The sequence below is a fragment of the Streptomyces sp. NPDC002754 genome (assembly GCF_053592315.1).
On sequence record NZ_JBSFVM010000012.1, the window covers coordinates 1 to 183,121 of the forward strand.

Here is a 183,121-nt window from a genome sequence, read left to right on the forward strand (position 1 = left end):
AAAAGATCGCCTCAATCGCCGGCGGGGCTTGATCTATCAAGCCCCGCCGGCGATTGAGGCGATCAAGCCCCTGCGGCGATTGAGCAGCGGGGTCCGGGGCGGAACCCCGCAACCGCAACCACGGTGCCGGGTACAGTGAAGGCGTCGTCAGTACGTACGCGGAGCCGGAGCCGCCCGGTACCTCCGTGTACCGCGCCACCCCGCTCCCCGCAGGGAGAGGCCTCCGCCCCACCATGAACATTCGCCGCAGCGCCGCGCTCGTCGCCGCGACCGTCGCCATCGGCGCCATGGGCGCGCAGGCCGCGACCGCGGACAGCGCCTCCCCCTCGCCGAAGAAGGTCGTCCCGTCGGGCCTCTACGGCAAGGGCGACCCCACGTACGACGGAGTCTGGCGGCAGTCCCTCGCGCTCGTCGCGCAGGACACGGTGGGCGTCAAGCCCGCACAGAAGGCGGTCGACTGGCTGGCCGGTCAGCAGTGCGAGAACGGCGGCTTCGCCGCCTACCGCGCCGAACCGGGCAGGGCCTGCGACAAGAAGACCAAGATCGACAGCAACGCCACCGCGGCCGCCGTCCAGGCACTCGCCGCGGTCGGCGGCCGGGACGGCGAGGTCGCCGCGGGCGTCGAGCGGCTGGTGAAGACCCAGAACCTGGACGGCGGCTGGGGCTACAGCCTCGGCATGGCCAGCGACGCGAACTCGACCGCGGTCGTGCTCGGCGCTCTCGCCGCCGCGGGCAAGGACCCGGCCAAGGTGACTTCGCACCACGACAAGACCGGCACCGACGCCCTCGCCTCACTCGCCCTCCCCTGCGCCAAGGGCAAGGACGGCGGCGCCCTCGCCTACCAGCCGGACAAGAAGGGCGAGCTCGCCGCCAACGCGGACGCCACCGCCGCCGGTGTGCTGGGCGCCCTCGGCACCGGCTTCGCGCCGGACAAGGGCAAGGCCCCGGACGCGTACACCTGCGAGGACGGCAAGAGCGCGGAGGCGATCGCGCACAACGGCGCCGTCTACCTCCAGAACCAGCTCGACACCCACCTCTACCTGAAGTCCCAGCTGGCCGGCTCCACCGACCAGCCCGACTACGGCAACACCGCGGACGCGGTCACCGCCGTCGCCGCGGCCGAGGGCATCAAGGCCACGAAGGACTCGTACACCTGGCTGGAGAAGAACGCGAAGGGCTGGGCCGCGCAGACCGGGCCCGCCGGCTACGCCGAGCTGATCTTCGCCGCGCACGCCACCGGCAACGACCCGCGCGACTTCGGCGGCACGGACCTGGTGGCCGCCCTCAACAAGACGGGCCCGGAGCCCGCCTCCACGAAATCGTCCGCGTCCGACTCCGACGAGAAGAAGGACGACGGCGGTGGCGGCGCCAACTGGTGGATCATCGGCGTGATGTTCATCGCCGCCGTGGGCGCCGGTTTCCTGCTCAGCGGCCGCAAGAAGCAGCAGCCGTGACCGCGCGCCGGTCGGCCGGCCTCGGCGGGCTCGTCCTCGGACTGCTCGTCGCGCTGCTCGCCGTGACCGTCGCCCCCGCGCAGGCCGCCGGGTACCGCTACTGGTCGTTCTGGGAGCGGGACGGCGGCCAGAAGACATGGACGTACGCGACGGCGGGCCCCTCGCAGACCAAGCCGTCGGACGGCGACGTGCAGGGCTTCCGGTTCGCGGTGAGCGCCGACTCGAAGGACGCGACGCAGCCGCGCGGCAGCGCCGGCTTCGACGCGATCTGCGAGGACACTCCGGCCGATGGCGGCAAGAAGCGCGTCGCGCTCGTCATCGACTTCGGCACGGGGGTCGACGCCCCGTCGCCGGAGACCCCGCCGAAGCCGCGCACCGCGTGCGCGCGGGTCGCCGAGGACGCGACGAGCGCCGACGCGCTCGCCTCCGTCGCGAAGCCACTGCGCTACGACAGCAGCGCGATGCTGTGCGCGATCTCGGGCTACCCGAAGTCGGGCTGCGGCGAGCAGGTGTCCAAGGAGACCTCCGGCAAGACGCCCTCGACGCCCTTCGCGAAGGATTCCGCCTCGCAGTCCGACGGCGACGACGGCGGCCCCTCGGTCGGCCTCATCGCCGGTGTCGCCGTGGTCGTCGTGCTCGGCATCGCGGTCGGCGTGCAGGCCCGACGCCGACGCCGCTGACACATGACCGCCTCCCAGCTCCGCGCCCCTCGGGCGCACCGCTCCAACTCCCTGCACCCGGGCGCCTGGTGGATCTGGGCGCTCGGCCTCGGCACGGCCGCGTCCCGCACCACGAACCCGCTGCTGCTCGCGCTGCTGATCGGCGTCGCCGGATACGTGGTGACGGCGCGCCGCACGGAGGCACCGTGGGCGCGTTCGTACGGGGCGTTCGTGAAGCTGGCGCTGGTCGTGCTCGGCATCCGCCTGGTCTTCGCGACGCTGCTCGGCTCGGCGATCCCGGGCACGCACCTCCTTTTCACACTGCCCGAACTGCCGCTGCCGGACTGGGCGCAGGGGGTACGGATCGGCGGCCCGGTGACGCTCGAAGGCCTCGTCTTCGCGCTCTACGACGGCCTGAAGCTCGCCACCCTCCTCATCTGCGTGGGCGCCGCTAACGCGCTCGCCTCCCCGTCCCGGCTGCTCAAGTCACTGCCGGGCGCGCTGTACGAGGCCGGGGTCGCGGTCGTCGTGGCGATGACGTTCGCCCCGAACCTGGTCGCGGACGTCCGCAGGCTGCGGGCGGCGCGACGCCTGCGCGGCCGCCCGGACAGCGGCCTGCGCGGTCTGCTCCAGGTCGGCCTCCCGGTCCTCGAAGGAGCACTGGAGCGTTCCGTCTCACTCGCCGCCGCGATGGACGCACGCGGCTACGGCCGCACCGCCGAGGTGCCGCCCGCCGTGCGCCGCGCCACGGCCGCGCTCACGCTGGGCGGCCTCATCGGGGTGTGCGCGGGAACGTACGGCCTGCTCGCGGCCTCCGGATCCGGGTACGGGCTCCCGGTACTCCTCGCCGGGGTCGCCGCGGCGCTCGGCGGGCTCTGGCTCGGCGGGCGCCGCACGGTACGCACCCGCTACCGGCCCGACGTGTGGGGCGTACGGGCCTGGCTGGTCGCGGCGTCCGGTGCGGTGGCCGCGGCGGCGCTGATCTGGACCGGCACCCAGGACCCGGCGGCCCTCCAGCCGCCGGTGGTCCCGCTCGCGGCGCCGGAACTGCCGCTGTGGCCTGCGGCGGGCATCCTGCTCGGCCTGCTCCCGGCCTTCGTCGCACCCGCTCCCGACAGGCCGATTCCCGACAAGCCGACGGAGGCGTCGTCATGATCCGCTTCGAGAACGTCTCCGTGACCTACGACGGCGCGCCGCGCCCCACCGTCCACGGCATCCATCTCCACGTGCCCGAGGGCGAGTTGATGCTCCTCGCGGGCCCGTCGGGCGTCGGCAAGTCCACCCTCCTCGGAGCGGTGAGCGGCCTCGTCCCGCACTTCACCGGCGGCACGCTGTCCGGTCGCGTCACGGTGGCCGGCCGCGACACCCGCACCCACAAACCCCGCGAACTCGCCGACGTCGTCGGCACGGTGGGCCAGGACCCGCTCGCGCACTTCGTCACGGACACCGTGGAGGACGAACTCGCGTACGGCATGGAGTCGTTGGGCCTGTCCCCGCCGGTCATGCGGCGCCGCGTGGAGGAGACCCTCGACCTCCTCGGCCTCGCCGACCTGCGCGACCGCCCGATCTCCACGCTCTCCGGCGGCCAGCAACAACGCGTCGCGATCGGCTCCGTCCTCACGCCCCACCCCCAGGTCCTCGTCCTCGACGAACCGACATCCGCCCTCGACCCAGCAGCGGCGGAGGAGGTCCTCTCGGTCCTGCAACGCCTGGTCCACGACCTGGGCACGACGGTCCTCATGGCCGAACACCGCCTGGAACGCGTCATCCAGTACGCGGACCAGGTGGCGCTGCTGCCGGGTGCCGGTGAACCGTTGCTGGTGGGCGACCCGGCGGCGATCATGACCGTCTCCCCGGTCTACCCCCCGGTGGTGGGCCTGGGCCGCCTGGCGGGCTGGGACCCGTTGCCGCTGACGGTGAGAAACGCGAGGCGTGCGGCAAGCGGCTTGAAGGAACGACTGGCCGAGCGCCCATTTAAAGCCCCTGCGGCGCGCGAACCGCGAGGCCGGGCGAATCAAGCCCCGCCGGCGATTGAGGCGCGGGGTCCGGGGCAGAGCCCCGCGACCGCAACCACTCTGGCCGCAACCAAAAACCTGGGCGTACGCAGAGGCCGTATCGAGGCACTACGTCACATAGACCTCCAGGTCACCACCGGCGAGGTACTCGCCCTGATGGGCCGCAACGGCGCCGGCAAATCCACCCTCCTCTCAACCCTGGTCGGGCTGATCAAACCAACCTCCGGCACGGCCACCGTCAGCGGCACCGTCCCCCACAAGACCACCCCCCGCGACCTCATCCGCAAGGTGGGCCTCGTCCCCCAGGAACCCCGCGACCTCCTCTGCGCGGACACGGTCGCCGCGGAGTGCACGGCGGCGGACAAGGACGCGTCCGCCACCCCCGGCACCTGCCGCGGCCTGCTCACCGACCTGCTCCCCGGGATCTCCGACGACACCCACCCCCGCGACCTCTCCGAGGGCCAGCGCCTCACCCTGGCCCTGGCGATCGTGCTGACGGCGGCCCCGCCGCTGCTCCTGCTCGACGAGCCGACCCGCGGCCTGGACTACGCGGCCAAGTCCCGCCTCGTCGCGATCCTGCGGAACCTCGCGGCCGAGGGCCACGCCGTCGTCATGGCGACGCACGACGTGGAACTGGCGGCGGAGCTGACCCACCGCGTGGCGATCCTCGCGGACGGCGAGATCGTGGCGGACGGCCCCACCCCCGACATCGTCACGTCGTCCCCGTCCTTCGCCCCGCAGGTCGCGAAGATCCTGGCGCCGCAGCGCTGGCTCACGGTGTCCGAGGTCGAAGAGGCCCTGAAATGACATTCAAGCCGCGGGCCGGAGCCCCGGGGCCGCTCGACCGCCAGGCCAATCCGGTCCGCCTGGGCCCCCGCTCCATCGCCGCCCTGCTCCTGGTCAGCGCCGTGGGCATCGTCGGCATCGGCTGGCCGCTGATCACCGGGCCCGGGTCCGAGGTGAACGCGCACGCGCAGGACGCTCCCTGGCTGTTCGCGGCGCTGCTCGTGCTGCTGGTCGCCGTGGTGGCGGCCACGATCTCGGAGTCCGGCATGGGCCCCAAGGCGGTGGCGATGCTCGGCGTGCTGGCCGCCGCGGGGGCGGCCCTGCGTCCCATCGGGGCGGGCACGGCCGGGCTGGAGCCGATGTTCTTCCTGATGGTCCTGAGCGGCCGCGTCCTCGGCCCCGGCTTCGGCTTCGTCCTGGGTTCCCTCAGCATGTTCACCTCGGCGCTGCTGACCGGGGGCGTGGGGCCGTGGATGCCGTTCCAGATGCTCTCGATGGGCTGGTTCACGATGGGCGCGGGGCTGTTGCCGGGAGCGCACACCCTGCGCGGCGGGGCCGAGCGCGTGATGCTCGCCGCCTACGGCTTCCTCGCCGCGTTCGCGTACGGCACGCTCATGAATCTCGCGGGCTGGCCGTTCATGAACGCGCTGGCCTCCTCCGTGGCGTACCAGCCGGATGCCGCGCTGCACGAGAACCTCGTGCGCTTCCTCGCCTACTGCGCGGCCACGTCGCTCGGCTGGGACCTGGGGCGTGCCGCGCTCACCGTCGTCCTGACGCTGGTCGTCGGAGGCGCCGTCCTCAAGGCGCTGCGCCGGGCCACGAGGCGGGCAGCCTTCGAGGCCCAGGTCACATTCGACGAGCCGCGGGCGTGAGGCCACGCACATGACCCACGTCACGTACTAAGCGGGACCGTAGCCAGATGGGGCCCCTTCGCCCACTCCCCCCCCACCCGACACAACGGACATTTAACCCATAACCCATAGAGTCCGACTTCTCTTAGTAAAAGCGCACATTGCTTTCACTCCTCGGTCTTTGTTTCTGTGGAGCAACCGCAAGGCACTACGCCCTGCCACTCCCTGCCTCCCACGGAAGGTTCCGTTTTGACCGCCACGCTCCTGCGCCGCATTGCCACTCCGAAGAACGCCATCGCCGGTGTCACCCTCGCCGCCGCGACAACCGGTCTCCTCTTCGCATCGGCCCCGGCCCAGGCCGCGTCGACGTCGGGCTCGGCGAAGGCCATCGCCCAGCAGAAGATCTCGGACTCGGCCCAGTTCAGCTGCTTCGACAAGATCGTGTCCCAGGAGAGCGGCTGGAACCCGAACGCGACGAACGCCTCCACCGGTGCGTACGGCCTGGTCCAGGCGCTTCCGGCCAACAAGATGGCGTCGTCCGGTTCCGACTGGAAGACGAACCCGGAGACCCAGATCGACTGGGGCATCAAGTACATGAACGACCGCTACGGCAGCGCCTGCGGCGCGTGGAGCCACTGGCAGTCCAACGGTTGGTACTGAACCGGCACCGGCCCATTAAGCCCCCGCGCCTCAATCGCCGCAGGGGCTTAATTAGGGTTACAGCCGCTGGATGATCGTGCCGGTAGAGAGCGCCCCACCCGCACACATCGTAATGAGCGCGAACTCCTTGTCCCTGCGCTCCAGTTCATGCAACGCCGATGCAATCAACCGCGCTCCCGTCGCCCCCACCGGATGCCCGAGCGCAATCGCCCCACCGTTCACGTTCACCTTCTCCAGGTCCTGCTCGAAGACCTGCGCCCAGCTCAACACCACCGACGCGAACGCCTCGTTGATCTCGACGATGTCGATGTCCTTCAGGGACATCCCCGCCTTGCCGAGCACCGCCCGCGTCGCATCCACCGGCCCGTCCAGGTGGAAGTGCGGATCGGCCCCGACCAACGCCTGCGCCACGATCCGCGCGCGAGGCCGCAACTTGAGCGCCCGCGCCATCCGCTTCGACGCCCACATGATCGCGGAGGCCCCGTCGGAGATCTGCGAGGAGTTGCCCGCCGTGTGCACGGCCGTCGGCATCACCGGCTTGAGCTTCGCGAGGCCCTCCATACTCGTGTCACGCAGCCCCTCGTCACGGTCGACGAGCCGCCACATACCCTGCCCCGCGGCCTGCTCCGCCTCCGTGGTGGGCACCTGCACCGCGAACGTCTCGCGTTTGAAGCGCTCCTCGGCCCAGGCGGTGGCGGCCCGCTCCTGGGATATGAGACCGAGCGAGTCCACGTTCTCCCGGGTCAACTCCCGCTTGCGCGCGATGCGTTCCGCGGCCTCGAACTGATTGGGCAGGTCGACGTTCCACTCGTTGGGGAACGGCTTTCCCGGCCCGTGCTTGGACCCCGAGCCCAGCGGCACCCGCGACATCGCCTCGACACCGCACGAGATGCCGACGTCGATGACGCCCGCCGCGATCATGTTCGCGGTCATGTGCGAGGCCTGCTGCGAGGAGCCGCACTGACAGTCGACCGTCGTCGCGGCCGTCTCGTACGGCAGGCCCATCGTGAGCCAGGCCGTGCGCGCCGGGTTCATGGACTGCTCGCCTGCGTGCGTGACCGTGCCGCCGACGATCTGCTCGACGCAGTCCGGCTGGATGCCGGTGCGGCCGAGGAGTTCGCGATAGGTCTCGCCCAGCAGATAGGCGGGATGCAGATTGGCCAGCGCGCCGCCGCGCTTGCCGATCGGGGTGCGTACGGCTTCGACGATGACGGGCTCGGCTGCCATGACCTACGTCCTCTCCAGGATTCCCGGACCAGCACGATCTGCGCGCGCACGAAACTAGAACGCGTACCAGTTCTACTTGCAGTCTCATCGCCCTTACCCCCGGTACGCAAGGGGCGTGCACGCACAACGCACCGAACCAACACGACCGTGGGCCTTGCCACTTCTAGAACCCGTTATTACCTTCGCAGCGAGACCTGACGGATCGTCAGACCACTACGGGAGTGACCCCATGCCGTGCCCCGCGCTGCCCGACGGGTTCGACTTCACCGACCCCGACCTCCTCCAACACCGCATTCCCCACCCGGAGTTCGCCCAGCTCCGCCAGGCCGAACCGGTCCGCTGGATCCCGCAGGAACACGGCATATCCGGCTTCGACGACGCCGGCTACTGGGCCGTGACCCGGCACGCGGACGTCAAATACGTCTCCACTCACCCGGAGATCTATTCGTCCAACATCAACACCGCCGTGATCCGCTTCAACTCCTCGATCGAGCGCGACCAGATCGACGTACAGAAGATGATCATGCTGAACATGGATCCGCCCGAGCACACCCGGGTACGCCAGATAGTGCAGCGCGGGTTCACTCCGCGCGCCATCCGGTCCCTCGAGGAGAAGCTCCGCGACCGCGCCGGCGCCATCGTCGCCGAGGCGGTCCAACAGGCGGGCCCGGACGGCGCGTTCGACTTCGTCACGAACGTCGCCGTCGAGCTGCCGTTGCAGGCCATCGCCGAGCTCATCGGCATCGAGCAGAAGGACCGCTCCAAGGTCTTCGACTGGTCCAACAAGATGGTCGCGTACGACGACCCGGAGTACGCGATCACCGAGGAGATCGGCGCCGAGGCCGCCATGGAGATCGTCGGCTACGCGATGAACCTCGCGGCCGACCGCAAGAAGTGCCCGGCCAAGGACATCGTGAGCCAGCTGGTCGCGGCCGAGGACGAGGGCAACCTGTCCTCCGACGAGTTCGGCTTCTTCGTGATCCTGCTCGCCGTCGCCGGCAACGAGACGACCCGCAACGCCATCACCCACGGCATGCACGCCTTCCTCACCCACCCCGACCAGTGGGAGCACTACAAGCGGGAGCGCCCGAGCACCACGGCCGAGGAGATCGTGCGCTGGGCGACCCCGGTCGTCTCCTTCCAGCGGACCGCCACGCAGGACACCGAACTCGGCGGACAGAAGATCAAGGCGGGCGACAGGGTCGGCCTCTTCTACTCCTCCGCCAACCACGACCCGGAGGTCTTCGAGAACCCGGACACCTTCGACATCACCCGCGACCCCAACCCGCACCTCGGCTTCGGCGGCGGCGGCCCGCACTTCTGCCTCGGCAAGTCCCTGGCGATCCTGGAAATCGACCTGATCTTCAACGCCCTGGCCGACGCGGTACCGGATCTGCGTCTCGTGGGAGACCCCCGCCGCCTCCGCGCGGCATGGCTGAACGGCGTGAAGGAGCTTCAGGTCAGTACTTGACGAGGGGCGGCGGCATTCATTTTTGGAGCCCCGCACCTGGACGAGAGCCAGCGGGGTCCGGGGCAGCGCCCCGCGACCGCAACACCGGCGCAGCCAAAGAGGCCCTCGGCCCCGACAACAAATACGTAAGCCCAAACCCAACCCCCACCACACCCGCCCCACCCACCGCATCCAGCACCCAATGGTTCCCCGTGGCAACAATCGCGGACACCGTGCACAACGGATGAACAAGCCCAAGCGCCTTCATCCACCACTTCGGGGCGAGCGCCAGGATCACGACGCCGCACCACAACGACCACCCGAAGTGCAGCGACGGTATCGCCGCGTACTGGTTGGTGACCGCGGTGAGCGTCCCGTAGTCCGGCTTGGAGAAGTCCTGCACGCCGTGGACCGTGTCGATGAAGCCCAGCGTGGGCATCAGGCGCGGCGGCGCGAGCGGGTACAGCCAGAAGCCGACGAGGGCCAGGACGGTCGCGAAGCCGAGGGAGGCGCGCGCCCAGCGGTAGTCCGCGGGGCGGCGTACGTAGAGGACCGCGAGGACGGTCAGCGGCACCACAAAGTGAAAGGACGTGTAGTAGAAGTCGAAGAAATCGCGGAGCCATCCGACCGAAACCACCGCATGGTTCGCCCAGTGCTCGACGTCGATGTGCAGGAACCGCTCCAGCGCGTACACCTGCGCCCCGTGCTCCTCGGCGCGCGGCCTGCCGCCCGCCGCGGCGATCCTGACCTGTTGGTACGCGGAGTATCCGACGCGGATCAGGAGCAGTTCGAGCAGCAGGTTGGGGCGGGCGAGCGCGCGCCGCCACACCGGTAGCAGCGGCACCCACGCCCAGCGCGCGGGGGCCGGCTCCGTATGGATGGTGGGGCGCGTGGCCCCGAAGGCCGGGTCGGTGCGCCGCAGGAACGGGACGGCGCAGGCCGCCGCGAGCACGGCGACCAGGACGAGGTTGTCCCGCAGCGGCGCGAGCACCGGCATCTGCGGCAGTATCGCGGAGGCCGGGAGCGTCATCACCAGGACGACGGCGACGGGCCACACCGCCCGGTCGGCGGTCTTGGCCCCCACGCGGCCGACCACCGCGAGCAGTACCCACAGCAGCTGGTGCTGCCAGGTCGTCGGGGACACGGCGACCGCGACGCAGCCGGTGACCGCGACGGCGAGCAGCAGTTGCCCGTCGCGCGCGTACGCGATGGAGCGGCGCAGGCCGAGCACGGCCACGGCGGCGCCAAGCGCCAGGAACAGGGCGATCTCGAGGGGCCCGGCGAGGCCGAAGCGCAGCAGCATGCCGTGCAGCGACTGGTTGGCGGTCGCGGCCGGATCGGCGGCGAGGCCGGTGCCGGCCACATGGTGCACCCAGTACGTCCACGAGTCCTGCGGCATCGCGAGCCAGGCGATACCGGTGCCCGCGACGAAGGTGGCCCCCGTCGTGGCGGCGGCGCGCCTGCGGCCGGTGAACCAGAGAAGCGGGGCGAACAGCAGCACGGTCGGCTGGAGTGCGGCGGCGGCGCCGATCAGTGCGCCGGACGCCACCTGTCCGCGCACCGCGAAGCAGCCGAGCAGCACGAGGAGGACCGGCAGGATGCTGGTCTGGCCGAGGGTGAACGCGTTGCGCACCGGCAGCGACAGCATGAGCAGGCTGATCGCGACGGGCGCCGCGAACTGCGCCGTACGCCGGGACACGGGCGGCGGCAGGGCGCGCGCGGCGACCACGCCGAGCGCGACGACAAGGGCCAGCGAGCCGAACGTCCAGCCCCAGCCGAGTACCTGCTCCGCCGCGCGCGCGAGCGGCTTGAGGACGAGCCCCGCGAACGGCGGCCCGGTGAACCGGTCGGGCGCGTCGTACAGCGAGCCGCTGACATGAAGCACCCCTTCGGGTCCGACCCAGGTCTCCAGATCGGTGAGGCGCTCACCCGGAGGAGCGCTCAGCACCGCCACGAGTTGACGCGCGCCGAGTACGGCCGCGATCAGCCACAGGCCGGCGCGCAGCACGCCGAGCCGCCCCGCCACCTGATCCGTGGATCCCGGCGCCACCCCTCCACGTTCCGCGTTCGCCACGCCTTTCGGACCTCCCGCTCAACTCGGCCGGTTCACCGACATACACCGCACATCCGGTAAGACGCAGGCAACTGCTCCTTCACCTGTCTGTCCACCGGGATTTGGCGGTAGGAAGTGTCTTCGGCCACTTTGTCCAGGCCTTCACACGCGCGGTTTCGCGACATAGATCACAAGAATTTGCATCAGCACCGTGCGAAGGCTTTGGCATTCCCCCAGGCCGGAGGGGGTTTCCTCACGGTGTGGAGTTCACCGAACACTACCCGTAGTAGGCGCGGACGCCCCTATGGTCGATGAGTCGGCCGTTCCCCGTGAACGGCCGTTGCTCTTGTCCCCCACGAAAGGAAGGCGAAGGACCCGTGTCCAGCGCCACTTCCATCGCCCCCGGTACCGGCCGGTCCGCCGCCCCCACGGCGGACCGCATCTCATCCGAGCCCACCACCACCGACCCCTCGCTGGTCAAGCGTGCGGTCAAGGCGGCAGCCCTCGGCAACGCGATGGAGTGGTTCGACTTCGGCGTCTACGGCTACCTGACCGCGACGCTCGGGCACGTCTTCTTCCCCTCGGCATCGAGCACGGCGCAGGTCCTGTCCACGCTCGGCACCTTCGCCGCCGCCTTCCTCGTGCGCCCCCTCGGCGGCGCCTTCTTCGGCCCGCTCGGCGACCGCATCGGCCGTCAGCGCGTCCTCGCCATCACCATGATCATGATGTCGGCGGGCACCTTCGCGATCGGCCTGATCCCGTCGCACGGCGCCATCGGCATCTGGGCGCCGGTGCTGCTGATCGTGGCCCGCATGGTGCAGGGCTTCTCGGCCGGTGGTGAGTACGGCGGCGCCTGCACGTTCATCGCCGAGTACGCGCCGGACAAGCGCCGCGGCTTCTTCGGTTCATTCCTGGAGCTGGGCACGAACGCCGGTTACGTCGCCGGTGCCGCCCTCGCGACGGTGCTCACGACGACGATGGCCTCCGACGACCTCTACAGCTGGGGCTGGCGCATCCCGTTCCTGATCGCGGGCCCGATCGGCCTGGTCGGTCTCTACGTCCGGATGAAGCTGGAGGAGACCCCGGCGTTCCAGAAGCTGGCGGACGAGGCCGAGGCGAAGGAGAAGTCCTTCCCGAAGCCGAGGCTCAAGGAGATGTTCGTCGGCAACGCGCGGCCGATGTTCCTGTGCATCGCGCTGGTCCTGGTCTTCAACGTGACCGACTACATGCTGCTCTCCTACATGCCGACGTTCCTGAGCGAGGAGCTGAACTACGACGCCACGCACGGCACGCTGATCCTGATCGGCGTGATGCTGCTGATGATGGTCGTGCAGCTCCCGATGGGTCTCGCCAACGACCGCTTCGGCCACCGCTGGGTGATCGGCATCGGCTGCGTCGGCTTCCTCGCGCTGTCCGTCCCCGCCATCCTGCTGATCCAGCAGGGCTCCACGTGGGCGATCGCGTTCGGCCTGGCCGCCCTCGGCCTGCTGCTCGTCACCTTCACCTCGTCGATGCCCTCGACGCTGCCCGCGCTGTTCGAGACAAAGGTCCGCTACGGCTCCCTGGCCGTCAGCTTCAACCTGTCCGTCTCGATCTTCGGTGGTACGACGCCGCTGGTCGTGGCCTCCCTCATCGCGGCCACGGGCAACCTGATGATCCCGGCGTACTACATGATGGCCGCGGCCGTCATCGGCGGTATCGCGGTGTGGCGCATGAAGGAGTCCGCGGGCAAGCCGCTGCCGGGCTCACCGCCCGCCGTCTGACGCGGTGGCCTACGGGGGTTCGTGACCGAAGCCGACGTGCACGCTGCGCGGCCCGCTCCGGTCGGCCACGAGCACCTCGCCCCAGGAGCCGCGCGGCAACGTCGCCACCCCGCCGTACGGGACGAGCTGCCCCATCCCCTCCAGCTGCGGCCCGAACCGCACCCGCACCTCGGAGGCGGGGTCGTCCTGCGAGCCGCGCAGCCAGAACAGGACCCACTCGCCTTCCGGTCCGCACCGGAACTCCAGGTGCACCCGCGACACGAACAGCCAGTCCTCCGGGGTCACCAGTCGGCACACGCTCGCGTCGCGGCCGACCCGCAGCACGGCTCCCGGCTCGCTCCGGGCGTCGGCCATGGCCATCGCGGCCGTCGCCCCCTCGTCGCCACCGGCCATGGTGGCCATGGTCAGTTCGAGCACCGCGCTCCCCCCACCACTGTCGCGCGTCCGTCGCTCGCAGCCTATGGCGCCCCGATCCGCTCTGGGACACTTGCGTCATGACCGAACGCAAACCGCCCGGAGTCAGCTTCGAGTCATTCGTCGACAAGCAGATCCGAGACGCGGAACGACGCGGGGACTTCTCCTCGCTGCCCGGCGCCGGCAAGCCCCTGGATTCCTCGGCCGACACCACGTACGACGAGAACTGGTGGATCAAGGGAAAGCTGGCCCGCGAGAGCTTCTCCGTCCTGCCGCCCTCGCTCGCGCTGCGCAAGGAGGCCGAGGACACCCTGGCGGCGCTGCCGAAGGCCCCGTCGGAGCGCGTCGTACGCCGCATGATCACGGAACTCAACGACAAGATCCGCGACATGATGTTCAAGCCGCCGCCAGGACCCCCGCTCGGCCTGAAGCCGTACACGGCCGAGGAGATCGAGGAACTCGTGCGGGAGTGGCGGGAGGCGCGGGAGACGCGGCCGGGGCGCGAGTCGCCCTGAGAGGTCGCTGAGGCACGATGGACGCATGAGCATCGTAAAGATCAACGCCCTCACCGTTCCCGAAGAGCAGCGGGAAGTCCTCGAGAAGCGCTTCGGCGCTCGGGCCGGGTCCGTCGAGAACTCCGACGGGTTCGAGTGGTTCGAGCTGCTGCGCCCGATCGAGGGCACCGACCAGTACCTCGTCTACACGCGCTGGCGCGACGAGGCCGCCTTCCAGGCCTGGATGGAGGGGCCCATGAAGGCGGCCCACCAGGGTCCGCAGGGCGGCGACCGGCCGAAGCCGGCCGCGAGCGGGTCCACGGTGTGGTCGTTCGAGGTGGTCCAGCAGGCGGCGCCGAAGACCGCGTAACGCCTCCGGCGCGGCGCCTGTGTCCGCGTGCCGGCTCAGAGCCTCAGCAGGCGCTCCGCCGTCTCCCGGTAGTCGCGGAGCGCGATGCGGAGTCGCTCGGTGTCCTCCGTCGAGCCCTGCCAGGACGTGCGCAGGGTGTGGCGGTGGCCGGCGAGTGTTTCGGTGAGGCGGGCCGTCAGGTCCTCCAGGACGTGGTCGGCCTCCTCCACGGCGGCACGCGGCTCGTCGACGAAGCCGGTGAGCGCGTGCCGCAGGCGACCTTCGAGCGCGTCGCGCTCACCCGTGGGGAAGAGCCCTGAGCGCCCTCCGGCACGTGCCCCGCCCCCGGGGCCGACCTGGCCACCCGCCGCCGGGTCACTGTCACGGTCCGCCGCGAAGTCCGCCTCGCGGCCCACGTCACGGCCCGCTTCGGGGGGCGCCATGGCGTCGGCGTGACGGCCGGCCGTGCGGTTCGCCATGGGGTCCGTGTCGCGGCCGGTCCCGCGGTCCGCGTCAGGGGCCGCCAGGGGATCCGCCTCGCGGCCCGCCTGCCGGTCCGCCTTGGGGTCCAGCGCGATCCCCTTGTCGACCCCGTCGGCCTCGGCCCGTCGAATGTCCGTCATGGCCCTCAACTCCCCTTCGCCAGACGCCCCTTGAAGACGCCGTGCCGCTTGTTCCGGTGTTGGTGCGCGGGCCCGTCCGTGGTGCGGGCGCGGGCCGTCGCGCGGTCCGGGCCGACGAGTTCGTCGAAGAGCGGCCGCGCCTCGACCATCGCCTCGCGCAACTCCTCCGTACCGGCCCTGCTCGCGTCCGCGCGGCCCGTGCGGGCGTGCGCCGCGAGGTGCACGCGCCGGTAGCCGTGCACGTGCGGGCCGTGGTGGACGGAAAGCGCGTCGAGCTGCTCGTCGTAGCGGCCGCCGTCCGGGAAGCCGCGCTCGTGCGCCAGGTCGGCGAGGAGCAGATCCGCCTCGGCGACGGCGACGTCCGGGGACTCGACGAAGCGTTCCTGGGCGTCGGCCCAGCGCGCCAGATAGCGCTCGCGGGCGACGGGATCCAGCGGCTGCTCACGCAGCGCCCCGTGCCGGCGCACGCGCTCCGCCAGCTCCCGGTCCGCGGCCTTGGTGTCACCGTCGTGCCGCGCCACGGCCCGCTCGTACTCGGGCCCGAACCTGCGCCGCAGCCCGCGCCCGCCACGGGGCGCGGTCCGCGCGGCGAAGAACCCGGCCGCGACCACGATCACGACGCCCACCACGATCAGAGCGATGATCAAGCCTGTGGACATGACTGCCTTCCCTCAACTATGGCTGTTGCAGGCCGGGTTGCCCTGCCCGGCCACCTGAAACCGATCCAGGCCCACCGAGGCTGCCGCCCACACCACGGGGCTGCGCCCCGGACCCCGCCGGCTCTCGTCCCACGGCGGGGCTAAATCTGTTGCGCCCGGCCGCCCCACCGGCCTCACCATGTCCCATGACCACCACGTCCTGGGCCATCGGCCCCGAGCCGTACGACTCCCCCGCAGCGGCAGCGCTCTGGCGCGCGTACTACACGGAGGTGAGCGACCGCTGGTATCTGCTGCACGAGGGGCACGCGACGGACCCGGCCGAGCTGGAGCGGGAGGTCGCCGCCGTGTCCGGCAGTGAACTGGAGCCGCCGCGCGGCCAGTTGCTGCTCGCGCGGTACGCGGGCGAGCCCGCGGGGACGGCGGGCGTACGGCTCGTGGACGCGGCCACGGCCGAGCTCACGCGTGTCTACGTACGCGAGGAGCTGCGCGGCAAGGGTGGCGCCGCACTCCTGGTGGCCGCCGCCGAGGACGCGGCCCGCGCGCTCGGCGCCACCGCGATCCGCCTCGACACCCGCGACGACCTGGTGGAGGCGCGGTCCCTGTACGCGCGGCTCGGCTACGAGGAGACGGCGCCGCACAACGACGACATCTACGCCGAGCACTGGTTCAGGAAGCCGCTGGCGCCGCCCCCGCCCCCGCCGCCGCGTGCGGCCGCTCCTCGTCCGAGCCGCACATCTCCCTGTTGAGGTCGGAGACGAGCTGGACGAGGTCGCGGGGGCGGTCCGGGCCCCACCAGTCGCCGAGCAGTTCGGCGAGGGACTCCTCGCGGGCCCGCGAGAGGCGTTCGGCGACCGCGCGGCCCTCGTCGGTGAGGATCAGGTCGGGGCCCTCGCGCACGGCGAGGCGGCGCTCCTCGACCTGCCGGGCCGCGTCGATGATCACGGGCAGCGGGATCGCCGTGTACTCGGCGAGCACGCCCGGCTCCGCCCACCCGTTGCGGTGGGTGCGCAGGACCAGCCAACTCGCCGCGGGCAGCAGGTCGTAGCCGGCCTTGGCGGTGATTTTCTCGTACACCTCGCGGCGCCCCTCGCGGCTGCCGAGCGTGGACAGGGCGCGCACCGCCTCGTCGTACGAGGAGCGCTGGACGGGGTTGCTGGCGAGCGTCTCGGTGACGTCGGGCGCGGTGACGGAGCCGCGCAACGGGTCCTCGTGCAGCAGCAGCGCGAGCGCGAAGGCAAGCAGCGTGACCGGGACCGCGTAGAGGAAGACGTCGGTGATGGACGTGGAGTAGGCGTGGACGACCGGCGCCCGGACTTCCGGCGGGAGCGCGGCGATGCCGCGCGGGTCGGCGCCGAGCGAGTCCGGGGTGACGCCCGGCGGCAGCTGCCGTCCGGAGAGGGCGTCGCCGAGCCTGCTGCCGAGATGGTTCGCGAAGACGGTGCCGAAGATCGCCACACCGAACGAGGCGCCGATGGAGCGGAAGAACGTGGCACCCGATGTGGCCACGCCCAGGTCCTCGTACGGGACGGCGTTCTGCACGATCAGGACCAGGACCTGCATGACGAGGCCGAGGCCCGCGCCGAAGACGAAGAAGTACAGGCTCATGACGCCCGTGGCCGTGTACTCGTCCATGTTGTGCAGGAGCAGCAGCCCGACCAGGGTGATGGCCGTGCCGGCGACCGGGAACATCTTCCAGCGCCCGGTGCGGCTGACGACCTGCCCGGACAGGGTGGTCGACAGCAGGAGGCCGAAGACCATCGGGAGCATGTGCACGCCCGACATGGTCGGCGTGACGCCCTGCACGACCTGGAGGAACGTCGGCAGGTACGTCATCGCGCCGAACATCGCGAAGCCGATGACGAAGCTGATGATCGCCGACAGGGTGAAGGTCCTGACCCGGAACAGGCGCATCGGCAGGACCGGTTCCCGCGCCCTGAACTCGACGAACACGAAGGCCACCCCGAGGGCGACGCCCAGGATCGCGAGACCGATGATCTGCGGCGAGCCCCAGGCCCACGTCGTGCCGCCGAGCGAGGCGACCAGGACGAGGCAGGTGGCGACGGAGGCGACGAGGAACGTGCCGAGGTAGTCGATGCGGTGCTTGGTGGAGCGGACCGGGATGTGCAGGGCCCCGGCGATCACGAGGAGCGCGACGACGCCGATCGGCAGATTGACGTAGAAGACCCAGCGCCAGCTCAGGTGCTCGGTGAACAGCCCGCCGAGCAGCGGCCCGAGGACGCTCGTCGCACCGAAGACGGCGCCGAAGAGTCCTTGGTACTTGCCTCGTTCACGCGGCGAGACGATATCGCCGACGATCGCCATGGACAGCACCATCAAACCGCCGCCGCCCAGGCCCTGCAGGGCGCGGAAGCCGATCAACTGGCCCATGTTCTGCGAGAGTCCGCAGAGCGCCGAGCCCACCAGGAAGATGAGGATGGCGAGTTGGAAGAGCTTCTTGCGCCCGTACTGGTCGCCGAGCTTTCCCCACAGCGGGGTCGCCGCCGTCGCGGCGAGCATGTACGCGGTGACGACCCAGGACAGATGCTCCAGGCCGCCCAGATCGCTGACTATGGTCGGCAGGGCCGTCGACACGATCGTCTGGTCGAGCGAGGCCAGCAGCATCCCGAGCAGCAGCGCGCCGATCGACACGAGGACGCCGCCGGGCTTGGCGCCTTCCCTGGACGCGGCGGGCGCTCCGCGACCGCTGTCCCCGGGCCCCACGCTCTCGATGTCCTGGCTGCTCATGACCGCCTCCGAAGCCGGCCCGGCACGCACGCGGCCGGGTGCTTGGTACTTCCCATCCTGGTAGGTGTGACCAGGTTTGGCCTGTTGAGTCGTGCGGCGCTCGAAGTTTTACGCGGTGGTGTCCGGTAACGGTGTGCGCACGGGCGCTGACGAGGGTTTATGCGACCGGCGCTGCGGGCGGGGCCCGTGGGTCTGCATAATGCGCCCATGCGACCTGGCGGGGGGCCGGGGCGTGCGGAGGGGGTTCGGCAGCGGTGAGTGAAGAACGTCGTACGTGTCCGGAGTGCGGGGCCGTGGTGGGTCCCGATGGCGCGCCGTCCTGCGGCTGCGAGCCGGAAGCCTTCGCTCCGCTCCGTGTCCGCCCCTACGTCTCGCTGTCGGAGCCCTCGCAGCCGACGCCGCCGCGGGCCGCCGACCCGTACGCGTATCCGCCGCCGCCCGCGCACACCCCGGACGACGACTCCGACGAGGGGCCGGATCCGGACGAGCCGGCCAAGCACGGCCGGATGCTGCTGCTCTCCGCGGTCACGGGCGTGCTGAGTGTGGCGACCCTGGTGACGGTGCTGATCACGTCGCCGGGCGACGAAGGGGCCTCGGCCTCCGACACCACGGCCGCGAGGGCGACGGCGATGACGCTCGCCCCGTCCCGCCCGGCGGCCCCCACCACACGCTCCGCGTCCCCGTCGGCGAAGGGCTCCCCGTCCACCTCGCCCTCACCCACGCACTCCCGGACGGTCACGGCGTCGCCCACCCCGACCCGCGCGAAACCCGACACACAGCGCAAGGAACGCAGAAGCCCGTCCCCTTCGACTTCCCGCACGACGTCGACGACACCGACGGGGCCGACGACCCTACGCCGGGGCGACAGGGGCCACGAGGTCGCCGAACTCCAGTGGCGCCTCAAGCAGTTGAACCTCTACGTAGGCGAAATCACCGGCACCTTCGACAACCCCACAGAAACATCGGTCGGCACCTACCAGTACTCCCGCGGCATCACTACCGACAAGCACGGCCAATACGGCCCGTCGACGCGCACGGCTCTTGAGCGGGAAACGGGTGGGCAACGGGGCCGCGGGCACGGGTAGCCGAAACACGGGTAGCGCGCAACCGTGAGTAGCCGAAACCCGCACTGGGGCTCAACCTCTGTGCCCCAGTGCGTACGTCACCCGAGGTGCAGCTCGATCTCCCCGTCGGCAAGAACCTGAACCCGTACGGCCGTCAGATCCGGCACACATACGGTCGCCCCCTGCGCCACGGCCCTGGCCCCAACCCCCACGACCCGCATCCCCGCGGAGCGCCCCGCCGCGATTCCCGCCCCCGAGTCCTCGAACACCACACAATCCGCCGGATCCACCCCCAGCTCGGCCGCCCCCTTCAGGAACCCCTCGGGATCGGGCTTGCTGGCCCCCACGTTCTCCGCGGTCACCCGCACCGCGGGATACGCGAGCCCCGCCGCCCCCATCCGCGCCGTCGAGAGCGCGAGGTCGGCCGAGGTGACGAGGGCGTGCGCGACGCCGCCCGCGACCAGCGACTCCAGGAACCGCGGAGCGCCCGGCACGGCGACGACGCCGTCCACGTCCGAGGTCTCCTCGGCGAGCATGCGCGCGTTGTCCGCGTAGTTCTCCGCCATCGGCCGCTCGGGGAGCAGCTCGGCCAGCGTGGCGTGGGCCTGGCGGCCGTGCGCGACGGCGAGGACCCGCTCGGCGTCGAATCCGTGGGCGTCCGCCCAGCGCCGCCAGATCCGCTCGACGACGGCGTCGGAGTTGACGAGGGTGCCGTCCATGTCGAGGAGGAGTGCGCGCGCCTTGAGAACAGTGGGCACCGTGGGCGTGGCCGTCATCGGCGGGCTCCAGACCTGCGGAGGCGTAAGAGGAACAAGGCGGCCCCGCCCGCTGGTCAGGGTTGAACGGGCGGGTGCCACTTTGTTTCTTCACGATACAAAAACTCCCCCGAAGATCGCCACCCGCCCCCTCCCACCACGCCGACACCCCTCTCCGCCGCTGCTCAGCGCGTCGTCGGCGGCGAGGACGGGAACGTCTTCGTGTACGGATTCGGCAGCCCCGGCGGCGCGATCAGCGCGACCTGCGGAGCTCCGGGCTGCGGCACCGGCGGGGTCATCTGCGCCTTCTGGACCCGTGGCGGTCCGGTCTGCTCGGCGAGGGCCTGGTCCATGTTGACGAGGCCGGTCTTCTCCAGGACCTCCATGTGGTCGCGCACGACGTCGTTGGCCTCGTTCGCGAGCCGCCGTATCTCGGCGTTCTGGGTGGTGGCCCGGATATTGCTGATGGCCGGGAAGATCTGCCCGTGCGTCACGCGCATGATGTTCGACGCCGTGGAGTCGAACTCCTTGTCGCGCTTGGACTCCACAGTTGCCACGAACTGCTGCTGTTGCGGCGTGGGTTGATTGGGCAGGGTGATGCCCAGATCCTGGGAGATCTTGCGGCAACTGGCGTCCAGCAGGGAGTGCCCGACGACGAGGTGCTGCCCGGCCGTCTTCATCTCCGGCGTCGTGCCCCGCTTCAACACCTCCTGGCCCAGGGGGAATTCCCACAGGCCCGCCGACCTGACCTTGACCACGAAGTCCCGGTCGGCCTCGGTGAGCGGGCCCCAGCGGGTGCTGCCGACGACGCGCGCCTGCGTCGTGGTGGTGTTCTGCACGCCGAGCATGGCGGGATAGGCCAGGGCCGAGACGGTCACGATCAACGCGCCGATCACGAAAAGGTTTCCGGCCGTGGAGCGCGAGAGTCGCATGGTGCCTCCAGTCGCGAACGAGGGACACCGGAAGGTACGGACGCGGACCCCGGTCCGATCAGCGCTCGGCGAAAATTCCCCTCGTTCTTTTTCGCGCCCGGCCCCGGTCAACTCGCGTTTTGCCGGGACTACTTGTGATCGACCCCCTCGCCCGCCACCATATTGACGCGACCCTGCCATGCCAGGCGCCCCACAGCACACGGTGCGGCAGGCCCTCGACCTCGTAACTCCACCCCCACATCAAGGGAGTTCACATGCGCCCCACCTCGACCTCGCGCCGCATACGCCCGGTCTACGCGCGTCGATCCTCGTTCGCCGCGGCCGCCACCGGCGTCACCGCGCTCGCCCTGCTGCTCGCCACGCCGTCCGCCCAGGCCGCGCCGCCCACCCCCGTCAGCGCCGCCACCGCCCGTACGTACCTCGGCGAGCTGACGGAGAAGGCGGAAGGTTCCTCCGACGGCTACAGCCGCGAGAAGTTCCCGCACTGGATCACCCAGTCCGGCACGTGCAACACCCGCGAGGAAGTCCTCAAGCGCGACGGAAAGGACGTCGAGACGGGCTCCGACTGCGCGGCGACATCGGGGAGTTGGTACTCCGAGTACGACGGCGAGACCTGGACGGCCTCCAGCGACGTCGACATCGATCACATCGTCCCGCTGTCCGAGGCGTGGAAGTCGGGCGCGAACTCCTGGACCAACGACGAGCGCCAGGGTTTCGCCAACGACCTGACCCGGCCGCAGCTCATGGCGGTCACCGACAACGTCAACCAGTCCAAGGGCGACAAGGACCCCGCCGAGTGGATGCCCTCGCGCACCGAGTACACCTGCACGTATCTGCGGATGTGGGTCCAGGTGAAGCACCACTACACACTCAGCGTCGACCCGGCGGAGAAGTCGGCGATCCAGTCGGGACTCAGCGGCTGCTGAGCACATAGCGCCTGGCTTGCCGGAACCACCCCGCCCACCTCCGACGTTCCGTACCGTACGGTGCCGGAGCGTCGGAGATTCGAGCGGAGGCGATCACGTGGCAAGGCTGCGCCTTGGACCACTGCTGCGGTACGTGGACGAGGGGACGGCGACGGTATGGGTCGAGGCGAGCCGACCCTGCGTCGCCGAGGTGCGCTGCGCGGACGGCGCGTCGGGCAGCGCGCCCACGTTCCAGGTCGACGGGCACCACTACGCGCTGATCCCTGTCACCGGGCTCACTCCCGGCACGGAGACCACGTACGAGGTGATCCTCGACGGCGGTGGCCCCGTGTGGCCACTGCCGGAATCCCCTTACCCGGCCAGCACCATCCGCACCCCGGCGTACGACTCCGGGGACCCGGTCCGCGTCACCTTCGGCTCCTGCCGCTGGGCGGCACCTCCCGCCGCCGAGCACGATCCGGTGGGCCCCGACGCCCTCGACACCCTGGCCGCCCGCATCGCCGCGGACCCGGCCGCCGAGCGCCCCGACGTCCTCGTACTCCTCGGTGACCAGGTCTACGCGGACGAGACCTCACCGGCGACGCAGGCGTGGCTCGCGCGCCGCCGCGACCTGTCGGAGCCTCCCGGCACGGAGGTCGCGGACTATCAGGAGTACACGCACCTCTACTACGAGTCGTGGCTCGACCCGGAGGTCCGCTGGCTGCTCTCCACGGTCCCCAGCTGCATGATCTTCGACGATCACGACCTGATCGACGACTGGAACACCAGCGCCGCCTGGCTCGCCGACATGCGCGCGGTCCCGTGGTGGCGCGAGCGGCTGCTCGGCGGCCTGATGTCGTACTGGGTGCACCAGCACATAGGCAACCTCTCCCCTGCCGACCTCGCCAAGGACCCCGTCTACGAGGCGGTCCACGCGACCCCCGACGGCACGGACGCCCTGCGGGAGTTCGCCGCCCGCGCGGACACCGAACCGGACTCCGTCCGGTGGAGCTACCGCCGCGACTTCGGCCGCGTACGGCTGCTGATGGTGGACACCCGGGCGGCCCGCGTCCTCGACGAGCAGAACCGGGCGATGCTCTCCTCCGGCGAGGCGAAGTGGCTGCGCGAGGCCGCCCTCGCGGACCACGGCACGTACGACCACCTCCTCATCGGCACGTCGCTGCCGTGGCTGCTCCCGCACCTCATCCACGACGCCGAGGGGTGGAACGCGGCGCTGTGCCGGGGCGAACGGGGGCCGCGCTGGGCGCGGTTCGGGGAAAAACTGCGGCGCAGGGCGGACCTGGAGCACTGGGCGGCGTTCCCCAAGTCCTTCAACGCGCTCGCGGACCTGATCGCCGAGGCCGGCTCGGGCGACGCCGCCCCGGCGACCATCTCGGTCCTCTCCGGCGACGTCCACCACGCGTACGTCGCCGAGCCGACCTGGCCCGCGGGCGTGGCGGCACCGAGCGCCCACGTCCTCCAACTCACCTGCTCCCCGGTGCACAACTCCGTCCCCGCCTCGATACGCGTCGGCTTCCGCTTCGGCTGGAGCCGCTTCGGCCGGGCCCTCGGCCGCCGCTTCACCCGCCACGCCCGCGCAGGCACTCCGCGCATCGCCTGGCGCCGGACGGTTGGCCCCTGGTTCGGGAACCAGCTGATGACCCTGACCCTGCGGGGTCGGAGGGCGGATCTGTCGCTCGACCAGGCGGATCCCCGGCGGGGCCTGATCCGGGCAGACGAACGCCACCTGACGTAGCCGCCCACGGCCACGGCCGCCCGCCCCCACGCCACGGGGCTCCGCCCCGGACCCCGCTGCTCAATCGCCGCAGGGGCTTGAAATGCACATACCTCCGCACCGGCTTGAAAGGCCTGCTCAATCGCCGCAGGGGCTATTTATAGCCCCGCCGGCGATTGAGGCGCGGGGTCCGGGGCGGAGCCCCGTGGCGTGAGGACGGTGGGCCAGCACCGTCCGACGACCCCACCCCGCCCCGGGGTGACACCGACCACACCCCCACTGGTCTGCACCACTCCCGGCAGGGAAACGGCATGATGATCCCACCCACCCGCTTCCCAGCAGCCCCACATGCCTCGGGAGTCCCACCGTGCCCGTCCCCCACCCCGAGCACCCCCCGCTCACCGTCGCCCTCGTCGGCGCGGGCCCCCGCGGCACCAGCGTCCTGGAACGCCTCACCGCCTCGGCGGACGAACTCCTCCCGCCCGGGACCCGGCTCACGGTCCACGTGATCGACCCGCACCCACCGGGCGCCGGCGCCGTCTGGCGCACGGACCAGGCGCCGGAACTCCTCATGAACACGGTCGCCTCCCAGGTCACCCTGTTCACCGACGAAAGCGTCGACTGCTCGGGCCCGATCCACCCGGGCCCGAGCCTCTACGAATGGGCCCTGCGGCACGACACCCCGCTCGACCCCGACGCGTACCCCACCCGCGCCCAGTACGGGCGCTACCTGCGCTGGGTGTACGCGGAGACGGTCGCCGCCGCCCCCGCCTGCGTAGAGGTCGTCCCGCACACCACCCGCGCCACCCGCCTCGACGACACCGAGAGCGGCCTCCAGTCCCTCACCCTCGCCGACGGCCACCGCCTCACCGGCCTGCACGCGGTCGTCCTCGCCCAGGGCCACCTGCCCGCCGTCGCCGCCCCGGCCGAGCTCAACCTCGCCGAGTACGCCCGGCGGCACGGCCTGCGCCACCTCCCGCCCGCCAACCCGGCCGAGCTCGACCTGAGCCCCCTGGCCCCCGGCGAACCCGTCCTCCTGCGCGGCCTCGGCCTCAACTTCTTCGACCACATGGCCCTGCTGACGCAAGGCCGCGGCGGACGCCACATCCGTACGGCCGACGGCGGCCTGCGCTACGTCCCTTCGGGCAACGAGCCCCGCCTGTACGCGGGTTCACGCCGCGGCATCCCGCACCAGGCGCGCGGCGACAACGCCAAGGGCGCGTACGGCCGCCACCAACCCGCCGTACTCACCCCCGACTTGATAGCCGGGTTCCGCAAGCGTGCCGACTCCGGCGACGCCCCCGACTTCCTCGCCGACATATGGCCGCTGGTCGCGAAGGAGGTCGAGACGGTCTACTACGAGACGCTCCTGCGGGCACGGGCACTCCCGCGAACCACGGCCCCCCACCCCCGCACCGCCGGTTCCTTCCGCGCGCGCTTCCTCGACACACCTCACCGATCCCGCCAAGAGGCCGCCGTTCTCGGCGAGTTCGGGATACCTGAGGACCTTCTGTGGTCCTGGGACCGCGCCTCCCGCCCCGCCTCGGGCCGCACGTACACCTCTCCCGCCACATGGCGCGCCTGGCTTCTCGGCCATCTTCGCGAGGACGCCGCGCACGCCTCGCTCGGCAACGTGGACGGGCCGGTGAAAGCCGCCCTCGACGTGCTGCGCGACCTGCGCAACGAGCTGCGGCTCGTGGTCGACCACGGTGGCCTCGCCGGCGACTCGCGCCGCGACCACCTCGACCGCTGGTACACCCCGCTCAACGCGTTCCTGTCGATCGGCCCGCCCCGGCGACGTATCGAGGAGCTGACCGCGCTGATCGAGGCCGGCGTCCTGACGGTCGTCGGGCCGCGCATGGAGGTGACGGTGCGGGACGGCCGTTTCGTCGCGCACTCGCCCGACGTGCCGGGTTCGACCGTGAGGGTCACCACACTCGTCGAGGCCCGGCTGCCCGAGCCCGACCTCCGCAGGACCGCCGACGACCTGCTGATACGCCTCCTCAAGACCGGCGGCGCCCGGCCGCACACGGTCGACGGGCACGAGACCGGGGGCCTCGACGTCACGCCTCGCCCGTACCGCCTGATCAACCGTCAAGGGCGGGCGCACGCACGGCGGTTCGCCTTCGGAGTGCCCACCGAGGGGGTGCACTGGGTGACCGCCGCGGGGGCCCGTCCGGGCGTCGACTCGGTCACCCTCTCCGACGCGGACGCGGTGGCCCGCGCGGCCCTGCGCACGGTCGCGGGGGACCCCGCGGCGGCCGGGGCGGAGGCCGTCCCGGAGGGCGATCATGGCCGGATGTTGAACTTGCAAGCACTAATTAGGTTCCCCTAATCTTTGGCGCCCCACACCGGTGGCGGCAGCGGCGATGACGGCGCTCCCCGCGCCGGTGCTCTCGGTTTCGTCCCCACCGACCGAAGGAGCCCCACCATGACTGGACGTCTCAACCGCGCCCAGCCCTACGCTCTCGGCCTGTTCCGCATCGTCATAGGCCTGCTCTTCGCCTGCCACGGCGCCGCCTCGCTCTTCGGCGTCCTCGGCGGCGCGATGGGCGGCGGCACCGTCCAGACCGGCGCCTGGCCCGCCTGGTACGCGGCCGTGATCCAGCTCGTCGGCGGCGGCCTCGTGCTGTTCGGCCTCGGCACCCGCTTCGCCGCCTTCGTCTCGTCGGGCTCGATGGCCTACGCGTACTTCAAGATGCACCAGCCCGAGGCCCTGTGGCCGATCCAGAACGGTGGCGAGGCCGCGGCCATGTTCTGCTGGACGATGCTGCTGCTCGTCTTCACCGGCTCCGGCGCGCTGGGCCTCGACCGCCTCTTCGCCGCGCGCGGCGAGCGGATCGAGGAACCGGCACCGGCCGGCGAGGCCGTCCCGGCCTGAGTCCCTGCGCGTACGACGGCGGCCCGCTCCCCACTCGCACTCGTGGAGGGCGGGCCGCCGTCGTACGCGCAGAGCCCCTCAGGAGACCGAGGTGAACGGCACCGAGACGCACGCCACCCGGTCACCCGACGCGCCCGGCTTGTCGTGGATCACGATGGAGCCCGCGCCGCCCGGCCGCAGACCCCACTTCTTGTGCACCTTCGCCCGGCCGTCGCCGTTCTCGTCGGCCGTGAAGTCGAGCCAGATCTCGTTCTCCGCGGTCACCCGCTTCGGGTCCACCACGTTCTGGTAGTGCCCGCCCGCCGCCTCGGGGTCGGTGCCGCACGCCTTCTGGTGCACGTGCGCGCCGTACGCGTGACCCGGGACAAGCCCTCTCACCCGCAGGCTCACGGTCATGCCGGAGTCCGTGCCGTGCTGCGACACCTGGACCGCCGACGCCGGGGGCACGAGACCCTTGTCGTACGTGAGCGCCGACGACGCGACGAACGCGTTGGGCGGCGAAAAGTGCCCCGCCACCCGCACCCAGTAACTCGTCGCCGCATCGGCGGTGCCGCTGCTCACTGCGAGTGCGGCCGCGGCCAGGACACCCGCCACGATTCTTGCCTTCATTTCCGTTCCCTTTCGATCACCTGGGGCCACTTTCGATGACCTTTTGGTACGGGACGTGACCGACCCATCACGGCAGGAACACGCGGGAACGTGAGATCAGGAACAACTGTGCCCCTTTCGCCACTTCAGCCACTTCCGAGGCGTACGCTGTAGAGCTGTCATGTCAGCCGCTCCTTTCGGGAGGGAACGGCCGGAAAGCGCACCGGATCGGTCCGAACGGGAGTAGGCGAACAGTGCTGGAGAGTGTCCTTGGGCCACTGACCGACAGCTCGTGGATCTACGCGATCGTGGCGCTCTCCGTCGTCTTCGACGTGTTCGTGCCCGTGCTGCCGAGCGGCTTCCTCGTGATCGCCGCGGCCACCGCGACCGCGGGCGGCGCGGCCGCGACCGGCGGCGTACCGCACCCCAACCTCCCGGACCTGCTGGCCCTCACACTGTGCGCCGCGACGGCCTCGGTCCTCGGCGACCTGGTCGCGTACCGGCTCGCCGCACGCGGCAGCGAGCGCCTGGACCGCGCCCTCGCCCGTTCCCGGCGCCTGAGCACCGCGCAGGAACGTCTCGGCGGGGCGCTCGCGCGGTCGAGTGGCGGACTGCTCGTGGTCATCGCCCGGTTCGCGCCCGCGGGCCGCTCGGTCGTCTCCTTCGCGGCGGGCACGGCGCACCGCCGGGTCCGCGAGTTCCTGCCGTGGTCCGCGCTCGCGGGCGTGGCCTGGGCCGCGTACAGCGTGGCGCTCGGCTACTTCGGCGCGCAGTGGCTCGGTGCGAGCTGGCTCTCCACCTTCGTCTCGGTCCTCGCTCTGGTGGGCGCGGGCACGGTGGCCGCGTACGTCATGCGCAGGCCGGCACCGGCGCCTCAGGAAGCCTGAGCGGACGCCGAGGGCTTGTGCGCGGATCCGCCGGACCCGCGGACCTCAAGGCCGTCGAGCAGCTCGGCGGTCGCGCGGGCGATGTCGTCCACCGCCCGTTCGAACACCTCACGGTTGTGCGCGGCCGGCGCCCGGAAGCCGGACACCTTCCGCACGTACTGCAGGGCTGCGGCCCTGATCTCGTCCCCGGTGGCCTCTTCGGGGAGCGCGGGCGGGCGAAGGGTCTTGATGCTGCGGCACATGTCTCCAGTCTGCCGCCGGACGGCGCCCCGCACCTGGTAATCGAACACCGTCGACCACACGTTCGCGTGAACTACCCGATGAAGTACCCGAAGTTGCTCGCACCCTGAATTCGAACAGACGTACCATTGCCGGGTGGCAGCGACCGATGATTCCGACTTCGACTTCCCCGACGACCTCCTCGCGGGCCAGGCCGAGCTGCATCAGATCAGGGCCGATCTCCTGGCCCTGCTCAAGCGGCTCCCCTGGTCGGTCGAGCCCCACGACGCCGTCATGGACACGCACGGCTGGCGCAAAATGGAGCGCGCGGCCTCGCCCGGCTGGAGCGAGGACGACCAGGCGGAGGTCGAGAAACTCCGCAGGCGCGAGCTGGAACTGGCCGTCTTCGTGACGTGCCATCGGTACTGGTCCGAACTGACGGGCGGCGACGCGGTGCGGGCCCGCGCCCACCTCAAACACGCCCACGACACCCCCACACGCGACAACCCCGGAAACGACGAAGGCCCACGGGCTTGATCGCCTGAGGGCCTTGGTTCATCGTGCTGTACGCGTCACGGTGGGCGCGGACGGTTTCGAACCGCCGACATTCTGCTTGTAAGGCAGGCCATCACTCTGACCAGGGTTTCCCGGGTCTCGCCGAGACTCGCCGGACCTTGATCACGCCCGCATGGTGCAGACGGCTCGCCACGTCATGCCGGTACTCGTACAGCCGCGGCCATCGCGGGCATCATCGGCCAGCGAGGAGCCAACCGGGCCAATCAGTCCGGGGCCCTGTTCGGCGGGTACTCCACACTCGTCGACAACCTCCAGGAGGAGCGCGACAAGCTCCGCACGCAGCTCGCCGAGACCGAGGGCAAGTTGGCGGCTGGATACGCCGAACTCGCCACCGAACGGACCGAGAAGGCGGGGCTCCTCAACCAGATCACAGCACTCACAGATGAGAGCCGTCGTCTCCGCCGCCACCTCGCAGACCTCGGAGGTTCAGCCGACGTGAGTGGACGCCACACACAGCCGCTCATCGTCCGCCGCCGGGGCACGCTCATACTCGCCGCGGTGCTCCCCACCCTCGCGGGCGCGATCGTCCTGGTGTGGCTGCGGATCGATGCGGAGGCGCATCGCGCGGACCAGCTCGGCGCTCAGGCGGCACGCCGCGGTGCGGACGTGACGACGCTCGCGGAGGACGTGCGGATCCTGCGGAGGCGGGTCCGCGCGGAGGGCGGGACGCCGGCGGCGCCGGATCCGTCGACTGCGGTGGACCTGCCGGCGCACGTCAGGAATCCAGTACTCGTCCCAGGAAAGCGCGGGCCGCGCGGGGCTCAGGGAGCTTCGGGGAAGCCCGCGCCGACGGTCATGCCGGAGCCGGGTCCGCAGGGGTCGCCCGGCGCTCCGGGCACGGGCTCGACTGTGCCGGGGCCAGCGTCAACCGTGCCGGGACCGTCCGGCCCACCGGGGCCAGCGGGACAGGACGGGGCGGACGGGGAGGACGCGACGACGTCGTGCCCGGACGGCTACTCGTGGCAGGCTCCAGCGGGCGATCCTGATGCGCTCGTGTGCCGTCGGACGGGTGCGGCGCCTCCGTCGCAACCTGAACCGTCGGACAGTGCGGTTCCGCAGGCCGCGGCGCTGGATCCGCAGCGGCGTCAGTACGTTCGGCGTGGACGGCGTCCGCCCATGCGGTGATGAGCTGCGCGTATTCGTTGCGCTGTTCATCGTTGAGCCATCCGCCGGAGCGCAGCATGAGTTGGCGGATCTGCTCGTTGAGCTGGTGAGCGATCCGCGGCTGACCTAACGGGGGTGTGGTGGACACGCGGAAAATGTAGCTCCGCATACGGAGCTGTGGGCAGAGCCTTACCGGACACGCATATGCCATTACAGCTTGGCCCTCATCGCCTTCGGGCGGTGGGGGCCGTTTCGTCATGCCCGATTGCATGCTGCGTACGGGCATCCGTGCCGCCGGAGCAATCTCGCGCAATCTGAGGACACACACTCCGAATCCGCAGCGTGCTGAACGTCCAACCAGCGCAGATGGAGGGCAACATGACGCTCAGGTTCATCGGCACGACGTCCGATCACGGCAACTGCCCGACCCTGTACGAGGTCGAGGAGACCGGCGAGATCCTCGTCCAGGGCGAGATCGAGACGGACCCCGAGCATCTCGCGCAGCCCCTCGAACCGGTGACAGTGCACCAAGATCGCCGGGGGTTGTGGATTCTTTGTGGACTTCGATCACAGGAAAGGCCCTCCGGTGATCTCACCGAAGGGCCTCTGACCTGCTACTTATGCAGTGTGGGCGCGGACGGTTTCGAACCGCCGACATTCTGCTTGTAAGGCAGACGCTCTACCCCTGAGCTACGCGCCCGTGATCCCGGCGCGTGGCCAGGACGAGTCGACAGCCTACCTTGCCAGTGCCCATGCTCGGCACCCAGGGACCGCCCGGGCCGACGTGCGGGAAAGTCACCCGGCGAACCGCGAACTAATGGGCCCGTGTGTTCGTCATTAACCGGTGGGAGAATGTATCGGGCAGGGCTGATGACGGCACGGACAGCGCGGGAGAGGTTAGTGACGGCGACGAGGACCAAAAGGAACCGCCGCGCCCTCACCGACGTCCTGACGCTCACCCTTCTCCCGCTCCCCCTCCTCACGGCGGCGCTCGCGGGCGCGTTCAACGCCGGAGGCACCCGGCGGTGGTTCGGGGGCCGCGCCGAATCGCAGCGCGCGCAGGCGCAGGCCGCCAAGGACGACGCGGCAGCAGCCTTCTACGAGCTGGACTCCGCCCAGCGGGACCTGCGCATCTCGATAGAGACGATCACCGCGGTCGACGACTCGCCGGCGGCCCGCCGCGCCGTCGACGACTTCGCGGGGCTCGGCCGCCGTATCGACGAGGTGAGCGGGCAGTACATCACCGCGGTCGACGCGCACGACCTGGACCGCGACGACCTGGAGGCGTCCGCCGCCTCCCGCGCCCATACCCAACTGACGCAGGCGAAGGAGCAGTTGACGCAGGTCAAGCAGGATCTGGACCGCTTCGCGCAGGGCATCGGACCGCTGCTCGGCAAGGCCGAGACACAGCTGGCGCGGGTCGCCCCCTCCGTGGAGCGCGCGCGGCAGGCCCTGCTGGCGGCGACGACCGCGCTCGACTCCGTACGGCAGGCGGGCCTCGAGGCCGACGATCTGGCGGCCCGGCTCGCCGCTCTCGGCCCCGAGCTGACCAAGCTCAACCAGGGGGCAGGACAGCACGGCGTACCGGAGACGCTGGAGCGTGCGGAGCGGGTCGCGCGGGGCGCCGAGTCCGTACGGGCCGAGGCGGAGCGGCTGCCCGAGCGGGCGGCCGAGATCGACCGCAGGCTCGTCTCCCTGCGGACCCGCGCGCAGGCGCTCCAGACGCGGGCGGGGCAGGTCGAGCCGGTACTCAGCGAGCTGCGGCGCCGGTTCACCGCCGCGTGCTGGCAGGACCTGCAGTCCGTACCGGACACGGCCGCGGAGAACGTGCGGCAGGCCGAGTCCAAGATCGCCGAGGCCCGGTCGGCCCGCGAGAGCCAGGACTGGCCGAACGCGACGGCGCTGCTCTCCACGGTCCGCGCCCTGCTGAACGCGACGGACGAGTCGGTGTCGGCCGCCTCCGACCGCCTCCAGCGGCTGAACGCGGTGTCGAAGGACCCGCGGGCGGAGATCGACCGCACGCGGTTCGCGATCCGGGACGCGCAGCGCCTCGCGATGGCGGGCCGTTCCACGCCCGACCCGCGGCACGCCCGCCCCCTCGACGATTCGGTGGCGCGCCTGGACCGCGCCGTCGCGGGCCTCGAGGGGCGCCACCCCGACTACTGGCACTTCCTGACCGAGACGGAGGGCGTGCGGCGGACGGTGGCCCGCGTGGTCACGCAGATCCGGGAGGACCGGGGCGGCGGCGTCTGACGTTGGCGTAACGCGCGGGCCGGGGGGATCCTTGAGGTACGTCCACGTGCGTACCGCCGGTGCGCACGTACCGCGTACAAGGAGGCGGGGCGATCATGTCCACGCACGTACTCCACCCCGGGCCCCGACGCCACGTCACGCTCGACGAGCATCTGCCCCTCGACCATCGGCTCAGCAGGGTGTACCGCACCGGAGCGGGCCTGATGGGGCTCGTTCTGCTCGCCTTCGGCATCCTCGGGCTCGTCGACAAGATCGGCTTCTTCGACACCCGCGGGGACTCCGTCGCGGGCCTGAGCACGAACGGCGCGCTGAGCGTCCTGTCCATCTGCGTCGGCCTGCTGCTCTTCGTCGGAATGGTGATCGGCGGCAACTTCGCGTCGACGCTCAACATGACGCTGGGCATCCTGTTCATCCTCAGCGGCTTCGTGAACCTGGCCCTGCTGGACACCGGCTTCAATTTCCTGGCGTTCCGCATACAGAACGTGCTGTTCAGCTTTGTCGTCGGCGTGCTGCTGATGTTCTTCGGGATGTACGGGCGGGTCAGCGGAACGCTGCCGCACGACAACCCGTACTGGCAGGCCAGGCACGCCCCAACTGACCGGGCCTGACCGTACTCTTGGCGCATGCCACGCTACGAGTACCGCTGCCGCAGCTGCGCCGCCACGTTCGAACTGTCCCGCCCGATGTCCGCCTCCGCGGCCCCTGCCACCTGCCCCGAGGGCCACGCCGACACGGTCAAACTCCTCTCCACGGTCTCGGTGGCAGGCACGTCCGCCGCCCCGTCCCCGAGCGCGAGCGCCGGAGGCGGCGGCTGCTGCGGGGGCGGCTGCTGCGGCTGAGGGTTGGCTACAGGGTGGCGGCCACCCGGCTCCCACGCCACGGGGCTCCGCCCCGGACCCCGCGCCTCAATCGCCGGCGGGGCTTGAAATGGGGCACCCGATCAAGCCCCTGCGGCGGTTGAGCAGCGGGGTCCGGGGCGGAGCCCCGTAGCGGTGCCGCGCAACGGAAACGACAGGCGCCGACCCCGGCACGGCCCCAAAAACCCGTCGCCGCCCGCACATCACACCGCCCCGAGGAACCCCCGCAACACCGCCTCCCCCGCCAAAACCCCCCGCTCGGCAAGCACCGTCACCCCGGGCGACACCCACCCCACATCCGCCAACTCCCCGTGCCCCGGCCGCCACCCCCGATCCACCACGCGGAGCAGATCCGCGTCGAGCAACGAATCCCCCGCCCCCAGCGTCAACCCCGCCCCGACCCTCCGCGCAACCTCCGAAACCGCCGCCCCCTTGGTCAACGGCTTCGGCACGGCGTACACCTTCCGCCCCTGGAGCGACACACCCCAGCCGATCCCGTCGGCCCACTCCCCGAGCTCCTTGACCCACCCCTCCGGCAGCGCCGCCCGGTCGACGACCAGGTACGCGAACAGGTCCTCCGCGACCCGCTCCTTCAGCAGCCACGCCGGATCCGCCGCGGCGACCATCCGCTCGCGCACCTCCCCGAGCGGCGCGCACTCCGAGTCGAGCCGCTCCCCGACCGCACGCCGCCACTCCGGATCCGACACCCCGTCGACCAGCAGGTGCCCACCGTTCGCACAGATCGCGTACGTCGGCGCCGCCCCCGGCAGGCGCACGCGCGCGTACTGCTCCCGCGTGCGCGTGGTCGTGGGCACGAACACCGCGCGCCGCCCCAGCTCGACCAGCATCTCGGCGGCGTCCTCGGTGACGTACGACAGAGGTCTGCCCTCGTACACCTCGACGCACAGCAGCCGCGGCGCCTCGGCGTCGGGCATCGTCAGGCCGAGCGCACCGGCGGAGTAGATGAGCGTACGGTCGAGATCGCTCGCGACGACAACGGGCGTGGTCACTTGGCCGCCACCGCCTTGCCGTCCGTCCCCGTCGCCCCGCGCGTGAACTTCGGATGGATCAACCCGACGCAGGTGTACGGGAGTTCGCCCACCACCTCGACCGGTACCCCACGCTGCTCCGCCAGCAGACGCACATGGTCGAGGTCCGCCCCGGCGTCCGCCCGCGCCAGGATCTTCCACGGCACCCGCCGCAGCAGCACCCGCGTCGTCTCGCCGACCCCGGGCTTCACCAGGTTCACGTCGCGGATCCCGTACTCCTCGCTGATCCGCTCGACGGCCGCCCAGCCCTCCCACGTGGGCGCCCTGTCGGCCCCCTGCAACTCCTTGACCTCGGCGTCGACCGACTCGGTGACCTCCGCGAACCGCTCCTCCACCGCGTCGAGGAACCTCTCCGAGACGTCCGAGCCGGCCAGCTCGGAGTAGAACTTCGCCCCGTGGAAGTCGTCGGGACCGACCAGATCGGAGCGCAGCACCGTCCGCGAAATCAGCCCGGACACCGTGGAGTTGAGGCAGGCCGACGGGATGAGGAAGTCCTCCCGCGTCCCGTACGTGCGCACGCACGAGCCCGGGTCGGCGAGCACGGCGATCTCCGGGTCAAAGCCATCGAACTCGGCGACCGCGGCCGCGAGTTCGCGCGTGATGGCCCCCTTGCCCGTCCACCCGTCGACGAACACGACATCCGCCGGATCGTGGTGTGCGGCGAGCCAGCGCAGGGCGTTCGCGTCGATGCCACGGCCGCGCACGATCGACACCGCGTAGTGCGGCAGTTCAAGGCCGTGCCGCCGCAGCGCCCAGCGCCGCATCAGCACCCCCACCGGCGTCCCGGCGCGCGCGAGCGACACGAGGACCGGGCGCGGTGAGCGCTCGGCGAGCACCGTCTCGGTGACCACACCCACCGCGTGGGCTATTCGCCCCGCGGACGCCTCGAGGGCCGCGTGGAACAACTCCTGGTACTGGGCGTTGGGCTGGTACTCGACGGGCAGCGACTCCGCGTAGTGCGCGCCCCCGCCCTGAATGGCCTCCTCGCGTTCCTCGGTCGGCGCCTCCAGCTGTACGTCCGACAGGTCCTGGAGCAGCCACCCCACCTCGTCCGGCGCGTACGAGGAGAACGCGGGGCCGCGCAGCGGCTCGGGCAACGGCATGGAGGACCTTTCCTGAGGAACGTACGACGGCACCACGGCCACGACCACCCGCGACGCGTACTCGGCGACCCGCTCCAACAGGCCGCCTGGGCCTGCGAGTTCGGCCGTGTCGCCCACCGAGTCGAGCACGACGACGACCGTGTCGAAGCCGCCGCCCGCGACGTTGTACGCGAACCGCTCCCCCGGCCCGTCCGCCGGCGTGTCGTGCGCCGGGAAGACGAGGCGGCTGCGGATCGCGTAACCGGGGTCGTCGACGGCGAGGGCGGGTGAGCGGGTCGTGGTGGAGTACGCGACGTCGGCGCCCGCCGCCTCCAGTTCGGTGGCGAGGCGCAGTGGCGCGTACATCAACTCCTCGTTGCCGAGGACGAGTACGCGTCCCTCGCCGAGGTGCGGCGCGAGGCGCGCGGCCATGTCGGGCAGTGCCGCTTCGAGGCGCTCCCGGTGCTCCGGTGTGAATCCGTGCCGTCCGCCGTCCGGCAGGCCCCGCGGCCAGCCGAGGTCGTCGATGCGTACGAGCTCGGCACGCTCACGGCGGGGCGCGGGAAGCCGCTCGCCCTCGTGCGCGGCGACGAGCGCCTGCCCCTTCTCGAGTACCCCGTCCGGCAGCCGCACCGCGCCGCGTGCCGTGACCACCAGGTCGACCCGCGCCCCGATCTCGCGCGCGAACTCCTCGAGCCGCCCCTGGTCGCCCGGCGAGCGCATGTCGACGAGCGCGACGATGACGTAGTGCCCCCGCGCGTGCAGTTCGTGCAGCGCCCGGATGGTGTTCAGGACCGTGTTCCCCGTGGAGAACTCGTCGTCGACGAGGACCAGCGGGCCGTCCCCCGCGAGCAGGCGCGGGTCCTCGGGCAGCAGCAGGTGCGAGGTGGCGTGCGAGTGGGACTCCTCGAAGCCGCCCGCGCGGGCCACGCCCTCGACAGGCCTGCGGGTGGAGTGCAGGTAGGTCGCGAGCGCGAGGCCGTCGGCGACCGAGTGCCCGAGCCCCGTCGCCGTCTCGGCGTAGCCGAGGACGATTGCGCGGCGCGCCGCGTCGTCGCCCAGCAGTTCCCGTACGCGTACGCCGAGGGCGCGCCCCGAACCCCACACCACCGATGGACGCTGCGGGACGTGCTTGCCCAGCACGTTCGACACCAGCAGGTGCGCGCGCTTGGGGTTGCGCCGCAGCGCGAGCCCCAGCATCCCGGACAGCTCCCGCTCGCCCGTCAGCTCGACCCCGAGCCGCTCGGCGACCCACTCCCCCGACCACACCACGTTCCCGCTGCCTCTCGCCTCTTCACGCGTCCCGAAAGCCGGTCTCACCTCTGCACGCACCCCGAATTCACGCACCCCTGGTTCACGCACCCCGAAAGCCCGGATCTCCTCGTCACTCATCCCGGCAACCCGGCCGTCAGCAGCTCCACGAACCCCACGTCCTCCCGCGCCACCCCGAACGCCTCCGCACGCCGCAGCGTCCGCTCGGCCCACGCGCGGTGCGGCTTCACCTCGTTCATCTTGTTCGTGTACGCGGACCGGAGCACACCGCCACCGTCCCGCTCGGGCCGCAGTATGTCGCAGGCGTCGCTGTACTCCTCGTGGCTCACGACGGAGAGCGCGTGCACGGGCAGCACGTGCGTGGGGTGGATGCAGGTCTTGCCGAGCAGTCCGTTGGCCCGGTCCAGCTCGATCTCGCGCAGCAGCCCGTCCATGTCGCGCTGGATGAGCGCCTGCCGCAGGTCGTCGGCCCGCCCCTCCAGGAAGGGGCTGCGGCGCAGCTGCGGCTTGAACATGCGCTCCTGGTGGCGGAAGTACTCCCAGACGGGCCCGGTCACCGTGAACCCCGTGCCGTCCGCCCGGCCCAGCAGGTTGACCACGTCGCCGATGACGGAGGCCACGATCTGGACGTCGTACGCCGTCATGTCCGCCGGCCTGCGCAGCCCGTACGCCGAGCAGAAGTCGGTGACGCCGAGGCGCAGCGCGAGCACCCGCTCGCGGTACTTGTCGACGGTGCGGGCGATGCCGGCCAGCGTCTCGCCGCGCGTCTCCAAGTGCAGCAGGTCGGGCGATTCCAGGACAGGCATGGCGAAAAGTCGCCGCCCTGTGGTCGCCTCGGCGGCGGTGAGTGCCTCCAGGAACGGAACGCCCCGCTCCTCGGTGAACTTCGGCAGCACGAATCCGGACAGCATTCCCACGGCGGGGCCGAGCCGCGCCGCGAGATCGGTGATCTGCTCCGGGGTCCGTACCCGGATGAAGAGCAGGGGCGGCTCGGCCCCCTCGGTGTCCCTGCGCGCGAGCTCGGTGAGCTGCCGCACCAGGTTCTCCTCGGCGCCCGGCACCTCGCCGTCGTGTATCGAGTCCTCGAGGCACAGCACCATGGAGGCGACGCCGTGCCCGGCCTGCTTGAGCACGTCGGCCGCGAGCTGCGGGCGGGTCGCCGGACTGTAGAGCGTCGCCCCGAGTGCCGCCGCGAGCATGCGGGGCGGGGAGTCCGCGGTGAAGTCCCGCGGCTCCTCGTGGAACAGACGCTCCCGCACCTCAGGGGCGATGTGCCCGAAATGACGCATAAAACTCCCCCGCACTGCCGGTCCACCCGGAATGATGTGGCCGGTAATAGTACGTACAAGGGCGTGTCAAAGGTTCCCGACCGTAATGAAGTTCTGGTAACCGGCGCGTGTCGCGCGCTGTTCTCCCGCCCCGCACGCGGCGGGCGATGCCTGCGCACAGAGATGTCGATCTTTGCACCCCGCGTTGTCCCGGCCGCCAGCGGGGAGGCAGGATGACGGCATGACGCACGCGATGCTCAAGGGGGCGAACGTCCCGCTCGACTCCACAGCGGTGCGCGCCGTGCTCCGCTGGTCCCCGGGGCAGGGCGTGCCGGCCGTCGACGCCTCGGCGCTGCTGCTCGCCGCGGACGGACAGGTCCGGTCCGACGAGGACTTCGTCTTCTACAACCAGCCGCGCCACCCCTCGGGGAAGGTCTGGCGGCTCGGCCAGAAGCGCGCCGCCGACGGCATGACGGACACCGTCCAGGCGGACCTCTCCGGCATTCCCGCGGAGATCACCCGGATCCTCGTAACGGCGTCCACGGACCCGGACGCGACCCCCTTCGAGACCGTTCGGTCGCTGCGGCTGTCCCTCTACGACGCCGGGGCCGAGGGCGCCGAGCCGATCGCGTACTTCGACATCAAGCCGGAGACCGGCGCCGAGACCGCGTTGATCTGCGGCGAGCTGTACCGGCGCGGTGACGGCTGGCGGCTGCGCGCGGTCGGCGAGGGCTACTCCGACGGCCTGGTGGGCCTCGCGACGGACTTCGGTATCTCGGTCGACGAATCATCCGCCGAGGCCGCTGCTGCCGCCGGGCCCGAGGCCGTGCCCGCCGCAGCCGCCCCGGCCGCCGAACCCGCGCCGCCCCTCGCGGCTCCCGGCCCGATGCCCGAGGCGGCGCCGGTCGTGGCGGCGGCGTTCCCGCTGCCGCCCCAGCAGCCGCCCGCGTACGGCTACCCGTCGGCGGCCGCCACGCAGCAGCAGCCGCCCGCGTACGGGTACCCGCAGCCGGTGTCGGCGTGGCCCGACCCGGCCTTCAAGCTGCCGCCGCAGGGGCCGCAGTTCACCGGCCGGTGACGGACTTGTAGCCCCGGCCCCACTGCAGGCCCCACCCGTACAGGCGATCGAGCTCGGCCTGGAACCCGTACACGAAGCGCACCTCGCGTCGTACGACGAAGTCGCCCTTCACGTTCTCGATGGAGACCACGGCGCACGAACGGGCCTGCGGCGCCCGCTCGTCGAGGCTGATCTCGATCCGGGGGCCGTTGCTCGGGTACAGCGTCACGTGGGCGTGCGTACGGTCGAAGGCCGGCGTCTGGTCGTAGATGTAGACGAACACCAGCAGGCGCTTGATGTCGTCGCGGTGATCGAGGTTGACGTAGACGGTCTCACCGGACCCCGAGCCGAACCGGTCGTCGCCGCTGAGCTTCACGTACGGCGGCTCGTTGAGCGCCCCGAAGAAGCTGCCGAGAGGCTGCACGACCCCCTTCGAACCGTCCTTCAGCTCGTACAGGCAGCCGAGGTCGAGGTCCACATTGACCATCGACTGGGTGTGTGCCTGCACCACATCGGGCTTGAACATGCTGAACGGATGCCGCATCAGGCTGTTCCGCTTGGGACCGCCGATGTCCGAAGTCCGCATCCGCCACGACAAATTGATGCGCAGATTGCCGGTGGCCGCGCCCTGCTTGGAGAGCGAGACGACCGGATGTCGCTTGGTGAGTTCGATGGCGTTGGTCGCCGCGCTGCCCGAATCGAACTCGAACTGCGCGGAGTTCCCGCGCCATACCCTGTCCCAGAAGGACATACCGCCCCCAAGTGCCGCCGTACATGCCGACGGGGCGGCCGCTGAGGACTTGTCCTCGTACAACCGCCCCGCTCACAGCGTTCCAGGAATACCCCAGGGGTCAAACCCGTGAATCAGACTCCTGATGACACCTCGGCCTTGTCCGAACTCCCGGAGGAGCCGCCCTCCTCGGCCGCGATCCGCTTGTTGCGCCGCACCGAGGACAGGAACGACCAGGCGATCAGCACGACGCCGATCAGGCCCGTGATGAGCTCGCTGATCTGGTACTGGATGGTGACCAGGAGGAGCACGGCGAGCGCGCCGATCGCGTAGTGCGCGCCGTGCTCCAGGTACACGTAGTCGTCCAGGGTGCCCTGGCGGACCAGGTAGACCGTGAGCGAACGGACGTACATGGCGCCAATGCCGAGGCCGAGGGCCATCATCACGATGTCGTTGGTGATCGCGAAGGCGCCGACCACACCGTCGAAGGAGAAGGACGCGTCGAGGACCTCGAGGTAGAGGAACATGAAGAACGCGGCCTTGCCGACCATCACCGCCGCCGACTGCGGCTTGCCCTCGCGCTTGGCCTTCTCCTCGGCCTCGTGCTCGCGCTCCTCCTCTTCCTCGAGACGGTGCTCGAAGAAGCCCGACAGACCGTTCACCACGAGATACGTGATGAGACCCGCGACGCCCGCGAGCAGCACGGTGGCCTGCTTGTCCGCGTGTACGCCGCCGTGCTGGTGCGCGTGGACCGCGACCGTCATGGAGGCGATGAGCAGCACGATCAGGGCGACGCAGACCGACAGCATGTCGACCTTGCCGAGCTTGGCGAGCGGGCGCTCGAGCCAGCCCAGCCACTTGATGTCGCGCTCCTCGAAGATGAAGTCGAGGAAAATCATGAACAGGAACATGCCACCGAAGGCGGCGATGGACGGGTGCGCGTCCGTGACCAGCTGCTGGTAGCGGTCGGGCTGGTTGAACGCGAGGTCGACCGCCTCGATCGGGCCCAGCTTGGCGCTGATGGCGACGATGACGACGGGGAAGACGAGCCGCATGCCGAAGACGGCGATCAGCACACCGACCGTGAGGAAGATCTTCTGCCAGAAGGCGCTCATCTTCTTCAGGATTCCGGCGTTGACCACGGCGTTGTCGAAGGACAGCGAGATCTCCAGGATCACAAGGATCAAGACGACCCCGAAGGCCTCCCATCCGCCGTAGAACACCGCGGCGATCAAGCCGAGCACGGTGATCGCGAACGACCAGCCGAAGGTTTTCAGAAGCACTGGCTACCCCATCATGTGAACGGGTTTCCCCGTGCTGGTTGTACGGGGCTCCCCCGCTCCGCGCACGGCTTAACACTGCATTCTCCCGGGAGGTGGCCCCGGGCCCCCAGCAGGAGAACCCCGGAACCGCCCGAGCTTGAACCTCACCAGGAGAACGCTTTAGGAAACGTTGACTCCGAAGTCTAGAGCGATACCCCTGAGCCCTGACGCGTACCCCTGGCCCACTGCCCGGAACTTCCACTCTCCTCCGTATCGGTACACCTCGCCAAAGATCATGGCCGTCTCGGTGGAAGCGTCCTCGGAGAGGTCGTAACGGGCGAGCTCCTGACCGTCCGCCTGGTTCACGACGCGGATGAACGCGTTGCTGACCTGGCCGAAGGTCTGGCTCCTGTTGTCCGCGTCATGGATGGAGACGGGGAAAATGATCTTGTCGCAGCCGGCCGGCACCTTGGAGAGGTCGACCAGGAGCGACTCGTCGTCGCCCTCACCCTCGCCGGTGAGGTTGTCTCCCGTGTGCTCGACCGAACCGTCCGGGCTCTTGAGCTGGTTGTAGAAGATGAACCACTCGTCGCCCATGACCCGGCCATCGCTGCAGAGCAGCGCGCTGGCGTCGAGGTCGAAGTCCGCGCCGGTGGTGGAGCGCGCGTCCCATCCGAGCCCGACCAGGATCTGTGTGAGGTTCGGTGCGGCCTTGGAGAGGGAGACATTGCCTCCCTTGGCGAGCGTGACGCCCATGATCGTGTCCTCCCCGAGGTGTGGTGATGCTGTGGTCGAGCGCGTCCGGCGCCGCACTGGAGGTGCGGCGCCGGACGGGATGAACGTGCTGCGGTGCTTCGGCTCAGACGTTGACGCCGAAGTCCTGCGCGATGCCGCGCAGGCCCGAGGCGTAGCCCTGGCCGACAGCGCGGAACTTCCACTCCGCCCCGCTGCGGTACAGCTCGCCGAAGACCATCGCGGTCTCCGTGGAGGCGTCCTCGGAGAGGTCGTAACGGGCGATCTCGGCGCCGCCCGCCTGGTTCACGACGCGGATGAACGCGTTGCGCACCTGGCCGAAGGACTGCTGACGGCTCTCGGCGTCGTAGATCGACACCGGGAACACGATCTTGTCGACATCGGCCGGAACCGAAGCGAGGTCGACCTTGACCTGCTCGTCGTCGCCCTCGCCCTCACCGGTGGTGTTGTCACCGGTGTGCTCGACCGAGCCGTCCGCGCTCTTCAGGTTGTTGAAGAACACGAAGTCCTGGTCGTTGCGAACCTTGCCCTCGGCGTTCGTCAGGATGGCGCTCGCGTCAAGGTCGAAGTCCGTACCGGTAGTGGTACGGACGTCCCACCCGAGGCCCACGACGACTGCCGTGAGGCCAGGGGCCTCCTTGCTCAGCGATACGTTGCCACCCTTGCTGAGGCTGACTCCCACGATTCCTCCCTATGGTCCCTAGGGGCGGGGAGCCCCCGTGCTGCTCTTGTATCGGATCAACGTCTGGATCCTAGTAAGGGGTTCCCGCCCCGGCGAGGGATCCAGCAGGGTGTCGTCCGTCGACGGCTCGCCCTACAGGGCGTCGATCGCCTTGACGTACTCGTTCAGGTCACGCGCGTCGGGGAGACCGTTGACGATGGTCCAGCGGACCACGCCCTCCTTGTCGATGATGAACGTGCCACGCACCGCGCAGCCCTTCTCCTCGTCGAAGACGCCGTACGCGCGCGAGGCCTCGCCGTGCGGCCAGAAGTCGCTCAGGAGCGGGTACTCAAGGCCCTCCTGCTCGGCGAAGACACGCAGCGAGAACGGGGAGTCGTTCGATACGGCGAGCAGCTGCACGTCGTCGTTGACGAACTTCGGCAACTCGTCACGCAGCGCGCACAGTTCCCCGGTGCACACGCCGGTGAAGGCGAACGGGTAGAAGAGCAGCACCACGTTCTTCTCGCCCCGGAAGTCCGAGAGCTTCACGGTCTCACCGTGCTGGTTCTTGAGCTCGATCTCCGGAGCCTTGGTGCCGGCCTCGATCGCCATGGTGAAGCTTCCCTTCCGTGGGGCTGTTCGGGTGGCTTCAGCCTAGTTGGCCACGTTCGGGCACTGCCGAGCAGGGCGGCGCGGGGCGTGCGGTCATGCGTGAGGGCCCCCGCGGGCGCTGTGGCGCACCTGCGGGGGCCCTCACAAGGGTTCTCGTTCCGTTCCGGCTGCTATCGCTTCTTGGCGGCTGCCTTCGGCGTGGCCAGACGGCTTGCGGTCCAGTCCTTACCCGCGCTGACGCTCTTGCTCGCGGTCAGGCCCGCCGTGGTGGCGGCTTCGCCGATCTCACTGGCCTCGACGTAACCGTCGCGGCCGGTCTTCGGCGTCAGAAGCAGGATGGAGCCGCCTTCCTCCATGTAAGCGATGGCGTCCACCAGCGCATCAGTAAGGTCCCCGTCGTCATCACGGAACCAGAGCACCACGGCGTCAGCCACGTCGTCGTAGTCCTCGTCGACGAGCTCGGAGCCGATGGCCGCCTCGATGGTCTCTCGGAGCTCCTGATCGACGTCGTCGTCGTAGCCGATCTCCTGGACCACCTGGTCGGTCTGGAAACCCAGCCTCACGGCAAGGTTCGTTTCCGCGTGGTCCGCGGTCGCGCTCACGGATTGCCTCCTGATCGTGTTTACGAAGTTGTCTACAGCCTCGCGTACGCGCGAAGCGTTGGCCGTAGTCCACACGTGCGCGACGGATCGCGCAAGTACCCGGCCATCAAGACCGCCGAAACGGTGACTTTCCAGGCTGTGTCGCCGCAACTCCCGTCAAGGATCCCCGCCGTCCAGTGATCTGCGCCACAGCGATCTGTCAGCTTTGCCCGTCACTGCCCGAGCACCGAGCGCGACCGGGGCCCACGCCACCCCCTCGGAACGCCTGAGCGAAATCGGCGTATCGTGGCGATTTGAGCGCGACGGATGGCGGGATGTGGGCCGGACCTCGAATTACCTCTCGGTAGAGATGACGATTCCGAATTCGAGGTACACGATGGACAACGGCGCACCCGACGGTGCAACAGAGGCATCACCGACAGTGAAGGAACAGCGTGGTTTCCGGATCCGATCGCAACCCGATCATCATTGGCGGTCTTCCCAGCCAGGTCCCGGACTTCGATCCCGAGGAGACCCAGGAGTGGCTCGACTCCCTTGACGCCGCAATCGACGAGCGCGGCCGCGAGCGGGCCCGGTACCTGATGCTCCGGCTGATCGAGCGGGCCCGCGAGAAGCGCGTGGCCGTGCCCGAGATGCGCAGCACGGACTACATCAACACGATCGCCACCAAGGACGAACCCTTCTTCCCCGGCAACGAGGACATCGAGCGCAAGGTCCTCAACGCGACGCGGTGGAACGCGGCGGTGATGGTGTCCCGCGCTCAGCGGCCCGGCATCGGCGTCGGCGGCCACATCGCCACCTTCGCCTCCTCCGCGTCGCTGTACGACGTGGGCTTCAACCACTTCTTCCGCGGCAAGGACGAGGGCGACGGCGGCGACCAGGTCTTCTTCCAGGGCCATGCCTCTCCGGGCATCTACGCCCGCGCCTATCTCCTGGACCGGCTCAGCGAGGAGCAGCTCGACGGCTTCCGCCAGGAGAAGTCGAAGGCGCCCAACGGACTGTCCTCGTACCCGCACCCGCGCCTCATGCCGGACTTCTGGGAGTTCCCCACGGTCTCCATGGGCCTCGGCCCGCTGGGCGCGATCTTCCAGGCGCGGATGAACCGCTACATGGAGGCCCGCGGCATCGCCGACACCTCCAAGTCGCAGGTGTGGGCCTTCCTCGGCGACGGCGAGATGGACGAGCCCGAGTCCCTCGGCCAGCTCTCCATCGCCGCCCGTGAGGGCCTCGACAACCTCACCTTCGTCGTCAACTGCAATCTGCAGCGCCTCGACGGCCCGGTGCGCGGCAACGGCAAGATCATCCAGGAGCTCGAGTCCCAGTTCCGCGGCGCCGGCTGGAACGTCATCAAGCTGGTCTGGGACCGCAGTTGGGACCCGCTGCTCGCGCAGGACCGGGACGGCGTCCTGGTCAACAGGCTGAATACGACGCCCGACGGCCAGTTCCAGACGTACGCCACGGAGACCGGCGACTACATCCGCGAGCACTTCTTCGGCGACGACCACCGCCTGCGCACGATGGTCGAGAACATGACCGACAAGGAGATCCAGCACCTGGGCCGCGGCGGCCACGACCACAAGAAGATCTTCGCCGCGTTCACGGCCGCCCGGGAGCACAAGGGGCAGCCGACGGTCATCCTGGCGCAGACGGTCAAGGGCTGGACCCTCGGGCCGAACTTCGAGGGCCGCAACGCCACGCACCAGATGAAGAAGCTGACGGTCGACGACCTCAAGGGCTTCCGCGACCGGCTGCACATCCCGATCACCGACGCGCAGTTGGAGAGCGGCGCCCCGCCGTACTACCACCCCGGCCGGGACTCCGCGGAGATCCAGTACATGCACGACCGCCGCAAGGCGCTGGACGGGTACGTCCCGACCCGCGTCGTGCGCGCGAAGCCCCTCCAGCTCCCGGACGACAAGGCCTACGCGGGCGTCAAGAAGGGCTCCGGGCAGCAGTCGATCGCCACCACGATGGCCTTCGTCCGGCTGCTCAAGGACCTGATGCGGGACAAGGAGATCGGCAAGCGCTTCGTGCTGATCGCTCCCGATGAGTACCGCACCTTCGGCATGGACTCCTTCTTCCCGAGCGCGAAGATCTACAACCCGCTCGGCCAGCAGTACGAGTCCGTCGACCGTGAACTCCTGCTCGCCTACAAGGAGTCGGCCACCGGCCAGATGTTGCACGACGGCATCTCGGAGGCCGGCTGCACGGCGTCCCTGATCGCCGCCGGCTCCGCCTACGCGACCCACGGCGAGCCGCTGATCCCGGTCTATGTCTTCTACTCGATGTTCGGTTTCCAGCGCACCGGCGACCAGTTCTGGCAGATGGGCGACCAGCTGGCGCGTGGCTTCGTCCTCGGTGCGACCGCCGGCCGCACGACGCTGACCGGCGAGGGCCTCCAGCACGCGGACGGGCACTCGCAGCTGCTCGCTTCGACCAACCCCGCCTGCGTGGCCTACGACCCGGCGTATGCCTACGAGATCGCGTACATCGTCAAGGAGGGGCTGCGCCGGATGTACGGCCCGACCGCCGACGGCAAGGCGGGCGAGGACGTCTTCTACTACCTGACCGTCTACAACGAGCCGATCCAGCACCCCGCCGAACCGGCCGATGTCGACGTCGAGGGCATCCTCAAGGGCATCCACCGCATCAGCACCGGGACTTCGGGCTCGATCCCCGCCCAGATCCTGGCGTCGGGCGTCGGCGTCCCGTGGGCGATCGAGGCGCAGCAGATCCTCGCCCAGGACTGGAACGTACGGGCCGACGTCTGGTCCGCGACGTCGTGGAACGAACTGCGCCGCGAGGCGGTGGAAGTAGAGCGCCACAACCTGCTGCACCCAGAAGAGGAGCAGCGCACGCCCTACGTCACGCAGAAGCTGTCCGGCGCGCAGGGGCCGTTCGTCGCCGTCTCCGACTGGATGCGCTCCGTCCCCGACCAGATCGCGCGCTGGGTGCCCGGCACGTACCAGTCCCTTGGTGCGGACGGTTTCGGTTTCGCGGACACACGAGGCGCCGCGCGTCGTTTCTTCCACATCGATGCCCAATCGGTTGTGCTCGGGGTGCTCACAGAGCTGGCGCGGGAGGGCAAGGTCGACCGCTCGGTCCTCAAGCAGGCGATCGACCGCTACCAGCTGCTCGAAGTCTCGGCCGCCGATCCCGGCACGGCCGGGGGCGACGCCTGAGCGGTGACTGCCTGACCGGTGGTTACCTGGACCGGTCGTTACCTGGCTGGTGAGGGCCTCACCGGATACTGGGCGGAGGGCGGCGAGAGCTTCGGCCTCGCCGCCCTCCGGCATGTCCCGGTTCGCTCAGAACGCTCCGCCCGCGAGCGGCCCGGCCGCAGAGGCCAGCCAGACGATCGCGAGGAGAATGTCGATCGCGCCGAGCACGACCGCGACGAGTGCGGGTACCGACTGTGTGCCGGTCCAGCGACGGCCCATGGCCAGCCAGCCGCAGACGACGGCGACCGGTCCGAGCACGATCCCCAGGGTGAAGAAGCCGGCGATCGCGCAGATGAGGCCGATGATTCCGAGCGACGCGCGGTCCGGCCCGGTCCGTGACCCTACGCGGCCACGTGAGCGGGGGTGCTTGCGCGTGGTGTGTCCGAAGCCCGCCATCATCACTCCCTGAGATTTTCCGGTTCTTCCGGACTCGGGCGATGCTTCGGGTACCCCGCTTGCCGCGGTCTATCGCGCGCCGTACTCCACGGTTCCCGCCGACCCCCTATTGCTCCCAGACCTTGAACGCCCGGGCCCGGTACGGGGATTCGGGCTCCCATGTCCCGCTGCCGGGGTACGTCTGGAACTCACCGGTCTCCGCGCACACCGCGGATTGATAGGTGGTGACGGGACGGCCGGTGCGGTTGGCGAGGGACGTCGCGCTGCTCCCCTCCGGCAGCGCGATGCAGCTTTCGATGTCGATATCGGCCAGCTCATAGGCGTGCCTGGACCCCTTGAACCCGCTCTTGCCCCAGAGACACAGCTCCCCCGCCGCGCAGTCGCCCAAGGTCGGTGGCGCCGCCGCGGTGGCGAGGCCAGGAGTGAGTGCCACCGCGGCGAGCGCGGTAGCGGCGGCAGCCGTGGTCATGAATGTACGCATGTTCTTCAACCCCCGTGTCGTGTCGACCAGTTGCGGTCGCGACTGATCGCTTGCCAGACACTCTGGCCCGGAAGATCTGGTTCCGGGAAGAGCTGCCGAGGGACGTCACCCTGATAAGCGAAAGCCCCCGGATAGTTCCCGGGGGCTTCCCTCGCACGAGCGGTTTCGCACGCCATAAAAGCGGGTTACACGCGATCCGGGCCGGTGGTCGGCCGTCAGATGTGCGCTGCGCCCGCGCCCGCCTCCGCGTTCTCCCCGCGCTTGGTCAGCAGCGCGACGAGGATGGCGACGACGGCGACGCCCGCGGCGACCAGGCAGGCCGCGCTCATGCCCGAGATGAAGGTGTCCTGCGCGACGCCTGTGATCTTCTCGGCGAGCGCAGGCGGGGCGCCCGGAGGCACCGGCGCGACACCGACCTGGACCGCCTCCGCCGCCTGGCCCAGCTGCCCGTGCGTGAGCGGCGGGAGCCCGGCGCCCGTCCAGTTCCCGGCGAGGTCGCTGTCGACCTTGGACGCCATGACGGCACCGAGCACGGCGGTGCCGAGGCTGCCGCCGATCTGCATCGCGGCCTGCTGGAGTCCGCCGGCCACGCCGGAGAGCTCCAACGGGGCGTTGCCCACGATGACTTCGGTCGCTCCGACCATCACGGGCGCGAGCCCAAGACCGAGCAGGGCGAACCAGAGGGACATGATCCCGCTGCCCGTCCCCGCTTCCAGCGTGGACATCCCGTACATGGCGGCGGCGGTGAGCGTCATGCCACCGGCGAGCGGGACGCGAGGGCCGAACTTCGTGATCATCGCGCCCGCCAACGGCGAGCCGACGATCATCATGCCGGTCAGCGGAAGCAGGTGCATGCCGCTCTCGACCGGGCTCATGCCGTGCACGTTCTGGAGGTAGAACGTGACGAAGAACAGCCCGCCCATGAAGGCGATGGCCATGAGCACCATCAGCACCACACCGGCCGACAACGGCACGGACCGGAACAGGGCCATCGGGATGAGTGGTTCGGCGACGCGGGTCTCCCAGAGCGCGAACACCACGAAGCACAGCACCGAACCGGCGATGAACGTCCAGGTCATACCGTCGCCCCAGCCCCATGTCGGGGCCTTGATGAGCGCCCAGACCAGGCAGAACATCGCGCCGGACAGCAGCACGATGCCGAGGACGTCGAAGGACCGCGGCGCGTTCTCGGCGCGGTGGTCAAGGAGGATGAAGAGCCCCAGGGCAAGGGCGAGAACGCCGATGGGGACGTTGATGAAGAAGACCGACTGCCAGCTGACGTGCTCGACGAGCAGCCCGCCGACGATCGGGCCGCCGGCGGTCGAGGCGCCGATGACCATGCCCCAGATGCCGATCGCCATGTTCAGTTTCTCGGCGGGGAACGTGGCGCGCAGCAGGCCGAGGGCGGCAGGCATGAGCAGTGCCCCGAACAGGCCCTGGAGCACGCGGAACGTGATGACGAGGGCGATGCTGTCGGACAGGCCGATGGCCCCCGACGCGGCGGCGAAGCCGACGACACCTATGAGGAAGGTCTGTCGGTGGCCGAATCGGTCACCGAGCTTGCCCGCGGTGATCAGCGCGACCGCGAGAGCGAGGAAGTAGCCGTTGGTGATCCACTGAACGTCGGCGAAGCTCGCGCCGAGGTCCTTCTTAATAGTCGGGTTGGCGATGGCGACGATGGTGCCGTCCAGGGCGACCATCATGACGCCGATCGCGACGGAGAAAAGTGTCAACCAGGGGTGCCCGCGCAGCCCCTTGGCCGGTGCCGGGACGTGCTCGGGCTCCGGAACCCGATCCGCCTTGTCGACAGTGGTCTGACTAGTCATGTGTTCGAGGCTAATGACAGCCACTGACAGTTGACGAACTATTTAACAAGTCAGTAACTGTCACGTCGCTCACACTATGGTGAGCTGCACAAACGGCAAGAAAGAGGACCATGACGGATCGAATCAACCTGCGTGAACTCAAGAAGCAACGCACCCGAAACTCCTTGTTGCGCACCGCACTTGAGCTCTTCACGACCCAGGGGTTCGATCGGACGACGGTCGACGAGATCACCGAGGCCTGCGAGGTGTCCCAGCGCACGTTCTTCCGGTATTTCGCGAACAAGGAGGAGGTCGCGCTCGCGGTGCAGCAGACGGTGGAGTGCCGCTTCCTCGCCGCGCTGCGCGAACGCCCCTCAGGGGAAAGCCCGTTCGAGGCGCTGCGGCAGACCGTGCTCGGCACTTGGGATGCGATGAGCCGCGTAGTCGAGGAGCTCATCCCCCTCGAACTCCACATGCGCACCTACCAGATGATCGAGTCGACCCCCTCCTTGCTCGCGGTTCACTTGCGCCGCTCCATCGAGCTGGAAGAGGAACTCGCGCGCGTGGTCGCCGATCGCGAAAGCCTCGACGTGGACAGCGACCCGCGCCCGCGCGTGGCCGTCGCCGCGTTCGGTGGCGTCATGCGGATGACCGGACGCCTGTGGGGTGCGGGAGACGACGGGAGCATCGAATCGATCCGCGCGCTCACCGAGTCGTACCTGGATCACTTGAGGCCTTCACTGGCCGGGCAATGGCGCCGCGACCAGGAATGATCGACACGAAGACGGCAGGGTGAGATGAGTCGCACCCACGCGCGCGAAAGGCGTTTCCTGCCCCTACGTAGCGTGAGGCCATCACTGCAGCCGTGTCCGGTTCTACCCAAATACACCAGGGGAAACGTGATCCGGCTCACCTCATTCACGGTGCCGCACGCGCTTCTCCTAGGGTGTCCCGCAGTGACTTCCTTCGATACCTCTCCCCAACTCAACGTCTGGCGCGCACTGCTTGCGCTGGCCGTCGTGTTCGTCATGCTGGCCACCACCGGCTGGACCGCGGTGCGTCATCAGCGAGGCGTCACATCTCCGCTCCAGACCGCGCTCACCTCTTGGGAGCACGGCCGGATAAATGGACATGCCTTGCCCGCGCACGACGGTTCCCCCACCCGCCTCGCGCATTTCTTCGGCTCGTTGAGCGCGCACCAGCGCGGCGAGCTCGCCGCCCGGTATCCGCTCGCGGTCGGCAACATGAACGGCGCCCCTACAGAGCTGCGATATCGCGCCAACCACGTCGCACTCGACCAGGCCCGCCGGGTCGAGCACAGGCGTATGTACGACAACCGGTTGTCGTCCGTCGGTCACGCCGACGCGAAAAAGCGCATGAAGAGGTTCACATCCCTGGCGAGGCCCGATCGTAAGATCCTCTCCTTCGACCCCATGGGCGGCGGCCGGGTCGCCGAGGTCTTCGGTGACCTCGGCAAGGCCCAGCGGGTGTCCGTCGTGGTGCCCGGTGTCGACACGAACGTGCTCACCTTCGAACGCACATCGCGCCAGTACTCGGCGCCCGTGGGCATGGCGCGCTCGCTGTACGGCGCCGAGCGCAGCGCCAGTCCGCACACACGTACCGCGGTTGTCGCGTGGGCCGACTACACCGCGCCGGCCGGCCTGGGCGTGGACGCCGCCACGGCGATGCGCGCCGAGGACGGAGCGGTCCGGCTCAACGCCATGCTGCGCGGTCTGCCCGGCCGGTCCTCCGTCGCCCTGTACTGCCACAGCTACGGCTCGGTGGTGTGCGGCGTCGCGGCGCACCACATGCCGGGGCGGGTCAGCGACATCGCGGTGGCGGGCAGTCCGGGCATGCGCGCCCAGAGTGCGGCGGGCCTGGACACGCACGCGCGCGTGTGGGCCACCCGCGACAAGGACGACTGGATCCAGGACATTCCCTACATGGAGGTGGGCGGTCTCGGTCATGGAGCCGACCCCGTCTCCTCCGCTTTCGGCGCGCGCGTCATGGCGGCAGGGGATTCCAAGGGCCATACCGGCTACTTCGTGCCGGGCACCGAGAGCCTCGCCAACTTCGCCGACATCGGCACCGGCGGGTACAAGACAGTGCACTGTGCCGGCGGAGGTCAGGGCTGCCTGGACGGTTTCTCCGGGAACGTCTCCGCCTGACGCGCGTAGAAAGTGCTGAAACAGCGGTCTGCCGCGATAGGCGACGGACACGCGCGCTCCGCCTACGATGAGCCACATGGGTGACGTACTGGCCGGATTTCATGCCGCCTGGGAGTTCGAGTCCGACTCCGTGCTCATCCGCTTCGAACGGGGGATCCGCACGCCGAAGCTCCTTCAGGCGCTGGGCGAACGCCGCATCCCTCTGGAAGCGGTCGCGGCGGTGACCCTGACGCCTGGGAAACGCGGGACCGTCGTGCTGCACGCGGTGCCGCGGCCGGGCGCGGACCCTCTGATGGACGCTGCCGCGGGTCAGCTCAAGGAGGGGAGCGACCCGTACCGCCTCGTGCTGCCCGCGGAGCGGGAGACGCTCGGCGAGTACTACACCGACGAGCTGCGGGCGAAGCTCTCCGACCATGAGGACATGCGTCCGGAGAGCTATCTGGTGGCTCCTCCCGAGCCGCCCCGCCAGTTCAAGGCCTACGACGGGAAGGCGACCTTCGACGGCGACGCGGTGGCATTCCGCTGGTTCTGGACCGGTGCGTCCTCCGCGAAGTGGAAGGCCGGGGACAAGACGTTCCCGATCTCGGACCTGAGCGGCGTCGAATGGCGCTCGCCCGAACTCTTCGAGGGCCATCTGCGCCTGCTGCCCCGGGACGCTTCCGGCGAGCAGCCTGGTCAGGCGGACCAGGATCCGGCCGCGGTCGTCTTCGGTCTTGGCTACGGCCCGGTGCACGAGTCGCTGCCGTTCGCCGCCTCGGTGCTGGCGGCCGTGCGCGCGTCCGGCCCCACGCCGCAGCAGGGCGGGACTTTGTGTACCGAGTCGGCGGGTCCCGGAAGGCGCGACCCTGCGGACATCGCCGACCGCATCCGACACCTGGGAGAGCTGCACCAGGCCGGTCTGGTGACCGACTTGGAATTCACGTCGAAGAAGGCCGAGCTGCTCGCCGAGCTGTGACGGCCGGGCCGCGCGGCCCGGCGCCGGGGACACGCCCGACCGCCGGTTCTCTCATACCTGGGTAGGGGGTGCGGTTGAGCACTCCAGTATGACGGCGCGATCGACCCCGGGTGTCTACGCTGATCTGGCCATGAGCACTGCACCGCCATCCCCCGAGAAGACGCCCCGCCCACCGGACGACGGTTCCGGCCGGGCGGGCTCTCGGCGCGTGACCGGGGCAGTGCGTCGGCTGGGCGACCGGCTGGCCTCGGCCGGGGCGACGCTGACCGCGGCCCTGGGCGACGACCGGTCGGAGCCCCTGCTGGCGCACGCGCCGCGCCGTTGGATGCGGCTGCTGCCCTATCTGGTCGCGCTGGGCTTCACCGCGTCGCTGATTCCGGTCACGACCCAGGTCCTGGCGAACGACTACGGGGTCAGCGGTGGCCTCGCCGCGGCGATCGGCGTGGCACAGTCCGCTCCCCTGGTCCTCGCGGTGAGCCGGCCTCTGGCCGCCTGGTACATCATGATCACCGCGGCCGTGCTGGGCACGATCCCGGTCTTCCAGGGGGACGCTCACCATCCGTCGCCGTGGACACCCATGGTGGTCGTCGGGTACCTGGTGCTGTGCATCGCGCTTGCTCTGCGAGAGAGTCGTCGCACTCTCGTCAACATCTGGCTGGTGACCGTCGCCGCCAGCATCGTGGTCGGCATGTTCCGCGACAGCACCAGCCAGGACACGGGAGTACTCCTCATCGTCCTGAGCGGTGGGGTGCTGCTCCTGGGAGCCCTGCTGCGGGAGCGCGGCGAGACCAGACGCAAGCTCGTCGTACAGGAGACGATCAGCGAGGCCGAGCGGACCCGCAGAACACTGCTCGAGGAGCGGGCCAGGATCGCGCGCGAGCTGCACGACGTCGTCGCCCACCACATGTCGGTGATCACCGTGCAGGCGGACTCCGCGCCCTACCGGCTGCAGGACCTGCCCGGCGAGGCGCGCGAGGAGTTCGAGTCGATCGCCACGGGTGCACGCGCGTCGCTGACCGAGATGCGCCGTCTCCTCGCGGTCCTGCGCAGTGAGGAGACGCAAGGTGACCTGCTGCCGCAGCCCGGCCTCGCGCACCTGCGCCAACTGGTCGAGGCGACTGTACGAGGCGGGGTGCCTGCCGAACTGTCCTATCCGGAGCTGACTCTCGTCGGGGAACTGGTCCAGGTGCCCCCGGCGGTGGACCTCTCCGCGTACCGCATCGTGCAGGAGGCGTTGTCGAACGTGGTGCGGCACGCTCCGGGTGCGCGGACTCAGGTCTCCATCGGCCTCGACGGCGACGCCCTCCTGGTGGTCGTGGTCAACGGGCCGGCGGCGGAGCCGGTGTCGCCTGTCGAGTCGACCGCCGGTACCGGGCACGGACTGATAGGGATGAACGAGCGCGTACGGTTGGTCGGCGGGACGCTGGACGTGGGCCCGCTGCCCGACGGAGGTTTCCGTGTCGCGGCCCTGCTCCCGTTGAGCGTGCCCGACTCCCCGACGGCGTAAAGGAATTCGGCACGCATGACCATCCGCGTGATCATCGTCGACGACCAGAGCATGGTGCGGGCGGGTTTCGCCGCGCTGCTCAACGCGCAGAGCGACATCGACGTCGTGGGCGAGGCCCCGGACGGCAGGGAGGGTGTCCAGGTGAGCCGCTCCACGCATCCCGATGTCGTCCTCATGGATGTGCGAATGCCCGAGATGGATGGGCTGGCCGCGACCAAGGAGCTGCTGGATCCACCTCCCGGCGTGGTGCACCGGCCGAAGGTGCTGATGCTCACCACGTTCGACGTCGACGACTATGTGTACGCCGCTCTGTGGGCGGGCGCGTCCGGGTTTCTGCTCAAGGACGCGCCACCGGCCGATCTGATCGCCGCGGTTCGTGTGATCGCAGCCGGTGAGGCACTGCTCGCTCCGACGGTCACCAAGCGTCTCATCGCGGACTTCGCCAAGACCCGCCCCGCACAGCGCAAGAGCCACTCTCCGCTGCTGAAGAGCCTGACGCCGCGTGAGGCCGAGGTTCTCGAGCTGATCGCGCGCGGGCTGTCCAACCAGGAGATCGCGCAGAAATTGGTGCTGGCCGAGCAGACGGTGAAGACCCATATCGGCCGGGTGCTGGCGAAGTTGGGTCTCCGCGACCGGGCGCAGGCCGTGATCTTCGCGTATGAATCGGGTCTGGTCGCACCCGGCGGACAGTGAACCGCCACTCCTGAGACGCCCGACCCCCTACTGCGGTATTGGCCTGAGTACCCAGGTATCAACTGCTAGTTGGCTCCACAGTGTGACGCCCAGGCCGCGTCCGTCCTCTTACCTTCCCCTCGTCACACCACTGGACGAAGGGGAGACGGGCGATGGGCCTGAGCTCATGGAAACAACGCGGCCGTCGTGCCGTGGCAGCCGCCGCGCTCACGGCAATCGCCGTGTCCGGCACGGCGGGTTGGGCATCGGGCCAGGAGCAGCGCCCGCTCACCGGCCCTCCCCCGGGCACCGCTTCGTGGCGTGCGGACGATTCGCTGGGCCGCGGACTGCCTGACCCCGCGAGGGCCAAGCCCTCGCAAGTCGCTTTCTTCTTCCGCGGGTTGAGCGGGTCGGAACAGCACGATCTGGTCACGCGACACCCGTCGGTCGTCGGCAATCTGGACGGAGCGCCGATCGCTCTGCGGTACCAGGCGAACGCGCTGTCGCTGCGGGCCGCGCAGGACCGGGCCCGCGCCGACGCCGCGAACCGGACACTCACCGAGCGACAGCGGACCTCGGCGCGCGCGCTCGCCGACCGCTGCTCCCAACTGCTCGCGCAGGACCGCCGGATACTCGCCTTCGATCCTCGTGGGCGTGGCCAGGTCGCCGAGGTCTACGGGGACCTGGAGGCGGCTCGGCATGTCTCCGTGATCGTGCCGGGTTCCGATATCGACCTGGGCACGTTCGACCGGGCCAGGGACGTGTACGGAACGCCGACCGGGATGGCGCGCTCGCTGCACCGGGCGACGGGTGGGCAGACGGCCGTGGTGGCGTGGGCGGGATACACCACTCCGGTGGGTCTGGGCCCGGACGCGGCCACCGGCCGGCTGGCCGAGGCGGGAGCCCCCAGGCTGGCCCGCTTCACACAGGGCCTCACCGCGGCGGGCGCCCCGAAACCGGTCGTCTTCTGCCACAGCTACGGGTCAGTGGTGTGCGGGCTCGCCGCGTCCCGGCTTCCCGCAGCGGACCTTGTGGTCTTCGGTTCGCCCGGACTGCATGCCGACACGGTGACCGAACTGCACACCCGCGCCAGGGTGTGGGCGGCCCGCGACGACAGCGACTGGATCGGCAAGGTGCCGAACGTCGAGCTGTTCGGTCTTGGGCACGGAACCGACCCGACGGACGCGTCCTTCGGAGCCCACCGGGTGCCTGCCGAGCGAGCACAGGGACATACGGGCTACTTCGCGCCGGGCACGGACTCGCTGCGCGCCTTCGCCGACATCGCCACCGGAGCTGCGTCATGACCCCCACCTCTCTCCGCGCCTCCCTTTCCTCCGCCGTCACCTCGATCGACGCGAAGACCCCGGCGCACCGGGACCGGGCGGTGGACGGGCTGCGGGCGTTGGCTCTGCTCGCCGTGCCCACCGGCCACTGGCTGCTCGCCGGCTTCACGCTGGACCCACAGGGAGCCCTGCACAATGCGAGCCCGCTGAGCAGCTTCGGCTTCTTCGCGCCGCTCAGTTGGGTGTTGCAGATGCTCGGGGTCTTCTTCCTCGTCGGCGGATACGCGTCGGTCCTGTCGTTCCGTCGGGCGCGGGAGCGTGGCACGTCGACGGCCGGCTGGCTGCGAGGCAGGCTCGCCCGGCTGGGCCGGCCCGTGCTGGGTGTGACCGCGGTATGGGCCGCGATGGCCCCTCTGCTGTACGTCCTCGGGGTGCCCATGGCGACGTTGCGCACAGCTTCCACCCTGGTGATACAGCCCCTGTGGTTCGTCGGCATCTACACCGTGATCACCGCGCTCACACCGTGGTGCATCAAGGCGGCGCACAGACTCGGCGCCTGGTCCGCGGTCCCACTGATCGGATCGGTCGCCGTCGTCGACTTCCTCCGATACGGCCCCTTCTCCTCGGCCATGCCGTCGTGGTTGAGCCTGCTCAATCTCCTTCCGGGCTGGATGTTCGCCTACCAACTCGGTGTCTGCTGGGGTGAGAAGAGGCTCGGCAAGCGGGGGGCCTGGGCACTGCTCGCCGGTGGAACGGCTCTGTTCGCGGCCTTGTTGCTGCTCTTCCACTACCCGGCGTCGATGGTCGGGGTACCTGGCGAGGCACGGACGAACTCGCACCCGCCGTCGCTGTTGGTCCTCGCCCTCGCGGCCGCACAGAGCGGCGCGGCGATTCTGGTGCGGGACCGCCTGGGCAAGCTGCTGCGCCGGCCAGCCCTGTGGGCACCGGTCGTGGTCATCAACCTGTCGGCGATGACCATCCTGTGCTGGCACCAGACGGCGCTGCTCGTGGCGGCGATACCCGGCTCGTTCGCCGGCGCGATACCGGGCCTCACGACGGCACCGGACACGCTCGCCTGGATAGCGGTCCGCCTTGCGTGGCTGCCGCTGATCGCGACCTTGCTCGTCCTGATAGGACGCTATGCGCGGGGCTTCGAGTCACCGTGGAAGCGGGTGAGTCGGGGGCGGCGGGCGCTGGCAGGACTGCTCGCCGCCGGGTTCGCGGTGTTCGCGCTGGGGCTGGCGTGAGCAGCACCGGTGGCCCACAGGCCCAGGCCGTCCCCAACTAGCCGAGGTTTATCAGCCCACCACGGGCCCGTTGCTTCTCAACTCAACAGTGAGAATGCGCCGCTGCTCGCCCGCCCGCCGGCCCGCGGCGTCCGCTCCGGGCTGCGCATGCGGTTCACGCGCTCTCCGGCGCCGGGCGGGCGCCCGCATAGAAGTCGATCTTGTAGTCCAGCACGGCCAAAGTGTCCTGCAGCTCCGCCACCCGGTTCAGGACATCACGGCGGGTCGCTTCGAGCAGTTCCCTGCGCTCGTCGAAGGTCTGCTCACCCTGGCGCACGAGCTCGGCGTAGCGCACCATGTCGGCCACCGGCATCCCGGTGAGCCGTAGCTTGCCGACGAGCGCCAGCCAGTCCAGGTCACGGTTGCTGTAGCGGCGCTGCCCGGTGTGCGAGCGGTCGACGTCGGGCATCAGGCCGATCCGCTCGTACCAGCGCAAGGTGTGGGCGGTCAGTCCGGTGAGGGCGACGACCTCGCTGATGGTGTAGTGGTCCTGCCCCTCCGGGCGGGGGTGCGAGGGTGGCGCCGAGGCGCAGTTGTCGGTCTTCCGGGTCGCTGCGCGGGACCGGGGCGTGGTCTCCATCACCGTCATGGCCCCCACGCTAGAACCTTGGAGTGCACTCCAAGCAAGCACGGCAAACAAATATCGGGACGACACCTCGAATACGGTCCGGCTACGGTGCGGGCCATGACTGCCGTACGCCGCGCCACGCCTGCCGACGCCGAGGAACTGGTCCGCCTGCGCAAGATCATGCTCGACGCGATGAGACCGAGCGACGACGTGGAGTGGCAGCCGTACACGGCGCGGGCCCTGCGGTCCCATCTGGCCGACGAGGGTGGCCCGTTGGCGGCGTTCGTGGTCGAGGCGCCGGATGTTCCAGGCGCGCTCGCGGCCTGTGTGACCGGCACGGTCAACCTCAGCCTGGGCAGCCCCGGAAACCCGGAGGGCACTTCGGGGCACGTCTTCAATGTCTGCACCGATCCGGCGTACCGGCGCCGCGGCTACTCGCGGGCCTGCATGGATGCGCTGCTGGCCTGGTTCAAGGAGCGGGCCGTGCGCCGCATCGACCTGCACGCCTCCGCCGAGGGTGAGCCGCTGTACTCCTCCCTCGGATTCGCTCGCACTCCCGCGCCCGCGATGAGGCTGACTCTGTGACGACTTCGGCGAGGAATTAGGCTCGTGGGCATGCAGAGCCTCGCGTTGATCGAGAACTGGCCGGTACCGACCGCCGCAGCAGCCGTCGTCCGTGCGGACGGCACGGTACTGGGGACCTGGGGTCCCACGGCCCACCGTTTCCCGCTGGCCTCGGTCACCAAGCCGCTCGCGGCCTACGCGGCACTGGTCGCGTACGAGGAAGGGGCGATCGAGCTCGAGGACCCGGCCGGGCCCGAGGGCTCGACGGTCCGGCATCTGCTGGCCCACACCAGCGGGCTCGCCTTCGACGAGCACAGGACGACGTCGGAGCCGGGAACCCGGCGGCTGTACTCGAACGCGGGCTTCGAGGTGCTCGGGGACCACATCGCGAAGGCGACGGACATTCCGTTCGGCGAGTACCTGCGCCAGGCCGTGCTCGAACCGCTGGGGATGACGGCGACGGCGCTCGACGGATCGCCCGCCAAAGACGGTGTGTCGACGGTGGACGACCTGGTGCGGTTCGCCGCCGAGGTGCAGGCGCCTCGGTTGCTCGACCCGCGGACCGTGGCCGAGGCGATGACCGTGCAGTACCCGGGCACGAATGGCGTGCTTCCGGGGTACGGGCACCAGAACCCGAACGACTGGGGCCTTGGCTTCGAGATCCGGGGCCACAAGTCGCCCCACTGGACGGGGAGTTCGTCGTCGCCGCGGACGTTCGGGCACTTCGGGCAGTCGGGCACGTTCCTGTGGGTGGACCCAGATGCCGGGGTGGCCTGTGTGGCTCTGACGGACAGGGCGTTCGGGCCGTGGGCGGCCGAGGTGTGGCCGCCGTTCACCGACGCGGTGCTCGCGGAGATCTGACCGCGGACCGGGCGCCTCGGCTCGGGCACCTCGCGCACCTCGGTCACCTCGGGGCCCTCTGGTCACCCGGCCCGGGTCACCCGTCCATCTCCCAGATCAGCAGCTGCGCCTCCGTCGCCGCCAGCACCTCGAGGCCGGTCTCCGCGGTGATGCGGGCGGCGTCCCCGTCGGCCAACTCCGTGTCCCCGAGCCGAACTTCACCCTCGACCACGTGAATGTAGACGTGGGGGGCGGCCGGCACCTCTCCTCGCTCGCCCGCCGCCAGGCGCCGGACGTGCAGCATGGCGCCCGCAGCGGGGACGTCGTAGGGGGTGGAGTCCGCGATGCCGTGCACCACCTCGTACGCCGGGTCGCCTCCCGGGTCGAGGGGGGCGAGCCACATCTGGACGAAGGTGAGGGGCTCGACGCCGTCGTTGCGTTCGACGTGGCGGACGCCGCCGCCGGAGCTCAGACGCTGCACGTCGCCGGGGCGGACCACCGACTCGTGGCCGGTGGAGTCGCGGTGGGTGAGCTCACCGGTGACGACCCAGGTGACGATCTCCGTGTGGCTGTGGGGGTGTTCGTCGAAGCCGGCGCCCGGCGCGAGGCGTTCCTCGTTGCAGGCGAGGATCGCGCCGAAGCGCAGGTTGTCCGGGTCGTAGTGCGGGCCGAAGGAGAACGCGTGGAGGGATTCGATCCCCTCCTCGGGTTCGCCACCGGGGTAGCGGTCGCCGGAGCGACGTACGTCAATCATGCAGGTTCGTCTCCTGGCAGCACCGCGGGCCTGGCCGCGGCCCGTACGCGGGTCTGTCGTTCCGGCTGGGGGGTCCGGGGGTCACGCGGTACACGGTAGCCGTCGTTTCCGGCCTTTCGGCGGGCTCGCCTCGGACCCTCCACTCCGCTGAGGCGTCCCGATAAGGCAGTCTTGTCCCCGTGCCCCAATCGGAATCAGAGCAGCCCTCAGCGAACGAACCGACGGCCCGTCCAGGCGGCCCGGCGGAGCCTCACCCGCACTCGGCGACCCTGAAGCGCCTGGAGAAATCGTCCGGGGCACTCGCCGCGCAGGCGATTACGCGCATGGACGAGACGTTGTCCTGGTACCGGGCGATGCCTCCGGAGAACCGGTCGTGGATCGGTCTGGTGGCGCAGGCGGGTATCGCCGCGTTCACCGAGTGGTTCCGGCACCCGGACGCCCCGCAGGCCATCTCGACCGATGTGTTCGGCACCGCGCCCCGGGAGTTGACCCGGGCGATCACGCTGCGCCAGACGGTGGAGATGGTGCGGACGACGATCGAGGTCATGGAGTCCGCGATCGACGAGGTGGCGGCGCCCGGCGACGAGAGCGTGCTGCGGGAGGCGCTGCTCGTGTACGCGCGGGAGATCGCGTTCGCGACCGCCCAGGTGTACGCGCAGGCGGCGGAGGCGCGGGGCGCCTGGGACGCGCGGCTCGAGTCGCTCGTGGTGAACGCCGTGCTGTCCGGGGAGGCCGACGAGGGCGCGATCAGCCGGGCCGCGGCGCTCGGCTGGAACTCCCCCGAGCACGTGTGCGTGGTGCTCGGCACGGCACCCGACGGGGACAGCGAGCTGACAGTGGAGGCGATCCGGCGGGCCTCGCGCCACGCCAAGCTGCAGGTCCTGACCGGGGTGCTCGGGAACCGGCTCGTCGTGATCGCGGGTGGCAGCGACAATCCGCTGGCCGTGGCGAAGTCGCTGATCGGGCCGTTCGCGGCGGGGCCCGTGGTCGCCGGGCCCGTGGTGCCGGACCTGTTGGCCGCCACCCGGTCCGCTCAGGCCGCGGCCGCCGGGCTCAAGGCGTGTGGCGCCTGGCAGGACGCTCCGCGTCCGGTTCTCGCGGACGATCTGCTTCCGGAGCGCTCGATCGCCTCGGACCCCGCCGCGCGGGACCAGTTGGTGGAGGAGATCTACAGACCGCTCGAGGAGGCGGGCTCGGCGCTCCTCGAGACGCTCAGCGTCTATCTGGAACAGGCAAGCAGTCTGGAGGGCGCGGCCCGGATGCTCTTCGTGCATCCGAATACCGTCCGCTACCGGCTCCGACGTGTGACCGACGTCACCGGGTGGTCGCCCTCGGACGTCCGCTCGGCGTTCACCCTGCGCATCGCCCTCATCCTGGGGCGTCTGGCCGAGGCCGATCCCCAGCCGTAGGCTTTTGTCGGGGGTCTACAATTCCCCCTTCGGTTCTTCGTCCCTGTCCCCACCGGCGGCCCAACCCGTCCCCAAGAGAGAGTGTGAGAGTGCTCGTACTCGTCGCTCCCGGCCAAGGCGCCCAGACGCCCGGCTTCCTGACTCCCTGGCTCGAACTCCCCGGTGCCGCGGACCGCGTTGCCGCGTGGTCCGACGCCATCGGCCTCGACCTTGCCCACTACGGCACGCAGGCCGACGCGGACGCGATCCGTGACACGGCCGTGGCCCAGCCGCTCCTTGTCGCGGCCGGGCTGCTCTCGGCCTCCGCTCTCGGCGATGTGACGCCGGGCGCCGTGGCGGGGCACAGCGTCGGTGAGATCACCGCCGCCGCGTTCGCGGGGGTGCTCGACGAGGCCGCCGCGCTGAAGCTCGTGCGCACGCGCGGTCTGGCCATGGCCGAGGCCGCGGCGATCACGGAGACGGGGATGTCGGCGCTGCTCGGCGGCGACCCCGAGGTCACCGTCCCGCACCTGGAGAAGCTCGGCCTGACGCCGGCGAATGTGAACGGCGCGGGCCAGATCGTGGCCGCCGGCACGCTGGAGGAGTTGGCGGCGCTCGAGTCCGACAAGCCCGAGGGCGTGCGCCGCGTGGTGCCGCTGAAGGTGGCGGGAGCGTTCCACACCCGGCACATGGCTCCGGCCGTGGCGAAGCTGGAGGAGGCCGCCAAGGAGCTGGCCCCGGCCGATCCCACGGTCGCGTACGTGTCGAACAGGGACGGCAAGGCCGTCGCATCCGGTGCCGAGGTGGTCTCCCGCCTGGTCGGCCAGGTCGCGAACCCCGTCCGCTGGGACCTGTGCATGGAGACGTTCAAGGAACTCGGCGTGACCGCGCTCATCGAGGTGTGCCCGGGCGGCACCCTCACCGGGATCGCCAAGCGCGCGCTCCCCGGCGTCAAGACTCTCGCCCTGAAGACCCCCGACGACCTCGACGCAGCCCGCGCCCTGATCGCCGAAACAGCCGCAGCAGCCACGGCCTGACAAGGAGATCCGAGCAGCATGTCGAAGATCAAGCCCAGCAAGGGTGCCCCGTACGCGCGCATCCTCGGCGTCGGCGGCTACCGTCCGACCCGGGTCGTGCCCAACGAGGTGATCCTCGAGAAGATCGACTCGTCCGACGAGTGGATCCGCTCGCGCTCCGGCATCGCCACCCGTCACTGGGCCAGTGACGAGGAGACCGTGGCGATGATGTCGGTCGAGGCGTCCGGCAAGGCCATCGCCGACGCGGGCATCCGGCCGGAGCAGATCGGTGCCGTGGTCGTGTCGACCGTCTCGCACTTCGCGCAGACGCCGGCCATCGCGACGGAGATCGCGGACAAGCTCGGCACGGCCAAGGCCGCCGCGTTCGACATCTCCGCGGGCTGCGCCGGCTTCGGCTACGGCCTGACGCTCGCCAAGGGCATGATCGTCGAGGGCAGCGCGGAGCACGTGCTCGTCATCGGCGTGGAGCGGCTGTCCGACCTCACCGACCTGGAGGACCGCGCGACGGCCTTCCTGTTCGGCGACGGCGCCGGTGCCGTGATCGTCGGCCCGTCCCAGGAGCCCGAGATCGGCCCGACCGTGTGGGGCTCCGAGGGCGACAAGGCCGGCACCATCAAGCAGACCGTGCCGTGGGACGCGTACGCGATCGGCGATGTCTCGCAGTTGCCGCTGGATTCCCAGGGCAACGTCAAGTTCCCTGCGATCACGCAGGAGGGCCAGGCGGTGTTCCGCTGGGCCGTGTTCGAGATGGCGAAGGTCGCCCAGCAGGCGCTGGACGCGGCCGGGATCAACCCGGACGACCTGGATGTCTTCATTCCCCACCAGGCCAACGAGCGGATCATCGACTCGATGGTGAAGACTCTGAAACTGCCGGAGCATGTCACGGTCGCCCGTGACATCCGCACCACCGGCAACACGTCGGCCGCCTCGATTCCGCTCGCGATGGAGCGGCTTCTGGCGACCGGCGAGGCGAAGAGCGGCGACACCGCGCTCGTCATCGGCTTCGGGGCGGGTCTCGTGTACGCCGCCACGGTCGTTACCCTCCCCTAGGCAACTCGTCCGGATCTTCGGATCCGCACCGTTGCCGCCACACCCTCTGGATACACACCGAAGGAGCGCCACAATGGCCGCCACGCAGGAAGAGATCGTCGCCGGTCTCGCCGAGATCGTTAACGAGATCGCCGGGATCCCCACCGAGGACGTCGAGCTGAGCAAGTCCTTCACCGATGACCTGGACGTCGACTCGCTGTCCATGGTCGAGGTCGTCGTCGCCGCCGAAGAGCGCTTCGACGTGAAGATCCCGGACGACGACGTCAAGAACCTCAAGACCGTCGGCGACGCCACGAAGTACATCCTCGACCACCAGGCTGCCTGAGCCTCAGGCTCAGCCCGTTGGTCAGTCGCTCCGCCACCCGGCGGTGGCGCCGCTGAATCCCTCGGATCCGTTGGAGAAAGAATTCCTGTGAGCTCGACCAATCGCACCGTGGTCGTCACCGGTATCGGCGCAACCACACCGCTGGGTGGCGACGCGACGTCCACCTGGGAGGGACTGGTCGCCGGACGTTCCGGCGTCAAGCCCCTCGACCAGGAGTGGGCCGCCGACCAGGCGGTTCGCATCGCCGCGCCGGTCGCCGTGGAGCCGGGTGAGGTCATCCCCCGCCCGCAGGCCCGCAAGCTGGACCGGTCCGCTCAGTTCGCGCTGATCGCCGCCAAGGAGGCGTGGGCCGACGCCGGTTTCACCGACAAGGCGGGCGACGACCCGAATGTCGACCCCGACCGTCTCGGCGCCGTCATCGCGTCCGGCATCGGCGGCGTGACCACGCTCCTCGACCAGTACGACGTGCTGAAGGAGAAGGGCGTACGCCGCGTCTCCCCGCACACCGTGCCGATGCTGATGCCCAACGGCCCTTCGGCCAACGTGGGCCTGGCCGTGAACGCCCGCGCGGGTGTGCACACGCCGGTCTCCGCCTGCGCCTCCGGCGCCGAGGCCATCGGCTACGGCATCGAGATGATCCGCACGGGCCGCGCCGACGTCGTCGTCTGCGGTGGCACGGAGGCGGCCATCCACCCGCTGCCCATCGCCGCATTCGGCAACATGATGGCGATGTCGAAGAACAACGACGACCCGCAGGGTGCGTCGCGCCCCTACGACACGGCCCGGGACGGCTTCGTCCTCGGTGAGGGCGCGGGCGTCATCATCCTGGAGTCGGCCGAGCACGCCGCCAAGCGCGGCGCCCGCGTCTACGCGGAGGCCGTCGGCCAGGGCATCTCCGCCGACAGCCACGACATCGTGCAGCCGGAGCCGGAGGGCCGCGGTATCGCGCACGCCCTGCAGAACCTGCTGGACAACACCGACCTGGACCCGTCGGAGATCGTTCACGTCAACGCGCACGCGACGTCGACGCCCGCCGGTGACATCGCCGAGCTGAAGGCGCTGCGCAAGGTGTTCGGTGACGAGGCCGACCACTTCGCCGTCTCCGGCACCAAGTCGATGACCGGGCATCTGCTCGGCGGCGCCGGTGGTGTCGAGTCCGTGGCGTCGGTGCTCGCGCTGTACAACCGCGTGGCTCCGCCGACCATCAACGTCGACAACCTCGACCCGGAGGCCGTGGGCACCGCCGACGTCGTCCGTGGTGAGGCGCGCAAGCTGCCGGTCGACGGCCGGATCGCCGCGTTGAACGACTCGTTCGGCTTCGGTGGGCACAATGTGGTGTTGGCCTTCCGCACGATCTAGCGCTCCGCTGAACGTGGGAGTGGGCCCGCCCCGGGTTTCCGGGGCGGGCCCACCTCTTTTCGCCTGAGCGTGTGGCGCGGATGCCTGTATCGCGTGTGCGGTTCTCGTCGGTGCCGGTTTGCGCAGTTCCCCGCGCCCCTAAAAGATGCGCCCACGCGGCGGAGCCGCAAATTGACACAGCCCCGCGCCCCTAAAATGCTCCTCCCGGAGCCCCTGCAGAGCCCTCACACCACCTGGTGGAGCCAGCGGACCGGGGCGCCCTCGCCTGCGTAGCGGAAGGGCTCGAGTTCGTCGTCCCAGGGTTTGCCGAGGAGGGTCGCGAGTTCGGCTTCCAGGTCTGTCTTGTCGGCCTTGGAGCGGGTCAGTGCGGCGCGCAGGCGGTCCTCCGGGATGAGGATGTCGCCGTGGATGCCGGTGATGGCGTGGAAGATGCCGAGTTCGGGGGTGGCGCTGTAGCGCTCGCCCTCGGCGGCGGTGCAAGGTTCGGCCGTCACCTCGAAGCGCAGCAACTGCCAGCCGCGCAGCGCGGAGGCCAGCTTGGCCGCGGTGCCCGCCTCGGCCCGCCAGGAGAACTCGGATCTCCAGGTGCCCGGCGCCGCAGGCTGCCTGATCCAGTCGAGGCTTACGCGCGCGCCAAGTACGCCCGCGACCGCCCATTCGACGTGCGGGCACAGCGCGCGCGGAGCGGAGTGCACGTACAGAACTCCACGTGTCGTCACCGGGACCTCCAGTGTGGGTCGAGGTTCGCCTTCCCCAGCGGCCTCGCGCCCGTGCCGAGCCTTCTTCCCCTGTTGCCCGGAACGAAAAGGTCCAGACAAAAAGGGACACATCTGACGTGTAGTAATTTAGCGGAACCGGTACAGCGGACCCCCAGTGGGTCGACCGGGGATCCCGGGGCGAGGCTATCGCGCAGCAGCGCAAGGAGTGTGACGTACTGTCGGTCCCGGGGGTCACAAACACCGACCTTTCACCCGCGGGACGCAACCCCGCCCCCGCATACGACGTCAGACGGGGCGGGGCGGTGAGTAAGAGGGCAGGAGGGCTGATGCGGAAGCGTAGCGACCGGTCGTTCGCCGTTCGGGCCGCTGTCGCCGCTGTGACGGCGGCCGTGTGCGGTGTCGCCTCGCTCGCCGCGTGTGACGCCACGGGTGGCAGCTCCCCCGGCCCTTCCGGATCTCCGAGCGCCGCGAAGCCGTCACCGAAGCCCACTCCCACGTGGGACACGAAGCCCCGCTCGGTTGCCGCGGTGGGTGACTCGATCACGCGCGGCTTCGACGCGTGCTCGGTGCTCTCCGACTGCCCCAAGGCGTCGTGGGCGACGGGGACGGACAAGTCGGTCAAGAGTCTGGCGGTACGGCTGCTCGGTGAGAGCCGTGCCCAGACGCACAGTTGGAACCACGCGCGGACCGGGGCGCGGATGGCCGATCTGCCCGAGCAGATGAACCGGGCGGCGGCCGAGAAGCCGGAGCTGGTGACGGTCATGGCGGGTTCGAACGACGCGTGCCGGCCTACGGCCGCCGGAATGACCCCTGTCGCGGATTTCCGGGCCGATTTCCAGGAATCCCTGCGGCAGTTGCGGCGCACGGCACCCAAGGCGCAGGTGTACGTACTGAGCGTGCCGGACCTGAAGCGGCTCTGGTCGCAGGGGCGGGAGAATCCGCTGGGCAAGCAGGTGTGGAAGCTCGGCATCTGCGCCTCGATGCTGGCCGATCCGGACGATCTGAAGTCGGCGGCCACCGCGCGGCGGGACTCCGTGCAGGCGCGCGTGGTGGCGTACAACGAGGTGCTGCGCGAGGTCTGCGCGAAGGACAAGAAGTGCCGGTACGACGGCGGGGCCGTGTTCGGGTACAAGTTCGGGCAGGCGCAGTTGAGCGAGTGGGACTGGTTCCACCCGAGCGTGAACGGGCAGGCGCGGCTCGCCGCGCTCGCGTTCCGCGGGGTGACGGCCGAGCGGCCGTAGCAGCCTCACGGCCGGGGTCCGGGCGTGCGGGCGTAAAGTCGCGATCATGCGCAGCGAACTCTTCGGCACCCTTCCCGACCCCGACGGCACGCCCGTCCACCGCTGGACCCTGGAGCGGGACGGTGTCCGGGTACGTGTCCTGACGTACGGCGGAATCCTGCAGTCGGTGGAGGTGCCCGACCGGGACGGCGCCGTGGCCGACGTGGTGCTCGGGTTCGCCGATCTGGACGGGTATCTGGCGCACCCGGAGCCGTATCTCGGGGCGATCGTCGGGCGGTACGCGAACCGGATCGCCGGCGGCCGGTTCGAGCTGGACGGGCGGATCTACCACCTCGCGCAGAACAACGGGCCGAACGCGCTGCACGGCGGCGAGCGCGGCTTCGACAAGCGGGTCTGGAACGCGGAGGCCTCCGGCGAGTTCGGGGTGCGGCTGAGCCGTGTGTCGCCGCACGGCGAGGAGGGGTACCCGGGGCGGGTCGAGGTCTCGGTGACGTACGAGTTGGGGGCGGGCGGTGTGCTGCGGATCGGCTACGAGGCCGTGACCGATGCGCCGACGCATCTGAACCTGACCAATCACACGTACTGGAACCTCGGTGGAGCCTCCTCCGGGAGTGCGGTGGGGGGACATGAACTGCGGATCGACGGTGGGCGTGTGACGGCCGTCGACGAGGGGCTCATTCCGACCGGTGAGCTGGTGGACGTGGCCGGGACCCGGTTCGACTTCCGGGAGAGCCGGAAGGTCGGGGCCGGGTACGACCACAACTATGTGCTCGACAAGGGGGTTGGCGGTGAGGCGGTGGAGGTCGCGGAGTTGCGGGATATGGCGTCGGGGCGGGTGGTGAGTGTGGCGACGAGTGAGCCAGGTGTGCAGTTGTATACGGCGGATGGGTTCGATGGGGCGGTGGGGTTTGTGCCCGGTGGTGGGATTGCGTTGGAGACGCAGTGCTTTCCGGATTCGCCGAACCGGGTGGAGTTTCCGTCGACCGTGGTGCGGCCGGGGGATGTGTATCGGTCGGAGACGGTGTATCGGTTCGGGAACCGGGGTTGACGTTGCGGGGCTCTGCCCCGGACGCCGCTGCTCAATCGCCGCAGGGGCTTGGATTGGCTCGAGCGTCCCTGAGGCTTGAAAAGCCTGCTCAATCGCCGCAGGGGCTTTAATCGGCTGGAGTGGTGCGCAGTCGGGTGTCGGTCAGGGAGCGGCCTGCGAGGACCTCGTATGAGGCGGTCGGTACTGTCCACCCGCTCGTGGACTCGTCCCAGGTTTCGAAGGTTCGGTGGGGGATGTCGATGGTGGTCGATACGGTCTCGCCGGGGGCCGCCGTGACGGTTGTGAAGCCGGCGAGCCAGCGGGCGGGGCGGGTCGTGTCGGGGGCGGTCGGGGATACGTAGAGCTGGACGACCTCGCGGCCTGGGCGGTCACCCGTGTTGCGGATGCGGATCGTCGCCGTAGTGCCGTGGAGGTCGAGTGACTCGTACGTCCAGTCGGTGTAGCCGAGGCCGTGGCCGAAGGGGTAGGCCGGGGTCGCGCCGGACTTGTCCCAGGCGCGATAGCCGATGAAGGTGTCTTCGGTGTAGGGGAGTTGGCCGTCCACCGGTGTCACCTGCGTGACCGGGGCGTCGGCGAGTGCGCCCCACGTGGTGGGGAGGCGGCCGCCCGGTTCCTCGGCTCCGGTGAGTACGTCGGCGAGGGCGGCGCCGCCCTCCTGGCCGGGGAACCATGACAGCAGCACCGCGGCGACGTCCTCGCGCCACGGCAGCTCCACCGGGGAGCCGGAGTTGACGACGACCACGGTGTTCGGGTTGGCGGCGGCGACCGCTCGTACCAACTCGTCCTGGCGGCCGGGGAGTCGGAGGTCGGCGCGGTCGAAGCCCTCGGACTCCACGCGGTCCGTCGTGGCGACCACGACGACGGCGACCTCGGCGTCGCGCGCGGCGGCGACGGCCTCCGCGAGCAGCGCGTCCTCGTCCCGGCGCGGGTCGAGGTGCACGAGGCTGAAGAGGACGGCGGGCAGTGGCATGGCGAGGGACTTGTCGAGGGTGTGGAGGAGTGAGACGTCGACCGGGTGGCCTTCGGCCAGGGGCACCTTGCCGCGTTCTTCCGGGGCGCCGAAGAACGCCTCGAAGGGGTCGGACTCGGCGCCCATGGCCTGGACGCCCTCGTAGAGGACCGTGCCGTCGACGGTGAGGGTGAAGGCGCCGAGGCCGCGGGTGCCGAAGGCGTGGTCGCCGCTCTCGCGCGGGGTGAAGGTGCCCGTCACCTCGATGCTGTGCAGGGCGTCGTGGGTGACTCCGGGCGGCAGGTCGGCGCCGAACCACTGGACCTGGCCGTTCGGGAGCGTGCCCTCGCCGAGGACGGCGCCTTCGGCGTCGCGGCAGATGGCGCGGAGCGTGAACCCCTTGTCGGCGACGGCGAGTTCGTCGCTCGGGTCGGCGCCGACGCTGTACGTCAGGGACGGCAGCGCGGCGCTCAGGCCGTCGAGCGGCGAGACGATCCGGGGCGGGAAGACGGTGGCGGATCCACCGCCGAGGACGCGGGCGTCGCGCGCGGCGGCTCCGATGAGGGCGACCCGCGCGTCCGAACGCAGCGGCAGCACACCGGAGTTGCGGACGAGGACGAAGGCGCGGTGGGCGATCTCGCGGGCCAGGGCCTCGCCGTCGACCTCCGCCGGGAGGTCCGTGACGGCGGGTTCCGCGCCCTCCAGCGCGCCGACCCGCGCCGCGAGCCGCAGCACATTGCGTACGGCCCCGTCGACCTCGGACTCGTCGACCTCGCCGGAGCGGACTGCCTCGACCAGCGCCGGGCCGTACACCGTCAGCGGGCCGGGCATCGCGACGTCCAGGCCGCCCTTGATGTCTCCGACGGTCGAGCGGGCGGCCATCCAGTCGGAGACGTTGAAGCCGTCGAAGCCCCACTCGTCGCGCAGGATCTCGTTGACCAGGTAGCGGTGTTCGGTCATCGAGGTGCCGTTGACGGAGTTGTAGGCGGTCATGACGCCCCACGGGTGGGCGTTCTTGACGATGGCCTCGAAGGGCGCCAAGTACAGCTCGCGCAGGGCCCGTTCGGAGACCAGGTTGTTCACGGTGAAGCGGTCCGTCTCGGCGTCGTTCGCCACGTAGTGCTTCATGGTCGTGCCGACGCCGCCGGACTGGACGCCCTGGACGTAGCCGGTGCCCATGAGCCCGGCGAGGTACGGGTCCTCGCTGTACGTCTCGAAGTGCCGGCCGCCGAGCGGGGAGCGGTGCAGGTTCACGGTCGGGGCGAGCAGCACGTGGACGTTCTTGCGGCGGGCCTCCTGCGCGAGCAGCACACCCGCGCGGCGCGCGAGCGAAGGGTCCCAGGTGGCGCCGAGCGCGGTCGGGGACGGCAGCGCGATCGACGGGTCGTCGGCACTCCAGCGCACGCCGCGCACGCCGATGGGGCCGTCGGACATGACGAGGGACTTCAGGCCGATGTCGGGGACCGCGGGCAGCGACCACATGTCCTGGCCGCCGAGCAGCCGGGCCTTGGTGTCCAGATCGAGCTTGCCGAGCGCGGCCTCGACCGCCGCCTCGCGGGCCCGGTCGGCCCGCCCCCTGCCGTCGTCCGCCTGCTGCGCCATGTCGGCACCTCCTCGTCGAAGTGTGGGCACGTCCATCCTGCACCCGCGACTTGTGGAGCGGTAGGTTTTGTTATCTTGCCGTTACGAACGGGGTCGGGGAGCGCTCCGACCGTGTCGTACCGTGACCGCATGAGCAGCACCAGGACCGCCAGGAGCCAGGAACGTCGGGCCGAGATCTTGCGGGCCGCGCTCGACGTCATCGCGGAGCGCGGGTACCGGGGCGCGAGCCTGGCGGCGGTGGCCGAGCGCGTGGGACTGACCCAGCAGGGGCTGCTGCACCACTTCCCCACCAAGGAGGCGCTGCTCGTCGCCGTCCTTGAAGAGCGCGACCAGTGGGACTCGGTGCCGAGCAGCCAGTGGCGGCTCGATCTGCTCGGCACGCTGGTCGAGTACAACGCGATGCGGCCCGGGATCGTGCAGACGTTTTCGGCGCTGCTCGGCGAGTCGGTGACCGAGGGGCACCCGGCGCGGGAGTTCTTCACGCGGCGCTACGCCGACGTGCGCGGGTCGATGGCCGAGGTGCTGCGCGCCGAGTACGGGGAGCGGCTGCCGGGCGGGCTCACGCCCGAGCGGGCCGCGCCGCTGCTCGTCGCGGTGCTGGACGGCCTGCAGTACCAGTGGCTGCTCGACCCGGAGGCCGTGGACATGCCCGGCGCGGTGCGCGACTTCCTGGAGCTGCTGGCGGTCGAGGGCTAGTTGGTCCAGCCCTGACCCTGGCCTTGAACATGTCCCTGGCCATACCCCTGGCCATGAGGGGCCGGCCACTGCGCGTCGGGGCCCGGAGGCTGCGCGTGTGCCGGGTCCTGGGCCCGCGGCTCGCCCTCCAGCTCCCGCACCATCAGCGTCGCCCCCGCCACCGCCCCCGGCATCAGGAACACCGCGACGAACGGCACGAGGAACGCGAGGGCGAGCGGCGTGCCGAAGCCCCACGCGAGGCCCTTGCGGGAGCGCAACAGGGCCAGTCGTTCCCGGACTTCACGGCCCCGGCGCTGCCACGCCACCGACGTCAGCTCCTCCGTGAGGAAGTAGCCGGTGACGAAGAAGCCGATGACCGGGACCACGGTCTGGCCCACGAAGGGGATGAACCCGAGCGCGAAGAGGAGGATCGCCCAGAGGACGGCGCGCACCAGCAGCCGCAGGCTGTCGCGCGTCGAGATCCACAGTTCACGCCAGAGCGGGAGGCCGGACTCCGGCGCGTGGCCGCCGCTCTCGGTCCGGTCGACCTCCTCGGACAGCGACTCGTAGAAGGGCTGGCCGATCAGCAGGGTCACCGCGGTGAAGGTGAGCACCGCGAGAAGCAGAGCGAGGGCGAACAGGACCGCCGTGAGGAAGCCGCGGAACAGGCCCTGCCACGGGGACGTCCAGCCGTCGGCGAACGGGGTGGACCAGGAGACGAAGTCGCCGCCCCAGACCCCGAGGCAGACCAGCGCCGCCGCGTACAGGACGAGGGTGATCAGCCCGGGCAGCAGGCTCCAGCCGTACTGCTTTCCGTGCTGGGCAACCCAACGTTGCCCCTTCATCAAATAGTTGAAGCCCGCCCCGAGATCACGCATGGCGCACACCCTACGGGACGGGCTCCGGCCCCCGAAAAGTACGGGGATCAAGCTCAGACGGAGAGCGTGACCGTGATGTTGTCGCGGGTCGCCTTGGAGTACGGGCAGACCTGGTGGGCCTTCTCGATCAGGGACTTGGCGGCGGCAGCGTCCACGTTCGGGATCGCGGCCGAGATCTCGACGATGATGCCGAAGCCGTCGTCGTTCTTGCCGATGCCGACGTTGGCGGTGACGGTCGAACCGGAGACGTCGACACCCTCCTGGCGGGCGACGACGGCGAGCGCGCCCTGGAAGCAGGCGCTGTAGCCGGCCGCGAAGAGCTGCTCGGGGTTGGTGCCCTCGCCGGAGCCGCCCTGCTCCTTGGGCGGGTTGACGACGAGGTCGAGCTTGCCGTCGCTGGTGGAGACGCGGCCGTCGCGGCCGTTCTCCGCGGTGGCGGTGGCGGTGTAGACGACGTCCGACTGCGTGATGGCCATGACCGGCTCCCTCGTTCGCGCGTAATACTTTCGGTTAGCGGAACGAGGTTACCGAATCATGGAATCAATGCATGTGGCGGGGGTCACTCACAGCTTGACGATCATCTTTCCGGTGTTGTCGCCGCGCAGTACCCCGAGGAACGCCTCCAGGTTGTTCTCGACGCCCTCGACGAACGTCTCGCGGTACTTCAGCTCGCCGGAGCGCACCCAGGCGCCGACCTCCTGCACGAACTGCGGCTGCAGGTCGTAGTGGTCGCCGACGAGGAAGCCCTCGATGCGGCCGCGGGTCTGGATGAGGCGGGAGAGGTTGCGCGGGCCGGGGGCCGGCTCCGTGCTGTTGTAGACGGAGATCGCGCCGCAGATGGCGATGCGGCCGTCGCGGTTCAGGCGGGCGATGGCGGCCTCCAGGTGGTCACCGCCGACGTTGTCGAAGTAGACGTCGACACCGTCGGGAGCCGCCTCCTTCAGGAGCGTGTGGACGTCGCCCGTCTTGTAGTTGAACGCGGCGTCGAAGCCGTACTCCTCCAGGAGCAGCTTGACCTTCTCGTCCGAGCCGGCCGAGCCGATGACCCGCGAGGCGCCCTTGAGCTTGGCGATCTGGCCGACCTGGCCGCCGACCGCGCCCGCGGCGCCTGAGACGAAGACGCTGTCGCCCTCCTTGAAGTCCAGCGTGCGCAGCAGGCCCGCGTAGGCGGTGAGGCCCGTCATGCCGAGGACACCGAGGTACGTGGAGAGGGGCGCGGCGTCCGGGTCGACCTTCACGGCCTGCTTCGCGTCGAACGTCGCGTACTCGCGCCAGCCGAAGAAGTGCAGCACGTGGTCGCCCACGGACACGCCCTCGTCGTTCGACGCCAGGACGACGCCGACGGCACCGCCCTGCATGGGCTTGCCCAGCTCGTACGGGGCCACGTACGACTTCGCGGCGCTCATCCGGCCGCGCATGTACGGGTCCACGGAGACGTACAGGTTCTTGACCAGCACCTGGCCGGGGCCCGGCTCGGCCACCGGGGCCTCGCGCAGCTCGAAGTCCTCGGGCTTCGGCCACCCGACGGGGCGGCTGACCAGGGTCCACTCGCGGCCGGTGGCGGGGATCTGGGGGGTGTCGGCGGTCATGCGCTGATCCTTTGTCGAGGGGGCGGAAGCACGTGGGCCGAAGCATCCGAAAAATACTTCAGTACCTGAAACAACAATGCTCCTGAATATTTCATGATGTCAAGTAACTGGGTACTCTGGTGGACATGGCCGCAACGAATTCCCCCCGCACGGAACCGCTCACCCTCGAGGTCGTCGAGCTGATCGGGGAGATCGTCGCGCGCTACCACCAGGAGTACGAGGAGGCCGCATCGCGGCACGGGCTCACCGGCGCGCAGGCGCGGGTGCTCGGACTGCTCTCCCTGGAGCCGCTGCCGATGCGGCAGGTGGCGCAGCGGCTGAAGTGCGAGCCGTCGAACGTGACGGGGATCGTGGACCGGCTCGAGGCCCGCGACCTCGTGGAGCGGCAGCCCTCGCCGGGCGACCGCCGGGTGAAGGTGGCCGCCGCCACCGCTCAGGGGCGGCGGATCGCGCGGGCACTGCGCGAGTCGCTCGACTTCGCGCGCGAGCCGCTGGCGGGACTTTCGCAGGATGAGCGGGTCGCGTTCCGGGACATGTTGCGGCGGATGCTCGGCACGGGCTGAGACCGGCCCCTACATACACCACACCAACCCATTGACACCCCGTGAGGGTCGATTTACTGTCACGCCAGCATTTCGAACGCGTGACGACATTTCGAACAGCACAGGGGGCAACTGCCTTGCGGATCACGGGAATCAGCACGCACGTGGTCGGGACTCCGTGGCGGAACCTGACCTACGTACAGGTGCACACCGACGAAGGACTCACCGGTGTCGGCGAGACCCGGATGCTGGGCCACACCGACGCGCTCGTCGGCTACTTGCACGAGGCCCAGGCCAACCACATTGTCGGCTCCGACCCGTTCGCCGTCGAGGACCTCGTACGGCGGATGAAGTACGGCGACTACGGCCGGGCCGGCGAGATCGTCATGTCCGGCATCGCGGTGATCGAGATGGCCTGCTGGGACATCAAGGGCAAGGCCCTCGGCGTACCGGTGTGGCAGCTGCTCGGCGGCAAGGTGACCGACAGGGTCAAGGCGTACGCGAACGGCTGGTACACCACCGAGCGCACACCGGAGGCGTACCACAAGGCCGCGCAGGCGGTGGTGGAGCGCGGGTACAAGGCGCTGAAGATCGACCCGTTCGGCACCGGTCACTTCGAGCTCGACCACGAACAGTCCCTGTACGCCGTGTCGTTGATCGAGGCCGTGCGCGACGCCATCGGGCCCGAGGCCGAGTTGATGCTGGAGATGCACGGGCGGTTCTCCCCCGCCACGGCGATCCGGCTCGCCCGCGACCTGGCGCCGTTCAACCCGGCGTGGCTGGAGGAGCCGGTGCCGCCGGAGAACCTCAAGGCACTGGAGAAGGTGGCCGCGAAGGTGGAGATGCCGGTGGCGACCGGTGAGCGGATCCACGACCGGATCGAGTTCCGGGAGCTGTTCGAGAGCCAGGCCGTCGACATCCTGCAGCCGGACGTCGGCCACATCGGCGGCATCTGGGAGACGCGGAAGCTGGCCGCCACGGCGGAGACGCACTACATGCTGGTGGCTCCGCACAATGTGGGTGGGCCTGTGTTGACTGCCGCCTCCTTGCAGGTCGGGTTCTCCACTCCGAACTTCAAGATTCTTGAGCACTTCAACGACTTCGCGGACGCCGAGATCAAGAAGGTCGTGAAGGGCGCGCCGACGGTCGTCGACGGCTACTTCGAGCTGTCCCACGAGTCGGGTCTCGGTGTCGAGCTCGATGTCGACGCGGCGGCCGAATTCCCGCAGCAGCAGGCCCGGTTCGACCTGTGGGCCGAGGGCTGGGAGAAGCGCGATCCGAAGGCGGCGTCGTGAGTTCCGGCGTCGCGAGTTCCGCCGTCGTCGTCGAGGCGCCGGGCAAGCACCGGATCGTCCCGCACGAGCCGGTGGCACCGGGCCCCGGCGAGGCGCGGGTGCGGGTGCACGCCGTGGGGATCTGCGGCAGCGACCGTGAGGTGTACCAGGGCAACCGGCCCGAGGGGTACGTGCGTTACCCGCTGACGCCGGGGCACGAGTGGTCCGGCGTCGTGGACGCGGTGGGCGACGGGGTGCCCGCGTCCCTGGCCGGGCGCAAGGTCGTGGGGGAAGGCTTCCGCAACTGCCAGGTGTGCGCGCGGTGCCACGCCGGTGAGACGACGCTGTGCACCGACGGGTACGAGGAGACCGGGTTCACTCAACCGGGGGCCATGGCCGCGACGTTGACGCTTCCAGCGCGGCTGTTGCACGTGCTGCCCGACGACGCCGACCTCACCGCCGCGGCGCTGCTCGAACCCGCCGCGTGCATCGCCGCGGCCGCGCTGAAGGCGGCGGCGGTGCCGGGGCAGCGGGTGGGGGTGGTCGGGACCGGGACGCTCGGGATGTTCGCCGTGCAGTTCCTCGCGGCGGCCTCGCCGGCGGAGCTGGTGGTGGTCGGTACGCGGGGTGAACGGGTGGCGCTGGCACGGCAGTTCGGCGGCACCGACTTCCGGTTGCGTACGGATGTGCTGCCGGACGATCTCGACGTGGTGATAGAGACTGCCGGGTCCGCGTCCGCGGCGCGTACCGCCGCGTCGTTGCTGCGGCGGGGCGGGCGGCTCGTGCTCACCGGGATTCCGGCGGCCGGGGCGGCGGAGGGGCTCGACCCGACGGATCTCGTGGTGCGGCAGCTGGAGGTGCGGACGGTGTTCGGGGCGGCGGCGGATGCGTGGGGGCATGCGGTGCGGATGTTCGGGGCGGGGTTGTTGGATCCGTTGCCGCTCGTTACACATGAGGTGGCGTTGGAGCGGTTTGCCGAGGCGATCGAGTGGGTGGGGGCGGGGGACCCTGCGGTGGGCAAGGTGTTGTTGCGGCCCTAGCCACGCGGGAGGCCTGCGGCAGCGGGTGGGTGGGCCTCGCTCATCCGGAGCGTCGCGGTCGACCGGGGTCTTGTGGGGCTCTGCCCCACACCCCGCTGCTCAATCGCCGCAGGGGCTTGAAAGGCCCGCACCCCGCTGGCTCTCATCCCCGAGCGGGGCTTGAAGTGCCCGCGCCGCCCGCCCCAAGCGAGGCGGCTTGATATGGCCGACCGAGCTCAAGCGTCTCGAACCTCATCCGAAATTTCGAACGATCCGTAAAGGAACACCGTGACCGACGCACCCCGCCGACCCGGCGAACCCGCACTCTCCGCTCTCGGTCTGAGCGGTCCCGACCAGCAGGATGCCGACACCTCCCCCCACACCTTCCCCGACGGCGGCACCTGGCGGACCGAAGTTCCGTCGGTGGAAGGGCCGGAGGCCGTTGGGGTCGTGCTCAAGGAGGCGTCGCGGCTCGACGTGCCCATTCACCGGATCAGCCAGGGCAGCGGCATCTGGATGCTGCGGGACACCGAGATCCAGGAAATGGTCGAGGCGACCGCCGAACGCGACATCGAGCTCTGCCTGTTCACCGGGCCGCGCGGCAGCTGGGACACCGGCGCCTCCGTGCGGACCGACTCGGGCGGCGCGGGGCTGCGCGCCCGTGGGCACGACGCCGTCGCCGGATGCGTCGAGGACGCCGTGCGGGCGACGGAGTTGGGCGTCAAGTGCCTGCTCGTCGCCGACGAGGGCGTGCTGTGGACGCTGCACCGGGCGAGGCAACAGGGCGTCATCCCGGGCGACACCACCCTCAAGGTGTCTGCGCTCGTCGGGCCCGTGAATCCTGCCTCGTACGCCGTGTACGAGCGGCTCGGGGCCGACTCGTTGAATGTGCCGAGTGATCTGACGCTCGCGCATCTCACCGAGATCCGGCGGGTCTCCGCCGCGCCCATGGACATGTACGTCGAGGCGCCCGACGACCTCGGCGGCTATGTCCGGATGTACGAGATCGCCGAACTGGTCCGCCGCGGCGCCCCGTTGTACCTGAAGTTCGGGCTCGCCAAGGCGCCGGCCATCTACCCGTACGGGGCCCAGCTGCGCGACGTCACCCTGGACACCGCCCGCGAGCGGGTGCGCCGGGGGCGGCTCGCGCTCGACCTGCTGGAGCGGCACGGGGCCGACGGCGGAATGTCGCCGGTGGGCTCGCGGCTGCCGGGAGCTCTCAACCGGTTCGACACGGGCCAATAACGTTCCGGGCGCGGAACTTCCCAGAACTGGACAGGGCCGCGCAGAATCCAACGCATCTCCACTCGGTCAACCCACGCTCCGCACAGGGGACTTCGCACCGCCCGCAGTTGTGCACTCACACATCAAGGATGATGACCATGCGAAACCGCCGAGCCGCACTCACCGCGATAGCCGCTTCCGCCTCCCTCGCGCTCGCCCTGTCCGCCTGCGGCCAGAGCGGCGAGGGCGGGAGCAAGGACGAGAAGAAGAGCGCGAAGGGCTCCACCGTCGGCATCGCGATGCCGACCAAGTCCTCCGAGCGGTGGATCGCCGACGGCAACAACGTTGTCAAGTCGCTGAAGGCGAAGGGTTACAAGACGAAGCTGGCGTTCGGTGAGGACGACCCCGACCAGCAGGTCTCGCAGATCGAGAACATGATCACCCAGGGTGTCTCGGCGCTGATCGTCGCCTCGATCGACAACAAGTCGCTCACCAACGTGCTCCAGGAGGCGAAGGACGCGAACATTCCGGTGATCGCGTACGACCGCCTGATCCTGGACTCGAAGAACGTCGACTACTACGCGACGTTCGACAACGAGAAGGTCGGCGAGCTGCAGGCCGGCGCCATCGTCAAGAAGCTGGGGCTCGACAGCGGCAAGAAGGGCCCGTTCAACCTGGAGCTGTTCGCCGGCTCCAACGACGACAACAACACCAAGTACTTCTTCAACGGCGCGATGTCCGTGCTCAAGCCGTACATCGACAAGAAGCAGCTGGTCATCAAGTCGGGGCAGACCAAGCTCAACCAGGTCACCACGCTGCGCTGGGACGGCGCCACCGCGCAGAAGCGCATGGACGACATCCTGACCTCCACGTACAAGAGCACGAAGGTCGACGCGGTGCTCTCGCCGTACGACGGCATCTCCATCGGCATCCTGTCCGCCCTGAAGTCCGACGACTACGGCACGAAGGCCAAGCCGCTGCCGGTGGTCTCGGGCCAGGACGCCGAGGTCGCCTCCGTGAAGTCGATCATCGCGGGCCAGCAGTACGCGACCGTCTACAAGGACACCCGCAAGCTCGCCGAGGTCTCGGTGGACATGGTCGACGACGTGCTCAACGACAAGAAGCCCAAGGTCAACGACACCAAGACGTACGACAACGGCGTCAAGGTCGTCCCCTCGTACCTGCTGACCCCGGTCAGCGTCGACAAGACCAACTACCAGAAGACGCTGGTCGACAGCGGCTACTACTCCAAGTCCGACCTGGGCCTGAAGTAGTCCGTACACGCCTCATAGAAGGGCACGACCATGGCGGGACCCGTCCTGGAAATGCGCTCGATCGTCAAGACCTTTCCCGGCGTCAAGGCGCTGTCGGACGTCTCCCTGAGCGTCCGCCCCGGCGAGGTCCACGCCATCTGCGGGGAGAACGGCGCCGGAAAGTCCACCCTCATGAAGGTGCTCTCCGGCGTCCACCCGCACGGGAGTTACGAAGGGGACATCCTCTTCGAAGGAGAACACTGCGAGTTCAAGGACATCAACGCCAGTGAGGCGCGCGGCATCGTCATCATCCACCAGGAGCTGGCGCTCGTGCCGTTCCTGTCGATCGCCGAGAACATGTTCCTCGGCAACGAGCACGCGAACCGCGGCTTCATCAACTGGCACGAGACCCTTGGCCACGCGACGCGCCAGCTGCGCCGGGTGGGCCTGAACGAGAACCCCAACACCCGCGTCACCGACATCGGGGTGGGCAAGCAGCAGCTCGTGGAGATCGCCAAGGCGCTCGCCAAGGAAGTGAAGCTGCTGATCCTGGACGAGCCGACGGCCTCCCTGAACGACGAGGACTCCGACACGCTCCTCGATCTGATCCTTGAGCTCAAGGATCAGGGCATCACCTCGATCATCATCTCGCACAAGCTGAACGAGATCCGCAAGGTCGCCGACTCGGTGACGATCCTGCGCGACGGGCGGACCGTCGAGACCCTCGATGTGCGGGCCCCGGAGACCACCGAGGACCGGATCATCTCCGGCATGGTCGGCCGGGACCTGGACAACCGCTTCCCCGACCGCACGCCGCACCAGCCGGAGGCGGGCGCGGCGCCGGCCATGGAGATCCGCAACTGGACGGTGCGCCATCCCATCGACCGCGAGCGCAAGGTCGTCGACGACGTCTCGCTCACCGTGCGCCGCGGCGAGATCGTCGGCATCGCGGGTCTGATGGGCGCTGGCCGCACCGAGCTGGCGATGAACGTGTTCGGCCGTACGTACGGCAGGTACGCGGGCGGAAGCGTCCTGAAGGACGGCGCGGAGATCAGTACGCGGCATGTCTCCGAAGCGGTCGGCCACGGGATCGCGTACGTCACCGAGGACCGCAAGCACTACGGCCTCAACCTGATCGACACCATCGGCCGCAACATCACGATGAGCGCCCTGGGCAAGGTCGCCAAGCGCGGCATCGTCGACGAGCACGAGGAGCGGCAGGTCGCCGAGAGCTACCGCAAGTCGATGAACATCAAGGCCCCGACGGTGTTCGAGCCGGCGGGCAAGCTGTCGGGCGGCAACCAGCAGAAGGTCGTCCTCAGCAAGTGGATCTTCGCGGGCCCCGATGTGCTGATCCTCGACGAGCCGACGCGTGGCATCGACGTCGGCGCGAAGTACGAGATCTACACGGTCATCGACAAGCTCGCGGCCGAGGGCAAGGCGGTCGTCTTCATCTCATCCGAGCTGCCCGAGCTGCTCGGCATGTGCGACCGCATCTACACGATGGCCGCGGGCCGCCTGACCGGCGAGGTGCCGCGCGCCGAGGCGACACAGGAATCGCTGATGCGCCTGATGACGAAGGACAAAGAGGTAGCGCGATGAGCACGAACGTGACGGACAAGATCCCGGCGGCGGCGCCGCCACCGCCGCCACGCAAGGAGGGCGCGGCGGCCGGAGGCGGCCTGCTCCAGCTCGTCGTCGCCGGCATGCGCCGCAACATGCGCCAGTACGGGATGCTGATCGCGCTCGGCCTGCTGGTCGCCGTCTTCGCCGTGTGGACCGACGGCGACCTGATCCTGCCGCGCAACGTCTCCAACCTGGTGCTGCAGAACAGCTACATCCTGATCCTCGCGATCGGCATGATGCTGGTGATCATCGCGGGCCATATCGACCTGTCCGTCGGCTCGTTGACGGCGTTCGTCGGCTCGATGGCCGCGGTGCTCACGGTCAGCCACGAGATCTCGTGGCCGGTCGCCGTGATCCTCTGCCTGGTGATGGGCGGCATCGCCGGTTCGATACAGGGCTGGCTCATCGCGTTCGGCGGCATACCGTCGTTCATCGTGACCCTGGCGGGCATGCTGGTGTGGCGCGGGCTCACCGAGATCCTGCTCAAGGGGCAGACGCTCGGCCCGTTCCCGGACGGACTCCAGAAGATCGGCAACGGCTTCCTGCCGGCGGTCGGCCCGAACACCAACTACCACAACCTCACGCTGCTGCTCGGCGTCGTGCTGGCCGCCGCCGTGGTCTGGCAGGAGATGCGGGACCGGCGCAGGCAGCGCGAATTCTCCCTGGACGTCGTCCCGTTCAACCTGTTCGTGCTGAAGCTGGTCGCGATCGTCGCGGCGATCGCGGTCGTGACGCTGCTGCTCGCCAGCTACAAGGGCACCCCGATCGTCCTGATCATCCTCGGCGTCCTCGTGGTCGGCTACGGCTACGTGATGCGCAACTCGATCTTCGGGCGGCACATCTACGCGATCGGCGGCAACCTCCCGGCGGCGAAGCTCTCCGGTGTGAAGGACAAGAAGGTCACCTTCTACGTCTTCCTCAACATGGGCGTGCTCGCGGCCCTGGCGGGCCTGGTCGTCGCGGCCCGCCTGAACGCGGCCTCGCCGAAGGCGGGGCTCAACTTCGAACTCGAGGCGATCGCCGCGTCGTTCATCGGCGGCGCGTCGATGAGCGGCGGAGTCGGCACCATCCTCGGCGCGATCATCGGCGGTCTCGTCCTCGGCGTGCTGAACAACGGCATGAACCTGCTCGGCGTCGGCTCCGACTGGCAGTCGGTGATCAAGGGCCTGGCCCTGCTCGCCGCGGTCGGCTTCGACGTGTGGAACAAGCGCAAGTCCGGTTCGTAGGTCTTCTTCCTGTTGGCAGGTCTTCTTAGGGAGCGGCACAGATGGAACTGAGCAGACGCAACGTCATCGCATCCGCGGCCGCCGCCGGGGTCGCCGCCACGGCCCTGGGCGGCACGGCCCACGCATCGGGAACCACCTCCGGAGGCAGAAAGCCCGTGAAGGAGTCCTTCGGCAAGCTCGCCGACGGCACGAAGATCTACCGCTGGTCGCTGGAGAACGGCGGCACGCGCCTGAAGGTCCTGAACTACGGCGGCATCGTCCAGTCGCTCGAACTCCCGGACCGCCACGGCAAGTACGTGAACGTCTCCCTCGGCTACGACACCGTCGAGGAGTACATCGCCGGCACCACGTTCTTCGGCGCCACCATCGGCCGCTACGGCAACCGCATCGCCAAGGGGAGGTTCACCCTCGACGGCAAGGCGTACCAGGTCTCCGTGAACGACGGCGAGAACTCGCTGCACGGCGGCGCCAAGGGCTTCAACACGCGGGTGTGGGACATCGAGCCCTTCACGTCCGGCTCCGACGTCGGCCTGCACATGCACTACACGTCCGTCGACGGCGAGATGGGCTACCCCGGCACGCTGAAGACGACGGTCACGTACACGCTGACGGCGCGCGGCGACTGGCGTATCGACTACGAGGCGACGACGGACAAGGCGACCGTCGTGAACCTCACCAACCACACGTACTTCAACCTCGCGGGCGAGGGCAACGGCACCATCTACGACCACGAGCTGTCGCTGGCCGCCTCCCGCTACACGCCCACCGACGCGGGCCTCATCCCGACCGGTGAGCTGGCGAAGGTCGCGGGCACCCCGTTCGACTTCCGCAGGGCGAAGCCCATCGGCCGCGACATCCGCGCGGCCCACCCGCAGCAGATCCTCGCGAAGGGCTTCGACCACAACTGGGCGATGGACAAGGGCAGCACGGCCAAGCCGGTCCTCGTCGCGACGCTGCGCGACCCGTCCTCGGGCCGCAGCCTGAAGATCGCCACGGACCAGCCGGGGCTGCAGTTCTACTCGGGCAACTTCCTCGACGGCACGCTCGTCGGCCAGTCGGGGCGCACCTACCGGCAGGGCGACGGCCTGGCCCTGGAGACCCAGCACTTCCCGGACTCGCCGAACCAGCCGAAGTTCCCTTCGACGGTGCTGCGTCCGGGCGAGACGTACCGGACGACGACGGTGCACTCGTTCGGCGTGTGAAGCGGCGTCCGACGTCGCTCTGAACCGGTGAGCGGCCGGGGCCCTGCGGGGTCCCGGCCGCTCCTGTGTTCCGATTCAGTACGCGACCGGCCAGCCACTCCCCCAGTTCAGCAGGTTGACGCCCATCTTCGGCGCTCCGCCGTCCGTCCCGTCGTAGTAGTGGTAGACGAGCAGATCGCCGTCGGAGTCCGAGAGCACGGACTGGCCGCCGGGCCCGATGTACTTGCCGTGCGTGGCCAGTACCTCGGTGCCGCCGTTCTCCGTCATCCGTACGCCGCTCTTGTCGACGTACGGGCCCGTGGGTGAACTCGCCCTGCCCACCTTGATCTTGTAGGTGGACGAGGTGCCGGCGCAGCAGGTGTCGTAGGAGGCGAGGAGGTAGTAGTACGAGCCGTGCTTGACGACGGCGGGCCCCTCCACGGCCTTCGTACCGGTCGGTCGCGCGGCCAGCGGGCGGACCGTCGTGTCGGCGGCGTACTGCTTGCCGGTCGACGGGTCGAGCCTGATCATCTTGATGCCGGAGGACCAACTCCCGAACGACAGCCACCACTTGCCGTCACCGTCGACGAAGAGGTTCGGGTCGATGGCGTTGTAGTCGGAGGACGTGCTCGTGGCGTGCACGACGCCGTGGTCGGTCCAGGTACCCGGCTGCCCGCTCGGCGAGGACGCGAAGCCGATCGCCGAGTGCGTCGAGCCGAAGGTCGAAACGGCGTAGTACATCAGGTACTTGCCGCCGCGGTACGAGACGTCGGGCGCCCACACGTCCTTGTCCGGCGAGTACGTCGACCACCACGACGGGAGCGTCGTGAAGGCGGCGCCCGCGCGCTTGAAGGCCGTGCGGTCGGTGGAGGTGCGGGCCTCGACGCCGTTGTGGGTGGAGTAGACGACGTAGCCGCTCGACGTCTTGACCATCGACGGATCATGTACGGAGACGTCGCCGGTGAGCAGGCCCGAGCCGGGGTAGGCCGCCTGGGCGGTGCCGGGGACGAGGGCGTAGGCGGTCGCGGCGGCAGCGGCGGCGAGTACCGGGAGCAGGCGGCGCTTGCGGGTCTTTTCCTTCATGCAGGTGAGTCGCCGTGGGCGGCGCGGGGGTTGCCTCGTCGGCGTCACGCACGTCACATTCGCCCCACGCGCTGAACATCGCCCGCCCCGTCCTCGTACTCATGCCCGACACCCGGCCGATGGGAGGCATTTCATGAGCGGAAGCGTCGTCTCGCTGTTCCAGGGCTCGACCGCCCACTCCCCCTCGTACGGCCAGCTGACTCGGGCCGGGGCGGGTGACGGCAGCGGCGGGGTCGTCGACTTCTGCATCCCCTGCAACCCCTACTTCCCCACCCCCGCGATGCTGGACGCGCTCCGCGGCCGGCTGCACGAGATCCTGACGTACTACCCCAGCAGCACCGAGCACATCACCGCCGAGCTGTGCCAGGTCCTCGGCCTCAACCCGCAGACCGTGGCGATGGGCAACGGCTCGACCGAACTCATCACCTGGATCGACCACTTGCTCGTCCGCGAGTCGCTCGCCGTGCCCGTACCGACGTTCGGCCGGTGGACGGACCAGCCGATGGAGACGGGCAAGCGGGTCGACATGTTCCCGCTGCCCGAGCGCGACGCCTTCGCGCTCGACCCGGCCGCGTACGCGGAGTTCATCCACGCGCGCGGCTCGCGGGCCGCCGTCGTCTGCAACCCGAACAACCCCGACGGCGGCCTGCTCCCGCGCCGGGCCCTGCTCCCCCTCGTCGACGAGCTGCGGCACCTCGATCTGGTCGTGATCGACGAGTCGTTCCTCGACTTCGCCGACGCCGAGGGCGGGCAGGACCCCAGCCTCGTACAGGAGGCGATCCTGCGCCCGAACGTGATCGTGCTGCGCAGCCTCGGCAAGAACTTCGGTCTGCACGGCGTGCGCTTCGGCTACCTGGTCGCGAACCCGGGCCTCGCGGGAAAGGTGCGCTCCGCACTCCCCAAGTGGAACCTCAACTCCTTCGCGGAAGCGGTCGTCTTCATGCTCCGCGAGCACCGCCAGGAGTACGCCGACAGCCTGCGCCAGGTGTGCCGCGACCGCCAGGACATGCGCTGGCACCTGGCGCGCCTGTGCCCGCTCACCGTCTACCCCTCGCAGGGCAACTTCCTCTACGTGCGCCTGCCGGACGGGGTCGACGGCGTGACGGTCCGCGACCGGCTGCTCGCCGGGCACGGCGTCCTGGTGCGCGAGTGCGGCAACAAGATCGGATCGTCCAGCAGCTTCCTGCGCCTCGTGGTGCGACCCCAACCGGACGTCCTGCGCCTGGTGGCCGGTCTGGAGTCGCTCATGGGGACCGGGAGGGGAGCCGCCGTGCCCGAGCTGAACGGAGGGACCACCTACAGCTCGGGCACGGCGGCGGTCGACCGCCTCATCCGGTCCACAGGCTCCTAAGGGTTGCGCCAGGCGGCCGGGTCCTCGGCGAGTTCCTTCACCGGGTCCGGCAGCCGGTCGTGCGCGAGGTCGGCGAGCGTGACGCCCTCCAGGATCTTGCGCACGTTGGCCCGCAGCGCCACCCACAGCGGGAGGAGCGGTTCGGCGGGGCCCGTGTAGCTGAGCGCGTTGGGCCGCTCGCCGCGCACCGAGACGATGGGGCCCTCCACGGCGCGTACGACGTCGGCGACGGTGATCTCGGCGGCCGGGCGGGCGAGCAGATAGCCGCCGTTGCCGCCCCGCTTACTCACGACGATGCAGCCGCGCCGCAGGTCGCCGAGGATCCCCTCCAGGAACTTGTGCGGAATCTCCTGTGCCGCGGCGATGGCCTCCGCCTTGATCGGAACACCGTCCCCCTCGGCATGAACGGTGATTTCCAGGCAGGCACGTACGGCGTAGTCGGCGCGGGCGGAGATCCTCATGGGCTCATTGTGGTGGACGCTCGCGGCGCGCGGTGCGGTGGATCTTGCTTGAGCCCCCTCGGGTCTTCCTCGGGTCTTCCAGCATCTGGGACACACAGATCTTCCCTACCTTTCCCATAGGGATGGTGCGTACAGTCGCCGACATGGACTTCTCCTGGGCGATAGTCGTCGCGGGCGCGCTCGTCGGGGTGGCGGTGGGCCTCACCGGCATGGGCGGCGGTGCGCTGATGACGCCGATCATGGTGATGCTGTTCGGCGTCAACCCGACGGCCGCGATCGGCAGCGACCTGGCGACCTCGGTGTTCATGAAGCCCTTCGGGGCGGCCGTGCACCAGCGTGCCGGGACCGTGCGCTGGGACATCGTGCGCTGGCTGCTGCCGACGGCGATGCCCGCGGCGGTCCTCGGCGCGCTCTGCCTGGGGCTGCTCGGCGACGGGGATCAGCTCCAGGAGCGCGTGAAGTACGTCATCGGTGGCGCGCTCGTCCTCGCGGTCGTCGGGATGCTGGCCCGCATGTGGTTGGACGCGCGGCGCGGCACGGGCGCGGAGGAGGCGGAGGACGCACACGTGGCGGTCCGCCCGCTGGCCACCCTCGCCATCGGCCTGATCGGCGGCTTCATCGTCGGCATGACGTCGGTGGGCTCCGGCTCGCTGATCATCGTGATGCTGATGCTCGCCCACCCGCGCCTGAAGGCGAACCACCTGGTCGGCACGGACCTCGTGCAGGCCATCCCGGTGGTCGCTGCGGCGGCCCTCGGCCACGTCCTGTTCGGCGACGTCGCCTTCGGCATGGCCGGCACGCTGCTGATCGGCGCGATCCCCGGCGTGGTGGGCGGCGCTCTCCTCTCCACCCGCATCTCGGGCCCGGCCCTGCGCTGGGCCCTGGTCACACTCCTCGCGGGCTCGGGCCTGGCGATGTGGGGCGTATCGGGGATCCCGCTGCTGGCGGTGTGCGCGGCGTTCGCGGCGGTCGGCACGGTGGTCACGCTGCGGGGCCGGAGGAGTCGGTCGCTGGTGGTGGCGGGCGCCCCGGCGCCCGCGCCGTCCGACACGGAGAAGACGGTGTCGGAGGCGGGCTCCAGGGTGTAGCCGCGGCTACGACCGGCCGGGACTGTGACGCAGAACCACGGAAGTATCGCGGTTCTGCGTCACAGTCCCGCGGTCACGCCAGCCGGATCACGTTCCACGACAGGGGTTCGAGCGGCGCCGTCAGCGTCCCGTCTTCCAGGGTCGTCCCCGATGCCGCGTGCGGTACCACGCGCTCCGGGTCCGCGAGGGTGTTGCGGGCGTCCGGGTCGGGGTCGGAGAGGACGCTGTGGTCGGCCACGCGTGCGAGGTCGAGCCCGTTCAGGGCGACCTCCAGCGGGAGGGTCTCCGTCTGGCTGCGGTTCACCGCGAAGACGGTGACCGTGCCGTCCTCCGCGCGGACCGCCGTCGCGTGCAGGAGGTCGGCCGTGCCGTGGCGCTGCGTGTCGTGGGTGGGTCCTGAGACGCGGACGTCGAGGACCTCGCCACGGCCGTACCGCGAGGCCGCGGCGAACGGGTAGAAGGTCGTCTGCCGCCACGCGGGGCCGCCCGGCTCGGTCATGATCGGGGCGATGACGTTGACCAGCTGGGCGAGGCACGCCACCGTCACGCGGTCCGCGTGGCGCAGGAGCGCGATGAGGAGCGAGCCGAAGACGACCGCGTCCGTCACCGTGTAGACGTCCTCCAGGAGGCGCGGCGCCTCCGGCCAGTCGAGGGCCGCGACCTCGGACTCGGTACGCGACTGGTACCAGACGTTCCACTCGTCGAAGGAGAGGTTGATCTTCTTCGACGACTTGAGGCACGCGCCCACGTGGTCGCAGGTCGCCACCACGTTCTCGATGAACGACTCCATGTCGACCGCCGAGGCGAGGAACGAGTCCCGGTCGCCGTCGTGCTCCTCGTAGTAGGCGTGCAGCGAGATGTGGTCGACGAGGTCGTACGTCTCGGCGAGGACCGTCGCCTCCCATCCGGCGAACGTCGGCATCGCCTGGCTCGAGCTGCCGCACGCGACCAGCTCCACGCCCGGGTCGATCTGCCGCATCGCGCGCGCCGTCTCCGCCGCGATCCGCCCGTACTCCTCGGCCGTCTTGTGGCCGGTCTGCCAGGGGCCGTCCATCTCGTTGCCGAGGCACCACAGGCGGATGCCGAAGGGGTCCTTGTCGCCGTGTTCCGCCCGCAGGTCCGACAGGGCGGTCCCCGAGGGGTGGTTCGCGTACTCCTGGAGCTCGATCGCCTCCGCGACGCCGCGCGTGCCCAGGTTCAGGGCCATCATCGGTTCGGCCTGCGGGCCGAGCTTGCGCAGGAAGGCGATGTACTCGGACAGGCCGAAGCGGTTCGACTCCGTGGTGCGCCAGGCGAGGTCCAGGCGGGCCGGGCGGTCATCGACGGGACCGACCGAGTCCTCCCACTTGTATCCGGAGACGAAGTTGCCGCCGGGGTAGCGGATCGTCGTCACCCCCAACTCCCGTACCAGGTCGAGGACATCGGTGCGCAGCCCGGCCTCGTCCGCGCTCTCGTGACCCGGCTCGTAGATGCCGGTGTAGACGCAGCGGCCGAGATGCTCCACGAACGAGCCGAAGAGCCGGGGGTTGACCGTGCCGACGGTGAAGGCGGGGTCGAGGGTGAAGCGTGCGGTGCGCAAAGCGTTCCTTTCGACGTGGGACTGAATGCTGGCGTGGGACTGACTACTGGCGCGGGGCCGACTACTGGCCGGCGAGGCCCGTGTGGGCGACGCCCGCCACGATCTGACGCTGGAAGAAGACGAAGACGATGATCAGGGGCAGGCCCGCCATCAGGCCACCGGCCATCAGCTGGGCCCACTGGATGCCGTAGGAGTTCATGACGGTCGCGATGCCGTTCGGCATGGTCATCAGGTCGGGGTTGTTGGTGACCATGTACGGCCACAGGAAGTTGTTCCACGAACTGATGAAGGTGAAGATGCCGACCGCCGCGAGCGAGGGGCGGGACAGCGGCAGGATGACGGTGAAGAAGACCCGCCAGCGGCCCGCGCCGTCGATGAAGGCCGCCTCCTCCAGTTCCTTCGGGATGCCCTGGAAGAACTTGTAGAGGATGTAGACCATCGCGGCGGGCGCGCACTGCGGAAGGATCATGCCCCAGTACGTGTCGACCATCCCCATCTGCTGGACCGTGGTGAACAGCGGGACGCCGAGGACGGCCGGGGAGATCATCAGGCCCGCCATCACCACGCCCATGAGGAAGGCCTTGCCCCTGAACTCCGTACGCGCGAACCCGTATCCGGCGAGTGACGCGACGAAGAGGACCACCGCCGTCACGACCACGGAGACGACGACGGAGTTGACGAACCAGTTGGTGATGTTGCCGGTCTCGAAGAGGGCCTTCCACGCCTGGCCCGTCCAGACCTCGGGCAGCCAGTGCGTCGGCACCTCGACCGCCTCGGTCTCCGACTTGAGCGAGGTGAACAGGGCCCAGGCCAGCGGGGCCAGCATGACGGCGGAGACCGCAGCGCCGAGCAGCGTGAGGACGATCTGGCTGGGCGTCCAGGGCCTGCGAGCACGTGTCCGAACCACGGCGCCGCTCATCGCGCGCCCTCCTCACGGTTGCGCAGCAGCCACATCCGCGCGAGGGCGACGGCCGCGATGATCACGAAGAAGAAGATGGAGACCGCGGAGGCGTAGCCGACGCGGTAGGCGGTGAAGCCCTCCTCCAGGGTGAACTGCACAAAGGTGCGCGTGCTGTCCTCGGGCCCTGGACCGAAGTCCATCATCACGACCGCCTGGTCGAAGACCTGGAGCGAGGCGAGGATCAGCAGGGCCACGACGAGGCCCGTGATGTTGCGGAGCATCGGCAGCGTGATGTGGACCATCCGGTGCCAGGCGTTGGCGCCGTCCAGCTTCGCGGCCTCGTACAGGTGGACCGGAATGCCTTGGAGGGCGGCCAGGTACAGCAGGAAGCTGAAGCCCGCCGTCCACCACACGGTGCAGATGACCACGCCGAGCAGCGCGTACGACTTGTCCGACAGCCAGGGCGTGTCGATGCCGAGGACGTGATTGACCATGCCCGTACCGGGGTTGAACAGCCACTGCCACAGGTTGCCCGCGACCGTCGAAGGCAGCAGGAACGGCAGGAAGAAGCAGAGCCGCCACAGCCACTTTCCGCGCTCGATGTGGTGGGCCAGCATCGCGAGGAGGAAGGCGAGGACCGTGATGGAGGGCACGACCAGCAGCGTGAAGTACGCGCTGTGGCCGAGCGAGTCCCACATCAACTGGTCCTGGAGGGCCTCCTTGTAGTTGTCGAGGCCGACGAAGTTCGCCGCGTCACCGGAGATGTTGGCGTCGGTGAAGGAGAGGTACACGCCGCGGATCAGCGGCCAGATCACGAAGAGCGCGAACACGGCCAGGAACGGGGCCACGAACCAGCCCCCGTGCTGGAACCCCTGCTTGCGGCGGACCGTCGTACTGGCGGCGGCGGTCTTCGCGCGCGGCGGTACGACGACGGTCTCGGCACTGGTCGTCGTCATGCGACCGCACCTCCCTGCGCGTGACGCGGACCGGAAAGGGCCTGGGCGGCGGTCTTGCCGTCCATCGGATTCTTGGATGCGAGGAGCTGGGCCAGCGTGCCCTTCAGGCGGCGGGCCGCGGCCTCCGGCCTGCTGGAGCCCGCCGTCGAGGACATGACGATGGGCCCGGTGCGCTGGGCGAGCAGCCCGGTCGATCCCGCGAACCACACTTTCGGCTCGGTGGCCTGGTGGTTCATCGCGGACACGTACTCGCTCTGCGGGTGCATCTTCTTGTACGCGGCCGAGGCCAGGGTCGGCGTGTTCGCCGGGATGTGTCCGCCGAGCGCCCACTTCCGGGCGTGCTGGACGACGTACGCGGCGAGTTCGTGCGCCGCCTCGTTCACCGCGCCGCCGCGGCCCTCCTGGTGCGGCAGGACGAAGGAGTGCGACTCGGCGTGGGTGGCCTGCTTGCCGAAGACGGGCGGCAGCGGGGTCGCTCCGTACTCCACCTTGGCGCCGTCGAAGACCGGCACCGACCAGTTGCCCTCCCAGTCGAACGGCGACCCGTTGATGAACTGCTCGGCGTCGGCCGCGCCCGAGATGGTGTAGCCGTCGGTGATGTGCTTGCGCAGGAACTCCAGGACCTGGGTGGCCTTGCCGGTGTCGAAGGTGACCTCGGCGTTGGCCTTGTCGAACCAGGTGCCGCCGAGCTGTGTGTAGAAGGCGACGAACATCCACCACTGGATGTTGAGGTCGTTGACGTGCAGGCCGAGGGTCTGAAGTCCCTTCTTGGTGGCCTTCTTCGCCTCCTTCAGCATGTCGAACCACTCGTCGGTGGACGTCACTTGGAGCATCCGTCCGTCACCGTCGAGCAGACTCGCCTTCTTCAGCACGTCCTTGCGGTAGTAACAGAGCTGTACGTGGATATCGAGCGGCAGCGCGTAGAGCTTGCCGTCGATCACCGCACGCTTCCACAGCTCGGGGTTGTAGTCGGCCTCCTTCACGCCGTACTTGGCGAGCAGACCGACGTCCCACGGGTCCAGGAGGCGGCCGGGCGAGAAGCCGGTGAGGCGGCCCAGGTGCATCACCGCGAGGTCGGGTGCGCGGTTGCCCGCGGCGGCCATCGCGAGCTTCGTGTAGTACGGGGTGCCCCACTGGAGCGTGGAGTCCTTCACGTCGACGTCCGGATGTTCCTTACGGAAGTCGTCCAGCATCGAGATCATGTTGTAGCCGTCGCCGCCGCTGAAGAGGTTCCAGTAGCGCACGCGGGTGTCCGCGCCCGAGGCGAGCGCGTCGGCGCCCGTGCCCAGTGCCGCGAATCCCAGGCTTCCCGCGACCGCCAACCCGCCCGCACCTGCGAGGAGTTGTCTGCGGTTCAGGCCAGGTCGTCCCACAACCGGCCCCTCCCTACGTTCGATATTTCGAATGCCGCTCGTAACTTCGAACGGGACCGTAAAATCGAAGCGCTTCCGCGTCAATGGGTCGCGCGGGAATCGCGGGAAAAAGTACGGGGCGCACGACGCGAACGCCGTACGCCCCCGCCTCCTGGAAGTGGCTTCGCCGAAGTCTCAGCCTCCGAAAGCCGCCTGGGTCACCCCTTGCCCAAGTCCCGGCAGTACGAGCAGCGAGCCCGCGAGCGGCTCCGGCCGCTCCAGGCCGACCCGCGCCGACGTCACGTACAGATCCGTCAGGTCGGGACCGCCGAAGGCGCAGGCCGTCGGGCGCGAGACCGGCAGCCGTACGACGCGGTCGAGGGCGCCGGACGGTGTGTAGCGGCGGAGGGCACCCCCGTCCCACAGGGCCACCCACACGCAGCCGTCCGCGTCGACGGTCAACCCGTCGGGCGAGCCCGCTCCGCCCTCGACGGCCACCAACTCCCCGCGGTTTCCTATCCGTTCACCGTCCACGTCGAAGACGTCGATACGGCCCGTCGGTGTGTCGACGTAGTACATGCGGGCGCCGTCGGGGCTCCAACCGGTGCCGTTGGAGATCGTGACGTCGTCGAGGGCCTCGGTCACCGCGCCGTCGGGTGCGACGCGGATCAGGTTGCCGCCGCCGGGCGTCTCGTCGTACGGCATCGAGCCCGCCCACAGCGCGCCGTCGGGGGCCACCGCCGCGTCGTTGCCGCGCCGGCCGGGGACGGGCTCGCGGTGCAGCCATGCGAAGGCCCCGTCCGGGCCGTAACTCCCCACGCCGTCACGGAGGTTGACGACCAGGCCGCCTCCCGCGCGCGGCTTGGCGGCGCCCACGTGCTGTTCGGTGGCGAGGACGGTGCGGCGGCCGCTGCCCGGCTCGTAGGTGTGCACGCGGGAGTTCAGGATGTCCACCCAGATCACGCGGCCCGCGGCCGGGTCCCAGGTCGGGCCCTCGCCCAGTTCCGCCGAGGCCCGCACGGCCTCCTCGACGCGGACCGTCATCGCGCGGCCCCCCGGTGGCCGAGGCGCTCGGAGAGGTCGGCGGCGCCCTTCGCGGCGAGCCCCGCCAGCTCGTCCTCGCGCGCGTCGCTCCAGCGGATCATCGGTACGGAGATGGAGAGCGCGGCGACGACCCGGTTGGTGCGGTCGCGGACCGGCGCGGCGACGCACGACACGTCCGTGTTCGACTCGCGGCTCTCCACGGCGACGCCGCGCTCGCGCACGTCCTCCAGGTGCGCGCGCAGGGCCGCCGGGTCGGTGATCGAGTTCTCGGTCATGGCGATGAGGTCCGCGTCGTCCGGGATCCGCGCGGTCAGCTCGGCGTCGGGCAGCGACGCGAGCAGCATCTTGCCGACGGACGTGCAGTGCGCGGGGAGGCGGCGCCCCGCGGCGGACACCATGCGCACGGCGTGCGTGGAGTCGACCTTCGCGATGTAGATGACGTCGGTGCCCTCGAGGATCGCCACGTGGACGGTCTCGTCGCAGGTCTCCGCGACGTCGCGGGCGACGTGCTGCCCCTCGGCGGCGAGGTCGAGCTGCTCGGCGTACCGGCTGCCGAGCTGGTACGGGCGCACGCCGAGCCGGTAGCGGCCCGGCTGGCTCGGGACCTGCACGATGTACTGGCGGGCGGCGAGCGTGGTGACCAGTTCGTGGACCGTGGTCCGCGGAAGCTGTAGCTTGCGGACGATGTCGGGGGCGGACAGCGTGCCGTCCCCGTCCAGGAACAGCTCCAGTATGTCCAGAGCGCGGGTCACGGCTGGCACGAGACGTCCCACAACCGACCCCTCCCTATGTTTCGAGTCGTTCGAGATTTCAACGGACGGTCGGTATCACGAACATAGGCTAAGCGCAGGGGCATTGACCGGGCAATGGGTGTTCCCGTGCCCTGTACACGGTCTGAACGGGCCGCACGGTCTACACAGGCCCGAGCTCCCCCCGAAGGCGCCTGGCCCGCAGCACCAGTTCCAGCTCGAAGCGGCGGTCCGGGTCGTCGACCTCATCGCCCCACAGCTCGCGGATCTGGCGCAGCCGGTAGCGGACGGTCTGCGGGTGGACGCCGAGCCGGGCCGCGACCTCGGGGGCACCGCCGCGGGTCTCCAGCCAGGCGAGCAGCGTCTCGGCGAGCCGCCGCGCATGCGCGGGGCCGCAGCGGCCGAGGGGTTCGAGGGCGCGCCGCGCGAGATCGTCGACGAGCTCCTCGGGCTGGAGCAGGACGAGGGCCTGGGTGTGCTGGGTGCACTGCACCACTTCGGCGTCGGGCAGCAGTCCGCGCTCCATGAGGCCGACCGCGGCCTCCGCCCAGCGCAGCGACTTCGCCGCGTCGGCGGGCGCGACGGGCGGCCCGATCGCCCCGGTCCAGCCGGACAGCGCGCGGCGCAGCAGATCGGCGCGGCCCGCCGCGTCGGGTTCGGACAGGACGAGCCGGGGCCGCTCCGGCTCCATGTCGAGGAGGACGTCGGACCCGACGGCGGGGGCGACCGCGTCGCGGGCGGGCCGGAGCAGCACGCCGACGGCGACGTGCGCGGGCACCGGCCATCCGACGCGCGCCGCGCGTTCGGTGAGCGCCTGCACGGGGTCGCGGGGTGCGGCGGTCCGCCCTTCGAGGAGCAGGTCCATCAGCTTGCGCTGCTGACGCAGACGCTCGCCGGCCTGCCGGGCGGCGGCCTCTGCGTAGCCGCGCACCGACTGGTCGACGAGGCCGTCGAGGTACTCGTAGCCGGCCTCCGCGAGTTCGTACATCGCCGGGGGCGGGATGTGCAGCCGCTGCCCGATGTCGGCGAGGCGGCGCCAGGACATCTTCACGCCGAGCCGGTACATCGCCTGGAGCGAGTCGAGGCTGCGGCCGTGCAGGGACTGGCCGCGTCCGAACTCCTGGAAGAGGGCCGGGGCATGGCTCTCCGGGAGGCCGTCCGCGGCCCCGTCGGCGAAGCCGCGCACGAAGTCCTCGACGGCGCGGCGGATGCCGACGAGGGCCACCGCCTCGCCAGACTCGTCGAGCACGACGGGCAGTTGGGGGAACTCGCGGTGGATCTCGTCGAGGATGTCCCGGGCGAGCCGGGGTGCCTCGTCGAGGGCGAGCGCCACGAACTGCTTGGCCTGGAGGCGCGGCACGTCGCACCATGCGGAGCGAGCGGTGGCCGGCACGGATCAGCCCCCTTGGCCGGGCGTCTCGTAGGTCACCAGGGGCGTATTGGGCTGGTCCGGCGTCACGTTGATCAGCGCGAGCACGCCGAAGGCGGCCGCGAGGGCGAGCGCGGCTCCCGTGGCCGCGGACAGCGCGGCGGCGAGCAGTCGGTTCATCGCAGGGTCAGCCTCTCGTCGGTGATCCCGAGGTCGTTCCAGAGGTCGTTCCCCACCCGTGCGATGCGACGCGCGAAGCACTGCACGTCCCAAGTACCCAGTCTCCGCAGCACATTGACACTTCGTCAAGGGTACGTCTACGGTTCCCGGCCCAAAGGACCCTTCTGACGGATCCTGCTGGAGTCGCGGGCCCTGGCACGCACATCTGCTGCATTGTCGTCGGTTGCCCGATCCGTCAGAAGGGTCCTCACCGGCCGACCGCGTAACAGCACGCGAAGCCCCTTCTCCCAGGAGTGCCGGATGCGCCGTACAGCCTCACCGAACTCGCTGGTCATGACGGGTCTCGGCACCTTCCTCCTCGTCCTGGCGGCCCTGCTCGCCTGGTACGTCGAACCGCGTGCCGAGCGCACCCCCGTCGACGTCGACACGACGACCGTGTTCACCGGAACCGGCAGTTATTTCGACACCGCGAAGATCAGGACCGTGCGCGACCGCAAGCTGATCATCACCCGACAGGCCCGCGGCGACGTGGCCGAGAGCGAACGCAGCGGCCGGGCGGTGTGGGACGTCACGACGTCCGTCGACACCGCGAAGACCCTCCCGGCGGCCGATCCGCACGACGCGCTGCAGTGGACCCTGGAGCGCTGGGTCACCGACCGGAGGACGAACGCTCCCGTGCACTGCTGCGGCGAGCAGCCCTCCTTCAGCGGCGAGGCCTACCTGAAGTTCCCCTTCAATGTGCAAAAGCGCACCTACACCTGGTGGGACAACACGCTCGGCGCGACGGTCCCGCTCCGCTTCAGCGGCACGACCAAGGTGCAGGGCTACGAGGGCTACCGGTTCACCGGCACCGTCCCCGCCGCCAGGACCGGCTCCCGGCTCGTGCCGGGCCGGATCGTGGGGCAGCCGAACAAGAGCCAGGTCCTCGCCGAGGAGTGGTACGCCAACCACGGCGTCGAACTCGTCGTCGACCAGCGCACGGGCCGGGTCATCCACGCGGCCATCGGCCCCCGCAAGACGCTGCGCGCGCCCGGCGAGGACAAGGACGCGGCGGTGCTCCTGGACAGCCGGAGGATCGCCTTCACCCCGGCCACGCAGCGCGACCAGGTGGCCCTGGCGAAGGACGACAACGACCGGCTCACACTGCTCGGTACGACGCTGCCGCTGGTGGCGGGTGGTCTGGGTGTGCTGCTCGTGGCGGCCGGTCTCGTGTTCGTCGTACGGGGCAGGGGTGGCAGGCCGGAGCCGGAAGGGTCACAGCGTCCGGATCCCGATACGTCCCCGACGACCCTGGAAACGTCCACGATGTGACGGTACGTCAGTCAAATACGGACCGAAACTTGTCACGCGGGTGAGTAGCCGCATCGAACAGCGGGGCGAAAACTGTCCCTCCCCACCCCGTGCACAAGCTCCGCACAGCTTCGGCACCGTACCTCCCAGTACGCCCAAGTACGCCTGAACACCCGCGTACGCCCGACGAGTTGGAGCACCCATGCCCCAGCACGTGCCCCTCCCGCTGCGCGCCACGGCTCCACCCGGCGCACGGCATCCGCGACACGACCCCCCACACCCGCGCCGCATCGTGTTCCTCGCCCACCGCGACCTCGGCAACCCGGCCGCGGGCGGCTCCGAGCTCCTGGTCGACCGACTCGCCGAAGGACTGACCCGCCGGGGCCACCAGGTGACGCTGCTGTGCGGCGGCCCGGCGGCCTTCCGCGACTACCGGGTCGTCTCCGCCGGCGGCGAGCACGCCCACTACCTGCGGGCCCGCTCGGCCTTCGCCCGCCAGGTCGGCGACTGCGATCTACTCGTCGAGGTCTGCAACGGGATGCCGTACCTGGCCCCGCTGTGGCACCGCGGCCCCACGCTCTGCCTGGTCAACCACGTCCACACGGACCTGTGGCGGATGCGCCTTCGCGGACCGCTCGCACCCGCCGCCCACCTCGGCCGAAGACTTGAGCACTGGGCGCTCTCCGGCGCCCAGCGCCGCAATCTGCTCGTGGCCGTCTCGCCGTCGACGGCGCACGCACTGCACGCCATCGGCGTGGACCAGGACCGGATCCGCCTCGTGCCGAACGGCGTCGAGGAGCCGGGTCCGTGCGCGGACCGCTCCCCGGACCCGCTGTTCCTGGCGATGGGCCGGCTCGTCGAGTACAAGCGGATCGACCTGCTCCTGCGCCTGTGGGAACGGGTGCGTCCGGTGACGGGCGGCCGGCTCGTGATCGTCGGGGACGGACCCGAGGCGCCGCGCCTTCGCCAACTGGCGGGCGAAGGCGTCGAGTTCACCGGACACGTCTCCGAGGCCGAGAAGCACCGCCTGCTCTGCGAGGCCTGGCTGCTGCTGCATCCCTCGGCCGTCGAGGGCTGGGGCCTGGTCGTCACCGAGGCGGCGGCGCGCGGCACACCGGCGGTCGGCTTCGACGTGCCCGGAGTGCGCGACTCCGTCGAGGACGGCGCCACCGGACTGCTCGCGCGCGGCGAGTCCTCCTTCGCGGCGGCCTGGTGCACGCTCGCCCTGTCCGGGCACCGCCGCGAGCTGATGGGCAAGGCGGCCCAGGAACGGGCCGCGGGCTACCGGTGGGCGCACACCGTGCGGCAGTTCTCCGCGGTGGCGGCGGAGGCGGTGGGGGCCCGTGTCTGAGCCCCTCATGGGCCGGGCGCCATGACGGTGGTGGCCGGGGTCACCGGCTTCAAGGACCCGTCGTTCAGCCGGTCCCTCACCCTCTTCAAGGCGTTCCTGCGCGAGCAGCGCGACCCCGAGACCTGTTACGCGCTGCTCGCCCGGGACGCCGCCGACCAGGTGGAGGCGTACGGGAAGGTGGCGGGGAAGGTCGTCGTGGACGTGGGCGGCGGCAGCGGGCACTTCACGCGCGAGTTCCGGGCGCGCGGCGCGCAGGCCCTCCTCTTCGAGCCGGACACCACCGAACTGGGCCAGGACCCGCCGGCCGGCACGGTGGTCGCGGACGGCTATCTGCTGCCGCTGCCCGACGCGTCGGCGGACGTCACGTTCTCCTCGAACGTCCTGGAGCACGTCGCCGACCGCGACACGTTCGTGAGCGAGCTGATCCGGGTCACGAAGCCGGGCGGCCTGATCTACGTCGCGTTCACCAACTGGCTGTCCCCGTGGGGCGGTCACGAGTGGGCGCCCTGGCACTATCTGGGCGCCGACCGCGCGCAGGCCCGCTACCGGCGGCGCACCGGCCGCGCGCCCAAGCACACCCTCGGCGAGAACCTCTTCGCCCATCACATCGGCCCCACCCTGCGCCATGTGCGCGCCCGCGACGACGTGTCGGTCGTCGCGGCGCGTTCCCGTTACTGGCCGTTCCTCGCGGAGTCGGTCACGCGGGTCCCCGGCGTGCGCGAGTTCGCCACCTGGAACCTCCTCCTCATCCTCAGGCGGTGTCCCCCATGACGACCATGGTCCAGGCCCCACCGGCCGCGGCGACGCACCCGGACCCCGAGCCGGGTGCGCGTCCGCGCCGCTGGCTGTTCGCGTTCTGGGCCGTGTCGTTCGTCGCGTTCTGCGCGGTGCAACCGGGGCGTGCGACGTTCGAGACGAAGCTCGGCGTCTCACAGGATCCCTGGAAGTTCCTCGGTGACCTCGGGGAGCTGTGGCACGACAGAGCCGGTTTCGGCGGGATCTCCGACCAGTACATCGGCTACGCGTTCCCGATGCTGCCGTACTACGGCCTGACCGATCTGTTGCAGGTCCCGGTGTGGCTGGCCGAGCGGCTGTGGATGTCGATCGTCGTGACCGTCGCCTTCTGGGGCGCCCTGCGCCTCGCCGAGCGTCTCGGCATCGGCACGTCGGGAAGCCGCCTGCTCGGCGCGGTGGCGTACGCGCTGTGGCCGACGTTCACGATCGTCGTCGGCTCGACGTCGGCGGCGGCGCTGCCGGGCGCGTTCCTGCCATGGGTACTGCTGCCGCTCACCAACCCCCGTACGACGGCCCGCATTTCGGCGACCCGCTCGGCACTCCTGATCCCATTCATGGGCGGCGTGAACGCGGCCTCGACGCTGGCTTCCCTCCTTCCCGTCGGCCTGTATCTGCTCTCCCGGCCGCCGTCCGCCCGCAAGCGCCGCCAGATCGCGTGGTGGGCCCCCTCCGTGGTCCTGGCGACGGCCTGGTGGACGATCCCGCTCGTCCTGCTCGGCATCCACGGCGAGAACTTCCTTCCGTTCGTGGAGAGTTCACAGACCACGACGGACACCATGTCGGCGACGGAGACGCTGCGCGGCTCCGGGAACTGGGTGGCGTACCTGCACCTGGGCGACGCCTGGCTGCCCGCCGGCTGGGCCGTGGCGACGTCGGTGGTCGTCATCGTCTGCTCGGCGCTCGCCGCCGCGCTCGGCCTCGCGGGCCTGGCACGCCGCGACATCCCGGAGCGCCGCTGGCTGCTGCTCACCGTGATGGCCGCGGCCCTCATCACCCTTGCCGGCTACGGGGGTTCACTCGGCGCGCCCTTCCACGACACGGTGCGGTCGTGGCTGGACGGGGGCCTCGCCCCGTTCCGCAACGTCTACAAGTTCCAGAGCGGGCTTGCACTGGCCCTCGTGCTCGGCATCGTCCACCTCGTGGGCGTGGCCGCGAATCCGCGCGGCGCCCGTCCCGTGCGCGGGAGGCGGTACGCCACACTGATCGCGGCGATCCTCATCGTGCCGGGCCTCGCCTGGCCGTACCTCAACGGCTCGATCCTGCAACCGGGCGCGTTCCAGAAGCTCCCCACGTATTGGGAGACGACGGCCGACTGGCTGAAGAAGTACTCGCCGGACTCCCGCGCCCTCGTCGTGCCCGCGACCGCCCACGGCATCTACACCTGGGGCTCCCCCATCGACCAGCCGCTCGACGTGCTCGCCGACTCCCGCTGGGCACAGCGCGACTACGTCCCGTTCGGCACCCGCGGCAACCGGCGCGCCATGGACGCCGTCGAACAGGCCCTGATGAGCGGCACCCAAGTACCGGGTCTCCAGGACTACTTGAGCCGCTCAGGCCTGCACTACGTGGTGGTCCGCGGCGATCTCGACCCCGACCAGTTCGGCTACGTCCCGACAGCCACGGTCAAGCGGACGCTGACCGAGTCGGGCTATGAGCGGGTGACCGGGTTCGGCCCCAAGGTCACGGGCGGCCGCATCGCGGAGAAGACGCCGGTCCAGATCGAGGGCCTGTACCCGCGCAGCCGCGCCGTCGAGATCTACGCGCCGCGCGACGCCTCCGACCGTCCCGGCCAGGCGGGCCTGCTCCCGGTCCAGAACACGGCGGAGGTCAGCGGCGGCCCCGAGGCCCTGCTCCGGCTCTCCTCCGACCCGTCCTTCCTGAACCGCCCCGCCGTCCTGACCGGCGACAACCACCCCGGCATCGGCAACCCCGCCCTGAAGATCGCCGCCGACGGCCTGCGCCGCGCGGACACCCGCTTCGGCCTGGTCAACACCAACACCTCGTACCCGTACACGCCGAAGGAACGCAACAGCCCGAACGCCTCCGAGAACCCGGGCGAGGAGCCGAAGCAGATCCTCCCGACCGACGGCATCGCCCATCAGACGACGGCCGACATCCGGGGCGCCCGCTCGGTGACAGCCTCCTCCAGCGGCAACTGGCTGCTGCACCTCCCCCAGTTCGACCCGGTCAACGCCTTCGACAAGGACCCCGACACGGCGTGGGCGGAAGGCGCCCCCGACTCCGCCAAGGGCGAATGGGCGCGCATCGACTTCTCCGAACCGACGCGGATCCCCGCCACCATCCACCTGACACCACTGCCGCAGAACAACGTGCGGGCGGCCCCGACCCGCGTACGGATCGAGACGGACAAGGGCTCCACGACGGCCAACATCCAGCCGAACGGCAAACGCCAGAAGATCAAGTCTCCTTCCGGTACGGCGAATTGGCTGCGCGTGACGATCCTCGACGCGCAGCGCGCCCGCCCCGGCCTGACCGGCGCCGGATTCACGTCCATCGACATCCCCGGCGTCCGGGCGACCCGCGCGCTGCGCCTCCCGGCCGACTCCGAGCAGGCCGACCAGTACTCCTTCCACCGCGCCACGAGCGACGGCGGCCTCACCCTCACCGACACCGAGCGCTCCCTGAACCGCGTCTTCACGACGACCGGCGAATCCACGTACGACTTCGAGGCGAAGGCCGCCCCCACCCCCGGCCCCGCGCTCGACAAGCTCCTCTACGACCTGGCCCCCGACCAGCGCCGCAAGATGACGGCGACCGCGGACTCCACGGCCGAACTCGGCCTCAACACCACGCCCCGCAACCTCACCGACGGCGATCTGACGACGGCCTGGATCGCGGGCGACGACCCCACGATCCACCTGCGCTGGCCGGACAAGCAGCCCGTCTCCACCCTCGTCCTCGCCGGGGCCGGCGGCCTCACCACCCGCCCCGAGAAGATCGAGATCAGCAGCCCGGACGGCGCGGCGGTGGCCGGCGTCGACGAGAACGGAGTGGCCCGCTTCGACCCCATCACCACGAACCGCCTGGACATCACCATCACGAAGTCGGCCCCGCTCAAGGTCCACAACCCGGTCGCCGACAAGGACCTGCAGCTCCCCGTGGGCCTGACCGAGGCCTACATCCCCACCCTCGACGCCTACCGCGTCGAACAGCCCACGCCAGAGCGCAGGTTCAGCCTCCCCTGCGGCAAGGGCCCGACGGTGACGATCGACGGCACCCGCCACCGCACCTCCGCGAGCGGCACCCTGCGCGCCCTGACGGAACGCCGCCCGGTCACCGTGAAGCCGTGCGGCGCGGCCCTGGACCTCCCGGCGGGTCCGCACACCCTCAAGACCTCCCCCTCCGGCCCGCTCTCCCTCACGGACATCACCCTCACCAACACCACAGCCACCACGGAGGCCGCGCCCACCGTCCGCGGCCTCACGGTCCGCGACTGGCTCGGCGACCGCCGCGAAGTACGGGTCGACGCGGGCGAGGCGACGTACCTGACCATGTACGAGAACGCCAACGACGGCTGGGAGGCGACCCTCGACGGCAAGAAGCTGTCCTCGCTGCGCCTGGACGGCTGGCAGCAGGCGTGGCTGATCCCCGGCGGAGCGAGCGGCACGGTCAAGCTCTCCTACGCCCCGGCCCGCACGTACGAGATCGGCCTGTTCGCATCGGGCGCGGCGATCCTGGCACTGGGCGCGCTCTGCCTGTGGCGCAGGCGGGACACGGAAGCGGCGCCCCCGGCCCCGCCGCCGGCGCCCGGCTGGATCATCGGCACGGCCCTCCTCACGGCCATCGGCATCGTGATCGCGGGCCCCTGGGCGGCCCTGGTCCCGGCCCTCGCCCTCCTCGCCTGGAAACGCCACGCCCTCCTGGTCCCGATCGCGTTCGCGGCGATGACGGCGGCTGGCGTGGTGGCGGCGACGGGAGCGGGCGAACCGGTCCGGGAGGGATCGGGCGCATACGGCGCGACTCCCCAACTCCTGGCGCTACTGGCCCTGTTCGCAGCACTGGTGACGGTTCATTCAGCCCCGCCGGCGATTGAGTCGCGGGGCCCAGCCAATCAAGCCTTGCCGCCACATGAGGCGCAGAGTCCAACTATTCAAGCTCCTCCGGCGATTGAGGAGCGGGGTCCGGGGCAGAGCCCCGCGACCTCGACCGAGTCGGCCGAGACCTCACGGAAGGGCGCCACCCCATGACCGCCCTGGACCGCCCCACCCGGGGCAACCACAGCAATCGGCCCAGCCGAATCCCCTTCCCGACCGTCGACGAGGTCTCCCGCCACTGCCTCCAGGACCGCGAACCGGAAACCGTCCACATCGAGATCCACCTCACCGGCACCCTGAACCCCACCCGCCTCACCACCGCGTTCACGAACGCCCTCCACCACCACCCCCGCATCCTCATGCGCGAGGCCCCCCGCCCCTGGTACAGCCGCCGCTACGAGTGGGAACTGACCCCGACCCCGGACACCCCCTCCGTCTCCTTCCCGGCCCCCACCCCGAACGCCCTGCACGAGGCCCGCACCCGCTCCCTCGCCGAGGCCCCACCCCTCACCGCCTCCCCACCCGTACGCCTGGAGGCGGTGGAGCACCCGCTCACACACACCACCGTGCTGTTCCTCACCATCAACCACACGGCCCTCGACGGCCCCGCCTGCCTCCGCGTCATCGCCACCGCGGCGGAACTGTACGGAGGCCGCGACAACTCCCCGCCCCCCGGCGGCGCACCGCAACCACCTCCCCCGCCACCGGAGGCCCAGCCGTCCCCCTGGTCCCGCCCCGCCCGCGTGGCGACCGGCACCCCGGACCCCCGCCCCGGCAACGGCCTCCTGGTCACCGAGCTGTCGGTGCCCCGCCGCCCCAAGGGCGCCCCGTACACCGTCAACGACCAGCTGATGGTGGCCACGGCCCGCACCATCGCCGACTGGAACGAGGAGCACGGCACCCACCACACCCACCGCCCCCTGCGCGTCACCATGCCGGTGGACGACCGCCCGCGCGACACGACGATGCCCATCGGCAACGGCACCCGCCTGGTAGAAGTAGCGCTCACCCCGACCGAGTTGAGCTCACCGACCCCCACCCTCCTCCGCCTCACCGCCACCCGCACAGCCGCGCTCAAAGGCCAACCACGCCCCCAACTCGGCCACGGCGCCGCCCTGTTGACCAGCCCCTACGCCCCGGTCGCCTGGCGCGCCGCCGCCACCCGCGCCCTGCGCACGGCAGCTGCCCCGTGGACGTCGACGACCCTGCTCAGCAACATCGGCCGCATCCCGTACCCGCTGGACTTCGGCGACGGCGGCCACGCCCGCGCCGTCTGGTTCTCAGCCCCGGCCCGGATGCCGCGCGGCCTCACCTTCACGACGGCGGCCACGGCGGGCCGGCTCCACCTGGCCCTGCGCTGGTCGCGCACGCTGCTCGGCCCCGGCGACGGGGCCCGCCTGCGCGACCTGTTCGAGCAGCACCTCCACGCGACGCAGGAGGAGGCACCATGACAACGACAACGCACCCCGAACCCGAGTCCCCACCAAAGGACTTGAGGGACTTCTACGAGAACCCGGCCGTCCCGGTGGCCTCCGGCACCCCCCGCACCCGCCGCCAGGCCCGCATCCTCGCCGCCGCCCTGTCCGGCACCCGCCACGCCACCGTCCTGGACATCGGCTGCGGCGACGGCACGGCCGCGGCCACCACCGCCCGCCTCCTCCCCGGCACCGACGGCCACCGCCTCATCGGCGTCGACTGGTCACAGGACGCGCTGCGCCGCGCGGCCCGCCGCGTCCCCGGGGTCGTACGCGGTGAACTGACGGGCCACGGACTGCCGTTCGCCGACGCATCCGCCGACGCGGTGTTGCTCTCCGAGGTTGTCGAGCACCTCGTCGACCCCGACGCCGCGCTCGACGAGATCCGCCGCGTTCTTCGCCCGGGCGGCCATCTCATGCTGTCCACCCCGAACCTGGCCGCCTGGTACAACCGGGCGCTGCTCCTCGCCGGAGTGCAGCCCGTCTTCTCGGAGGTGAGCCTGCGCGCGATCCACGGCAGGCCGGGCACCGAGGTCGTGGGCCATCTGCGCCTCTACACGCCGCGCGCCTTGCGGGAGTTCGTCGCCGCGTCGGGCTTCGAGGTCGTACGCCTCGCGGGGGCACCGTTCCACGGAGTGCCACGCCCGCTCCGCCCCCTCGACCGGCTCGCCTGCGCGGCCCCTTCCCTCGCCTCGATCCTTCTCCTGCACGCGCGAAGGACGTGAGGGGCGATGCCCGCCGTGGCATGGGGAGTCGGCGCGGCACTGCTCGCCAACACGCTCTACAGCGTCGGCTTCGTCCTGGAGAAGCGGGCCCTCACCAGCCTGCCCGAGGTGAGCGTGCGCCGCCCGGCCCACCTCCTGCGCCAGGTGGTGACGAGCCCGCTGTGGCTGGCCGGTTCCATCGCCCTGGCCTCCGGCTTCGGCGCCCAACTCGCCGTCTACCGAACGCTTCCCATCGCCGCGGCCCAGGGCATCTTCGTCTCCGGCCTGGTGCTGCTCCTGCTCCTGTCGGCCCGGCTCCTCGGCGAACGCACCTCGGGCCGCGAGCGCTACGCCATCGCCGCGATCCTGGCGGCGCTGCTCATGGTGGTGCTCTCGCTCCAGGGGAACGAGGAGAACGCGGACGCGGTGGGGCACACCTCGCCCGCGCCCCTCATCCTCCTGGTGTGCGTGCCGTCGCTGGCGGCGGGCCTGTCCCTGTACGCCGCCGCGGAGCGCCGCGCGCGGCACCGCCACCGGCTCCCGACCACGGGCGTCGAGTACGGGGTCGCGGTGGGCCTGCTCTACGGGGTCAGCTCGCTCGCCATCAAAGGTGTGTCGGGCGTGCTCCCGGACATCCCGGCCCTGCTCACCTCGCCGTACCCGTATCTGCTGATGTGCACGGGCGCGTTCGGGCTCGTCATGTCGCAGGCGGCCCTGCAACGCTGCCGCGCCTCGCTGATCGTCCCGGTGTGCACGACGGTGACCTGCCTGTTCACGGCGGTCCTCGGCACGCTCGCGTTCGGCGAGTCGCTCCCCCACGAACCGGTGCCCCTGACGCTGCGCGTGACGGGCACGGCCCTCGCGGTCGCCGTGCTCCTCCTGATGCCGAAACACGACGCCTCCCCACAACCCGACCAAGAGCCAAGGGAGTTGCTCCCGAATGAACCCTGACGACCCGCTGCTCAAGATCCTCGCCTGCCCGCTCGACAAGGGGCCGCTGCTCCTGCTGCCCGCACCGGAAGGAGTCGCGGGCGACTGCCTCTACAACCCCCGGCTGCACCGCCGCTACCCCATCGTCGACGGCATCCCGCAACTCCTCCCTTCGTCCGGCGAACAGGTCCCGGAGGGCGAGCACGAACAGCTCCTGCAACGGGCGAAGCGGGCCCTGCCATGACGACGCTCGCCGCCCGGATCGCCCCCTGGCTGCCGGCCCGGCTGACCGCGGCGACGGCCCGCGCCCTGTACCCGCGCTTCGAGCCGGAGCTGACCCGGCTCGCCGACATGCTGCCCGCCGCGGGCTCCTGCGGCACGGCAGTGGACGTCGGCGGCTGGTACGGCCCGTGGACCCACCGCCTCGCGGGCCCGGCCCGCCGCGTGATCACCCTCGAACCGGTCCCGCACCTGGCCCGGGTGCTCGCCGCCTCCGCTCCGGCGAACGTACGGGTCGTGCGGGCGGCCGCCAGCGACCGCCCCGGTACGGCCCCGCTGTGGCAACCGCCGCACGACGAGCGCGGCGAACGCGGAGTGTCGTCGCTCGTGCGCCGCGAGGGCCTGCACGCGCCGTCCGGCCGCGCCGTCCCCTGCGTGACGCTCGACGAACTCGCCCTCCACGACGTGGACTTCATCAAGGTCGACGTGGACGGGGCGGAGCTGCGGGTGCTGCGCGGCGCCCGCGCCCTGCTCGCCCACGACCGACCCGCCCTCTTCATCGAGCTGGAGACCCGTATCCAGCCGATCGCCCCGGTCGTCGACCATCTGCGGGCGCAGGGCTACGAAGGCTGGGTCCTGCCATCCGCCGGCGCCGACACCGACTGGCTGCCGCTGCCCTCCTACGATCTGGCGGCCCATCAGCGCGGCACCTCCCACATCGCGTCGCAGGGCCTGCTGCGCCGGGCCCTCACCCCGGCCGGGCGCCGGCCGCGGTACGTGAACTCGGTGCTGTTCCTGCCGGACGGGCGGGCCCCCGGCGGCGTACGCCACCATGGGGCGCATGCCAGGACGCCCCGCTGACCCCTTCACTCCGCTGGACTTCCAACTGGTCCTGCTGCGCCGCATGGCCGACCACAACCCGGAGCTCGTGGAGACCGCCCGCGCCGACCTCGGAGTCGCCGTCGCCGACATGCGGGAGGCGAACCGCCGTTGGCAGGCGAAGCTGCACTCGCGTCACGCGCGGGGAGCGGTCTCCCGCTACCGGTCCGTGCTCGGCGCCCCGGAGCGCACCCTGATCCGCAAGGTCGGCGACCTGGAGTGCGAGGCGCTGCTGTGGCCGGTGCCGCTCTGGCCCGACCTGCGCTTCGAGGTGCTGCTCGCACCCACGGGCGGGATCTGGAACGAGTGGCTGATCCGCGCTCCGGGCACCCCGGGCCCGGCCCTGCGCACCCTCGCCGATCTGACGCCCTGGTCCTGCACGGTGGACGAGGCGGCCCGCGCCTTCGCCCCGGCCCGCCCCCTCGAAGGCTCGGCGCCCACCCGCTGGGGCCTGGCGTTCCGCGCCCCCGACGAGTCGGGGACGCCCCGCGAGGTGCGGGCGGAGTTCACGTGGGGACTGCTTCAGCGCTGGTACGAGGCGTAGAAGCAGCCAAAAAGATAAACGAACGCCGAAAACGAACAGTGGCGCAGTTGTTCCCTGGAACAGGTGATCGTCGCCCAGAAGTTTGCGCCGCCGACCCGCGACGAACGATGCTTACGGAGCGCAAGCAACGGGCTGCAGACCGTAGCGACCGCATCGCGATGCACATCTCAAGTCCCAAGTCCCATATGCACTTTGCACCACCAGTGCACTTTGCATCATCGCTAGGAGAACGCGTCACATGAACGTCATCACCGACATCGTCGCCGGCCTCGCCCACTTCCTCGGCTGGCTGGTGTAGCACCGTCGGACACCGAAGCGGCGCCGTCTCCCACGTCCCACGGGAGGCGGCGCCCCGGTGTTTCCGGACCGTTCCAGACCCACCCGGCCTACTCCAGCGGGCGACCTCCCGCGCGCGACCGCAGGATGCCAGAAGGGTCGCCGCCCGGCGAGCCCACTACGGTCCGCGCTCTCGGGAGGATCTGCCATGACCGCCAGTCTGGAGCAGTTGCGCCGCTGCCACTTCGCCGTCGATCTGGGTGCCGCGCGCACCCGCGTGTACGTGAAGGGCGCGGGCCTCGTCGTCGATGAACCGAGCGCGGCGGCGGTCAACACCCGCACCGGCGCGCTGATCGCGGTCGGCGAGTTCGCCGAGCGGATGACGGGCCGCACCCCGCACTACATCCGCGTCGTGCGCCCGGTCTCCGGTGGCACGGTCGTCGACATCGAGATGGCCCAGCGGATGCTGCGCCACCTGCTCGGCGACAAGCTCCGCCGCACCCTTCGCCGCAAGCCCCGCCTCCGCGCCGCGGCCGCCGTGCCGCACGACGCGGACCCGCTGGCCCAGCGCGCCGCCGTCGAGACCCTCGTCGGCCTCGGCGCCCGCCGCGTGGAGCTGGTCGACACCCTGATCGCGGCCGCGGTCGGCTGCGGCCTCCCGGTGGAGCAGCCCGAGGCCACGATGATCATCGTCTGCGGCGCGGCCACCACGCAGATCGCGGTCCTCTCGCTCGGCTCGATCGTGACGGCCGCCCGCATCCCCGTTGGCGGCGACGCCATCGACCACGCGGTCGTCCAGCACCTGCGCCAGCACCACGCGCTGATGCTGCCCTCCCAGTCCGTACGCCCCCTACAGCTCGCCCTGAGCGGCAACGGGCTCACCCCGCTGGGCCCGGAGCAGACCGAGATCCACGGCCGCGACGTGGCGACGGGCCTGGCCCGCTCCGTGCACGTGGACACGGCCGCCGTCCGCAGCGCGATCCACACCCCGCTGACCGCCGTCCTCGACGGCATCGGCAGGGTGCTGCGCGACTGCCCGCCCGACCTGGTCGCCGACCTCGCGGAGCGCGGCATCATGATGGTCGGCGGCTCCGCCCTGCTGCCGGGGCTCGACCAGATGCTGCGGTCCGCGACGGGCGTCCCGGTGCACATCGCCGAGCGCCCCGACGTGTGCGCGGTGCGGGGCCTCGGCGAGATGCTGGAGGGCCGGATCCAGCCAATGGCCCTGAACCCGCTGGCCGACTGACAGAAACGCCGAATGGCCCGTCACGGCTTCCGTGACGGGCCATCAGCTTGCGTACGAGCCGGTCGCATCGTTTCTGCGCCACGTACATACGGTGGGGCGGGTGGGACTCGAACCCACGGCCGACGGATTATGAGTCCGCTGCTCTAACCGGCTGAGCTACCGCCCCGTTTCGGCGTGGCGCGTACAAGTGTGCGCGCCGTCTGCCGCAGCATAGCCGCTCATACGATCTCCTGCCTCGGATGGTCCGGCTCTGCACGACCATGAGGACTCCCCTGTCGAGCCGGTGGTTCCACCAGGCAAGAAAAAGCCCTCCGGAGGGGGCTCCGGAGGGACTTGTTCACAGCTCTCCCGACTGGACTCGAACCAGTAACCTGCCGATTAACAGTCGGCTGCTCTGCCAATTGAGCTACGAGAGATCGAGCTCCCCCGACTGGACTCGAACCAGTAACCTGCCGGTTAACAGCCGACTGCTCTGCCAATTGAGCTACAGGGGAATGACCTCGTCGCATCGAACGAACTCACCTGGGTACTCCCCAGGCGGCGTGCGCTCGCTGCGACACATACATTAGCGCAAGGAGGGGGGTGCTCCGCCAATCGGTACCCCTCAGGTGATCAACAAGTTCGACGGTGACCGCACCGACCACGAAGCCTCGCTACGGAAAGGGTGGCCGACCATGCGCTATCGGCTCACATTCATCGCCGGTCTGGCCCTGGGATACGTGCTGGGCACGAGGGCCGGCAGGGAGCGTTACGAGAAGCTGAAGAAGTCCGCGCGGGAGATCGCCCAGAACCCGGCCGTGCGCAATACGGCGGAGACGGCGGCGCAGCAGACGCGCAACGTCGCGGGCAAGGCCTTCCACTCGGTGAGCGAGAAGGTCGAGAGCAAGGTCCCGGACTCGGTCGCCGGCCGGGTGCGCACGCTGCGCGAGCGCGGCGGCCCGGGGGACGGCGCGGCGACCGACGACTGGGGCACCAGCAACACCTGACGGCACAGAAGCGTCCGGCGGTACGGCAGTATTTCAGTCATGGGGATAGTCGCCGGGCTGGACAGTTCGCCCGAATTTACGCGCATAGTCGTTTGTGACGCCGACACCGGGGCCGTGCTGCGGCAGGGGTATGCCCCGCACCCGCTGGAGGCACCGGAAGGCGGCGGACGGCCGTCCGACGTGGATCCCCAGGCGTGGCTTCTCTCGCTCGGCGAGGCCGCGGGCGGAGGGCTGCTCGAAGGCGTGCAGGCCATCGGGGTCTCCGCGCAGCAGAACACCGTGGTGCCGTTGGACGCGCACGGCAATACCGTGCGCCCGGCGCTGGTCGGCGGGGACAAGCGGGCGCAGGTCGCGGCCGCCGACCTGGTCGACCGGCTCGGCTCGCGCGAGGCGTGGGCCGAGGCCGTGGGGAGCGTGCCGCAGGCGGCGCTGCCGGTGACCAAGCTGCGCTGGCTGGCGCGGAGCGAGCCTTCGAGCGCCGAGCAGGTGGCCGCCCTGATGCAGGCCCACGACTGGCTGGTGTGGCAGCTCCTCGGCCGGCCCGCGCGCCGGACCACCGACCGTGGCGGGGCCTCGAGCACCGGGTACTGGTCGGCGGCGAGCGCCACGTGGCGGCCCGATCTGGTGGAGCTGGCGCTCGGGCACCAGGTGGCGCTGCCGGAGGTGATCGGCCCCGGTGAGGCGGCCGGGCGGACCCCGGAGGGCCTGGTCATCTCGGCCGGGACCGGGGAGACGATGGCCGCCGCGTTCGGGCTCGGCGTGCAGTCCGGGGACGCCGTGGTCTCCCTCGGGGCCTCGGGCTCCGTGATGGCCGTGCACCATGAGGCGCTCGTGGACTCCAGCGGTTCCATCACCTCGCTCGCCGACGCGACCGGAATGCACCTGCCGGTGGTCCATACGTCGAACGCGGTACGGGCGCTGCGGGGCACGGTCGACATGCTGGGGCTCGACGGAGGCCTTGAGGAGCTGTCCGAGCTGGCCATGAAGTCGACGCCGGGCGCCCACGGACTCGTACTCCTGCCCTATCTGGAGGGCGAGAAGACGCCGAATCTGCCGCACACCGCGGGGACGCTGAGCGGGCTGCGCCGGGAGTCCATGAAGCCGGAGCATCTGGCGCGGGCGGCGTTCGAGGGCATGGTGTGCGGGCTCGCCGACGCCATGGACGTGCTGCGGGGCCGTGGCGTGGAGATCCGGCGGGTGTTCCTGCTGGGCGCCGCCGCCGAGCTGCCGGCCGTGCAGAGCGTGGCGCCGGCCCTTTTCGAGGCGCAGGTCGTGGTGCCGCAGCCCGCGGACTACGCGGCGATCGGTGCGGCGCGACAGGCCGCGTGGGCGCTGAACGGGCAGCTGCCGCAGTGGCAGGGCGCGGCCGCGCAGGTCTTCGAGGCGGGCGACGAACTGCCGGTGGGCAAGGCGGTGCGGCAGCAGTACCGGGCCGTACGGGACCAGATCCACCCCGGCGCGTTCGCCTGAGGGACCCGGTCTCCCGGCGTTCCGGAAGCTCCGGGTCCGCCGATCCTTTGAGTGCTCTTGGTTAATTCGGTTGAGGTAACGCGGGTGGAGTGTTCGACGATAGGGGTCCATGCGTCGCCGTTTCGGCGTCGGCGCGGATCGATCCCCCTCCCCGAACACCGCTCCGCCCACTACCGCCGACCCCGAGAGACCGAGCGTGCTCATAAGACTTCTGCGGACCCACCTGAGTCCGTACAAGAAACCCATCGGACTCCTGGTGCTGCTGCAGTTCCTGCAGACCTGCGCCTCGCTGTATCTGCCCACCCTGAACGCCGACATCATTGACAACGGTGTCGTGAACGGCGACACCGGCTACATCCTGGAGTTCGGCGCCCTGATGCTGGGCGTCACCGTCGTCCAGGTCGTCTGCAACACCGGCGCCGTCTACTTCGGCGCGCGGACCGCCGCGGCGGTCGGCCGGGACCTGCGGGCCGCGATCTTCGACCGCGTGCAGTCCTTCTCGGCCCGCGAGGTCGGCCAGTTCGGCGCCCCTTCGCTGATCACCCGCACCACGAACGACGTGCAGCAGGTCCAGATGCTGGCCCTGATGACGTTCACGCTGGTGGCCTCGGCGCCGATCATGTGTGTCGGCGGCGTCGTCATGGCGCTCGGCCTGGACGTGCCGCTGTCGGGCGTGCTGCTCGCCGTGCTGCCCGTCATGGCGATCGTCCTGTCGCTGATCATCCGTAAGATGCGGCCGCTGTTCCGGTCCATGCAGGTCAAGCTGGACACGGTGAACCGGGTGCTGCGCGAGCAGATCACCGGCAACCGCGTGATCCGCGCCTTCGTGCGCGACGACTTCGAGAAGGACCGGTTCGGAGCCGCGAACCGGGACCTGACGAACGTGTCGGTCGCCACCGGCCGGATCATGGCGCTGATGTTCCCGTTCGTGATGACGATCGTGAACGTCGCGTCGATCGCCGTGGTCTGGTTCGGCGCGCACCGCATCGACAGCGGCGGCATGCAGATCGGTGACCTGACCGCGTTCCTCGCGTATCTGATGCAGATCGTGATGAGCGTGATGATGGCCACGTTCATGTTCATGATGATGCCGCGCGCCGAGGTGTGCGCCGAGCGCATCCAGGAAGTGCTCGGCACCGATTCGAGTGTGGTGCCGCCGCGGCCCGACGCCTCGGTGCGTGAACTGCGCCGCCACGGCCACCTGGAGCTCAGGGGCGCCGACTTCGGCTACCCCGGCGCCGAGGAGCCCATCCTGCGCGGCATCGACATCACGGCCCGCCCCGGCGAGACCACGGCGATCATCGGTTCGACCGGCAGCGGCAAGTCGACGCTGCTCGGCCTCGTACCGCGGCTGTACGACACCACGGCCGGGACGGTCTACGTGGACGGCGAGGACGTCCGCGAAATCGATCCGGCGCTGATGGCGAAGACGGTCGGGCTCGTACCGCAGAAGCCCTACCTGTTCTCCGGCACCGTCGCCACGAACCTGCGCTACGGCAGCCCGGACGCCACCGACGAGGAGCTGTGGCACGCGCTGGAAGTGGCGCAGGCCAAGGGCTTCGTCGGCAAGCTGGAGGGCGGGCTCGACGCGCCCATCGCCCAGGGCGGCACGAACGTCTCCGGCGGCCAGCGCCAGCGCCTCGCCATCGCGCGCACGCTGGTGCAGCGGCCGGAGATCTACCTCTTCGACGACTCGTTCTCCGCGCTCGACTACGCGACCGACGCGGCGCTGCGCCGGGCGCTCGGCGAGGAGACCCGCGACGCGACCGTGGTGATCGTGGCCCAGCGGGTCTCGACGATCCGCGACGCCGACACGATCATCGTGCTCGACGAGGGCCGTGTCGTCGGCACCGGACGCCATCACGAACTGATGGCCGACAACGAGACGTACCGGGAGATCGTTCTCTCCCAGCTGACGGAAGCGGAGGCCGCCTGATGAGTGGGCCCATGGGGCGAATGGCGGCCGGTGCGCCCGGTTCGCGTTCGATGGACTTCAAGGGGTCCGGCAAGCGGCTCCTGAAGCGGCTCGCCGCGCACCGCGCGGCGGTCACCGGAGTGCTCGTCTCCGTCGTGATCAGCGTCGGCCTCTCGGTGGTCGGGCCGAAGATCCTCGGTCACGCCACCGACCTGCTGTTCGGCGGGATCATCGGCGGGCGGATGCCGGCCGGGCAGACCAAGGAACAGGTCCTCGCCGGCCTGCGGGCCAAGGGCGACGGCGGCGCGGCCGACATGCTCGGCGGCGTCGACTTCACACCCGGCCAGGGCGTCGACTTCGGCGCGATCGGCGAGGTGCTGCTGCTCGGCCTCGCCGTGTTCGCGGTCGCCGGTCTGACGATGATGATCGGCACGCGGCTCGCCAACCGGACCATCAACCTGGCCGTGGGGCAGCTCCGCGCCGAGCTGCAGGACAAGCTGTCGCGGCTGCCACTGTCGTACTACGACAAGCAGAAGCGCGGCGAGGTGCTGAGCCGGGCGACCAACGACATGGACAACCTCGGGCAGACGCTCCAGCAGACGATGGGGCAGATGCTCAACTCGCTGCTGACCGTCATCGGCGTGCTCGCGATGATGTTCTGGATCTCCTGGCTGCTCGCGCTGGTCGCGCTGGTGACGGTGCCGCTGTCGGTGTTCGTCGCGGCGAAGGTCGGGAAGCGTTCGCAGCCGCAGTTCGTGCAGCAGTGGCGGGCGACCGGCGCGCTGAACGCGCACATCGAGGAGATGTACACCGGCCACAACCTGGTGAAGGTGTTCGGCCGGCAGAAGGAGTCGGCGGAACTGTTCGCCGAGCAGAACGACGCACTGTACGACGCGTCGTTCAAGGCGCAGTTCAACAGCGGCATCATGCAGCCGCTGATGTTCTTCATCTCGAACCTGAACTATGTGCTGGTCGCGGTCGTGGGCGGGCTGCGGGTGGCCAGCGGCTCGCTGTCCATCGGTGATGTGCAGGCCTTCATCCAGTACTCGCGCCAGTTCTCGATGCCGCTGACGCAGGTCGCGTCGATGGCGAACCTGGTGCAGTCGGGTGTCGCCACGGCCGAGCGGGTCTTCGAACTGCTCGACGCCGAGGAGCAGTCGGCGGAGCCGGTGCCCGGCGAGAAGCCGGACCACCTGCGCGGGCACGTCGAGTTCGAGCACGTGGCCTTCCGCTACGAGAAGGACAAGCCGCTCATCGAGGACCTGTCGCTGACCGCCGACCCCGGTCATACGGTGGCGATCGTCGGGCCGACCGGCGCGGGCAAGACCACGCTGGTCAACCTGCTGCTGCGGTTCTACGAGGTGACCGGTGGCCGGATCACGCTCGACGGCGTCGACATCGCGAAGATGTCGCGGGAGGAGCTGCGCGCCGGGATCGGCATGGTGCTCCAGGACACCTGGCTGTTCGGCGGGACCATCGCGGAGAACATCGCGTACGGCGCCCCGAAGGACGTCACCCGCGAGGAGATCGAGGAGGCGGCGAAGGCCGCGCACGCGGACCGGTTCATCCGGACGCTGCCCGACGGGTACGACACGGTGCTCGACGACGAGGGGACGGGGGTCAGCGCGGGTGAGAAGCAGCTGATCACCATCGCGCGGGCGTTCCTGTCGGATCCGGTGATTCTCGTGCTCGACGAGGCGACTTCGTCCGTGGATACGCGGACCGAGGTGCTGATTCAGAAGGCGATGGCGCGGCTCGCCGCGGGGCGTACGTCGTTCGTGATCGCGCACCGGTTGTCGACGATTCGGGACGCGGACACGATCCTCGTGATGGAGAACGGGGCGATTGTGGAGCAGGGGTCGCACGACGCGCTTGTCTCCGACGGTGGGGCGTATCAGCGGTTGTACGAGGCGCAGTTCGCGCAGGCGGTCGCGGAGGTGGACTGAGGTTCGGCCAGTTCAAGCCCCGCCGGCGTTTGAGGCGCGGGGTCTGGGGCAGCGCCCCAGGACCGCAACGCCGGTGGGGCTTGAGTGGCGCCGAACCGGCGTTACGGACGCGGGGCTCTGCCCCGGACCCCGCTGCTCAAACGCCGCAGGGGCTTGATTGGCGGGGCTTGAGGTCAGTCCAGGTAGCCCCTCAACTGGTCCGCGAACGCGTGGTCGCGGAGTTTGTTCAGGGTTTTGGATTCGATCTGGCGGATGCGTTCGCGGGTGACGCCGAAGATGCGGCCGATCTCCTCAAGGGTGCGGGGACGGCCGTCCGCGAGGCCGTAGCGGAGCTGGACGACCTTGCGCTCGCGCTCGCCGAGCGTGGAGAGCACCGCCTCCAGGTGTTCCCTGAGCAGGAGGAACGCCGCCGACTCCACGGGGCTCGTCGCGTCGCCGTCCTCGATGAGGTCGCCGAGAGCGACATCGTCCTCCTCGCCGACAGGGGCATGCAGGGAGACGGGTTCCTGCGCCAGGCGGAGCACCTCGCTGACGCGCTCGTGCGGCAGGTCGAGGTGGGCGGCGACCTCCTCGGGGGTCGGTTCGTAGCCGCGCTCCTGGAGCATGCGGCGCTGGACGCGGACGACGCGGTTGATCAACTCGACGACGTGGACGGGGACGCGGATGGTCCGCGCCTGGTCGGCGAGGGCGCGGCTCATGGCCTGGCGGATCCACCAGGTCGCGTACGTCGAGAACTTGTAGCCGCGGGCGTAGTCGAACTTCTCGACCGCGCGGATCAGGCCGAGGTTGCCCTCCTGGACCAGGTCGAGCATGGTCAGGCCGCGGCCCACGTACCGCTTGGCGACGGAGACGACCAGGCGCAGGTTCGCCTCGATGAGGCGGCGCTTGGCCATTCGGCCCATGACCACCAACTTGTCGAGGTCCAGTGCCAGTTGGGAGTCGAGGTCGGGCGCGTGGGCGAGCTTCTCCTCGGCGAACAGACCCGCCTCGACGCGCCGCGCGAGATCCACTTCCTCGGCCGCGGTGAGCAGCGGGATCCGGCCGATCTCGCGCAGGTACTGGCGGAACAGGTCCGAGGACGGACTGCCGGTGTCGGCGCGGGAGGCACGCACCCGCTCGGGCGGGTCCGCGGACCCTTTGGGGCCGGCCGGTTCCGGTTCCTCCGGCTCGGCCTCGGGATGGTGCGCGACGCGGCTCTGCGAGGGCACCGAGGCCAGCACTTCGCCCTGCGGCACGGCACCCTCGGGCGCGGCTTCGGGGTCGGCGAGGGCCTGCGCTGTGCTGTCGCTCTGGGTGAGGGTCTGGGTCTGCACGGGGGCGACCTCCAAAGTGATCGCATCTGAGGCGTGCGGCAGGGGGGCGGGAACGACGGCCTCGCCGCTGTCCGTCCCGTACGCGATGAGCGGAACCGCGGGGGTGTCGGACCCGTTGTCCGGGCTCCGGCCGCGCTCCGAGGACTCAGGCACCGCAACCCAGTGTGGAGTACGACACAGTGCCGCCACGAGGGGCGTGCGTTGACTTTTTGAGTCCAGTGCGTGACCGCGCGGTTACCGTGCTGGACGGTTACCCGCCTTTCCCCGACCCGAACACGGCCAAACACCCCGGGGCTCCGCCCCGGACCCCGCGCCTCAAACGCCGGCGGGGCTTGAAATACCAACCGTCGGCCTTTCAAGCCCCTGCGGCGATTGAGCAGCGGGGGCCGGGGCGGAGCCCCGAGGCCGGGGGGGCGACGGGGCTACAGTGCTTCCGCGCCCCGTTCGCGGAGGGCCTGTCCGTACTGCTGCAGCACCCACAACTCGTTCTGCACCGCCGCCAGTTGGTGCGGATCGCCACCCGCGCCGAGGCGGGTGAGCGTGCCCTGGACGTCGCGGATGCGGCGGTCGACGGCCCGCTTGCGCACGGTCACCAGCTGCTCCCCCGCATACGCCTCGTCGACGGTCTTGCGGCGGATGGCCTCGACGGCGAGCTCCGTCACCATCGCCCGCACCGCGTCGTCGGGCGCCGCCTCGCGCACCGCGATCAGGTACTCCTGCGGGTCGTGGACGCCCTGCTCGGCGCCGCCCGCGTCCAGGACGGCCTGGCGGACGGCGGCGTACGGATCGGCCGTGAACTCGTCCATCCCGTACGCGTCGAAGGCCGGGGAGACCAACTGCGGGTACTGCAGGGCGAGTTTGAGCAGTTCGCGTTCGGTCGTGAACACCGGGTTGCGCAAGGTGAGCGCCGGGCCGCCGAAGGGGCGGGCGGGGGCCGTGGCGGGGCCGGCCTGCGGACCGCCACGCCCCGGGGCGGGCGCGGGCCCGCGGCCACCGCGCTCGCGGGCCCAACGGGCGAGCTGCCCCACTCGCTTGACCACGAACTGGGTGTCGAGGATGCCGAGCATGCCCGCGAGCTGGACCGCGACCTCGTGCTGCGAGGCACTGTTCTTGATGCGGGCGACGATGGGCGCCGCCTCGTCGAGCGCGGAGGCGCGGCCCGCCGGGGTCTCCAGGTCGTAGCGACTCACGATCTGGCGCAGCGCGAACTCGAAGAGCGGCGTGCGGGGTTCGACCAGGTCGGAGACCGCGTCGTCGCCCTTGGCGAGGCGCAGGTCGCACGGGTCCATGTTGTCCGGCGCGATCGCGATGTACGTCTCGGCGGCGAACTTCTGGTCGTCCTCGAAGGCGCGCAGGGCGGCCTTCTGGCCCGCCGCGTCGCCGTCGAAGGTGAAGATCACGCGCGCCGAGCCGTTGTCCATCAGGAGCCGGCGGAGGATCTTGATGTGGTCGCCGCCGAACGCCGTGCCACAGGTGGCGATGGCGGTGGTGACGCCGGCCAGGTGGCAGGCCATCACGTCCGTGTACCCCTCGACGACGACCGCGCGGGAGGACTTGGCGATGTCCTTCTTCGCGAGGTCGATGCCGTACAGGACCTGCGACTTGCGGTAGATCGGCGTCTCTGGCGTGTTCAGGTACTTCGGTCCGTTGTCGTCCTCGCGCAGGCGGCGGGCGCCGAAGCCGACGACCTCGCCGCCGATGTCGCGGATCGGCCACATGAGCCGTCCGCGGAAGCGGTCGATGGGGCCGCGCCGCCCCTCCTGGGAGAGGCCGGAGAGCAGGATCTCCTTGTCGCTGAAGCCCTTGCCGCGCAGGAAGCGGGTGAGGTGGTCCCAGCCGGCCGGGCTGTACCCGACGCCGAAGTGCTGGGCCGCGGCCTGGTCGAAGCCGCGCTCGGCGAGGAACTTGCGGCCGATCTCGGCTTCGGGTGACTCCAGCTGGTCGACGTAGAACTGCGCGGCGACCTTGTGCGCCTCGACCAGCCGGATGCGCTCGCCGCGCTGGTGGGTGGGGTTGTACCCGCCCTCCTCGTAGCGCAGCGTGATGCCCGCCTGACCGGCGAGGCGCTCCACCACTTCGGAGAAGGAGAGGTGGTCGACCTTCATCACGAATGTGATGGTGTCGCCGCCCTCCTGGCAGCCGAAGCAGTGGAACAGGCCCTTACTGGGGCTGACCTGGAAGGACGGGGACTTCTCGTCGTGGAACGGGCACAGACCCTTGAGGTTTCCGCCGCCCGCGTTGCGCAGTTGCAGGTACTCGGAGACCACGGCGTCGATCGGGACCGCGTCCCGAACCGCCTTCACGTCCTCGTCATTGATCCTGCCTGCCACGCGGTAAGTCTACGGGCGACGACTGACACTCCGGTCACTGCTCCAGAAGATCACTCAGCGGGACCGAGGGGTCCGACAGGCGCTCGACGCCGGGCTTCGCCCCGGACCTGATCAGCCGCTGGATCTGCTCCGTGACGTCCCACACATTCACGTTCATCCCCGCGAGGACCTGCCCGTCCTTCAGCCAGAACGCGATGAACTCGCGCTTGCCCGCGTCCCCGCGCAGCACCACTTCGTCGTACGAGCCCGGGGGCGCCCAGCCCGAGTACTCCAGGCCCAGGTCGTACTGGTCGGAGAAGAAGTACGGCACACGGTCGTAGGAGATGTCCATGCCGAGCATGGCGCGGGCCGCAGCTGGGCCGCCGTTCAGCGCGTTCGCCCAGTGCTCGACGCGCAGCCGGTCGTCGAAGAGCGGGTGCTGGACCGCCGCCACGTCGCCCACCGCGTAGATGTCGGGGTCGGAGGTGCGCAGCGTCGCGTCCACGGCGATGCCGCCGCCGTGCGCCCGGTCGGCGAGGTCGAGGCCCGCGGCCTCGGCGAGCGCGGTGCGCGGGGCGGCGCCGATCGCGGCCAGCACGTCGTGCGCCGGGTGCTCCTCGCCGTCGTCGGTGAGCGCGGCGAGGACCATGCCGTCCTGGCCGGTGATCTCCGTGAGCCGCGCGCCGAAGTGGAAGCGGACGCCGTGGTCGCCGTGCAGCTCGGCGAAGATCTGGCCGAGTTCGGGGCCGAGCACGGAGTGCAGCGGCGTGGCCTCGGGCTCGACGATGGTGACCTCCGCGCCGTACTCACGGGCGGCCGCCGCGACCTCCAGGCCGATCCAGCCGGCGCCGGCGATCACCAGGTGCCCATTGTCCCTGCCGAGCGACGCCAGTACGCCCTTCAGGCGCTCGGCGTGCGCGAGGCGGCGCAGGTGGTGGACGCCCGCGAGGTGGGTGCCGGGAACGTCGAGGCGGCGCGGCTCCGCGCCGGTGGCGAGCAGCAGCTTGTCGTAGCGGACCACGGCGCCCTCGCCGAGCCGCACCGTCTTGTCGGCGCGGTCGATCTCGACGACCGTCTGGCCGAGGTGCAGCTCGATGTCGTTGCTCGCGTACCAGGCCGGTTCGTGGACGAAGACGCTGTCGCGCTCCTCCTTGCCCTGGAGGTAGCCCTTCGACAAGGGCGGCCGTTCGTACGGGTGGTCCCGTTCGTCACCGATGAGGATCACCCGGCCGGTGAAGCCCTCCGCGCGAAGTGTCTCGGCGGTCTTGGCTCCGGCGAGCCCTCCCCCGACGATGACGAACGTCTGGTCCGCGTCGACCACTTGATGCCTCCTCATAGCCATGCCGTCATATGCGAGCGTCCCGCACGCAGCGTAATGCGGGAAGGGGGCGTGGCCCGATCAGGGCATCTTTTCGTCACGCCCAGTGGTCGCGTCTCCTTCCCGATGATGCCCGCCGACGGTAAGCCGCGCGTGAAGGGAACGGGCCGAGGGGTCGGTCAGCGACGCGATCTGGTCGATGATCACCCGCTTCCTCGCGCGGTCGTCGGGCGCGGTCTCGAACAGGGCGCGGAACTGCGGGTCGAGCCCTTCGGGCGCGCGGGAGGTCAGCGCCTGCGCCAACTCGGCGACCACGATGCGCTGGTCGGCCCGGAGCCGCTCCTGCTGGGGTCGCTGCATCACATACCGGTCGGCGACCGCCTTGAGCACCGCGCACTCGTACCGGGCGGCGCGCGGCACCACCAGCTCCGCCTCGTAGCGTGTCAAACGGCCCGAACCGTGTCTCGCGCGTGTCGCGCCCTCGGCGGCGAGGCAGAGGCGCCCGATCAGCTGGCTGGTCGCGTCCTTGAGCCGGGCCTGGGCGACCGCGGTGCCGTCGTAGCCGTGCGGCCACCACTCCTGGTCGAGGAGCCGGTCGAGGGCGGCGGAGAGCTCGGCGGGATCCGTGCCCTCGGGAACGTAGCGCCCGATGGCGACCGCGAAGATGTCGGCGCGCTCGGGTTCCGCGTGCAGCACGTTCGGGTCCAAGTGCCCCGCGTGCAGGCCGTCTTCGAGGTCGTGCACGGAGTACGCCACGTCGTCCGACCAGTCCATGACCTGTGCCTCGAAGCAGGTGCGGCGGCCGGGTGACGTCCTTCTGATCCAGTCGAAGACCGGCCGGTCGTCCTCGTAGACCCCGAATTTGTGCGACTCGGGGTCACTGGGGTGCTCGCCGCGCCCCCACGGGTACTTCGTCGCGGCGTCGAGCGCCGCCCGCGTCAGGTTCAGGCCTACGCTGGTCAGCTCGCCGGAACTGTCGTCGCGCACGAAGCGCTTGGGCTCGATGCGGGTGAGCAGGCGCAGCGACTGCGCGTTGCCCTCGAAGCCGCCGCAGTCCTGCGCCACCTCGTTGAGCGCCTGCTCGCCGTTGTGCCCGAAGGGCGGGTGGCCCAGGTCGTGCGAGAGGCAGGCCGTCTCGACGAGGTCGGGGTCGCAGCCGAGCGCGGCGCCCAACTCCCGCCCCACCTGGGCGCATTCGAGGGAGTGCGTCAGCCGCGTGCGCGGGCTCGCGTCCCAGTGCCGGCTCCTCGTCCCCGGCGTGACGACCTGGGTCTTGCCCGCGAGGCGGCGCAGCGCCGACGAGTGCAGCACCCTGGCCCGGTCGCGCTGGAACGCGGTGCGCCCCGGGCGCTTGTCGGGCTCGGGGGCCCAGCGCTCGGCCGCCGCCTCGTCGTACGTGTCGCTGCCTACGCTGTCTTCCATGGCCCGACAGTAGCGACCTGGGGAGAAATAGGGCTCGGGAGAAGGAGCGGCGTCCGGTGCGGCAACGCCGCGAGCGGCCGCACCGGGCGTCGCGACGCCGAGCCCTATTTCTCCCCAGGTCGCCAGGGCGACCACCGACAATCGGGGCCCGCGACGGCTCAGACGGCGGCGGTCCGCGCCACTGCGTACGCCTCCGTGGCGTACGTCTCCGTGGCCGGGGCCCTGTCGTAGCGGTGCAGGACGAGACGGGCCAGCGCGGGGTGGGTGCCGAGCGGGGCGGCGGCGATGCCGGGGGCGGCCGCGGCGGTCTCCGTGGCGAAGCGGCCGGGGGCCGTGAAGTACGAGGCGACGGCGATCCGGTCGCGGCCGCGTGCGGCGAGGGAGCGGGCGGCGGTGGCGACGTCGGGCGCGGTGGCGGAGGCGTAGCCGGGGACGACGGGGACGCCGAGGCGGCGGGCGAGGAGGTCGGCCGTGCGGCGGACGTCGGCGGCGGCGTGCGGGTCGCGGGACCCGGCGGCGGCGAGGACGACTCCGGCGCGGCGGCGGTCCCGGTCGTCGGCGGTCCGCTCGGGCCAGCCGGCCTCGACGAGCCGGTCGTGGAGGGCCTCGACGAGCAGCGGGTGCGGGCCGAGCGGGTCAGCGACGCGGGTGCGCAGGTGCTCGGCGGCGTCGGCGGCCCGCGGCAGGTCGTGCTTGACGTGGTGGCCGCGGGAGAGGAGCAGCGGTACGAGTACGGCGCGGGCGGCGGGCAGCGCGGCGAGGGTGTCGCCGAGCAGCGGCTCGTTGAGTTCGATGTGGCCGAGGCGGACGGTGAGGCCGGGGCGGCGCTCACGTATCCGCTCGACGAGTTCCGAGACGGTGGCCAGGGCCCGGGGGTCGCGGCTGCCGTGCGCCACGAGTACGAGGGCGGGCGGCTGCCGGTGCCCGTTCCCGCGCAGCGGGGACACGTGGCTGAGCCTGCTGCCGAGCTGGTCGCTGATCATGCTGAGGAGTCCCGCCGTGCCGACTGTGTGATCCAGGTGGGTCGTGCCGTGGTCCATGGGGCCGTACGACTCATCCGTCATGAACAGATCGTGCCGGTCGGGGGTTGCCGGGTCGTTGCGCGCCGGTGACGAGTGGTTGCCGGGGGTTCACGGAGTGGCCCGGGGCGCGGTGAGCGCGGCTTCCGAATGTCCTGCCGGACCCCGCTGCTCAATCTCCCCCAGCTAACGCTGGGAGGTGCCCCCTGCAGGGGCTACAAATAGCCCCTGCGGCGATTGAGCAGCGGGGTCCGGGGCGGAGCCCCGAGGCGTAAGGCCGGGTGGCGTGAACCATCGGGGTGGCGGGGGCGTCTTAGGGCGAGCCCGTACCAGTCCGGCTACCCAGGGGACCGCGATGCGCCTGCCACGTACCCGAAGAGCCCAGCGCAGGATCACGCAGGCCCTGATGGCCACCTGCGTACTCGCCCTCCTACCGGCAACCTGGCTGCACACCTCGACCGGGGACCACCTCCGTACGGTCGCATCCACCCCACACACCAACACCACCATCGTGTTCGGCGCAGGCCTGCAGAACGGCACCCCCTCCCCCTACCTGGCCCACCGCCTCGACACCGCAGCAGATCTGTACCGCACAGGAAAGACCCGCGTCCTCCTGGTCACAGGTGACAACAGCCGCGAGGAGTACGACGAACCCGACGCCATGCGCGCGTACCTGACCCGCCACGGCGTGCCCTCCCGGGCCGTCGTCAGCGACTACGCGGGCTTCGACACCTGGGACTCCTGCGTCCGTGCGAAGAAGATCTTCGGCGTCGACCGGGCCGTCCTGGTCACCCAGGACTTCCACGCGCGGCGCGCGGTGGCGCTGTGCGAGGCGGCGGGCGTCTCCTCGTACGGGGTCGGGGTCGCCGAACCGCACGACGTGACCTGGTACGCGGGCGGCGCGCGGGAGACCCTCGCGGCGGCGAAGGCGGCGCTCGACGTACTCGTACGGCCGGATCCGCACTTCCTGGGCCCCGAGGAGAAGGGCGTGCGCGAGGCCCTCGCCGCGACCTCACGCCGTCCGTAGGACGGCCGGGAGATGCTCGTTCCGGCTACGTAACCTCCAGGCACGCCGACCGGCAACACACCCCCCGCACCCTCAAGGGCATGCTCAACACCACGGCGACGCCCACCCACTGCCCGTACTGCGCGCTGCAGTGCGGCATGAACGTGCTGCCCGGCACCGGGGCCGAGGTCCCCACGGTCGAGGGCCGCGCGGACTTCCCGGTCAACCAGGGCGCGCTGTGCGGCAAGGGACAGAGCGCCGCGTCCGTGCTCTCCTCCCAGGTACGCCTCACGGAGCCGCTCGTGCGCAGCCCCGTCACCGGTCGGCTGACACCCGCCACCTGGGAAGAGGCCCTTGACAGGGTCGCGGACGGCCTGTCACGCGCGCGTGCCGGGCACGGAGCGGACGCGTGCGGCGTGTTCGGCGGTGGCGGCCTGACGAACGAGAAGGCGTACGCGCTCGGCAAGTTCGCCCGCATCGTGCTCGGCACCTCGCAGATCGACTACAACGGCCGGTTCTGCATGTCGTCGGCGGCGGCCGCCGGGCAGAAGGCCTTCGGCCTGGACCGGGGGCTGCCGTTCCCGCTGGAGGACATTCCGCGTACCGGATGCGTGATCCTGGTCGGCTCGAACCTCGCCGAGACCATGCCGCCCGCACTGCGCTACCTCTCCGAACTCCGGTCCAACGGCGGCACGTTGATCGTGATCGACCCCCGCCGCACCCGCACCGCGGAACAGGCGGACCTGCATCTGGCACCCCGCCCCGGCACGGACCTGGCGCTCGCGCTCGGGATGCTGCACCTGGTGGTGGCGGACGGCCGCGTCGACGAGGAGTACGTACGGGAACGTACGCAGGGCTGGGCGGAGGCCCGGTCGGCGGTGATGGCGCACTGGCCGGAGCACGTGGAGCGGGTCACGGGTGTGCCGGTGCCCCAACTGCGCGAGGCGGTCGGCATGTTCACGGCGCCGGAGCGGGCGATGATCCTCACCGCACGTGGACCCGAGCAGCAGTCCAAGGGCACGGACACGGTGGGCGCGTGGATCAACCTGGCGCTCGCGACGGGGCGGCCCGGCCGCCCGTTCTCCGGTTACGGGTGTCTGACCGGTCAGGGCAACGGTCAGGGCGGCCGCGAACACGGCCAGAAGGCGGACCAGTTGCCCGGCTACCGCAAGCTCACGGATCCGGCGGCCCGCGCACATGTGGCGGGGGTCTGGGGCGTGCACCCCGACTCGCTGCCCGGTCCCGGACGGTCGGCGTACGAGCTGTTGGACGCGCTGGGCGGTGACATCCGGGCGCTGCTGCTGATGGGCTCGAACCCGGTGGTCTCCGCGCCGCGGGCGGCGCACGTCGAGTCCCGGATCCGCTCGCTGGACTTCCTGGCCGTCGCCGATGTCGTCCTGTCCGAGACGGCCGAACTGGCCGACGTGGTGCTGCCGGTGACGCAGTGGGCCGAGGAGACCGGCACGGTGACGAACCTGGAGGGGCGGGTGCTGCTGCGGCAGCGCGCCCTGACACCCCCTTCGGGGGTGCGTACGGACCTGGAGGTCCTGAACGAACTCACCGCGCGCCTCTCCCCCGGCCTGGAGAAGGGTTTCCCGACGGACGCGCGGGAGGTGTTCGACGAGCTGCGGCGCGCGTCGGCGGGCGGCCCCGCGGACTACTCCGGGATCAGCTACGACCGACTGGCCGAGGGCGAGGGCGTCTTCTGGCCCTGCCCCGCCGACGACAGCGGCGGTACGCCGCGGCTCTTCCTCGAACGGTTCGCCACGGAGGACGGGCGGGCGCGGTTCGTGCCTGTGGCGCACCGGCCCGCGGCGGAGGAGCCGGACCCCGAGTACCCCCTGTACCTGACCACGGGCCGAGTGGTGGCCCAGTACCAGTCGGGGGCCCAGACGCGGCGCGTGCCGGAGCTCAACAAGGCGGCTCCCGGGGCGTTCGTGGAGCTGCATCCGAGGCTGGCGGGGCGGCTCGGGATCGCGCAGGGCGACGCGGTCGCGGTGACGTCGCGCCGCGGCCGGGTCGAGGCCCCGGCCCGCGTCACCTCCACGATCCGCCCGGACACCCTCTTCATGCCGTTCCACTGGCCGGGGGCGGGACGGGCCAACACACTGACGAACCCGGCCCTCGACCCGACATCCCACATGCCTGAATTCAAGGTGTGCGCGGTGCGGGTGGAGCGCGTGGGCTGACCGGGTCGTTGTTGCGCGGCACCGGGGCCCCAAGGCGGCGGACCACTTCCGACTGTCCTGCCGGACGGGCCTGTAGGGCCGGTGCCGGTCAAGACGTCTCCGCCCGGACCCAGCTCCTTCACAGGTCCGACACCGCGGATCCCTGGACTCCATTTGTCATGGCCCCCTAAAACTGAATCAGCGTCAGGATTTCGCCGGTCGCCCCACCGCCCCCACGCGTCCCCACGGAGCCGCCCGATGAGACCCGTACGGACCATCACCACCCTGGCCACCCTCCTCGCCGCCACCCTCGCCCTCGCACCCGCGGCAACGGCGGCCCCCGCCTCCGCCGAGGCCACCTCCGTACGGGACGTGATCACCGACCCCGACGGGTCCCGGCACATCCGCTACGACCGTACGTACGGTGAACTCCCCGTCCTCGGCGGGGACTTCGTCGTCCACGAGGCCGCGGACGGCACGTACGAGGGCACCGACCGCGCCGTCCCCGGCAGCGTCTCCGTCCCCACCACCACGCCCCGCCTGTCCGCCCCCAAGGCCGCGGACCTCGCCACGACGCTCCTGCGCAAGGCCAACCCCGGCAAGGTGCTCCGCAGCCTCATGGCCAAGCCGCGACTCGTCGTGGACGCGCTGCACGGCAGCCCCAAACTGGCCTGGCGGACGACGGCCGCCGCGAAGGACTCACTCGGCAACCCCATGGCCCGCACCGTCCTCACCGACGCCACCACCGGCGCCGGGATCGACGCATGGGACAGCCTCGAAACCGCCACCGCCGGCGCGGCCACGGGCGACGGCCGGTCCCTCTACTCCGGCACCGTCCCCCTCACCGCCACCCGCACATCCTCCGCCTCTGGCGGCTACGAGCTGAACGACTCCACCCGCGGCAACACCTACACCGGCGACGCCGACAACAAGACCGACACCTGTGTCCTCGGCATCTGCCTGGAGCGCGCCCCCGCCGAGGTCTACACGGACGCCGACAACCACTGGGGCACCGGAAAGGCGGCGGACCGCAGCACGGCCGCCGTGGACGCCCAGTACGGCACGGACCAGACGTGGGACTACTACAAGGACGTCCACGGCCGAATAGGGATAGCCGACGACGGCAAGGGCTCGTACAACCGCGTCCACTACGGCAAGGACTACAACAACGCCTTCTGGGACGACAACTGCTTCTGCATGACGTATGGGGACGGCGACGGCAAGACGTTCGGCCCGCTGGTCGCCCTCGACGTCACGGCCCACGAGATGTCCCACGGCGTGACCTCGTCCACCGCGGCCCTCACCTACTCCGGCGAGTCCGGCGGCCTCAACGAAGCCACCTCCGACATATTCGGAACGCTCGTCGAGTTCCACGCGAACAACGCCTCCGACCCCGGCGACTGGCTCATCGGCGAGAAGATCGTCAAGCCCGGAGCGAAGGCGTCGGCCCTGCGCTACATGGACAGGCCGAGCCGCGACGGGAAGTCGGCGGACTGCTGGAACTCCAAGGTCGCCGGCCTCGACGTGCACTACTCCTCCGGCGTCGCGAACCACTTCGCGTATCTGCTCGCGGAGGGCAGCGGCCCGAAGACGGTCGGCGGCGTCCAGAACGACAGCCCCACGTGCGACAAGTCGAAGCTCGCCGGCATCGGCAAGGAGAAGCTCGGCAAGATCTGGTACCGCGCGCTGACCGTCTACATGACGTCGTCGACGGACTACAAGGGCGCGCGCACGGCGACGCTGAAGGCGGCCAAGGACCTGTACGGGTCGGGAGGCAAGGAGTACGCGGCGGTGGCGGCCACCTGGTCGGCGGTGGGCGTGAACTGATGGGGCATCACTCGCGTGCCGCCTCCGTCACCCGGTCGCACGCCTCCCCGCCCGGTTCGGACACTTTCCACCGAACACGCCGCTGACCTGCTGGAACGCACCCGCCGACTCGTCAGAAGCGGCCCGCTTCCAGGCCTCCTGACGTCACATCAGGAGGCGCCCCGCCACAACTGGCACTTGTCTCGACCTTGGCAGGGCGCGTCCGACGCCCGCAAAGGAGCGTGGACGATGCGCGTGCGCAGGGGCATGGGCCGACCGCTGGCCGCGGCGGCGTTTCTCACCACCGCGGCCGCGACGGCGGTACTCGCCGTCGGCGCCCCCGCGACCGCCGCGCAGGGCGGCCTGGAGGTCTACCCGGCGACGGCCTCCCCGGGCGACCGGGTCACGGTGGACACCACCGCGTGCGCCGGGAGCGACACGGCGACGGGTGACGCCAGCGCGGTCGGCGCGGGTACGTTCACGCTGGCGCCGGACACGGATGCCCCGGCCGCGCCGAACGCCACGGGGCAGTTCCGGGTTCCGGTGTCCGCGCAGCCGGGAACGTACGAGGTGGTCGCGAGGTGCGCGGGCGGTCCCGAGGTGACGGGCGACCTCATCGTCTCCGTGACCGGCTCCGGCGCGTCCGTCGCCCAGCTTCCGAAGGGCCACGTGGACACGGGCGTCGGCGGCGCGCTCGGCCCCGAGCCCACGCGGACCTCCGCGGGCGTGGCGGCGCTGGCGCTGGCGGCCGCGGGCGGCACGTGGCTGCTGCACCGCAGGGCGCGCGGCGAACGTTTCTGAGCCCAGGTCAGCCCCGCCTGCACCCGGCCTGCGCCCGCGCCGCGAAGAACTGCGAGGAACCCCAGCCCCCATGCACAACCCCGCGCGCAAGCCCGAGCGCCCCAGCACACGCAGGCGTGCCACGAACCGCGCCAACGCCGCCATGGGAGCGGCCACCGCCCTGGCCCTCGCCGCCGGCGCCTGGCTGCTGGCCAGCGGGGCGGAGGGGCAGCCGCCGCCCCAGCCGTCCGCCGCGCAGGCACACGTCGACCGGGACCGTGAACCACCGGCCGCCGCGCCCCTGGCCCCGTCCCCGCCGGACCGCGTCCGCATCCCGTCGATCGGGGTGGACGCCCCGCTGATGGGTCTCGCCCTGACCCGCTCCGGCAGCCTCGACGTACCTCCGCCCGACAGGAAGAACCTCGCGGGCTGGTACGAGTCGGGCACCAAGCCCGGCGAGACGGGTACGGCGGTGATCGCGGGCCACGTCGACAACGCGCGCGGCCCGTCCGTCTTCTACGCCCTGGGCTCCCTGAAGCGCGGCCGCACGATCGAGGTGGAGCGGCGGGACGGTTCGGTGGCGGTGTTCACGGTGGACGCGGTCCAGGTGTACGACGCGAAGCACTTCCCCGACGCAAAGGTCTACGGCGCGGCCCACCGCCCCGAGCTCCGCGTGATCACCTGCGGCGGCCCGTACTCCAGCAAGACGGGCTACCAGGGGAACGTGGTGGTCTTCGCGCACCTGACGGGTGGCCGCTAGCTCTCACCCGGCGAACAGCCCCCGGGCCTCCGACACATGTACGGCCCGCTCGGCCCACACCGTCAACTGGTCGCCGTCCGTGCACGCCATCACGCGTTCGCGGACGTCGTCGGGCACGGGAACGCCGCGCCACTCCAGAATCCGCAGGGTCATCTCGGCCCGGTCCTCGATCCGGCCCACCTCGCGACCTTCCTCGCGACCTTCTTCGCGGCCCTCCTCGCGCAGGCCCTCGGCGACGGGGTTCCGGAAGAAGTAGTTCTTCGTTGCCATCAGGTTCCTCCAGATGTCTCGGGCTACGCCGCCGCCAGTTCGCACCACACGTACTTGCCGCGGTTCGCCCCGTGTCCCAGCGGGTGCCAGCCCCACCCATCGGCGCAGGCCCGTACGAGCACGAGCCCTCGCCCCTCCTCCGCCTCGGCACCCGACATCTGCGGTCCCGGTGGCTCCGGTGGTTCGGGGTCGGTGTCCCACGCGCCAAGACGCAGCACCCCGCCCGCGCAGCGCAACCGCAACGCCGCGGGGCCCTTTGTATGCCGTACGGCGTTGCCGACCAGCTCGGCGGCGAGGAGCTCCGCGACGTCGGCCAGGCGGATCAGGCCGTGCATGGTGAGGATGAGGCGCAAGGTGCGGCGGCAGATCGGTACGGCGCGGGGATCGTTGGGGATGTAGAGGCTGTACTCCCACGGTTCGGTTTCGGGCATGGGGCATCAACTCCGTTGAGGTGAGGGTGGGTTCGCGAACGGCGGACGGCGGCATGCCGCGTCCGCCATGGCAGGGCAGAGCGGTGCGCTTCCGACTCCGCGGCGATTCGCAGCGTGTAGTTTGCGTCACTGACAGTAGGGTCCAATTTTGTCCCCACGCAAGCCGTTGGCGTAATCTGTCGCCCGAACGAGGCGCCTCAGCGATGCAGTTGGGGCCAAGGAGGTCACATGCCACGTAGGCAGCAAGCCAACGCCCGGCAGGAGCGCCTGGGCGCGGAGCTGCGGAAACTACGCGAGGCGGCAGGACTCAAAGGGATCGCAGCGGCCGCGCTGCTCGGAACGGACTCGGCGCAGATCAGCCAGACCGAGGCTGGCCTCGCAGGCGTCAGCGAGGAGCGCCTGCGGCGTATGGCGGCCCACTACGCCTGTACGGACCAAGAGTTGATCGAGGCGCTCGTGGTCATGGCCACCGACCGGACACGTGGTTGGTGGGAGGAGTACCGCGGCTCTCTTCCGACGGTCTACCTCGATCTCGCCGAGCTGGAGCACCGCTCCACGTATCGGCGCGATGTCGAGTTTCTACACATCCCCGGCCTCCTCCAGACGGAGGACTACGCCCGCTCCGTCTTCTCGTACCAGGTACCCGCCCTACCGGAGGCGGACCTGGCTCTACGCGTACGGCATCGCATGCAGCGCCGGGCCGTCATCGAGGAGCCCAGCCCCGTCGCCTACGAAGCCGTCATCCACGAGGCGGCTCTGCGCATCAGAACCGGCGACCGCGCCGCCGCGCGGGTCCAACTCGACCAGGTCCTGGACCTCTCCGGAACCGAGCACGTCACGGTTCGGGTCATCCCGTTCGATCTCGACGGGTTCGGCGGAGCCTGGAGCGCCATGATGTACGCAGGCGGGGGCGTGCCCAAACTGGACACGGCGGTACGGGATTCGCCGCACGGAACCACGTTCATCGATTCCGAGGCTCAACTCAGCGCGTTTCGAGCCCTTTTCCGTAAAATCGAATCCGCGGCGCTCACTCCCGAACGCTCGCGTGACTTCATCCACCGACTGGCCAAAGACCTGTGAGGGACGCCGTGACCACCCCGTGCAACTGGCAGAAGTCGTCCTACTCCGGCGGCGGCGAGGGCAACAACTGCGTAGAGGTCGCCCACCTCCCCGCCCGTACAGCCATACGCGACTCCAAAGTCCCGACCCAAGGCACCCTGACCTTCCTCACCGGCGCCTTCACCACCTTCGTCGACGCCCTCAAGGGCCCCGACCGCTCCATGTCCAAAGACCTGTGAGGCACACCGTGACTGTTCCCGACAACTGGCGGAAGTCCTCCTACTCCGGCAGCGGCGACGGCAACTCCTGCGTGGAGATCGCCGACCTCCACCCCCGCGTAGCGATACGCGACTCCAAAGCACCCACCCGCAGCGCACTCACCTTCCCCGCCCCCGCGTTCACCGCGTTCACCGCATTCGTCGAGGCCGTCGTCCTCACGCCACCCACTGCTCGTACGCCATCTTGACCACCAGCGCGCACACCACCGTCAGCAGCACCACCCGCACGAAACCGGCCCCCCGTTTCAGGGCCGTATGTGCGCCCACCATGCCGCCCGCCAGGTTGAACACCGCCATCAGTGCCGCGAGCTGCCAGTAGACCGTGCCCTTGAAGGCGAACATCGCCAACGCACCGGCGTTGGTGCAGCAGTTGACGATCTTCGCCGTGGCGGAGGCCGTGACCAGGTCGAGGTGGAGGATCGCGGTCAGGGCGAGGACGAGGAACGTTCCGGTGCCCGGGCCGATCAGGCCGTCGTAGAAGCCGATGCCGAGGCCGGCGAAGCCGATCGCCGCCCAGATCCGGCGGGGCGAGGCCGGGACGGCGGTCGGCGCCGTGCCGAACGACGGGCGGAAGATCACGAACGCGCCCACCGCGACCAGCACCACCATCACGACCGGCTTCAACACCTCCGTGCTCATGCCCGCCGCGAGCAACGCCCCGCCCGTCGAGCCGATGAGCGCGGCCGTGCCGATGCGCACGGCGAGGCGTACGTCGACGGGCGCCTTGCGCGCGTACGTGACCGCGGCGCCGGTCGTGCCGACGATGGCCACGGCCTTGTTCGTGCCGAGGGCGTACGCGCCCGGCGTGGAGTGCGGCAGGCCGAGCAGGAGGGCGGGGAGCAGCAGCAGGCCGCCGCCGCCCACCACGGCGTCGACCCAGCCGGCCGCGAGCGCGGCGAGGCAGAGGACGACGACGGTGGTCAGGGATATGTCGGGCATGATCGCGAGCTTATGGACGCGATCCGTGCCCCGTCCACGAATATGTGACGAACTGAGCATCCACTGAGGTGTCCGGTCCGGTATGTGGGACGGTCCGGTCCGGGGCCGGTGGCGCCGCCGGGTCGACGGTCAGCGCGAGGCACGTCGCGAACAGTGCGCTGGCCGACGCCAGCCCGGCGGCGAGTCTGCGGCGGGCCTGGATCGTGGGGGCGTGCGCGGTACGGGTGGGTCTGGTGTGGCGGCCCATCAGGGGTGTCTCCTCTTCTCCGGGAGGGGGCGGACATGGCCAGTACGTGCGTCAGTACGTGAAGGACTCCGCGTGGATACGGGTCTCGGGCACGCCCGCCCTCACCAACGCCGACGTCGCCGCCTCCGTCATACCGGGCGGGCCGCACAAGTAGACGTCGTGGGAGGCGAGTTCGGGCACCAGCGCGCGCAGCGACTGCGGGGCGAGCGGGTCGAAGGACGTTCCGGAGGAGCCGAGCAGGTAGTGCAGGGACGCTCCCCGGCTGCCGGCTATGGAATCCAACTCCTCGCGCAGCACCAGCTGTTCGGTGCTGCTCGCGCGGTAGAGGAGCGTGATGTCCCCGGGGGCGCCGGGCAGCGTCTCGAACAGGGCCCGGAGTGGCGTGATGCCGACTCCCCCGGCCAGCAGCAGCACCTTGCGGCGGGTACGGCGGTGCGCCGTGAGCGCGCCGAACGGGCCCGTGGCCACCACCTGTACGCCCGGACGCAGCCGTCGTACGCGGCGCGTGTGGTCGCCGACCGCCTTCACCGTGATCCGGACGTGGTCGCCGTCGACCGGCGCCGACAGGGAGAAGGGGAGCGCCGTGTGCCACAGGCGCCGCGTCAGGAACCGCCAGCGGAAGAACTGGCCCGGTTCCGCGCACAGCTGCCCCAGGTCGGTGCCGCGCATCAGGACCGAGGCGACGCCGGGGCCCTCCTGCCGTACGTCGACGATCCGCAGCCGGTGCCGCAGCGCCTGCCGCACCGGCACGACGAGGCGGTACCAGACCAGCAGCACCGCGACGGTGGCGTGCAGCAGTGACCACAGGCCGAGGGCGGCGGGGTTCGACGCGATGTCCGGGCCGGAGAGCTGGTGCGCGAAGGCCAGCGCCGCGGCGACGTACGTCAGCAGGTGCAGCCCCCGCCACGCGCCGTGCCCGACCCGGCGGCGGACGGCGCGGGCACTGCTCACGCCGACCGCGGCGAACAGCGCGGTACCGGCCGCCGCCGCGGCGAGCGCCGGGTAGCCGAGCAACTCGGTGAGGGTGCCGACCAGGTCGGTTCCGGTGTGCGCCGCGTAGCCGCACAGGGCGAGCACGATGTGGGCGGCGCAGAGGGTGAGGACGTGGCGGCCGCCGCGTGCGTGGTGGCGGGCGAGGCGGTCGGCGCCGATGCCGTGCTCGACGGCGGGCACCCGGGCCATGAGGAAGAGCATGACCAGGATTCCGTACCCGGCGAGCAGGCCGGTGAGGTGGGCGCCGGTCGTGAACAGCGCGTCGATCCGTGCAGACGGGCGGATTTGCGCCATCCACAGGGCTGTCACGAGCAGCGCGCCCGCACGGATCCCGGCCCGCAGTTGGTACGGGGTGAGCCGGGCGGGCGCGGCTGGCCGCACACGGGGTGCCCTGCGGGGGCGCGGCGGGATCGGCGGTGCCTCGCGGCGCGGCTCGGTCTGTCTGCGGTAGGCCGACAGCGCGGGATGGCGGGGAAGTTCGGAGTCGGCGGCCTGGATCGTCACGCCCGCACACTAGGCTCCGCCGAGCCGCGATTTCGGCTGGTCAGGACCTCAGCGCCGATCCTTAAGGCCCCCTTGAGGACGGCCTGACCACGGATTAAGCCATCGCCTGGCCAGGGCTCGCCCAGGACGCTGTTGGCGAACCGGCTTCCCCTCCCGGGAGCACTACCCTCCCCCAGAAAAATGTCGCAGTGTTACGTATAACTGCGACACTTTTCCGAGCCCACACCTCCTCCGGGAGGCCTCGCCCGGATTCACCGGACACCCACCCGCCCCTCACACCGGCCCACCGCGCACGCTGAGCCCACCGTTCCTCACGGGAAATCATCGGGACGCCACCGGGAAACACCCGCCCCGCAGTCTGCGATGCATGACCGCACCGTACGAGCACGACGACGCCACGACCGGCCCCGGCCCCGGCCGCGTCGTCGTCATCGGTACCGGCCTCGCCGGCACCCGCGTCGCCCACCGCCTGGGCGAGCGTGCCACGCTGATCGGCGAGGAGACGCACGCCCCGTACAACCGCGTGCTGCTCGCCGAGGTGCTGGCCGGGACGTACCCCCCTGAGGTCATCGAGCTGCCCCGCGCCACCGGCCCGCACCTGCGCACCCGCGCCGTCCGGATCGACCGCGAGCGGCGGCTCGTGCAGTGCGAGAACGGGGACGAGCTCGGCTACGACACCCTCGTCCTCGCGACCGGCTCGAACCCCGTACTGCCGCCACTGCGCGGCCTGTTCGCGCCGGGCGCCACCGAACTGCCCGGTGGCGTCCACGCGTTCCGCACGATGGACGACTGCCTGGCGCTGACCGAGGCCGTCTCCCACAAAGCGGAAGGCACTCGCGCCGTCGTCATCGGCGGCGGCCTCCTCGGCGTCTCGGCGGCCCGCGCGCTCGCCCGGCGCGGCGCGCAGGTCGTCCTCACCCAGCAGTCCGAGCGGCTCATGGAGCGCCAGCTCGACCCGCGCTCCTCCGAACTCGTCCGCCGCCACCTCACCTCCCTCGGCGTGGAGATCCACACCGAGTGCCGGGTGCGCGGCGTCGGCGTCGTCGAAGGACACGTACGCCGCGTCGAACTGCACGACGGGTACGTACTGGGCACCGACGTCACCGTCCTCGCCTGCGGCGTCCGCCCGCGCGCCGGTCTCGCGCAGGCCGCCGGGCTCGACGTCCGCAAGGGGATCGTCGTCGACGACACGCTGCGCACCAGCGACCCGCACATCCGCGCGGTCGGCGACTGCGCCCAGCACGCCGGCACCGTCTACGGCCTCGCGACACCCGCCCTGGAACAGGCCGACGCGCTCGCCGACGTACTCACCGGCACGACAGGCGCCGCGTACACCGGCACCCGCACACTCACCCGGCTCACCCTCCCGCACGAGGCCGGGCCGCTGGACCTCGCCGCGTTCGGCGAGACCGAGGCGCTGCCCGGCGACGACGTCGTACAGCTCGCCGATGCCACCCGCGGCACGTACCGGAAGGTCGTCGTACGCGGCGACCGCCTGGTCGGCGGGGTGCTGGTCGGGGAACTGGCCACGGTCGGCGCCCTCGCGCACGCCTGGGAGTCCGACGAATCACTGCCCGCCGACGACGCTGTCGGCGCGCCTCTGCTGCACCTGCTCACCCACGACGGAGGCCTCTGACATGGCGACCATGGCGACCTCAATGCCCACCCTCGTACTCGTCGGCCACGGCATGGTCGGGCAGCGTTTCCTCGAAGCCGCCGCCGAGCGCGGGCTGACCGGGACGCACCGTGTGGTCGTCCTGTGCGAGGAGCCGCGTCCCGCCTACGACCGCGTGCACCTCACCTCGTACTTCTCGGGCACCACCCCCGAGGAACTCTCCATGACGGACCCGGAGTTCATCGAGAAGCACGGCATCGAGCTGTACGTCGGCAATCCCGCCGTGGTCGTCGACCGCGAGTCCCGCGTCGTGCACACACGCTCCGGACTCAAGGTCCCCTACGACACGCTGGTGCTGGCCACCGGCTCGTACCCGTTCGTCCCGCCGGTGCCCGGCAAGGACGCGACCGGCTGCTTCGTGTACCGGACGATCGAGGACCTGTACGCGATCGAGGAGTACGCCAAGAACAACGCGACGGTCGGCGCCGTCGTCGGCGGCGGGCTGCTCGGGCTTGAGGCCGCGGGCGCGCTCCAAGGGCTCGGACTCGCCACCCACATCGTCGAGTTCGCGCCGCGCCTCATGCCGGTGCAGGTCGACGAGGGGGGCGGCGCGGCCCTGCTGCGGACCATCTCCGACATGGGGCTCGACGTGCACACGGGCGTCGGCACCCAGGAGGTCGTCGCGGACGGCGACTCCGGAGCGGTGCGCGCCATGTTGCTGTCGGACGGCAGCGAACTCGCCACCGACCTCGTCGTCTTCTCCGCCGGTGTCCGCCCCCGCGACCAGCTCGCCCGCGACATGGGCCTCACGGTCGGCGAGCGCGGCGGCATCACCGTCGACGAGCGGTGCCGCACCAGCGACCCGGACGTATTCGCGATCGGCGAGTGCGCGCAGGCCTCGGACGGCCGGGTGTACGGGCTGGTGGCCCCCGGTTACGAGATGGCGCTCACGGTCGCCGAGACCATTGCCGATGCGTCGAAGGGCGCGTCCTTCATCGGCGCCGACCTGTCCACCAAGCTCAAGCTCCTCGGCGTCGACGTCGCCTCGTTCGGCGACGCGCACGGCGCCACCGACGGCTGCCTCGACGTCGTCTACTCGGACTCGCGCTCGGGCACGTACAAGAAGCTCGTGATCGGCGGCGAGGGCGAGCTGCTCGGCGGCATCCTCGTCGGCGACGCGGAGGCGTACGGGACGCTGCGCGCGCTCACCGGGACCGTGCCGCCGATCGCTCCCGAGCAGCTGGTCCTGCCGGCCGGTGCGGGCGCGCCCGCCCAGCTCGGCCCGGAGGCGCTGCCCGACGACGCCGTCATCTGCTCCTGCCACAACGTCACCAAGGGCGCGATCTGCGAGCACACGTCGCTGCCCGAGGTGAAGAAGGGCACCAAGGCCGGTACCGGCTGCGGGAGTTGCGTCAAGCTCATCGGCCAGCTGCTGCCGAAGTCCGGCGACGACGGGCTGTGCGGCTGCTTCAAGCACACGCGCTCGGAGCTGTACGAGATCGTGCGCGTCAAGCGGATCACGACGTACGCGCAGCTCCTCGACGAGCACGGCCGGGAGGGCGCGCGCGGCGGCGAGGGCTGCGAGATCTGCAAGCCGACGGTGGGCTCCATCATCGCCTCGCTCGCCCCGTCGATCGGCGCCGACGGCTACGTCCTGGAAGGTGAGCAGGCCGCGCTCCAGGACACCAACGACCACTTCCTCGCCAACCTCCAGAAGAACGGCTCGTACTCGGTCGTGCCCCGGATCCCCGGCGGCGAGATCACGCCCGAGAAGCTGATCGTGATCGGCGAGGTGGCGCGGGACTTCGGCCTCTACACGAAGATCACGGGCGGCCAGCGCATCGACCTGTTCGGCGCGCGGGTCGACCAACTGCCGACGATCTGGGCCCGGTTGGTGGACGCGGGCTTCGAGTCCGGGCACGCGTACGGCAAGTCGCTGCGCACCGTGAAGTCGTGCGTCGGGCAGACCTGGTGCCGTTACGGGGTGCAGGACTCGGTCCGGATGGCCATCGACCTGGAGCTGCGCTACCGGGGCCTGCGCTCGCCGCACAAGCTGAAGTCGGCCGTCTCCGGGTGCGCCCGGGAGTGCGCGGAGGCCCAGTCGAAGGACTTCGGCGTCATCGCCACCGCCAACGGCTGGAACCTGTACGTGGGCGGCAACGGCGGCATGACACCACGTCACGCCGACCTGCTGGCCCAGGACTTGAGCGACGCGGAGCTGGTCCGGCTCATCGACCGGTTCCTGATGTTCTACATCCGCACCGCCGACCGCCTGGAGCGCACCTCGGTCTGGCTGGACCGGATCGACGGCGGCCTCGACCACGTACGGGACGTCGTCGTGCACGACTCGCTCGGCATCTGCGACGAGCTGGAGGCGCTGATGCGTGAGCACGTCGCGCACTACCGCGACGAGTGGTCCGAGACCATCAACGACCCCGAACGCCTGTCCCGCTTCGTCTCCTTCGTCAACGCCCCCGACACCCCGGACCCGACGGTCCGCTTCATGCCCGAGCGCGACCAGATCAAGCCCGAGCTGCCGCTGATTCCCCTGGCCTCCATGGAAGGACTGGCTGTCCGATGACCATCGCCCCTGAAGTGACCACCCTCGTACAACTCGACGTGGACGGCGAGCTGTTGTCCGTGTGCGAACCGTCCCGCCTGAGCGCGGGCCGCGGTGTCGCCGTCCTGCTGCCCGACGGCCGGCAGGCCGCGGTCTTCATGGACCGCACGGGCCGCGTGTACGCGATCGACAACACCGACCCGTTCACGGGGGCGTCCGTGCTCTCGCGCGGGCTGCTGGGCTCGGCGGAGGGCCGGCCGTTCGTGGCCTCGCCCCTGCTGAAGCAGCGGTTCGACCTGGAGACCGGGCGCTGCCTGGACGACGACGGGGTCGCCGTCAGGACGTACGCGGCACGTTGAGACCGGCAGTGACATCAGTCACAGAGAAAACACAGGGATAGAGAGCAACTTTCACAATCCGTCCGTATTTCATCTCCAGTAAGCGCAGAACACCGCTCACACCCGGACAGAAAGCCACGCACGGGCGCCCTCGAACCGCCTTAGGATCTCGGCACCTCAGCGCTTACACGCGCCTTACTCCGATCCGAACAGAGGGCGTCCCGTGCAGATCCGTCAGATTCTCGCGACAGCCGCAGTCGCCGCCGTGACCGCTCCGGTGGCGCTGCTGTCCGTCTCTCCGGCGTACGCCGGGACCACGTCCACCGTGCAGAGCCAGGAGCAGTCCTCCATAGCCGAGCTCGAGCAGGCCGTGAAGGACGCGCAGAAGGCGTACGACGACGCCGTGGCCGCCAAGAAGGCACTGGTCGACGAGCTCGAGGCCACCAGCGAGCCGACGTTCCCGCTGCGCGTCACCGCCGTGGCCGCGGCGGAGGCCGCCAAGAAGGCCGGCGCCGACAAGACCTCCGCCGACCAGGCCGTCGCCGACGCGCAGAAGGTGCTGGACGCCGCCACCACCGACGAGGAGAAGGCCGCGGCCCAGCAGAAGCTGGACGAGGCCGAGACCGCCGCCACGGCCGCGGACGCCGCGAAGACGGCGGCCGACGCCAAGGCCAAGGAGACGCAGACCGCCCTCGACGACCACCGCGTCGGAATCGCGAAGAAGGTCTACAAGGTCGACCAGGACATCGACGCCGCGCTCGCCACGAAGAAGGCCGCCGAGAAGGCCCTCGCCGACGCGAAGGACGAGACGCCCGACCCCGACGAGCCGACGGACCCGCAGTGCACTGAGGGCACCGACCTCAAGGCCGCCCTCTCCGGCCTGCCCTCCAAGGTCGCCGCCGGCTCCTCGGTCGACTTCAAGCTGCGCCTGACCAACACCACCACGAAGACCCTCGACGAGGTGCTGCCCTTCGTGATGGTGCTCGCGGCCGACAAGTCCGGCGAGAAGGACATCAGCAGCAAGCTGCACCTCAGGTCCAAGCAGGACGGCAAGTGGAAGTCCGTCGAGGAGGGCGAGTACGCGGGCGAGTTCACCAACGTGAAGGCGGGCGCACACGTCGACCTGCCGCTGCGTCTGTCGATCGACCGCTCGGCCCCGGCCGGCCAGGGCGTCAGCTTCGTCGCCGGTGACTACTTCAACCAGGACGAGTCCTGCGGCGGCAGCGAACTCGCCGACTACTACTTCACGATCAACCCGGTCGGCGCCGGCAACTCCGGCACCCCCGCCGACAAGGGCAACAAGCCCAAGCCACAGGGCAGCGCCTCCCCGGTGGCGAACTCCGGCTCGGGCAACGGTTCCGCCGACACGGACGGCTCCCTCGCCACCACCGGCTCCTCCTCCGCCCTGCCGACGATCGGCCTCGCGGGTGGCGCCGCCGTCGTGCTCGGCGCCGGTGCGGTCTACGTGGTGCGCCGCCGCAAGGCCGACGCCAACAGCTGAGGCCCGCACCACCGATGGCCGACGGCGGACCCGCGCCCCTGCTGGAGGGGGCGCCGGTCCGCCGTCTTCATCGGCCCTGCCGACCGGTCGCCGTCACCGGTCGAGCACCTTGAAGTCCACGCCCGTCAGCTGCTCCGACGCGGCCCACAGCCGCTCCCCCGCCGCGTCGTTGACCGTCCACGACGCCCGCCAGGACGTGACGGGGGCGCCGCGCCACATCGCCACGCGCGGGCCGTAGAAGTCGTCGGGGCGCACATCCGGGGCCGTGGCCGCGCGCAGCGTCGGCAGTGCCCCGGCCGCGGCGGGCTGCCCGACGAACCGGTTGCCGACCGCGTAGAACCGCTCCATGCCCTTGCGGCCCTCCATCCGGGCGCTGCGCGCCTGTAGCTCCGTGGCCGCGTAGCCGGGATGCGCGGCGGCCGCCACCAAGCTCGAACCCGCCGCCCGCGCCCGCCGCGCCAGCTCGTGCACGAACAGCAGGTTGGCCGTCTTCGACCGCCCGTAGGCGACCCAACGCCTGTACTGCCTCTCGCTGTTGAGGTCGGCGATGTCGATGTTGGCCAGGGCGTGCAGCGCGCTGGAGACGGAGACGACGCGGGGCGCGGGCGCCGCGAGCAGCGCCGGCAGCAGCAGCCCGGTGAGCGCGAAGTGCCCCAGGTGGTTCACGCCGAACTGGGTCTCGAAGCCGTCGACGGTGCGGCCGTACGGGAGGGCCATCACGCCCGCGTTGTTGACCAGGAGGTCGAGCGGGCCGTCCTGGCGGGCCTCGGCGAAGGCCCGCACCGAGGCGAGATCACCGAGGTCGAGCGGCGCGAACTCGGCCTGGGCTCCCGGGACTTCGGACGTCAGGCGCTCCAGGGCCGCGGTGCCGCGCGACTCGCTGCGGCAGGCCAGGACCACGTGGGCGCCCGCGCGGGCCAGTTCGTGTGCGGTGACGTAGCCGATGCCGGTGTTGGCCCCGGTGACCACCGCCGTACGGCCGTGCTGGTCGGGAATGTCGGTCGCGCTCCAGCCGCTCATGGGTCGGCTCTCCTTCGGGGGGGGGGGACGTCGTCTGTGGGGGATGTGGGGATGTGGGAGTTACCGAAGGGTACGCACGCGCGGAAAAGGGCGGCACCCCCCGCACAGGGGTGCCGCCCTTTCCTGGATACGTAGACGTCGCTACGTGGATACCGGAGCCGTCGCGAATCGGTGAGGGTCGGGGACTCGCGACGGCCCCGGAGTTCAACCGCCGGTCAGCGGTGGTCGCTGCCCGCCGAAGTGGACGCCGCGCGGCCCGCCTCCAGGCGGGCGACCGGGATGCGGAACGGGGAGCAGGAGACGTAGTCGAGTCCGACCTCGTGGAAGAAGTGGACCGACTCCGGGTCGCCGCCGTGCTCGCCGCAGACGCCGAGCTTGAGGTCGGGCCGCGTGGCACGGCCCGCCTCGACGGCGGACTTCACGAGTGAGCCGACGCCGTCCCTGTCGATCGTCTCGAACGGCGACACCCCGAAGATGCCCTTCTCCAGGTACGCGGTGAAGAACGAGGCCTCCACGTCGTCGCGGGAGAAGCCCCAGACCGTCTGCGTGAGGTCGTTGGTGCCGAAGGAGAAGAACTGGGCCGCCTCGGCGATCTGCCCGGCCGTGAGGGCGGCGCGGGGCAGCTCGATCATGGTGCCGATGGCGAGCTTCAGCTTGACGCCGGTGGTGGCCTCGACCTCCGCGATGACCTGGTCGGCCTCCTCGCGGACGATCTCCAGCTCCTGGACGGTGCCGACGAGCGGGATCATGATCTCGGCGCGCGGGTCGCCCTTGGCGTTCTTGCGCTCCGCGGCGGCCTCGGCGATGGCGCGGACCTGCATGGTGAACAGGCCGGGGATGACGAGCCCCAGGCGTACGCCGCGCAGGCCCAGCATCGGGTTCTGCTCGTGCAGCCGGTGCACGGCCTGGAGGAGGCGCAGGTCGTTCTCGTTGTTGTCCTTGCGGGACTCGGCGAGCGCGACACGCACCGACAGCTCGGTGATGTCCGGGAGGAACTCGTGCAGCGGCGGGTCGAGCAGGCGGACGGTGACCGGGAGGCCGTCCATCGCCTCGAACAGCTCGACGAAGTCCTGCTTCTGGAGCGGCAGGAGCTGCTTCAAGGACTCCTCGCGCTCGCTGTCCGTGTCGGCCAGGATCAGCTTCTCGACCAGCTCGCGCCGGTCGCCGAGGAACATGTGCTCGGTGCGGCACAGGCCGATGCCCTGCGCGCCGAAGCGGCGGGCGCGCAGCGCGTCTTCCGCGTTGTCGGCGTTGGCGCGTACGCGCAGGCGGCGTACTCGGTCCGCGTAGGCCATGATCCGGTGCACGGCGCCCACGAGTTCGTCGGCGTCGTCGGCGCCGGCGTGCATCCGGCCCTCGAAGTACTCGACGACCGGGGACGGCACGACGGGCACCTCGCCGAGGTAGACCTTGCCGGTGGAGCCGTCGATGGAGACGACGTCGCCCTCCTCGACGACGGTCTCGCCGATGGTCATCCGGCGGCGCTTGGTGTCGACTTCGAGGTCCTCGGCGCCGCAGACACAGGTCTTGCCCATGCCGCGCGCGACAACGGCGGCGTGCGAGGTCTTGCCGCCGCGCGAGGTCAGGATGCCCTCGCAGGCGATCATGCCGTCGAGGTCGTCGGGGTTGGTCTCGCGGCGGATCAGGATGACCTTCTCGCCGGAGCGCGACCACTTGATGGCGGTGTACGAGTCGAAGACCGCCTTGCCGACCGCCGCGCCCGGAGAGGCGGCGATGCCGCGGCCGAGCAGGTCGACCTTCGCCTCGTCGTCGAAGCGCGGGAACATCAGCTGGGCGAGCTGCGCGCCGCTGACCCGCTGGAGGGCCTCGGCCTCGTCGATCAGACCCTGGTCGACGAGCTGCGTCGCGATCCGGAAGGCGGCACCGGCGGTGCGCTTACCGACGCGGGTCTGGAGCATCCACAACTGGCCGCGCTCGATGGTGAATTCGATGTCGCAGAGATCCTTGTAGTGGTTCTCCAGGGTCTCCATGATCTGCATGAGCTGGTCGTACGACTTCTTGTCGATCTGCTCCAGCTCGGCGAGCGCCACGGTGTTGCGGATACCCGCGACGACGTCCTCGCCCTGGGCGTTCTGCAGGTAGTCGCCGTAGACGCCCTGGTGGCCGGAGGCCGGGTCCCGGGTGAAGGCGACGCCCGTGCCGGAGTCGGGGCCGAGGTTGCCGAAGACCATCGAGCACACGTTGACGGCCGTGCCGAGGTCGCCGGGGATGCGCTCCTGGCGGCGGTACAGCTTGGCGCGGTCGGTGTTCCACGACTCGAACACGGCGTTTATGGCCAGGTCCATCTGCTCCCGCGGGTCCTGCGGGAAGTCGCGCCCTGCCTCGGTCTTGACGATCTTCTTGAAGCGCGTGACGAGCTTCTTGAGGTCGGCGGCGTCCAGGTCGGTGTCGACCGCGACCTTCTTCGCCTCCTTGGCCTTCTCGAGCGCGTCCTCGAAGAGCTCGCCGTCGACGTCCAGGACGGTCTTGCCGAACATCTGGATGAGGCGGCGGTACGAGTCCCAGGCGAAGCGGTCGTCGCCGGCCTGCTTGGCGAGACCCTGCACCGACTTGTCGGAGAGCCCAATGTTGAGGACGGTGTCCATCATGCCGGGCATGGAGAACTTCGCGCCCGAACGGACCGACACCAGAAGGGGGTTGTCGGGCTGGCCGAGCTTCTTCTCCATCTTCTTCTCGAGCGCGTCGAGGTGCTGGGAGACCTCGTCACGGAGTGCCACCGGCTCCTCGCCGCTGTCGAGGTAGACCTTGCAGGCCTCGGTGGTGATCGTGAAGCCCGGAGGAACGGGAAGGCCCAGGTTGGTCATCTCGGCGAGGTTCGCACCCTTGCCGCCGAGGAGGTCCTTGAGGTTCTTGTTCCCCTCGGTGAAGTCGTAAACGAACTTCGCTACCTGAGGATCTTTGTTTTCCGACACGGGTCTCGACTCCTCGAGGCTCGGGTGGCTGCCCTGACGGCGAGGAACATACCCAGATCCAAGGCTCATGGGTACGTCCACTCAGCTGTCATACGGGCGTAACCACCCGTCCGCCAGGAGATCGAAATCGCTGGACGGGAGTGGGCACCCCCACCGCTATCTTCACTACTTGAAGGCACTACCCCCGTAGACCCCGCTAATCGCTCAGATGAGCGCGTCATGCTCGTTTGTGCGTTCAGATCATAAATGATCGAGCGGTGGCACTGAGTGCCAGGGCTTGGAGAAGTGCAGACGAGCTTCAAGCGCTCGTTTGAGCGCAACCCCGATCAGAGGTGGCGAGAATCACGCCGAAGAAAACAACTCCCGGACGCCCCCGTTCCAGCATGCGGACGCCGGCCCGGTGGGGATCTTGTTTGTCCGGCGCGCGGCTGGACACCCGACCTGCGCACCGTCGAACCGAACGCAGGACGCTGTGACGGCACGGCGTCACCGCTTGATCAAGGCGAGCCCGACGGCGGTGTGGGAGGTCCTCGCCGACGGCGGCACGCTGCACAACGCGGGCATCGAGGTGCTGATCCAGCTGCGGCACCGGACGATGCCGGCCCGGCTGGCACGGCTGTGCGAGGAAGAGGCGGCGCGTCCAGGCGGTGCCGGCGGCGCCTGACACGGTCGTCGTCAGCCGCCGGACGTGTCCAGTTCCGCGTCCTCGGAGAGGCCCGCGCAGTCGTACGGGTCCTTCAGCCAGCCGTCCGGCAGGACCACCCGGCCGTTGCCCGACGTGCGGCCACGCGGGCCGTCGGCGCCCGCGGGCCACCCCTGGTCGAGGTCCAACTCATCGAGCCCGTACCGGAGTTCCTCCAGTGACGACGTGGTGGCGAGCCGCTTGCGCAGCTCACCCCCGACCGCGAAGCCCTTCAGGTACCAGGCCACGTGCTTGCGGAAGTCGATGACGCCGCGCGCCTCGTCGCCGATCCACTCACCGAGCAGCGCGGCATGCCGCACCATCGCGTCGGAGACGACCCGCAGCGTCGGCCGGACCCGCTCCTCGCGGCCCTCGAACGCTGCCACCAGGTCCGCGAACAGCCACGGGCGGCCGAGGCAGCCGCGCCCCACCACGACCCCGTCGACCCCGGTCTCGCGGACCATGCGCAGCGCGTCGTCCGCCGACCAGATGTCGCCGTTGCCGAGCACGGGGATCTCCGGGACGTGCTCCTTCAGGCGCGCGATCGCGTCCCAGTCCGCCGTGCCGCCGTAGTGCTCGGCCGCCGTACGACCGTGCAGCGCGATCGCCGTGACGCCCTCCTCGACCGCGATCCGGCCCGCGTCGAGGAACGTGATGTGGTCGTCGTCGATGCCCTTGCGCATCTTCATCGTGACCGGCAGGTCACCGGCGCCCGCCACCGCTTCCCTGAGGATCGCGCGCAGCAGCGGGCGCTTGTACGGGAGCGCCGAGCCGCCGCCCTTGCGGGTCACCTTCGGGACCGGGCAGCCGAAGTTCAGGTCGATGTGGTCGGCGAGGTCCTCCTCCGCGATCATGCGGACGGCCTTGCCGACGGTGGCCGGGTCGACCCCGTAGAGCTGGATGGACCTCGGCTTCTCACTCTCGTCGAAGTGAATGAGCTGCATGGTCTTCTCGTTGCGCTCGACCAGCGCCCGCGTCGTGATCATCTCGCTGACGAAGAGGCCCTTGCCACCGCTGAACTCCCTGCACAGTGTGCGGAACGGCGCGTTCGTGATCCCTGCCATGGGGGCGAGGACCACCGGCGGCTGCACGTGGTGGGGGCCAATGTTCAGAGCGGACATCGCAGGGCTCTCCGGGACGGACGACGGGGTGGGGGCAAGCATCCATTGTCCCTCACTCCCCGCTCAGCCCGTCACGGCCGTCAGAGCCGCCAGTTCCGCCAGGCGCCCACCGGTCTCCTCGTCAGCGGGAACGTACGCGACCAGGCGGTACGCGCTGCTCTCCGGCGAGAGCCACAGGTTGCGGTGCTCCAGGCGCAACAGGCCCACCTCGGGGTTCTGGTATCGCTTCACGTGCGGCACCATCGGCGCGACCTCGTGCCGCTCCCAGATCACGCGGAACTCCGCCGACACCTCCAGGAGGCGGGCCACCCGCGCCTTCCAGGCGGGTTCGGCGACGTGCTCGGCCATCGACGTGCGGTACTTGGCGGCCAGGTCGCGCAGCATCTCGTCACGGTCGAGGAGCTGCTCGCGCCACCGGTCGCTCATGGCGAGCAGCCACATGCAGTTGCGCTCGTCGGGAACGAGTTCGGCGGGGTCGCCGAAGACGTCGGCGTAGGGGCGGTTGGAGGCCAGCACGTCGTAGCGGGCGTTCTGCAGGGCCGCCGGGTAGGGCGCCAGGCTCTCCATGAGGCGCAGCCTCGTCGGCGTGACGGCCGGGCAGACGGTCTCCGCGTGCGGGTCGGTGGTGCCCGCGAGCGCGAAGGCGTGGGAGCGCTCGGTCGGGTCCATCTGGAGGGCGCGGGCGATCGCGTCGAGGACGCCGGGCGAGACGTTGATCGCGCGGCCCTGTTCCAGCCACGTGTACGACCTCCTCGCGGCGCAGGCCGGGGGTGCGGCGGCGCCGTTGGCGCTGCACGGTCGTGATTCCCTTCCGGCCGACCACTCCCACGCCTCGGGGCTCCGCCCCGGACCCCGCTGCTCAATCGCCGCAGGGGCTTGATAGATCAAGGCTCGCCGACGGTTGGTATTTCCAGCCCCGCCGGCGATTGAGGCGCGGGGTCCGGGGCGGGGCCCCGGTCTTCTGGGCCCACCTCGCCTGCTCGTCGCACAGCGGATCCCGCTACTGTCGAAAACATGCCCGATGCACGACAAAACCTGACCCACCGCAGGCGGATGCTCATCCTGGCGATCTGCTGCATGAGCCTGCTGATCGTCAGCCTCGACAACACCGTCCTGAACGTCGCCCTCCCCTCCATGGCGAAGGACTTCGACGCCACGCTCTCGGGCATGCAGTGGACGATCGACGCCTACACGCTGGTGCTGGCCGCGCTGCTGATGCTGGCCGGTTCGACGGCGGACCGGATCGGGCGGCAGAAGGTCTTCAAGGTCGGCCTCGTCATCTTCACGGCGGCGTCCGTGGCCTGCTCCCTCGCGCCGAACCTGGAGTCGCTGGTCGCGTTCCGGATGTTGCAGGCCGTCGGCGGCTCGATGCTCAACCCGGTCGCGATGTCGATCATCACGAACACGTTCACGGATCCGCGCGAGCGGGCCCGTGCCATCGGCGTGTGGGGCGGCGTCGTCGGCATCTCGATGGCGGCGGGCCCGCTGGTCGGCGGGGTGCTCGTGGACTCGATCGGCTGGCGGTCCATCTTCTGGATCAACCTGCCGGTCGGCCTCGCGGCGCTGCTGCTCACCATCCGCTACGTCCCCGAGTCCCGCGCCCCGAAGGCCCGCCGCCCCGACCCGGTCGGCCAGCTCCTGATCATCGCGCTGCTCGGCTCCCTCACGTACGCGATCATCGAGGCGCCCAACGCGGGCTGGACGTCCGTGCGGATCCTGATCTTCGCGGCGGTCGCCCTCGCCTCGCTCATCGGCCTCCTGCTCTACGAGCCGCGCCGCGAGGAACCCCTCATCGACCTGCGGTTCTTCCGTTCGGCGCCGTTCAGCGGCGCCACCGTGATCGCGATCTGCGGCTTCGCGGCGCTCGGCGGCTTCCTCTTCCTGTCGACGCTGTACCTCCAGGACGTACGCGGTTTGGACGCGCTGCACGCGGGCCTGTGGATGCTGCCGATGGCGGCGATGACGCTGGTGTGCGCCCCGCTCTCCGGCCGCCTGGTCGGCAACCGCGGCCCGCGGCTTCCCCTGCTCGTCGCGGGCGTGATGATGACGGCGAGCGGCGTCCTCTTCGCCGCGTTCGACGCGGAGACCTCGAACACGACGCTCTTCATCGGCTACGTCCTGTTCGGCATCGGCTTCGGCTTCGTGAACGCCCCGATCACCAACACGGCCGTCTCCGGAATGCCCCGCGCCCAGGCGGGCGTCGCCGCGGCGGTCGCCTCCACCAGCCGCCAGATCGGCCAGACCCTCGGCGTCGCGGTGATCGGCGCGGTGCTCGCCTCCGGCGTCGCGGGATCCTCGTACGCGAAGGCCTTCGTCGGCGCCAGCCGGACCTGCTGGTGGATCATCGCCGGGTGCGGTCTCGCGGTCCTGGTACTCGGCGCGCTGACCAGCGGCCACTGGGCACGGGAGACGGCGCGGCGGACCGCCGAGCGGCTCGAGGAGCCCGAGGACGCGGCGATCAGCCGGGCGGCCGCCGGGTCATGAGGCACTCATGAGACGTGGCCGAGCGCCAACTCCTGGAGCCGGTCGAGGCGTTCGCGGGTCGCGTCGTCCGCCGGGGTGTACGTCACCAGGCGCGCCCCGCAGTCCCGGCCCAGCCACAGGTCCGTGTGCACGACGGAGACCGGACCGACCTGCGCGTTGCGGAAGTGCTTCACCTTGCTGGGCACCGCCCGCGCCACCTCGTACCGGTCCCACATCTCGCGGAACTCGGCGGACTCCGCAGTCAGCCGCTTGAGGATCAACTTCCAGGCGGGCTCGCCGAGATGGTCCGCCATCGTCGCGCGGAACTTGGCGGTCATCATGGGCAGCACCTCGTCCAGGTACACGATCGAGGAGCGCCACTGTTCGTTCGTGAACGCCAGCAGCATGCAGTTGCGGTCCTCGACGGGAACGGCGTCCAGGTCGCAGAAGAGCGTCCCGTAGGTGCGGTTGTAGGCAAGGATGTCGTAGCGGCTGTTCTGCACACAGGCCGGGAACGGTTCCAACTGGACCATCATCCGGCGCAGTTCGGGCGTGAGCGTGGTGCAGCTCGCCGCCGGGGTCGGGTCGATCGCCCCGGCCAGGCCGAACAGGTGGGCGCGTTCGCTCCCGTCGAGCCGCAGCGTCCGGGCGAGCGCGTCGAGGACCTGCGCGGAGACCTGGATGTCGCGGGCCTGCTCCAGCCACGTGTACCAGGTGACACCGACCGCCGAGAGCTGCGCGACCTCCTCACGGCGCAGACCGGGGGTGCGGCGGCGCCGGCCGCGCGGAAGCCCCACTTCCTCGGGCGTGATCCGCTCGCGCCTGCTGCGCAGGAAGGCCCCCAGCTCGTGCCGCCTGATGTCAGCCGAACCGCTGTCCCGTCGGATGCCGGCCGGAGCACTGTCCCGCACATCCGGTACACCCCGTGTCATCGTGGCCATTCACCCAGGATGGACCCGCCCGGAGCCTGTTTCCAGGTGGCGCTGCTACCAGGATAAGAACACTCTGGTACCCGTCTCGGAACCGGCGGACGCTCGACGGCATGACGACCCACACCCAGAGCCGGCCGGCGCACACCGGCGACCGGACCCCGCCGGCACTCGGCGGCCTCGGCCTGCTCACCGTGCTGCTCGGCGCGGCCCTGCCTCTGATCGACTTCTTCATCGTCAACGTCGCCCTGCCCACCATCGGCCGCGATCTGCACGCGAGCGAACCCGTCCTCGAACTCGTCGTGGCCGGCTACGGGATCACGTACGCGGTCCTGCTCGTCCTCGGTGGCAGGCTCGGCGACCTCCTCGGGCGCCGCCGCCTGTTCGTCCTCGGCACGGCCGCCTTCGGACTGACCTCGCTGGCCTGCGGACTGGCGCCGACGGCGTGGGCCCTGGTCGCCGCCCGGATCGCGCAGGGCGCCGCGTCCGCGCTGATGCTGCCGCAGGTCCTCGCCACGATCCAGGCCACGACGAGCGGCCCGCACCGGGCGCGCGCCATGAGCAAGTACGGTGCCACGGCCGGGCTTTCGATGGTCGCGGGCCAGGTGCTCGGCGGCCTGCTCGTCTCGGCCGACCTGCTCGGCACGGGCTGGCGCTCGGTGTTCCTGGTGAACGTGCCGGTGGTCGTCCTGGCCCTGGTGCTCACCGCCCGTACGGTCCCGGAGACCCGCTCGCCGCACCCCGAACCCGTCGACGTGCCCGGCACCGTGCTGCTCGCGGCCGCCCTGATCGCACTGCTCGCCCCGCTGACCGAGGGCCGGGCGGCGGGCTGGCCGCTGTGGACCTGGGCGTGCCTCGCGGCGTTCCCGTTCCTCGCGTACGCCTTCTACGCGGTGGAGCGCGCGGCCGACCGTGCGGGCCGCACCCCTCTCGTACCGCCGTCGCTTCTCCAACTGGCGTCGCTGCGACGCGGGTTGGTGATGGTCGTGCCCTTCTCCGTCGGCTTCAGCGGCTTCATGTTCGTGATCGCGGTGGCGCTCCAGCGCGGCGAGGGCCTCGGCGCGACGGAGGCCGGGCTGACGATCGCGCCGATGGCGGCGGTCTTCTTCGTGACCTCGCTCGCGGGGCCGCGCCTGGTGGCCCGCTGGGGCGCGCGGGTCGTCACGGTGGGCGGACTGCTGCAGGCGGCCGGGGTGGCGCTGATCGCGCTCGCCGCGTGGCGCGCCTGGCCCGACCTCGGGATCCTGGAGATGCTGCCGGGCGCGGTGCTCGCCGGGGCGGGCCAGGCCCTCCAGCTCCCGATCATCTTCCGGATCATCCTCTCGGAGGTTCCCGCGGCGAGGGCGGGTGTCGGCGGCGGCGTGATGACGACGACACAGCAGGCGGCGCTCGCCCTGGGCGTGGCCACGCTGGGCTCGCTCTTCCTCTCCCTGGCCCCGAGCATGGGCACGCGCGACGCCCTGGTGCTGACCCTGCTGGTCCAGCTCGCGACGGTGGCACTGACGGTGGGGCTGAGCCTGCGGCTGCCGCGGCGGATCGCGTGAGAGCCACCACTGCCACATGACAACTGACAGATATTGAAATCTGTCAGTTGTCATGTGATGCTGGAGTCATCCACTCGAAGGAGCCACTGATGACCACCGCCCTCCCCACCCGCACCCTCGGCACCACCGGCCCCCGCACCGCCGCCCTCGGCCTCGGCTGCATGGGGATGTCCGCGCTGTACGGCGAGGCCGACCGCGCCGAGTCCATCGCCACGGTGCACGCCGCGCTCGACGCCGGGGTCACGCTCCTCGACACCGGCGACTTCTACGCGATGGGCCACAACGAGATGCTGCTCGGCGAGGCCCTGCGCACCGCCCCCGCCGCGGCCCGCGAGAACGCGCTGACCAGCGTGAAGTTCGGCGCCCTGCGCGGCCCGGACGGCGCGTGGAACAGCTATGACGCCCGCCCCGAGGCCGTGAAGAACTTCGCCGCGTACTCGCTGCAGCGCCTCGGCGTCGACCACATCGACATCTACCGGCCCGCCCGCCTCGACCCCGAGGTGCCGATCGAGGAGACGGTCGGCGCCATCGCCGAGCTCGTCGAGCAGGGCTACGTACGCCACATCGGCCTGTCCGAGGTCGGCGCGGACACCATCCGCCGGGCGGCGGCGACGGCCTCGATCTCGGACCTCCAGATCGAGTACTCGCTCATCTCGCGCGGCATCGAGGACTCGATCCTGACCGCCACCCGCGAGCTGGGCATCGGCATCACCGCGTACGGCGTGCTCTCGCGCGGCCTGATCTCCGGCCACTTCACGCGCGACCGCGAGCTCGGCGCGGGCGACTTCCGTGCCTTCAGCCCGCGCTTCCAGGGCGAGAACCTCCAGCACAACCTGGACCTCGTCGACCGGCTCCGCAAGATCGCCGAGCAGAAGGGCGCGAGCGTCGCGCAGATCGCGATCGCGTGGGTGACCGCGCGCGGCGAGGACATCGTGCCGCTGATCGGCGCCCGCACCCGCGAGCGCCTCACCGAGGCCCTGGGCTCGCTCGACGTCACCCTGGACGCCGCCGACCTCGCCGCCATCGAGGAGGCCGTGCCCGCCGACGCCGCGGCCGGCGACCGTTACCCGGCGTCCCAGATGGCACACCTCGACAGCGAGCGCTGATCAGCGCCGGGTAACTTCATAGCCATGGCCCCCGAGACCCTGACCCCCGAGCGCATCCTCGCCGCGACCGAGGACGTGCTGCGCCGACACGGCCCCGCGAAGGCGACGGTCGTCGACGTGGCCCGCGCGCTCGGGGTCAGCCACGGCTCGGTGTACCGGCACTTCCGTACGAAGGCGGAGCTGCGGGACGCGGTCACCAAGCGCTGGCTGGACCGGACGACGGGCGTGCTCGCCGAGGTCGTCGCGGGCGACGAGGCCCCCGCCGCCAAGCTGCGAAGCTGGCTCTCGGCCCTCTTCGAGGCCAAGCGCCACAAGGCGGGTGACGACCCGGAGCTGTTCGCCACGTACTCGGTGCTCACCGAGGGGCAGGGCGGCGTGGTCGACGCACACATCGCCGAACTCACGGGCCAGTTGACGGACATCGTCCAACAGGGCGTGGACAGCGGCGAGTTCGAGTCGCCGGACGTCTCCGCCACGGCCCGCGCCGTCTTCGAGGCGACCGCCCACTTCCACGACCCGGCGTACGCGGCGACGTGGTCGCGCGAGGACGCGCAGCCGGCGTTCGCCGCGCTGCTCTCCCTCATCCTGCGCGGCCTCGAAACCCGCTGACCCGTAAGGCCGTTAGATCTCTTCCGGGGCGGCCGGGTCCACGGTCGCCTGATGGGCCTCCCCCAGATGTTCCTCGGCCTTGAGCCACGGCAGGAACTGCGCGGCCTGCTCCCACCCGCACGTCTCGCACGTCAACTGCCGCCGCACACCAGCCTTTTCAACCCGCACGACGTGGTTCCGCCCGTGCTGATCCCACCGACTGACCTTGCTGCTCGTCATATGAGGCATGCCGGCCAGTGTGCCGCACCACCGAACTCTTCAAGCCCCTGCGGCGATTGAGCAGGCTTTTCAAGCGCAACGCCGCCGGGGCCCGCCCCACCGCCACAGCGATGGAACGGACCCCGGCGAACAGAACCCGCAGCTCTACGTCAGCAACCGACCAGCCGACTGGCCAGGTACCCCTCGATCTGGTCGAGCGACACCCGCTCCTGCTTCATGGTGTCGCGCTCGCGCACGGTCACCGCGTTGTCGTCGAGCGTGTCGAAGTCGACCGTGACGCAGAACGGCGTACCGATCTCGTCCTGGCGACGGTAACGACGGCCGATGGCGCCCGCGTCGTCGAAGTCGATGTTCCAGTTCTGCCGCAGCGCCTGCGCGAGCCCCTTCGCCTTCGGCGACAGCTCCGGGTTGCGCGACAGCGGAAGCACCGCGACCTTCACCGGAGCGAGCCGGTGGTCGAAGCGCATGACGGTGCGCTTCTCCATCTTGCCCTTGGCGTTGGGCGCCTCGTCCTCGACGTACGCGTCCATCATGAACGCGAGCATGGCGCGGCCGAGACCGGCCGCGGGCTCGATGACGTACGGCGTGTAGCGCTCGCCCTTCTCCTGGTCGAAGTAGGAGAGGTCCTGGCCGGAGGCCTTGGAGTGCGCCGACAGGTCGTAGTCCGTGCGGTTGGCGACGCCCTCGAGCTCGCCCCACTCGTTGCCGCCGAAGCTGAACCGGTACTCGATGTCAGCGGTGCGCTTCGAGTAGTGGGAGAGCTTCTCCTTCGGGTGCTCGAACCAGCGCATGTTCTCCTCGCGCATGCCGAGGCCCGTGTACCAGTTCCAGCGCTGCTCCATCCAGTACTCCTGCCACGCCTCGTCCTCGCCGGGCTTGACGAAGAATTCCATCTCCATCTGCTCGAACTCACGGGTGCGGAAGATGAAGTTGCCGGGCGTGATCTCGTTACGGAACGACTTGCCCGTCTGCGCGATGCCGAACGGCGGCTTGCGGCGCGAAGTCGTCTGCACCTGGCTGAAGTTGGTGAAGATGCCCTGCGCGGTCTCGGGGCGCAGGTAGGCGACCGAGCCGCTGTCCTGCGTCGGGCCGAGGTGCGTGGAGAGCAGGCCGGAGAACTGCTTGGGCTCGGTGAACGTGCCCTTGTTGCCGCAGTTGGGGCAGCTGAGGTCGGCGAGGCCGTTCTCGGGGAGCCGGCCCTTCTTCGCCTCGAACGCCTCCTCCAGGTGGTCCGCGCGGAACCGCTTGTGACAGGAGGTGCACTCGGTGAGCGGGTCGGTGAACGTGGCGACGTGGCCGGAGGCCTGCCAGACCTCGGTCGCCAGGATCACGGACGAGTCGATACCGACGACGTCCTCGCGCGAGGTGACCATGTAGCGCCACCACTGACGCTTGAGGTTCTCCTTCAGCTCGACGCCCAGCGGCCCGTAGTCCCAGGCGGCGCGCTGACCACCGTAGATCTCGCTGCAGGGATAGACGAAGCCACGGCGCTTGCTGAGGCTGACGATGGTTTCGATCTTGTCGGCGGCCACGGTGCTCTCTTCATTACGACGACGGTGAGCGCGCTGGATACGCGCTCCGGGAGCGAATGCTTCAGGTTACCGGCGGGCCTACCCCCCGAACCAAATCGGTTCGCGGGACCGAGCATGACGAAGGCCGTGACGAAGGCCTCGACGGACGCCTTGTTGACAACGGTTTCCAGTTTTGTTGAAAATGACTGTCATGAACGTACGCATCCCCCGCCGCTCCCGCCGCCTGATACCCGTCGCCGCCGTCACCGCCCTCGGTCTCGGCGCCCTGACCGCTTGCGGCAGCTCCGCCGCGCAGGACAAGGGGAGCGACGGCAGGCTGAGCGTCGTCGCGTCGTTCTATCCGATGCAGTACCTCGCCGAGAAGATCGGCGGCGACCACGTCGACGTCACGAACCTGACCGAGCCCGGCCAGGAGCCGCACGACCTGGAGGTCAGCGCCAAGCAGCGCGCCCAGCTCGAGGAGTCCGACGTCGCGGTCCACCTGAAGGGTCTCCAGCCCTCCGTGGACGAGGCCATCGACCAGTCGGACATCAAGACGAAGATCGACGCCGGCACCCTGACCTCCCTCGAGAAGCACGGCACCGAGGTCGACGGTCACGACCACGGGCACGCCGAGCACACCCACGACGAGGAAGCCGCCGACCCGCACATCTGGCTCGACCCGGTGAAGTACGCCGAGGTCGCCGAGGGCGTCGGCAAGGCCCTGGAGAAGGCCGACCCGGACCACGCCGCCGACTACAAGAAGAACACCAAGGCCCTGGTCGGCGAGCTGGACGAGCTCAACACCAAGTTCGAAAAGGGCCTCAAGAACACCAAGTCCTCGACGTTCATCACCACGCACGCCGCCTTCGGCTACCTCGCCGAGCGCTACGGCCTCACCGAGGAGGCCATCAACGGTCTGGACCCGGAGAGCGAGCCCAGCGCGGCCCGCGTCAAGGCGCTCCAGAAGATGGCCAAGGACGACGGCGTCTCCACGGTCTTCTACGAGACGCTCGTCAGCGACAAGACGGCCAAGACCCTCGCGAACGACGCGAAGCTCAAGACCGATGTGCTCGACCCGATCGAGGGCATCACGAAGAAGTCCAAGGGCGACGACTACGTCTCGGTCATGGAGTCGAACCTGGCCGCACTCCAGAAGGCGCTGGGCACCAAGTGACCCCGGAGGAGGGCGACATGGGCGACACGGGCGATCGGGAAGCCGTCATCTCGCTGAGCAACGTGACGGCCGAGCTCGGCGGGCGCCCCGTGCTGCGCGGCATCGGCCTCACCGTGCACCGCGGCGAGGTCGTCGCCCTGCTCGGGGCGAACGGGTCGGGCAAGTCCACCGCCGTCCGCAGCGTCATCGGGCAGGTCCCGACCACCGGCGGCGGCATCGAGATCTTCGGCACGCCGCGGCGGCGCTTCAAGGACTGGGCGCGCGTGGGCTACGTACCGCAGCGCACGACGGCCGCGGGCGGCGTGCCCGCGACGGTGTCCGAGGTCGTCTCCTCGGGCCGCCTCTCGCGCGCCAGGTTCGGCATCCTGCGCAAGGCCGACCGGGACGCGGTGACCCGTGCCCTGGAACTCGTCGGGATGGCGGACCGCGCGAAGGACTCCGTGGACGCGCTCTCCGGCGGCCAGCACCAGCGCGTGCTCATCGCGCGCGCCCTGGCCTCCGAGCCCGAGCTGCTGATCATGGACGAGCCGATGGCGGGCGTCGACCTGGCGAGCCAGGAGATCCTCGCGGCGACGCTGCGCACGCAGGTCGCGGCCGGCTCCTCCGTCCTCCTCGTACTCCACGAACTCGGCCCGCTGGAACCGCTGATCGACCGCGCGGTCGTGCTGCGCGACGGCTGCGTGCTGCACGACGGCCCGCCCCCGAAGGCCGTCGGCCAGCACGCGCTGCCCGGCCACGACCACATCCACCCGCACACCCACGCGGGCGCCGAACCGATCCGCACAGGACTGCTGAGCTGACTGCCATGGAACTTCTCTCGTACGACTTCATGCAGCGGGCGCTGCTGGCCGCCGTCCTCGTCGGCATCACGGCCCCGGCCGTCGGCATCTACCTCGTGCAGCGCCGCCAGGCCCTGATGGGCGACGGCATCGGCCACGTCGCGATGACGGGCGTCGGCCTCGGCTTCCTGCTCTCGACGTCCCCGGTGTGGATGGCGACGCTGGTCTCGGTCCTGGGCGCCGTGATCATGGAACTGATCCGCTGGTACGGGAAGACGCGCGGCGACATCGCGCTCGCGATGCTCTTCTACGGGGGTATGGCGGGCGGCGTCATGTTCATCAACCTGGCGCCCGGCGGCTCCAACGCCAACCTGAACTCGTACCTCTTCGGCTCGCTCTCGACGGTGTCGCAGAGCGACGTCCTCGCCATCTGCCTGCTCGCGGCCTTCGTGGTGGTCGTGACGGTCGGCCTGCGCAAGCAGCTGTTCGCGGTGAGCCAGGACGAGGAGTTCGCGCGGGTCACGGGCCTGCCGGTGCGCTTCCTTAACCTCCTGATCGCGGTCACGGCGGCGGTCACGGTGACGGTCGCGATGCGCGTCGTCGGCCTGCTCCTGGTCTCCGCGCTGATGGTGGTGCCGGTGGCCGCCGCCCAGCAGCTGACCCGCAGTTTCAAGGCGACGTTCGTGCTCTCGGTGGCGCTCGGCGTCGCGGTGACACTCGGCGGCACCGCGACCTCGTACTACCAGGACGTGCCGCCCGGAGCGACGATCGTGCTCCTGGCCATCGCGGCCTTCATCGTCCTCGCACTGCTCGCGAAGCCGCTCGCCCGGCGCAGGGCCCGAGCCGTCCCGGCGGCGCCCTCCGAGTGCCCGATCCCGGAGCAGGCGGCGACTCCTTCGCTTCACGGATGACCCGCGCACAGCGCCGCCTGGCACAATGGCGGCGATACGTACGTGCAGGGATGTGAGGAGGAACCCGTGGCAGCCCCAGTTCGAGGCAGGTCGACCCGCCAGCGTGCGGCCGTGGCGACGGCGCTCGACGAGGTGGACGAGTTCCGCAGCGCCCAGGAGCTGCACGATGTCCTCAAGCACAAGGGTGACTCGGTCGGGCTGACCACGGTCTACCGGACGCTTCAGTCCCTCGCCGACGCGGGCGAGGTCGACGTCCTGCGCACCGCGGAGGGCGAGGCGGTCTACCGCCGCTGCTCCACGGGTGACCATCATCACCACCTGGTCTGCCGCGTCTGCGGCAAGGCGGTGGAGGTCGAGGGCCCCGCGGTCGAGAAGTGGGCCGAGTCGATCGCCTCCGAACACGGATACGTCAACGTGGCCCACACGGTCGAGATCTTCGGCACGTGCGCGGAGTGCGCAGCTTCCTAGGCCCGGTTCGGCCAAATCAAGCCCCTGCGGCGATTGAGCAGCGGGGTCCGGGGCAGAGCCCCGAGGCGTCAACCACGCGGAGCCGTCGGGGCGCTGCCCCGAGCCCCGCTCCCCAATCGCCGGAGGGGCTTAGGTCACTTGGCCGCCTCGTTCGGGATCGCCCCGCCGAACCGCCGGTCCCGCGACGCGTACTCGACGCACGCCCGCCACAGATCCCGCCGATCGAAGTCCGGCCACAGCACATCCTGGAAGACCATCTCGGCGTAAGCGCTCTGCCACAGAAGGTAGTTGGACGTGCGCTGCTCACCACTGGGCCGCAGGAACAGGTCCACATCCGGCATGTCCGCGTAGTACAGATACTTCGCGAACGTCTTCTCGCTCACCTTCGACGGATCGAGCCGCCCCGCCTTCACATCCTCCGCGAGCGCCTGCGCCGCGTCGGCGATCTCGGCACGGCCGCCGTAGTTCATGCAGAAGTACAAGGTCAGCTTGGAGTTGTCCTTGGTCTGCTCCTGGGAGATCTCCAGCTCCTTGGCGACCGACTTCCACAGCTTGGGCATCCGCCCCACCCACCGCACCCGCACACCCAACTCGTCGAGCTGGTCACGGGTCTTGCGGATGAAGTCCCGGTTGAAGTTCATGAGGAAGCGGACCTCGTCGGGCGACCGCTTCCAGTTCTCCGTGGAGAAGGCGTACAGCGAGATCGCGCCGACGCCCATCTCGATCGCGCCCTGCAACACATCCAGGACGCGCTCGGCGCCCACCTTGTGGCCCTCGGTGCGCGGCAGGCCGCGGTCCTTGGCCCAGCGTCCGTTGCCGTCCATCACGATCGCCACGTGCTGGGGCACCAGCTCGCCGGGGATCTTCGGCGGCCGCGCGCCCGACGGGTGCGGTTCGGGCGCTGTGTACTCACGGCGGTTCCGTCCGAGAATTCCGCGACGTGCCATGTTCCGGCCTCTCCCCTAGCTCAGTTCCAGCTGCCAGCTCTCGCTAGCTCTTCTCTACGTAGCGCAGTGAACGCAGTCCGCGCTCGAGGTGCCAGTGCAGGTAGGCCGACACCAGCCCGTTGCCCTCCCGTACGTACCGTGCCTCGCACGTGTCCGCCGCCTCCCAGTCTCCGGTGAGCAGCGCACCGAGCAGGTCGAGGGCCTGCGGTGAGGGTACGACGCTGCCCGGTACCCGGCAGTCGACGCAAACCGAGCCGCCCGCGCCGACGGAGAAGAACCGGTTGGGACCGGGCATTCCGCACCTCGCGCAGTCGCCGAAGCTCGGGGCGTAACCGTTGACCGCGAGCGAGCGCAGCAGGAACGCGTCGAGCACGAGGCCCGACGCGTGCTCGCCGCGCGCGAGCGTACGCAGGGCGCCGACCAGGAGCAGGTACTGCTGCACCGCCGGCTCGCCCTCGTGGTCGGTGAACCGTTCCGCCGTCTCCAGCATGGCGGTCCCCGCGGTGTACCGGGCGTAGTCCATGACGATGCCGCCGCCGTACGCGGCGATGGTCTCGCTCTGCGTACAGAGCGGGAGCCCGCGCCCGATCAGCTCGCTGCCCCGCGCGAAGAACTGCACGTCGACGTGGGAGAAGGGTTCGAGCCGGGCCCCGAACTTGGACTTCGTGCGCCGCACACCGCGGGCGACGGCACGCACGCGCCCGTGGTTGCGGGTGAGCAACGTAATGATGCGGTCGGCCTCACCGAGCTTCTGCGTACGCAGCACGACCCCGTCGTCGCGATAGAGACTCATCGCACGCCCACCTCCTGGGTGCGCGGCACGACGCCGTCTTCGCGGTACAGACTCATGCCCCCCATTGTCCCTTACGGACGACGCCCCCTTGCGAGAACAGGCCCCGGATGTGGCACCCGGCACACCACCACCTGTCCCCTACGCCCCTTCCTCACCCAGAACCTCCTGGGCGACACGGGCGATGTGGCCCACGGCAATGGTCCAACAGGCTGTTGGACCATTGAGTCCCGCACGTGAGGCCTCCCGACCGCCCTACGGCACCTCGCCCCGGCTCCTCCGGTTCTCGTACGCCGTCGCGGCGCTCACCCGCTCGCCCGTCGTCGCCACGCGCAGCACGTCCGGCGGGCAGTCCCACTCGCGCCCGCCCCCGAAGGGCCGCAATTGTACGTACGGCCCCTCATGCCCCATCACCCGTCCCACCTGACCCGTGCTCGTGTCGACCGCGTACGAACCGATCGGCGGTTTCATGGCGTTGCGCTCCTGTCGTCCGTCCCTGCGAGGAGCACGGCGGCGAGCCGGGCCACCGTGTCAACCGGACAACGCCCCAATTCCACCAAGGGACACGGGGCACTCCGTGCGATTGACCCGGGATCGATGCCGAGCGAGGGCAGCACAATTCCCGCTCCGGCGAGTGCGGCTCGCAATGTCTCCACCGTTTCCTCGGCTTCCTCCACGCACAGCGCGGCGTGCTTCGATTGTTCCGTCACGTGGCTCCCCTGCCTCATTGGATTTAACGCTTTGCGTCTCCACGGTGGCGCGCTGTCCCTACAGTGGGGAGAGGTCTGCGCACTACAACTGCGGGGCTCGACTTGGGGGTTGGCCATGGCCAAGGGTTCGCGCCAGGCGGCGTGGGAGTTCTTCGGGGTGGAGCTGAAACGGCGCCGCGAGGACGCGGGGCTGACCCAAGTGGAGTTGGGGATACGGGTATTCGTTTCCGGCGGCTACATCGGCCAATTCGAACAGGCAATTCGCAAGCCGCAGTTGGATGTAGCCCGCAGGATCGACGATTCGCTGCAAACCGACGGTATTTTCGAGCGGATGTGGCGAAGTCTCATCGATGACCGTCGCTACGCGGGGTATTTCGCGGCGGCAGCCGAGCTGGAGGCGCTCGCGACGGAGATCAGCGAATTCGCGCCGGCGCTGGTACCGGGGTTGCTGCAGACGGCGGCTTACGCGCGAGCGGTCACCCTCGCCATGAACCCGTTCGCCACGGACGAGTACATCGAGGAGAAAGTGTCCGGCCGCATGGAGAGGGCTACGGTCCTCAGGGACGCTACCCGGCCCGAGTATTGGGTGATCCTGCACGAGAACGTGCTGCGCATCCCGGTGGGCGGACGCGCCGTGATGGCCGAGCAGTTGGGGCACGTTGCGGCGCTGGCGCGGCGCCGTACGGCCGTGGTTCAGGTACTTTCGTACTCGGCCGGGGCCTACGCCATCATGACGGGCGACCTGAGGCTGATGGAGTTCGAGGACGCCCCGCCAACGGCCTATACAGAAGCGGTGTATTCGGGGAATCTGCTGGACGATCCAGCCGTGGTGCACCGCGCACAAGCGGCATACGATCAGCTCAGGGCCGCCGCGCTGTCGCCGGAGGCGTCCCTGGCCCTGATCGATTCGGCGGCGGAGGACCACAGACGATGCGCGAGTACGACCTGAGCAACGCACGCTGGCGCAAGAGCTCTTTCAGCGACGGCAATGGCGGCAACTGCGTCGAGGTCGCCCACGACTTCGTCGGCGCCGCCCGCTGGCGCAAGTCGGCGTACAGCGGTGGCGACGGCGGCGAGTCCTGCCTCGAAGTCGCCGACGGAGTCCCCGGTGTCGTGCCCGTCCGGGACTCCAAGGTCAGCGACGGTGCCGTCGTGGTCATCGGCGCGGCAGCGTGGTCCGCGTTCGTGACGGGGGCCGTGGCGGCGCCCTGAGCGGGTCGCTACCCCGCGGGGCCGAAGCCCCGACGAGGCCGTGCGGCACGAGCCGGCAGTCGGTCCGGGGCAGAGCCTCGCCCCTTCCAGCCCCGCCGGCGCTTGAGGCGCGGGGCCCGGGGCGGAGCCCCGATCATTCCAGCCCCTGCGGCGATTGAGCAGCGGGGTCCGGGGCAGAGCCCCGCGACCGCGACCCCGGGTCAGCTGGGCGTTCGGGAGGCCGCCGCCAGCAGCTCGCCCACCTCATCCGTGCACAGCGTCAACGCCGCGCCCACCGTGCCGAGCACATCCCGCTCCCCCGCCGAGTACACCCCATCCGCCAAGGCGATCCGCGCACCCTGCAGCAGCAACGACTCCCGCCCCGCCGGAGCGAGATGCTGCGCCAGCGGGTCGAGCGCCTCGTGCAGCTCTATGGCGAGCCCGGCCCCCGCCCCGCACTGCTCGGCCACCCGCCCCGCATCGGTCATCAACGCCTCGACGAGCGCCGCGAGTTGCTCCTCGCAGGAGTCCTCGAACCCGGCCTCCCGCAACGTACCCACCGCACATTCGAGCGCCAGCGGCGACGTGCCGCCGCCCGCGAGTACCGCGAGCACCACCGTGTGCACGGCGTCCCGCAGCATCGCCGAGAAGCGGTGCGTGGTCGGGTGGTCGAGCGCGTCCGTGCCGAACCGGCCCTCACAGGCCGCGCATTCGGCGACCGGACCCTCCTGCCCGCGCGGCAGGACGGGAACGCCGAGCAGCACCAACCGGCGTTTGCCGGTACGCCGTTGGTAGTTGCGATCGCCGCCGCACCCCGGACAGAAGAACTCGCCGTCGCCCACGGTGGTCCATATGGTGTGCACCCCGAACACCCGTGAGAGCCCGGTCAGTCCCATGCGTCCATGATTCGGCAGCACGTCGCACACCTCCCGTCGTGGCACCGCATCATCGCGGCGTTGGCGTGATGTTAGCCACATTGTTGATGCGGCGTCAGTACCTTGGTCACGCCGAGGTCACGGAACTTCTCGTTCCTGGCCGGGACACGACACGGCCCCGCACACCCACAAAAGGTGCACGGGGCCGAGAAGCCGCAGGTCAACTGCCCTAGGACCTGCCCGGCGGGTCCTGCCGCGGTCGCGGGGTCCGGCACGCACATCTGCGGCGTTGTCGTCGGTTGCCAACGCTCCGCGTTGTCGCCCTTCTCCGCCTTGCAGTTGCACGCACCAGACCCCGCTCACCGGCACCGAACATTCGCGGCCACCCGGATGCGGCCCGACCCGCCGGGCAGGTCCTAGCGGGTAGCCCGGTTGACCGCCGAGACGACCGCCTTCAGCGACGCACGTGTCGTGTTCGCATCGGTGCCGATGCCCCACAGAACCTTGTCCCCGATGGCGACCTCGATGTACGAGGCGGCGACCGCGGAGGCGCCCTCGCTCATCGTGTGCTCCTGGTAGTCCAGCAGACGGGCGTCGATGCCGATGCCCTGCAGGGCGTGGAAGAAGGCGGAGATGGGGCCGTTGCCGGTGCCCACCAGGACCTTCTCCTCGCCGTCCACCTCGGCCTCGACGGTCAGCGTGTCCACGCCGTCCGTGTCGGTCGTGGTCTGCCCCGTCTTGACCTGGATGCGGCCCCACGGGTTGTTCGGGTTCGGCAGGTACTCGTCCTGGAAGGTGTTCCAGATGTCCTTCGGCGTGACCTCGCCGCCCTCGGCGTCCGTCTTCTGCTGGATGACCTTGGAGAACTCGACCTGCATACGGCGCGGCAGGTCCAGGCTGTGGCCGTCCTTCAGGACGTACGCGATACCGCCCTTGCCGGACTGCGAGTTGACGCGGATGACGGCCTCGTAGGAGCGGCCGACGTCCTTCGGGTCGATCGGCAGGTACGGGACGGCCCACTCGATGTCGTCGACGGTGACGCCCTTGGCTGCCGCGTCGGCCTCCATCGCGTCGAAGCCCTTCTTGATGGCGTCCTGGTGGGAGCCGGAGAAGGACGTGTAGACCAGGTCGCCCACGTACGGGTGGCGCGGGTGGACCTCCATCTGGTTGCAGTACTCCCACGTGCGACGGATCTCGTCGATGTGGGAGAAGTCGATCTGCGGGTCGACGCCCTGCGAGAACAGGTTCATGCCCAGCGTGACCAGGTCGACGTTGCCGGTGCGCTCGCCCTGCCCGAACAGGCAGCCCTCGACGCGGTCGCCGCCCGCCATCACGCCCAGCTCGGCGGCGGCGACGGCGGTGCCGCGGTCGTTGTGCGGGTGGATGGACAGGCAGACGTACTCGCGGCGCGACAGGTTGCGGGACATCCACTCGAAGCGGTCCGCGTGCGTGGACGGCGTCGAACGCTCCACCGTGGCGGGCAGGTTGAGGATGATCTCGCGGTCCGGGCCCGGCTGGTAGACGTCCATGACGGCCTCGCAGACCTCCAGGGCGAACTCCAGCTCGGTGTCCGTGAAGATCTCGGGGCTGTACTGGTAGCCGAACTTCGTCTCGGGGCCCAGCAGCTTCTCCGCGTACTCCATGACCAGGCGCGTGCCGTCGACGGCGATCTGCTTGATCTCTTCCTTGGAGCCGCGGAAGACGACGCGACGGAAGACCGGCGCCGTGGCGTTGTACAGGTGGACCGTGGCGTTCTTGGCGCCCTTCAGGGACTCCACGGTCCGCTCGATCAGGTCCTCACGGGCCTGCGTCAGTACGGAGATCGTGACATCGTCCGGGATCGCGGCCGGGTCCTCGATGATCGAGCGTACGAAGTCGAAGTCCGTCTGCCCCGACGCGGGGAAGCCGACCTCGATCTCCTTGTAGCCCATCTTGACCAGCAGGTCGAACATCGCGCGCTTGCGGGCCGGCGACATCGGGTCGATCAGCGCCTGGTTGCCGTCGCGCAGGTCCGTGGAGAGCCAGCGGGGGGCGGTGGTGATCCGCTTGCCGGGCCAGGTGCGGTCCGGGATGTCGACCTGGTCGTACCGGCCGTACTTGTGGATCGGCATGCTGCTGGGCTGCTGGCGGTTTGCCATGATGCGTGGGCTCCTCGGAGGTGGCCTTGAAGGCGGCCGACGGCGCAACACCAAACTCCGCGGGGAGGGAGCCGGCCTTGTCTACAGGCCCTCGCCGCGGCAGCTAAGGAGAAGCAGCCCGAATCGCATAGTGCTCTGCACCCTAACCGAGTCCCGTCGTTCGCGAAGGCCCGTATCAGTATGCGGGATCGTGGACAGGTAACGGGTAAGAGGTGATCAATACCTCTATTTCGCTAATCATGGTGGCAGGTAGTGACAGCGTCATCACCCGGTGCCAGATTGCCTCGCATGACCGCAAACCCAACGGGGAACCCACAGGGGTTCGAGCCCGTGTTCTGCACCATCGTGCCGCCCCACATCCTCGACAAGGCAGCTCAGGCCGGGGATTCCGCGATCGCCTCCAGGGCCCGCCGCTCCCTGGAGCGCGACGCCTTCGAGCGCACGCAGCGCCGGATGACGACAGTCATCGGCGCGCCCTCCGTCGCCCCGCCCGCGGGCGTCTCGGGCCAGAAGCCGCACCGCACCATCTACGACGCCCGGCACCGCACGGAGCTGCCGGGGCGCAAGGTGCGCGGCGAGGGCGACAAGCCGGGCAAGGACGCGACCGTCAACCGCGCGTACGCGGGGCTCGGCGCGACGTTCGAGCTGTACATGGAGAAGTTTTCCCGCTACTCGATCGACGGCAGCGGCCTGCCGCTGAACGCGACGGTGCACTACTCCGAGGAGTACAACAACGCGTTCTGGAACGGCGAGCAGATGGTGTTCGGCGACGGTGACGGCGAGATCTTCCTCGACTTCACCATCCCCGTCGACGTCATCGGCCACGAGCTGACCCACGGCGTCACGCAGTACACGGCGAACCTGACGTACTTCGGTCAGCCCGGCGCCCTGAACGAGTCACTGTCCGACGTCTTCGGCTCGCTCATCAAGCAGTACACGCTCGGCCAGACCGCCGCCGAGGCCGACTGGCTGATCGGCGCGGGCCTGCTCGCGCCGCGCGTCACGGGCGTCGCCCTGCGCTCCATGAAGGCGCCCGGCACGGCGTACGACGACGATGTGCTCGGCAAGGACCCGCAGCCCGCCGACATGGAGCACTTCGTGAAGACGGGCCGTGACAACGGCGGCGTGCACATCAACTCCGGCATCCCCAACCACGCGTTCTACATCCTGGCCGATTCGCTCGGCGGGCACGCGTGGGAGCGGGCGGGCCAGATCTGGTACGACACGCTCACCGGCGGCGAGCTCAAGCAGGACTGCCTCTTCGTCGACTTCGCCAAGGCCACGGTGAAGGCGGCGCAGGCCCGCTACGGCGGCGGCGAGGAGTACCAGTCGGTGCTCAAGGCCTGGGAACAGGTCGGCGTCGCTACCCAGTAGGTGCGGGTTGGAGTAGACAGGAACCCATGCGTATTCACGTAGCGCGCACGGGCGGATTCGTCGGCATCGACCGGCACGCCGAGGTGGACACGGCGGGCCGGTCCGATGCCCACGAGTGGCACGCCCTGGCCGAGAAGGCGGTGGCCTCCGGCCGGAGCACGCCGCCGATAGGGGTACCCGACGGCTTCAGCTACACGATCACGGTGGACGACACCACGGTCTACTGCGCGGACCCCCGCCTGACGGAGGAGCAACGCAGGCTGATCTCCCGGGTGTTGAAGGAGGGCGCCTAATTCTCATCCCCCGGGGCTCCGCCCCGGACCCCGCTGCTCAAACGCCGCAGGGGCTTGAGATGCCACCGCCTACAGCACCCCCGCGTCCTGAGCCGTCCACACCGACGGGAAGATCGGGCGGAAGCCCAGTTCGTGGCGGATGCGGCCCGTCGACAGCACCCCGTGCCACGGGTCCGCGGTCTCCTTCTCGTACACCTCCGGAGGCACCGGGACCCCGGCCAGCTGGAAGATGTCGACCGTGGTCACCGGGGCGTCGTCGGCGATGTTGTAGACGCCGGACGCGCCGGACGCGTACAGCAGGCGCCGCAGGGCCTGCGCCACGTCGGCGTGGTGCCCCATGTGGAGGCGCTGCATGGCGGGCCAGGCCGGCGCCCACTCCAGCACGTTGTCCAGATGCGGGTCCCCGTCGCCGTACACGAACGGCAGCCGTCCGATCCGCAGGTCGTCGAGCCCGTCCAGGTCACGAAGGGCGCGCTCGGCCTCCCACTTGGACTGGGGGTAGGCGCCCCACAGGTGGCCGCCCGCCCGCGTCTCGTCGTCCTCGACCAGCGGCCGCCCGCGACCCGCCCCGTACACGAGCCCCGTGCTGACCTGCACGAACCTCCGCACGCCCGAGGCCACCGCGGCCCGCCCCAGTTCGATCGCGGCGTCCCGGTTGACCGCCTGCGCCTCCTCGTCCGGCACACCGCGGAAGGCCGCCGCGACGTTCACCACGGCGTCCGCCCCGGCCGTCGCCTTGCCCAGCACCTCCACGTCCCGCAGGTCGCCGACGACGACCTCCGCGCCAAGCTCCGCGAACCGCTCGCCGCGCGCCGCGTCCCGTACGAGCACCCGTACCCGGTCCCCCTGCGGCGCGCCCTTCAGCAGTCGCGGCACGAAGCGCCGCCCGACCTGCCCCGTCGCACCCGTCACCAATGTCAGCATGGCCGCCTCCTCGATCGATTGCGATGTCGTAGCCATGCCTGAAGCCTGTGGCAGCGGCCGCCGCGGCGGGAGAGACGCGCTTGTCCAGGGACCGGCACTCCCTGGCTGCGCACTGGATCCGCCCGGCGACCCGAGCGATCCTGGAGAGGTGAACCGACCCGAACTCGCCGACTTCCTGCGCCGCTGCCGCGCCCGCCTCAATCCGTCCGACGTCGGCATGGCCGCGGGCCCCCGGCGCCGCACTCCGGGCCTGCGCCGCGAGGAGGTGGCGCAGCTCGCCGGGATGTCCACGGACTACTACACGCGGCTGGAACAGCGCAGGGGCTCGCATCCGTCGCGGCAGATGCTCACCGCGCTGGCCCGCGCGCTGCGGCTCACCGACACCGAACGCGACCACCTGTTCCACCTGGCGGGCGAGGAGCCGCCGCGGCCGGGCGGTTCCTCCGGCCATGTGCGGCCTGGGCTGCTGCTGATCCTGGACCGGCTGCACGATCTGCCGGCGAGCGTGATGAGCGACTGGGGCGAGATGCTCGCACAGAACACGATGTCGGTGGCGCTGACCGGCGAACACACCGGTACCAATCTGGTCCGCCGCTGGTTCACCGACCCGGCGGGCCGCACCCTGGCCCCGCCCGAGAAGCACGAGGCCCACAGCCGGGCCCACGTGGCGAGCCTGCGGGCGGTCAGCGCGGCCCGCCCCGACGATCCGGGGCCCACCGCGCTCGTGGCCGAACTCCGGGCCGCGTCAAGGGAGTTCGACGAGCTGTGGGCCTCGCACGAAGTGGTGGTGCGCCGCCCGTCGCCGAAGCGGTTCCTGCACCCCGTGGTCGGCGCCCTCGACCTGGACTGCGAGGTCCTGGTCGGCGACGGGCACAGCCAGCAGCTCGTCGTGCACTCGGCGCGGCCGGGCACGGAAACGTACGAACGCCTGGAACTGCTGCGGGTGATAGGCCTCCAGGACCTGACGCCGAGCGGCGACACCCAGGCCTGGAACGAGAACTAGAACCCGAGCTTGCGCAGCTGCCGCGGGTCCCGCTGCCAGTCCTTGGCGACCTTGACGTGCAGGTCCAGGTAGACGGGCGTACCGAGGAGCGCCTCGATCTGCTTGCGGGACTTGATGCCGACGTCCTTGAGCCGCTTGCCCTTCGGGCCGATGATGATGCCCTTCTGGCTGGGCCGCTCGATGTAGACGAACGCGTGGATGTCGAGGAGCGGCTTGTCGGCGGGCCGGTCCTCGCGCGGCAGCATCTCCTCCACCACGACGGCGATGGAGTGCGGCAGCTCGTCCCGCACGCCCTCCAGCGCGGCCTCGCGGATCAGCTCCGCGACCATGACCTGCTCGGGCTCGTCCGTGAGGTCGCCCTCGGGGTAGAGCTGCGGCCCTTCCGGCAGCATCGGGATCAGCAGGTCGGCGAGCAGGCCGATCTGCTCGTCACCCACCGCCGACACCGGCACGATCTCCGCCCACTCGATGCCCAGCTCCCTGCCGAGCTGGTCGATGGCGATGAGCTGCTCGGCGAGGGTCTTGCTGTCGACGAGGTCCGTCTTGGTGACGATGGCCACCTTCGGCGTCTTCTTGATCGACGCGAGTTCCTTGGCGATGAACTTGTCACCGGGGCCGAGCTTCTGGTCGGCGGGCAAGCAGAAGCCGATCACGTCGACCTCGGCCCATGTGGTGCGCACCACATCGTTGAGGCGCTCGCCCAGCAACGTACGCGGCTTGTGCAGGCCGGGGGTGTCCACCAGGATCAGCTGCGCGTCCTCGCGGTGCACGATGCCGCGCACCGTGTGCCGCGTGGTCTGCGGCTGGTCGGCGGTGATGGCCACCTTCTTGCCGACCAGAGCGTTCGTGAGGGTGGACTTGCCCGCGTTGGGGCGGCCGACGAAGCAGGCGAAGCCGGCGCGGTGCGCGGGCTCCGGGGAATTCGACGACTGGGACTGCTTGGTACGAGCGCTCATGGCGCCCATTGTCCCCGATGGCGGGGGTGCCGCAGCACAGTGAGGCCCCGGTAACCACCCGGCAACAAGAAACACGGCGGAAACCCGTCCGTGCGGTTCCGGAAACGCGGACCCGTGACGCTGATCCGCATGCCTGCCACGACCGTGCCCCTCGCCGCCCCGGCGCTCGACACCGGCGACACCGCCTGGCTGCTCGCCGCCACCGCCCTGGTGCTGCTCATGACGCCTGGACTCGCCCTCTTCTACGGCGGCATGGTCCGCACGAAGAGCGTCCTCAACATGCTGATGATGAGCTTTGTGTCGATCGCCCTCGTGACGGTGGTCTGGCTGGTCGCGGGTTACTCGCTCGCCTTCGGCGACGACGCGGGCGCAGGACTGATCGGTGGCCTGGAGCACGCGGGCATGGCCGGCATCGGCCCATCCGACGTCACCGGCACGGTGCCCACCTTCCTCTTCACGACCTTCCAGCTGACCTTCGCGATCCTCACCGCCGCGCTGATCAGCGGGGCGGTCGCGGACCGTACGAAATTCGGGGCGTGGCTGGTCTTCGTACCCGTCTGGGCACTGCTCGTATACGTTCCCGTGGCGCACTGGGTGTGGGGCCCGGGAGGCTGGATCAGTACGCATCTCGGCGCGCTCGACTTCGCGGGGGGTCTGGTCGTCGAAATCGCGTCGGGAGCGTCCGGTCTGGCCCTCTGTCTGGTCCTCGGCCCGCGCATCGGCTTCAAGAAGGACGCGATGCGCCCGCACAACCTGCCGATGGTGGTCATGGGCGCGGGCCTGCTGTGGTTCGGCTGGCTTGGCTTCAACGGCGGCTCGGCGCTCGGCGCGAACGGCATCGCCGCGGCCTCCATGTTCAACACCCTGATCGCGGGCTGCACGGGCCTGCTGGGCTGGCTGTTCGTGGAGCAGCGGCGGGACGGGCACCCGACGACGTTCGGCGCGGCCTCGGGCGCGGTGGCCGGTCTGGTCGCCATCACCCCGGCCTGCGGGGTCGTCGGCGTGCCGGGCGCGGCCGTCGTCGGGCTCGTGGCGGGTGTCGTCTGCTCGTACGCGGTCGCCTGGAAGCTGCGCTTCCACTACGACGACTCCCTCGACGTCGTCGGCGTGCACTTCATCGGCGGCGTCGTGGGCACGGTCCTCATCGGCCTGTTCGCGACGTCCGCGATGACCGGGTCCCCGGTGAAGGTGGGCCTCTTCTACGGCGGTGGGCTCGGCCAGCTCGGCAAGCAGCTGCTCGCGGTGCTTGTGGTCGCGGCCTACACCTTCCTCGTCACGTACGGGGTCGCGAAGGCCATCGACAAGCTGATGGGCTTCCGGGCCGCGGCCGAGGAGGAGCTGACCGGGCTCGACCAGACGGCGCACGCGGAGAGTGCGTACGATCACGGCGTCCTGAGTGCCGCCCCCGTCGCCCGAAAGGTCGCGCCATGAAGTTGATCACCGCGGTCGTGAAGCCCTTCCGCCTCGACGAGGTCAAGACCGCGTTGCAGGAACTGGGTGTGGACGGGCTGACCGTCACGGAGGCGAGTGGCTACGGCCGCCAGCGCGGCCACACCGAGGTGTACCGGGGCGCCGAGTACCAGGTCGACCTGGTACCGAAGGTGCGCATCGAGGTCGTCGTCGAGGACGCGGACCTCGACCCCGCGATGGACGCGATCGTCCGCGCGGCCCACACCGGCAAAATCGGCGACGGAAAGGTATGGGCGACCCCGGTCGACACAATCATCCGCGTCCGCACGGGCGAACGGGGCCCATCCGCGATCTGACCGGTTTAAGCCCCCCCCTGTAAGCCCCGCCGGCGATTGAGGCGCGGGGTCCGGGGCAGAGCCCCGATCTTTTGAGCCCCGCTCCGGTACGAGAGCCGACGGGTGGGCAGAGCCCCGGGACCGTAACACCGGCCCCCGGCCACCCGCGGCGCTCACACTGCCACCGTCTCCACCACCACACCGTCCCGCCCGGCCAAGAACACCGGCGTACCGGCCCCACCCAGATCACGTACGGCCGCAAGGTCCTCCCCCGGCAGCGCGTCCACCGCGGAGACGACCGCCGCCGCCTCCAGGGACTGCGCCCCGGACGCCACCGCCATCGCGACAGCCGTCTGCAACGCGCTCAGCTTCAGGGAATCGAGGGCGACGGTACCCGCGACGTACGTGCGCCCCGTCTCGTCCCGCACGGCCGCCCCCTCGGGCACACCGTTGCGGGCCCGCGTGGAGCGGGCCAGGGTGACGATCTTGCGGTCCTCGGGGCCGAGGTCGGTGCTCTCAGTCATGGGGTGAGCATATGGAACGCGCTCGGGTTCACCCTGCGACGGGGTGCATGGAGCCCCGCCGCCCCTCGGGCGAGGCCAGCCACTCCAGCTTCGTGACGGTGTCGGCCTCGGGCAGCGGAGTGTGCAGCACGATGGTGAGGTCCGGCCTGGCCGGGATCTTCATCGCGGTCGACTCCATGACGAGCAGACCGACGGCCGGATGGTCCAGTTCCTTGCGCACCGTTCCCGGCACCTCGATGTCCCGGCGCGCCCACAGCTCCTCGAACTCGGGGCTCGCCGCCTTCACCTGCGCGAGCACCTCCTGGAACCCCTCGTCGTCGGGGCACTCCGAGCAGGCGGCACGGAACTGGGCGACCACGGTCGCCGCGTTCCGACCCCAACTGTTGCTGCGCGCACGGTAGATGGGGTCCGTGAAGAAGTCGACGACACAGTTCCGGGTGCGCTCCGGGCCCATCCCGAAGACGAGCGCGGCGGCGTCATTGGACTTCACGTAGTTGTAGTAGCCGTCCATGATGTGCGCCGGATACGGCATCCAGGCGTCGATGAGCCGCGCGAGCTCGTCGCACATCCGCCGGTCGGCGTCCGCGACCTCGTACGCGGGCGGATTGAGCCCCGCGAGCACATACAGATGGCGCCGCTCCGCGCTGCTCATCCGCAGCACCCGCGCGACCGCGTCGAGCACCTGCGGCGACACCGAGATGTCCCGCCCCTGCTCCAGCCACTGGTACCAGGAGGCGCCCACCCCGGCGAGCACCGCGACCTCCTCGCGGCGCAGCCCCGGCGTACGCCGCCGGGCGCCGCCGTCCGGGAGGCCCGCCTCGGTCGGCGTGACCCGCGCCCGCCGGCTCATCAGAAACTCCCGCAACTCACCGAGCCGGTGCTTCTTCAGCGCTGCGCTCTCGGCCACGTACGACTCCCCCGGTTGTCTGGTGGTGCGACCACCAGCATAAGTTCCCACTCTCCACGGTTATTCCGGTCGTACGAGGCTGTCGGCCATGGCGATCGACACCTCAACCCCGACAGCCCCGACGGCCACCACCCAGGCCCAACTCCCCACCGCGCCCCGCATGTCGGGCCGCGACAAGCTCGTCCTGTTCGTCCTGTGCGCCGCCCAGTTCATGGTGGCGCTCGACTTCTCCGTGCTGAACGTCGCGCTGCCGGTGCTCGGTCCCGACCTCGGCATGGGCCGGTCCGCGCTCCAGTGGGCGGTCACCGCCTTCGCCCTGCCGTCCGGTGGCTTCCTGCTCCTGTTCGGCCGGGTCGGCGACCTGTTCGGGCGGCGCCGGATGTTCCTCGGCGGCCTCACCCTGTTCGCGCTGGCGTCGCTGCTCGCGACCTTCGCCTGGGACCCGGCGTCGTTCCTGACGGGGCGCGCGCTCCAGGGGATCGGCGCGGCGGCCGTCGTGCCGACCGGCATGGCCCTGCTGACGACGACGTTCCCCGAAGGGCCGCTGCGGGCCCGCGCCCTCGGCGTCTTCGGCACGCTGCTCTCGCTCGGCTTCACCACGGGCATGGTGCTCGGCGGCATCCTCACCGAGTCGCTCGGCTGGCGCTCCACGATGGGCCTGCTGACCGTGTTCGCGGTGATCGTGCTGCCGCTGGCGCCGCGCCTGCTGCCCGAGTCCCGCACCCCGAACCGGCCGCGCCTGGACGTGCCCGGCGCGATCACCGTCACCGGCGGCCTGCTGTCCCTGATCTACGCCCTGTCCACGGCGGCCGAACACGGCTTCGGCGGCATCGACGTGATCGTCACGCTCATCGCGGGTCCCGCCCTGCTCGCGGCCTTCGTCGTGATCGAGTCCCGCACGGCCGAGCCGCTCCTGTCGCTGCCGCTGCTGCGCCGCTCCACAGTCGCCTGGGGCAACGTCGGTGGCCTGATCACCTTCTCGATGATGACGACGGTCGTCTTCGTCCTGACCCTCTACCTTCAGGAGGTCCTCCACCTGTCGGCCCTGGCGACGGGTCTCGCGTTCGGCTTCCAGGGCGCGGTCGCCGCGGTGACCGGCACCCTCGTCCCCCGGCTGATCTCCCGCGTCGGCGCGCACCGCACGCTGGTCGCCGCGCTGGCCTGGCAGGGCGCGCTCACGGTCCCGCTCGTCCTGCTCGGCACGAGCGGCGCCTGGGTGTGGCTCGCGGTGATCGCCAACGCCCTCGTCGTCATCGGCCACATGGCCGCGATCATCGCGTACGGGGCGACGGCGACGGCGGGCGTCACGGACGCGGAGCAGGGCCTGGCCACGGGCCTGGTCACCTCGTCCCAGCAGCTCGGCCTCACGATCGGCATCCCGCTGATCGGCGTCCTCGCGACGACGGCTCCGCAGCTGCTGACCGGGGCGCGGACGGCGTTCGCCGTGGACGCGGCCATCGTCCTGGTCGCGGCCGTCCTGGTGGGCCTCGGCCTGCGGACGAAGCGGGCCTGAGGCGGCCTAGGGCCCTATGGCCGGTCGAGCCGGAGCCGCTCCGCCTTCGGGAGGCCCGCCACCACCAGGTCGTACGAGTCCTCGACGAGCTCCCGGACGACACGGTCCGGGAGCTCTTCGGGCCGGTCGACGGTCACCGTGTTCCAGTGCCGCTTGTTCATGTGCCAGCCCGGCACGACGACACCCTCGTACTCGCCGCGCAGCCGCAGCGCGTCGTCGGGATCGCACTTGAGGTTGACGGTCAACGGCCGTGCGTCCAGGGACGTGAGGGCGAACATCTTCCCCAGCACCTTGAAGACCGAGATCTCCGGACTGAACGGAAAGTCCTCCACCGCCGCGTTGAACGACAGACAGAAGGCCCGCAACTCCTGAGGCGTCACCCGGTGCTCTCCTTCTGGCCTCCGACCGGCTCCGAGAGCACGGTCACGATCTTGTTCCGGCGGCCCGCGGGGGCCTCGGCGGTCAGCCGCAGCTCCCGCCCGTCGGGCAGGGTGACCAGCGACGAGGCACCCGCGATCGGCACCCGGCCGAGGGCCTTGGCCAGCAGCCCGCCCACCGTCTCCACATCCTCGTCGTCGAACTCCTCGATGCCGTACAGCTCACCGAGGTCGCCGATGTCGAGCCGGGACGTCACCCGGAACCGCTCGTCGCCGAGTTCCTCAACGTTCGACACCTCACGGTCGTACTCGTCGGTGATCTCTCCGACGATCTCCTCGAGGATGTCCTCGATGGTCACGATGCCCGCCGTGCCGCCGTACTCGTCGATCACGACGGCGACGTGCGTGCGCAGCTGCTGCATCTCGCGCAGCAGATCGCCCGCATTCTTGGTGTCCGGCACGAACGTCGCGGACCGCATCGCGGTGGACACCAACTCGGCCTCGGCGTCCCGGTTGATGTGCGTCTTGCGCGCGAGGTCCTTCAGATACACCACACCCACGACGTCGTCCTCGCTCTCCCCGACCACGGGAATCCGCGAGAACCCGGACCGCAGGGCGAGGGTGAGCGCCTGCCGGATCGTCTTGTGCCGCTCGATGACGACGAGGTCGGTGCGCGGCACCATCACCTCCCGCACGAGGGTGTCGCCCAGCTCGAAGACGGAGTGCACCATGCGGCGCTCCTCGTCCTCGATGAGGGACTCCTTCTCGGCGAGGTCGACAAGCGCCCGCAGCTCGGCCTCGGAGGCGAACGGGCCGCGCCGGAAACCCTTGCCGGGCGTCAGCGCGTTACCGATCAGGATCAGCAGCGGCGGGATCGGCCCCATGATCCTGGCGAGCGGCAGCAGCACGTACGCCGCCGCGGTGGCAGTGTTCAGCGGATGCTGCCGCCCGATGGTCCGCGGGGACACGCCCACGGCCACGTACGACAGCAGCACCATCACGCCGATGGCGACGAGCAGCGCCTGCCAGGTCTCCCGGAACTGCTCCAGGCACGCGTACGTGACGAGCGCGGCGGCGGCCATCTCGCACGCCACACGCACCAGGAGCGCGACATTCAGATAGCGCGTCGGGTCGGCGGCGACCTGGGAGAGCTTGGCACTGCCACGCCGCCCCGACCGCACGGCCTCCTCGGCGCGGAAGCTCGACACCCGCGCGAGGCCGGCCTCGGCGCAGGCGGCGAGCCAGGCGATCACGACCAGCGCGACGGCCCCGGCGATCAGCGAAAAGCTCATGACACGGTCGGCGCCGGCGAGGGCCCCGTCATCCCCTTCTCCGCCCGCCAGCCGTCCACGATGCCCGCCTGAAGACCGAACATCTCGGCCTTCTCGTCGGCCTCCTCGTGGTCGTACCCGAGCAGGTGCAGCACCCCGTGCACGGTGAGGAGCTGGAGCTCCTCGTTCATGGAGTGCTGCGTGGGCGCGTCCTCACCCTGCTGCTTGGCGACCTCGGGGCACAGCACGATGTCGCCGAGCAGGCCCTGCGGGGCCTCGTCCTCGTCCTTCATCGGCGGCCGCAGCTCGTCCATCGGGAACGACATCACGTCCGTCGGCCCCGGCAGGTCCATCCACTGCACGTGCAACTGCTCCATGGCGTCGCCGTCGACGACGATCACCGAGAGCTCCGACAGCGGGTGGATGCGCATCCGCGCGAGCGCGTAGCGGGCGATGTCGAGGATCGCCTGCTCATCGACCTCGGTTCCGGACTCGTTGTTGACGTCGATCGACATGGCGCTGTTGGACTACTTTCCTTGGTTTGCCCTGGGACGGCCCTTGCGGGTGCCGTTCTCCGTACCGTGCTCGGTGTCGTACTTCTCGTACGCGTCGACGATACGGCCGACGAGCTTGTGCCTGACGACATCCTGCGAGCTGAGCCGCGAGAAGTGCACGTCGTCGAGGCCCTCCAGGATGTCCTGCACCTGCCTCAGCCCGCTCTTCGTGCCACCCGGCAGGTCGACCTGCGTCACGTCACCGGTGATCACGATCTTCGAGTCGAAGCCGAGACGGGTGAGGAACATCTTCATCTGCTCGGGCGTCGTGTTCTGCGCCTCGTCGAGAATGATGAACGCCGAATTGATCGTCCTTCCGCGCATATACGCCAGCGGCGCCACCTCGATCGTCCCCGCCGCCATGAGCCGGGGGATGGAATCCGGATCGAGCATGTCGTGCAGTGCGTCGTACAGCGGCCGCAGATACGGGTCGATCTTCTCGTACAGCGTTCCCGGCAGGAATCCGAGCCGCTCGCCCGCCTCCACCGCCGGCCGGGTCAGGATGATCCGGTCGACCTGCTTGGCCTGCAGGGCCTGGACCGCCTTGGCCATCGCCAGGTACGTCTTGCCGGTGCCGGCGGGGCCGATGCCGAAGACGATCGTGTGCTTGTCGATCGCGTCGACGTAGCGCTTCTGGTTCAGGGTCTTGGGGCGGATCGTGCGGCCCCGCGAGGACAGGATGTTCTGCGTGAGCACCTCGGCCGGGGTCTCCTGGCCGTCGCCCTCGCCGTTCTGCGTCGCCTTCAGCATGGCGATGGAGCGCTCCACGGCGTCCTCTGTCATCGGTGCCCCCGTCCTCACTACCAGCATCATCTCGTCGAACAGGCGCTGGACGAGGGCGACTTCCCCCGGCTCTCCGGTCGCGCTGATCTCATTGCCCCGGACGTGGATGTCGGCCTCCGGGAAGGCCTTCTCAATCACTCGCAACAGCGCGTCCCCCGAGCCGAGGACCTCGACCATGGGGTGCTTCGGCGGAACGGTGAACTGTGCGCGGGCGCTGGATGGTGTCTGCGTCATGAGCCGGGCCGGTGGCCCTCGAGTCCTCCCCGTACGGGACTTTCTCTGCGGTGTGTTCTGCGGTGTTGCCCTGCACCGCCAAGGGTACGGCGCGGGTACGACAACGCCGAGTGGGTTACGGATACGGCTGTCGGGCGTCGAGCCGGATGTAGCGGCGGGTGCCACGCGGGCGGAAGCCGACACGCTCGTTCGGCAGCCTCATATGCGGGCTGCAGGATTTCTCACCTCAAAGGCGGTCGAGAAGGTCGGAAGTACGTGCCTGGCGCGACACCGGTTTCGCGTCGGAAGGCTGCGACGAACGCGCTCACGGTCTCGTAGCCGACTGCCCGCGAAACCCGGCTCAGTGGTTCGCCGGCGGCCAGAGCAGGCAGCGCCGCTTGGAGGCGGACGAGCGTACGCCACCGGCCGAAGGGCATGCCGGTGCCAGACAGAAAGAGCCGGGCGAGGGTACGTCCTGAGGCGCCGACCCGGCGACCCCACGCATCCAGCGAATACTGGCAGGCAGGATCGTTCAGGAGCGCCCGCGCGACTTCGCAGGCGCGGGGGTCGGTGGGCAGCGGAGTATCGAGCGTGGTGACCGTCACCGGCTCCAGCAGATCCAGGACCAGGGGTTCTCCGCGGGCCCGTCGGTCGGTGCCCAGAGCTGGGTCGGCCAGGTAGCGGATGAGTTCGGCGAGCAGTGGGGAGACCACGATCGGCTGTAGCCCGGTCCATGATGACGTCGTCTCCGGCACCGTGGACAGGTAGAGCGACATCATGGTGCTGTGGCTCGCCGAGGTCACCTCGTGTGGCACCCCGGCTGGGACCCACAGGGCCCGAGTGCTCGGCAACACCCAGGTCCGGGTGTCGGCGGCGACGGTGAGTGTGCCGCTGGAAGCCCATGCCAGCTGGTGCGTCTGGTGGGTGTGCCGCTGGAACTGCGTGCCCGGCGGCATGGAGTGCGACCGGATGACGAGTGCGCCGCCCTGTCTGTTTCTCGACATCAGGTGGCAGCGTACGGCCTTTGAGACACTGCGGCAGATCTCTAGCGTCGACGGCATGAACAACAACCACGCTGAGTTGTGCGCGAGCCCGCAGTGGGCCGCCCATCTCCACGACGACGTTCTGCCGATCGCTGTTGCCCGGGCCGAGTTGGGGAAGGAGCTGCTGGAGGTCGGGCCCGGGCCAGGTGCCGCGACGGAGTGGCTGCGCACCAGGGTCGATCGCCTGGTGGCCGTCGAGGTCGAGCCGGAGGCGGCCGCACGCCTGGCCGCCCGCTATGCCGGGACGAATGTCGAGGCCCACCACGGAAGCGGGACGGCGCTGGACTTTGCCGACAACTCCTTTGACTCCGCAGCGTCGTTCACGATGCTGCACCACGTGCCGACGGCGGAGCTCCAGAACCGGGTGCTGGCGGAGATCCTGCGTGTCCTGCGACCAGGTGGTGTTCTCGTCGGCGCCGACAGCCTGCCGAGCCATTCGTTGCACGAGTTCCACGAGGGCGACGTCTACAACCCGGTGGAACCCGCAGCCTTCCTTGTGCGCTTGCAGACGCTCGGCTACGTCGACATCACCATCGGCGTGGGGGACCGACTGACATTCTCGGCACACAAGCCTGTCGCGACCGGGCCATGAAAATGAACCGGGCCGCTGCCGGGCGGCTGCTGACGCTCACTCCGGCCCGCCGCCATCCTCCTCGTCCAACTCCGATAGGGCCGGGTCGCGCAGCGAGCGCATGGCGCCAGCGGCTGAGGTGGAGGCGGTGATGCTATAGCGGCTGCGGGGAGTCGCGCGGGGCGCCGGGGACGACCATCTGCCCGATATCCGCGACCTGGTAGTTGACCGTGTTGAGCCAGGTGATGCATCGCCGTGCGCTTCGGCCCCAAGCGGGATCTCCTCGGCCGGGCGCATCCCGGGAGGCCCAAGCCCCCGGAGGGGGCGGGTGGGTGGGAGACGGGCGCGGGCACCCGGGCAGAGCAGACGGGCCGCACCGGGCAGAGGGGACAGGCGGCGGGTGTCGGCTGTGCGGCAGGCCGAAGCCGACCGTTGGCACGGCTTACGCCGACCGGCCGAAGCCGATCGTCCGCGCCGGCCACGCCCCCTACACCGACCGGCCGAAGCCGATCGTGGGGACTGCGCGGCGTAGGGGCCAGGCGCGGGATGTGTCGGGGAGGAGGGGGGACAGGAAGGCGTAGCGGTCCAGGGCGCAGCGGTTCTGGTGGTCGTTGGAGCGGACCTCTTTCCACCAGACCGCGATCTCCGACCAGCCCGGCGCCGACAGGGAGCCGCCGAACTCCTGGACCGAGAGGGCCGCGGTGAGGCCGGCGAAGGCGATGCGGTCGGCGAGCGGCCAGCCGGCCAGGGTTCCGGTGACGAAGCCGGCGACGAAGACGTCCCCGGCCCCGGTCGGGTCGAGGGCCTCGACCTCGATGGCGGGGACGGAGGCCGTTTCGCCGGTCCGGCCGTCCACCGCGTACGCGCCCTCCGCACCGAGGGTGACCACGGCGACCGGGACGTGTTCGGTGAGCGCGTGCGCGGCGGCCCGCGGACAGGACGTGCGGGTGTAGCGCATCGCCTCCTCGGCGTTCGGCAGGAACGCCTCGCAGTGCCGGAGGCCGGGCAGCGCCGCGAGGTCCCAGCGGCCGGTCTCGTCCCAGCCCACGTCGGCGAAGATCTTCGTGCCGGAGCGCGCGGCCGTCGCGACCCACGGCTCGTCGGCGCCGGGCACGAGTGAGGCAACGGCGGCCCTGGCGTGCGGCGGACAGGCCGGCGCAACAGGAGAGGCGGCCCGAAGGGCCTCGGTTGAGGGTGGTGGCGGGAGACGGGAGGGATCGACGGGCGGCGGCTCGTGCCCGTGGCTGACCATCGTGCGTTCGCCCTCGTACGCCATGGAGACGGTGACGGGCGAGTGCCAGCCCGGGACGGTCCGCGCGTAGCTGAGGTCGATGCCCTCGCCGTGTTCGAGGGCGTCCCAGCAGTACTCGCCGTAGTGGTCGTCGCCGAAGGCCGCGGCGAGCGAGGTGCGCAGGCCGAGCCGGGCGAGCGCCGTCGCCATGTTCGCGATTCCGCCGGGGCTTGACCCCATGCCGCGCGCCCATGACTCCGTTCCCCGCACGGGCGCGCTGTCGAGGCCGGTGAAGATGATGTCGAGGAAGACCGTGCCGGTGAGATACACGTCGTAGGGCGGGTCGGCCGTCGTGCGCAGCGCCGCGAGGGGGTCCGTTCCGGGTCGTGTGGAGGTCACGTCGCGCTCCCTGCAATGGTTGGAATCCGGACAGTGTGCACGACCCGATCCCGTCCCACGGGGGACGACATCAACCTGTCACGAAGCGCCCGTGCCGCCGGGATTACGATCGGCGCATGTCAGAGAGCGTCAACACCGGGCCGCAGCGCGGAGTCCGCGAGGTGAAGTCGGCCGCCCGCACCGTCGACCTGCTCGATGTGCTCGCGGCCCGTGGCGACCGCCCGGCGCGCCTCCAGGAGCTCGCCGAGGAACTCGCGGTGCCGCGCAGCTCCATGTACGCGCTGTTGCAGACGCTCATCGCGCGCGGCTGGGTGCGCACGGACGTGACGGGTTCGCTGTACGGCATCGGCATCCGCGCCCTGCTGACGGGCACCAGCTACCTGGACACGGACCCGTACGTACGCTCCGTACGCCCGTTCCTCGACGAGGCGTCGGACGCGCTCGGCGAGACGATCCACCTGGGGCGCCTCGACGGCTTCGACGTGGCGTATCTGGCGACCCGCGAGTCGCACGAATATCTGCGGACGATCACCCGCGTGGGCCGCAGGCTGCCCGCGCACATCGGCGCGCTGGGCAAGGCGCTGCTCGCCGAGCGCCCGGACGACGAGCTGCCGCCGGGCCCGTACGAGCAGTCCACCAGGCGTACGCACGCCACGCGCGAGGCGCTCGCCACCGACCTCGCCGCGATCCGCGAGCGGGGCCACTCGGTCGACCGCGAGGAGGGTGTCGACGGCATCGTCGGCTTCGGCTTCGCGCTGCGATACCCCGACCGCGCCGCCCCGGCGCACGACGCCATCAGCTGCTCGGTGCCGGTGGCGCGGCTCACGCCGGAGCACGAGGAGCGGATCGTGGCGGTCATGCGCGAGATCCGCGCGAGGATCGAGGCGACGGCCCACCGCGGCACGCCGGGCGTGCCGGACTGGCGGTAACCGCCGCCTCTGATCGACGAGTTGGAGCCTCAGCCCGAGATGTCGTCCAGTTCGTACGCCTCGACCTCGGCGATGTAGCGCGCCCGAAGCGCCTCCTCCTCGTCGCTGCCGTCGAGGAACGACGCCACGAAGGAGTTCCTGGCCAGCTCCCGCACCCGGTCGTGGTCGAGGGCGAGGGCCTCGTGGACGGCGTGGAAGGTGTCGCCCGCGTAGCCGCCGAAGTAGGACGGGTCGTCGGAGTTGACCGTGCACAGCAGGCCCGCGTCCATCATCTTGACCAGCGGGTGGTCCTCCAGCATGTCGATGGCGCGCAGCCGCACGTTCGACAGCGGGCAGAGCGTGAGCGGGATCCGGTCGCGTACGAGGCGGGCGACGAGCTCGGGGTCCTCGATGGAGCGCAGTCCGTGGTCGACGCGCTCGACGCCCAGCAGGTCCAGGGCCTCCCACACGTACGACGGGTCGCCCTCCTCGCCCGCGTGCGCGACCTTGCGCAGGCCGAGCGCGCCGGCGGCCTCGTACACCTCGCGGAACTTGGAGGCGGGGTTGCCGACTTCGGCGGAGTCGAGCCCGACACCGACGATCCTGTCGAGGTACGGCTTCGCGGCCTCCAGGGTCTCCATCGCCGATTCGGCGGACCGGTCGCGCAGGAAGCACATGATGAGCTTCGCCGAGATCCCGTGCCGCTCCTCGCCGCGGGCGAGGGCCCGGTGCAGTCCCTCGACGACGGTGCCCATCGCCACGCCGCGCGCCGCGTGCGCCTGCGGGTCGAAGAAGATCTCGGCGTGCCGCACGCCCTGTTCGGCGGCGCGCGCGAGATAGGCGTCGGCGAGCGCCTCGAAGTCGCCCTCGGTGACGAGGACCGCCATCAGCGAGTAGTAGAGGTCGAGGAAGGACTGCAGGTCGGCGAAGAGGTACGCCTTGCGCAGTTCCTCGGTGTCGGCGTACGGCAGGGTGATGCCGTTGCGGCGGGCGAGTTCGAAGGCGAGCTCGGGTTCGAGGGTGCCTTCGATGTGCAGGTGGAGCTCGGCCTTGGGGATGCGTGCGAGTGGTGCGAGTGACATCCGACCAGCGTACGCAGGGCCAGGCCCCAAGGCTCAGCGGCGCTTCGGTACGGGGACGCGGTCCAGGTCGCGGGCGACCGTCAGCTCTCCGTCGAAACCGGCGGTGCGGGCCTGGCGCGCGAACTCCCCCGGGTCGGTGTAGCGCTGGCTGAAGTGGGTGAGGACGAGGTGCCGTACACCCGCTTCGCGGGCGACGCGGGCGGCCTGCGAGGCGGTCAAGTGCCCGTGATCAGCGGCGAGTTGAGCATCCTCGTCGAGGAAGGTCGACTCGATGACGAGGAGGTCGCAGCCCTCGGCGAGCGCCTCCACGCCCTCACAGAGCCGGGTGTCCATCACGAACGCGACGCGCTGTCCGCACCGCACCTCGCTCACCTCGTCGAGCGTGACGCCCCGCAGGGAGCCCTCCTTGTGCAGCCGTCCGACGTCGGGCCCCTTGATGCCGTGCGCGGCGAGCCGCTCAGGCAGCATGCGGCGCCCGTCGGGCTCGACGAGGCGGTAGCCGTACGACTCGACGGGGTGCGAGAGCCGCCGGGCCTCGAGCCGGTACGCGGCGGTGTCCGCGAGCACCGCCCCCTCACCGCTCACCGGTTCCTCCGCGATGTCGACGGTCTCCCGGTACGCGGTGGAGTACCGCAGCCGGTCGAAGAACCGCTGCCCGGACGCCGGGTAGTGCGCGGTCACCGGGTGCGGTACGCGGTCGAGGTTGATGCGCTGGATGACGCCCGCGAGGCCGAGGGAGTGGTCGCCGTGGAAGTGCGTGACGCAGATCCGGTTGAGGTCGTGCGCGGCCACGCCTGCGCGCAGCATCTGCCGCTGGGTGCCCTCACCGGGGTCGAAGAGGATGCCCTCGCTGTCCCAGCGGAGCAGGTAGCCGTTGTGGTTGCGCTGCCGGGTCGGCACCTGGCTCGCGGTGCCGAGCACGACGAATTCGCGTACGGACACGGGTTAACCGGGGGGCCACTGCAGGCCACGGCCGCCGAGGACGTGGGCGTGCGCGTGGAAGACGGTCTGGCCTGCGCCGCTGCCGGTGTTGAACACGATCCGGTAGCTGTCCAGCTTCTCCTCCTTGGCGACCTCGCCGGCCTCGCGAAGGACGTCGGCGGCGATCTGGGGTTCGGCGGTGGCGAGGGAGGCGGCGTCGGGGTGGTGGACGCGGGGGATGACCAGGATGTGGGTGGGGGCCTGGGGGTTGATGTCCCGGAACGCGACGGTGGACTCCGTCTCGCGGACCAGGGTGGCGGGGACGTCCCCCGCGACAATCTTGCAGAACAGGCAGTCGTCCATGTGGTCCCCTCGGCGGTGGTTTTCGGTATGCCCGCATCGTATCGATCACCCCGACCGGCGTTACGGCCACGGGGCTCCGCCCCGGACCCCGCGCCTCAATCGCCGGCGGGGCTTAAAAAACAACCGCCGGCGGGGCTTGATCTATCAAGCCCCGCCGGCGATTGAGGCGATCTTTCAAGCCCCTGCGGCGATTGAGCAGCGG

Annotated in this window: 169 protein-coding genes, 5 tRNA genes and 1 pseudogene; 97 read left to right on the forward strand and 78 right to left on the reverse strand. The window is 70.4% G+C overall.

What is annotated here, in order from left to right:
- Positions 1 to 233 precede the first annotated feature (233 nt).
- The 6 genes from ACWD2L_RS23455 (at position 234) to ACWD2L_RS23480 (ending at position 6,425) form a co-directional block, all read left to right on the forward strand.
- A complete protein-coding gene (locus ACWD2L_RS23455) occupies positions 234 to 1,454 on the forward strand; it encodes a prenyltransferase/squalene oxidase repeat-containing protein (protein ID WP_351340847.1) in 1,221 nt (406 codons plus the stop codon).
- Positions 1,451 to 2,134 (forward strand): SCO2322 family protein, encoded by a 684-nt coding sequence (locus tag ACWD2L_RS23460; RefSeq protein ID WP_451191196.1) that lies wholly within the window; start codon positions 1,451 to 1,453, stop codon positions 2,132 to 2,134. The genes ACWD2L_RS23455 and ACWD2L_RS23460 overlap by 4 nt, the downstream gene beginning before the upstream one ends.
- 3 nt (positions 2,135 to 2,137) lie before the next feature.
- The gene (locus ACWD2L_RS23465) at positions 2,138 to 3,268 is read left to right on the forward strand and encodes an energy-coupling factor transporter transmembrane component T (protein WP_351340848.1); all 1,131 of its coding nucleotides are present in this window, start codon (positions 2,138 to 2,140) and stop codon (positions 3,266 to 3,268) included.
- Positions 3,265 to 4,935: an ABC transporter ATP-binding protein gene (locus tag ACWD2L_RS23470; RefSeq protein WP_351340850.1), complete on the forward strand. Its 1,671-nt coding sequence runs from the start codon at positions 3,265 to 3,267 to the stop codon at positions 4,933 to 4,935. The genes ACWD2L_RS23465 and ACWD2L_RS23470 overlap by 4 nt, the downstream gene beginning before the upstream one ends.
- On the forward strand, positions 4,932 to 5,786 hold the full coding sequence (locus tag ACWD2L_RS23475) for an ECF transporter S component (protein WP_351340852.1): 855 nt from the start codon (positions 4,932 to 4,934) through the stop codon (positions 5,784 to 5,786). The genes ACWD2L_RS23470 and ACWD2L_RS23475 overlap by 4 nt, the downstream gene beginning before the upstream one ends.
- A 228-nt stretch (positions 5,787 to 6,014) precedes the next feature.
- Positions 6,015 to 6,425, forward strand: coding sequence for an aggregation-promoting factor C-terminal-like domain-containing protein (locus ACWD2L_RS23480; protein ID WP_351340854.1), 411 nt, complete (start codon positions 6,015 to 6,017; stop codon positions 6,423 to 6,425).
- A gap of 57 nt (positions 6,426 to 6,482) precedes the next feature.
- On the opposite strand, the gene ACWD2L_RS23485 is transcribed toward ACWD2L_RS23480, so the two are convergent.
- Positions 6,483 to 7,652 carry a steroid 3-ketoacyl-CoA thiolase gene (locus ACWD2L_RS23485; RefSeq protein ID WP_351340857.1) on the reverse strand — a complete coding sequence of 390 codons (1,170 nt, stop codon included), beginning with the start codon at positions 7,650 to 7,652 and terminating at the stop codon, positions 6,483 to 6,485.
- 229 nt (positions 7,653 to 7,881) lie between these two features.
- Here ACWD2L_RS23485 and ACWD2L_RS23490 point away from each other — a divergent pair, with 229 nt between their 5' ends.
- Complete coding sequence (locus tag ACWD2L_RS23490) at positions 7,882 to 9,123, forward strand: cytochrome P450 (protein WP_351340859.1); 1,242 nt, start codon at positions 7,882 to 7,884, stop codon at positions 9,121 to 9,123.
- A 16-nt stretch (positions 9,124 to 9,139) separates the two neighbouring features.
- On the opposite strand, the gene ACWD2L_RS23495 is transcribed toward ACWD2L_RS23490, so the two are convergent.
- On the reverse strand, positions 9,140 to 11,176 hold the full coding sequence (locus ACWD2L_RS23495) for a bifunctional glycosyltransferase 87/phosphatase PAP2 family protein (RefSeq protein ID WP_451191203.1): 2,037 nt from the start codon (positions 11,174 to 11,176) through the stop codon (positions 9,140 to 9,142).
- Positions 11,177 to 11,532: 356 nt separating this feature from the next.
- On the opposite strand from ACWD2L_RS23495, the gene ACWD2L_RS23500 reads away from it, so the two are divergent.
- Positions 11,533 to 12,918: an MFS transporter gene (locus ACWD2L_RS23500; protein WP_451191206.1), complete on the forward strand. Its 1,386-nt coding sequence runs from the start codon at positions 11,533 to 11,535 to the stop codon at positions 12,916 to 12,918.
- A gap of 9 nt (positions 12,919 to 12,927) precedes the next feature.
- Here the strand turns inward: ACWD2L_RS23500 and ACWD2L_RS23505 are convergent, their stop codons facing one another.
- The gene (locus ACWD2L_RS23505; protein WP_351340862.1) at positions 12,928 to 13,335 is read right to left on the reverse strand and encodes an FHA domain-containing protein; all 408 of its coding nucleotides are present in this window, start codon (positions 13,333 to 13,335) and stop codon (positions 12,928 to 12,930) included.
- Positions 13,336 to 13,412: 77 nt separating this feature from the next.
- On the opposite strand from ACWD2L_RS23505, the gene ACWD2L_RS23510 reads away from it, so the two are divergent.
- Both ACWD2L_RS23510 and ACWD2L_RS23515 read left to right on the forward strand, forming a co-directional pair.
- Entirely contained in the window at positions 13,413 to 13,847 is a 435-nt protein-coding gene (locus ACWD2L_RS23510) for a DnaJ family domain-containing protein (protein WP_351340864.1), read from the forward strand.
- A 25-nt stretch (positions 13,848 to 13,872) separates the two neighbouring features.
- Positions 13,873 to 14,196 (forward strand): antibiotic biosynthesis monooxygenase family protein, encoded by a 324-nt coding sequence (locus ACWD2L_RS23515; RefSeq protein ID WP_326023400.1) that lies wholly within the window; start codon positions 13,873 to 13,875, stop codon positions 14,194 to 14,196.
- Between the two features lie 35 nt (positions 14,197 to 14,231).
- On the opposite strand, the gene ACWD2L_RS23520 is transcribed toward ACWD2L_RS23515, so the two are convergent.
- The gene (locus ACWD2L_RS23520; RefSeq protein ID WP_351340867.1) at positions 14,232 to 14,798 is read right to left on the reverse strand and encodes a hypothetical protein; all 567 of its coding nucleotides are present in this window, start codon (positions 14,796 to 14,798) and stop codon (positions 14,232 to 14,234) included.
- 5 nt (positions 14,799 to 14,803) lie between these two features.
- The gene (locus tag ACWD2L_RS23525; RefSeq protein ID WP_351340869.1) at positions 14,804 to 15,457 is read right to left on the reverse strand and encodes a hypothetical protein; all 654 of its coding nucleotides are present in this window, start codon (positions 15,455 to 15,457) and stop codon (positions 14,804 to 14,806) included.
- A 185-nt stretch (positions 15,458 to 15,642) separates the two neighbouring features.
- Between ACWD2L_RS23525 and ACWD2L_RS23530 the strand changes: the two genes are divergently transcribed.
- Positions 15,643 to 16,203, forward strand: a complete 561-nt coding sequence (locus tag ACWD2L_RS23530; protein ID WP_351340872.1) for a GNAT family N-acetyltransferase — start codon at positions 15,643 to 15,645, stop codon at positions 16,201 to 16,203.
- Here the strand turns inward: ACWD2L_RS23530 and ACWD2L_RS23535 are convergent.
- A complete protein-coding gene (locus tag ACWD2L_RS23535; protein WP_451191289.1) occupies positions 16,124 to 18,079 on the reverse strand; it encodes a DHA2 family efflux MFS transporter permease subunit in 1,956 nt (651 codons plus the stop codon). The two genes, ACWD2L_RS23530 and ACWD2L_RS23535, sit on opposite strands and share 80 nt — an antisense overlap.
- 416 nt (positions 18,080 to 18,495) lie before the next feature.
- Between ACWD2L_RS23535 and ACWD2L_RS23540 the strand changes: the two genes are divergently transcribed.
- On the forward strand, positions 18,496 to 19,287 hold the full coding sequence (locus ACWD2L_RS23540; protein ID WP_351340877.1) for a peptidoglycan-binding domain-containing protein: 792 nt from the start codon (positions 18,496 to 18,498) through the stop codon (positions 19,285 to 19,287).
- Positions 19,288 to 19,364: 77 nt separating this feature from the next.
- Here the strand turns inward: ACWD2L_RS23540 and ACWD2L_RS23545 are convergent, their stop codons facing one another.
- Both ACWD2L_RS23545 and ACWD2L_RS23550 read right to left on the reverse strand, forming a co-directional pair.
- The gene (locus ACWD2L_RS23545; RefSeq protein ID WP_351340879.1) at positions 19,365 to 20,042 is read right to left on the reverse strand and encodes an HAD-IA family hydrolase; all 678 of its coding nucleotides are present in this window, start codon (positions 20,040 to 20,042) and stop codon (positions 19,365 to 19,367) included.
- A gap of 164 nt (positions 20,043 to 20,206) precedes the next feature.
- Positions 20,207 to 20,953 carry a DUF4142 domain-containing protein gene (locus tag ACWD2L_RS23550; protein WP_351340882.1) on the reverse strand — a complete coding sequence of 249 codons (747 nt, stop codon included), beginning with the start codon at positions 20,951 to 20,953 and terminating at the stop codon, positions 20,207 to 20,209.
- A 281-nt stretch (positions 20,954 to 21,234) separates the two neighbouring features.
- On the opposite strand from ACWD2L_RS23550, the gene ACWD2L_RS23555 reads away from it, so the two are divergent.
- From ACWD2L_RS23555 to ACWD2L_RS23570, 4 genes are all read left to right on the forward strand, one after another.
- The gene (locus tag ACWD2L_RS23555; RefSeq protein ID WP_351340924.1) at positions 21,235 to 21,879 is read left to right on the forward strand and encodes an HNH endonuclease family protein; all 645 of its coding nucleotides are present in this window, start codon (positions 21,235 to 21,237) and stop codon (positions 21,877 to 21,879) included.
- 97 nt (positions 21,880 to 21,976) lie between these two features.
- Entirely contained in the window at positions 21,977 to 23,614 is a 1,638-nt protein-coding gene (locus tag ACWD2L_RS23560) for an alkaline phosphatase D family protein (RefSeq protein ID WP_351340885.1), read from the forward strand.
- A 346-nt stretch (positions 23,615 to 23,960) separates the two neighbouring features.
- Complete coding sequence (locus tag ACWD2L_RS23565) at positions 23,961 to 25,928, forward strand: FAD/NAD(P)-binding protein (RefSeq protein WP_351340888.1); 1,968 nt, start codon at positions 23,961 to 23,963, stop codon at positions 25,926 to 25,928.
- A 96-nt stretch (positions 25,929 to 26,024) separates the two neighbouring features.
- The gene (locus tag ACWD2L_RS23570) at positions 26,025 to 26,474 is read left to right on the forward strand and encodes a DoxX family protein (protein WP_351340891.1); all 450 of its coding nucleotides are present in this window, start codon (positions 26,025 to 26,027) and stop codon (positions 26,472 to 26,474) included.
- Positions 26,475 to 26,552: 78 nt separating this feature from the next.
- Here the strand turns inward: ACWD2L_RS23570 and ACWD2L_RS23575 are convergent, their stop codons facing one another.
- Positions 26,553 to 27,083, reverse strand: coding sequence for a superoxide dismutase family protein (locus ACWD2L_RS23575; protein WP_351340893.1), 531 nt, complete (start codon positions 27,081 to 27,083; stop codon positions 26,553 to 26,555).
- A gap of 233 nt (positions 27,084 to 27,316) precedes the next feature.
- On the opposite strand from ACWD2L_RS23575, the gene ACWD2L_RS23580 reads away from it, so the two are divergent.
- Positions 27,317 to 27,949 (forward strand): DedA family protein, encoded by a 633-nt coding sequence (locus ACWD2L_RS23580; protein WP_351340895.1) that lies wholly within the window; start codon positions 27,317 to 27,319, stop codon positions 27,947 to 27,949.
- Here the strand turns inward: ACWD2L_RS23580 and ACWD2L_RS23585 are convergent.
- Complete coding sequence (locus tag ACWD2L_RS23585) at positions 27,937 to 28,191, reverse strand: DUF2277 domain-containing protein (protein ID WP_351340898.1); 255 nt, start codon at positions 28,189 to 28,191, stop codon at positions 27,937 to 27,939. The two genes, ACWD2L_RS23580 and ACWD2L_RS23585, sit on opposite strands and share 13 nt — an antisense overlap.
- A 133-nt stretch (positions 28,192 to 28,324) precedes the next feature.
- Here ACWD2L_RS23585 and ACWD2L_RS23590 point away from each other — a divergent pair, with 133 nt between their 5' ends.
- The gene (locus ACWD2L_RS23590) at positions 28,325 to 28,705 is read left to right on the forward strand and encodes a hypothetical protein (protein WP_351340901.1); all 381 of its coding nucleotides are present in this window, start codon (positions 28,325 to 28,327) and stop codon (positions 28,703 to 28,705) included.
- A gap of 41 nt (positions 28,706 to 28,746) precedes the next feature.
- Here ACWD2L_RS23590 and ACWD2L_RS23595 read toward each other — a convergent pair.
- A tRNA-Val gene (locus ACWD2L_RS23595) sits at positions 28,747 to 28,854 on the reverse strand.
- Positions 28,855 to 30,226: 1,372 nt separating this feature from the next.
- On the opposite strand from ACWD2L_RS23595, the gene ACWD2L_RS23600 reads away from it, so the two are divergent.
- Complete coding sequence (locus ACWD2L_RS23600; protein WP_451191292.1) at positions 30,227 to 30,517, forward strand: hypothetical protein; 291 nt, start codon at positions 30,227 to 30,229, stop codon at positions 30,515 to 30,517.
- On the opposite strand, the gene ACWD2L_RS23605 is transcribed toward ACWD2L_RS23600, so the two are convergent.
- Positions 30,477 to 30,548, reverse strand: a tRNA-Val gene (locus ACWD2L_RS23605). The two genes, ACWD2L_RS23600 and ACWD2L_RS23605, sit on opposite strands and share 41 nt — an antisense overlap.
- A gap of 170 nt (positions 30,549 to 30,718) precedes the next feature.
- On the opposite strand from ACWD2L_RS23605, the gene ACWD2L_RS23610 reads away from it, so the two are divergent.
- The 3 genes from ACWD2L_RS23610 (at position 30,719) to ACWD2L_RS23620 (ending at position 32,940) form a co-directional block, all read left to right on the forward strand.
- Positions 30,719 to 32,101 carry a hypothetical protein gene (locus tag ACWD2L_RS23610; protein WP_351340905.1) on the forward strand — a complete coding sequence of 461 codons (1,383 nt, stop codon included), beginning with the start codon at positions 30,719 to 30,721 and terminating at the stop codon, positions 32,099 to 32,101.
- 95 nt (positions 32,102 to 32,196) lie between these two features.
- Positions 32,197 to 32,709: a DUF4383 domain-containing protein gene (locus tag ACWD2L_RS23615; protein WP_351340908.1), complete on the forward strand. Its 513-nt coding sequence runs from the start codon at positions 32,197 to 32,199 to the stop codon at positions 32,707 to 32,709.
- A gap of 15 nt (positions 32,710 to 32,724) precedes the next feature.
- Positions 32,725 to 32,940, forward strand: coding sequence for an FmdB family zinc ribbon protein (locus tag ACWD2L_RS23620; RefSeq protein ID WP_351340911.1), 216 nt, complete (start codon positions 32,725 to 32,727; stop codon positions 32,938 to 32,940).
- A 221-nt stretch (positions 32,941 to 33,161) separates the two neighbouring features.
- Here ACWD2L_RS23620 and ACWD2L_RS23625 read toward each other — a convergent pair whose 3' ends face one another.
- The 3 genes from ACWD2L_RS23625 to ACWD2L_RS23635 all read right to left on the reverse strand — a co-directional run bounded on the left by ACWD2L_RS23625 (position 33,162) and on the right by ACWD2L_RS23635 (position 37,650).
- Positions 33,162 to 33,968 carry an HAD family hydrolase gene (locus ACWD2L_RS23625; protein ID WP_351332874.1) on the reverse strand — a complete coding sequence of 269 codons (807 nt, stop codon included), beginning with the start codon at positions 33,966 to 33,968 and terminating at the stop codon, positions 33,162 to 33,164.
- Positions 33,965 to 36,361 carry a phosphoribosyltransferase gene (locus ACWD2L_RS23630; RefSeq protein ID WP_351332881.1) on the reverse strand — a complete coding sequence of 799 codons (2,397 nt, stop codon included), beginning with the start codon at positions 36,359 to 36,361 and terminating at the stop codon, positions 33,965 to 33,967. The genes ACWD2L_RS23625 and ACWD2L_RS23630 overlap by 4 nt, the downstream gene beginning before the upstream one ends.
- Before the next feature lie 116 nt (positions 36,362 to 36,477).
- On the reverse strand, positions 36,478 to 37,650 hold the full coding sequence (locus ACWD2L_RS23635; RefSeq protein WP_351332872.1) for an HpcH/HpaI aldolase/citrate lyase family protein: 1,173 nt from the start codon (positions 37,648 to 37,650) through the stop codon (positions 36,478 to 36,480).
- Between the two features lie 220 nt (positions 37,651 to 37,870).
- Here ACWD2L_RS23635 and ACWD2L_RS23640 point away from each other — a divergent pair, with 220 nt between their 5' ends.
- Positions 37,871 to 38,707, forward strand: coding sequence for a TerD family protein (locus ACWD2L_RS23640; protein WP_351332869.1), 837 nt, complete (start codon positions 37,871 to 37,873; stop codon positions 38,705 to 38,707).
- On the opposite strand, the gene ACWD2L_RS23645 is transcribed toward ACWD2L_RS23640, so the two are convergent.
- From ACWD2L_RS23645 to ACWD2L_RS23670, 6 genes are all read right to left on the reverse strand, one after another.
- Positions 38,694 to 39,437 carry a TerD family protein gene (locus tag ACWD2L_RS23645; protein WP_351332866.1) on the reverse strand — a complete coding sequence of 248 codons (744 nt, stop codon included), beginning with the start codon at positions 39,435 to 39,437 and terminating at the stop codon, positions 38,694 to 38,696. The genes ACWD2L_RS23640 and ACWD2L_RS23645 overlap by 14 nt on opposite strands.
- Positions 39,438 to 39,550: 113 nt before the next feature.
- Complete coding sequence (locus ACWD2L_RS23650; RefSeq protein WP_351332864.1) at positions 39,551 to 40,699, reverse strand: DUF475 domain-containing protein; 1,149 nt, start codon at positions 40,697 to 40,699, stop codon at positions 39,551 to 39,553.
- A gap of 159 nt (positions 40,700 to 40,858) precedes the next feature.
- Complete coding sequence (locus ACWD2L_RS23655) at positions 40,859 to 41,434, reverse strand: TerD family protein (protein WP_351332861.1); 576 nt, start codon at positions 41,432 to 41,434, stop codon at positions 40,859 to 40,861.
- A 103-nt stretch (positions 41,435 to 41,537) separates the two neighbouring features.
- The gene (locus ACWD2L_RS23660; protein WP_351332858.1) at positions 41,538 to 42,113 is read right to left on the reverse strand and encodes a TerD family protein; all 576 of its coding nucleotides are present in this window, start codon (positions 42,111 to 42,113) and stop codon (positions 41,538 to 41,540) included.
- A gap of 132 nt (positions 42,114 to 42,245) precedes the next feature.
- Positions 42,246 to 42,704 carry a peroxiredoxin gene (locus ACWD2L_RS23665; protein ID WP_351332855.1) on the reverse strand — a complete coding sequence of 153 codons (459 nt, stop codon included), beginning with the start codon at positions 42,702 to 42,704 and terminating at the stop codon, positions 42,246 to 42,248.
- Between the two features lie 170 nt (positions 42,705 to 42,874).
- Positions 42,875 to 43,306, reverse strand: a complete 432-nt coding sequence (locus ACWD2L_RS23670) for a DUF3052 domain-containing protein (protein WP_266720038.1) — start codon at positions 43,304 to 43,306, stop codon at positions 42,875 to 42,877.
- A gap of 434 nt (positions 43,307 to 43,740) precedes the next feature.
- Between ACWD2L_RS23670 and aceE the strand changes: the two genes are divergently transcribed.
- Positions 43,741 to 46,488: a pyruvate dehydrogenase (acetyl-transferring), homodimeric type gene (gene aceE, locus ACWD2L_RS23675; protein ID WP_351332852.1), complete on the forward strand. Its 2,748-nt coding sequence runs from the start codon at positions 43,741 to 43,743 to the stop codon at positions 46,486 to 46,488.
- A 126-nt stretch (positions 46,489 to 46,614) separates the two neighbouring features.
- Here the strand turns inward: aceE and ACWD2L_RS23680 are convergent, their stop codons facing one another.
- The 3 genes from ACWD2L_RS23680 to ACWD2L_RS23690 form a co-directional block, all read right to left on the reverse strand.
- The gene (locus tag ACWD2L_RS23680) at positions 46,615 to 46,923 is read right to left on the reverse strand and encodes a small hydrophobic protein (RefSeq protein ID WP_451191223.1); all 309 of its coding nucleotides are present in this window, start codon (positions 46,921 to 46,923) and stop codon (positions 46,615 to 46,617) included.
- A gap of 106 nt (positions 46,924 to 47,029) precedes the next feature.
- The gene (locus ACWD2L_RS23685; protein WP_351332847.1) at positions 47,030 to 47,404 is read right to left on the reverse strand and encodes a peptidase inhibitor family I36 protein; all 375 of its coding nucleotides are present in this window, start codon (positions 47,402 to 47,404) and stop codon (positions 47,030 to 47,032) included.
- Positions 47,405 to 47,619: 215 nt separating this feature from the next.
- Positions 47,620 to 49,230, reverse strand: a complete 1,611-nt coding sequence (locus ACWD2L_RS23690) for an MFS transporter (RefSeq protein ID WP_351332844.1) — start codon at positions 49,228 to 49,230, stop codon at positions 47,620 to 47,622.
- Positions 49,231 to 49,340: 110 nt separating this feature from the next.
- Here ACWD2L_RS23690 and ACWD2L_RS23695 point away from each other — a divergent pair, with 110 nt between their 5' ends.
- The 7 genes from ACWD2L_RS23695 (at position 49,341) to ACWD2L_RS23725 (ending at position 57,041) form a co-directional block, all read left to right on the forward strand.
- The gene (locus ACWD2L_RS23695; protein ID WP_351332842.1) at positions 49,341 to 49,982 is read left to right on the forward strand and encodes a TetR/AcrR family transcriptional regulator; all 642 of its coding nucleotides are present in this window, start codon (positions 49,341 to 49,343) and stop codon (positions 49,980 to 49,982) included.
- Between the two features lie 183 nt (positions 49,983 to 50,165).
- Positions 50,166 to 51,377 (forward strand): alpha/beta hydrolase, encoded by a 1,212-nt coding sequence (locus ACWD2L_RS23700; protein WP_351332840.1) that lies wholly within the window; start codon positions 50,166 to 50,168, stop codon positions 51,375 to 51,377.
- Positions 51,378 to 51,453: 76 nt separating this feature from the next.
- Positions 51,454 to 52,332: a DUF4429 domain-containing protein gene (locus ACWD2L_RS23705; protein WP_351332837.1), complete on the forward strand. Its 879-nt coding sequence runs from the start codon at positions 51,454 to 51,456 to the stop codon at positions 52,330 to 52,332.
- Between the two features lie 130 nt (positions 52,333 to 52,462).
- Positions 52,463 to 53,839, forward strand: coding sequence for a sensor histidine kinase (locus ACWD2L_RS23710; RefSeq protein WP_351332834.1), 1,377 nt, complete (start codon positions 52,463 to 52,465; stop codon positions 53,837 to 53,839).
- Between the two features lie 15 nt (positions 53,840 to 53,854).
- Complete coding sequence (locus ACWD2L_RS23715) at positions 53,855 to 54,532, forward strand: response regulator transcription factor (RefSeq protein ID WP_351332831.1); 678 nt, start codon at positions 53,855 to 53,857, stop codon at positions 54,530 to 54,532.
- Between the two features lie 152 nt (positions 54,533 to 54,684).
- On the forward strand, positions 54,685 to 55,815 hold the full coding sequence (locus tag ACWD2L_RS23720; protein WP_351332828.1) for an alpha/beta hydrolase: 1,131 nt from the start codon (positions 54,685 to 54,687) through the stop codon (positions 55,813 to 55,815).
- Positions 55,812 to 57,041, forward strand: a complete 1,230-nt coding sequence (locus ACWD2L_RS23725; RefSeq protein WP_351332825.1) for an acyltransferase family protein — start codon at positions 55,812 to 55,814, stop codon at positions 57,039 to 57,041. The genes ACWD2L_RS23720 and ACWD2L_RS23725 overlap by 4 nt, the downstream gene beginning before the upstream one ends.
- Before the next feature lie 154 nt (positions 57,042 to 57,195).
- On the opposite strand, the gene ACWD2L_RS23730 is transcribed toward ACWD2L_RS23725, so the two are convergent.
- Entirely contained in the window at positions 57,196 to 57,669 is a 474-nt protein-coding gene (locus ACWD2L_RS23730; protein WP_351332823.1) for a MerR family transcriptional regulator, read from the reverse strand.
- 96 nt (positions 57,670 to 57,765) lie between these two features.
- Here ACWD2L_RS23730 and ACWD2L_RS23735 point away from each other — a divergent pair, with 96 nt between their 5' ends.
- Positions 57,766 to 58,233 carry a GNAT family N-acetyltransferase gene (locus ACWD2L_RS23735; protein ID WP_351332820.1) on the forward strand — a complete coding sequence of 156 codons (468 nt, stop codon included), beginning with the start codon at positions 57,766 to 57,768 and terminating at the stop codon, positions 58,231 to 58,233.
- Between the two features lie 24 nt (positions 58,234 to 58,257).
- Positions 58,258 to 59,073 (forward strand): serine hydrolase domain-containing protein, encoded by an 816-nt coding sequence (locus tag ACWD2L_RS23740; RefSeq protein ID WP_351332817.1) that lies wholly within the window; start codon positions 58,258 to 58,260, stop codon positions 59,071 to 59,073.
- A 76-nt stretch (positions 59,074 to 59,149) separates the two neighbouring features.
- Here the strand turns inward: ACWD2L_RS23740 and ACWD2L_RS23745 are convergent, their stop codons facing one another.
- Positions 59,150 to 59,806, reverse strand: a complete 657-nt coding sequence (locus tag ACWD2L_RS23745) for a pirin family protein (protein ID WP_351332815.1) — start codon at positions 59,804 to 59,806, stop codon at positions 59,150 to 59,152.
- Between the two features lie 179 nt (positions 59,807 to 59,985).
- Between ACWD2L_RS23745 and ACWD2L_RS23750 the strand changes: the two genes are divergently transcribed.
- The 5 genes from ACWD2L_RS23750 to ACWD2L_RS23770 all read left to right on the forward strand — a co-directional run bounded on the left by ACWD2L_RS23750 (position 59,986) and on the right by ACWD2L_RS23770 (position 64,965).
- A complete protein-coding gene (locus ACWD2L_RS23750) occupies positions 59,986 to 61,215 on the forward strand; it encodes a PucR family transcriptional regulator (RefSeq protein WP_351332814.1) in 1,230 nt (409 codons plus the stop codon).
- A gap of 89 nt (positions 61,216 to 61,304) precedes the next feature.
- Positions 61,305 to 62,231 carry an ACP S-malonyltransferase gene (locus ACWD2L_RS23755; protein ID WP_351332811.1) on the forward strand — a complete coding sequence of 309 codons (927 nt, stop codon included), beginning with the start codon at positions 61,305 to 61,307 and terminating at the stop codon, positions 62,229 to 62,231.
- An 18-nt stretch (positions 62,232 to 62,249) separates the two neighbouring features.
- Positions 62,250 to 63,281, forward strand: coding sequence for a ketoacyl-ACP synthase III (locus tag ACWD2L_RS23760; protein ID WP_351332809.1), 1,032 nt, complete (start codon positions 62,250 to 62,252; stop codon positions 63,279 to 63,281).
- Positions 63,282 to 63,354: 73 nt separating this feature from the next.
- Positions 63,355 to 63,606 (forward strand): acyl carrier protein, encoded by a 252-nt coding sequence (locus tag ACWD2L_RS23765; RefSeq protein WP_351332807.1) that lies wholly within the window; start codon positions 63,355 to 63,357, stop codon positions 63,604 to 63,606.
- 87 nt (positions 63,607 to 63,693) lie between these two features.
- A complete protein-coding gene (locus ACWD2L_RS23770) occupies positions 63,694 to 64,965 on the forward strand; it encodes a beta-ketoacyl-[acyl-carrier-protein] synthase family protein (protein ID WP_351332805.1) in 1,272 nt (423 codons plus the stop codon).
- 224 nt (positions 64,966 to 65,189) lie between these two features.
- Here ACWD2L_RS23770 and ACWD2L_RS23775 read toward each other — a convergent pair whose 3' ends face one another.
- On the reverse strand, positions 65,190 to 65,684 hold the full coding sequence (locus tag ACWD2L_RS23775; protein WP_351332803.1) for a DUF3145 domain-containing protein: 495 nt from the start codon (positions 65,682 to 65,684) through the stop codon (positions 65,190 to 65,192).
- Between the two features lie 326 nt (positions 65,685 to 66,010).
- Between ACWD2L_RS23775 and ACWD2L_RS23780 the strand changes: the two genes are divergently transcribed.
- Both ACWD2L_RS23780 and ACWD2L_RS23785 read left to right on the forward strand, forming a co-directional pair.
- The gene (locus ACWD2L_RS23780) at positions 66,011 to 66,925 is read left to right on the forward strand and encodes an SGNH/GDSL hydrolase family protein (RefSeq protein ID WP_351332801.1); all 915 of its coding nucleotides are present in this window, start codon (positions 66,011 to 66,013) and stop codon (positions 66,923 to 66,925) included.
- A gap of 46 nt (positions 66,926 to 66,971) precedes the next feature.
- Positions 66,972 to 67,973, forward strand: a complete 1,002-nt coding sequence (locus ACWD2L_RS23785) for an aldose epimerase family protein (protein ID WP_351332799.1) — start codon at positions 66,972 to 66,974, stop codon at positions 67,971 to 67,973.
- A 106-nt stretch (positions 67,974 to 68,079) separates the two neighbouring features.
- Here ACWD2L_RS23785 and ACWD2L_RS23790 read toward each other — a convergent pair whose 3' ends face one another.
- Positions 68,080 to 70,524 (reverse strand): beta-glucosidase family protein, encoded by a 2,445-nt coding sequence (locus ACWD2L_RS23790; RefSeq protein ID WP_351332797.1) that lies wholly within the window; start codon positions 70,522 to 70,524, stop codon positions 68,080 to 68,082.
- A gap of 111 nt (positions 70,525 to 70,635) precedes the next feature.
- On the opposite strand from ACWD2L_RS23790, the gene ACWD2L_RS23795 reads away from it, so the two are divergent.
- The gene (locus tag ACWD2L_RS23795) at positions 70,636 to 71,220 is read left to right on the forward strand and encodes a TetR/AcrR family transcriptional regulator (RefSeq protein ID WP_351332795.1); all 585 of its coding nucleotides are present in this window, start codon (positions 70,636 to 70,638) and stop codon (positions 71,218 to 71,220) included.
- Here the strand turns inward: ACWD2L_RS23795 and ACWD2L_RS23800 are convergent.
- The 3 genes from ACWD2L_RS23800 to ACWD2L_RS23810 form a co-directional block, all read right to left on the reverse strand.
- Positions 71,217 to 72,077 (reverse strand): EI24 domain-containing protein, encoded by an 861-nt coding sequence (locus tag ACWD2L_RS23800; RefSeq protein WP_351332793.1) that lies wholly within the window; start codon positions 72,075 to 72,077, stop codon positions 71,217 to 71,219. The two genes, ACWD2L_RS23795 and ACWD2L_RS23800, sit on opposite strands and share 4 nt — an antisense overlap.
- Positions 72,078 to 72,130: 53 nt before the next feature.
- On the reverse strand, positions 72,131 to 72,553 hold the full coding sequence (locus ACWD2L_RS23805; RefSeq protein WP_351332790.1) for an organic hydroperoxide resistance protein: 423 nt from the start codon (positions 72,551 to 72,553) through the stop codon (positions 72,131 to 72,133).
- An 87-nt stretch (positions 72,554 to 72,640) separates the two neighbouring features.
- Positions 72,641 to 73,666, reverse strand: coding sequence for an NADP-dependent oxidoreductase (locus ACWD2L_RS23810; protein ID WP_351332787.1), 1,026 nt, complete (start codon positions 73,664 to 73,666; stop codon positions 72,641 to 72,643).
- A 125-nt stretch (positions 73,667 to 73,791) separates the two neighbouring features.
- Between ACWD2L_RS23810 and ACWD2L_RS23815 the strand changes: the two genes are divergently transcribed.
- From ACWD2L_RS23815 to ACWD2L_RS23850, 8 genes are all read left to right on the forward strand, one after another.
- Positions 73,792 to 74,229, forward strand: coding sequence for a MarR family winged helix-turn-helix transcriptional regulator (locus ACWD2L_RS23815; RefSeq protein ID WP_351332784.1), 438 nt, complete (start codon positions 73,792 to 73,794; stop codon positions 74,227 to 74,229).
- Between the two features lie 116 nt (positions 74,230 to 74,345).
- Positions 74,346 to 75,503: a mandelate racemase/muconate lactonizing enzyme family protein gene (locus tag ACWD2L_RS23820; protein ID WP_351332781.1), complete on the forward strand. Its 1,158-nt coding sequence runs from the start codon at positions 74,346 to 74,348 to the stop codon at positions 75,501 to 75,503.
- Entirely contained in the window at positions 75,500 to 76,522 is a 1,023-nt protein-coding gene (locus tag ACWD2L_RS23825) for a zinc-dependent alcohol dehydrogenase (protein WP_351332778.1), read from the forward strand. Before ACWD2L_RS23820 ends, ACWD2L_RS23825 begins: the two co-directional genes overlap by 4 nt.
- Before the next feature lie 267 nt (positions 76,523 to 76,789).
- On the forward strand, positions 76,790 to 77,746 hold the full coding sequence (locus tag ACWD2L_RS23830) for a hypothetical protein (protein ID WP_351332776.1): 957 nt from the start codon (positions 76,790 to 76,792) through the stop codon (positions 77,744 to 77,746).
- Positions 77,747 to 77,883: 137 nt separating this feature from the next.
- Positions 77,884 to 78,999 (forward strand): multiple monosaccharide ABC transporter substrate-binding protein, encoded by a 1,116-nt coding sequence (gene chvE / locus ACWD2L_RS23835; RefSeq protein WP_351332774.1) that lies wholly within the window; start codon positions 77,884 to 77,886, stop codon positions 78,997 to 78,999.
- 30 nt (positions 79,000 to 79,029) lie between these two features.
- On the forward strand, positions 79,030 to 80,580 hold the full coding sequence (gene mmsA / locus ACWD2L_RS23840) for a multiple monosaccharide ABC transporter ATP-binding protein (RefSeq protein ID WP_351332771.1): 1,551 nt from the start codon (positions 79,030 to 79,032) through the stop codon (positions 80,578 to 80,580).
- Positions 80,577 to 81,830, forward strand: coding sequence for a multiple monosaccharide ABC transporter permease (mmsB, locus tag ACWD2L_RS23845; protein ID WP_351332768.1), 1,254 nt, complete (start codon positions 80,577 to 80,579; stop codon positions 81,828 to 81,830). The genes mmsA and mmsB overlap by 4 nt, the downstream gene beginning before the upstream one ends.
- A 41-nt stretch (positions 81,831 to 81,871) precedes the next feature.
- The gene (locus ACWD2L_RS23850; RefSeq protein WP_351332765.1) at positions 81,872 to 83,032 is read left to right on the forward strand and encodes an aldose epimerase family protein; all 1,161 of its coding nucleotides are present in this window, start codon (positions 81,872 to 81,874) and stop codon (positions 83,030 to 83,032) included.
- 75 nt (positions 83,033 to 83,107) lie between these two features.
- Here ACWD2L_RS23850 and ACWD2L_RS23855 read toward each other — a convergent pair whose 3' ends face one another.
- Positions 83,108 to 84,094 carry an arabinan endo-1,5-alpha-L-arabinosidase gene (locus tag ACWD2L_RS23855; RefSeq protein WP_351332763.1) on the reverse strand — a complete coding sequence of 329 codons (987 nt, stop codon included), beginning with the start codon at positions 84,092 to 84,094 and terminating at the stop codon, positions 83,108 to 83,110.
- Between the two features lie 133 nt (positions 84,095 to 84,227).
- Between ACWD2L_RS23855 and ACWD2L_RS23860 the strand changes: the two are divergent.
- A pseudogene (locus tag ACWD2L_RS23860) lies at positions 84,228 to 85,436 on the forward strand (pyridoxal phosphate-dependent aminotransferase); the annotation flags it as partial.
- Between the two features lie 5 nt (positions 85,437 to 85,441).
- On the opposite strand, the gene ACWD2L_RS23865 reads toward ACWD2L_RS23860, so the two are convergent.
- Positions 85,442 to 85,906: an RrF2 family transcriptional regulator gene (locus ACWD2L_RS23865; protein WP_351332761.1), complete on the reverse strand. Its 465-nt coding sequence runs from the start codon at positions 85,904 to 85,906 to the stop codon at positions 85,442 to 85,444.
- A gap of 143 nt (positions 85,907 to 86,049) precedes the next feature.
- Between ACWD2L_RS23865 and ACWD2L_RS23870 the strand changes: the two genes are divergently transcribed.
- Positions 86,050 to 86,994, forward strand: coding sequence for a sulfite exporter TauE/SafE family protein (locus ACWD2L_RS23870; RefSeq protein WP_351332758.1), 945 nt, complete (start codon positions 86,050 to 86,052; stop codon positions 86,992 to 86,994).
- Between the two features lie 73 nt (positions 86,995 to 87,067).
- Here the strand turns inward: ACWD2L_RS23870 and arfA are convergent, their stop codons facing one another.
- The 8 genes from arfA to ACWD2L_RS23910 all read right to left on the reverse strand — a co-directional run bounded on the left by arfA (position 87,068) and on the right by ACWD2L_RS23910 (position 95,124).
- Positions 87,068 to 88,573: an arabinosylfuranosidase ArfA gene (gene arfA, locus ACWD2L_RS23875; RefSeq protein ID WP_351332756.1), complete on the reverse strand. Its 1,506-nt coding sequence runs from the start codon at positions 88,571 to 88,573 to the stop codon at positions 87,068 to 87,070.
- A gap of 61 nt (positions 88,574 to 88,634) precedes the next feature.
- Complete coding sequence (locus tag ACWD2L_RS23880; protein WP_351332754.1) at positions 88,635 to 89,492, reverse strand: carbohydrate ABC transporter permease; 858 nt, start codon at positions 89,490 to 89,492, stop codon at positions 88,635 to 88,637.
- On the reverse strand, positions 89,489 to 90,430 hold the full coding sequence (locus ACWD2L_RS23885) for a carbohydrate ABC transporter permease (RefSeq protein WP_351332751.1): 942 nt from the start codon (positions 90,428 to 90,430) through the stop codon (positions 89,489 to 89,491). The genes ACWD2L_RS23880 and ACWD2L_RS23885 overlap by 4 nt, the downstream gene beginning before the upstream one ends.
- Positions 90,427 to 91,803, reverse strand: coding sequence for an extracellular solute-binding protein (locus tag ACWD2L_RS23890; protein ID WP_351332749.1), 1,377 nt, complete (start codon positions 91,801 to 91,803; stop codon positions 90,427 to 90,429). The genes ACWD2L_RS23885 and ACWD2L_RS23890 overlap by 4 nt, the downstream gene beginning before the upstream one ends.
- 174 nt (positions 91,804 to 91,977) lie before the next feature.
- On the reverse strand, positions 91,978 to 92,826 hold the full coding sequence (locus tag ACWD2L_RS23895) for an SMP-30/gluconolactonase/LRE family protein (RefSeq protein ID WP_351332747.1): 849 nt from the start codon (positions 92,824 to 92,826) through the stop codon (positions 91,978 to 91,980).
- Positions 92,823 to 93,599, reverse strand: coding sequence for an IclR family transcriptional regulator (locus ACWD2L_RS23900; protein ID WP_351332744.1), 777 nt, complete (start codon positions 93,597 to 93,599; stop codon positions 92,823 to 92,825). Before ACWD2L_RS23900 ends, ACWD2L_RS23895 begins: the two co-directional genes overlap by 4 nt.
- Positions 93,600 to 93,738: 139 nt before the next feature.
- Positions 93,739 to 94,968, reverse strand: coding sequence for a helix-turn-helix domain-containing protein (locus tag ACWD2L_RS23905; protein WP_351332742.1), 1,230 nt, complete (start codon positions 94,966 to 94,968; stop codon positions 93,739 to 93,741).
- 3 nt (positions 94,969 to 94,971) lie between these two features.
- A complete protein-coding gene (locus tag ACWD2L_RS23910) occupies positions 94,972 to 95,124 on the reverse strand; it encodes a hypothetical protein (protein WP_351332739.1) in 153 nt (50 codons plus the stop codon).
- Between the two features lie 300 nt (positions 95,125 to 95,424).
- On the opposite strand from ACWD2L_RS23910, the gene ACWD2L_RS23915 reads away from it, so the two are divergent.
- The 11 genes from ACWD2L_RS23915 (at position 95,425) to ACWD2L_RS23965 (ending at position 108,888) form a co-directional block, all read left to right on the forward strand.
- Positions 95,425 to 96,435, forward strand: a complete 1,011-nt coding sequence (locus ACWD2L_RS23915; RefSeq protein WP_351332737.1) for a DUF3068 domain-containing protein — start codon at positions 95,425 to 95,427, stop codon at positions 96,433 to 96,435.
- Between the two features lie 181 nt (positions 96,436 to 96,616).
- Complete coding sequence (locus ACWD2L_RS23920) at positions 96,617 to 97,765, forward strand: glycosyltransferase family 4 protein (protein ID WP_351332734.1); 1,149 nt, start codon at positions 96,617 to 96,619, stop codon at positions 97,763 to 97,765.
- Positions 97,766 to 97,786: 21 nt separating this feature from the next.
- Positions 97,787 to 98,536, forward strand: coding sequence for a class I SAM-dependent methyltransferase (locus tag ACWD2L_RS23925; protein ID WP_351332731.1), 750 nt, complete (start codon positions 97,787 to 97,789; stop codon positions 98,534 to 98,536).
- Positions 98,533 to 102,768 carry an alpha-(1->3)-arabinofuranosyltransferase gene (locus tag ACWD2L_RS23930; RefSeq protein WP_351332728.1) on the forward strand — a complete coding sequence of 1,412 codons (4,236 nt, stop codon included), beginning with the start codon at positions 98,533 to 98,535 and terminating at the stop codon, positions 102,766 to 102,768. Before ACWD2L_RS23925 ends, ACWD2L_RS23930 begins: the two co-directional genes overlap by 4 nt.
- Positions 102,765 to 104,066 carry a condensation protein gene (locus ACWD2L_RS23935; RefSeq protein WP_351332725.1) on the forward strand — a complete coding sequence of 434 codons (1,302 nt, stop codon included), beginning with the start codon at positions 102,765 to 102,767 and terminating at the stop codon, positions 104,064 to 104,066. The genes ACWD2L_RS23930 and ACWD2L_RS23935 overlap by 4 nt, the downstream gene beginning before the upstream one ends.
- Entirely contained in the window at positions 104,063 to 104,815 is a 753-nt protein-coding gene (locus ACWD2L_RS23940; protein ID WP_351332722.1) for a class I SAM-dependent methyltransferase, read from the forward strand. Before ACWD2L_RS23935 ends, ACWD2L_RS23940 begins: the two co-directional genes overlap by 4 nt.
- Positions 104,816 to 104,821: 6 nt before the next feature.
- Positions 104,822 to 105,745: a hypothetical protein gene (locus ACWD2L_RS23945; protein WP_351332719.1), complete on the forward strand. Its 924-nt coding sequence runs from the start codon at positions 104,822 to 104,824 to the stop codon at positions 105,743 to 105,745.
- Positions 105,735 to 105,968, forward strand: coding sequence for a Trm112 family protein (locus ACWD2L_RS23950; RefSeq protein WP_351332716.1), 234 nt, complete (start codon positions 105,735 to 105,737; stop codon positions 105,966 to 105,968). The genes ACWD2L_RS23945 and ACWD2L_RS23950 overlap by 11 nt, the downstream gene beginning before the upstream one ends.
- Positions 105,965 to 106,804 carry an FkbM family methyltransferase gene (locus ACWD2L_RS23955; protein WP_351332714.1) on the forward strand — a complete coding sequence of 280 codons (840 nt, stop codon included), beginning with the start codon at positions 105,965 to 105,967 and terminating at the stop codon, positions 106,802 to 106,804. Before ACWD2L_RS23950 ends, ACWD2L_RS23955 begins: the two co-directional genes overlap by 4 nt.
- Positions 106,776 to 107,366: a hypothetical protein gene (locus tag ACWD2L_RS23960; protein WP_351332711.1), complete on the forward strand. Its 591-nt coding sequence runs from the start codon at positions 106,776 to 106,778 to the stop codon at positions 107,364 to 107,366. The genes ACWD2L_RS23955 and ACWD2L_RS23960 overlap by 29 nt, the downstream gene beginning before the upstream one ends.
- 484 nt (positions 107,367 to 107,850) lie before the next feature.
- Positions 107,851 to 108,888, forward strand: a complete 1,038-nt coding sequence (locus tag ACWD2L_RS23965) for a rod shape-determining protein (RefSeq protein WP_351332708.1) — start codon at positions 107,851 to 107,853, stop codon at positions 108,886 to 108,888.
- A 92-nt stretch (positions 108,889 to 108,980) separates the two neighbouring features.
- Here the strand turns inward: ACWD2L_RS23965 and ACWD2L_RS23970 are convergent.
- The 3 genes from ACWD2L_RS23970 to ACWD2L_RS23980 all read right to left on the reverse strand — a co-directional run bounded on the left by ACWD2L_RS23970 (position 108,981) and on the right by ACWD2L_RS23980 (position 109,382).
- Positions 108,981 to 109,054: transfer RNA gene (locus tag ACWD2L_RS23970), tRNA-Ile, on the reverse strand.
- A gap of 177 nt (positions 109,055 to 109,231) precedes the next feature.
- A tRNA-Asn gene (locus ACWD2L_RS23975) sits at positions 109,232 to 109,304 on the reverse strand.
- 5 nt (positions 109,305 to 109,309) lie between these two features.
- Positions 109,310 to 109,382: transfer RNA gene (locus ACWD2L_RS23980), tRNA-Asn, on the reverse strand.
- A gap of 180 nt (positions 109,383 to 109,562) precedes the next feature.
- On the opposite strand from ACWD2L_RS23980, the gene ACWD2L_RS23985 reads away from it, so the two are divergent.
- From ACWD2L_RS23985 to ACWD2L_RS24000, 4 genes are all read left to right on the forward strand, one after another.
- Positions 109,563 to 109,874, forward strand: a complete 312-nt coding sequence (locus ACWD2L_RS23985; RefSeq protein ID WP_351332705.1) for a YtxH domain-containing protein — start codon at positions 109,563 to 109,565, stop codon at positions 109,872 to 109,874.
- Positions 109,875 to 109,913: 39 nt separating this feature from the next.
- Positions 109,914 to 111,344 carry a xylulokinase gene (locus tag ACWD2L_RS23990; RefSeq protein WP_351332703.1) on the forward strand — a complete coding sequence of 477 codons (1,431 nt, stop codon included), beginning with the start codon at positions 109,914 to 109,916 and terminating at the stop codon, positions 111,342 to 111,344.
- Between the two features lie 196 nt (positions 111,345 to 111,540).
- On the forward strand, positions 111,541 to 113,280 hold the full coding sequence (locus tag ACWD2L_RS23995; RefSeq protein ID WP_351332702.1) for an ABC transporter ATP-binding protein: 1,740 nt from the start codon (positions 111,541 to 111,543) through the stop codon (positions 113,278 to 113,280).
- A complete protein-coding gene (locus ACWD2L_RS24000) occupies positions 113,280 to 115,205 on the forward strand; it encodes an ABC transporter ATP-binding protein (protein ID WP_351332699.1) in 1,926 nt (641 codons plus the stop codon). The genes ACWD2L_RS23995 and ACWD2L_RS24000 overlap by 1 nt, the downstream gene beginning before the upstream one ends.
- Positions 115,206 to 115,378: 173 nt before the next feature.
- Here ACWD2L_RS24000 and ACWD2L_RS24005 read toward each other — a convergent pair whose 3' ends face one another.
- The 5 genes from ACWD2L_RS24005 to ACWD2L_RS24025 form a co-directional block, all read right to left on the reverse strand.
- Positions 115,379 to 116,671 carry an RNA polymerase sigma factor gene (locus tag ACWD2L_RS24005; protein ID WP_351332697.1) on the reverse strand — a complete coding sequence of 431 codons (1,293 nt, stop codon included), beginning with the start codon at positions 116,669 to 116,671 and terminating at the stop codon, positions 115,379 to 115,381.
- A 269-nt stretch (positions 116,672 to 116,940) separates the two neighbouring features.
- Positions 116,941 to 118,848 (reverse strand): DNA primase, encoded by a 1,908-nt coding sequence (dnaG, locus tag ACWD2L_RS24010; protein WP_351332694.1) that lies wholly within the window; start codon positions 118,846 to 118,848, stop codon positions 116,941 to 116,943.
- Positions 118,849 to 118,882: 34 nt separating this feature from the next.
- On the reverse strand, positions 118,883 to 120,148 hold the full coding sequence (locus ACWD2L_RS24015) for an NAD(P)/FAD-dependent oxidoreductase (RefSeq protein WP_351332691.1): 1,266 nt from the start codon (positions 120,146 to 120,148) through the stop codon (positions 118,883 to 118,885).
- A gap of 78 nt (positions 120,149 to 120,226) precedes the next feature.
- Positions 120,227 to 121,567 carry a deoxyguanosinetriphosphate triphosphohydrolase gene (locus ACWD2L_RS24020; RefSeq protein WP_351332689.1) on the reverse strand — a complete coding sequence of 447 codons (1,341 nt, stop codon included), beginning with the start codon at positions 121,565 to 121,567 and terminating at the stop codon, positions 120,227 to 120,229.
- Between the two features lie 158 nt (positions 121,568 to 121,725).
- The gene (locus ACWD2L_RS24025; RefSeq protein WP_351332879.1) at positions 121,726 to 122,607 is read right to left on the reverse strand and encodes a sirohydrochlorin chelatase; all 882 of its coding nucleotides are present in this window, start codon (positions 122,605 to 122,607) and stop codon (positions 121,726 to 121,728) included.
- A gap of 334 nt (positions 122,608 to 122,941) precedes the next feature.
- On the opposite strand from ACWD2L_RS24025, the gene ACWD2L_RS24030 reads away from it, so the two are divergent.
- The 5 genes from ACWD2L_RS24030 to ACWD2L_RS24050 all read left to right on the forward strand — a co-directional run bounded on the left by ACWD2L_RS24030 (position 122,942) and on the right by ACWD2L_RS24050 (position 129,106).
- Positions 122,942 to 123,613 (forward strand): SanA/YdcF family protein, encoded by a 672-nt coding sequence (locus ACWD2L_RS24030; protein WP_351332686.1) that lies wholly within the window; start codon positions 122,942 to 122,944, stop codon positions 123,611 to 123,613.
- 80 nt (positions 123,614 to 123,693) lie between these two features.
- A complete protein-coding gene (locus ACWD2L_RS24035; protein WP_351332683.1) occupies positions 123,694 to 125,781 on the forward strand; it encodes a molybdopterin oxidoreductase family protein in 2,088 nt (695 codons plus the stop codon).
- Between the two features lie 237 nt (positions 125,782 to 126,018).
- A complete protein-coding gene (locus tag ACWD2L_RS24040; RefSeq protein WP_351332680.1) occupies positions 126,019 to 127,587 on the forward strand; it encodes a M4 family metallopeptidase in 1,569 nt (522 codons plus the stop codon).
- Positions 127,588 to 127,815: 228 nt separating this feature from the next.
- Positions 127,816 to 128,367, forward strand: coding sequence for a hypothetical protein (locus tag ACWD2L_RS24045; RefSeq protein ID WP_351332678.1), 552 nt, complete (start codon positions 127,816 to 127,818; stop codon positions 128,365 to 128,367).
- A 142-nt stretch (positions 128,368 to 128,509) separates the two neighbouring features.
- Complete coding sequence (locus tag ACWD2L_RS24050) at positions 128,510 to 129,106, forward strand: class F sortase (protein ID WP_351332876.1); 597 nt, start codon at positions 128,510 to 128,512, stop codon at positions 129,104 to 129,106.
- A 3-nt stretch (positions 129,107 to 129,109) separates the two neighbouring features.
- Here ACWD2L_RS24050 and ACWD2L_RS24055 read toward each other — a convergent pair whose 3' ends face one another.
- Together ACWD2L_RS24055 and ACWD2L_RS24060 are read right to left on the reverse strand one after the other, a co-directional pair.
- Positions 129,110 to 129,376, reverse strand: a complete 267-nt coding sequence (locus ACWD2L_RS24055; RefSeq protein ID WP_351332676.1) for a hypothetical protein — start codon at positions 129,374 to 129,376, stop codon at positions 129,110 to 129,112.
- A gap of 23 nt (positions 129,377 to 129,399) precedes the next feature.
- The gene (locus tag ACWD2L_RS24060; protein ID WP_351332674.1) at positions 129,400 to 129,807 is read right to left on the reverse strand and encodes an ATP-binding protein; all 408 of its coding nucleotides are present in this window, start codon (positions 129,805 to 129,807) and stop codon (positions 129,400 to 129,402) included.
- Between the two features lie 228 nt (positions 129,808 to 130,035).
- On the opposite strand from ACWD2L_RS24060, the gene ACWD2L_RS24065 reads away from it, so the two are divergent.
- The 3 genes from ACWD2L_RS24065 to ACWD2L_RS24075 are packed head-to-tail and all read left to right on the forward strand — an operon-like array spanning position 130,036 to position 131,332.
- Entirely contained in the window at positions 130,036 to 130,887 is an 852-nt protein-coding gene (locus ACWD2L_RS24065; protein ID WP_351332672.1) for a helix-turn-helix domain-containing protein, read from the forward strand.
- An 8-nt stretch (positions 130,888 to 130,895) separates the two neighbouring features.
- The gene (locus tag ACWD2L_RS24070) at positions 130,896 to 131,105 is read left to right on the forward strand and encodes a DUF397 domain-containing protein (protein WP_351332669.1); all 210 of its coding nucleotides are present in this window, start codon (positions 130,896 to 130,898) and stop codon (positions 131,103 to 131,105) included.
- An 8-nt stretch (positions 131,106 to 131,113) separates the two neighbouring features.
- Positions 131,114 to 131,332, forward strand: a complete 219-nt coding sequence (locus tag ACWD2L_RS24075; RefSeq protein WP_351332667.1) for a DUF397 domain-containing protein — start codon at positions 131,114 to 131,116, stop codon at positions 131,330 to 131,332.
- On the opposite strand, the gene ACWD2L_RS24080 is transcribed toward ACWD2L_RS24075, so the two are convergent.
- Together ACWD2L_RS24080 and ACWD2L_RS24085 are read right to left on the reverse strand one after the other, a co-directional pair.
- Positions 131,301 to 132,083 carry a sulfite exporter TauE/SafE family protein gene (locus tag ACWD2L_RS24080; protein WP_351332664.1) on the reverse strand — a complete coding sequence of 261 codons (783 nt, stop codon included), beginning with the start codon at positions 132,081 to 132,083 and terminating at the stop codon, positions 131,301 to 131,303. The genes ACWD2L_RS24075 and ACWD2L_RS24080 overlap by 32 nt on opposite strands.
- Before the next feature lie 298 nt (positions 132,084 to 132,381).
- Positions 132,382 to 133,827: a ferredoxin reductase family protein gene (locus ACWD2L_RS24085; protein WP_351332662.1), complete on the reverse strand. Its 1,446-nt coding sequence runs from the start codon at positions 133,825 to 133,827 to the stop codon at positions 132,382 to 132,384.
- Positions 133,828 to 134,194: 367 nt separating this feature from the next.
- Between ACWD2L_RS24085 and ACWD2L_RS24090 the strand changes: the two genes are divergently transcribed.
- From ACWD2L_RS24090 to ACWD2L_RS24105, 4 genes are all read left to right on the forward strand, one after another.
- Complete coding sequence (locus ACWD2L_RS24090; protein ID WP_351332659.1) at positions 134,195 to 135,463, forward strand: NAD(P)/FAD-dependent oxidoreductase; 1,269 nt, start codon at positions 134,195 to 134,197, stop codon at positions 135,461 to 135,463.
- A 1-nt stretch (position 135,464) separates the two neighbouring features.
- On the forward strand, positions 135,465 to 138,023 hold the full coding sequence (gene nirB, locus ACWD2L_RS24095) for a nitrite reductase large subunit NirB (protein ID WP_351332656.1): 2,559 nt from the start codon (positions 135,465 to 135,467) through the stop codon (positions 138,021 to 138,023).
- Entirely contained in the window at positions 138,020 to 138,361 is a 342-nt protein-coding gene (gene nirD / locus ACWD2L_RS24100) for a nitrite reductase small subunit NirD (RefSeq protein ID WP_351332653.1), read from the forward strand. The genes nirB and nirD overlap by 4 nt, the downstream gene beginning before the upstream one ends.
- A gap of 202 nt (positions 138,362 to 138,563) precedes the next feature.
- The gene (locus ACWD2L_RS24105; protein ID WP_351332650.1) at positions 138,564 to 139,841 is read left to right on the forward strand and encodes a peptidase; all 1,278 of its coding nucleotides are present in this window, start codon (positions 138,564 to 138,566) and stop codon (positions 139,839 to 139,841) included.
- A 93-nt stretch (positions 139,842 to 139,934) separates the two neighbouring features.
- Here the strand turns inward: ACWD2L_RS24105 and ACWD2L_RS24110 are convergent, their stop codons facing one another.
- Positions 139,935 to 140,861: an oxidoreductase gene (locus tag ACWD2L_RS24110; RefSeq protein WP_351332647.1), complete on the reverse strand. Its 927-nt coding sequence runs from the start codon at positions 140,859 to 140,861 to the stop codon at positions 139,935 to 139,937.
- A gap of 215 nt (positions 140,862 to 141,076) precedes the next feature.
- Positions 141,077 to 143,794 carry a pyruvate, phosphate dikinase gene (gene ppdK / locus ACWD2L_RS24115; RefSeq protein WP_351332644.1) on the reverse strand — a complete coding sequence of 906 codons (2,718 nt, stop codon included), beginning with the start codon at positions 143,792 to 143,794 and terminating at the stop codon, positions 141,077 to 141,079.
- A gap of 472 nt (positions 143,795 to 144,266) precedes the next feature.
- On the opposite strand from ppdK, the gene ACWD2L_RS24120 reads away from it, so the two are divergent.
- Positions 144,267 to 144,458, forward strand: a complete 192-nt coding sequence (locus ACWD2L_RS24120) for a hypothetical protein (protein ID WP_451191266.1) — start codon at positions 144,267 to 144,269, stop codon at positions 144,456 to 144,458.
- Between the two features lie 11 nt (positions 144,459 to 144,469).
- Here the strand turns inward: ACWD2L_RS24120 and dusB are convergent, their stop codons facing one another.
- Both dusB and ACWD2L_RS24130 read right to left on the reverse strand, forming a co-directional pair.
- Positions 144,470 to 145,597 carry a tRNA dihydrouridine synthase DusB gene (gene dusB, locus ACWD2L_RS24125; RefSeq protein ID WP_351332641.1) on the reverse strand — a complete coding sequence of 376 codons (1,128 nt, stop codon included), beginning with the start codon at positions 145,595 to 145,597 and terminating at the stop codon, positions 144,470 to 144,472.
- A 63-nt stretch (positions 145,598 to 145,660) separates the two neighbouring features.
- A complete protein-coding gene (locus ACWD2L_RS24130) occupies positions 145,661 to 146,485 on the reverse strand; it encodes a helix-turn-helix transcriptional regulator (RefSeq protein ID WP_351332638.1) in 825 nt (274 codons plus the stop codon).
- A gap of 126 nt (positions 146,486 to 146,611) precedes the next feature.
- Between ACWD2L_RS24130 and ACWD2L_RS24135 the strand changes: the two genes are divergently transcribed.
- Positions 146,612 to 148,081, forward strand: coding sequence for an MFS transporter (locus ACWD2L_RS24135; RefSeq protein WP_351332636.1), 1,470 nt, complete (start codon positions 146,612 to 146,614; stop codon positions 148,079 to 148,081).
- Positions 148,082 to 148,086: 5 nt separating this feature from the next.
- Here ACWD2L_RS24135 and ACWD2L_RS24140 read toward each other — a convergent pair whose 3' ends face one another.
- Positions 148,087 to 149,001, reverse strand: coding sequence for a helix-turn-helix transcriptional regulator (locus tag ACWD2L_RS24140; protein ID WP_351332633.1), 915 nt, complete (start codon positions 148,999 to 149,001; stop codon positions 148,087 to 148,089).
- Positions 149,002 to 149,102: 101 nt separating this feature from the next.
- On the opposite strand from ACWD2L_RS24140, the gene ACWD2L_RS24145 reads away from it, so the two are divergent.
- The 3 genes from ACWD2L_RS24145 to ACWD2L_RS24155 all read left to right on the forward strand — a co-directional run bounded on the left by ACWD2L_RS24145 (position 149,103) and on the right by ACWD2L_RS24155 (position 152,248).
- The gene (locus tag ACWD2L_RS24145) at positions 149,103 to 150,533 is read left to right on the forward strand and encodes an MFS transporter (protein ID WP_351332631.1); all 1,431 of its coding nucleotides are present in this window, start codon (positions 149,103 to 149,105) and stop codon (positions 150,531 to 150,533) included.
- Between the two features lie 89 nt (positions 150,534 to 150,622).
- Positions 150,623 to 151,639, forward strand: a complete 1,017-nt coding sequence (locus ACWD2L_RS24150) for an aldo/keto reductase (RefSeq protein ID WP_351332629.1) — start codon at positions 150,623 to 150,625, stop codon at positions 151,637 to 151,639.
- A 24-nt stretch (positions 151,640 to 151,663) separates the two neighbouring features.
- On the forward strand, positions 151,664 to 152,248 hold the full coding sequence (locus ACWD2L_RS24155; protein ID WP_351332626.1) for a TetR family transcriptional regulator: 585 nt from the start codon (positions 151,664 to 151,666) through the stop codon (positions 152,246 to 152,248).
- Positions 152,249 to 152,260: 12 nt separating this feature from the next.
- Here ACWD2L_RS24155 and ACWD2L_RS24160 read toward each other — a convergent pair whose 3' ends face one another.
- A complete protein-coding gene (locus tag ACWD2L_RS24160; RefSeq protein WP_351332624.1) occupies positions 152,261 to 152,476 on the reverse strand; it encodes a hypothetical protein in 216 nt (71 codons plus the stop codon).
- A 140-nt stretch (positions 152,477 to 152,616) separates the two neighbouring features.
- A complete protein-coding gene (locus tag ACWD2L_RS24165) occupies positions 152,617 to 153,999 on the reverse strand; it encodes a glycine--tRNA ligase (RefSeq protein WP_351332621.1) in 1,383 nt (460 codons plus the stop codon).
- 190 nt (positions 154,000 to 154,189) lie between these two features.
- Here ACWD2L_RS24165 and ACWD2L_RS24170 point away from each other — a divergent pair, with 190 nt between their 5' ends.
- The 4 genes from ACWD2L_RS24170 to ACWD2L_RS24185 all read left to right on the forward strand — a co-directional run bounded on the left by ACWD2L_RS24170 (position 154,190) and on the right by ACWD2L_RS24185 (position 157,313).
- The gene (locus ACWD2L_RS24170) at positions 154,190 to 155,155 is read left to right on the forward strand and encodes a metal ABC transporter substrate-binding protein (protein ID WP_351332619.1); all 966 of its coding nucleotides are present in this window, start codon (positions 154,190 to 154,192) and stop codon (positions 155,153 to 155,155) included.
- A 17-nt stretch (positions 155,156 to 155,172) separates the two neighbouring features.
- Positions 155,173 to 155,955 carry a metal ABC transporter ATP-binding protein gene (locus ACWD2L_RS24175; RefSeq protein ID WP_351332616.1) on the forward strand — a complete coding sequence of 261 codons (783 nt, stop codon included), beginning with the start codon at positions 155,173 to 155,175 and terminating at the stop codon, positions 155,953 to 155,955.
- 5 nt (positions 155,956 to 155,960) lie between these two features.
- Entirely contained in the window at positions 155,961 to 156,845 is an 885-nt protein-coding gene (locus tag ACWD2L_RS24180) for a metal ABC transporter permease (RefSeq protein ID WP_351332613.1), read from the forward strand.
- A gap of 66 nt (positions 156,846 to 156,911) precedes the next feature.
- Entirely contained in the window at positions 156,912 to 157,313 is a 402-nt protein-coding gene (locus ACWD2L_RS24185; RefSeq protein WP_351332611.1) for a Fur family transcriptional regulator, read from the forward strand.
- Between the two features lie 134 nt (positions 157,314 to 157,447).
- Here ACWD2L_RS24185 and ACWD2L_RS24190 read toward each other — a convergent pair whose 3' ends face one another.
- The 3 genes from ACWD2L_RS24190 to ACWD2L_RS24200 form a co-directional block, all read right to left on the reverse strand.
- Entirely contained in the window at positions 157,448 to 158,260 is an 813-nt protein-coding gene (locus ACWD2L_RS24190) for an isoprenyl transferase (protein ID WP_351342462.1), read from the reverse strand.
- 43 nt (positions 158,261 to 158,303) lie between these two features.
- Positions 158,304 to 159,053: a DNA repair protein RecO gene (gene recO, locus ACWD2L_RS24195; RefSeq protein ID WP_351342460.1), complete on the reverse strand. Its 750-nt coding sequence runs from the start codon at positions 159,051 to 159,053 to the stop codon at positions 158,304 to 158,306.
- A 252-nt stretch (positions 159,054 to 159,305) separates the two neighbouring features.
- A complete protein-coding gene (locus ACWD2L_RS24200; RefSeq protein ID WP_351342459.1) occupies positions 159,306 to 159,521 on the reverse strand; it encodes a hypothetical protein in 216 nt (71 codons plus the stop codon).
- Between the two features lie 354 nt (positions 159,522 to 159,875).
- Between ACWD2L_RS24200 and ACWD2L_RS24205 the strand changes: the two genes are divergently transcribed.
- Both ACWD2L_RS24205 and ACWD2L_RS24210 read left to right on the forward strand, forming a co-directional pair.
- A complete protein-coding gene (locus tag ACWD2L_RS24205; RefSeq protein WP_351342455.1) occupies positions 159,876 to 160,709 on the forward strand; it encodes a helix-turn-helix domain-containing protein in 834 nt (277 codons plus the stop codon).
- Positions 160,691 to 160,972: a DUF397 domain-containing protein gene (locus ACWD2L_RS24210; RefSeq protein WP_351342453.1), complete on the forward strand. Its 282-nt coding sequence runs from the start codon at positions 160,691 to 160,693 to the stop codon at positions 160,970 to 160,972. Before ACWD2L_RS24205 ends, ACWD2L_RS24210 begins: the two co-directional genes overlap by 19 nt.
- A 200-nt stretch (positions 160,973 to 161,172) precedes the next feature.
- Here the strand turns inward: ACWD2L_RS24210 and ACWD2L_RS24215 are convergent, their stop codons facing one another.
- Together ACWD2L_RS24215 and leuA are read right to left on the reverse strand one after the other, a co-directional pair.
- A complete protein-coding gene (locus ACWD2L_RS24215; RefSeq protein ID WP_451191277.1) occupies positions 161,173 to 161,868 on the reverse strand; it encodes a TerB family tellurite resistance protein in 696 nt (231 codons plus the stop codon).
- A 374-nt stretch (positions 161,869 to 162,242) separates the two neighbouring features.
- Complete coding sequence (leuA, locus tag ACWD2L_RS24220) at positions 162,243 to 163,964, reverse strand: 2-isopropylmalate synthase (RefSeq protein WP_351342450.1); 1,722 nt, start codon at positions 163,962 to 163,964, stop codon at positions 162,243 to 162,245.
- Between the two features lie 288 nt (positions 163,965 to 164,252).
- Between leuA and ACWD2L_RS24225 the strand changes: the two genes are divergently transcribed.
- Positions 164,253 to 165,338: a M4 family metallopeptidase gene (locus ACWD2L_RS24225; RefSeq protein ID WP_351342448.1), complete on the forward strand. Its 1,086-nt coding sequence runs from the start codon at positions 164,253 to 164,255 to the stop codon at positions 165,336 to 165,338.
- Between the two features lie 26 nt (positions 165,339 to 165,364).
- Positions 165,365 to 165,631, forward strand: a complete 267-nt coding sequence (locus ACWD2L_RS24230) for a protealysin inhibitor emfourin (protein WP_351342447.1) — start codon at positions 165,365 to 165,367, stop codon at positions 165,629 to 165,631.
- 69 nt (positions 165,632 to 165,700) lie between these two features.
- Here ACWD2L_RS24230 and ACWD2L_RS24235 read toward each other — a convergent pair whose 3' ends face one another.
- Complete coding sequence (locus ACWD2L_RS24235) at positions 165,701 to 166,555, reverse strand: NAD-dependent epimerase/dehydratase family protein (RefSeq protein WP_351342466.1); 855 nt, start codon at positions 166,553 to 166,555, stop codon at positions 165,701 to 165,703.
- Positions 166,556 to 166,703: 148 nt separating this feature from the next.
- Here ACWD2L_RS24235 and ACWD2L_RS24240 point away from each other — a divergent pair, with 148 nt between their 5' ends.
- Complete coding sequence (locus ACWD2L_RS24240) at positions 166,704 to 167,558, forward strand: helix-turn-helix transcriptional regulator (RefSeq protein ID WP_351342445.1); 855 nt, start codon at positions 166,704 to 166,706, stop codon at positions 167,556 to 167,558.
- Here ACWD2L_RS24240 and era read toward each other — a convergent pair.
- Positions 167,555 to 168,523 carry a GTPase Era gene (era, locus tag ACWD2L_RS24245; protein ID WP_351342443.1) on the reverse strand — a complete coding sequence of 323 codons (969 nt, stop codon included), beginning with the start codon at positions 168,521 to 168,523 and terminating at the stop codon, positions 167,555 to 167,557. The two genes, ACWD2L_RS24240 and era, sit on opposite strands and share 4 nt — an antisense overlap.
- 120 nt (positions 168,524 to 168,643) lie before the next feature.
- Here era and ACWD2L_RS24250 point away from each other — a divergent pair, with 120 nt between their 5' ends.
- Both ACWD2L_RS24250 and ACWD2L_RS24255 read left to right on the forward strand, forming a co-directional pair.
- Positions 168,644 to 169,945, forward strand: coding sequence for an ammonium transporter (locus ACWD2L_RS24250; RefSeq protein ID WP_351342441.1), 1,302 nt, complete (start codon positions 168,644 to 168,646; stop codon positions 169,943 to 169,945).
- Positions 169,942 to 170,280, forward strand: coding sequence for a P-II family nitrogen regulator (locus ACWD2L_RS24255; RefSeq protein ID WP_351342440.1), 339 nt, complete (start codon positions 169,942 to 169,944; stop codon positions 170,278 to 170,280). The genes ACWD2L_RS24250 and ACWD2L_RS24255 overlap by 4 nt, the downstream gene beginning before the upstream one ends.
- A 152-nt stretch (positions 170,281 to 170,432) precedes the next feature.
- Here ACWD2L_RS24255 and ACWD2L_RS24260 read toward each other — a convergent pair whose 3' ends face one another.
- Both ACWD2L_RS24260 and ACWD2L_RS24265 read right to left on the reverse strand, forming a co-directional pair.
- Positions 170,433 to 170,783, reverse strand: coding sequence for a cytidine deaminase (locus ACWD2L_RS24260; RefSeq protein WP_351342438.1), 351 nt, complete (start codon positions 170,781 to 170,783; stop codon positions 170,433 to 170,435).
- 28 nt (positions 170,784 to 170,811) lie between these two features.
- Positions 170,812 to 171,633: a helix-turn-helix transcriptional regulator gene (locus ACWD2L_RS24265; protein ID WP_351342464.1), complete on the reverse strand. Its 822-nt coding sequence runs from the start codon at positions 171,631 to 171,633 to the stop codon at positions 170,812 to 170,814.
- 145 nt (positions 171,634 to 171,778) lie between these two features.
- Here ACWD2L_RS24265 and ACWD2L_RS24270 point away from each other — a divergent pair, with 145 nt between their 5' ends.
- Positions 171,779 to 173,203, forward strand: a complete 1,425-nt coding sequence (locus ACWD2L_RS24270) for an MFS transporter (RefSeq protein ID WP_351342436.1) — start codon at positions 171,779 to 171,781, stop codon at positions 173,201 to 173,203.
- Positions 173,204 to 173,217: 14 nt separating this feature from the next.
- On the opposite strand, the gene ACWD2L_RS24275 is transcribed toward ACWD2L_RS24270, so the two are convergent.
- The 5 genes from ACWD2L_RS24275 to ACWD2L_RS24295 all read right to left on the reverse strand — a co-directional run bounded on the left by ACWD2L_RS24275 (position 173,218) and on the right by ACWD2L_RS24295 (position 177,405).
- Complete coding sequence (locus ACWD2L_RS24275) at positions 173,218 to 173,583, reverse strand: MmcQ/YjbR family DNA-binding protein (protein WP_351342434.1); 366 nt, start codon at positions 173,581 to 173,583, stop codon at positions 173,218 to 173,220.
- A complete protein-coding gene (locus ACWD2L_RS24280) occupies positions 173,580 to 174,872 on the reverse strand; it encodes a hemolysin family protein (protein ID WP_351342432.1) in 1,293 nt (430 codons plus the stop codon). Before ACWD2L_RS24280 ends, ACWD2L_RS24275 begins: the two co-directional genes overlap by 4 nt.
- Positions 174,869 to 175,366 carry an rRNA maturation RNase YbeY gene (gene ybeY / locus ACWD2L_RS24285; protein WP_351342430.1) on the reverse strand — a complete coding sequence of 166 codons (498 nt, stop codon included), beginning with the start codon at positions 175,364 to 175,366 and terminating at the stop codon, positions 174,869 to 174,871. Before ybeY ends, ACWD2L_RS24280 begins: the two co-directional genes overlap by 4 nt.
- 12 nt (positions 175,367 to 175,378) lie before the next feature.
- Complete coding sequence (locus tag ACWD2L_RS24290; RefSeq protein WP_351342428.1) at positions 175,379 to 176,422, reverse strand: PhoH family protein; 1,044 nt, start codon at positions 176,420 to 176,422, stop codon at positions 175,379 to 175,381.
- A gap of 221 nt (positions 176,423 to 176,643) precedes the next feature.
- Positions 176,644 to 177,405 carry an AraC family transcriptional regulator gene (locus tag ACWD2L_RS24295; RefSeq protein ID WP_351342426.1) on the reverse strand — a complete coding sequence of 254 codons (762 nt, stop codon included), beginning with the start codon at positions 177,403 to 177,405 and terminating at the stop codon, positions 176,644 to 176,646.
- A 55-nt stretch (positions 177,406 to 177,460) separates the two neighbouring features.
- Between ACWD2L_RS24295 and ACWD2L_RS24300 the strand changes: the two genes are divergently transcribed.
- The gene (locus tag ACWD2L_RS24300) at positions 177,461 to 178,036 is read left to right on the forward strand and encodes a class I SAM-dependent methyltransferase (RefSeq protein ID WP_351342424.1); all 576 of its coding nucleotides are present in this window, start codon (positions 177,461 to 177,463) and stop codon (positions 178,034 to 178,036) included.
- 466 nt (positions 178,037 to 178,502) lie between these two features.
- Here ACWD2L_RS24300 and ACWD2L_RS24305 read toward each other — a convergent pair whose 3' ends face one another.
- Complete coding sequence (locus ACWD2L_RS24305) at positions 178,503 to 179,645, reverse strand: carbohydrate kinase family protein (protein WP_351342422.1); 1,143 nt, start codon at positions 179,643 to 179,645, stop codon at positions 178,503 to 178,505.
- Between the two features lie 116 nt (positions 179,646 to 179,761).
- On the opposite strand from ACWD2L_RS24305, the gene ACWD2L_RS24310 reads away from it, so the two are divergent.
- Positions 179,762 to 180,574: an IclR family transcriptional regulator gene (locus tag ACWD2L_RS24310; protein ID WP_351342420.1), complete on the forward strand. Its 813-nt coding sequence runs from the start codon at positions 179,762 to 179,764 to the stop codon at positions 180,572 to 180,574.
- A 29-nt stretch (positions 180,575 to 180,603) separates the two neighbouring features.
- On the opposite strand, the gene ACWD2L_RS24315 is transcribed toward ACWD2L_RS24310, so the two are convergent.
- From ACWD2L_RS24315 to ACWD2L_RS24325, 3 genes are read right to left on the reverse strand one after another with little or no spacing between them, the layout of a single operon-like run.
- Positions 180,604 to 181,635, reverse strand: a complete 1,032-nt coding sequence (locus ACWD2L_RS24315) for an adenosine deaminase (protein ID WP_351342418.1) — start codon at positions 181,633 to 181,635, stop codon at positions 180,604 to 180,606.
- Between the two features lie 33 nt (positions 181,636 to 181,668).
- Positions 181,669 to 182,577: a ribonuclease Z gene (locus tag ACWD2L_RS24320; RefSeq protein ID WP_351342416.1), complete on the reverse strand. Its 909-nt coding sequence runs from the start codon at positions 182,575 to 182,577 to the stop codon at positions 181,669 to 181,671.
- 3 nt (positions 182,578 to 182,580) lie between these two features.
- Complete coding sequence (locus ACWD2L_RS24325; protein ID WP_351342414.1) at positions 182,581 to 182,919, reverse strand: histidine triad nucleotide-binding protein; 339 nt, start codon at positions 182,917 to 182,919, stop codon at positions 182,581 to 182,583.
- Positions 182,920 to 183,121: the final 202 nt, after the last annotated feature.

Excerpts from the sequence above, each read along its gene's own strand:
- ACWD2L_RS23455 (WP_351340847.1), top strand. The coding sequence starts at position 234 with ATGAACATTCGCCGCAGCGCCGCGCTCGTCGCCGCGACCGTCGCCATC.
- ACWD2L_RS23465 (WP_351340848.1), top strand. The coding sequence starts at position 2,138 with ATGACCGCCTCCCAGCTCCGCGCCCCTCGGGCGCACCGCTCCAACTCC.
- ACWD2L_RS23470 (WP_351340850.1), top strand. The coding sequence starts at position 3,265 with ATGATCCGCTTCGAGAACGTCTCCGTGACCTACGACGGCGCGCCGCGC.
- ACWD2L_RS23475 (WP_351340852.1), top strand. The coding sequence starts at position 4,932 with ATGACATTCAAGCCGCGGGCCGGAGCCCCGGGGCCGCTCGACCGCCAG.
- ACWD2L_RS23485 (WP_351340857.1), bottom strand. The coding sequence starts at position 7,652 with ATGGCAGCCGAGCCCGTCATCGTCGAAGCCGTACGCACCCCGATCGGC.
- ACWD2L_RS23490 (WP_351340859.1), top strand. The coding sequence starts at position 7,882 with ATGCCGTGCCCCGCGCTGCCCGACGGGTTCGACTTCACCGACCCCGAC.
- ACWD2L_RS23510 (WP_351340864.1), top strand. The coding sequence starts at position 13,413 with ATGACCGAACGCAAACCGCCCGGAGTCAGCTTCGAGTCATTCGTCGAC.
- ACWD2L_RS23515 (WP_326023400.1), top strand. The coding sequence starts at position 13,873 with ATGAGCATCGTAAAGATCAACGCCCTCACCGTTCCCGAAGAGCAGCGG.
- ACWD2L_RS23520 (WP_351340867.1), bottom strand. The coding sequence starts at position 14,798 with ATGACGGACATTCGACGGGCCGAGGCCGACGGGGTCGACAAGGGGATC.
- ACWD2L_RS23525 (WP_351340869.1), bottom strand. The coding sequence starts at position 15,457 with ATGTCCACAGGCTTGATCATCGCTCTGATCGTGGTGGGCGTCGTGATC.
- ACWD2L_RS23530 (WP_351340872.1), top strand. The coding sequence starts at position 15,643 with ATGACCACCACGTCCTGGGCCATCGGCCCCGAGCCGTACGACTCCCCC.
- ACWD2L_RS23535 (WP_451191289.1), bottom strand. The coding sequence starts at position 18,079 with ATGCTGCTGGCCTCGCTCGACCAGACGATCGTGTCGACGGCCCTGCCG.
- ACWD2L_RS23545 (WP_351340879.1), bottom strand. The coding sequence starts at position 20,042 with ATGACGGCCACGCCCACGGTGCCCACTGTTCTCAAGGCGCGCGCACTC.
- ACWD2L_RS23550 (WP_351340882.1), bottom strand. The coding sequence starts at position 20,953 with ATGCGACTCTCGCGCTCCACGGCCGGAAACCTTTTCGTGATCGGCGCG.
- ACWD2L_RS23570 (WP_351340891.1), top strand. The coding sequence starts at position 26,025 with ATGACTGGACGTCTCAACCGCGCCCAGCCCTACGCTCTCGGCCTGTTC.
- ACWD2L_RS23575 (WP_351340893.1), bottom strand. The coding sequence starts at position 27,083 with ATGAAGGCAAGAATCGTGGCGGGTGTCCTGGCCGCGGCCGCACTCGCA.
- ACWD2L_RS23585 (WP_351340898.1), bottom strand. The coding sequence starts at position 28,191 with ATGTGCCGCAGCATCAAGACCCTTCGCCCGCCCGCGCTCCCCGAAGAG.
- ACWD2L_RS23600 (WP_451191292.1), top strand. The coding sequence starts at position 30,227 with ATGACGCTCAGGTTCATCGGCACGACGTCCGATCACGGCAACTGCCCG.
- ACWD2L_RS23610 (WP_351340905.1), top strand. The coding sequence starts at position 30,719 with ATGACGGCACGGACAGCGCGGGAGAGGTTAGTGACGGCGACGAGGACC.
- ACWD2L_RS23615 (WP_351340908.1), top strand. The coding sequence starts at position 32,197 with ATGTCCACGCACGTACTCCACCCCGGGCCCCGACGCCACGTCACGCTC.
- ACWD2L_RS23620 (WP_351340911.1), top strand. The coding sequence starts at position 32,725 with ATGCCACGCTACGAGTACCGCTGCCGCAGCTGCGCCGCCACGTTCGAA.
- ACWD2L_RS23635 (WP_351332872.1), bottom strand. The coding sequence starts at position 37,650 with ATGCGTCATTTCGGGCACATCGCCCCTGAGGTGCGGGAGCGTCTGTTC.
- ACWD2L_RS23640 (WP_351332869.1), top strand. The coding sequence starts at position 37,871 with ATGACGCACGCGATGCTCAAGGGGGCGAACGTCCCGCTCGACTCCACA.
- ACWD2L_RS23645 (WP_351332866.1), bottom strand. The coding sequence starts at position 39,437 with ATGTCCTTCTGGGACAGGGTATGGCGCGGGAACTCCGCGCAGTTCGAG.
- ACWD2L_RS23655 (WP_351332861.1), bottom strand. The coding sequence starts at position 41,434 with ATGGGCGTCACGCTCGCCAAGGGAGGCAATGTCTCCCTCTCCAAGGCC.
- ACWD2L_RS23665 (WP_351332855.1), bottom strand. The coding sequence starts at position 42,704 with ATGGCGATCGAGGCCGGCACCAAGGCTCCGGAGATCGAGCTCAAGAAC.
- ACWD2L_RS23680 (WP_451191223.1), bottom strand. The coding sequence starts at position 46,923 with ATGGCGGGCTTCGGACACACCACGCGCAAGCACCCCCGCTCACGTGGC.
- ACWD2L_RS23685 (WP_351332847.1), bottom strand. The coding sequence starts at position 47,404 with ATGCGTACATTCATGACCACGGCTGCCGCCGCTACCGCGCTCGCCGCG.
- ACWD2L_RS23690 (WP_351332844.1), bottom strand. The coding sequence starts at position 49,230 with ATGACTAGTCAGACCACTGTCGACAAGGCGGATCGGGTTCCGGAGCCC.
- ACWD2L_RS23695 (WP_351332842.1), top strand. The coding sequence starts at position 49,341 with ATGACGGATCGAATCAACCTGCGTGAACTCAAGAAGCAACGCACCCGA.
- ACWD2L_RS23705 (WP_351332837.1), top strand. The coding sequence starts at position 51,454 with ATGGGTGACGTACTGGCCGGATTTCATGCCGCCTGGGAGTTCGAGTCC.
- ACWD2L_RS23710 (WP_351332834.1), top strand. The coding sequence starts at position 52,463 with ATGAGCACTGCACCGCCATCCCCCGAGAAGACGCCCCGCCCACCGGAC.
- ACWD2L_RS23715 (WP_351332831.1), top strand. The coding sequence starts at position 53,855 with ATGACCATCCGCGTGATCATCGTCGACGACCAGAGCATGGTGCGGGCG.
- ACWD2L_RS23720 (WP_351332828.1), top strand. The coding sequence starts at position 54,685 with ATGGGCCTGAGCTCATGGAAACAACGCGGCCGTCGTGCCGTGGCAGCC.
- ACWD2L_RS23725 (WP_351332825.1), top strand. The coding sequence starts at position 55,812 with ATGACCCCCACCTCTCTCCGCGCCTCCCTTTCCTCCGCCGTCACCTCG.
- ACWD2L_RS23730 (WP_351332823.1), bottom strand. The coding sequence starts at position 57,669 with ATGACGGTGATGGAGACCACGCCCCGGTCCCGCGCAGCGACCCGGAAG.
- ACWD2L_RS23735 (WP_351332820.1), top strand. The coding sequence starts at position 57,766 with ATGACTGCCGTACGCCGCGCCACGCCTGCCGACGCCGAGGAACTGGTC.
- ACWD2L_RS23745 (WP_351332815.1), bottom strand. The coding sequence starts at position 59,806 with ATGATTGACGTACGTCGCTCCGGCGACCGCTACCCCGGTGGCGAACCC.
- ACWD2L_RS23760 (WP_351332809.1), top strand. The coding sequence starts at position 62,250 with ATGTCGAAGATCAAGCCCAGCAAGGGTGCCCCGTACGCGCGCATCCTC.
- ACWD2L_RS23765 (WP_351332807.1), top strand. The coding sequence starts at position 63,355 with ATGGCCGCCACGCAGGAAGAGATCGTCGCCGGTCTCGCCGAGATCGTT.
- ACWD2L_RS23780 (WP_351332801.1), top strand. The coding sequence starts at position 66,011 with ATGCGGAAGCGTAGCGACCGGTCGTTCGCCGTTCGGGCCGCTGTCGCC.
- ACWD2L_RS23785 (WP_351332799.1), top strand. The coding sequence starts at position 66,972 with ATGCGCAGCGAACTCTTCGGCACCCTTCCCGACCCCGACGGCACGCCC.
- ACWD2L_RS23790 (WP_351332797.1), bottom strand. The coding sequence starts at position 70,524 with ATGGCGCAGCAGGCGGACGACGGCAGGGGGCGGGCCGACCGGGCCCGC.
- ACWD2L_RS23800 (WP_351332793.1), bottom strand. The coding sequence starts at position 72,077 with ATGCGTGATCTCGGGGCGGGCTTCAACTATTTGATGAAGGGGCAACGT.
- ACWD2L_RS23805 (WP_351332790.1), bottom strand. The coding sequence starts at position 72,553 with ATGGCCATCACGCAGTCGGACGTCGTCTACACCGCCACCGCCACCGCG.
- ACWD2L_RS23810 (WP_351332787.1), bottom strand. The coding sequence starts at position 73,666 with ATGACCGCCGACACCCCCCAGATCCCCGCCACCGGCCGCGAGTGGACC.
- ACWD2L_RS23815 (WP_351332784.1), top strand. The coding sequence starts at position 73,792 with ATGGCCGCAACGAATTCCCCCCGCACGGAACCGCTCACCCTCGAGGTC.
- chvE (WP_351332774.1), top strand. The coding sequence starts at position 77,884 with ATGCGAAACCGCCGAGCCGCACTCACCGCGATAGCCGCTTCCGCCTCC.
- mmsA (WP_351332771.1), top strand. The coding sequence starts at position 79,030 with ATGGCGGGACCCGTCCTGGAAATGCGCTCGATCGTCAAGACCTTTCCC.
- mmsB (WP_351332768.1), top strand. The coding sequence starts at position 80,577 with ATGAGCACGAACGTGACGGACAAGATCCCGGCGGCGGCGCCGCCACCG.
- ACWD2L_RS23850 (WP_351332765.1), top strand. The coding sequence starts at position 81,872 with ATGGAACTGAGCAGACGCAACGTCATCGCATCCGCGGCCGCCGCCGGG.
- ACWD2L_RS23855 (WP_351332763.1), bottom strand. The coding sequence starts at position 84,094 with ATGAAGGAAAAGACCCGCAAGCGCCGCCTGCTCCCGGTACTCGCCGCC.
- ACWD2L_RS23865 (WP_351332761.1), bottom strand. The coding sequence starts at position 85,906 with ATGAGGATCTCCGCCCGCGCCGACTACGCCGTACGTGCCTGCCTGGAA.
- ACWD2L_RS23870 (WP_351332758.1), top strand. The coding sequence starts at position 86,050 with ATGGACTTCTCCTGGGCGATAGTCGTCGCGGGCGCGCTCGTCGGGGTG.
- ACWD2L_RS23880 (WP_351332754.1), bottom strand. The coding sequence starts at position 89,492 with ATGAGCGGCGCCGTGGTTCGGACACGTGCTCGCAGGCCCTGGACGCCC.
- ACWD2L_RS23885 (WP_351332751.1), bottom strand. The coding sequence starts at position 90,430 with ATGACGACGACCAGTGCCGAGACCGTCGTCGTACCGCCGCGCGCGAAG.
- ACWD2L_RS23895 (WP_351332747.1), bottom strand. The coding sequence starts at position 92,826 with ATGACGGTCCGCGTCGAGGAGGCCGTGCGGGCCTCGGCGGAACTGGGC.
- ACWD2L_RS23910 (WP_351332739.1), bottom strand. The coding sequence starts at position 95,124 with ATGAACCGACTGCTCGCCGCCGCGCTGTCCGCGGCCACGGGAGCCGCG.
- ACWD2L_RS23915 (WP_351332737.1), top strand. The coding sequence starts at position 95,425 with ATGCGCCGTACAGCCTCACCGAACTCGCTGGTCATGACGGGTCTCGGC.
- ACWD2L_RS23920 (WP_351332734.1), top strand. The coding sequence starts at position 96,617 with ATGCCCCAGCACGTGCCCCTCCCGCTGCGCGCCACGGCTCCACCCGGC.
- ACWD2L_RS23925 (WP_351332731.1), top strand. The coding sequence starts at position 97,787 with ATGACGGTGGTGGCCGGGGTCACCGGCTTCAAGGACCCGTCGTTCAGC.
- ACWD2L_RS23930 (WP_351332728.1), top strand. The coding sequence starts at position 98,533 with ATGACGACCATGGTCCAGGCCCCACCGGCCGCGGCGACGCACCCGGAC.
- ACWD2L_RS23935 (WP_351332725.1), top strand. The coding sequence starts at position 102,765 with ATGACCGCCCTGGACCGCCCCACCCGGGGCAACCACAGCAATCGGCCC.
- ACWD2L_RS23940 (WP_351332722.1), top strand. The coding sequence starts at position 104,063 with ATGACAACGACAACGCACCCCGAACCCGAGTCCCCACCAAAGGACTTG.
- ACWD2L_RS23945 (WP_351332719.1), top strand. The coding sequence starts at position 104,822 with ATGCCCGCCGTGGCATGGGGAGTCGGCGCGGCACTGCTCGCCAACACG.
- ACWD2L_RS23950 (WP_351332716.1), top strand. The coding sequence starts at position 105,735 with ATGAACCCTGACGACCCGCTGCTCAAGATCCTCGCCTGCCCGCTCGAC.
- ACWD2L_RS23955 (WP_351332714.1), top strand. The coding sequence starts at position 105,965 with ATGACGACGCTCGCCGCCCGGATCGCCCCCTGGCTGCCGGCCCGGCTG.
- ACWD2L_RS23960 (WP_351332711.1), top strand. The coding sequence starts at position 106,776 with ATGGGGCGCATGCCAGGACGCCCCGCTGACCCCTTCACTCCGCTGGAC.
- ACWD2L_RS23965 (WP_351332708.1), top strand. The coding sequence starts at position 107,851 with ATGACCGCCAGTCTGGAGCAGTTGCGCCGCTGCCACTTCGCCGTCGAT.
- ACWD2L_RS23985 (WP_351332705.1), top strand. The coding sequence starts at position 109,563 with ATGCGCTATCGGCTCACATTCATCGCCGGTCTGGCCCTGGGATACGTG.
- ACWD2L_RS23990 (WP_351332703.1), top strand. The coding sequence starts at position 109,914 with ATGGGGATAGTCGCCGGGCTGGACAGTTCGCCCGAATTTACGCGCATA.
- ACWD2L_RS24000 (WP_351332699.1), top strand. The coding sequence starts at position 113,280 with ATGAGTGGGCCCATGGGGCGAATGGCGGCCGGTGCGCCCGGTTCGCGT.
- ACWD2L_RS24020 (WP_351332689.1), bottom strand. The coding sequence starts at position 121,567 with ATGGAAGACAGCGTAGGCAGCGACACGTACGACGAGGCGGCGGCCGAG.
- ACWD2L_RS24025 (WP_351332879.1), bottom strand. The coding sequence starts at position 122,607 with ATGGACCACGGCACGACCCACCTGGATCACACAGTCGGCACGGCGGGA.
- ACWD2L_RS24030 (WP_351332686.1), top strand. The coding sequence starts at position 122,942 with ATGCGCCTGCCACGTACCCGAAGAGCCCAGCGCAGGATCACGCAGGCC.
- ACWD2L_RS24035 (WP_351332683.1), top strand. The coding sequence starts at position 123,694 with ATGCTCAACACCACGGCGACGCCCACCCACTGCCCGTACTGCGCGCTG.
- ACWD2L_RS24040 (WP_351332680.1), top strand. The coding sequence starts at position 126,019 with ATGAGACCCGTACGGACCATCACCACCCTGGCCACCCTCCTCGCCGCC.
- ACWD2L_RS24045 (WP_351332678.1), top strand. The coding sequence starts at position 127,816 with ATGCGCGTGCGCAGGGGCATGGGCCGACCGCTGGCCGCGGCGGCGTTT.
- ACWD2L_RS24050 (WP_351332876.1), top strand. The coding sequence starts at position 128,510 with ATGGGAGCGGCCACCGCCCTGGCCCTCGCCGCCGGCGCCTGGCTGCTG.
- ACWD2L_RS24055 (WP_351332676.1), bottom strand. The coding sequence starts at position 129,376 with ATGGCAACGAAGAACTACTTCTTCCGGAACCCCGTCGCCGAGGGCCTG.
- ACWD2L_RS24060 (WP_351332674.1), bottom strand. The coding sequence starts at position 129,807 with ATGCCCGAAACCGAACCGTGGGAGTACAGCCTCTACATCCCCAACGAT.
- ACWD2L_RS24065 (WP_351332672.1), top strand. The coding sequence starts at position 130,036 with ATGCCACGTAGGCAGCAAGCCAACGCCCGGCAGGAGCGCCTGGGCGCG.
- ACWD2L_RS24080 (WP_351332664.1), bottom strand. The coding sequence starts at position 132,083 with ATGCCCGACATATCCCTGACCACCGTCGTCGTCCTCTGCCTCGCCGCG.
- ACWD2L_RS24090 (WP_351332659.1), top strand. The coding sequence starts at position 134,195 with ATGACCGCACCGTACGAGCACGACGACGCCACGACCGGCCCCGGCCCC.
- nirB (WP_351332656.1), top strand. The coding sequence starts at position 135,465 with ATGGCGACCATGGCGACCTCAATGCCCACCCTCGTACTCGTCGGCCAC.
- nirD (WP_351332653.1), top strand. The coding sequence starts at position 138,020 with ATGACCATCGCCCCTGAAGTGACCACCCTCGTACAACTCGACGTGGAC.
- ACWD2L_RS24110 (WP_351332647.1), bottom strand. The coding sequence starts at position 140,861 with ATGAGCGGCTGGAGCGCGACCGACATTCCCGACCAGCACGGCCGTACG.
- dusB (WP_351332641.1), bottom strand. The coding sequence starts at position 145,597 with ATGTCCGCTCTGAACATTGGCCCCCACCACGTGCAGCCGCCGGTGGTC.
- ACWD2L_RS24135 (WP_351332636.1), top strand. The coding sequence starts at position 146,612 with ATGCCCGATGCACGACAAAACCTGACCCACCGCAGGCGGATGCTCATC.
- ACWD2L_RS24140 (WP_351332633.1), bottom strand. The coding sequence starts at position 149,001 with ATGGCCACGATGACACGGGGTGTACCGGATGTGCGGGACAGTGCTCCG.
- ACWD2L_RS24145 (WP_351332631.1), top strand. The coding sequence starts at position 149,103 with ATGACGACCCACACCCAGAGCCGGCCGGCGCACACCGGCGACCGGACC.
- ACWD2L_RS24150 (WP_351332629.1), top strand. The coding sequence starts at position 150,623 with ATGACCACCGCCCTCCCCACCCGCACCCTCGGCACCACCGGCCCCCGC.
- ACWD2L_RS24155 (WP_351332626.1), top strand. The coding sequence starts at position 151,664 with ATGGCCCCCGAGACCCTGACCCCCGAGCGCATCCTCGCCGCGACCGAG.
- ACWD2L_RS24160 (WP_351332624.1), bottom strand. The coding sequence starts at position 152,476 with ATGCCTCATATGACGAGCAGCAAGGTCAGTCGGTGGGATCAGCACGGG.
- ACWD2L_RS24170 (WP_351332619.1), top strand. The coding sequence starts at position 154,190 with ATGAACGTACGCATCCCCCGCCGCTCCCGCCGCCTGATACCCGTCGCC.
- ACWD2L_RS24175 (WP_351332616.1), top strand. The coding sequence starts at position 155,173 with ATGGGCGACACGGGCGATCGGGAAGCCGTCATCTCGCTGAGCAACGTG.
- ACWD2L_RS24180 (WP_351332613.1), top strand. The coding sequence starts at position 155,961 with ATGGAACTTCTCTCGTACGACTTCATGCAGCGGGCGCTGCTGGCCGCC.
- ACWD2L_RS24190 (WP_351342462.1), bottom strand. The coding sequence starts at position 158,260 with ATGGCACGTCGCGGAATTCTCGGACGGAACCGCCGTGAGTACACAGCG.
- recO (WP_351342460.1), bottom strand. The coding sequence starts at position 159,053 with ATGAGTCTCTATCGCGACGACGGGGTCGTGCTGCGTACGCAGAAGCTC.
- ACWD2L_RS24200 (WP_351342459.1), bottom strand. The coding sequence starts at position 159,521 with ATGAAACCGCCGATCGGTTCGTACGCGGTCGACACGAGCACGGGTCAG.
- ACWD2L_RS24205 (WP_351342455.1), top strand. The coding sequence starts at position 159,876 with ATGGCCAAGGGTTCGCGCCAGGCGGCGTGGGAGTTCTTCGGGGTGGAG.
- ACWD2L_RS24210 (WP_351342453.1), top strand. The coding sequence starts at position 160,691 with ATGCGCGAGTACGACCTGAGCAACGCACGCTGGCGCAAGAGCTCTTTC.
- leuA (WP_351342450.1), bottom strand. The coding sequence starts at position 163,964 with ATGGCAAACCGCCAGCAGCCCAGCAGCATGCCGATCCACAAGTACGGC.
- ACWD2L_RS24225 (WP_351342448.1), top strand. The coding sequence starts at position 164,253 with ATGACCGCAAACCCAACGGGGAACCCACAGGGGTTCGAGCCCGTGTTC.
- ACWD2L_RS24230 (WP_351342447.1), top strand. The coding sequence starts at position 165,365 with ATGCGTATTCACGTAGCGCGCACGGGCGGATTCGTCGGCATCGACCGG.
- ACWD2L_RS24235 (WP_351342466.1), bottom strand. The coding sequence starts at position 166,555 with ATGCTGACATTGGTGACGGGTGCGACGGGGCAGGTCGGGCGGCGCTTC.
- era (WP_351342443.1), bottom strand. The coding sequence starts at position 168,523 with ATGGGCGCCATGAGCGCTCGTACCAAGCAGTCCCAGTCGTCGAATTCC.
- ACWD2L_RS24250 (WP_351342441.1), top strand. The coding sequence starts at position 168,644 with ATGCCTGCCACGACCGTGCCCCTCGCCGCCCCGGCGCTCGACACCGGC.
- ACWD2L_RS24255 (WP_351342440.1), top strand. The coding sequence starts at position 169,942 with ATGAAGTTGATCACCGCGGTCGTGAAGCCCTTCCGCCTCGACGAGGTC.
- ACWD2L_RS24260 (WP_351342438.1), bottom strand. The coding sequence starts at position 170,783 with ATGACTGAGAGCACCGACCTCGGCCCCGAGGACCGCAAGATCGTCACC.
- ACWD2L_RS24265 (WP_351342464.1), bottom strand. The coding sequence starts at position 171,633 with ATGAGCCGGCGGGCGCGGGTCACGCCGACCGAGGCGGGCCTCCCGGAC.
- ACWD2L_RS24270 (WP_351342436.1), top strand. The coding sequence starts at position 171,779 with ATGGCGATCGACACCTCAACCCCGACAGCCCCGACGGCCACCACCCAG.
- ACWD2L_RS24280 (WP_351342432.1), bottom strand. The coding sequence starts at position 174,872 with ATGAGCTTTTCGCTGATCGCCGGGGCCGTCGCGCTGGTCGTGATCGCC.
- ybeY (WP_351342430.1), bottom strand. The coding sequence starts at position 175,366 with ATGTCGATCGACGTCAACAACGAGTCCGGAACCGAGGTCGATGAGCAG.
- ACWD2L_RS24290 (WP_351342428.1), bottom strand. The coding sequence starts at position 176,422 with ATGACGCAGACACCATCCAGCGCCCGCGCACAGTTCACCGTTCCGCCG.
- ACWD2L_RS24295 (WP_351342426.1), bottom strand. The coding sequence starts at position 177,405 with ATGTCGAGAAACAGACAGGGCGGCGCACTCGTCATCCGGTCGCACTCC.
- ACWD2L_RS24300 (WP_351342424.1), top strand. The coding sequence starts at position 177,461 with ATGAACAACAACCACGCTGAGTTGTGCGCGAGCCCGCAGTGGGCCGCC.
- ACWD2L_RS24310 (WP_351342420.1), top strand. The coding sequence starts at position 179,762 with ATGTCAGAGAGCGTCAACACCGGGCCGCAGCGCGGAGTCCGCGAGGTG.
- ACWD2L_RS24315 (WP_351342418.1), bottom strand. The coding sequence starts at position 181,635 with ATGTCACTCGCACCACTCGCACGCATCCCCAAGGCCGAGCTCCACCTG.
- ACWD2L_RS24325 (WP_351342414.1), bottom strand. The coding sequence starts at position 182,919 with ATGGACGACTGCCTGTTCTGCAAGATTGTCGCGGGGGACGTCCCCGCC.